Annotated in this window: 159 protein-coding genes, 3 tRNA genes and 5 pseudogenes; 104 read left to right on the top strand and 63 right to left on the bottom strand. The window is 64.4% G+C overall.

Translation table 11 applies throughout. From position 1 onward, the window contains the following. Window positions 1–134 precede the first annotated feature (134 nt). Window positions 135–623: an MmcB family DNA repair protein gene (locus ABIB06_RS18135; protein WP_354049090.1), complete on the bottom strand. Its 489-nt coding sequence runs from the start codon at window positions 621–623 to the stop codon at window positions 135–137. 119 nt (window positions 624–742) lie between these two features. Between ABIB06_RS18135 and ABIB06_RS18130 the strand changes: the two genes are divergently transcribed. Next, the gene (locus ABIB06_RS18130; protein WP_354069172.1) at window positions 743–2,440 is read left to right on the top strand and encodes an alpha-amylase family protein; all 1,698 of its coding nucleotides are present in this window, start codon (window positions 743–745) and stop codon (window positions 2,438–2,440) included. 14 nt (window positions 2,441–2,454) lie between these two features. Here ABIB06_RS18130 and ABIB06_RS18125 read toward each other — a convergent pair whose 3' ends face one another. Beyond that, window positions 2,455–4,053 carry an alpha-amylase family glycosyl hydrolase gene (locus ABIB06_RS18125; RefSeq protein ID WP_354049078.1) on the bottom strand — a complete coding sequence of 533 codons (1,599 nt, stop codon included), beginning with the start codon at window positions 4,051–4,053 and terminating at the stop codon, window positions 2,455–2,457. A 172-nt stretch (window positions 4,054–4,225) separates the two neighbouring features. Here ABIB06_RS18125 and ABIB06_RS18120 point away from each other — a divergent pair, with 172 nt between their 5' ends. Beyond that, window positions 4,226–4,894: an MBL fold metallo-hydrolase gene (locus ABIB06_RS18120; protein ID WP_354049076.1), complete on the top strand. Its 669-nt coding sequence runs from the start codon at window positions 4,226–4,228 to the stop codon at window positions 4,892–4,894. Window positions 4,895–4,898: 4 nt separating this feature from the next. On the opposite strand, the gene ABIB06_RS18115 is transcribed toward ABIB06_RS18120, so the two are convergent. Then, a complete protein-coding gene (locus ABIB06_RS18115; protein WP_354049074.1) occupies window positions 4,899–5,279 on the bottom strand; it encodes a winged helix-turn-helix transcriptional regulator in 381 nt (126 codons plus the stop codon). 131 nt (window positions 5,280–5,410) lie between these two features. Between ABIB06_RS18115 and ABIB06_RS18110 the strand changes: the two genes are divergently transcribed. Then, window positions 5,411–5,713, top strand: coding sequence for a hypothetical protein (locus ABIB06_RS18110; RefSeq protein ID WP_354069170.1), 303 nt, complete (start codon window positions 5,411–5,413; stop codon window positions 5,711–5,713). A gap of 1 nt (window position 5,714) precedes the next feature. Here the strand turns inward: ABIB06_RS18110 and ABIB06_RS18105 are convergent, their stop codons facing one another. The 3 genes from ABIB06_RS18105 to ABIB06_RS18095 all read right to left on the bottom strand — a co-directional run bounded on the left by ABIB06_RS18105 (window position 5,715) and on the right by ABIB06_RS18095 (window position 8,741). Beyond that, window positions 5,715–6,893 carry an extracellular catalytic domain type 1 short-chain-length polyhydroxyalkanoate depolymerase gene (locus ABIB06_RS18105; RefSeq protein WP_354049071.1) on the bottom strand — a complete coding sequence of 393 codons (1,179 nt, stop codon included), beginning with the start codon at window positions 6,891–6,893 and terminating at the stop codon, window positions 5,715–5,717. A 141-nt stretch (window positions 6,894–7,034) separates the two neighbouring features. After that, window positions 7,035–8,447, bottom strand: a complete 1,413-nt coding sequence (locus ABIB06_RS18100; RefSeq protein WP_354049069.1) for an MFS transporter — start codon at window positions 8,445–8,447, stop codon at window positions 7,035–7,037. A 90-nt stretch (window positions 8,448–8,537) separates the two neighbouring features. Next, window positions 8,538–8,741 (bottom strand): hypothetical protein, encoded by a 204-nt coding sequence (locus ABIB06_RS18095; protein ID WP_354049091.1) that lies wholly within the window; start codon window positions 8,739–8,741, stop codon window positions 8,538–8,540. Between ABIB06_RS18095 and ABIB06_RS18090 the strand changes: the two genes are divergently transcribed. Both ABIB06_RS18090 and ABIB06_RS18085 read left to right on the top strand, forming a co-directional pair. Continuing rightward, complete coding sequence (locus ABIB06_RS18090) at window positions 8,685–9,920, top strand: LLM class flavin-dependent oxidoreductase (RefSeq protein ID WP_247351623.1); 1,236 nt, start codon at window positions 8,685–8,687, stop codon at window positions 9,918–9,920. The genes ABIB06_RS18095 and ABIB06_RS18090 overlap by 57 nt on opposite strands. A gap of 64 nt (window positions 9,921–9,984) precedes the next feature. Continuing rightward, complete coding sequence (locus ABIB06_RS18085; RefSeq protein WP_354049067.1) at window positions 9,985–11,361, top strand: cytochrome P450; 1,377 nt, start codon at window positions 9,985–9,987, stop codon at window positions 11,359–11,361. Window positions 11,362–11,498: 137 nt separating this feature from the next. Here the strand turns inward: ABIB06_RS18085 and ABIB06_RS18080 are convergent, their stop codons facing one another. After that, complete coding sequence (locus ABIB06_RS18080; protein ID WP_354049066.1) at window positions 11,499–12,338, bottom strand: SDR family NAD(P)-dependent oxidoreductase; 840 nt, start codon at window positions 12,336–12,338, stop codon at window positions 11,499–11,501. Window positions 12,339–12,532: 194 nt separating this feature from the next. On the opposite strand from ABIB06_RS18080, the gene ABIB06_RS18075 reads away from it, so the two are divergent. The 12 genes from ABIB06_RS18075 to ABIB06_RS18015 all read left to right on the top strand — a co-directional run bounded on the left by ABIB06_RS18075 (window position 12,533) and on the right by ABIB06_RS18015 (window position 29,434). Then, a complete protein-coding gene (locus tag ABIB06_RS18075; RefSeq protein WP_354049064.1) occupies window positions 12,533–13,498 on the top strand; it encodes a sensor histidine kinase in 966 nt (321 codons plus the stop codon). 198 nt (window positions 13,499–13,696) lie between these two features. Then, window positions 13,697–15,433, top strand: a complete 1,737-nt coding sequence (locus tag ABIB06_RS18070) for a putative bifunctional diguanylate cyclase/phosphodiesterase (RefSeq protein ID WP_354049062.1) — start codon at window positions 13,697–13,699, stop codon at window positions 15,431–15,433. A gap of 236 nt (window positions 15,434–15,669) precedes the next feature. Then, on the top strand, window positions 15,670–16,854 hold the full coding sequence (locus ABIB06_RS18065; RefSeq protein WP_354049061.1) for a substrate-binding domain-containing protein: 1,185 nt from the start codon (window positions 15,670–15,672) through the stop codon (window positions 16,852–16,854). A gap of 168 nt (window positions 16,855–17,022) precedes the next feature. Then, window positions 17,023–17,814: an ABC transporter ATP-binding protein gene (locus ABIB06_RS18060; protein ID WP_354049060.1), complete on the top strand. Its 792-nt coding sequence runs from the start codon at window positions 17,023–17,025 to the stop codon at window positions 17,812–17,814. Next, complete coding sequence (locus tag ABIB06_RS18055; RefSeq protein WP_354049058.1) at window positions 17,811–18,533, top strand: ABC transporter ATP-binding protein; 723 nt, start codon at window positions 17,811–17,813, stop codon at window positions 18,531–18,533. Before ABIB06_RS18060 ends, ABIB06_RS18055 begins: the two co-directional genes overlap by 4 nt. Further along, window positions 18,530–19,540 (top strand): branched-chain amino acid ABC transporter permease, encoded by a 1,011-nt coding sequence (locus tag ABIB06_RS18050; RefSeq protein WP_354049056.1) that lies wholly within the window; start codon window positions 18,530–18,532, stop codon window positions 19,538–19,540. Before ABIB06_RS18055 ends, ABIB06_RS18050 begins: the two co-directional genes overlap by 4 nt. Beyond that, window positions 19,537–20,622 (top strand): branched-chain amino acid ABC transporter permease, encoded by a 1,086-nt coding sequence (locus ABIB06_RS18045; RefSeq protein ID WP_354049054.1) that lies wholly within the window; start codon window positions 19,537–19,539, stop codon window positions 20,620–20,622. The genes ABIB06_RS18050 and ABIB06_RS18045 overlap by 4 nt, the downstream gene beginning before the upstream one ends. 136 nt (window positions 20,623–20,758) lie before the next feature. Next, window positions 20,759–23,926 (top strand): bifunctional diguanylate cyclase/phosphodiesterase, encoded by a 3,168-nt coding sequence (locus tag ABIB06_RS18040; protein ID WP_354049052.1) that lies wholly within the window; start codon window positions 20,759–20,761, stop codon window positions 23,924–23,926. Further along, on the top strand, window positions 23,926–24,981 hold the full coding sequence (locus tag ABIB06_RS18035; protein WP_354049051.1) for a sensor domain-containing diguanylate cyclase: 1,056 nt from the start codon (window positions 23,926–23,928) through the stop codon (window positions 24,979–24,981). The genes ABIB06_RS18040 and ABIB06_RS18035 overlap by 1 nt, the downstream gene beginning before the upstream one ends. 57 nt (window positions 24,982–25,038) lie before the next feature. Further along, window positions 25,039–25,115, top strand: a tRNA-Arg gene (locus ABIB06_RS18030). 318 nt (window positions 25,116–25,433) lie between these two features. Then, window positions 25,434–26,828 carry an MFS transporter gene (locus ABIB06_RS18025; protein WP_354049030.1) on the top strand — a complete coding sequence of 465 codons (1,395 nt, stop codon included), beginning with the start codon at window positions 25,434–25,436 and terminating at the stop codon, window positions 26,826–26,828. 758 nt (window positions 26,829–27,586) lie between these two features. Continuing rightward, window positions 27,587–29,434, top strand: a complete 1,848-nt coding sequence (locus tag ABIB06_RS18015) for an acyltransferase family protein (RefSeq protein ID WP_354049028.1) — start codon at window positions 27,587–27,589, stop codon at window positions 29,432–29,434. Window positions 29,435–29,554: 120 nt separating this feature from the next. Here ABIB06_RS18015 and ABIB06_RS18010 read toward each other — a convergent pair whose 3' ends face one another. Next, window positions 29,555–29,764 carry a hypothetical protein gene (locus ABIB06_RS18010; RefSeq protein ID WP_354049026.1) on the bottom strand — a complete coding sequence of 70 codons (210 nt, stop codon included), beginning with the start codon at window positions 29,762–29,764 and terminating at the stop codon, window positions 29,555–29,557. Between the two features lie 123 nt (window positions 29,765–29,887). On the opposite strand from ABIB06_RS18010, the gene dinB reads away from it, so the two are divergent. Next, window positions 29,888–30,985, top strand: a complete 1,098-nt coding sequence (gene dinB / locus ABIB06_RS18005; protein WP_354049025.1) for a DNA polymerase IV — start codon at window positions 29,888–29,890, stop codon at window positions 30,983–30,985. Between the two features lie 78 nt (window positions 30,986–31,063). Here the strand turns inward: dinB and ABIB06_RS18000 are convergent, their stop codons facing one another. The 6 genes and pseudogenes from ABIB06_RS18000 to ABIB06_RS17975 form a co-directional block, all read right to left on the bottom strand. Beyond that, entirely contained in the window at window positions 31,064–31,357 is a 294-nt protein-coding gene (locus ABIB06_RS18000; RefSeq protein WP_247351582.1) for a hypothetical protein, read from the bottom strand. A gap of 267 nt (window positions 31,358–31,624) precedes the next feature. After that, window positions 31,625–31,800, bottom strand: a pseudogene (locus tag ABIB06_RS17995) (DNA-3-methyladenine glycosylase I); the annotation flags it as partial. Between the two features lie 34 nt (window positions 31,801–31,834). Then, window positions 31,835–31,999 (bottom strand): annotated as a pseudogene (locus tag ABIB06_RS17990) (cyclic nucleotide-binding domain-containing protein); the annotation flags it as partial. A gap of 277 nt (window positions 32,000–32,276) precedes the next feature. Then, window positions 32,277–33,017, bottom strand: coding sequence for a di-trans,poly-cis-decaprenylcistransferase (locus tag ABIB06_RS17985; RefSeq protein WP_354049022.1), 741 nt, complete (start codon window positions 33,015–33,017; stop codon window positions 32,277–32,279). A 29-nt stretch (window positions 33,018–33,046) separates the two neighbouring features. Continuing rightward, window positions 33,047–33,421 (bottom strand): transcriptional regulator, encoded by a 375-nt coding sequence (locus ABIB06_RS17980; protein ID WP_247351578.1) that lies wholly within the window; start codon window positions 33,419–33,421, stop codon window positions 33,047–33,049. Further along, entirely contained in the window at window positions 33,408–34,025 is a 618-nt protein-coding gene (locus ABIB06_RS17975; RefSeq protein ID WP_247351576.1) for a hypothetical protein, read from the bottom strand. The genes ABIB06_RS17980 and ABIB06_RS17975 overlap by 14 nt, the downstream gene beginning before the upstream one ends. A 201-nt stretch (window positions 34,026–34,226) precedes the next feature. Between ABIB06_RS17975 and ABIB06_RS17970 the strand changes: the two genes are divergently transcribed. Beyond that, window positions 34,227–35,483 carry a S1C family serine protease gene (locus tag ABIB06_RS17970; RefSeq protein WP_354049019.1) on the top strand — a complete coding sequence of 419 codons (1,257 nt, stop codon included), beginning with the start codon at window positions 34,227–34,229 and terminating at the stop codon, window positions 35,481–35,483. A 78-nt stretch (window positions 35,484–35,561) separates the two neighbouring features. Here the strand turns inward: ABIB06_RS17970 and ABIB06_RS17965 are convergent, their stop codons facing one another. Beyond that, a complete protein-coding gene (locus tag ABIB06_RS17965; RefSeq protein ID WP_354049017.1) occupies window positions 35,562–35,840 on the bottom strand; it encodes a DUF3551 domain-containing protein in 279 nt (92 codons plus the stop codon). Between the two features lie 149 nt (window positions 35,841–35,989). After that, a complete protein-coding gene (locus ABIB06_RS17960) occupies window positions 35,990–36,955 on the bottom strand; it encodes a Bug family tripartite tricarboxylate transporter substrate binding protein (RefSeq protein ID WP_354125604.1) in 966 nt (321 codons plus the stop codon). A gap of 125 nt (window positions 36,956–37,080) precedes the next feature. Between ABIB06_RS17960 and ABIB06_RS17955 the strand changes: the two genes are divergently transcribed. Continuing rightward, entirely contained in the window at window positions 37,081–37,491 is a 411-nt protein-coding gene (locus tag ABIB06_RS17955; RefSeq protein WP_354049013.1) for a VOC family protein, read from the top strand. 98 nt (window positions 37,492–37,589) lie between these two features. Beyond that, window positions 37,590–39,167: an ATP-dependent acyl-CoA ligase gene (locus ABIB06_RS17950; RefSeq protein WP_354069167.1), complete on the top strand. Its 1,578-nt coding sequence runs from the start codon at window positions 37,590–37,592 to the stop codon at window positions 39,165–39,167. 16 nt (window positions 39,168–39,183) lie between these two features. On the opposite strand, the gene ABIB06_RS17945 is transcribed toward ABIB06_RS17950, so the two are convergent. From ABIB06_RS17945 to ABIB06_RS17935, 3 genes are all read right to left on the bottom strand, one after another. Next, complete coding sequence (locus ABIB06_RS17945; protein WP_354049009.1) at window positions 39,184–40,278, bottom strand: HD-GYP domain-containing protein; 1,095 nt, start codon at window positions 40,276–40,278, stop codon at window positions 39,184–39,186. 262 nt (window positions 40,279–40,540) lie between these two features. Next, the gene (locus ABIB06_RS17940) at window positions 40,541–42,823 is read right to left on the bottom strand and encodes a xanthine dehydrogenase family protein molybdopterin-binding subunit (RefSeq protein WP_354049007.1); all 2,283 of its coding nucleotides are present in this window, start codon (window positions 42,821–42,823) and stop codon (window positions 40,541–40,543) included. Then, complete coding sequence (locus ABIB06_RS17935) at window positions 42,820–43,311, bottom strand: (2Fe-2S)-binding protein (RefSeq protein ID WP_027514647.1); 492 nt, start codon at window positions 43,309–43,311, stop codon at window positions 42,820–42,822. Before ABIB06_RS17935 ends, ABIB06_RS17940 begins: the two co-directional genes overlap by 4 nt. Window positions 43,312–43,618: 307 nt before the next feature. Here ABIB06_RS17935 and ABIB06_RS17930 point away from each other — a divergent pair, with 307 nt between their 5' ends. From ABIB06_RS17930 to ABIB06_RS17915, 4 genes are all read left to right on the top strand, one after another. Next, the gene (locus ABIB06_RS17930; protein ID WP_354049005.1) at window positions 43,619–44,383 is read left to right on the top strand and encodes an alpha/beta fold hydrolase; all 765 of its coding nucleotides are present in this window, start codon (window positions 43,619–43,621) and stop codon (window positions 44,381–44,383) included. A gap of 24 nt (window positions 44,384–44,407) precedes the next feature. Beyond that, window positions 44,408–44,743: a hypothetical protein gene (locus ABIB06_RS17925; RefSeq protein ID WP_247351555.1), complete on the top strand. Its 336-nt coding sequence runs from the start codon at window positions 44,408–44,410 to the stop codon at window positions 44,741–44,743. Between the two features lie 249 nt (window positions 44,744–44,992). After that, window positions 44,993–45,664: a dienelactone hydrolase family protein gene (locus ABIB06_RS17920; RefSeq protein WP_247351553.1), complete on the top strand. Its 672-nt coding sequence runs from the start codon at window positions 44,993–44,995 to the stop codon at window positions 45,662–45,664. Between the two features lie 138 nt (window positions 45,665–45,802). After that, window positions 45,803–46,285, top strand: coding sequence for a hypothetical protein (locus tag ABIB06_RS17915; RefSeq protein WP_247351551.1), 483 nt, complete (start codon window positions 45,803–45,805; stop codon window positions 46,283–46,285). 1 nt (window position 46,286) lies between these two features. On the opposite strand, the gene ABIB06_RS17910 is transcribed toward ABIB06_RS17915, so the two are convergent. From ABIB06_RS17910 to ABIB06_RS17900, 3 genes are all read right to left on the bottom strand, one after another. After that, window positions 46,287–47,033 (bottom strand): polysaccharide biosynthesis/export family protein, encoded by a 747-nt coding sequence (locus tag ABIB06_RS17910; RefSeq protein ID WP_247351549.1) that lies wholly within the window; start codon window positions 47,031–47,033, stop codon window positions 46,287–46,289. A gap of 356 nt (window positions 47,034–47,389) precedes the next feature. Beyond that, the gene (msrA, locus tag ABIB06_RS17905; protein WP_354049002.1) at window positions 47,390–48,046 is read right to left on the bottom strand and encodes a peptide-methionine (S)-S-oxide reductase MsrA; all 657 of its coding nucleotides are present in this window, start codon (window positions 48,044–48,046) and stop codon (window positions 47,390–47,392) included. Window positions 48,047–48,194: 148 nt separating this feature from the next. After that, a complete protein-coding gene (locus ABIB06_RS17900; RefSeq protein ID WP_247351545.1) occupies window positions 48,195–48,512 on the bottom strand; it encodes a hypothetical protein in 318 nt (105 codons plus the stop codon). A 401-nt stretch (window positions 48,513–48,913) separates the two neighbouring features. On the opposite strand from ABIB06_RS17900, the gene rpsT reads away from it, so the two are divergent. The 11 genes and pseudogenes from rpsT to ABIB06_RS17845 form a co-directional block, all read left to right on the top strand. Continuing rightward, window positions 48,914–49,180 carry a 30S ribosomal protein S20 gene (gene rpsT, locus ABIB06_RS17895; protein ID WP_007598259.1) on the top strand — a complete coding sequence of 89 codons (267 nt, stop codon included), beginning with the start codon at window positions 48,914–48,916 and terminating at the stop codon, window positions 49,178–49,180. A gap of 1,252 nt (window positions 49,181–50,432) precedes the next feature. Beyond that, entirely contained in the window at window positions 50,433–51,845 is a 1,413-nt protein-coding gene (gene dnaA, locus ABIB06_RS17890; RefSeq protein ID WP_247442002.1) for a chromosomal replication initiator protein DnaA, read from the top strand. Window positions 51,846–52,100: 255 nt separating this feature from the next. Next, on the top strand, window positions 52,101–53,219 hold the full coding sequence (gene dnaN, locus ABIB06_RS17885; protein WP_354048998.1) for a DNA polymerase III subunit beta: 1,119 nt from the start codon (window positions 52,101–52,103) through the stop codon (window positions 53,217–53,219). Between the two features lie 257 nt (window positions 53,220–53,476). Beyond that, on the top strand, window positions 53,477–53,842 hold the full coding sequence (locus ABIB06_RS17880; RefSeq protein ID WP_247351540.1) for an endonuclease domain-containing protein: 366 nt from the start codon (window positions 53,477–53,479) through the stop codon (window positions 53,840–53,842). 86 nt (window positions 53,843–53,928) lie between these two features. Beyond that, window positions 53,929–55,065 (top strand): DNA replication/repair protein RecF, encoded by a 1,137-nt coding sequence (gene recF / locus ABIB06_RS17875; protein WP_354048996.1) that lies wholly within the window; start codon window positions 53,929–53,931, stop codon window positions 55,063–55,065. A gap of 359 nt (window positions 55,066–55,424) precedes the next feature. Continuing rightward, complete coding sequence (locus ABIB06_RS17870) at window positions 55,425–57,593, top strand: hypothetical protein (RefSeq protein WP_354048995.1); 2,169 nt, start codon at window positions 55,425–55,427, stop codon at window positions 57,591–57,593. A 280-nt stretch (window positions 57,594–57,873) separates the two neighbouring features. After that, window positions 57,874–60,309, top strand: coding sequence for a DNA topoisomerase (ATP-hydrolyzing) subunit B (gene gyrB, locus ABIB06_RS17865; RefSeq protein ID WP_354048994.1), 2,436 nt, complete (start codon window positions 57,874–57,876; stop codon window positions 60,307–60,309). A 291-nt stretch (window positions 60,310–60,600) separates the two neighbouring features. Next, the gene (murA, locus tag ABIB06_RS17860) at window positions 60,601–61,896 is read left to right on the top strand and encodes a UDP-N-acetylglucosamine 1-carboxyvinyltransferase (RefSeq protein ID WP_354048992.1); all 1,296 of its coding nucleotides are present in this window, start codon (window positions 60,601–60,603) and stop codon (window positions 61,894–61,896) included. Window positions 61,897–62,089: 193 nt separating this feature from the next. Continuing rightward, window positions 62,090–63,484, top strand: coding sequence for an MATE family efflux transporter (locus ABIB06_RS17855; RefSeq protein ID WP_354048990.1), 1,395 nt, complete (start codon window positions 62,090–62,092; stop codon window positions 63,482–63,484). Then, window positions 63,481–63,969 (top strand): DUF2867 domain-containing protein, encoded by a 489-nt coding sequence (locus tag ABIB06_RS17850; protein WP_354048988.1) that lies wholly within the window; start codon window positions 63,481–63,483, stop codon window positions 63,967–63,969. Before ABIB06_RS17855 ends, ABIB06_RS17850 begins: the two co-directional genes overlap by 4 nt. After that, a pseudogene (locus ABIB06_RS17845) lies at window positions 63,966–64,073 on the top strand (2-hydroxychromene-2-carboxylate isomerase); the annotation flags it as partial. The gene ABIB06_RS17850 and the pseudogene ABIB06_RS17845, both read left to right, overlap by 4 nt. Before the next feature lie 52 nt (window positions 64,074–64,125). Here the strand turns inward: ABIB06_RS17845 and ABIB06_RS17840 are convergent. After that, window positions 64,126–65,241 (bottom strand): FUSC family protein, encoded by a 1,116-nt coding sequence (locus ABIB06_RS17840; protein WP_354048986.1) that lies wholly within the window; start codon window positions 65,239–65,241, stop codon window positions 64,126–64,128. A gap of 123 nt (window positions 65,242–65,364) precedes the next feature. On the opposite strand from ABIB06_RS17840, the gene ABIB06_RS17835 reads away from it, so the two are divergent. Beyond that, on the top strand, window positions 65,365–66,732 hold the full coding sequence (locus ABIB06_RS17835; protein WP_354048984.1) for an MmgE/PrpD family protein: 1,368 nt from the start codon (window positions 65,365–65,367) through the stop codon (window positions 66,730–66,732). A gap of 52 nt (window positions 66,733–66,784) precedes the next feature. Here ABIB06_RS17835 and ABIB06_RS17830 read toward each other — a convergent pair whose 3' ends face one another. Then, entirely contained in the window at window positions 66,785–68,212 is a 1,428-nt protein-coding gene (locus tag ABIB06_RS17830; RefSeq protein ID WP_354048982.1) for a serine hydrolase domain-containing protein, read from the bottom strand. Between the two features lie 147 nt (window positions 68,213–68,359). Then, window positions 68,360–69,421, bottom strand: coding sequence for an AraC family transcriptional regulator (locus tag ABIB06_RS17825; RefSeq protein ID WP_354048980.1), 1,062 nt, complete (start codon window positions 69,419–69,421; stop codon window positions 68,360–68,362). A gap of 286 nt (window positions 69,422–69,707) precedes the next feature. Here ABIB06_RS17825 and ABIB06_RS17820 point away from each other — a divergent pair, with 286 nt between their 5' ends. The 3 genes and pseudogenes from ABIB06_RS17820 to ABIB06_RS17810 all read left to right on the top strand — a co-directional run bounded on the left by ABIB06_RS17820 (window position 69,708) and on the right by ABIB06_RS17810 (window position 74,137). Continuing rightward, a complete protein-coding gene (locus ABIB06_RS17820) occupies window positions 69,708–70,625 on the top strand; it encodes a pirin family protein (RefSeq protein ID WP_354048978.1) in 918 nt (305 codons plus the stop codon). Window positions 70,626–70,702: 77 nt separating this feature from the next. Continuing rightward, window positions 70,703–71,617, top strand: coding sequence for a phosphoribosylaminoimidazolesuccinocarboxamide synthase (locus ABIB06_RS17815; protein ID WP_354048976.1), 915 nt, complete (start codon window positions 70,703–70,705; stop codon window positions 71,615–71,617). Between the two features lie 302 nt (window positions 71,618–71,919). Next, window positions 71,920–74,137: pseudogene (locus tag ABIB06_RS17810) on the top strand (SLC26A/SulP transporter family protein). An 80-nt stretch (window positions 74,138–74,217) separates the two neighbouring features. Here the strand turns inward: ABIB06_RS17810 and ABIB06_RS17805 are convergent. Both ABIB06_RS17805 and ABIB06_RS17800 read right to left on the bottom strand, forming a co-directional pair. After that, on the bottom strand, window positions 74,218–75,711 hold the full coding sequence (locus ABIB06_RS17805) for an NAD-dependent succinate-semialdehyde dehydrogenase (protein WP_354048974.1): 1,494 nt from the start codon (window positions 75,709–75,711) through the stop codon (window positions 74,218–74,220). A gap of 114 nt (window positions 75,712–75,825) precedes the next feature. Further along, window positions 75,826–76,146: a hypothetical protein gene (locus ABIB06_RS17800; protein WP_354048972.1), complete on the bottom strand. Its 321-nt coding sequence runs from the start codon at window positions 76,144–76,146 to the stop codon at window positions 75,826–75,828. A gap of 366 nt (window positions 76,147–76,512) precedes the next feature. Here ABIB06_RS17800 and ABIB06_RS17795 point away from each other — a divergent pair, with 366 nt between their 5' ends. Together ABIB06_RS17795 and ABIB06_RS17790 are read left to right on the top strand one after the other, a co-directional pair. Next, the gene (locus ABIB06_RS17795; protein WP_354048970.1) at window positions 76,513–77,706 is read left to right on the top strand and encodes a serine hydrolase domain-containing protein; all 1,194 of its coding nucleotides are present in this window, start codon (window positions 76,513–76,515) and stop codon (window positions 77,704–77,706) included. A gap of 85 nt (window positions 77,707–77,791) precedes the next feature. Next, window positions 77,792–79,486: an AMP-binding protein gene (locus ABIB06_RS17790; protein ID WP_354049083.1), complete on the top strand. Its 1,695-nt coding sequence runs from the start codon at window positions 77,792–77,794 to the stop codon at window positions 79,484–79,486. A 99-nt stretch (window positions 79,487–79,585) separates the two neighbouring features. On the opposite strand, the gene ABIB06_RS17785 is transcribed toward ABIB06_RS17790, so the two are convergent. Continuing rightward, the gene (locus ABIB06_RS17785; RefSeq protein WP_354069164.1) at window positions 79,586–80,587 is read right to left on the bottom strand and encodes an adenosine kinase; all 1,002 of its coding nucleotides are present in this window, start codon (window positions 80,585–80,587) and stop codon (window positions 79,586–79,588) included. 126 nt (window positions 80,588–80,713) lie between these two features. Here ABIB06_RS17785 and murJ point away from each other — a divergent pair, with 126 nt between their 5' ends. The 16 genes from murJ to ABIB06_RS17705 all read left to right on the top strand — a co-directional run bounded on the left by murJ (window position 80,714) and on the right by ABIB06_RS17705 (window position 95,841). Beyond that, complete coding sequence (gene murJ, locus ABIB06_RS17780; RefSeq protein ID WP_354048968.1) at window positions 80,714–82,273, top strand: murein biosynthesis integral membrane protein MurJ; 1,560 nt, start codon at window positions 80,714–80,716, stop codon at window positions 82,271–82,273. 122 nt (window positions 82,274–82,395) lie between these two features. Then, complete coding sequence (trpS, locus tag ABIB06_RS17775) at window positions 82,396–83,448, top strand: tryptophan--tRNA ligase (protein WP_354048966.1); 1,053 nt, start codon at window positions 82,396–82,398, stop codon at window positions 83,446–83,448. 107 nt (window positions 83,449–83,555) lie between these two features. Next, window positions 83,556–84,050, top strand: coding sequence for a universal stress protein (locus tag ABIB06_RS17770; RefSeq protein WP_247352877.1), 495 nt, complete (start codon window positions 83,556–83,558; stop codon window positions 84,048–84,050). 172 nt (window positions 84,051–84,222) lie between these two features. After that, window positions 84,223–84,792 carry a NifU family protein gene (locus ABIB06_RS17765; protein WP_247352874.1) on the top strand — a complete coding sequence of 190 codons (570 nt, stop codon included), beginning with the start codon at window positions 84,223–84,225 and terminating at the stop codon, window positions 84,790–84,792. Between the two features lie 168 nt (window positions 84,793–84,960). After that, window positions 84,961–85,656, top strand: a complete 696-nt coding sequence (tsaB, locus tag ABIB06_RS17760; RefSeq protein WP_354048964.1) for a tRNA (adenosine(37)-N6)-threonylcarbamoyltransferase complex dimerization subunit type 1 TsaB — start codon at window positions 84,961–84,963, stop codon at window positions 85,654–85,656. Then, window positions 85,653–86,138 carry a ribosomal protein S18-alanine N-acetyltransferase gene (gene rimI, locus ABIB06_RS17755; RefSeq protein WP_354048962.1) on the top strand — a complete coding sequence of 162 codons (486 nt, stop codon included), beginning with the start codon at window positions 85,653–85,655 and terminating at the stop codon, window positions 86,136–86,138. Before tsaB ends, rimI begins: the two co-directional genes overlap by 4 nt. A 39-nt stretch (window positions 86,139–86,177) precedes the next feature. Further along, a complete protein-coding gene (locus ABIB06_RS17750; protein WP_247352869.1) occupies window positions 86,178–86,633 on the top strand; it encodes a Fur family transcriptional regulator in 456 nt (151 codons plus the stop codon). Next, window positions 86,634–87,314 carry an HAD family hydrolase gene (locus ABIB06_RS17745; protein WP_354048960.1) on the top strand — a complete coding sequence of 227 codons (681 nt, stop codon included), beginning with the start codon at window positions 86,634–86,636 and terminating at the stop codon, window positions 87,312–87,314. It abuts the gene before it with no gap. A gap of 190 nt (window positions 87,315–87,504) precedes the next feature. Continuing rightward, window positions 87,505–88,899 carry a tRNA (N6-isopentenyl adenosine(37)-C2)-methylthiotransferase MiaB gene (miaB, locus tag ABIB06_RS17740; protein ID WP_354048958.1) on the top strand — a complete coding sequence of 465 codons (1,395 nt, stop codon included), beginning with the start codon at window positions 87,505–87,507 and terminating at the stop codon, window positions 88,897–88,899. A gap of 4 nt (window positions 88,900–88,903) precedes the next feature. Next, window positions 88,904–89,965, top strand: a complete 1,062-nt coding sequence (locus tag ABIB06_RS17735) for a PhoH family protein (protein ID WP_247352864.1) — start codon at window positions 88,904–88,906, stop codon at window positions 89,963–89,965. 62 nt (window positions 89,966–90,027) lie between these two features. After that, entirely contained in the window at window positions 90,028–90,537 is a 510-nt protein-coding gene (gene ybeY, locus ABIB06_RS17730; protein WP_354048956.1) for an rRNA maturation RNase YbeY, read from the top strand. Window position 90,538: 1 nt separating this feature from the next. Next, entirely contained in the window at window positions 90,539–91,657 is a 1,119-nt protein-coding gene (locus tag ABIB06_RS17725) for a hemolysin family protein (RefSeq protein WP_247352860.1), read from the top strand. Beyond that, on the top strand, window positions 91,654–93,267 hold the full coding sequence (gene lnt, locus ABIB06_RS17720) for an apolipoprotein N-acyltransferase (RefSeq protein ID WP_354048954.1): 1,614 nt from the start codon (window positions 91,654–91,656) through the stop codon (window positions 93,265–93,267). Before ABIB06_RS17725 ends, lnt begins: the two co-directional genes overlap by 4 nt. Window positions 93,268–93,477: 210 nt before the next feature. Further along, window positions 93,478–93,891, top strand: coding sequence for a helix-turn-helix domain-containing protein (locus tag ABIB06_RS17715; RefSeq protein WP_007603895.1), 414 nt, complete (start codon window positions 93,478–93,480; stop codon window positions 93,889–93,891). 85 nt (window positions 93,892–93,976) lie between these two features. Next, entirely contained in the window at window positions 93,977–95,134 is a 1,158-nt protein-coding gene (locus tag ABIB06_RS17710; RefSeq protein ID WP_354048951.1) for a M20 family metallopeptidase, read from the top strand. After that, window positions 95,131–95,841, top strand: a complete 711-nt coding sequence (locus tag ABIB06_RS17705; RefSeq protein WP_354048949.1) for a tRNA (guanine(46)-N(7))-methyltransferase TrmB — start codon at window positions 95,131–95,133, stop codon at window positions 95,839–95,841. Before ABIB06_RS17710 ends, ABIB06_RS17705 begins: the two co-directional genes overlap by 4 nt. Here ABIB06_RS17705 and ABIB06_RS17700 read toward each other — a convergent pair. Beyond that, complete coding sequence (locus tag ABIB06_RS17700; protein ID WP_354048947.1) at window positions 95,838–96,920, bottom strand: DUF2336 domain-containing protein; 1,083 nt, start codon at window positions 96,918–96,920, stop codon at window positions 95,838–95,840. The genes ABIB06_RS17705 and ABIB06_RS17700 overlap by 4 nt on opposite strands. 378 nt (window positions 96,921–97,298) lie before the next feature. Between ABIB06_RS17700 and rimP the strand changes: the two genes are divergently transcribed. The 8 genes from rimP to pnp all read left to right on the top strand — a co-directional run bounded on the left by rimP (window position 97,299) and on the right by pnp (window position 107,671). Further along, window positions 97,299–98,078: a ribosome maturation factor RimP gene (rimP, locus tag ABIB06_RS17695; RefSeq protein WP_354049081.1), complete on the top strand. Its 780-nt coding sequence runs from the start codon at window positions 97,299–97,301 to the stop codon at window positions 98,076–98,078. A gap of 2 nt (window positions 98,079–98,080) precedes the next feature. Then, window positions 98,081–99,691, top strand: coding sequence for a transcription termination factor NusA (gene nusA / locus ABIB06_RS17690; protein WP_247444563.1), 1,611 nt, complete (start codon window positions 98,081–98,083; stop codon window positions 99,689–99,691). Window positions 99,692–99,713: 22 nt separating this feature from the next. Continuing rightward, window positions 99,714–100,397, top strand: a complete 684-nt coding sequence (locus tag ABIB06_RS17685) for an RNA-binding protein (protein ID WP_354048945.1) — start codon at window positions 99,714–99,716, stop codon at window positions 100,395–100,397. 71 nt (window positions 100,398–100,468) lie between these two features. Beyond that, a complete protein-coding gene (gene infB / locus ABIB06_RS17680) occupies window positions 100,469–103,165 on the top strand; it encodes a translation initiation factor IF-2 (RefSeq protein WP_354048943.1) in 2,697 nt (898 codons plus the stop codon). 155 nt (window positions 103,166–103,320) lie between these two features. Continuing rightward, window positions 103,321–103,752 carry a 30S ribosome-binding factor RbfA gene (gene rbfA, locus ABIB06_RS17675; RefSeq protein WP_247352848.1) on the top strand — a complete coding sequence of 144 codons (432 nt, stop codon included), beginning with the start codon at window positions 103,321–103,323 and terminating at the stop codon, window positions 103,750–103,752. Then, the gene (truB, locus tag ABIB06_RS17670) at window positions 103,749–104,867 is read left to right on the top strand and encodes a tRNA pseudouridine(55) synthase TruB (protein WP_354048941.1); all 1,119 of its coding nucleotides are present in this window, start codon (window positions 103,749–103,751) and stop codon (window positions 104,865–104,867) included. The genes rbfA and truB overlap by 4 nt, the downstream gene beginning before the upstream one ends. 2 nt (window positions 104,868–104,869) lie before the next feature. After that, window positions 104,870–105,139, top strand: a complete 270-nt coding sequence (rpsO, locus tag ABIB06_RS17665; protein WP_092027405.1) for a 30S ribosomal protein S15 — start codon at window positions 104,870–104,872, stop codon at window positions 105,137–105,139. Window positions 105,140–105,517: 378 nt separating this feature from the next. Next, the gene (gene pnp, locus ABIB06_RS17660; RefSeq protein ID WP_247352845.1) at window positions 105,518–107,671 is read left to right on the top strand and encodes a polyribonucleotide nucleotidyltransferase; all 2,154 of its coding nucleotides are present in this window, start codon (window positions 105,518–105,520) and stop codon (window positions 107,669–107,671) included. A 119-nt stretch (window positions 107,672–107,790) separates the two neighbouring features. Here the strand turns inward: pnp and katG are convergent, their stop codons facing one another. Continuing rightward, window positions 107,791–109,959, bottom strand: coding sequence for a catalase/peroxidase HPI (gene katG / locus ABIB06_RS17655; RefSeq protein ID WP_354048938.1), 2,169 nt, complete (start codon window positions 109,957–109,959; stop codon window positions 107,791–107,793). Window positions 109,960–110,073: 114 nt separating this feature from the next. Between katG and ABIB06_RS17650 the strand changes: the two genes are divergently transcribed. From ABIB06_RS17650 to ABIB06_RS17640, 3 genes and pseudogenes are all read left to right on the top strand, one after another. Next, window positions 110,074–111,000: a hydrogen peroxide-inducible genes activator gene (locus ABIB06_RS17650; RefSeq protein ID WP_354069162.1), complete on the top strand. Its 927-nt coding sequence runs from the start codon at window positions 110,074–110,076 to the stop codon at window positions 110,998–111,000. A 7-nt stretch (window positions 111,001–111,007) separates the two neighbouring features. After that, the gene (locus ABIB06_RS17645; RefSeq protein ID WP_247352840.1) at window positions 111,008–111,472 is read left to right on the top strand and encodes a GNAT family N-acetyltransferase; all 465 of its coding nucleotides are present in this window, start codon (window positions 111,008–111,010) and stop codon (window positions 111,470–111,472) included. A gap of 26 nt (window positions 111,473–111,498) precedes the next feature. After that, window positions 111,499–111,719 (top strand): annotated as a pseudogene (locus ABIB06_RS17640) (glutathione S-transferase family protein); the annotation flags it as partial. Here the strand turns inward: ABIB06_RS17640 and fabI are convergent. The 3 genes from fabI to fabA form a co-directional block, all read right to left on the bottom strand. After that, entirely contained in the window at window positions 111,716–112,516 is an 801-nt protein-coding gene (fabI, locus tag ABIB06_RS17635; RefSeq protein ID WP_247352838.1) for an enoyl-ACP reductase FabI, read from the bottom strand. The pseudogene ABIB06_RS17640 and the gene fabI sit on opposite strands and share 4 nt — an antisense overlap. Before the next feature lie 138 nt (window positions 112,517–112,654). Beyond that, complete coding sequence (gene fabB / locus ABIB06_RS17630; RefSeq protein WP_247352836.1) at window positions 112,655–113,878, bottom strand: beta-ketoacyl-ACP synthase I; 1,224 nt, start codon at window positions 113,876–113,878, stop codon at window positions 112,655–112,657. A 39-nt stretch (window positions 113,879–113,917) separates the two neighbouring features. Continuing rightward, window positions 113,918–114,439, bottom strand: coding sequence for a bifunctional 3-hydroxydecanoyl-ACP dehydratase/trans-2-decenoyl-ACP isomerase (gene fabA, locus ABIB06_RS17625; RefSeq protein ID WP_247352835.1), 522 nt, complete (start codon window positions 114,437–114,439; stop codon window positions 113,918–113,920). A gap of 351 nt (window positions 114,440–114,790) precedes the next feature. Here fabA and irrA point away from each other — a divergent pair, with 351 nt between their 5' ends. Next, window positions 114,791–115,282, top strand: coding sequence for an iron response transcriptional regulator IrrA (gene irrA, locus ABIB06_RS17620; protein WP_276001300.1), 492 nt, complete (start codon window positions 114,791–114,793; stop codon window positions 115,280–115,282). A gap of 131 nt (window positions 115,283–115,413) precedes the next feature. Here irrA and ABIB06_RS17615 read toward each other — a convergent pair whose 3' ends face one another. Continuing rightward, a complete protein-coding gene (locus ABIB06_RS17615; RefSeq protein WP_247352834.1) occupies window positions 115,414–115,944 on the bottom strand; it encodes an SH3 domain-containing protein in 531 nt (176 codons plus the stop codon). Between the two features lie 324 nt (window positions 115,945–116,268). Here ABIB06_RS17615 and ABIB06_RS17610 point away from each other — a divergent pair, with 324 nt between their 5' ends. After that, on the top strand, window positions 116,269–117,270 hold the full coding sequence (locus tag ABIB06_RS17610) for a 2-hydroxyacid dehydrogenase (RefSeq protein WP_354048934.1): 1,002 nt from the start codon (window positions 116,269–116,271) through the stop codon (window positions 117,268–117,270). A gap of 12 nt (window positions 117,271–117,282) precedes the next feature. Here ABIB06_RS17610 and ABIB06_RS17605 read toward each other — a convergent pair whose 3' ends face one another. Then, a complete protein-coding gene (locus tag ABIB06_RS17605; protein ID WP_354048932.1) occupies window positions 117,283–118,188 on the bottom strand; it encodes a LysR family transcriptional regulator in 906 nt (301 codons plus the stop codon). A 115-nt stretch (window positions 118,189–118,303) separates the two neighbouring features. Between ABIB06_RS17605 and ABIB06_RS17600 the strand changes: the two genes are divergently transcribed. After that, complete coding sequence (locus tag ABIB06_RS17600) at window positions 118,304–119,311, top strand: aldo/keto reductase (protein ID WP_354048930.1); 1,008 nt, start codon at window positions 118,304–118,306, stop codon at window positions 119,309–119,311. Window positions 119,312–119,320: 9 nt separating this feature from the next. Here ABIB06_RS17600 and ABIB06_RS17595 read toward each other — a convergent pair whose 3' ends face one another. After that, window positions 119,321–120,124, bottom strand: coding sequence for a HesA/MoeB/ThiF family protein (locus tag ABIB06_RS17595; RefSeq protein ID WP_354048928.1), 804 nt, complete (start codon window positions 120,122–120,124; stop codon window positions 119,321–119,323). 230 nt (window positions 120,125–120,354) lie between these two features. Here ABIB06_RS17595 and ABIB06_RS17590 point away from each other — a divergent pair, with 230 nt between their 5' ends. Then, on the top strand, window positions 120,355–121,713 hold the full coding sequence (locus tag ABIB06_RS17590) for a peptidoglycan-binding protein (RefSeq protein ID WP_354048927.1): 1,359 nt from the start codon (window positions 120,355–120,357) through the stop codon (window positions 121,711–121,713). Between the two features lie 68 nt (window positions 121,714–121,781). On the opposite strand, the gene ggt is transcribed toward ABIB06_RS17590, so the two are convergent. After that, window positions 121,782–123,461 (bottom strand): gamma-glutamyltransferase, encoded by a 1,680-nt coding sequence (gene ggt, locus ABIB06_RS17585; protein ID WP_354069160.1) that lies wholly within the window; start codon window positions 123,459–123,461, stop codon window positions 121,782–121,784. A gap of 237 nt (window positions 123,462–123,698) precedes the next feature. Between ggt and ABIB06_RS17580 the strand changes: the two genes are divergently transcribed. Further along, window positions 123,699–124,442 carry a nucleotide-binding protein gene (locus tag ABIB06_RS17580; protein ID WP_354048925.1) on the top strand — a complete coding sequence of 248 codons (744 nt, stop codon included), beginning with the start codon at window positions 123,699–123,701 and terminating at the stop codon, window positions 124,440–124,442. Window positions 124,443–124,705: 263 nt separating this feature from the next. Here the strand turns inward: ABIB06_RS17580 and mutM are convergent, their stop codons facing one another. Further along, a complete protein-coding gene (mutM, locus tag ABIB06_RS17575) occupies window positions 124,706–125,587 on the bottom strand; it encodes a bifunctional DNA-formamidopyrimidine glycosylase/DNA-(apurinic or apyrimidinic site) lyase (RefSeq protein ID WP_354048923.1) in 882 nt (293 codons plus the stop codon). Between the two features lie 81 nt (window positions 125,588–125,668). On the opposite strand from mutM, the gene ubiE reads away from it, so the two are divergent. The 12 genes from ubiE to ABIB06_RS17515 all read left to right on the top strand — a co-directional run bounded on the left by ubiE (window position 125,669) and on the right by ABIB06_RS17515 (window position 143,850). Further along, window positions 125,669–126,430 (top strand): bifunctional demethylmenaquinone methyltransferase/2-methoxy-6-polyprenyl-1,4-benzoquinol methylase UbiE, encoded by a 762-nt coding sequence (gene ubiE, locus ABIB06_RS17570; RefSeq protein ID WP_354048921.1) that lies wholly within the window; start codon window positions 125,669–125,671, stop codon window positions 126,428–126,430. Next, window positions 126,427–128,001: a 2-polyprenylphenol 6-hydroxylase gene (gene ubiB, locus ABIB06_RS17565; protein WP_354048919.1), complete on the top strand. Its 1,575-nt coding sequence runs from the start codon at window positions 126,427–126,429 to the stop codon at window positions 127,999–128,001. The genes ubiE and ubiB overlap by 4 nt, the downstream gene beginning before the upstream one ends. Before the next feature lie 56 nt (window positions 128,002–128,057). Then, entirely contained in the window at window positions 128,058–129,509 is a 1,452-nt protein-coding gene (gene coaBC, locus ABIB06_RS17560; protein ID WP_354048917.1) for a bifunctional phosphopantothenoylcysteine decarboxylase/phosphopantothenate--cysteine ligase CoaBC, read from the top strand. Further along, the gene (dut, locus tag ABIB06_RS17555) at window positions 129,506–129,964 is read left to right on the top strand and encodes a dUTP diphosphatase (RefSeq protein ID WP_354048915.1); all 459 of its coding nucleotides are present in this window, start codon (window positions 129,506–129,508) and stop codon (window positions 129,962–129,964) included. The genes coaBC and dut overlap by 4 nt, the downstream gene beginning before the upstream one ends. Before the next feature lie 191 nt (window positions 129,965–130,155). Next, on the top strand, window positions 130,156–132,660 hold the full coding sequence (locus ABIB06_RS17550) for a sensor histidine kinase (RefSeq protein WP_354048913.1): 2,505 nt from the start codon (window positions 130,156–130,158) through the stop codon (window positions 132,658–132,660). Next, entirely contained in the window at window positions 132,657–134,189 is a 1,533-nt protein-coding gene (gene tsaE, locus ABIB06_RS17545; protein ID WP_354048911.1) for a tRNA (adenosine(37)-N6)-threonylcarbamoyltransferase complex ATPase subunit type 1 TsaE, read from the top strand. Before ABIB06_RS17550 ends, tsaE begins: the two co-directional genes overlap by 4 nt. A gap of 106 nt (window positions 134,190–134,295) precedes the next feature. Further along, on the top strand, window positions 134,296–134,613 hold the full coding sequence (locus ABIB06_RS17540) for a PilZ domain-containing protein (protein WP_247352808.1): 318 nt from the start codon (window positions 134,296–134,298) through the stop codon (window positions 134,611–134,613). Window positions 134,614–134,737: 124 nt separating this feature from the next. Next, complete coding sequence (locus ABIB06_RS17535) at window positions 134,738–135,460, top strand: nucleotidyltransferase family protein (RefSeq protein WP_354048909.1); 723 nt, start codon at window positions 134,738–134,740, stop codon at window positions 135,458–135,460. 201 nt (window positions 135,461–135,661) lie between these two features. Then, entirely contained in the window at window positions 135,662–138,808 is a 3,147-nt protein-coding gene (gene addB / locus ABIB06_RS17530; protein ID WP_354069158.1) for a double-strand break repair protein AddB, read from the top strand. Beyond that, complete coding sequence (gene addA, locus ABIB06_RS17525) at window positions 138,802–142,311, top strand: double-strand break repair helicase AddA (protein WP_354048905.1); 3,510 nt, start codon at window positions 138,802–138,804, stop codon at window positions 142,309–142,311. Before addB ends, addA begins: the two co-directional genes overlap by 7 nt. A gap of 63 nt (window positions 142,312–142,374) precedes the next feature. Beyond that, window positions 142,375–142,695: a thioredoxin gene (trxA, locus tag ABIB06_RS17520; protein WP_247352799.1), complete on the top strand. Its 321-nt coding sequence runs from the start codon at window positions 142,375–142,377 to the stop codon at window positions 142,693–142,695. A gap of 147 nt (window positions 142,696–142,842) precedes the next feature. Continuing rightward, window positions 142,843–143,850 carry an ATP-dependent DNA ligase gene (locus ABIB06_RS17515; RefSeq protein WP_247444679.1) on the top strand — a complete coding sequence of 336 codons (1,008 nt, stop codon included), beginning with the start codon at window positions 142,843–142,845 and terminating at the stop codon, window positions 143,848–143,850. A gap of 135 nt (window positions 143,851–143,985) precedes the next feature. Here the strand turns inward: ABIB06_RS17515 and ABIB06_RS17510 are convergent, their stop codons facing one another. The 12 genes from ABIB06_RS17510 to aroA all read right to left on the bottom strand — a co-directional run bounded on the left by ABIB06_RS17510 (window position 143,986) and on the right by aroA (window position 156,042). Then, complete coding sequence (locus ABIB06_RS17510; RefSeq protein WP_354069156.1) at window positions 143,986–144,726, bottom strand: metallophosphoesterase family protein; 741 nt, start codon at window positions 144,724–144,726, stop codon at window positions 143,986–143,988. 17 nt (window positions 144,727–144,743) lie between these two features. Continuing rightward, window positions 144,744–146,087 carry a bifunctional folylpolyglutamate synthase/dihydrofolate synthase gene (locus ABIB06_RS17505; protein WP_354048902.1) on the bottom strand — a complete coding sequence of 448 codons (1,344 nt, stop codon included), beginning with the start codon at window positions 146,085–146,087 and terminating at the stop codon, window positions 144,744–144,746. Further along, window positions 146,084–147,025, bottom strand: coding sequence for an acetyl-CoA carboxylase, carboxyltransferase subunit beta (accD, locus tag ABIB06_RS17500; protein ID WP_247331492.1), 942 nt, complete (start codon window positions 147,023–147,025; stop codon window positions 146,084–146,086). Before accD ends, ABIB06_RS17505 begins: the two co-directional genes overlap by 4 nt. Window positions 147,026–147,136: 111 nt before the next feature. Continuing rightward, window positions 147,137–147,973, bottom strand: a complete 837-nt coding sequence (gene trpA / locus ABIB06_RS17495; protein ID WP_247444538.1) for a tryptophan synthase subunit alpha — start codon at window positions 147,971–147,973, stop codon at window positions 147,137–147,139. Then, window positions 147,970–149,187: a tryptophan synthase subunit beta gene (gene trpB / locus ABIB06_RS17490; protein ID WP_247444537.1), complete on the bottom strand. Its 1,218-nt coding sequence runs from the start codon at window positions 149,185–149,187 to the stop codon at window positions 147,970–147,972. Before trpB ends, trpA begins: the two co-directional genes overlap by 4 nt. Next, entirely contained in the window at window positions 149,184–149,855 is a 672-nt protein-coding gene (locus ABIB06_RS17485; protein ID WP_247352787.1) for a phosphoribosylanthranilate isomerase, read from the bottom strand. Before ABIB06_RS17485 ends, trpB begins: the two co-directional genes overlap by 4 nt. A gap of 81 nt (window positions 149,856–149,936) precedes the next feature. Beyond that, on the bottom strand, window positions 149,937–150,329 hold the full coding sequence (locus tag ABIB06_RS17480; protein ID WP_247352785.1) for a lipopolysaccharide assembly protein LapA domain-containing protein: 393 nt from the start codon (window positions 150,327–150,329) through the stop codon (window positions 149,937–149,939). Between the two features lie 71 nt (window positions 150,330–150,400). After that, window positions 150,401–150,706, bottom strand: coding sequence for an integration host factor subunit beta (locus ABIB06_RS17475; protein WP_007598410.1), 306 nt, complete (start codon window positions 150,704–150,706; stop codon window positions 150,401–150,403). A 172-nt stretch (window positions 150,707–150,878) separates the two neighbouring features. After that, window positions 150,879–151,859 carry a signal peptide peptidase SppA gene (gene sppA, locus ABIB06_RS17470; RefSeq protein WP_354048900.1) on the bottom strand — a complete coding sequence of 327 codons (981 nt, stop codon included), beginning with the start codon at window positions 151,857–151,859 and terminating at the stop codon, window positions 150,879–150,881. A 192-nt stretch (window positions 151,860–152,051) separates the two neighbouring features. Beyond that, window positions 152,052–153,758, bottom strand: coding sequence for a 30S ribosomal protein S1 (gene rpsA, locus ABIB06_RS17465; protein WP_247352781.1), 1,707 nt, complete (start codon window positions 153,756–153,758; stop codon window positions 152,052–152,054). A gap of 263 nt (window positions 153,759–154,021) precedes the next feature. Next, on the bottom strand, window positions 154,022–154,660 hold the full coding sequence (gene cmk, locus ABIB06_RS17460) for a (d)CMP kinase (protein WP_354048897.1): 639 nt from the start codon (window positions 154,658–154,660) through the stop codon (window positions 154,022–154,024). Continuing rightward, window positions 154,657–156,042 carry a 3-phosphoshikimate 1-carboxyvinyltransferase gene (gene aroA, locus ABIB06_RS17455; RefSeq protein WP_502916554.1) on the bottom strand — a complete coding sequence of 462 codons (1,386 nt, stop codon included), beginning with the start codon at window positions 156,040–156,042 and terminating at the stop codon, window positions 154,657–154,659. Before aroA ends, cmk begins: the two co-directional genes overlap by 4 nt. Window positions 156,043–156,154: 112 nt before the next feature. Here aroA and ABIB06_RS17450 point away from each other — a divergent pair, with 112 nt between their 5' ends. From ABIB06_RS17450 to ABIB06_RS17440, 3 genes are all read left to right on the top strand, one after another. Continuing rightward, window positions 156,155–156,565, top strand: a complete 411-nt coding sequence (locus tag ABIB06_RS17450) for a TIGR02300 family protein (protein ID WP_247352776.1) — start codon at window positions 156,155–156,157, stop codon at window positions 156,563–156,565. Between the two features lie 66 nt (window positions 156,566–156,631). Continuing rightward, a tRNA-Ala gene (locus tag ABIB06_RS17445) sits at window positions 156,632–156,707 on the top strand. 101 nt (window positions 156,708–156,808) lie between these two features. Then, complete coding sequence (locus tag ABIB06_RS17440; RefSeq protein WP_247443153.1) at window positions 156,809–157,051, top strand: GIY-YIG nuclease family protein; 243 nt, start codon at window positions 156,809–156,811, stop codon at window positions 157,049–157,051. 16 nt (window positions 157,052–157,067) lie between these two features. Here ABIB06_RS17440 and ABIB06_RS17435 read toward each other — a convergent pair whose 3' ends face one another. Continuing rightward, window positions 157,068–157,529: a MarR family winged helix-turn-helix transcriptional regulator gene (locus ABIB06_RS17435; protein WP_247352774.1), complete on the bottom strand. Its 462-nt coding sequence runs from the start codon at window positions 157,527–157,529 to the stop codon at window positions 157,068–157,070. A gap of 151 nt (window positions 157,530–157,680) precedes the next feature. Here ABIB06_RS17435 and ABIB06_RS17430 point away from each other — a divergent pair, with 151 nt between their 5' ends. From ABIB06_RS17430 to ABIB06_RS17385, 10 genes are all read left to right on the top strand, one after another. Continuing rightward, window positions 157,681–158,106: an organic hydroperoxide resistance protein gene (locus tag ABIB06_RS17430; RefSeq protein ID WP_247331467.1), complete on the top strand. Its 426-nt coding sequence runs from the start codon at window positions 157,681–157,683 to the stop codon at window positions 158,104–158,106. Window positions 158,107–158,281: 175 nt separating this feature from the next. Beyond that, window positions 158,282–159,499 (top strand): CaiB/BaiF CoA transferase family protein, encoded by a 1,218-nt coding sequence (locus tag ABIB06_RS17425; RefSeq protein ID WP_354048892.1) that lies wholly within the window; start codon window positions 158,282–158,284, stop codon window positions 159,497–159,499. 406 nt (window positions 159,500–159,905) lie between these two features. Then, window positions 159,906–161,222: a sn-glycerol-3-phosphate ABC transporter substrate-binding protein UgpB gene (gene ugpB, locus ABIB06_RS17420; protein WP_354048890.1), complete on the top strand. Its 1,317-nt coding sequence runs from the start codon at window positions 159,906–159,908 to the stop codon at window positions 161,220–161,222. A 47-nt stretch (window positions 161,223–161,269) separates the two neighbouring features. Next, a complete protein-coding gene (ugpA, locus tag ABIB06_RS17415) occupies window positions 161,270–162,151 on the top strand; it encodes a sn-glycerol-3-phosphate ABC transporter permease UgpA (protein ID WP_354048888.1) in 882 nt (293 codons plus the stop codon). After that, window positions 162,151–162,999, top strand: coding sequence for a sn-glycerol-3-phosphate ABC transporter permease UgpE (ugpE, locus tag ABIB06_RS17410; protein WP_354048887.1), 849 nt, complete (start codon window positions 162,151–162,153; stop codon window positions 162,997–162,999). Before ugpA ends, ugpE begins: the two co-directional genes overlap by 1 nt. A gap of 5 nt (window positions 163,000–163,004) precedes the next feature. After that, a complete protein-coding gene (locus ABIB06_RS17405; protein WP_354048885.1) occupies window positions 163,005–164,084 on the top strand; it encodes a sn-glycerol-3-phosphate import ATP-binding protein UgpC in 1,080 nt (359 codons plus the stop codon). Between the two features lie 305 nt (window positions 164,085–164,389). Continuing rightward, window positions 164,390–164,815 (top strand): Hsp20 family protein, encoded by a 426-nt coding sequence (locus tag ABIB06_RS17400; RefSeq protein WP_018645065.1) that lies wholly within the window; start codon window positions 164,390–164,392, stop codon window positions 164,813–164,815. A gap of 51 nt (window positions 164,816–164,866) precedes the next feature. Then, entirely contained in the window at window positions 164,867–165,139 is a 273-nt protein-coding gene (locus ABIB06_RS17395; RefSeq protein ID WP_007598581.1) for a BQ00720 family protein, read from the top strand. 126 nt (window positions 165,140–165,265) lie between these two features. After that, complete coding sequence (locus ABIB06_RS17390; protein WP_354048882.1) at window positions 165,266–165,562, top strand: type II toxin-antitoxin system Phd/YefM family antitoxin; 297 nt, start codon at window positions 165,266–165,268, stop codon at window positions 165,560–165,562. Further along, window positions 165,559–166,053, top strand: a complete 495-nt coding sequence (locus tag ABIB06_RS17385) for a type II toxin-antitoxin system VapC family toxin (RefSeq protein WP_354048880.1) — start codon at window positions 165,559–165,561, stop codon at window positions 166,051–166,053. The genes ABIB06_RS17390 and ABIB06_RS17385 overlap by 4 nt, the downstream gene beginning before the upstream one ends. A gap of 577 nt (window positions 166,054–166,630) precedes the next feature. Here ABIB06_RS17385 and ptsN read toward each other — a convergent pair. The 9 genes from ptsN to ABIB06_RS17340 form a co-directional block, all read right to left on the bottom strand. Beyond that, entirely contained in the window at window positions 166,631–167,092 is a 462-nt protein-coding gene (gene ptsN / locus ABIB06_RS17380; RefSeq protein WP_007598573.1) for a PTS IIA-like nitrogen regulatory protein PtsN, read from the bottom strand. 219 nt (window positions 167,093–167,311) lie between these two features. Further along, window positions 167,312–167,911, bottom strand: a complete 600-nt coding sequence (gene hpf / locus ABIB06_RS17375) for a ribosome hibernation-promoting factor, HPF/YfiA family (protein WP_247443132.1) — start codon at window positions 167,909–167,911, stop codon at window positions 167,312–167,314. Between the two features lie 83 nt (window positions 167,912–167,994). Further along, window positions 167,995–169,608: an RNA polymerase factor sigma-54 gene (gene rpoN / locus ABIB06_RS17370; protein WP_354069153.1), complete on the bottom strand. Its 1,614-nt coding sequence runs from the start codon at window positions 169,606–169,608 to the stop codon at window positions 167,995–167,997. Between the two features lie 91 nt (window positions 169,609–169,699). Beyond that, entirely contained in the window at window positions 169,700–170,707 is a 1,008-nt protein-coding gene (gene lptB, locus ABIB06_RS17365) for an LPS export ABC transporter ATP-binding protein (protein WP_354048875.1), read from the bottom strand. 237 nt (window positions 170,708–170,944) lie between these two features. Then, complete coding sequence (locus ABIB06_RS17360; protein ID WP_354048873.1) at window positions 170,945–171,655, bottom strand: LptA/OstA family protein; 711 nt, start codon at window positions 171,653–171,655, stop codon at window positions 170,945–170,947. A gap of 5 nt (window positions 171,656–171,660) precedes the next feature. Beyond that, window positions 171,661–172,389, bottom strand: coding sequence for an LPS export ABC transporter periplasmic protein LptC (gene lptC / locus ABIB06_RS17355; protein WP_354048871.1), 729 nt, complete (start codon window positions 172,387–172,389; stop codon window positions 171,661–171,663). 144 nt (window positions 172,390–172,533) lie between these two features. Further along, window positions 172,534–173,148, bottom strand: a complete 615-nt coding sequence (locus ABIB06_RS17350) for a ribonuclease D (RefSeq protein ID WP_247352748.1) — start codon at window positions 173,146–173,148, stop codon at window positions 172,534–172,536. A 194-nt stretch (window positions 173,149–173,342) separates the two neighbouring features. Continuing rightward, window positions 173,343–174,833 (bottom strand): hypothetical protein, encoded by a 1,491-nt coding sequence (locus tag ABIB06_RS17345; protein ID WP_354048869.1) that lies wholly within the window; start codon window positions 174,831–174,833, stop codon window positions 173,343–173,345. 301 nt (window positions 174,834–175,134) lie between these two features. Further along, window positions 175,135–175,221, bottom strand: a tRNA-Leu gene (locus ABIB06_RS17340). A 151-nt stretch (window positions 175,222–175,372) separates the two neighbouring features. Between ABIB06_RS17340 and ABIB06_RS17335 the strand changes: the two genes are divergently transcribed. Then, the gene (locus tag ABIB06_RS17335; protein ID WP_354048867.1) at window positions 175,373–176,338 is read left to right on the top strand and encodes a complex I NDUFA9 subunit family protein; all 966 of its coding nucleotides are present in this window, start codon (window positions 175,373–175,375) and stop codon (window positions 176,336–176,338) included. A gap of 135 nt (window positions 176,339–176,473) precedes the next feature. Here ABIB06_RS17335 and ABIB06_RS17330 read toward each other — a convergent pair whose 3' ends face one another. Then, on the bottom strand, window positions 176,474–177,280 hold the full coding sequence (locus ABIB06_RS17330) for an undecaprenyl-diphosphate phosphatase (protein ID WP_247352703.1): 807 nt from the start codon (window positions 177,278–177,280) through the stop codon (window positions 176,474–176,476). A gap of 169 nt (window positions 177,281–177,449) precedes the next feature. On the opposite strand from ABIB06_RS17330, the gene ABIB06_RS17325 reads away from it, so the two are divergent. The 3 genes from ABIB06_RS17325 (at window position 177,450) to ABIB06_RS17315 (ending at window position 180,220) form a co-directional block, all read left to right on the top strand. Then, on the top strand, window positions 177,450–178,142 hold the full coding sequence (locus tag ABIB06_RS17325; RefSeq protein WP_354048866.1) for a glutathione S-transferase family protein: 693 nt from the start codon (window positions 177,450–177,452) through the stop codon (window positions 178,140–178,142). Next, window positions 178,091–179,266, top strand: coding sequence for a tRNA epoxyqueuosine(34) reductase QueG (gene queG, locus ABIB06_RS17320; protein ID WP_354048864.1), 1,176 nt, complete (start codon window positions 178,091–178,093; stop codon window positions 179,264–179,266). Before ABIB06_RS17325 ends, queG begins: the two co-directional genes overlap by 52 nt. 156 nt (window positions 179,267–179,422) lie before the next feature. Continuing rightward, window positions 179,423–180,220, top strand: coding sequence for an acyl-CoA thioesterase domain-containing protein (locus ABIB06_RS17315; protein ID WP_354048862.1), 798 nt, complete (start codon window positions 179,423–179,425; stop codon window positions 180,218–180,220). A gap of 3 nt (window positions 180,221–180,223) precedes the next feature. Here the strand turns inward: ABIB06_RS17315 and ABIB06_RS17310 are convergent, their stop codons facing one another. Then, window positions 180,224–180,691 (bottom strand): nuclear transport factor 2 family protein, encoded by a 468-nt coding sequence (locus ABIB06_RS17310; protein WP_354048861.1) that lies wholly within the window; start codon window positions 180,689–180,691, stop codon window positions 180,224–180,226. A gap of 149 nt (window positions 180,692–180,840) precedes the next feature. Next, complete coding sequence (locus ABIB06_RS17305) at window positions 180,841–181,665, bottom strand: alpha/beta hydrolase (protein ID WP_354048860.1); 825 nt, start codon at window positions 181,663–181,665, stop codon at window positions 180,841–180,843. 250 nt (window positions 181,666–181,915) lie between these two features. Between ABIB06_RS17305 and infC the strand changes: the two genes are divergently transcribed. Then, window positions 181,916–182,455: a translation initiation factor IF-3 gene (infC, locus tag ABIB06_RS17300; protein ID WP_085349942.1), complete on the top strand. Its 540-nt coding sequence runs from the start codon at window positions 181,916–181,918 to the stop codon at window positions 182,453–182,455. Window positions 182,456–182,698 lie beyond the last annotated feature (243 nt).

Raw genomic sequence — 182,698 nt, 5'->3', positions numbered from 1 at the left:
TCTCTCTTTTGTTTGGTGTGTTGGGGGGGGGCCTTTTTTTTTTTTCCCGGTCTCCCCCCCGGGCGGGTGTGGGGGGGCCGGGGGCGGCCCCCCCCCCCCCCCGCGGCCCCCCGCGTCCGGGACACGAGAGCCCGCTACTCCCAAAAATCCGCATGCTCCTGCGGATCGACCAGCCGGTTGATCCGCAAGGCCGCCGTCATGCCAAATCGCACCGTCATCTGCTTGCGCGTGGCCGCAGCGAGCTTGTGCTCGGGCGCCTCGCACTGCATGTGCGCGCCATAGGCATCCGCGACGATCAGGCCGGTGTCTTGCGGAAATATCCCGCAAGGCAAATCCTGCGTGAAGGCGAAGAACAGCCGGTCGCAATGGGCGCGGTATTCGTGCCATTTCTGATCGGCGCGCAGATCCTCCACTGACGATTTGATCTCGACGATCCAGATCTCGCCGCGCTCGTTCAGCGCGACGAGATCGGCGCGCCGCCCCGACGGTAGCGGCAATTCGCTGATGCAGGTGAAGCCGAGCGAGCGCAGCAACCGCGCCGTACCGCGCGCAATCGCCAACGCCGTCTCGGACTGACGGCGGTCCGGCGGCGGCACGAGGGCAATGCGGGCGGTGTGGTCCATGGAGGAAGGATAGCCGATTCCACCTCCCATGTCGTTCCCGGCGAAAGGCGGAACCTGACCTCGTCTTAACACTTATCACGCAGCCGCCGCACCTCGGCGGAACATCGAGGCTGCGGCGCATGATCGACGATCTCTGGTACAAGAACGGCGTGTTCTATTGCTTGTCCGTCGGCACCTATATGGATGCCAACGGCGACGGCATCGGCGATTTCAAGGGACTGCTGCGTCGGCTCGATTATCTGCACGGGCTCGGCATTACCACGATCTGGCTGATGCCGTTCCAGACCTCGCCTGGCCGCGACGACGGCTACGACATCGCCGACTATTACAGCGTCGATTCCCGTTACGGCACGCTGGGCGATTTCGTCGAATTCGCCCATGGCTGCAAGCAGCGCGGCATCCGCATCATCATCGACCTCGTGGTCAACCACACCTCGGACCAGCATCACTGGTTCAAGGAAGCCCAGCGCGACAAGAATTCGCCCTATCGCGACTGGTACGTGTGGTCCGACAAGAAGCCCGCAAATGCCAACACGGGCATGGTGTTTCCCGGCGTGCAGAAATCGACATGGACGCGCGACAAGGAAGCCGGCGCGTATTACTTTCATCGCTTCTACGATTTCCAGCCCGATCTCAACACGTCGAACCCGCACGTGCAGGCCGAGATCCTCAAGATCATGGGCTTCTGGATCCAGCTCGGCGTCTCAGGCTTCCGCATGGATGCGGTGCCCTTCGTGATCGCGACCAAGGGCGCAAAGGTGAGGAAGCCGATCGAGCAATACGACATGCTGCGCGCATTCCGCGAATTCCTGCAATGGCGCCAGGGCGACGCCATCATCCTCGCCGAAGCCAATGTGCTGCCGAAAACCGACATGGAATATTTCGGCCGCGATGGCGACCGTATGCACATGATGTTCAACTTCCACGTCAACCAGCATCTGTTCTATGCGCTGGCGTCCGGTGACTCCCGTTCGCTGGCGAAGGCGCTGAAGGCAACCAAGTCGCGGCCGGCCTCGGCGCAATGGGGCCTGTTCCTGCGCAATCACGACGAGCTCGATTTGGGGCGGCTGACCAAGGCGCAGCGCGACATCGTGTTCAAGAAATTTGGCCCCGACAAGGACATGCAGCTCTACGACCGCGGCATCCGCCGTCGCATGGCGCCGATGCTGGGCGGCGACCGCAGGCGGCTCGAGCTCGCCTACAGCCTGATGTGCACGCTGCCGGGGACGCCCGTGATCCGTTATGGCGACGAGATTGCGATGGGCGACGATCTTTCATTGCCGGAGCGCAATTGCGCGCGCACGCCGATGCAATGGTCGACCGAGCCCCAGGGTGGCTTCACCGAGAGCGAGAAGCCGGCATGCCCCGTCATCGACAAGGGCCCCTACGGCTACCCGCATGTCAACGTCGCGAAACAGCGACGAGATCCCAACTCGATGCTGAACTGGACCGAGCGCATCGTCCGCATGCGCAAGGAGGTGCCGGAGATCGGCTGGGGCGATTTCGCGATCATTGCGACGCGCGATCCCGCCGTGTTCATCATGCGCTATGACTGGCGCAACAATTCCGTGCTGTTCGTGCACAATCTCGACGAGAAGCCGCGAGAGATCGCATTTTCCGTGGCGCTTCCTGATGATGCCGGCGAGCACCTGATCAATCTGCTTGCGGAAGACCACAGCCACGCCGACAAACGCGGCCAGCACCGCATCGTGCTGGAGCCGTATGGATATCGCTGGTACCGCGTCGGCGGGTTGGATTATCTGTTGAAGCGGAGCGATATCGACGAAACGGCGCGGGGGATTAAACATCCGGGATAGATGGCGCCGCACAGTTAGGACGGTGCGATGATCACACCCTCATTGCCCCGCAGATCCAGCACGCCCTCCAGCTTCTCCCCCTCGCGATCCAGAAACGTCGACAGCAGAATCTCACTGTCAAACTTTAGCGCGCTGGTAGTCACGGCAATCGGCTCAGGGCCGAGATTGAGCACGACTATGACCGCCCTGCCCTCGGCTTCGCGGCGATAGACCAGCAGATCGCCTTGCGCCGCGATCGGATGATAGTCGCCCGCGATCAGCGGCGGAGATGCCTTCCGTAACGCGATCAGGCGCTTGTAGAGCGCGAGGATCGAACGCGAATCGGCTTCGAGATTGACGACGTTTTCGTGGATGTGATCCTCCGGCAACGGCAGCCACGGCCTGACGTCGGAGAAGCCAGCGAAGCCGGATGAATCCCATTGCATCGGTGTGCGGCAGCCGTCGCGGCCGACACCGATGCCGGGCACGTTCTTCTCGAAGGGGTCGCGCACATCCTCGGGGGCGATCGCGAGCTGATGCATGCCGATCTCGTCGCCGTAATAGAGCGTCGGTGTGCCGCGCAGCGTCAGCAGCAGCATGGCGGCGACGCGGGCCTGCACCTCGCCGATGCGGCTTGCGACGCGCGGGCGATCGTGATTGCCGAGCACCCAGTTCGGCCAAGCGCCCTTCGGCAGCGCCTTCTCGTAATCCCCGACGATCTTCTCGATCGAGCGCGCGCTCCAGAACGTCGAGAGCAGCGCGAAATTGAACGGCATCTGCGCGCCGGTGAGGTCGTTGCCGTAATAGGCCATCAGCCGGTGCAGCGGCAGATAGATCTCACCGATCAGCACGCGCGCATCATACGCATCGGTGACACGCCGCATCTCTGCGATGACGTCGTGCACCTCCGGCTGGTCGGTGGAATATTGCGTGAGGATCCTTTCGTTCGGCGGCCGGCCCTCGACATAATGCGGGTTCTGCGGATTGTCGCGGAAATCGGCGTCCTTGATCAGGTGCCAGATCACGTCGAGCCGAAAGCCGTCGACGCCCTTCTCGAGCCAGAACCGCATCACGTCGTAGATCGCCGCGCGGACGTCAGGATTGCGCCAGTTGAGGTCGGGCTGCTGGGCGAGGAAGGCGTGGTAATAGTATTGTCCCGTCGTCCCGTCGAACTGCCACGCACTGCCGCCGAACTCGGACAGCCAATTGTTCGGCATCCCGCCATCGCCTGCCGGATCACGCCAGATGTACCAGTCGCGTTTGGGATTATCGCGCGAGGACCGGCTCTCGACGAACCAGGGATGCTGGTCCGAGGTGTGGTTCGGCACGAGGTCGAGGATCAGCTTGAGACCGTTGTCATGCGCGGCCGCGAGCACCGCATCAAAGTCCTCCATCGTGCCGAACAGCGGCTCGATGCCGGTATAGTCGCAGATATCGTAGCCGAAATCGGCCATCGGCGAGGGGAAGATCGGCGACAGCCAGATCGCGTCGACGCCGAGCGATTTCACATAAGGCAGCCGCCGGAGGATTCCGGCGAGATCGCCGACACCGTCGCCGTCGGAGTCCTGAAACGAGCGCGGGTAGATCTGATAGAAGATGCCGTCGCGCCACCAATTGCTGCCACCCTGAGCCATGCGGGAAACCACCTGAAATCTTGAGTCTCGCGCAGGAGAACGCGAGAGCAGCGCCCCGGTTCAAAACAGCAGGCGAATTGGGACCGCCGTGTGACGGCAGCTGCCCCTGTTCCCCGGCAAGGGCACGAATCTTTTGCTTGGCGGCATGGCAAAAATCGGCATTGTGAGCCCCATGAGCGAGCAACATGAGACACAAGCCAAGGCCGGCGCGATCATCGTTCCCGTGACGCTGTTCGAGCAGAATTGCACCATCATCTGGGACGAGCCTTCCAAGAAGGCCGTGGTGATCGATCCCGGCGGCGACGTGCCAAAGATCCTGGACGCCATCAAGCAGACCGGCGTCACCGTGGAGAAGATCTGGCTGACCCACGGCCATATCGACCATGTCGGCGGCGCGGCCGAATTGCGCGATGCGCTGAAGATACCGATCGAGGGCCCGCATGTCGCGGACAAATTCCTGCTCGACAACGTCGTCGAAAGCGGCGCCCGCTTCGGCATGACAGGGGGACGCAATTTCGAGCCGGATCGCTGGCTCGACGAGGGCGACATCGTCGCGATCGGCGGTCTCACGTTCGAGATCTATCATTGCCCCGGTCACTCGCCCGGCAGCGTGGTGTTCTTCAACAAGGACATGCGTTTCGCCCACGTCGGCGACGTCCTGTTCGCGGGGTCGGTCGGACGCACCGATTTACCCGGCGGCAGTCACGCGACGTTGATCGACTCGATCAAGACCAAGCTGCTGCCGCTGGGCGACGATGTCGGCTTCATCTGCGGCCACGGCGCCGGCTCGAGCATCGGCCAGGAGCGGATGACCAATCCGTTCATCACCGGCGAGATGTAAGGGCCTATTCTGCGGCGTCTGCCAGCGTTGCGAGCTCACTGAGGTTACGATCGCCCCAATCGCGGATCGCGGCGACCACCGGCACAAAACTCTTGCCCTTGCGTGTCAGGCGATACTCGACCTTCGGCGGCACCTCGCCAAAATCCTTGCGATCGATCAGGCCGCTTTCGGTCAGCGCCTTCAACTCGCGGCTGAGCACGCGCGGCGTGATCTCGGCGCTGCCTTGCGTGCCGCGCAGCAATCCGCTCCTGATCTCGCCATAGCGGCGCGGGCCGTCCTTGAGGTCCCAGACGATGCGCAGCTTGTACTTGCCGCTGATCATTTTCTGAAAGGCCGCGACCGGACAGGCCCGCGCCGGGTTCGGCTTTGTACTTTCCTTGGCCATGTCGTCTCCTCCATCTTCGGGAAGACGATAGGAGCAGCGCCGAAAAAGTCCATACTATCAATTTTGTCCATACTTGCAGGATCGCTACCAGCGCGCAGATGATGACGCACAAGACGAACAGGGAGCGTCACATGAAGCACTTCATGATCCGGTACGAATTCAAGAACGGCACGACGGAGGCCTGGCACCAGGAGGTCGGCCGCTTCATCAAGGCGATCGACGGCGATCCGGAGTTGAAAGGACGGATCGGCTATCGTGTCCTCATAAATCGCGACGACGGCAGCTATTTTCATCTCGCCAGCGTCACGGATGATGCCGCGCAAAAAGCGCTGCAATCGCGCGACTTCTTCAAGGCCTATCAGGAGATGACGCGCAAGGTCGCCGGCGGCGAGGTGACGGTGACGCCGATCGAATGGATCGGCGCGACCGCCTGAGCTATTTCATCAATCCCGCAGCCGTGAGCGCACGCGTGATGATCTGGCCGAGATCCAAGCCGCGGACCTCCTCGCGCTTCGGCTCGGCCAGCTCTTCGGCGACCGCAGCGCGGATCGAGCGGGCCAGATGCGGCGCGGATGTCAGCGGCGGCTTCGACGGGGCGGCGGGCTTCGCCTCCGCCTTCTTCGCGGCATCCGCAATCCAGCCGGTCAGGCCGAAGAATTTTGCGATGTGGTAGGATGAGGAGATGCCGGCCTCGATCAGGAACGCGCCTTCCACACCGTAGCGGTGATCGTTGTCGGCGATGCCGAGCGGCGTGCCGTGCGCCATCTCGGTGATAGCGTAGGACTCGACGAGGGTCTCGCCGTCCTTGTTCCACCAGGCCTGGCGCGGATAACCGTCGACATTGGTCTCCGCCATCGGCAATTCAGGCAGATCGTGCAGGTCGAGCCATTGCTTGACGATCTCGTTGGCATTGCCGGGATTAACGGTGCGGTCGGCGCTGCCGTGCCAAACCGACATCTTCGGCCACGGACCGCGATGATTGGAGGCCCGCCGGACCAGATCGCCGAGCTCGCGCGCGGGCCGCGCCGGGGAATGAAACATGCCGTCCAGCGCCTCGCGCAGGTTGGTCGCGATGCCGTAGGGAAGTCCCGCGATGACCGCACCGGCCGCGAAAACTTCCGGATAGGTCGCGAGCATCACCGACGTCATGCCGCCGCCGGCGGACAGGCCCGTGATGAAGATGCGCCGGGGATCGACGCGATGCGTTTCGGTCATGTGCGCGATCATCTCGCGAACCGAACGCGGCTCGCCGCTATCGCGCGCGGTATCCTCCGGACTGAACCAGTTGAAGCAGGTGTTGCCGTTGTTGGCGCGCTGCTGCTCGGGCATCAGCAGTGCAAAGCCGTAGTGCTCGGCAAGCGTCGACCAGCCGGCACCGAGGTCGTAGCTTGCCGCCGTCTGGCCGCAGCCGTGCAGCACGACGACGAGCGCGCGCGGCTTCTGCAACTGCGCCGGCACGAACGAGAACATGCGCAGATTGCCGGGATTGTCGCCGAAGCTCGTCACCTCTTGCAACGGACTGGACGTATCGGCGCTCCGGCCGAACTCGGCGAAGCGCAATCCGTCCAGCTTTGGCAGACGTCTCAAGAGATCGATATTTCTGGTTAACGACACGGCAGCTCCTGACAGGCGACGTTCAACGTCCACCCAAACCAAATAGTTGCTGCAGTGCAAAATAAAAAGACCGTGTGCTGTCGATGACCTCCTAAATCGCGGGAGAACCTGCGGAAATCCGCTCGTATTAACCGCAATGCCTCAACTTCGTGCAGAGACGCGGCGCATCCACGCCAGGAATGCGGCACAGATCATGATTAACGTCACAAACAGCGCGAGCGAGACGAGAAGTCCTGCGCGCGCTGATTGCAGCGCTTCGACGGCGAAGAACACCGCGCCGATTGCGGCCACTCCGGCCGCATTTCCGATCTGCGCCGTCGTGCCGTACACGCCGGACGCCGAGCCTGCCGCGGCCGGTTTGACTGTCGAAAGCACCGCGCCCGAGAGCGGCGCCATCACCAATCCCTGGCCGTAGCCGAAGATGATCATGGTGAGCGCGAGCAGGAGCGCCGACGGCGTGTCGTCATAAAGCACGACAAGCGCAAGCGCGACGAGGCCCGCGATCTGAAGCGCGCATCCCTCGATCAAGGCTTTGGTGTAGCGATGCCGCGCGCGTGCGCTGCTGTGGCGCGAGGCCACGACGAAAGCGAGGGCGAGCGGAATGAAGGCCGTGCCGGCCGCGAGTGGGGGGATTTTGAGTCCCCGCTGCATGAACAGCGTCATGACCAGGTAGAACGAGAGATTTGCAAAGAAGAAAAAGAACGCCGCGCCGAGGCCGCGCAGGAAGGCAGCGTCCGCCAGCAAGGTCAGATCAATCAGCGGCATGCCACCGGCGCGTGCCACGGCATGCTCCAGTTTCGGGAAGGCGAGGAGAATCACGGCGCCGATCGCCATCACCGCCCACAACCACGACGCCCAGCCGATATCGTGGCCGAACAGCAGCGGTCCGATCAGGCACAGCAATCCAGCGAACAGAACGATACTGCCCATGATATCGAGCCGCGTGCCGGCGCGACGCGGCACCGAGGGCATGATGCGCCAGGCCGCAGCCGCGATGACGAGACCGCAAGGCACATTGACGAAGAACACCGAGCGCCAGCCGGTGCCGGCGAGATCGATCGTGACCAGGAGCCCGCCGAGCAGGAAGCCGGCGGCGCCCGCGAGCCCGAGCACGATGCCGTAGATGGCGAAGGCGCGGTTGCGCTGTTCATCCGCGAACAGGAGATGCAGCGTCGCCAGCACCTGCGGCACCATCAGCGCGGCGGTCGCACCCTGCGCCAGCCGGGCGATGATCAGCTCAGCGCCTGACAGCGCGAGGCCGCACCACAGCGACGTCAGGGTGAAGCCGAGCAGGCCGGCCAGAAAGACGTTCTTGGTGTCGTGGATGTCGCCGAGCCGGCCGCCGGTGACGACCAGCGTGGCATAAGCGATCAAGTAGATCGCGACGACGGATTCGATCTGCGCCGGCGTTGCGTGCAGATCGACAGCTATCGTGGGGATGGCAACGTTCACGATGAAGGCATCGACGCCGAACATGAACTGAGCGGCCACGACGGTCGCCAGCACCCACCAGCGGCGTGACGAATCGATCTGCTTTGTGACGGTTTGATGCATCGACGCGCGAACCCTTCGGATTTCACCGCGTCGATGCTCCCAGATCGGCGTCATCCGCGCGATTACCTCCGAGGTAGGAATCGCGAGGTCTCACTTCTTCCCCGCAGAGAGGAGAAGGGGCAGCTCCATCGCATGCCTGCATTCCGTCGCACGGGACATCGCACGATTGCCTTCGCTGTCTCCAGCACGTAGCTTCGCGCCATAAACAAACAAAAAATCAAAGCCGGAGAGAACGCCATGGCGCGCCTGAAGTTCGGAGCCTTCCTTGCCCCGCATCACCCGATCGGTGAGCATCCGATGCTCCAGTTCCGGCGCGATCTCGACCTGGTCGAGCAGTTGGACAGCCTCGGCTACGACGAGTTCTGGTGCGGCGAGCATCATTCTTCCGGCTGGGAGATGATCGCCTCGCCCGAGATGTTTTTGGCCGCGGCCGGCGAGCGCACCAAGCGGATCAAGCTCGGCACCGGCGTGGTGTCGCTGCCCTATCACCATCCCTACAACGTCGCGCAGCGCATGGTGCAGCTCGACCACATGACCGGCGGCCGTGCCATCTTCGGCTCCGGGCCCGGCGCGCTCGCCTCCGACGCACATACGCTCGGCATCGATCCGATGACGCAGCGCGACCGTCAGGACGAGGCGATAGGGGTGATCCGCCGCCTCTTCAACGGCGAGCGTGTCACCGCCAAGAGCGACTGGTTCACCATGAACGACGCCGCGCTCCAACTCCTGCCGCTGCAGGAGGAGATGCCGTTCGTGGTGGCCTCGCAGATCTCGCCTTCCGGCATGACGCTCGCCGGCAAATACGGCATCGGCATCATCTCGCTGGGTTCGATGACGACGCAGGGTTTGATGTCGCTGCAGCAGCAATGGCAGTTCGCCGAGGATGCCGCCCAGAAGCACGGCACCACAGTCGATCGCGCGAACTGGCGCGTGCTGCTGACCTGGCACGTCGCCGAGACGCGCGAGCAGGCTCGCCGCGAGGCCGGCCCCGGCCTGATGCGCTGGCACAATGAATATAACGTCGGCACGCTGCAGCGGCCGGGCCTGACCGCGTTCGCCTCACCCGACGAGGCCGTGGACAAGACCGCCTTCGTCGAGGGCGCTGCCTCCGTCATCGGCACGCCCGACGATCTCGTCAAGATGATCAAGAATGTGATGCAGGTGTCCGGCGGTGTCGGCGCTGTCATCGGCTTCGTGCACGACTGGGCCAATCCGGAGAACACGCGCCGGAGCTGGGACCTTGTCGCGCGCTACGTGGTGCCGGAGATCAACGGCTATATCGACGGCTTGCGCAAGTCGCAAAAATTTGTGATCGAGAACCGCGCGATCTTCGAACGAGCGGGACAGGCCGTGATGGCCAAGATCATGCAGAACGAGAAGGCCGCCGAAGCGTTGAAGGTGACCGGCGCCGGCCGCGTTGCGATTCCGGCCGTCAACGCGCCGGATTTGCAGAAGGAAGCGGCAAAGCGGTAAGCGCAGAGTCATCGTAGCCGGATTGTGCTATGCTGGCCGGGTCTAGCCAACCGGAGCAGTCGTCATGTCGATGCAGAATGTGGCCGCCCCTGCGCTCGGCTTCACTCCGCCCAAGCGCAACGAGCTGACACACATCCCCGGCGACGAAGGCTGGCCGATCATCGGCAAGACCTTTCAGGTGCTCGCCGACCCCAAGGGGCATATCGAGGCGAACGGCGCCAAATACGGCCCGGTCTATCGCACGCATTTTTTCGGCGAGACCAATGTCGTGCTGCTTGGCCCCGAGGCCAACGAACTCGTGCTGTTCGACCAGCAAAAGCTGTTCTCGTCCACCCACGGCTGGAACAAGGTGCTTGGCCTGCTATTTCCGCGCGGCCTGATGCTGCTGGATTTCGACGAGCACCGGCTGCACCGCAAGGCGCTGTCGGTCGCGTTCAAGTCCGGGCCGATGAAGTCGTATTTGGGCGATCTCGACCGCGGCATCGCCGCGCGCGTCGCGCAGTGGAAGGCGAAGCCCGGCGAGATGCAGCTTTATCCGGCGATGAAGCAGCTCACGCTCGATCTCGCCGCGGCGTCCTTTCTCGGCGCCGATATCGGGCCGGAGGTCGACGAGGTCAACCGCGCCTTCGTCGACATGGTCGCCGCCGCCGTCGCCCCGATCCGCCGGCCGCTGCCCGGCACGCAGATGGCGGCCGGCGTCAGGGGCCGCAAGCGCATCGTCGGCTATTTCCGGGAGCAGATTCCGCTGCGACGCGGCAACCACGGCGGCGATGATCTGTTCTCGCAGCTCTGCCGCGCAACCCACGAGGACGGCGCGCTGCTCTCGGAACAGGACATCATCGACCACATGAGCTTCCTGATGATGGCGGCGCACGACACGCTGACATCGTCACTGACGTCGTTCGTCGGCGAGCTCGCGGCAAACCCCGACTGGCAGGACAAACTGCGCGCGGAAATTATGGCGCTGGGGCTCGCCCCCGATGCGCCAAGCAGCTTCGACGATCTCGAAAAGATGCCTCTGTCGGAGATGGCGTTCAAGGAAGCGCTGCGGATCAAGCCGCCGGTGCCCTCGATGCCGCGCCGCGCGATGCGCGATTTCACCTTCAAGGGCTTTACGATTCCGGCCGGCACCGCGATCGGCGTCAATCCGCTTTACACCCACCACATGAACGACATCTGGCCGGAGCCGGATCGCTTCGATCCTTCTCGCTTCACCGAGGAGGCGCAACGCAACCGTCACCGCTTCGCCTGGGTGCCGTTCGGGGGCGGCGCGCATATGTGTCTCGGCCTGCACTTCGCCTACATGCAGGCGAAATGCTTCGCGCGGCACTTCTTGCAGAACATCGAGGTGTCGCTGGAGCCCGGCTACAAGCCGGACTGGCAGATGTGGCCGATCCCGAAGCCGCGGGATGGGTTGCGGGTAAGGGTGAAGGCGGTTTAGTGCTCGCCTCTCGTGTCCCGGACGCGCGAAGCGCGAGCCGGGACCCAGAATCTTGAGTCACATTCAGCTCTGAGAGATGGGCCCCGGCTCTGCGGTGCGGCACTTCGCGCCGCACCGCGTCCGGGGCACGAGAGCGCCTACGCCCCCTGATCGAACGCCTTGCGCAGGGCCACGTAGCCCTGCTGCTGCTGAGTCCAGTTGCGGCCGCCGGTCATCGCGCCGTCAATGACGAGGTCATGTCCGTTGATGAAGCTGGACTCGTCGCTGGCCAGGAACACCGCGGCGTGGGCGATGTCGTCAGGAAGGCCGGCGCGCGGGATCGGCTGCGCGGTCTTGTAGACCTCGCGCATCACCGCCGGCGTCTTCTCCGCCGCATCGGTCGAAAGCCCAAGCGCCTTGCCGAAAATGCCGGTCGCGATGGCGCCGGGCGAGATTGAGTTGACGCGCACGTTGGACTCGCCGAGTTCCATCGCCACGCATTTGGTGAGATGGATCACCGCCGCCTTGGCCGCACCATAGACCATCGAGGACGAGAAACCGGCGAGACGGCCAGCGATGCTGCCGTTGTTGATGATGCTGCCAAAACCCTGCTTCTTCATGTGGGGCGCGGCGTGCTTCATGCCGAGCATGACGCTGCGCACCAAGGTCGCCATCGCCGCGTCGAAGCGCTCGACCTCGAGGGCTTCGACGCCACCGGTCTGCGCCGGGCCGCCGGCATTGTTGAACAGGCAGTCGATGCGGCCGAATTTGTCCACCGCGAGCCCGATCAGCGCCTGCATCTGCGCTTCGACCGTCACATCCGTCTGGCGGAAGACGCAAGCCGCCCCGAGCTGCTTCGCCAGCGCCTCGCCTTCCGGTATACGCCGGCCCGCGATCACAATTTTGGCACCTTCGGCAACGAAGACTTCCGCAGTCCGCAACCCGATCCCGCTCGTCGCGCCCGTGATCACCGCGACCTTGCCATCCAGCCTGCCCATGGAATGTCCCTGTTTTCGAACCTCTTGAACCCAAATGGCGGACACCGATCGATCCCGGCGCCGCGACACTCGGCGCCACAGCAGGCACTATTCCTGCCGGCTTCCGACAAGGCAAGCTTTGCTTGCGCCGGCGGCATGCGTAACATTCCCGGCGACCGCTCGATTGTCGCACGCATATCGCAACCGGACTGCGCATGGGGAAGCTGATCGACGAATTCCGCAAGGGCTGGCGGGGCGCGGCACCGCCATCGCTCGGCTTGAGCCTTGCGTTTGCGGTCACCTGCCTGCTGGTTGCGACGCTGGCGCGCTGGGCTCTCGCCCATATGCGGCCCGACGTCTATTTCACGCCGTATTTCCCGGCCGTGTTCTTTGCGGCCGCGTTCGGCGGCTTCCGCATCGGCGTCATCACGGCGCTGGTCGGCGGCGTGCTCGGCGTGGTCGTGAATTTCGGCGATGCCTTGGCCGATCCCTCGCGATTTGCCCTGCTGGCGCTCTATTGGGCGGTCTGCGCGCTGACCATCTGGGGCGTCGAGCACTATCGCTCGCTCCTCGTCGAGCAGCGCCGGATTTCCAGACGCCTGATCGAGGAAGAAGACTACCGCAAGCTGCTGGTCGACGAGCTCCAGCACCGGCTGAAGAACAAGCTGTCGACGGTGCATGCCGTGCTGCATCAGGTGCTGCACGATCAGCCGCAAATCTGGGCCCGGATTGATCCGCGGCTGCGGTCGCTTGCCGCGACCGATGATTTGATCTCGCGGATCGACAAGGCCGGCTGCGACATTCGCGACCTCCTGATCTCCGAGCTCGGCCCTTACGGCCATGTCCGCTTCTCCCTCAACGGCGACCGGCTGTTCCTGCCGCCGAAGCTCGCGGTCACCCTGTCATTGATGTTTCACGAGCTCGCCACCAACGCAGGCAAATATGGCGCGTTCTCCGCGCCGCGCGGATTGCTGCAGGTGTCATGGACCGTCAGCGACGACCGTCTGACCGTCACCTGGGATGAAACCGAGGGCCCGAGCGTGGACAAGGTCTCCGAGCCCGGTTTCGGCACCAAGCTGTTGAAGTCGGCACTGTCGGCCTTCGACGGCAAGTCCGAGGTCTTCTATCTCAGGACCGGACTTCATTGCACCATGCAATGCCGCATCCCCAAAGGCGGTTAGACACAGCGCAAACGAAAGCCGATCGCGCGCGGTTTCGCTCGGCGCGTTGACCCGCTGTTAATGACGATGGGCTGCGCGCGTCGCATCGCCGCAAAACACCCCCGTATTTCTCCGGACCCCTTAACCAAACTTAAGAGGGAACTGCGCAAGATCGCGCCATTGCAAATGCGCGCTGAAACAACAAGATTCATGACTTCTATGAACGACAACAAATATTCCGGCGCGAGTGAAGCCGAACTCGGATTCCTCAAGGAAATCGTTAGAATGCTGCCTGCCGGCCTGACCGTGCAGGACGCGCAAGGCGAATTTCTCCTGGTCAACGATGTCGCAGCCGCCCAGCTCGGCATGGACGGCAGCCGTCCCTCACCCAATCTCACGCCGCGCCGGGAAGCTTGCCAGCGGGCCCTGAGCTCCGGCCAGCCGGTCGTCGCCGAGGAAGCGCTCCACGACGGAGCCGCACGCCAGGTGCTGCTCACCACCCATCGTCCGATCCGCCTCGACGGACGCGAACTGCTGATCTCGGCCTCCTCCGACATCACCGAGCAGAAGAATTTCGAGGACCAGCTGTTCCGCTCGGCGTATTTCGACGAGCTGACCGGGCTGCCTTCGCGGCGCGTGATCGAACATCGCGCCACCAGCCTGCTCGCGCAGGGTCGCGCCGGCGAGCGCTTTGCGCTCGCCTTTCTCGACGTCGACAATTTCAAGCACATCAACGATTATTACGGCCACGCCGTCGGCGATGCCCTGCTAGCCGAGCTGTCGAAGCGGCTCGGGCGCGACTTGCGCGATTCGGACATGCTGTCGCGCATCTCCGGCGACGAATTCCTGCTGCTGCTGTCGCCGATCCAGAGCCAGGAGGAAGTCGCCGAATTCATGCAGTCGACGCTGGAGCGGCTGACGGCGCCGTTCTTCATCGACAATTCGGAAGTCTTCGCCTCCACCTCCGTCGGCATCAGCCTCTATCCCGATCACGGAAGCAGCTTCGAGACGCTGCGTCAGAACGCCGACATCGCGATGTACCGCATCAAGAATGACGGCAAGGGATCGGCGGCCTTCTTCGACTCCAGCATGGAGCGCGAGGCGCTGGCGCGGATGAAGATCGAGCAGTCGCTGCGGCAGGCCATCCTGGAGAAGCGCTTCTGCTGCGCCTTCCAGTCCAAGGTCGACATCCGCACGCAGGACGTGAAGGGCATCGAGGCCCTGGTGCGGCTGCGCGACGACGAAGGTGTGATCCAGGCACCCGGCTCGTTCATCAATCTTGCCGGCGAACTCGGGCTGATCGACGAGCTGACCCATCTCGTGCTCGCCGAAATCGTCAAATCGATCGACCTGATCAACGAGACGTTTGGCGCGGAAGCGACCATCAGCATCAACGTCGCGGCCAAGCAGGCCGGCAACCCCGAATTCATGCGCAGCTTTGCGCAGGCGCTCGACGACACCGGCTTTCCGCAGCGTTTCATGATCGAGGTGACGGAAGACGCCTTCGTCGCCAAGAATCATTTCCAGGCCGAAATCCTGCCGATGTTCCGCAAGCTCGGTGTCGGCATCTCGATCGACGATTTCGGCACCGGCTATTCCTCGCTCTCTGCGCTCGCCGACATCACCGCCGACGAGATCAAGATCGACCGTTCTTTCATCACCGACATTCACAAGCGCCCGCGCAACCAGGGCATCCTGCGTGCGATCGAATCCTTGAGCGAAGCGCTCGGGATGACCGTGATCGCCGAAGGCATCGAATCCTACGAGGAGCTCGCCTATCTCCAGGCTGCAACCAAGATCCGCTACGCGCAGGGCTATTATTTCGCCCGGCCGATCTTCCTGGAGGAGCTGAAGCTCGCAACGCCCGTCTCCAGCGAGGCCCGGGCGAACGTCGCAAGCCGGCCGACGCAGCAGAACCGCCAAGGCTATTCGCGCGCGAGCGGCTATCGGCGGTAACCGCTCCGCCTTCCACACCCTTGCTTTGCAAAGCATGCTCAGCCCGATCCGAGGATGACATCGGCGCACCGGCAGGTCCGGCGCTGCCGATTTCTTCGGCAGGGGCAAGCCGCCACGCACGCGTCAACACAGTGCACACGCGCTCCCGCGCAAGGCGGCCGTAAGGTGTAATTGCAATGTTCGCACCGTTGTGCAAATCGCTATGGCCGAGAAACGTTAAATCAGGAGGGACCATCGTGCGTCGTTCACTCATCATAACAACAGCCATTCTCGCCTTCGCCGCGAGCACCTCCGCACGGGCCGACGATCTCAAGATCGCGCTGATCTACGGCAAGACCGGCCCGCTCGAAGCCTACGCCAAGCAGACCGAGACCGGCCTGCAGATGGGCTTTGAATACGCCACCAAGGGCACCATGACGCTCGACGGCCGCAAGATCGTCGTCATCACCAAGGACGACCAGGGCAAGCCCGATCTCTCCAAGGCCGCGCTCGCGGAAGCCTATCAGGACGACAAGGTGGACATCGCGATCGGCACGACCTCGTCGGCCGCGGCACTCGCGATCCTGCCTGTCGCCGAGGAGAACAAGAAGATCCTGATCGTCGAGCCCGCGGTCGCGGATCAGATTACCGGCGAGAAGTGGAATCGCTACATCTTCCGCACCGCGCGTAACTCGTCGCAGGACGCGATCTCCAACGCGGTCGCGATCGGCAAGCAGGGCGTCACCGTGGCAACGCTGGCGCAGGACTACGCGTTCGGCCGCGACGGCGTCGCCGCGTTCAAGGAGGCGCTCGCCAAGACCGGCGCGACGCTGGCCGCCGAAGAATATGCCCCGACCTCGACCACCGACTTCACCGCGGTTGGCCAGCGCCTGTTCGACGCGCTGAAGGACAAGCCGGGCCGCAAGGTGATCTGGGTGATCTGGGCCGGCGCCGGCAATCCTCTGGCAAAGCTCCAGGACATGGACCCGAAGCGCTACGGCATCGAACTGTCCACCGGCGGCAACATCCTGCCGGCGCTCGCGGCCTACAAGGGCCTGCCCGGCATGGAAGGCGCCACGTATTATTTCTATGAGATTCCGAAGAACCCGGTGAACGACTGGTTCGTCGCCGAGCACCAGAAGCGTTTCAAGTCGCCGCCGGACTTCTTCACCGCGGGTGGCTTCGCCGCCGCGATGTCCGTCGTCGCCGCCGTGACCAAGGCGAAGTCGACCGACACCGAGAAGCTGATCACGGCCATGGAAGGGCTGGAGTTCGACACGCCGAAGGGCAAGATGATGTTCCGCAAGGAAGACCATCAGGCGCTCCAGAGCATGTATCACTTCAAGGTCAAGGTCGATCCGAACGTCGCCTGGGCCGTGCTCGAGCCGGTGCGCGAGCTGAAGATCGAGGACATGGACGTTCCGGTCCGCAACAAGCGCTGAGCTGTCTTGCTTCACCTCTCCCGCTTGCGGGAGAGGCCGGGAGAGGGCTCTGTCCTCTTGTGGGTTCTCGCCTGCGGAGGCACCCTCTCCCCAGCCCTCCCCCGCAAGCGGGGGAGGGAGCGCACCGCGACCGCGGATCGTTTCCTCCTCTCATCATTTGCCAGACCAATGACGCTAACCCTCGAAACCCGCGACCTGACCATCCGCTTCGGCGGTCATGTCGCAGTCAACAGCGTCACCTGCAGCTTCCGCCCCGGCGAACTCACCGCGATCGTCGGCCCGAATGGCGCCGGCAAGACCACCTATTTCAACCTGATCTCCGGACAGCTTCGCGCATCAAGTGGCAGCATCCTGTTCGACGGTACCGACATCACCCAGCACTCGGCGCCGATGCGGACGCGCGCAGGCCTGGGGCGCGCCTTCCAGCTCACCAATCTGTTTCCGAACCTCTCGGTGGAGGAAAACGTCCGCCTCGCCGTGCAGGCCGCCGACGGCACGCATTACGACATGCTGCGGCCCTGGACGGTCCGCCGTGAGCTGATCGCCCGTGCTGATGCGATTCTGGATCAGGTCGCGCTCGGCGGCCGTCGCGGCGTGGCAGCGACCGCACTGTCGCATGGCGATCAGCGCAAGCTCGAGGTCGCGCTGATGATTGCGCTGGAGCCGAAGGTGTTCATGTTCGACGAGCCAACCGCAGGCATGAGCATCGACGAGGTGCCGGTGGTGTTGAACCTGATCGCGCAGCTCAAGCAGGATAAAAGCAAGATCATTCTCCTCGTCGAGCACAAGATGGACGTCGTCCGCTCGCTCGCCGACCGCATCATCGTGCTGCATAACGGGCAACTTGTTGCCGACGGGCCACCGGCCGAGGTGATCGCGTCACCGATCGTGCAGGAAGCTTATCTGGGCGTCGCACCCAGGAAAGCTGCAGGGGAGAAAGCTGCGGGGAGCGCGGCATGACCGACCTGCTCCAGCTCTCCGGCGTGCACACCCATATCGGCCGCTATCATATTCTCCAGGGCATCGATCTCGCCGTCGCGCAGGGGCAGACCACGATGCTGCTCGGCCGCAACGGCGCCGGCAAGACCACGACGCTGCGCACCATCATGGGCCTCTGGCAGGCCTCCTCCGGCGAGATCAGCCTCGCCGGCGAGCGCATCGAGAGCCGTGCGACGCCCGACATCGCGCGGCTCGGCGTCGGCTACGTGCCGGAGAGTATGGCGGTGTTTTCCGACCTCACGGTGAAGGAAAATCTGGTGCTGGCGGCGCGCGACGGACCGCTCGACGACGCCCAGCTCGACTGGATTTTTGGTTTCTTCCCGGCGCTGCGCCGGTTCTGGCTGTCGCGCGCGGGAAGTCTGTCGGGCGGACAGAAGCAGATGTTGTCCATCGCCCGCGCCATCATCGAACCGCGCAAGCTCTTGCTGATCGACGAGCCGACCAAGGGGCTGGCACCCGCGATCGTGATGGCGCTGATCGAGTGCCTGAAGGAGATCAAGCGCAAGGGCGCCACCATCCTGATGGTCGAGCAGAATTTCTTTGCCGCCCGCGAGCTCGGCGACAACGTGCTGGTGATGGACAACGGCACCATCGTTCATCGCGGCGAGATGGCGGCCTTGGCCTCCGACGTACCGCTGCAGGAGCGGCTGCTCGGCCTGAGCCTGGAGGCGCATCAGTGACTGAACTCGCCGCAACCGATCCGCTGCCGAAGCCGAAGCGCGACATCGCGCCGATCCTGCTGCCGATCGCGGTCGCCCTCGTGATGATCCCGCTGATCGGCTCCCCCAGCACCTGGCTGACGCTGACGGCCGCCAGCCTGGCGATGGGCATGATGATCTTCATCATGGCCTCCGGCCTCACACTCGTGTTCGGCCTGATGGACGTGCTCAATTTCGGCCATGGCGCCTTCATCGCGGTCGGCGCCTATGTCGCGACCCTAGTGCTGGCGCCGTTCGCGGCCTCCCTTCAGGCGGATTCGCTGTGGATGAACCTCGCGGTGCTGGCGCCGGCGGCATTGCTGTCGATGGCGGTCTCCGGCGCGCTCGGCCTGATCGTCGAGCGGGTGCTGATCTTGCCCGTCTACGGCCAGCATCTAAAGCAGATCCTGATGACGACGGGCGGCCTGATCGTCGCCGAGCAGACGCTCTATGCGGTGTGGGGGCCGCAGATCATCCCGACGCCGCTGCCGACCTCGCTGCGCGGCTCCTTCATTTTCGGCGACGTCGCGATCGCCAAATACCGCGTGCTGGCGATGCTGATCGGCCTCGCCGTCTTCATCGCGATCCAGCTCGTGCTCAACCGGACCAAGCTCGGACTTCTGATCCGCGCCGGCGTCGAGAACCGCGAGATGGTCGAGGCGCTCGGCTATCGCATCCGCCGCCTGTTCCTCGGCGTGTTCATGACGGGATCGGCGCTGGCCGGCCTCGGCGGCGTGATGTGGGCGCTGTATCGCGAGCAGGTGCACGCTTCCATGAGCGACGACCTCACCGTCTTGATCTTCATCGTCGTCATCATCGGCGGCCTCGGCTCGATCGGCGGCTGCTTTATCGGCGCGATCCTGGTGGCGATGGTCGCCAATTACGGCGGCTTCCTGGTGCCAAAACTCGCTCTCGTCTCCAACATCCTGCTGATGGTCGCCATTCTGATGTGGCGGCCGCGCGGCCTCTATGCGGTGACCAGCCGATGATGATCCTCTCGGGCGATCCGCCGCGCAGCCGCGTGCTCACACTCGTTCTCCTCCTCATCATCCTGGCGTTGGTGGCGACGCCGTTCCTGTTCCCCGGGGCGAAGGCGTTGAACGTTGCGGCCAAGATCTGCGTCTTCGCCGCGCTGGTCGCCTCCTATGATTTGCTGCTCGGCTATACCGGCTCGGTGTCGTTCGCACACACCATGTTCTACGGGATCGGCAGCTACGCGATCGCGATCGCACTGTATGGGATGGGCCCGAATTGGGCCGCGGTTGCAACCGGCATCGTCGTCGGCCTGCCGCTCGCCGCGCTGCTTGCGCTTGCGATCGGACTGTTCTCGCTGCGGGTCGCCGCGATCTTCTTTGCCATGATCACGCTCGCGGTCGCGTCCGCCTTCCAGGTGCTGGCCTCGCAGCTGTCCTGGCTGACCGGCGGCGAGGACGGCCGCAGCTTTCAGCTGCCGGAGCTGCTGCGCCCCGGCACGGTGCTGATCTCCAGGAACGTGCTCGGCTTCGAGGTCAACGGCCGCATCCTGACCTATTATCTGCTGTTCGCCGTCTCGGCGGTGATGATCCTCGCCTTGCTGCGGGTGGTGAACTCGCCGTTCGGGCGCGTGTTGCAGGCGATCCGCGAAAACCGTTTCCGCGCCGAGGCGCTCGGCTTCCGCACCGTCTTCCACCTGACCTACGCCAACTGCCTCGCCGCACTGGTGGCCGCCGGCGCCGGCATCCTCAATGCACTGTGGCTGCGCTATGCCGGCCCCGATACCTCGCTCAGCCTCTCGATCATGCTGGACATCCTCCTGATGGTCGTGATCGGCGGCATGGGCACGATCTACGGCGCGATCATCGGCGCCACCATTTTCATCCTTGCCCAGAACTATCTGCAGTCGCTGATGGGCGTCGCCTCCAAGGCGGCGTCGGAAGCCGGCCTGCCGCTGCTGCCGGGGCTGTTGCATCCCGACCGCTGGCTGCTGTGGCTCGGGCTGCTCTTCATCGCCAGCGTCTACTTTTTTCCGACCGGCGTGGTCGGGCGGCTGCGCAATGGCGGTGGCGACAAGAGCGCTGATACCTCGCATTAACGCGCGGTTAGTGATGCAGCGCAGCGGCTTGCTGAACACGACTGGGATCGCGCAACGAGATTAATGCTTAGGTAACTGGCTTTCCTAAGCTTTGCGCCATTTGTGCGGCGTATTCCTGTCCCTCCAGGGAGGGGGAATGCGCCAGGTCTTGTCAGGGGTCGCAGCAGGAATGTCCCTAGCCGTGAAGAACGGCTGGGAGGCAGCGATTCGCCGCGGACCCGTGCTGTGGCTGACCCTGTGCGGCGTGTTGCTGGTCGCTGGGATCTTCGCCGTGACCGCCATGGCGGTCGGCGAATTTCGCGAACGAACCCTGGCCAATCGCGAGCGCGAGCTGGAAAACACGGTGCAGCTGATCGCGCGGCACTTTGATCAGCAATTCGAAGATTCCGACGTCGTCGCCGCCGATGTGATCGGGCAGATGAACCTGCCGGAGATCACCTCACCCGCGATGTTCCGCGAGCGGATGTCGGGGCCTGCCGCCAACCAGATGCTGCGCAGCAAGATCAGCGCGGTGTCCTACCTCGGCGACATCGTCATCTACGATGCGGAGGGTGAGATCGTCAATTGGTCGCGCGCCCAGCCGCTGCCCACGATCAACATCGCTGCCCGCGCCTATTTCCAGACTTTCAAGTCGGACCCGCGATCCGAGCCGGTGCTGCTGGAATCCGTGCGCAGCTACGTCATCGGCAAATGGACCACGGTCGTCGCGCGACGTCTGAACATGCCGGACGGCACTTTCCTCGGCGTCCTGGTGCGCCGGATCGATCCCGACAATTATCATCGCTATTTTGCTTCCGTGGCGCTCGGCGAAGGCGCGGCCATTTCGCTGTTCGACCGCGAAGGCAAGATGCTGGCGCGCTACCCGCATGTCGAAGACCTGATCGGCAAGAACTTCAAGGATGCGCCGTTGATGCGCAAAATGCTGACCGAAGGCGGCCGGCACACCCTGCGCGTCAAAGGTCCGATCAACGGCGAGGACCGCCTCGGCTCGGGGGCGTCGCTGTCGCATTTCCCGCTGGTGATCGTCGCGACCAATACCACGAGCGCCGCGTTGGCCGATTGGCGGCAGCAGACCGGCTTCATGGTCACCACGGCCGGGCTTTCGGCCACGGTGATCGCGCTGATCCTGTTCCTGATCGTTCGACAGATCAACCAACAAAACCGCGAGGCGCAGCAACGGCTGGAAGCGGAGCGCGGGCGGCTCGACACGGCTCTGAACAACATGTCGCAAGGGCTGATCCTGTACGACGCTGCCGGATACATCGTCACCTGCAACCGCCGCTACGCCGACATGTTCGGCCTGTCTTCGGACGTCATCAAACCCGGCTGCCACATCCATCAGGCGATGCACCATCGCAAGGAGCGCGGTGCATTCGACGGCGACGTCGAGGCGTTTTGCGCCGACGTCATGAGGGTCGTCGCTGAAGGCACGGTTTCCACCAGGATCCACGAGCTGCCCAACGCCCGCGCTTTCCAGGTCATCAATACGCCGCTCGCGCAGGGCGGATGGGTGGCCACGATCGAGGAGATCACCGAGCGGCGCAACCTGGAGCAGGAACGCGACCGCAACTACATGTTCCTGCGCGAGATCATCGACCATATCCCCTCGCAGATCACGGTGAAGGATGCCCACACTCGGCAATATCTGCTGATCAACCGGACCGCCGAGGAGCAATTCAACCAATCGGGTGAAGAGATCGTCGGCAAAACTCCCTTCGACTTGTATCCGGACGCCACCGCCATGGTCGTTACCGACGACGACAGCAAGGCGTTGCGGGAGACCAAGGGATTGCTCAAGGGCGAGCACCCCTGGCAAAGCCAGACCAAGGGACTCCGCTACATCACCTCAACCCGGATCGGCATTCGCGATAAATCCGGCGAGCCGCGCTATCTCATCAATGTCGTCGAGGATGTCACCGAACGGCGTCGCGCCGACGAGAAGATCGCGCATATGGCGCATTACGACGCGCTTACCGACCTGCCGAACCGGGTGCTGTTCCGCGACCAGATCGAACACGAGCTGGAGAAGGTCGCCGGCGGCGGTCAGTTCGCGTTGCTCTATATCGACATCGACGAATTCAAGGGCATCAACGATTCGCTCGGCCATCACGTCGGCGACGAGTTGTTGAAGGCGATCGCGGGCCGGATCCGCGGCTGCCTCGGACAAGGCGACCTAATCGCGCGGCTTGGCGGTGACGAATTCGCGGTGATCCAGACCGGGATCGAGTCGTCTGCCGACGTGGTGTCATTCGTGACGCGGATCTTCGAGGCGATCCGACGGCCCTATCATTGCTTCGGTCATCAGCTCTCCACCGACGCCAGCATCGGCATCGCGCTGGCGCCGCAGGACGGCACCGATCTCGACCAGCTCATCAAGAATGCCGATCTCGCGATGTACGGCGCCAAGGGCGAAGGACGCCGCACCCACCGCTTTTTCGAGCCGGAGATGGATGCGAGCGCCAAGGCGCGCCTGAGCCTGGAGCAGGATCTGCGCCAGGCCCTGGTGACCGGCGGTTTCGATATTCACTATCAGCCGCTGGTTGATCTGCGCAGCAACGAGGTCGCCGGCTGCGAGGCGCTGCTGCGCTGGCGGCATCCCGAGCGCGGCATGGTGTCGCCGGCGGAGTTCATTCCGATCGCCGAAGACACCGGCCTGATCAACGAGCTCGGCGACTGGGTGCTGCGCATGGCCTGCAACGAGGCCGCGACCTGGCCGTCGCATGTGCGTGTCGCGGTCAACGTCTCGCCGGTGCAGCTCAAATGCGACACGCTGGCGCTGCGGATCGCCGGCGCGCTCGCCGCTTCCGGGCTCGCCCCATCCCGGCTCGAGCTCGAAATCACCGAGGCCGTGCTGATCCGCGACGACGAGGCGGCGCTCTCGATCCTGCATCAGCTCCGCGCGATCGGCGTGCGCATCGCGCTCGACGATTTCGGCACCGGCTACTCATCGCTCAGCTATCTCAAGCGCTTCCCGTTCGACAAGATCAAGATCGACCGCTGCTTCGTAGCTGATATCGCGGAGACGAGCGGCGCGCCCGTGATCGTGCAGGCGGTGGTGAACATCGCCGCCGCCAGCAACATGACCACGGTCGCGGAGGGCGTCGAGACCGAGGCGCAGCGCGAGATGCTGCGCGCGCTCGGCTGCACGCAGATGCAGGGCTATCTTTTCAGCAAACCGAAGCCCGCCGGCGAGGTGCGAAAGCTGTTCGGCCAGGGCGATGGCTTGCCCCAAGCCTTAACGGTCCAAGCCTTGCCGGTCCAAGCCTTGCCGGTCCAAGCCTTGCCGGTGGCGGCGGTGGCCTGATGGCGAAGCCAGCCAAAATTCCACCCAAGACCGTCGACGTTGCGGATTCCTATGCCGTGCGGCTGATGCAGCATCTGGTGGTGCCGACTTTCGTGATCGACCCGAAGCGCCGCGTCGTGATCTGGAATCGTGCCTGCGAGCGACTGACCGGAGTGGCCGCCTCGGAGGTGATCGGCACCAATAAGCACTGGCAAGCGTTCTACGAGACCAAGCGCCCTTGCCTCGCAGACCTCGTCGCGCTCGACCGCCCGGAACAGCTGCCGGAGTTCTATTCGGAATATGCCGCACGCGGCCATAACGGGCTCGGCTTCAGCGCCGAGAACTGGTGCGTGATGCCGAAGCTCGGCAGCCAGCTCTATCTCGCCATCGATGCCGGCCCGATTCACGACGAGGCCGGCCATCTGATCGCGGTGGTGGAGACGCTGCGCGATCTCACCGACCAGAAGCGCGCCGAGATGGCGCTGAAGGAGCTTGCCACCAAGGACGGGCTGACCGGCCTGTCGAACCGCCGCTCGTTCGATCAGATGCTGTTGAGCGAATGGGCCCGCGCCCAGCGGACGCAGAAGCCGATGGCGCTGCTGTTCGTCGACGTCGATCATTTCAAGCTGTTCAACGACCGCCACGGCCACCAGAGCGGCGACGAATGCCTGCGCGCGGTCGCTGCCGTCGTCAGCCGCCATGCCGTGCGCCCGCTCGATCTTGCCAGCCGCTATGGCGGCGAGGAATTCGCGCTGATCCTGCCGGACCTGGATTGCGACGCCGCCCGCGTCATCGCCGACGAGATCCGCCGCGCCGTCATGGCCTTGCGGATCACCCATGGCGCCGACGGGGCCGGCGACCACGTCACCCTCAGCGTCGGCGTCGCCAGCCACATTCCGGGCGAAATCGACGGCAGCCCCGACCGGCTGCTGGGCGCGGCCGACGAGGCGCTCTATGCGGCCAAACGGCTCGGCCGCAACCGCGTCATCTGCGCCGAACGGCTGCTCGCCGAATTCGCCGGGCTCGGCCGGGACATCCTGCCGGTTCCCGGCCGCATCGCCCGCAAATCAGCCTAGCTGGAGACGGCGGAAGCGGTTGCCCGCTCCCGGCCAATCGGCTAAATGAACCCCACTGCACCCGTAGCTCAGCTGGATAGAGCGTTGCCCTCCGAAGGCAAAGGTCACACGTTCGAATCGTGTCGGGTGCGCCATTTCGGTATGGAATCGCGAACATCGGCAGCCGCCGATTCAACGCCTGCGGCGTGATAGGCCTCCGCCGCAGTTCGGTTTTGCGACGCCAAAGGCGCTGTTCGACCAGAGCGCGCGAGCGACAATGTGGTTGTCACTTTGGGGCGCCATCCAACCTTCTGAAAATTCGTCCATTCCTTTCGGAACATGCGCCGAATCTTCCCGCGAACCTGCCCGACTTTCGTGCGTTGTCGACTCGGAACTCGGACCGGTCGGTTCTCCGACTTTCGGATCGCCCGTCACGAGGTGGCTGTCTGCTCGGTCGGCAAAGGATACGACCAATGTTCCGGACATTTCCGACCGCCGGTCGACGTGCTGCAGAAGAGCGCCAGCCGCTGGTTGTCGACGAGCAGGAGGTCAAGCGCGCTGTTGCTGCCACCGCGATGGGCAACGCGATGGAGTGGTTCGACTTCGGCGTCTACAGCTACCTTGCAGTCGTTCTTGGCAAGGTCTTTTTCCCCGGCAGCGGCGACGGATTGATCTACAGTCTGGCCGCGTTCGCGGTCGCCTTTCTGGTTCGCCCGATCGGTGGGTTCTTCTTCGGAATGCTCGGTGACCGGATAGGTCGCCGGAGCATACTTGCCATCACGATCATCTCGATGGCGGTGGCCACCTTCACGATTGGCCTGATCCCGAGCGCCGCGTCGATCGGCATCTGGTCGCCTGTTCTGCTCTACGTCGCCCGTCTGGTGCAGGGCTTCTCCACCGGCGGCGAGTACAGCGGTGCCTGCACGTTCGTCACCGAGTTCGCGCCCGATCGGCGCCGCGGTTTCCTCGCATCGTTTCTGGAGGTCGGCACCATCTCTGGATTTGTGGCGGGAGCGGCGCTCGTCACCGGCCTGACGGCGACGCTCGGCGACGCGGCGATGGAGTCATGGGGCTGGAGGGTACCGTTCCTGCTTGCCGGTCCACTCGGGCTCATTGGGCTCTATCTGCGGCTCAGGCTCTCGGAGACGCCAGCCTTCGCTACAATGGACGAACGGGCGCATGCGCGGTCTGGCGGGAGCCGATTGCACGACATCGTCATCGAGCACAGCCGGGTCTTTCTGCTCTGCATGGCCGTGGTGGCGGCGCTCAACGTCACCAATTACCTGGTGCTGACCTACATGCCGAACTACCTGTCGGGGACGCTCGGCTACGACACCAAGCACAGCCTCTTGCTCAGCCTGCTGACTATGCTGGTGATGCTAGTGGCGATCCCGTTCGTGGGGCGGCTTGGCGACCGGATCGGGCGACGTCCAGTGCTGCTGGCAGCCTGCGTCGGCTATTTGGTGTTGTCGTTACCATCACTGTGGCTGCTACAACAGGGCTACATCGCAGCGACCCTGCCAGGGCTCCTGATCCTCGGCCTGTGCCAGACGCTCTTCATCGGTACGACACCGTCGACGCTACCGGCCATGTTCCCAACGGCAATCCGCTACGGCGGGCTGTCGATCGCGTACAACTTGTCCGCCTCACTGTTCGGCGGAACGGCGCCGCTGGTGGCGGAGTGGTTGGTGCGCACCACAGGCGACGATTACATGCCGGCCTACTACGCGATGCTGGCTGCGCTGGTTGGACTGCTTGCCGTGCTGCTCATGCGTGAGACGTCTGGGCAGCCGCTGGAGGGATCGGCGCCGACCATCAGCGCCGACGAGGCGCACGGCCTGCAACCCGCGGCCGCCGTCGCGGAATGAGCGCAGCCCGCCCCCTCATGCCGGCGCGCGAAAGCGAAGCCAGGGGCGTGACCAGAGACATCTTCAAAGAGACATCTTCAGAAAGGACAGCGAGCCAGAGAGCTAATGTTGTTGGCGCCCGATCGTAGGTCTGGAAACCTCTTCGTGCTTGGGAGTATCGCCTCATAGCGCCACGGCGAATACGTAGTGCCCACCTTCATCGGCCGTGGTGCGCCAGTAAACTCAGTCAGTTAGGCAGCTGGCCTCCCGCCCCTTTGTGGTGGATAAGCGCCCGCCAGTTCTTCTTCCGCTGCGGCAGCAAAGGTTGCCATTCCACACCATCAAGCCTGCCCTTAGCCCAGATCGCCGCGAGCGATTTAGCGGGCACGTTGACCGGCGAAGCAAGAAGCATGGATCGATTGCCGGGGACCAAGTCGAAGCCCATCCCGGGACCGCACCATGTCTACGGCTTCCTTACGACGCCGCCGAACACACCCGTCGAGCCGATCCGTCCTCAAGGGCATGCCGGTCATCCGCACCACAGATGAGGAGCGCGAGGTCTGGATGTGCGCGCTTGGGACGAAGACGGCGCTGCACCGGCCGCTGCCCGATGCCTACCCTGCGCATTGTCGCCTTCAACGCGATTGAAGGTTGGCCCAAGGACGCAACCTCCGAAGTTGGCACGGCACCGCCTGGAACTTGCCGATCACGATCATGTCCATGAGTTGCCACTTCATGTCGGATTGTGTCTCGATAAGAATTTCGCTATTGCGAAGTCGATGAAGCCGTCGGAAAACTATCGGCCAGACATTGACGGGCTGCGTGCCGTCTCAATCCTGCTGGTCGTCGGCTATCACGCGCACCCTTGGATGCTGCCCGGCGGCTTCGTCGGCGTTGACGTCTTCTTCGTCATCTCTGGCTTTCTGATCACGCGGATACTGCTGACGCCTGGTGGCATCTCGCTCGCGGCATTCTACGGCCGCCGGATCAAGCGCATCTTTCCGGCCCTGATCGCCGTGCTGCTGGCCACCTATGCGCTCGGATACGCCATCCTGCTGCCTCCACAGTTCCGGCTGCTCGGAGAGAACATCGTCGCCAGCGTTCTCTTCGCCTCAAACCTGTTCCAGCTCGGGCAGGCCAGCTACTTTGCGCCACTCGCCGGAGAGAACGCGCTTCTCCACCTTTGGTCGCTCGGTGTCGAGGAACAGTTCTACATCTTTTGGCCGCTGGCGCTCGGCCTGCTGGCGCGCTCGCCGCACCGGCGTCAATACATCCTCGGCGCCATCGCGCTGTCGCTGGTGGCGGGCGTGGCTCTGGCCAGGACGAACTTGGAGTGGGACTTCTACGCCCCCTTGCCGCGGGCATGGGAACTGCTGATCGGCGGGCTCGTGGCCGAGGCCAACCTCGTCCGAAAAAGCAGGAGCAACCTTCTCGGCGCGATTGGCCTTGGTGCCATCGCATCTTCCGCTCTGCTGTTCGATCGCGCGATGGCCTTTCCGGGGGCGCTGGCATTGCTCCCCGTTATCGGCGCTGCACTGGTGATCGCGTCGCCAAATGCCGCGGTCAACCGCGTGCTATTGTCGAGCCGGCCCGCCGTGCTGCTCGGTCTCATCAGCTACCCACTCTATCTCTGGCACTGGCCGCTGCTGGCCTATCTCGGAATTGTACGGCACGGGGTTCCGAATTTCATCGAGATATGGGCCGCAGTTCTCGCCGCGACCGTGTTGTCAATCCTGACCTATCGCTACATCGAATCGCCGGTCCGTCATCGGCGCAATACCGCGCCGGCTTTGTCGATCGCGCTGGCCTCGGTCGGCGTGATCGGAATCGTCACGATCCTCTCCGCCGGCTTTGTCTCGCGATTTCCGCTGGCGCTACAGGCAATCGCGACCGTCAGCACCGATGACAATCCCGCATTCAGGGACCACTGTTTCCTGGAGGCACCGGGGAGCAGCTTTGATGCGAACTGCATCGAGCAGGGCGACAAGCCGCTGCTCCTGCTGTGGGGCGATTCATCCGCCGCGGCCCTCTATCCGGCCGCGGCGGATGCGGCAAGGGAAGCCTCGTTCCGCGTGGGGCGTTTGAATGCGCCGGGCTGTGCGCCGATCCTCGATGCGGGACCGAATGCATCCTGCGTCGAGAGCAACGGCAGGGCCATTGCCGTCATCAAGGAATCTCACCCCGATATCGTCGTGCTGCATGCGATGTGGGGTTTCGATACCGACCTGAACAAGCTCGGCAGCACCATCGCCGCGCTTCGGAGCACCGGGGTAGCGCGCGTGGTCATCGTCGGGCCGCCGCCGGTGTGGAAGCGCACACTGCCGCACGCGATCATCAACCACTATCGCTTCGCGCACGAGATTCCTGACCGGCTCGGCGCCGGGGTATCCGGGCCTGCAGAGGATGATCTGATGGGCGCTTTCAGCAAATCCGCCGGCGTCGATTATGTGTCGTTGCGGAAGGTGCTGTGCGATGAGCGGCAACAATGCCTCGTGCGCACGCCGGCCGGCGAGGTGATCGTGACCGATACGATACATCTGTCACCGGGCGGGGCTAGGCTGGTACTCGATGCCGTGGGGCGGGATCTGTTTCGGCAGGCTGCCTCTCCTAGCGCCGTCTTGCACTGATCCAATGGCTGGAAATTTCAATGACTTACGGATCAAGGCCACACTCGCCTGCTCCGCGACTGCCAATGGTCGATACTTTACACGCTCGAACGCACGGCACATGCCCAACCGGGCCCGCGCTCACGTCAGCATCGAGATGATCGCCTGGATCTGGTCGGAAGCCGACGTCACCAGTCCGTCGTACGACGTCTGACCGTGTGCGGCCGCCTTCAGGATGCATTCGGCTACGGCCGCTTTCAGGCCGAACACCGACTGGTCGGCCGGCACGCTCGCCATCACGGCCTCCAGCGCCTGGCGCATCGTCTGAATGAGCTCGGAACTGTATTGCATTGGCTGTCCCTCCGCGAACTCATATTAGATCGCGTGGTCATGCTTGCCACTCACAAGCCTGAGATTGCTCTGTGAATCACACGTCACCTCGCGCTTCTCGTCGCGCAATTGTATCATCTGTCCATGAGCGAATCCGACACCGTGACCGGCGATGCCTCGCCCGTCCGCAAGATCATCCATATCGATATGGATGCTTTCTATGCGTCCGTGGAACAACGCGATAATCCGGACCTGCGCGGAAAGCCGGTTGCAGTGGGAGGCTCCGCGGAACGCGGCGTCGTCGCGGCCGCCAGCTATGAGGCCCGCACGTTCGGCGTTCGCTCTGCCATGCCGTCCGTGACTGCGAAGCGACAATGTCCCGATCTGATCTTCGTCAAGCCGCGCTTCGAGGTCTACAAGGCAATCAGCAGGCAGATCCGCGACATCTTCGCCGAGCACACTCCCATCATCGAGCCGTTGTCGCTCGACGAGGCCTATCTCGACGTGACGGAAAACCTGCAAGACATTCCGCTGGCGCGGGACATCGCACTGCGGATCCGCGAGAGGATCAAGGCCGAGACGGGCCTCAACGCATCGGCGGGCATCTCCTACAACAAATTTCTGGCCAAGCTCGCCTCCGATCATCGCAAGCCCAACGGTCAGTTCGTGATCTCGCCGGAGATGGGACCCGCCTTCGTCGAGGCGTTGCCCGTCGGAAAATTCCATGGCATAGGCCCGGCGACCGGCGCGAAGATGAACGCGCTCGGCATGTTCACCGGCCTCGATATTCGCAATCAGACGCTGGAGTTCATGAATGCGAATTTCGGCAAGTCGGGCGCCTATTACTATTGGATTTCGCGCGGTGTCGACGAACGGCCGGTCCGGGCCGACCGGGTCCGCAAGTCAATCGGCGCGGAGACCACGTTCTCGATCGACCTCAACGCATTCGACGCGCTGGTCGCCGAGCTCAAGCCGCTCGTCGACAAAGTGTGGCGCCATTGCGAAGCGACCGGCAACCGGGGCCGCACCGTCACCTTGAAGATCAAATTTGCCGACTTCGAGATCATCACGCGCAGCAAGTCCGCACCTTCGCCGGTTGCGGGCCGGGACGATCTGGAGCGGTTGGCTTGCGGCCTGCTCGAATTCGAAATGCCGCTACCCAAGCGCGTCAGGCTGCTGGGGGTATCGCTGTCTGCCCTCCAGATGGGGGACGCAGAGCCGCAGCTGACTTTCGGCATTTGATCCTGGCGGTTCTAAACCCGTCCTGATCGGTGGCGGGATTCAGAACCGCCACCGTCGAGATCGATAGGCCCAGACCTGTCAATGCCTCACGTGCTCGAACACCACGATCACGCCGGTCGGCTCGGGCTCATGCGCCATCAGGCGGGTCAGTTCGGGATCGCCCCAGTTGGCGAGGCTGACGACTTCGCCGCTCTGGCGCTCGGTGCCGGGCGGCGCCGTGGGCTCGACGACCTTCAGCCCCATATCGTCGACAAAGAAAGTGTGCTCGCCGAACATGCTGTTGAGCTGCGGCATGGCGGGATGCTCGTCGGGCAGCACCTGAGCGCCGAGCTGGTTGACGGTCTGCTTCACCTGTTCGGATGTGAGCTTCATGAGCTGCTCCGTTTCTGTCACGTCGGTTTCATTGAGCTGAGCCAGAGCAGGTTCCCTGCGTCGATGTTCGCCTGGCTCAATCTCCCGAACGGGTGCTGCGCACAAATGTTCCGACAGAATTCATTTCGTGATCGCGAGTTTCATTCGCCGCGCTCGCGGCACGAGATCGCCACAGGATGTCCACGATCCGGCGATCGAACAATGCTACTCGGCGGCTTCGACGATCCGGATGTCCCGGTCCGCGCCGTCGCCGAGCAAATCGTGAGCCGCCCATGCGTTGAACGGCGCCTGCACTTTTGCGAGATCACCCTTGGACTTGATCTCGTCGGCGATGTCGAGGCCGGCATCGCGCAGGCAAGCCACGACGTCTTTGAGGTGACAAAGCCGTCCCAGCCGACGAAGCGCTCCTGAAGCGGCCCGCAGCTTCCATCGAGGCGGCGCCCGACTGGCTCACATCCTTGGATCGGATTGCCGATCCTAGCCTGGCGAGACCTTGAGTGGCGGCAGGTTGATCATGCTCTGGAGCACTTCGCCGACCATGATCAGATGGGTGCCATGGCCGGCATATTGCTGCTTGAGGTCGGCGAGATAGGTGTTGGCGACGTTGAGCCACTGCGCCAGCGTGCGCGCGAGCAGCAGCGCTCAAGTTCACGGCAAGCCCGGCTATCGCGACAGGCGCTTGGCGAGGTGGATCGACTACCAGTCTCCCAGGCCGTACGTCACACACGACCGCGTTCAAGTGGTCTCGCGCTGTCCGACGCGCCGTTCAGGCCGCGCCGCCGTCATCGACTGTTCCTCGCTGTCCTGCGGTTGGTTGGCGTGATCGTCCGTCCCACTCCCTGAAAGAAGCCCAATCCCCCGACTGAACCCGAAGACATCGCACATGACAGCCGCAGGGACCGTTGCCCCGCCTTCTGCGTCACACGCGAGAGAGTGAAGGCACCTCCTCCGGCACGATCGCCTGGAGGCCGCCGAAGCGACGCTCGCGACCGTGGAAGGAGACCAGGGCCGCGGCGAGATCGCCCGCGTCGAATTCAGGCCACATCCGCTCGGTGAAGTGCAACTCGGCGTAGGCGCCTTCCCAGAGCAGGAAGTCCGACAGCCGCTTCTCACCCGAGGTGCGGATGATGAGATCGACGTCGCGCAAACCGGCCTCGCCGGTGACGAGCTGCGAGAACGCCTCGCGGGTGAGACTGGTCAGCGCCGCCGCCTTCCCCGCTGCGTTGAGGATGGCATCGCGGGCGGAATAGTCGACGGCGATGCGCAGATGAAGCGTGCTGCCATGCGCGGTGGCCGCCTCGGCGCGCGCAATCGCGTTGGCGATGCCGTCGGGCAGGCGGTCGCGGCGGCCGATCACGGTGAGGCGGACGCCGTTTTTCACCAGGCTCTGCACCTCGTTGGCGAGATAGAAGCGCAAGAGCGTCATCAGCGCGGCGACTTCGGCCTTCGGCCTTCGCCAATTGTCGGTGGAGAATGCGTAGAGCGTCAGCGTGCCGATGCCCTGCTTGGGTGCGACCTCGACGATGCGGCGGATCGCCTCGACGCCGGCCTCGTGGCCGCGCATGCGCGACAGGCCGCGCCGCGTCGCCCATCTGCCGTTGCCGTCCATGATGACGCCGACGTGAAGCTTCTCGTTGCGGGATATAAGGTCGCTTTGCATTGCAAAGTCTCCGGTCAAAAAAGGGAAGATCAAGTCGAGACGATACCGAGACGGCCGAGCGGCGTCGCCTCCCGGCCGGCGGCCTTGGCCGCGTCGCGCACCAGGCGTTCGAGCACGGTGAGATAGTCGAGGAAGCGGCGGCGGCCGGCCTTGGTCAGGCGGCAGGTCGTGTGCGGGCGATTGCCCTCATAGCCCTTGGTCACCTCGACGAGGCCGGCTTCCTGGAGCACGGCGAGATGCCGGCTGAGATTGCCGTCGGTGAGGCCGCAGAGTTGCTTGAGATCGGCGAACGCCAGACCCTTCGGATGCGCCATCAGCGAGGTCAGAAGCCCGAGCCTCGCCTTCTCGTGGATCACGCGGTCCAGTCCTTCATAAGAGAAGGGCGCGCTGTCAGTCTTCGACATCATGGTCTCCGGACGCGAAATACAGAATGCCCGCCATCACCGACTGCCCGATCACGAAGGGCAGGCCCATGGTCCATGGCGACAGCGTGTGGGTTTGGCTCGCCAGCACCACCACCGCAAAGCCGGACATGAAATACCAGGCGCCGGCGAGTGCGACGGTGCGCGGCAGCGAGCGGACGGAGGCGAAAATGCCGAGCGACACCAGGATCTGCCACAGGCCCGGCAGCAACCACAGCGTTTCGCCCGCGAACTTCCACATCACCACCGCAAGCAGAACACCGGCCACACCTGCGGGCAGGAACTGCTCGACTGCCTGGTGAATCATGGCGTCGGCGAGACCCGAGTGATGGCGGCGCGAACGTGCGCGCATCTCGACGCCGATGATCAGGCCGGAGAGCGCGGCGGCAATGAACCAGCCGAAGAAGAAGCCGAGCGGCTCGCTGGTGGGATCCCCGAGCAGCCAGAATTGCAGGATTGCGGTGAGAAGCGCGACCGCGCCGGTCGCGGCCATCGTCGCCGAGCCGTAACCGCGGAATGCCGTGCCGGCCGCGATCTGGCTGCGGATCGCCACGATGTCGGCCAGTGCCTTGTCGAGATCGCGCATTGGCAACGCCAAAACCTCGTTCCGCCCACGCTTGCCGGGAATGCTGGTCCCGTTACTTTGTATTGCAAAGTATATAGGATTGCAAAGTAAAGGCAAGCCGGAAGGTCGCTCCGAGACCGCCTGCACGGCCCGACAACTGCCGGTTGCGCAGCACCTCCTCTCGCAGCTAAGATGCGCGCAAAAGCGTTCCCGGGGGAAGGTATGTGGCTTAAGTCATTAATCGTTGCGTGTTTATTGCAGGTGAGCATCTTCAGCGCAGCGCATGCGGCCGGGCCGTTCGGCAGCGTCAAGGTCGGTAACTGGATCGGCGGCGCGTTCAGCAATGATGAAACGGGAGCTTTCTCGCATTGCGCCGCGACGACACCTTACGCGAACGGCGTCATCCTTGTCGTGGGTTACAATGCTGCCGGCATATGGTCGCTGGCCTTTGCGAGTCCCAGCTACCGCTTCAACAAGGGCGAGAACGCCGCGATTGACGTCATCTTCGATGGACAGGAGCAGGCCAGACTGTTCGCCACGGCCAACCAGACGAACATGCTCACGGCCGTCATGCCTGCCAACGTCGTGCGAACGTTCCAGAAAGCGAGCCTGATGGTCGCGACGGCCGGCCGCGCGGTCCTGAATTTCGACCTGACCTCGACCGGGCCCGTGATCGCGGCCCTGGCCAACTGCGCGACCAAGGTGAAGGCCGATGGGCTCAGCAAGGCCGGCGATTTCACCAAGATCGCCGCCAAGCCGCAGCCCGCGCCGGACAAGCAGGCGCCACCGGTCGGCAGCAAAGCTACCAGGGCCAGGAGCGGCACCGGCTTTGTGGTCAGCGCGAACGGCCACGTCGTCACCAACAACCATGTGATCGACGGCTGTGTCGGCGACATCAAAGGCAATCTCACCGGTGAGGCCTCGATGGCGCTGCGCATGGTGTCGAGCGACGCGAACAACGATCTCGCCCTCTTGCAGGCGCCATCGACCATGACCTTCAAGGACTTTGCGCGGATTCGCGACCGCTCGATCCGCTCCGGCGATTCCGTCATCGTAATCGGCTTTCCCTTCCATGGCCTGCTCACGTCGGACTTCACCGTGACGACCGGTATCGTGAGCTCGCTCAGCGGCATGCGCAACGACACGCGTTTCCTGCAAATCAGCGCGCCGGTGCAGCCCGGCAACAGCGGCGGCCCGCTGTTCGACACCACCGGTCAGATCGTGGGCGTTGTCACCGCAAAGATCCCCGTATTGCGCATCGCCGCCGCGACCGGCAACATTCCCGAGAACATCAACTTCGCCATCAAGACCGGCGCGCTGCGCGACTTCCTCGACAACAGCGTGGTGCCCTACCAGACCTCCGAGCCCAAGGGAGAGCTCAAGGGAGAGCTCAAGACCACCGACATCGCCGGCAACGCGCGGCCCTACACGATGCTGATCTCGTGCAACGGGACCGAGCAGGCCGACGCCAAGCGGTAGCGACAACGCGGGCTACGTCTGCGTAGCCCGGATTCCGCTTCCGCGCCATCCGGGCGCCCAGGTCAAACCGCGAGCTCCTCAATACGGCGCGACGGGCCGCACGCGCCGGGACGACCGCGATTGCGGCAGAGGCGCCTGACCGTAGGCGACACGCGGATTGGGCCCGCAATACAGCAGCCGTCCAGACACGCTGGCCTGGCACTGCTCATAGGTGCTGTAAGCACACTCACCGGGATAATCATATTCCCCGCCCTGGGCGCACCATGGGTAGTCGCGTGCCGCCGCGGGCGTGACAGTGGCGAAGCCGGCAAGGACTGTCGCGCCTAGGCCCACAAGCGCCAATTGTGTCTTGCGCATGATCCCAACTCCTCTCCTCACAGCGCGAGATACGCGCCATATTGCATCAGGTTTCGCCACGCCGTTTTATTCCAGATCGACGGGTCTTGGCACCCAAGAAAAAAGCCCTGCCGAACGGCAGGGCTCCAATCACGGACATCACAAGATCGCTACTCGATCTTCAGGCCGGCGAACTCGACGACCTTCTTCCACTTCTCGGTCTCGGCCTTGATCTCTTCGCCGAACGCCTCGGGCCGCGGCTCGCCGCCGAGCTCGACCAGGCGCTTGGTCATGTCCGGCTCCTTCATCAGCGTGTTGATCTCGCCGTTGAGCTTGGCGATGATCTCCTTGGGCGTGTTCTTCGGCGCACCCATGCCGAACAGCGCGCTCGCCTCGTAGCCCTTCACGGTCTCACCGATCGCCGGCACGTCGGGCAATTGCGGCGAGCGCTCCGCCGTGGTGACGCCGATAGCGCGGAGCGAACCGGAACGGATGTGCTGGATGATCGAGGGCATGTTGTCGAAGATCACCTGCACCTGGCCGCCGAGCATGTCGGTGATCGCGGGCGCGGCGCCGCGATAGGGCACGTGCTGCATCTTGCAGCCCGTCAGCGCCATGAACATCTCGCCGGACAGATGCACCGAGGTGCCGTTGCCCGAGGAGGCCATGTTGACCTTGCCGGGATTGGCCTTCACGTATTCGATGAACTCGGCGACGGTCTTGGCCGGCACGTCCTTGTTGACGGTCATCACGTTCGGCACGCGCTGGAACGAGGCGATCGGCGCTATGTCCCGCACGAAGTTGAACTTCAGATTGGTGTAGAGCGAGGCGTTGATGAAGTTGGCCGGATTGATCAGTTGCAGCGTGTAGCCGTCGGGCTCGGCGTTGACGACCGATTCGGTGGCGATGTTGTTGCCGGCACCCGGCTTGTTCTCGATCACGAACTGCTGGCCGATCTTCTCCGACAGCCGCTGGCCGATCAGCCGCGCCAGGATGTCGGTGGCCCCGCCCGGCGGATAGCCGACCACCCATTTCACCGGGTGGGCCGGATAATCGGCGGCAAGTGCCTTCGACAGCGGGCTGACTGCAAGCGGACTGGCGGCGAGCAGGCTCAGCGCGGTACGGCGAGTGATCATCTCAAGGGTTCTCCCAACGTGTTGTTCTTGAAGCCAGACAGCTTGAAAGTGGCGTCGATGCGGTTGTAACAAAGCTTGCCGCAGGCGGAAAGTCCACGGGGCGCATCACGACGAAAGGATAACGCATGCCGGTCAAGGTCGAAGCCCTCGATCATCTCGTGATCAACGTCGCGGACGTCGCAGTGACCGCCGATTGGTACGGCAGGATTCTCGGCATGGAAGTCAAGGTGTCCGACCCCGGCGGCGGCAAAGCGCCGCGGACTTCGCTACAATTCGGTAACCAGAAGATCAACGTCCGGCCGCGCGATGCCGACAAGGTGGAGTGGTTCACCGCGGACCACCAGACCGCCGGCGGCGAGGATCTGTGCTTTCTCACTTCCGCCGCCCCCGACGAGGTGGTGGCGCATTTGAAGGCATATGGCGTCGCGATCGAGCAAGGCCCGGTTCCCAAGCAGGGTGCCCGCGGCACGCTGCGCTCGGTCTATTGCCGGGATCCGGATGGGAGTTTGATCGAGATTTCGTCGTACGCGGATTGACCAGCGCATTTGCTCCCTGCGCCATCCAATGGCAAAAGAGCTCCCGACAATAATCTGAAGACAGCCGCCAACCAGAAGCAGGCTGCACGGGAGCAAACATGCCGAACGACACGGCCGCCGGAATCGTGAGCCCATTCGACGGGCTCGACGTGCCCTCGCTGCTGAAGATGCGCGCCGAAATGCGCAGCTCACATCCGTTCCTGATCTGGGCGCCGTTCGACGCGCCCGTACGGCACTGGAGCTATCGCGAGTTTCACGAGCGGGTCGGCGCGCTCGCGGCGGGACTGGCGAAGCGCGGCGTGAAGCCAGGCGAATATGTGCTCATTCATCTCGACAATTGCATCGAGGCGCTGCTGGCCTGGTTTGCTTGCGTCGAACTCGGCGCCATCGCGGTGACCACCAACACGCGCTCGGCACCGGCCGAGCTCGACTATTTCGCCGATCATTGCGGCGCGGTCGCCGCGATCACACAGCCGGCCTATGCCGAGATCGTTGCGCAGAACTGCCGCAACATCCGCTGGATGGCAGTGACCTCGCATGATTCGGGCGCGGCGCCTGCGCAAGCGGTCTCACGCGGCGACAGTTTCGAAGCGCTGTTCGCCGACAGCGCCGATCGTCCCAGGCGTGCGACAGATCCGCTCGCGCCGTGCAGCGTGCAATATACCTCAGGCACGACATCGCGTCCGAAGGCGGTGCTGTGGACCCACGCCAATGCGCTGTGGGGCGCCAAGATCAACGCCGCGCACGAGGACCTGCACGCAAGCGACGTGCATCAGACCTATCTGCCGCTGTTCCACACCAATGCGCTGGCCTATTCGATGCTGGCGGCGCTATGGGTCGGCGCCACCTGCGTGATCCAGCCGCGCTTTTCCGCCAGCCGGTTCTGGGGCGTCGCGCGCGAGCACGGCTCGACCTGGACCTCGACGATACCGTTCTGCATGAAGGCGCTGCTCGAGCAGGAGGTCCCGCGCGATCACAAATTTCGCTTATGGGGCACCGCGATCAACGAGCCGCCGGCCTTCGCCGCTTTCGGCGTCAAGATCATCGGCTGGTGGGGCATGACCGAGACCATCAGCCACGGCATCGTCGGCGAGGTCGACCAGCCCAACGTCCCGATGTCGATCGGCCGCGCCGCGAGCGAATACCAGATCCGCATCACCGACGATGACGGAAGGCCGACGCAGGTCGGCGACACCGGCAATCTCTCGATCAAGGGCATCGTCGGCCTGTCGCTGTTCGCCGAATATCTGCACAACGAGAAGGCGACACGCGAGAGCTTCGACGAGCACGGCTTCTTTCTCACCGGTGATCGCGTGGTGCGGCTGGAGAACGGCACTATCCGCTTCGGGGACCGCAGCAAGGACATGCTCAAGGTCGGCGGCGAGAACGTCGCCGCGTCCGAGATCGAGCAGGTGGTCGCACTCGTCCCCGGCGTGCGCGAGGCCGCCGTGGTGGCGAAGACGCATCCGATGCTCGACGAGGTGCCGGTCGTCTTCATCATCCCGCAGGGTGGCGTCGCCGGCGCGCGGCCCGATCTGCACGAAGCCGTCATGACCGCCTGCCGCACCGGCCTCGCCGACTTCAAGGTGCCGCGCGAAATTCGTTTCGTCGACGACATGCCCCGCTCCACGCTGGAGAAGGTGGCGAAGGCGGAGCTGAGGAAGATGGTGGGGTAGCTCGTAGGATGATGCTTCAGAACGATCCCAGCGCCACCGGGCGGAACGCCTGCAACAGCTGCTGGTCCAGCTTGCCGCCCATGCCTTCCATCATCGCAAACGCGCGCGAATGGGTGAACGGCATGCGGTAGGCGCGCTTCTCCACGAGTGCGGCGTAGATGTCGACGATCGTCGTGACCCGCACGATGTCGCTGATCTGGTTGCTCGAAAGCCCGTTGGGATAGCCAGAGCCGTCGAGAAATTCGTGGTGGTGCAGCACGACGTCGAGCATCTCCGGCGGGAAGCCGCCCTGGGCTGCGAGCGCGTCATAGCCGCGGCGCGGGTGCTGGCGGACTTCGGCCATCTCCTCATCGGTGAGCTTGCCGGGCTTGTCGAGCAGCGCGGAGGGAACGAAGGCCTTGCCGACGTCGTGCAGCAGCGCGGCGCGGGTCAGCCGGCGCTGATCGTCCTCGCGCATGCCGAGGTGCTGAGCGAAGGAGACCGCAAATCCGGTGACGAACAGGCAGTGGCGGTAGCTGCCGACATGGTGGCAGCCCACCGTGGTGAGCCATTCGCGCAGCGAGGAGTGCTTGATCGCCTTCAGGATCTTGCTCTCGGCGGCGATGACGTCGTCGAAGGTCAGCGGCACGCCGAGCGGCAGCTTCTCGAACATCTTCTTCAGAATCGCATGCGCCGCCTCGACGCCGCGATTGAGCGTCTTGCCGCGATCGGTCGCGTCGTAGACGGCGGTGTCAGGGAATGCCGCACGGATGCGCTGCAGGATAGCCTCGGGCTGAAGCGGCCGCGAAATGGTGTCGGTGGCGCCCAGCGCCCAAGCCTGCATGGTGCCGTGATGCAGGGCGTCCGCAAGCACGAACAGCCGCGGCATCGCGCGATAGGCGTCGCCGCGCAGCTTGTTGCGCACCCGCTGCACGCTCTCGGGCGAGCGCAAATTGATGTCGACCACGAGGCCGGAGAGCTCGCGCGAAGGCTGCTCGGGGAGCTCCTGGGTCGTCACCGTCGCGACGTCGCCGACCGCCTTGAGGATGCTGGCGAGCTCGGTGCTCTCGTCGCTCCGGTCGGAGGCGAGCAGAAGCCGGCGTTTGGCGGCGGTTTTGGCTGAGGCGTTCATGGCTTCCCCAAGAGCACACGGGACTGGATTTGGCGTCAGCCTAAGCCGGATCAGGTTCTCCGGCCCTTAAGAGGCGTGCTCAATGGACCCCTGCGGAATCAGGGACAATCTTATGGATTTCGCTCCCCGAGCGGTTCCACTCAAAAGAGCGAAAACAACCCCATGCACAGTAGGGATGTGCTTGTAAGTAAAAGGGTTTTCCAACGACAAATCCGCCGGAGACTGGCCCCCGGCGGATCATGTCAGGTCAATCGCGGCCGGCTTACGCCTTCATCGCGCCCTTCACGGCTTCGGCCGTGATCGGCAGGGCTCGGACGCGGGCGCCCGAGGCGTTGAAGATGGCGTTGCCGATCGCGGGTGCAATCACCGTCACGGCAGGCTCGCCGACGCCGGTGGCCTTTTCGCCATTGGCGATCACGGCGATCGCGACCTCCGGCATCTGGCTCATGCGCAAGGGCGTGTAGCTATCGAAATTGGTCTGTTCGATGCCACCATCCTTCAGCGTCGCCTTCTCGTACATCGCCAGCGACAGGCCCCACAGCGCCGCGCCCTCGACCTGGGCGCGGATGTTGTCGGGATGCACTTGCGTGCCGACGTCGGTTGCGACCGTGAGCTTCTTCACGGTTACCTCGCCCGACGGCGCGACGGCGACATGGGCAACGCAGGCCGTCCAGCTTGCAGTCGCACGTTCCTGCGACGACACGCAGGCGACGCCCATGCCCTCACCCTTCGGCAGCTTCCTGCTGCCGTAACCGGCGAGACCCATCGCGGCGAGCAGCGTGTTGCGGAGCCGCTGTGCGCCGCCGTCGTTCTTGCCGGCGCCGTCGAGCAGCGAGATGCGGAACTGCGCCGGGTCCTTGCCGGTCGCGGCCGCGATCTCGTCGATCATGCTTTCGACCGCCCAGAACGTCCAGCCGGGCGCCACCGATCGGAGCTGACCGGACGGGGTGGCGTTGTGCGCCATCTCGTTCTTGATCGCGCGCACATAATGGTTGGGCACGGTGTAGAAGAAGTCGGCCCCGTTCACCGTAAAGGAGTCGAGTGGACCCTTCTTGTCGACCGACGGCGTCAGGAAATCTGGGATTCCCCAGCGCTGGGTCGGCCAGGCCGAGACCACGTCGTGGCTGAGCGCGATGAGCTTGCCGTCGCCGTCCACGCCGGCCTTCACTTTCTGCAAGGTGAGCGGACGCGAGAAGTCCATCGTCATGTCGTTTTCGCGTGTGTAGATCACCTTCACCGGCTTGCCGATGGCCTTCGCCGCCTGCACCGCCGGAATCATCATGTCGGCATCGAGCCTGCGGCCAAAGCCGCCGCCGAGCCACATCTGGTGCATGACCACGAACTTCGGATCGATCCCGGCTGCACCCGCGGCGATCCCACCGGAGCGCGTCGCGAACTGGTTGCCGGAATAGATGTGCAGGATGTCGCCCTTGAACTCCGCGGTGGCGTTCATCGGCTCCATCGGCGCGTGGATGTTGATGCTGGTGGTGTACTCCGCCTCAAGCACCTTGGCCGCCGTGCCGAACGCCGCCACGGGATCGCCGTCCTTGACAAAGAACTGTCCGGAATCGTCGAGAGCCTGCAGCCGCTTGGCCTCGGCATACAGCGACTCGCTCGACACCTTCGCGTTGGGACCGCCGTCATAGCTGATCTTCAGCGCGGCAGCGGCCTTCTTGGCGTTGGCGTAGGTGCTGGCCACCGCCACCACCCAGCCCGACGTCGTCTGCGTCTTGTCGTCGAGGGTGACGGCCTTGATGAAGCCCGGCACCTTCTTGGCGGCGCTGTCGTCGACCGATTTCACCGTGGCGCCGAAGCGCACCGGCGGCGTGACCACCGCGCCATAAGCCATGCCCGGAATCATCACGTCGATGCCGTATTTGGCCGTGCCGTTGGTCTTGGAGGGGATGTCGAGCTGCGGCACCGACACGCCGATCATGGTGTACTGATCCGGAGTCTTCAGCTTGATCGCCTTCAGCTCGTCCGGCGTGAAGGTCTTGGTCGCCTTACCGCTCTTGACGACATCTGCGAACGACATCTGCTTCTTCGACTTCGGATGCGCGATCATGGAATCGCGCACCACGAGATCGGACGCCGGCACGCCCATCGCGGCGGCTGCGCCTTCCGTCAAGGCCATGCGGCCCGCGGCACCCGCGCGGCTCATGGCGTCGAAGTTCATCATGGTCGACCAGCTGCCGCCGGTGATCTGCGCACCGAGCACGGGGTCGTTGAACTTCGGATCGTTGGAGGCAAGCTGAACGCGCATGTCGCTCCATTTGGCCCCTAACTCTTCGGCCACGATCTGCGCCATGGTGGAGGCGATGTGCTGGCCCATGTCGGCCTTGCCGCAGGTGACGGTGACAAGACCATCGGGCGCGATCGCGTACCAGACGCTGGGCTCGAAGTTGGAGGGCGCCGCAAGCGCCTCACCGATGCCGGGTACACCGGCATAACCGAGCACGAGGCCGGTTGCGGCGGTGCCGACCAGGAAGGAGCGGCGGCTAAGATCTGATGTCTCTGATGTGACGTTCTTCACGTGCCGGTTCATGTGGGCCTCCGTTCGTTGCCGGAGGCGGATGCGGTGCGCATCTCGGTTGCGGCGCGCATGATTGCCTTCTGGATCCGCGAATAGGTCATGCAACGGCAGAGATTGCCGTCCATATGCGCCACGACCTCTTCCTTGGTCGGATTGGGATTCTTCGCGAGCAGCGAAGCCGCCTGCATGATCTGCCCGGACTGGCAGTAGCCGCATTGCGGCACCTGCTCGGCGATCCACGCCTTCTGCAAGGGATGATCGCCCTTGGCGGCGAGGCCTTCGATGGTGGTGATCTTCTTGCCGGCGACATCGCCGACCATGGTCTGGCACGAACGCACGGCTTCGCCGTTGACGTGCACGGTGCAGGCACCGCACAGGCCGGCACCGCAGCCGAACTTGGTGCCGGTCATCTGCAATTGCTCGCGGATCGCCCAGAGGAGCGGCGTGTCGTTCGCCGCATCCACGGACATACTCCGCCCGTTGATGGTGAGAGTTGGCATAGGCGTCTTCCCCTGCCGGTGCATGAAGCCGCTTACGGCGGCAACTTGTGTCGCGGACGCCCACCGGGCCGGCGCCAGCCTTGCCCGCAAGAATGATCGGGTTCAGCGGCGGAGGCAAATGCAATTTGGAATCGATCGAAACAAACGCGCCGCCTGCTCGTTGTGCGTCGCGACAAGGGCGATGTTGCAGCCACTGAACGCAACCGAGTGCGGCGCCAGGCATGCGAGCCATCGCAATCAGGCGGTTTCCTCCGAGTAACCCGGCGCGTTAGGATGGGCCAAGAAACAAGATAACAAGGTGGAAGCAATGCCAAGGATCGATCGGGACGGCGTCGGAATCTATTACGAGGTTCATGGCGAGGGGCCGCCGCTGCTGCTGACCCATGGCTACTCCTCGACCTCGGCAATGTGGCATGGGCAGGTCGATGCGCTTGGCAGGGATCACAAGCTGATCTTGTGGGACATGCGCGGTCACGGCCAGTCCGACTACCCCGACGATCCCGCCGCCTACAGCGAGGCGCTGACCGTCGGCGACATGGCCGCGATCCTCGATGCAGCCGGCGCTGAGCGCGCCATCATCGGCGGGCTGTCGCTCGGCGGCTACATGACACTCGCTTTCACTCGCGCGCATCCGATGCGCGCCCGCGCGCTGCTGATCATCGACACCGGCCCGGGCTTCAAGAAGGACGACGCGCGCGAGGCCTGGAACGCGCGAGCGCTCGCCACTGCCGACAGGCTCGATCGCGAAGGCCTCGACATGCTGAAGGCAGCGACGCGCGAGCGCGCCACGGCCAGCCATCGCAATGCCAGGGGATTGGCGCTTGCCGCACGCGGCATGCTGACCCAGCGCGATGCGAAGGTGATCGAGCTGCTCCCGGAGATCCAGGTGCCGTCGCTGATCGTGGTCGGTGCCGACGACACGCCGTTCCTCGCAGCGTCGGACTACATGGCCGCAAAAATTCCCGGCGCGCAAAAGGTCGTGATCCCCGCCGCCGGGCATGCCGTCAACATCGATCAGCCGCAGGCTTTTGTTGACGCGGTGGTGCCTTTCCTGAAGAACTTGCCGGGATAGGACGGTCGGACAGGAACACTGGCAATGAAGCGAGCGATGTTGGCGGCGGGCGCGGTGTTGCTATCGGTATCTGCGCAGGCCGAGCCGTTCGGCACCATGCCGCCGCGCCTCCCTTTTGTTGCGACCTTGTCGAACAATACGCCGCTCGCTTTCGGCATGGATGCCGAGCAGACCGCGCGCGCCCTGGGGCAGCCGCTGCGATACGTTCGCGGACGTCCCGGCAGCGAGATCTACCTCGCTTTGCGCAACATCGGTGGCAGCGGATTGATACCCTCTCGCCATCGCCTGTTCCTGCAATTCCGTCACGGACGATTGGCAGGATGGAAGGAAGACTACGGCGAAAACTGGATGTGGGAGTAGGTGGTTCCCCTCATGGTGAGGAGCGCGCCCCTTGCGCGCGTCTGGCGGACGATATTGCGCATCACCGCGAGAACCATGCAGGCACGGCCTGCCTCCCCTCATCCTGAGGAGCTTGCAAAGCAAGCGTCTCGAAGGATGGAGGCCCGGCTGAAGCGTCACGGGCCTCTATCCTTCGAGACGCGCGCAAGGGGCGCGCTCCTCAGGATGAGAGGAGAGATTAGAATTCGTGTCAACCAAAGGACAACCCGCGTGGGACAAGACATCAAACTGACGGCTTCCGACAATTTCCAGTTCGGTGCCTATCGCGCTGAGCCCTCGGGCAGGGCGAAGGGCGCGGTGGTGGTGATCCAGGAGATCTTTGGGGTCAATCATCACATCCGCTCGGTCTGCGATCGCCTCGCCGGGGAAGGCTATGTCGCGATCGCGCCGTCGATCTTCGACCGGACGTCGCCGGGCTTCCAGTCGGGCTACACGCCTCACGAGATCGCGGAAGCGCGCAAGTTCGTCGCCAGCCCGGATTGGGAGGCGATGCTGCGCGACACGCAGGCGGCGATCGATGCGGTGAAGAGCGTCGGCCCGGTCGGCATTATCGGTTTCTGTCTCGGCGGCAGCATCGCCTTCGTCGCGGCGACGCGGCTGTCGGGCCTGAAGGCCGCGATCGGTTATTACGGCGGCGCGGTCGTGCGCTTTGCCGACGAGACACCGAAAGTGCCGACGCAGCTGCATTTCGGCGAGAAGGATACCGGCATCCCCCTGACCGACGTCGAGACCGTCAAGACCAAGCGGCCGGATGTCGAGGTCTTCGTCTATCCGGGCGCCCAGCACGGCTTTCATTGCGACGAGCGGCCGAGCTACGACAAAGCCAGCGCTGACATCGCCTGGCCGCGCAGCATGGATTTTTTTGCGAAGCATTTGAAATAGGGCCGCACTTGCTGCCGTCATTCCGGGGTACGTCGAGCGGCGCAGGCCCGGAATGAGGAGAGCAGGAATCGGGTGGCCGCCTCACGGCGCGTGGCGATAGAGCAGGCGGATCAAGCCAGCTCACGCCAGGAGACCGCCATGCAGCAGGACATCACGCACCTCGTCATCCGCAATCCATTCGGAACCATGGACGTCTCCTCGCCCGATGATTCCGAAGTGACAGACTATGCCGCGACCGCCACGCTGGCCGGCGATGCAACCGACGGCAACGCGGCGGCATGGGCCTCCATCGCGACAATGTCCGATCCGATCGAGGGCCGCTGGGCAAGCCGCTGGAATGGCGGCGCCGATCCGACCATCGCCGGCGATACGGCGGAGAAATGGAAGCAGGGACGCGCCGAGGTTCAGGTCAAAGGCGAGCGGATCTATCTGCGCTTCGACTGGGACGACGGTCGTCGGCACGGGCTGATCGATGCCGCGCGCGACGGCGCGGGTCGCCTGGTCGGAAAATACATCAACCTGACCACGCCGGCGATCACGCGGCCATGGATCGGGCTAGTGGTCGACGCCAACAGGATCGACGGATGTTTTCCGAGCGGACGGCTGGATTTCAGGCGGTGAGCTAGAACCAGCGCTCGCCGATGAACACGGTGTCCCCGGGGGCGAGGGGCGTGCCGAGCGGGACGATAGCGCGCATGGAGCCGCCGGCTTCGGTGTGCGTGACGGTGACCACGTCGCGCTTGGCGCGCGGCGAGAAGCCGCCCGCGATCGCGACGGCGCTTTCGACCGTCATGTTCGGTACGTAAGGATATTGTCCGGGCGCGGAGACTTCGCCGAGGATGAAGAACGGGCGATAGGCCTCGATCTCCACGGCCACCGAAGGCTCGCGGATGTAGCCGTTGCGCAAGCGTGCGGCGATCTCGCCGGCGAGGCCGGCCGGGGTACGACCGCGCGCCGGCACGCCGCCGATCAGCGGCATGGTGATGGAGCCGCCAGCATCGATGGCGTAGCTGTTGGTGAGACCTTCCTGGCCATAGACCACGACGCGCAGCCTGTCGCCTGCATCGAGATGGTAGGATGAATCGTAGCGGACCGGCGCCGCCATCGGTGCGGCATAACCGACCGGCATTGGCGCAGGCGAAGAGGCAAAGGAATTGCGCAGAGCCCCGATGGCGCCGCCCCCGTCGCCGACGACGACCGGCTGTGGCGCGTAATAGGGCTGGCCATAGGCCATGGAGTCGAGATCGGCGCGCGGCTGCATCACCGCGACAGGGCCGGCGGTCTGCATGCAGCCGCCAAGCGCAAGCGCGGCGGACGCTGCCAAGGACGTTGCCAAGATCGACCATCGAAACGCGCGTGCAACCGGCACCGGACCTATCCCTCGAAACGAGACAGATCCAGTGTTGCACCAGTTATGGTTAATAAAGCGTTGAGGGGCGCGACGATGCTCGCTGCGCTCCCTCTCCCGCTTGCGGGCACTGCTATCGCATATGGCCTTTTGGGCCAGCCTGAACGCGCGCCTCGTCCTTCGAGACGACCGCTCTGCGGTCTCCTCAGGATGAGGCTAATCGGCATCGGGGCCTGTTGAAACTGTTGCCGTACACTCCATCCTCATCCTGAGGAGCCCGCCTAAAGCGGGCGTCTCGAAGGATGGGCCGCCGGAAACTGCTCTCAAATGCCGCTGCCCTGCTCTTGCAGGAGAGGTACAGCGAGTTCGTCGCCAGCTTACGCGCTCACACCGACGCCGATCGGGCAGGACACGCCGGTGCCGCCCAGACCGCAATAGCCGGCGGGATTCTTCGCCAGATATTGCTGGTGATAGTCCTCGGCAAAATAGAATTCGCCGGCGGGTGCGATCTCGGTGGTGATGGCGCCGAGACCTTTTGCGGCAAGCGCCTTCTGATAGAGCGCCTTCGATTGATCGGCCGCTTTCTTCTGCGCGTCCGAATAAGTGTAGATCGCGCTTCGGTACTGCGTGCCGACATCATTGCCCTGGCGCATGCCCTGGGTCGGGTTGTGGCTCTCCCAAAAAATCGTCAGCAACTTCTCGTAGGAGATCTTTTTCGGATCGAACACGACCAGCACCACTTCGGTGTGGCCGGTGCGGCCTGAGCAGGTCTCTTCATAGGTCGGATTCGGCGTGTGGCCGCCGGCATAGCCGACGGCGGTGGCGTAAACGCCGTCGCCGAGCTCCCAGAACTTGCGCTCCGCGCCCCAGAAGCAGCCGAGCCCGAACACCGCCTGCTCGGGGCCTGCGGGATAAGGCGGCTGCAACTTCGCGCCGTTGACGAAATGGCTGGTCGCGGTCGGAATAGCTTGCGCACGGCCGGGCAGCGCTTCCGTGGCGCTCGGCAATGCGGTGGTCTTGCGCATGAAAAGCATGATTGAATCTCCGCAACGAGCTGTCGGTCGCTTGAGACAGGTGCTCAGGCGGCGTGCTCGCGATCAGGTGGGAATATAGGGATCTACGCCGCAAGGGGCAGCCCTGTTACGCCGCGCGCGCCCCGGCTCAGTCGCGGGAATTGAAAGCTCAATCCCGGGAATAACCGATCAGCGGCTTGCGCGGGCGAAACAGGATCATCAGGAGGATGCCTAGAATGCCGAGGACGGCGAAAACCGGTTGATCCAGCACCAGGCGGATCACTGAGGTCCAGAGCCATGGCGCCTTGGCCTCGACCCAGGTCCGGAACGCCGTCTGGCTGCCCTGATTGATGTCGTTCCAGAACTGGCCGAAGCGGGTGAACCGCAGGGTCTGGTCAGCCACCCAGCGGGCGCCGTCATAGACCATGAAGATGAATCCGCCGGCGAGCAGCAACAGCCCAATCAGTCGGAAAAAGCCGCGGATCATGCTTCACCTTATATGGTCGTCCGATCGGACGATCCTCGTAACGCTGCCAGCCAATACAAGGGAGACGGCAGAAATTCAACCTCTTCAGGGCGTTACGGCACTCATCCAGGCCCTAGGGGCTGGTTTTCCAGCCCGGGAAAGCGTTGACGGTGCCAAAGACCCTCTCTATAAGGGCGCCAACTGGCGGCGGGCGCAATCCTGCCGCCGCTGTTCTTTGAGCAGTTGCAGGCTCTTTGGGCTTAGAGGCTCTTTGGGCCTCAGAGACAGCCGCAAGGCTGTCGCTCATGTTCCGGGAACAGCCTAGCAACCGAACACCCTGATTCCGAGCGTCGATTACGCGGTCAAGCAAGCCGGCGCTACCGACCAAGACGCGACCGGTACCCGCAAAGGACATTGAGACCATGGCCAATACCACTTCCGCCAAGAAAGCGACGCGCAAGATCGCCCGCCGCACCGCCGTCAACAAGTCGCGCCGCACCCAGATGCGCGGTGCCGTGCGTAACGTCGAAGAAGCCATCAAGACCGGCGACCGCGCCGCCGCTGTGACGGCGCTGGCGAATGCCGAGCCCGCTTTGATGCGCGCAGCCCAGCGCAACATCATTCACAAGAACAACGCCAGCCGCAAAGTCTCGCGGCTCACCGCGCAGATCGCCAAGCTCGCCAAGTAAGCCCGCGAGTAATCTGGCGAGTGACCTAGCAAGCCTTCGTTCGATCGGACGATCCGGTCGCACATCGCACGCGTCAAACAGCCCGGCATCACGCCGGGCTTTTTTGTTGCCAGCCATAGTCACGCAAGCAGTCAGGCGCGACCGACCTTCGATCGAAGGATCGCGGCGTCCACGCCATTAGTTCTACCTGCGGGTGATTTTGCAACAGGGGAAACTTTTCACCGCGGTGCAAAAAGCCCTTGCGAGGCGGGCTCAAGTTGAATTCCTGCGCCTGCGCGTTCTTCACACCGTAGTTTCACCGGATCGCGCCAGGCGATGGAGTTACCCTGTGAAACGAGACTCAAAAAACGGTGTCTCGCTAATCACTTATCGACATAGTGACGCCAAGCATTTGGAAAAATCGCCCGCGCGTCTCGCCGCGTGACGCTTTTGTAAAGAATTTTTGGCAGTGGCGGAGAATTGTCACACAAGGCGCGGCTCTTTCGATTCTGTGTACGAATCCAAAACCTTGGTCTGAAGCCTGTGCACAAGTCGCGCGCGGCGTTAACGCAGATCAAGTTTTTTGGCGCCTCAAGTGTGAATCAATTTCGTTGCGAGTCCTTCGGCATAGTGTATTCCTTAAGGCGTCAGCGGCGCCCACGATCTTGAGACCAGCGCGGTATCGGAAACGGGGCGAGCGTGCAAATCGGCGGCGATGTGCACGTAAGCGACGCTTAACCCAGCGATTGTCGGTTCGAAACCCATAGCAATATGGGAACGGTAGTTCTTTGTCTGAATGTCTCCAAGCGGGATCTTCCCGCTCGCGCCCAGCGCAAAATGAGAGACATCTCGAGGCTACTCCGACACGCAGGATGGCGAAGCCGAGCGGACGACGAGTACAGACGGGCGCATCCGCGGCTGGAGCAATTCAGATGCGGTTGTTTTTTCAGGCAGGACCTTGCCGTGAGCGATCACGGCAGGACGGGGAGGTATCATGTCCTACGGATTCAACGCGGTGTTGACACAGATTCCATCGTTCGACGATGCCGTCTCCGATCCGTCCTGCGTTCAGCCCCCCTCGTGTGAGGGCGCGCCGAGTACGCGCTGACCTCGCGAACTCTCCATCTCCGACATCGCTGATCTGACCTCGCGGCGTTCGCGCCGAACGGTCGAGCTGTGCCCGACGATGGAATCGCTTGAGGTCGCGCCATGACGGGGAACCCCGCTTGGCGTTCACAACGCAACCTTATCTCTCAAGAGAAGTTTTTTAACGATGAATCCATCGGAACAGGATCGCTGGTCACGCGTGAAGAGCCGGCTGCGCACGAACGTAGGCGAAGACGTCTATACGAGCTGGTTTGCTCGCATGGATCTGGAAGGTGTGCAGGAGGAGAGCGTGCGGCTCTCGGTCCCCACGCGCTTCCTGAAGAGCTGGATTCAGGCGCATTACGCCGAGCGCGTGCTGTCGTGCTGGCAGGCCGAGATGCCCGAAGTGCATCGTATCGATCTCACCGTGCGTTCGGCCGTGCGTCCGGTCGTTCAGCAGAAGGAAGTGCCCGCGCCCGTCGAAGCGCGCCGCTCGCCTGCGCCGGAGCTGCGCTCGACCGCGACCGCGCCGGTCTCGGCCAATCACGATGCGCTCGGCGGCTCGCCGCTCGATCCGCGCCTGACCTTCGCAAGCTTCGTCGTCGGCCGCTCCAACACGCTGGCGCATGCCGCTGCGCGTCAGGTCGCGGAGGGTCGCCGTGGCGATCCCGTCATGTTCAATCCGCTCTACATCCATGCGGGTGTTGGACTCGGCAAGACGCATCTCTTGCAGGCGGTGACCTGGGCCGGAAATTCCGGCAACGAGCGCAAGGTGCTTTACCTGACCGCGGAAAAATTCATGTACGGCTTCGTCGCCGCGCTGAAGACGCAGACGGCACTCGCCTTCAAGGAAGCGCTGCGCGGCATCGACGTGCTCGTGATCGACGATCTCCAGTTCCTGCAGGGCAAGTCGACCCAGGCCGAGTTCTGTCACACGCTGAACGCGCTGATCGATGCCGGCCGCCAGGTCGTGATCGCGGCCGACCGTCCGCCGTCCGATCTCGAAAGCCTCGACGATCGCGTGCGCTCGCGGCTGGCCGGCGGCCTCGTGGTCGAGATGGCCTCGCTCGGCGAGGAGCTACGGCATGGCATTCTCAAGTCGCGCGTCGCGGCGGCCCGCGCCCATCACGCGACGTTCGAGGTGCCGGAGGAGGTTCTGACCTATCTGGCCCGCGCCATCACCCATAACGGCAGGGATCTCGAAGGCGCGATCAACCGCCTGCTCGCGCACTCGAAGCTCAACAACCGGCCGGTGACGCTGGAAATGGCCGAGCACGAGGTGCGCGACCTGATCCGACCGCAGGAGCCGAAGCGCATCAAGATCGAGGACATCCAGCGTGTGGTGGCGCGGCAGTATAATGTCAGCCGCTCCGACCTGCTGTCCTCGCGCCGGACCGCCAACGTGGTCCGTCCGCGCCAGGTGGCGATGTATCTCGCCAAGACGCTGACCCTGCGCTCGCTGCCGGAAATCGGCCGCCGCTTCGGTGGGCGCGACCACACCACGGTGCTGCACGCCGTTCGCAAGATCGAAGCCCTGGTTTCCAAGGACACGGCGCTGTCGGACGAGGTCGAATCGCTGAAGCGTCAGCTTCAGGAATAAACGCCCAGGTCTTTCCCCTTCCCCCGCCGCCCCGGCCATGCCTGGGCGGCGGGCGTGTTTTTGCCTGTAAATCGTGGGGAACCATCCCGCGATCCCTTGAAACGGATGACTTTACGCGCCACCTTGCGCGACCCTGAAGGCTTTGGTCATATCGGCTGGATGATCCGGCTTTGGGGGTCTTCGGTACCGTGGCGCGCGTCCCGCCGCCCGGCTTTTCCAAATTTGTGTTTCCTTGGGGATCGGGCGAGTAGTGCAATGAAGGTTACGGTCGAACGCGCGCAACTCCTGAAGTCGCTGGGCCATGTCCACCGCGTGGTCGAGCGCCGCAACACGATTCCAATCCTCGGCAACGTGCTGGTCCGGGCCGAGAACGCGAAATTGTCGCTGAAGGCGACCGACCTCGACCTCGAGGTGACGGAAACGCTCGCGGCGGAAACCACGACCGCCGGGTCCACCACCGTGCCGGCGCACATGTTCTACGACATCGTGCGCAAGCTGCCGGATGGTTCGCAGATCGTGCTCGAAGCCGACGGCGACCGCGCCGTGCTGGCGATCCGCGCCGGCCGCTCCCGTTTCACGCTGCAGACGCTGCCGGAGAATGATTTTCCGGATCTGGCCGCCGGCGACATGTCGCATTCGTTCTCGCTCGCCGCCAAGGACGTCAAGCGGCTGATCGACCGCACCCAGTTCGCGATCTCCACCGAGGAGACGCGCTACTACCTCAACGGCATCTATCTGCATGCCGCAGGCTCCGCCAATGCCGCGACCCTGCGCGGCGTCGCCACCGACGGCCACCGCCTCGCCCAGCTTGACCTGGTCCAGCCCAAGGGCGCCGACGGCATGCCCGGCGTGATCGTTCCGCGCAAGACGGTCAGCGAGGTGCAGCGCCTGATCGAGGACAACGAGGCCGAGGTCACGATCGAGCTGTCGCAGGCAAAGATCCGCTTTACCATCGGCAATGTGGTCCTGACCTCGAAGCTGATCGACGGCACCTTTCCCGATTACAGCCGTGTCATCCCGCAAGGTAACGACAAGGAGCTCGTCGTCGACAAGAAGGATTTTGAGAACGCGGTCGACCGCGTTTCCACCATCTCCAGCGAGCGCGGGCGGGCCGTGAAACTGTCGCTGTCGCCGGGCAAGCTGGTGCTGTCGGTGACCAACCCGGATTCCGGCAGCGCGACCGAAGAGCTCGAAGTCGAATACGCCTCCGACGCTCTCGATATCGGCTTCAATTCCCGCTATCTGCTCGACATCGCAGCCCAGATCGAAGGCGACGTCGCAACGCTCCGGCTCGCCGACCCCGGCTCGCCGACGCTGGTGCAGGACCGCGACGACAAGAGCGCGCTGTACGTGCTGATGCCGATGCGGGTGTGAGGGACGTGCTCCCGCGCGGACACCAGGTATTCGTATTCCGTCATGAACCAGGCGCGATGCGCCTTACCGCGCCCTCTCCCCTTGCGGGAGAGGGCAGCTCCGCTATTAGCCAAGATCTTACTCGGGTGAGGGGTCCTCTCGCGACACTTCCTGTGCGGAGACAACCCCTCACCCGCCGTCGCTGCGCGACGGCACCCTCTCCCGCAAGGGGAGAGGGGAAGAGCACCGCGTCCCAACAACATTCAGAATGAGCGCCGATGCCGCGCGGCTCGCATCATCGGCCGACTGCCAGGCATCTTCGCCAGTTCGCGAAGAGCATGCGGCACGAACCAACGGATGCTGAAGCAGCTATGTGGCGCTTACTGAGGGATCGCCGGCTATCGGCCTACAAATTTCGCCGACAGGCTCCGATCGAGAACTACATTCTCGACTTCGTCTGCTTCGAGAAGCGCCTTGTGATCGAGATCGACGGCAGTCAGCACGCAGAATCAGGAAGCGATGCAGCGCGTGATGCGGCTCTCTCCGCTGAAGGCTTTGTCATCGCGCGTTACTGGAACAATGACGTATTACAGCAGCCCGCTTCGGTATTGGAGGATATCCTTGCAAAGCTTGCTGCGCGGTAACATACCCCTCACCCGTCGCCTCACTTCGTGAGGCGCCACCCTCTCCCACAAGGGGAGAGGGGATCAGAGCGCGCCGCAGTTTCAACATGACCCCCTCCCGCATTCATCGCCTGACGCTGACGCATTTTCGCAATTACCGGGCGGCGGGGCTCGAGGCGACGGCTGACATGGTGGCGCTGGTCGGGCCGAACGGGGCGGGCAAGACCAATTGCATCGAGGCGATCTCGTTCCTGTCGCCGGGACGCGGCTTGCGGCGTGCGACGCTGGACGACGTTGCCGACAACCAGGGCGACGGCTCCTGGGCGGTATCTGCACAGGTCGAGGGCGCGCTGGGCCTCGCCACGCTCGGCACCGGCATCGATCCGCCGCGCGCCGATGCCGCGGTCAGCCGGCGCTGCCGCATCGACCGCGAACCGGTCAATTCGGCGGCCTCCTTCGGCGACCATATCCGCATGGTGTGGCTGACGCCGGCGATGGACGGGCTGTTCATGGGTGCGGCGTCCGAGCGCCGGCGCTTCTTCGACCGCCTCGTGCTTGCCATCGACAGCGACCATTCCAGCCGCATCTCGGCGCTGGACCGCTCGCTGCGCTCGCGCAACCGCCTGCTCGAGACGCGCAATTACGACGACCATTGGTGTGACGCGATCGAGCGCGAGACCGCGGAGCTTGCGGTCGCCGTCGCCGCAACCCGCGGCCAGACCGCGGCACATCTCACCGGCATGTTGAATGCACGCGCGCAGACCTCCGCCTTCCCCTCGGCGCAAATCGGGCTCGACGGCTGGATGGAGAACGCGCTGCTGAACGAGACCGCGACGTCGGTCGAGGACCGCTACCGCCAAATCCTGCGCGACAACCGTCCGCGCGACGCCATCGCCGGCCGCACCACGGACGGTCCGCATCTCACCGATCTCCAGGTGATCTACGCGCCGAAAAGCATGCCGGCGCGCGATGCCTCGACCGGCGAGCAGAAGGCGTTGCTGATCGGATTGGTGCTGGCGCATGCGAGCCTGGTCGCCGAGATGACCGGCATCGTGCCGCTGCTGCTGCTCGACGAGGTCGTCGCGCATCTCGATCCCAGCAGGCGCGCGGCGCTGTTCGACGAGCTGCGCAAGCTCGGCGCGCAGGTGTGGCTGACCGGCGCAGATCCCGCCGCCTTCGCCGAGATCGGCACCGGGGGCGAGATCTTTGACGTCGAGAGCGGACAAGTCAGCGCGCGTCGGTGAGCCGCCGCATTGAACCCGCGGGGTCCCGTCAACGACTAGCTGCCTGAGGCCGCGCCGATAGTGTCGCAGCCGTTGCCATCGCGCGATGACACTGACGCGCGCGACATTCCTACGAACTGGGCGTGCCCGGCCGTCCGGCCCACACCAACATCCTCACCGTCGCGGCCGGCGACGCCTGGGAGCTCACCGTCGGGCGCGACGGCGAGGCATGGTCGCCGCTCCAGCTCTATTGAGACCTCCGAGATCTTTGAACCTGCCCGCTTCCCGACGCGACTTCTGGTCTGAGACCGCGCCGACGGTGGCGCAGCCGTTGCAATCGCACGCGCCAAAGCGCCGCGCGGCATCCTGGAGACGTAACCATGTCGATGATCCCGCGCGGGACGCAAGTCCCGGCACGATGGCAGCTGCTTGCATGCGGTCTCTTCCTGATGGCGAGTTGCTCGATCGCGGCCGGCGCCGACGAGGGCATCGTCGACGTTCACGCGCTGCCGCAGCTCGAGGGCGCGGTGGAAGACACCTGGCGCCCCGATCCCTATCGCGCCGAGTATCGCATGCCGACGCCGCAGGCGGTGACGCTGCCCGCGGTCCAAAAGCTCCTGAGCGCCAACGGCTGGGTGCCCTATGTGATGCCGCTGGAGGAGAAAAGCAGCCTGCTGAAGTTCAAGAAGGGTCGGCAGGGCCTTTTCGTTCATTTCACGCAGGCGCTCGGCCGGCCCGACCAGTCCGTGGTTTACTACACGACCGACCGGGTCTACGGGAACGTGCCATTTCCGGAAGGCGCAAGCGACATCGTGTTTGACGGGACGCGGCCCTATCTCGACTGCATCGCGCCGACGCCGCTGGATGCAACGTCGGACTTCTACAGCAGCCAGATGGCTGCGATCGGCTGGCAGAAGCTCACGCCGGAAACCGCTGCGCGCTGGACGACCAGCCTGGATGAAACCGTTCCCAACGGCCTGCGCGCGTTCTACGCGCACGCCGATAGCAAGGAGACCGGCTTTTATCAACAGAAGCCCGTGATGCTGACGCTGACGCGCCGCGACGATGGCCGCACCAATGTCGATATCCGGGTCGCGCCCTTTGCGCTACCCAGCGAGCTCAAAGCGGATAGCGATCTGGCCGGCCTGCCGCGACCGAGCCCGACCAAGACGGCCAAGGGCCTCGGCAGCGCAAGCTCCGACAAGCGCGAAATGTCAGCCGCCGCGATGCCCGAGCTGCCCGCCGTGCTCGCTTTCTATCATCGCGAGCTCGCCGCGCGCGGCTGGCAGGAGGACGGCAGCGCGCCGCGCGCGCCCGGCGACGAGGTCGCGATCAGGATCTCTTCGGCTGAGGAAACCGGCCTGCTGCGGCTTGGCCGCAAATACGATTTCACCATGGTCAGCCTGACCGCGCAGGTGAAGGAATCCGCACTTGCCGCCCGTGCCAAGGCGAAGAAGGAGGCCGACGAGAAGTTCCTTGGGGATGCGTTAGGTGCGGCCAAGCAGCTCATCACCGCCGACGAGGCAAGACGCAAGGTGCAGGCGGCCGCGCTGTCAGATGCGCCGCTGAATGCACTGGCCGACAGCAAGACGCCGGTGCCGCTGCCTGAAACCGCCGAGGGCGTGACGTTCGAGGGCGACGACGGCCGGCTCGAATTCTCCTCCACGTCGAGCGTGAAGGCGCTCGCCACGTTTTACCGGGCGCTGCTGAAATCAGCAGGCTGGAAGGAGCAGCCGTCCGTCATCAACCAGCCGAGCATGGCGGTATTGGAGTTCGCAAAGGGTGGCAAATCGATCTCGATGACCGTGATGCAGATGGGGCCGAAGGTGAATGTCAGCGCCAACGGATCGGGCCTGGTGATGGCTGCAGCGAAGCCCGCCCAGGCCAAGCCGGGACAGGTCGCGTCGGTGCAGGCCAAGTCGGCCGAGCCGCTCACGCTCGATCCCGATTCCGCCCTGCCGGTGCCCACGCAGCACAGCTCCACCGGCGTTAGCTCCACGAAATTCCCCGGCAGCGACCAGTCGTTCCGGACCGAGCTCGAAGCCAGCATCCCCGCCGCGCTTGGCGACGTCCTCGCGTTCTATCGCACGGAGCTGGCCAAGCGCGGCTGGCAGGAGAAGGCCGACGGTGCGACCGTGACCGCCAAGCGGGCGGAGCTCGCGTTCACCTCGCCGGAGGGGCCGGCCGTGCTGAAGCTTGGCCGCGCCAGGGACGAGACAATTGTCCGCCTGGTGCAGCGGAATCCGCAGGCCGCGGCCAAGGCCGACATCATGCCGAAGGCCGGACAGGCCAGGCTGATGCTCGGCAATATGGGGCCCAAGGAAGCATCGCTGACGATCAACAATCAAACGGTGAAGATCGCGGCCGGCGCCGGCGGCCCGCAGTCGCCGAAAGGCCCGATGCTCGATCTGCCGCCCGGCAAGTACCAGTACGCGCTGCGTCTGGCGGGACGCCCTGCCCGGACCGAGACCCTCACCGTGGCCGCCGGCGATGCCTGGGGCCTCCTGGTGGGGCCAAACGGAGACGTGCTGCCGCTTCAGATGTATTGAGCCTGCAAGGCCGTTCCGGGCGTTCCAAGCGCCTCGGAACGCCCCTCGCCCCCGCAAAATCCACGCCTTCCACGGCCCGAAACGGCTTCTCCAATCGCGCTTTTTCCAGCGCCTGGAATCGGCCTTCGAAAGCCTTGAAAACCGGCCAAAAACACCTATCTGATCAAGGACTTGTCGGGAGATACTTTGCGCTAGGCGCAATCCGTCTTTCGTGGCACAAATAGCCCGCATATCAGCGCCTTTTGCGCCGCTGATTCGGGCGACATCTCGAAGGCCTCTCATGACAGAACCTGCTCGGCAGACGCCTGCCGAAAACGAACCCTCAAATCCGAGCGATTACGGGGCGGAATCGATCCGCGTGCTCAAGGGTCTCGATGCCGTCCGCAAGCGTCCGGGCATGTATATCGGCGATACCGATGACGGCTCGGGCCTACATCACATGGTCTACGAGGTCGTCGACAACGCGATCGACGAGGCACTCGCGGGCCACGCCACGCGCGTCGATGTCGTGCTCAACGCCGACAATTCCGTCACCGTGCGCGACGACGGCCGCGGCATTCCCGTCGACATCCACAAGGGCGAAGGCATCTCGGCGGCCGAGGTCATCATGACCCAGCTGCATGCCGGCGGAAAGTTCGACCAGAACTCCTACAAGGTTTCCGGCGGCCTGCACGGCGTCGGCGTCTCCGTCGTCAACGCGCTGTCGAGCAAGCTCGGCTTGCGCATCTGGCGCGACAACAAGGAGCACTACATCGAGTTCGCCCATGGCGACGCAGTTGCACCGCTCAAGGTCGTCGGCGACGCGCCCGGCAGGCGCGGCACCGAGGTGACGTTCCAGGCCTCGACCGAAACCTTCAAGAACATCGAATATGATTTCGCGACGCTGGAGCACCGGCTGCGCGAGCTCGCCTTCCTCAATTCCGGCGTCAACATCGCACTCTCCGACATGCGTCACGCGGTCGAGAAGCGCGAGGAGATGCACTATTCCGGCGGCGTCGAGGAATTCGTCAAGTATCTCGACCGCAACAAGAAGGCGATCGTGCCGGCGCCGATCATGGTGCGCGCGGAAGCCAACGGCATCGGCGTCGAGGCCGCGTTGTGGTGGAACGACAGCTACCACGAGAACGTGCTGTGCTTCACCAACAACATCCCGCAGCGCGACGGCGGCACCCATCTCGCCGGCTTCCGCGGCGCGCTGACGCGCCAGGTCAACGGCTATGCCGATGCCAACGCGAAAAAGGAAAAGATTGCGCTCACCGGCGACGACTGCCGCGAAGGCCTCACCGCCGTTCTCTCCGTGAAGGTGCCGGACCCGAAGTTTTCGTCGCAGACCAAGGACAAGCTGGTGTCCTCGGAAGTGCGCCCCGTGGTCGAGAACGTGCTCAACGAGGCGCTCCAGGCCTGGTTCGAGGAGCACCCCTCCGAAGCCAAGATGATCGTCGGCAAGGTGATCCAGGCGGCCGCGGCCCGCGAAGCCGCGCGAAAGGCGCGCGAGCTGACGCGCAAGAGCCCGCTATCGGTCTCTTCGCTGCCCGGCAAGCTCGCCGACTGCCAGGAGAAGGACCCGGCGAAGTCCGAGCTCTTCATCGTCGAGGGTGACTCGGCAGGCGGCAGCGCCAAGCAGGGCCGCAACCGCGAGTTCCAGGCCGTGCTGCCGCTGCGCGGCAAGATCCTCAACGTCGAACGCGTGCGTCCCGACAAGATGCTGGGAAGCGAGCAGATCGGCACGCTCATCACCGCGCTCGGCACCGGCATCAGCGACGAGTTCTCGATCGAGAAGCTGCGCTATCACAAGATCATCGTGATGACGGACGCCGACGTCGACGGCGCTCACATCCGCACGCTGCTGCTCACTTTCTTCTACCGGCAGATGCGGGACATCATCGACGGCGGCTATCTCTATATCGCCCAGCCGCCGCTCTATAAGGTCAACCGCGGCAAGTCCGAGCAATACCTGAAGGACGAGCGGGCGCTGGAAGATTATCTGATCGATACCGGGCTGGACGATTGCGTCTATATTCCGGGTACCGGCGGCGATCGTACCGGCCGCGACCTGCGTTCGCTGGTCGACGACGCCCGCGCCGTCCGCGGCATCCTGCGCAGCCTGCACACCCGCTACAATCGCAAGGTGATCGAGCAGGCCGCCATCACCGGCGTGCTCAACAAGGCGATCTACGGCGATCCGGAGAAAGCCGCTGCGGCCGCGCAATACATCGCCGCCCGCCTCGACACTCTCGCCGACGAGGTCGAACGCGGCTGGGTCGGTCAATACGTGGAAGGCCATGGCTTCCAGTTCGAGCGCACGGTGCGCGGCGTCAAGGAAGCCGCCATCATCGACGACGCCTTCCTCGGCTCGGTCGAAGCGCGAAAGCTGGACGAGTACACGGTGAAGCTCCAGGACGTTTATGTCCGCCCCGGCAAGCTGCGGCGCAAGGACGTGGAGCATATGGTCTACGGCCCGGTCGATCTGTTCGAAGCCGTCACCGACGCCGGCCGCAAGGGCGTCACGCTGCAGCGCTACAAAGGTCTGGGCGAGATGAACCCGGAGCAGCTCTGGGAGACGACGCTCAACATCGACGCACGCTCGCTGCTCCAGGTGAAGGTCAAGGAGGTCGACGAGGCCGACGACATCTTCACCAAGCTGATGGGCGACGTGGTCGAGCCGCGCCGCGACTTCATCCAGGAACATTCACTGAGCGCGACGATCGATATCTAGCCCCGACCTCGCTGCACCTCTCCCGCTTGCGGGAAAGGTCGGCGCGCGACGGGCGATGCGAAGCATCGTCCCGAGCGCGGCGGGTGAGGGCTTTCTCCTCGCGGGGATATTCTCCGTAGATTCGACAATCCCACCGCGGAGGCACCCCCTCCCCAGCCCTCCCCCGCAAGCGGGAGAGGGAGCGCACCTCGTTCGTGATAGCCATCGAGCCCGAATTGCCCCCCCGCTCAATTCTCTGTAGTTTCCGCCTCGAAAACCACTCGCCCCACCCAACAGAACAGTGAGACCTCCGTGGCGCCCATCCAGTACATCGTCGAGGGCGGTCAGCGGCTCTCGGGCTCGATCGAGCCGTCCGGCAACAAGAATGCGGCCCTGCCGATCATCGCGGCAGCCCTGCTCACCGAGCATCCGGTGACGCTGGAAAACGTGCCGCGGATTCGCGACACCGAGACGTTGGTCGAGCTGATCCGCTCGGTCGGCGCTGCCGCGGAATGGACGGCCCGCAATACGCTTCATATTCACGCCAAGAGCATCCGCGCCGCCGATCTCGATCCCGAATTGTGCGTCCGCATCCGCGCCTCGATCCTGCTCGCGGGCCCGCTGCTCGCTCGCTGCGGCGAAGTCATGCTGCCGCCGCCCGGCGGCGACGTCATCGGCCGCCGCCGGCTCGACACACATGTGCTGGCGCTGGAGCAGTTGGGGGCCAAAGTCACCGCAACCGACCGGCTCGAATTCCGTGCGGCAAGGCTGGCCGGCGCGGACGTGTTTTTGGACGAGCCCAGTGTCACCGCGACCGAGAATGCGCTGGTCGCGGCGGTCGCCGCCGACGGCGTCACCTATTTGCGCAACGCCGCGTCCGAGCCGCATGTGCAGGACCTCGCCAACTTCCTGGTCGCGCTCGGCGCGAAAATCGAAGGCATCGGCACCAACACCATGATCGTGCACGGTCCAGCGACGCTGGGCGGTGCGGCCTACCGGATCCAGCCGGACCATATCGAGGTCGGCTCGCTGATCGGGCTTGCCGCCGTGACGCGCTCACCGCTTCGCATCGTGCGCGCCGGCGTCGAGCATCTGCGCTCGATCCGCATGGGCTTCGAACGGCTCGGCATCGTCTGCCGCATTGAAGGCGACGATCTCATCGTACCCTCGAACCAGACGCTGAAGATCCAGGACGATTTTGGCGGCCACGTGCCGAAGCTGGAGGACCAGCCCTGGCCGGCTTTCCCGGCCGATCTGATGTCGATCGCGATCGTCACCGCCACGCAATGCGAGGGCGTGATCCTGATGTTCGAGAAGATGTTCGAATCGCGGATGTTCTTCGTCGACAAGCTGATCGCGATGGGCGCGCGCATCGTATTGTGCGACCCGCACCGCGCCATCATCGCAGGACCCAGCCGGCTGCACGGCGCGACGATGACCTCACCCGACATCCGCGCCGGCATGGCCATGCTGCTGGCGGCGGTCTGCGCCGAGGGCACCTCCACGATCGACAACGCCGACCAGATCGAGCGCGGCTACGAGCGCATCGACGAACGGCTGAATGCGCTCGGCGCGAAGATCAAGCGCGTGCCCGAGCGGAGGGGCTGAGGCGGCTTCCACTTCTGGATTGAGATGGTCTCGTGCCCCGGACGCAGCGCAGCACGCGAGTGATGCGCTGCTGAGCCGGGGCCCATACCGCAAAGACAGCGCTCGTGATTCTGGGTCTCGGCTCGCGCTCCGCGCGTCCGGGACACGAGAGTGAGGCCATGTTTTCGTCGCCCTGCGATGCTATTGGATAGCCATGCTCGACACCGTCCAGCCTCGTTCGCAGCCGCAAGCCGGCGTGCCGCCAGATCCTCTCGCCGACGAGTTCGTCGAGACGCTGCGGCTGGCCGTGCCGATGATGCTGACGCAGCTCGGGCAGATCGCGATGATCACGACCGATCTCGCGCTGATCGGGCGGCTCGGCGAAGCCGCGGTCGCCGCGGCGGCGCTGGCTCATACGGTCTATTTCGTCAGCTTCACCTTCGGGCTCGGATTGATGGCAGCGGTTTCGCCGCTGGTCGCGCAGGCCTTCGGCGCCGGCGATGTCAGGCGCATCCGCCGCTCCCTGCGCGTCGGCCTGTGGGTCGCGCTCCTGATCTCGCTGCCGATGATGGCCTCGCCGCTCTATGGCGAGCACATCCTGATCGCGCTCGGACAGGCGCCGCACTCGGCCGCGCTCGCGCAGCGCTATCTGAACGGGCTGGCCTGGGGCATCGCGCCGGCGCTGGGCTTCATCGCGCTGCGCAGCATGATGAGCGCGGTGAACCGGCCGCAGGCGCCGCTATGGATCACGCTCGCGGCCATCCCCATCAATGCCGGGCTGGTCTATTGCCTGATCCATGGCCTGTTCGGCCTGCCGGAGCTCGGCCTGTTCGGCGCGGGGCTTGCGACCACCCTGGTCAATCTCGGCACTTTCGTCGCTACGCTCGCCATTGCGGGGCTGCGCAAGCCGTTCGCGGACTATCGTCTGCTCGCTCATCTCTGGCGGATCGACTGGCCCGTGATGCGCCGGCTCATCGCGATCGGCGCCCCGATCTCGTTCTCCCTGCTGCTGGAATATGGCCTGTTCTCGTCGGCGGCCCTGCTGATGGGGTTGATCTCGACGACCGCGCTCGCGGCGCATCAGATCGCGCTCCAGGTCACCGCCGTGCTGTTCATGGTCCCGCTCGGCATCGGCATGGCGGCCACGGTGAGGGTCGGCCACGCCTTCGGCCGCGGTGAGCCGCTCGCGGTGAAGCGCGCAGGTGTCGTCGCAGCGGTGATCGGGATCGCGTTCGTCTCGGCCCTGACCGTCGCGATCATCCTCGGCCGCTATCAGCTCGCACGGCTGTTCTTCGGGAGCGGCGAGGCGAGCATGGCGACCGTCGAGCTGACCGCGACGCTGCTCCTGGTCGGCGCGACCTTCTTCATCGCCGATGCAATCCAGACCATCATGGGCGGCGCGCTGCGCGGCATCAATGACACCAGGATGACGCTGGTATTCGCCGCGATCGGATATTGGTGCGTCGGCTTTCCGATCGCCTGGTGGCTCGCCTTCCACGCCGATTTCGGCGCCGTCGGTGTCTGGATCGGACTGTCGATCGGATCGTTCGTCTATGCCGGGCTTCTGATCTTGCGCTTTCGGATGTTGACGCGCAAATTGGCGGAATGATCGGGACTGTCCGCGAAGTCACCCCCAATGTCGATGCCGGCCGGCTGCTGGTCGGCGCGCAGTTCATCGACGCCTTTCGCGTCGCGACCGGCAAACAACAGCTCGACGCCCGCGAGGCCTGCACCAGGATGGTGCTGCACGGACCGCGCTGGATCGATGCCCTCGTGCGCCTGCGCAACGTCCTGGTGGCTCCGTTCGGACTCAAGACATCAGGCGAAGGCGCGCCGGCGCCAGGCGGCCTGATCGGCCTGTTTCCGGTCCTCAGCGAAACCCCGGATCGGCTCGTCGCGGGTTTTGACGACTCTCATCTCGACTTCCGCATCGTCGTCGACGTGGCCGGCGATGCCGCGGGTCAGGGGGTGACATTGACCACGCTGGTGCGGACCAACAATCTGCTCGGCCGTGCCTATCTCACCCTGATCACGCCGTTCCACAAGCTTGTGGCCCGCAGCATGATGGGACGCATCGCGGAGCCGGCGCGATGACCCTGTCCGTCGACCTCTTCTACTCCTTCCGCAGTCCGTTCAGCTATCTGGCGCTGCCGAAGACGCTGAAGCTCGTCGCGGAATTTGATCTCGCGGTCAAACTCGCATCGACCTGCCGCTCTGGCGTATGGGGCAAGGGCCTGACGCGGCGGTAGCTCACTCCGCCGCGCGCGCGGGCTTGTCGGCCGCCGCCTCCGACCATTCGCCGACGACGCGGTCGAGATCGCAGAGATTCTGGTGCATCTGCTCGAGCGAAAAGCCCAGCGCGAAGAAGCGCTCCGCGGTGTCGCTCGGCTGGCCCCGGATCAGGCCGTCCTGGCGCACAGCGGCGACCGCTTCGGCATAATGCTGAAGCGCGACGTGCACGGGATGGATCGGCGGGGCGCCGCCGCCTTCGCGCAAGGCCGCAGCGGCCGAACGCAGGAAGCGTGCGATCACGGTCGAGACTTCCGTCAGCGGCACGGCAAGCCGTGTCTGCACCTCGACCGGCAACGGCACCACGGTCGAGCGGCCGATCATCACGACGTCATGGCGCAGCCGCAAGATCGTGCGCAACAACGGGCCGGTGTCCGGCCCGCTCGACAATCGCGCAGAGCGCTCGCGCTCAGCTTCGGTGCCAATGGTATTCATGCCGACCATTGCGGCGCCGATACCGTCTTGAATCCGATGCAGCGCGTCATTGTCCCGGCCGCGCGTCAGGCCCGCGAGCAATTCGCTGAAGGCTTCTGCGATCAATTCGAGCAGCTTCGCCGCGCTGGCGCGAATTTGCCGCACCGCGCGCGATGGCAGCACCAGGAACGAGACGAGCAGCCCCGTCACCGCGCCGACCGAAACTTCGCTGACGCGATCAATCGCCGAGGCCATGGGATCGGCATGATGCATCGACGGAAGCACGAGCACGATCACGGCGGTCACCGTTGCAGAGCTTAGATTCGGATAGATCGATGCGACAAAGGCAAGCGGCGCCACGGCCAGCACCAGAAGACCCAGCAGGCCCAGTTCGCCGGAATAGGGGATCAGGATCGCGATAGCGCCGCCATAAATCGCGCCGCCGATGGTGCCGAGCATGTAGTCGCGTGTCGCCTTCAGCGAGCGCCCGACGCTCATCTGGGTCACGATGATGGAAGTGAGGACGGCCCAGAGCGGCAACAAGAGATGCAGCGCGGTGGCGAGCGCGTAGGCGCCGGTGGCCGCCACCGTGACCCGGACCGCCAGCCCCAATTGCGTCTTGCGCGACCAGACCCGGTCGAACAGCTCTCCTGCGAATGCCATCGTCGAGTATCCCGGTCCAACCCTCGTAAAGCCGCCAAAAGCATAGCTGATGCCCGCGGTCCCGAGGCCGCTTGAAAGGCCAAATCAGCCCGCTTAACTTGCGCGCCAAAACGAGGAAACACGATGGCCCACGAAACCGCAACGCTCGCCGCCTATGTCGCCAGCCTGAAATACGGGGATATTCCGGCGAAAGTGCTGGATCGGGCAAAAGTGCTGACGCTGGACTTCCTCGGCAGCGCCATCCGGGCCCGCAGCGAAGCGGAATCGACCCCTTCGATCCTGAAGATGCTGGAGGCGCTCGCGCTCGACGCCAAGGGCGACTCCACCGTGTTCGGCGACAGCAAGACCTGGACGCCGGCGGTCGCGGCGCTGCTCAACGGCGCACTCGGCCATTCCCTCGACTTCGACGACACCCACGCCGATTCCTCGCTGCATCCGAGCGCGCCGGTGGTTCCGGCCGCCTTCGCCATCGGCGAGATGGTCGGCGCCTCCGGGCGCGACGTGCTGACCGCGATCGTTGCTGGCTATGAAGTCTGCTGCCGGCTCGGCAATGCGCTCGACCCGTCCTCGCATTATGCGCGCGGCTTTCACCCGACCGCCACCGCAGGCACTTATGGCGCAGCGGCGGCCGCCGGCAAGCTGTTCGGCCTCTCCGAGCAACAGCTCATCGCCGCCTTCGGCGTCGCCGGCAGCCAGGCCGCGGGCTCGCTGCAATTTCTGGTCAATGGCGCCTGGAACAAGCGCTATCAGGTCGGCGCCGCCGCGATGAACGGCGTGATCGCAGCAACGCTGGCGCGCAACGATTTCGTCGGCGCGACGGAATCGGTCGAGGGCAAGCATGGCCTGCTCGCCGGCTACACCGATGATGCGCATCCCGACAAGGCGGTCGCCGAGCTCGGCAAGACCTATGAGACGATGAAGATCGGCGTAAAACCTTATCCGAGCTGCCGCTACACCCATGCTGCGATCGACGCGCTGATCGCGATGCGGCGCGAGCACAATCTGACGCCCGATCAGGTCAAGCGCGTGGAGATCGGCCTGCACCGCAACGGCATCACGCTGACCGGCGACGCCGCGACCAAGCGCCATCCCACCTCGATCGTCGGCGGCCAGTTCTCGATGTTCTTCACCGGCGCGCTCGCGCTCGACCAGGGCTCGTTTGGCTGGGACGACTACACCCGCCTTGGCGACGCCGCCATCGACGCGCTCGCCGACAAGTTCGACGTGGTGCAGGACGACCGGCTCGAAATCGGCCGCACTCACCCCTTTGGCGCGCGCGCGAGTATCACGACGGACGACGGCGTGCATGAGCGGCTCTACGCCGATCCCTCGGGAGAGCCGACCTCCTTCCCCGACGCGCAGGCGATGCAGCAGAAGTTTTTGACCCTGGCACGCCCGGTGCTGAACGCGCGCGCGGAGACATTCGCGGACGCGATCATGACGCTGGAGCGGTTCGATCGAGTGGCAAAGGCGACCGAGCTGGGGAGGTAGTAGGCCCTCTTCTCTCCTCCAAGGAAGGATAAGAGGCGCGCAAGAGGGCACCTCAATTCGTCCCCGCCGCCTTTCCCTTCTCGCGCATCGTTGCCACTACGTCGCGTACCAGATCGAACACACCGTCCGCTTCCGGCGGTGCGTTCAGCGAGCGGCCGAGCCGGACGATCACGAGTCGTTCCGAGGGAATAATGATCGTGTACTGCCCGATCGTGCCCTTGGCGAAGAAGGCATCGCGCGGCCAGCCATGTGTGACGCGAAACTTTGCGCCAAAGCTGTCGCCCTGGTTGGTCCAGAAGCCGGCGCCGATACCGACCCAGGCGTTGGGCGTCGCCGACGCCGAATAATTCACCCAGCCCTCGGGCAGGATGCGCTTGCCGCCGGCGACGCCGTCGTTGAGATAGAGCTGGCCGAAGCGCGCCCAGTCGCGCGCGGATGCCAGCATCTCGCCGGAGCCCTCGATCGTGCCGGCTCCGTCGAGCTGGAGCGTGACGTTGTTCATGCCGAGCGGCGCAAACAATTCGCGGCGCGCGAAGGCAAGCGCATCGGCGGGCTTGCCGCCGGCGGCGTTACGGATCAGATGCGCGAGAATGAGGAAGTTGCCGTCATGGTAATTCCACGCCGTGCCCGGTGCAGTCGCAAGCGGCGCGTGCTCGGCAAAGCTGGCCATATCGTCCTCTGCATATTTCATGGCATTGACCGGCTCGAGCGCGGAGCCGAGCGAGGCCTGCAACGAACTACCGAGCGCAATGCCGGCGGTGTGACGCAGCAACTGATCGACGGTGATGACATGGCGCGGATCATCCGGATTTTGCCAGGCGGTGATTGGCGCGGGCCCGTCGAGCTTCAACTTGCCCTGGCGCACGAGGATGCCCGTCAGCGCTGACATCACCGACTTCGTCATGGAGAAGCCGAGCAGCTGCGTCTCCGGCCCGACACCATCAGCATAGCGCTCGGCAACGATGCGCCCGGCCTTCATGACGACGATCGCGCGGGTGCGGCGATAAGGCGGTTGCGCGGGTTCGGCGAAAGCGCGGTCGAGCGCGGCTGACAGCCCCTCGCTTTGCGGCGGCACGAGTCCCGGACCTGCGATTTCGGGCAGCAAGGCGGGCTGCTTGTCATTCGACGGCAGCGCGACGTCGGCGATCCCCTGGCCGTGCTCGAGCGTGCAGCCGAGCCCCTCGCGATAGACGGCATGGCTGCGGCCGATGCCGAACAGGCTCACGGTGACATCCCTACGCGCGCGATCGACCTGAACATCCATCGCCCAGGCCAACAGACCCGCGCCTGGCATCGCGTCGGTGGTCTCGGCGAGGTCGCGCATGGGATCGAGGCCGGAGACGAACGTCTCCGAGCAGAGCGTGTCGGCGATGAAGCCGGTGGCAACCTTCGGCACGTCGCGGGCCCGCGCCGCGCCGAGGGCGAGGCCGGCAAGGGCGATGGCGGTGGTAGCGAGGATGATCTTGCGGCGGCGGGTCACGGGGCTTTCTCCAGCTTCGGGGGCGAGTGGCGGAGAAGGAGCCGGATGCGGGCGAAGGTGCTCGCCGGATTTGAAATACGGCCTCGTCGAAACTGGCCGGGGCTAGCCGAATTTGAAATTCTGATGTGATTTCAGTGAGCTAATAGTCTAGACGGCTTCCGCCTTGAGCCGCCGATACTCCGTCGGGGTCACGCCTGTGACCGCCTTGAAGGCGCGGTTGAACGGGCCGAGCGACTGGAAGCCGGCGTCCATCGCGATGGTGATGACGGGAACCTCGGCCTGGGTGCGATCGGCGAGCGCGGCCTTGGCCTCCTCGATCCGGTGATTGTTCAGAAACACATTGAAATTGCGATAGCCGAGCCGCTGATTGATCAGCCGGCGCAGCCGGTATTCCGGAATTTTCAGCCGGCCCGCCAGCACCCCGATGGTGATGTTTTCCTGACGATAGATTCGCTCGTCCGCCATCAGCCGCATCAAGGCGTCGATGAGCTTTTGATCGGCGGCGTCATCGGCCGCAGGCTGAATGAAAACGACTGCCGGTGCGGGCTCCGCAACGGCCGGAAACAGATCCGCCCCGTCAACGCGCATCATGGCATAGACGATCGCCGCGACGGTGCAGGTGAGCCCGCCGGCATTGATGGTTTCGGCGACATCGCCGACGTGGTGCCCGGCGACGGCGATCTGGAGCACCGCATTCAACCCGCCATAGAGCGCGGTTGCGCAGACGATGAAGACGCGAACGCTGCGGCGGCGCTCGACCAGGTCAGCCGGCCAGGAGGCGATCGTCTGCCCGATCGCAAGCGCAATGAAGCCGAGCACGATCAGATTGACCACCGTCACGGAGAACCGCAAATGGCCGCTGGGTGCAATCCAGACGCAGCCCGCGAAGCTGAAGGCCGCCACCAGCGCCCAGACCGATCCGTGCCACCAGCGGAGGTGAAACTCGTCGTCGAACAGGGAACGTGTGAACAGCCAGAACACCACCATGGTGCCGGTCGACAATGCGATCTGCGGTGCATGCCAGAGCGGGATCCGCGACGTGACATCCAACGAATAGCTCACGGCATGCGCGGCCGCGCCCAATGCGAAGGCCGCGCCGAGACGGGCAGCCAACACATTGCGGAAGTCCTGCAGCAGTGACGCCGCCAGCACCAGCAGCAGCGCGACGCTGGAGGCGCGAAAGGCGAGCTCGGTTGCGGCAAGTGTCATCGGGCGATGCGATCAGTCGCGATTGAAATCAGCCGAACATCGTTCGTTGGGCTCCTTTTTTCAAGGACCATCCTCAGGCCAGGGCTAGCGCGCCCACCGCTGTCATCGCCGGCTTGACCCGGGCGTCCAGTAATCCGAGACAGTTTTGATTGAATCGATAGGCCTCGGCGTACTGGATCGTCCGTCTTCGCGGACGACGACGGCGGAGTATGTGGCCGGGCTTTGGGGCGACGGCCGAACGAAATCCTGCTACGATTTAGCTCGAAAAAGCCAAAAGGAGTCCACCATGAGCTGGCAACCCTCGAACGATCCCGTGCTTGGCGATCCCATGTCCTGCGACGCGCTCGATCTCGTTATCGTGCCGCGTACCCGCGATCTCGGCGACGGGTTCGCGGTGCGGCGCGCGTTGCCGCATGGCAAGCGGCAGATGGTCGGGCCCTTCATCTTCTTCGATCATTTCGGGCCGGTGCAATTTGTCTCGGGCAAGGGCATGGACGTGCGGCCACATCCGCATATCGGGCTCGCCACCGTCACCTATCTGTTCGACGGCGCCATCATGCATCGCGACAGCGAGGGCAACATCCAGGAAATCCAGCCCGGCGCGATGAATTTGATGACGGCCGGGCGCGGCATCGCGCATTCCGAACGCACGCCGGATGTGCAGCGCGCGTCGGGCCAGAAGATGCTGGGCCTGCAAAGCTGGATCGCGCTGCCGGCGGGCTCTGAAGAGATCGCGCCGTCGTTCCAGCATTATGGGGCCGGCGATCTGCCGATGATTTCCGAGCGCGACTTCACCGCGAAGGTGATCGCGGGCTCAGCCTTCGGCACCACCTCGCCTGTTACGATGGTATCGCCCTGGTTCTACACCGAGGTCACGGCGGTCGCGGGCGCGATCGTACCGCTCGACCCCGATCACGAAGAGCGCGCGATCTACGTGGTCGACGGCGAGATCGAGATCGCGAACGAGCGCTATGAGGGGCCGCGACTGCTGATCTTCCGGCCCGGCGACCGCATTACGGTGAAGGCGCTCAAGGCCACGCGGATGATGTTTCTCGGCGGAGATGCGCTGGAGGGACCGCGCCACATCTGGTGGAATTTCGTCTCCTCCAGCAAGGAGCGGATCGAGCAGGCCAAGCAGGACTGGAAAACGGGCCGCTTCGCGGGGGTTCCTCAGGAACATGAGTTCATTCCGCTGCCGGAATAGGCTAATCCGGTTTCCGGTCGCGCTCTCAGGCGCGGCCGGATTTCCTGTCGCAAGGCCTTGCTCCGAAAGTTCTGCCGATGACCCTCATGCTCTCCAGCGACTTGCCCCTCCCCAAGATCGGACGCGGCAAGGTGCGCGATATCTACGCCATCGACGACGATCGCCTGCTGCTCGTCACCACCGACCGCATCAGCGCCTTCGACGTCGTGATGGGTGAGACCATCCCGATGAAGGGCGCGGTGCTGACGCAAGTGAGCGCGTTCTGGTTCAACGAGCTCGACGGCGTGGTGCCGCATCACATGATCAGCGCCGACACCGACGAGATCATTGCAGCCATTCCGGCGTTGAAGCCGCATCGCGCCGAGATTCTCGGCCGCGCGATGCTCTGCCGCCGCACCACCGTGTTTCCGATCGAATGCGTGATCCGCGGCTATCTCTCGGGATCGGCCTGGAAGGAATATGCCGGCTCCGGCACGCTGGCCGGCGAGAAGCTGAAAGCGGGCCTGGTCGAGAGCGAAAAGCTGGAGCCAGCGATCTTCAGCCCCGCGACCAAGGCCGAGACCGGCCACGACGAGAATATCACCATCGCGAAGATGCGTGAGGTCGTGGGCGACGAGACGGCCTACACGCTCGAGAGCATGACGCGCGCGATCTACACGCTCGGCGAGGAGCTCGCCCGCGAGCAGGGCATCATCATTGCCGACACCAAGTTCGAGTTCGGCCGCGACAAGGACGGCCGCATCATCCTGATCGACGAAGTCATGACGCCGGACTCCTCGCGCTTTTGGGCGGTCGACGCCTACAAGCCCGGCCGGCCGCAGGCGAGCTTCGACAAGCAGCCGCTGCGCGACTATCTCGACATCGAACGCCGCGCCGGCCGCTGGAACGGCGACGCCCCGCCGCCGCCACTGCCGGCGAGCGTGGTGGAGGCGACCAGCAAGCGGTATCTGGAAGCGTATCGGCGGGTGACGGGGGCGGAGCTGAAGATTTAGCGCAGGCGTTATCGTCGTCCTGGACCAGCGAACGAAGTGAGCGCCGATCCAGGACCCATTACCACAGGGAGCGGTTTGGCGAAGGCTCGTGGTCGTCAGCTCGCGTCACGACTCCTCCCTGGGGTAATGGGTCCTGGCTTTCGCCAGGAAGACACCGAATTTGCGGAGATAATTTACGGGGATTGAGCAAACAACCTCGCCGCGAAACTGTCTGGTACTTTATACTTTCAAGAATCCTGTTGCGCTAAGCCTGTAGTCGTCTACGTCTCAGATGAGATTTTTTCAGGGGCGAGCGCCACGGCGTGACCGATCCAGCAATTACCCTCCGTCCGGCTCCGCGATTAGAACCGGCCCTCAAGCGCGCGCTGAATGATGTATTGGGCGGGAGCGCCGCCAGCGTTCTGACCGTCACGTTCGGCCTGTCCTACGCGCTGCTGATCTTCGCGGGGCCGTTGTCGCCCTATCTGTCCTATGGGATCACGGCGACTTTCGTCAGCTCCGCGGTGCTTGCGGCCGTCATCGGGCTCGGCAGCTCCCTGCCCTTCGCGATTGCAGCTCCTGACAGCTCGACCGCCGCGGTGACGGGTATCCTGGCCGCCTCGGTGGTCGAGCGCATCGAGACGGCGAACCTGTCGGAGCCGCTGCTCTCGGCGGTCCTGATCACCCTCGGCCTGTCGACGATGCTGACAGGATTGGTGCTGTGTGGACTGGGCCTGACCCGGCTTGGCCGCGCCATCCGCTACGTGCCTTATCCGGTGGTCGGCGGCTTTCTCGGCGCTACCGGCCTTCTCATCGTCATGGGTGCGGTCCGGGTGATCACCGACCATCCGCTGCAATTCGCGACACTGTCGCACTTCGCCGACCGCACCATCTTGCTGGAACTCGGTGCCGCCTGCGCGATGGCGCTGGTGCTGTATCTCACCTGGCACCGCTCGCGCAGCCCGTTCGGGTTGCCGATCATACTGGTCGGCGGCGTGCTCACCGCGCATCTGGCGTTCTGGATCACCGGCGTTTCCGTCGATGACGCCCGCACGTTGGGCTGGACCTTTCAGCCCCCGCCGCAAGCGGTCTTCATGCTGCCCTGGCATACCGACGATCTCGCCCGCTATCCCTAGTTTGCCATACCGGACCTGCTTGGCAATGTCGTCGCCGTCATCTTCGTCACGGCCTCGAGCACGCTGTTCAACACCACCGGCATCGAGGTGGCCACGCATCGCGAAGCCAATCTGGAGTGTGAGCTGAACGTCACGGGCGCCGCCAATATCCTGACCGGCATGCTGGGCGGCTATCCCGGCTGCAGCTCGACCAGCCGCTCAATGCTTAATTTCAGCAGCGGCGGCCGCGGGCGCCTGTCAGGCCTCACCGTCGCGGCGCTGTCGCTGCTGATGCTCGCCGTCGCGCCCGAGCTGCTCGGCTTCATCCCCAAATTCGTGCTCGGCGGCCTGTTGCTCTATCTCGGCGCCGACCAGCTGCACAAATGGATCATCGAATCGCGCAAGCGGCTTTCAAAGCGCGAATATCTGTCGCTGATCGCCATCATCGCGATCATCGTGGCCTGGGGTTTCGTGCCGGGCATCCTGATCGGTGTGATCATCGGCTGCGCGACGTTTGCGTTCAGCGCCGCGCGGGTCGAGTCGATCAAATACAGTTTCGACGGCTCGGAGTATCGCTCCTCGCTCGACCGCTCGCGCGACGACCAGGAGGTGCTGCTGACCCATGGCGGCAAGATCCGGGGCCTCAATCTCCAGAGCTATCTGTTCTTCGGCTCCGCCAACCGGCTCTACCAGCACGTCAAGCAGCTGCTTCAGGAACGCCCCGAATGCCGCTATCTGCTGTTCGACTTCAAGCTCGTCACCGGCGTCGATTCATCGGCCGCCTATAGCTTTGCCCAGATCAAGCGCAGCGCTGGCGAACTCGGCGTCGAGCTGATCCTGGTGCATCTGTCGGCTGCGGCCGAGAAGGTGCTGCGCTCCCAGCGACTTCGTCGGCGAGGGCGTCACCATCATCCTCGAGCTCGATCACGCGCTGGAATGGTGCGAGAACGAGCTCATCTCGCAGCATCAGGAGCTGGCGCAGGAAGAAGCCAGCCTGCGCGACTGGTTCACGCGAATGCTCGGCAGCGAGGACAGCGCCGACGAGCTGATCCGCCGTTGCCAGCGCATTGAGGTCGAAGCCGGCGAGGTCATCGTGCAGGCTGGCGCCCCCGCCGATTCCATGCATTTCATCCTCGAGGGCCGCGTCGGCATCATGATTCCGGCCAACGACGATCGCACCACGCGCGTGCGCAGCCTCGGCCGCTACACCACGATCGGGGAGATGGGGCTGGTGTCACAGACACCGCGCAGCGCCACCATCCAGGCCGAGGTCGACAGCGTGCTCTACGTGCTCAACACGCACCAGTTCGACGCGATCAAAGTCGAGGACCCCGCGCTCAGCCACAAGCTGCTGACCTATTTCGTGTCGGTCATGGCCGAGCGGCTGACCTTCGCGAACCGGACGATCGCGGTGCTGAGGCGGTAGGAGCTGCCATCACGGCACTAGCCTGCCACATACTCCGATGTCGTCCTGGCGAAAGCCAGGACGACCAGGAAATGGCGAGCCTACACCCCCGCCATCATCACGTATTTGATCTCGACATATTCTTCCATGCCGTGATGCGAGCCTTCGCGCCCCAAGCCGCTTTCCTTGACGCCGCCGAAGGGTGCGACTTCGGTGGTGATCAGACCGGTGTTGACGCCAACCATGCCCGACTCCAGCGCTTCGGCGACGCGCCAGACGCGGCCGAGATCGCGGGAGTAGAAGTACGAAGCCAAGCCAAACGGCGAGGCGTTGCACATCGCAATCACATCGGCCTCTTCCTTGAAGCGGATCACCGGCGCGAGCGGGCCGAAAGTTTCCTCCTGTGCCACCAGCGAGTCCGGCTTGACGTCGGAGAGCACCGTCGGCTCGAAGAACGAGCGTCCGAGCTCGCTGCGCTTCCCGCCCGTGACGATTTTGGCGCCGCGCTTCACGGCGTCGGCGATGTGGCGCTCGACCTTGTCCACCGCTTTCAAATTGATCAGCGGGCCCTGCGTGATGCCGGTTTCCGTCCCATCGCCGATCTTCATCGCAGAAACTTTTTTCGACAGCTTCTGCACGAACTCGTCGTAGATCTTGTCCTGGGCATAAAGCCGGTTGGCGCAGACGCAGGTCTGGCCCATGTTGCGGTATTTCGAGACGATCGCGCCTTCGACCGCCGCATCGATATCGGCGTCGTCGAACACCACGAACGGCGCGTTGCCGCCGAGCTCGAGGCCCAGCCGCTTCACGCCAACGGAGGCCTGCTGGTACAGAATCTTGCCGACCGCGGTCGACCCGGTGAAGCCGACGAAACGCACAGCCGGATGCTCGCACAGCACCTTGCCGATCGGCGCTGCATCGCCGGTGACGATGTTGAACACGCCCTTGGGCACGCCGGCTTTCTCCGCGAGCACGGCAAGCGCCAACGCCGACAGCGGCGTTTCATTGGCGGGCTTCAGCACCACGGTGCAGCCGGCCGCAAGCGCCGGCGAAACCTTGCGCGTGATCATCGAGTTCGGGAAATTCCACGGCGTGATCGCGCCGCAGACGCCGATCGGCTGCTTGATCGCGAGCAACCGCGCATCCGGCCGCTGTGTCGGAATGGTCTCGCCGTAGACGCGGCGGGCTTCCTCGGCGAAGAACTCGACATAAGCGCCACCGATGTCGACCTCGCCGAGAGCTTCGCTGAGCGGCTTGCCCTGCTCGGAGGTGAGGATCAGTGCGAGGTCCTCGCGATTGGCGATAATCAGCTCGAACCATTTGCGCAAGATATTGGAGCGTTGCTTGGCGGTGTGCTTGGCCCAGGCCGGAAACGCGCGCTCCGCGGCTTCTACCGCCTTGGTGGCATCATCCGCCGAAAGCTGCGGAACCTTTGCGAGCTCGACGCCGGTCGCGGGGTTGTTGACGGCGAAGACCGGCGAGCCGACCCAGGCGCCTTCGATGTAGCAGGCCTCCTTCAGCAGCGACGGGTCCTTCAACCGGTCGCGCAGATTGGACGTGGCGTGCTGAGCGCGTGCGGCGGCGGTCGGGGTCATGGCGTTACTCCCAGGGGGCTTTTCAGGTTCGCCCGGAATATAGGGACAAGCGGCGCGCAATGCACCGTCCCGCAACGCACATCTGCTGGGAGCTAGGCTCGGAGCAGGGGGGATTTACGCCGCGCCGCTCATATACGTCTCGCGCCGTCCGATCATGCGTTCGGCGGCGGCCCTGGCGTCGGCCTTCGAGGAAGTCGCGCACGTCCGGTATTCGAGAGCGGGGGCGTCGGAGGCATCGCGGCGGCCGAACCAGGATTTCGAGCCGACCGGCAGCAGCGCAAGCGCCTGCGCCAGATTGTCGACCGCGCCGAACGAATAGAGCGCACCGGTGCCCGCGGTGCGGACTTCGTAGATGCCGGGTGCGATCGGCGCTTCGAGATTGTCGCCCCGTCCGGGACGGGGATAGCGCTTCCATTCGCTCCAGGTCGAAATCATCTGAGGTCCCCTCGCGGCCGGTGGACGGCCGCCAAATTTGCATCAAATCTTAACGTCGGCCGCAGATCGGGCCGAGAGTTGAACGCCGCAACGCACAAAATGTTTCAAGTGCTTCAAACACTCAAAACATTTTGCCCGTGCGTATCCACGGTCACGGCTGGTTGCGGCGATCCACCGCAGATTGTGACGGAGTGTTGCAGTTCAGCAGCCTTGTCGTCCTGCGTGGCCCTTGTCGTCCTGCGCGGGGCGTGGACCGTCAAGTCACGACATCGCGACCGGCGCAAATCCATGGATGTGCTTGCCGCGCGGAGCACGCGGGAGGACAATCGATCGCTTCCAACAATAATCAAACCGGAGGAAACGCGGATGCAAAGCAAAGACCAGATCGACGAGATTCTGCGCCAGAAGAGCGAGGCCGAGGAGATTCCCGGCGTCGTCGCCATCGCCGCCAGCGGTACCGACGTGCTTTATCAGGGCGCGTTCGGCAAACGCGATCTGTCCAAGCCGGATGCGATGACCGCCGACAGCGTGTTCTGGATCGCATCGATGACGAAGGCGGTGACATCAGCGGGCGCGATGCAACTGGTCGAGCAAGGCAAGCTGTCGCTGGACGCGCCGATCGGCGAGGTGCTGCCCGATCTCGCCAAGCCGGAGGTGCTCGAAGGTTTCGATGCCAAGGGCGAAGCCAAGCTGCGGCCGGCCAAGGGGCCGATCACGCTGCGCCAGCTCATGACCCACACCGCCGGCTTCTGCTACAACATGTGGAACGGCGATCTCGCGGTCTATCTGGACAAGACCGGCATCCCAGCCATCACCAGCTGCCAGAACGCTGCGTTGAAGACGCCGATCATGACCGATCCCGGCACGCGCTGGGAATACGGCACCAACATCGATTTCGTCGGCAAGGCGGTGGAAGCCGTCAGCGGCAAGCGGCTCGATGCTTATCTGCGCGACAATCTGTTCGCACCGCTCGGCATGAGCGATACCGCCTTCAAGATCACCGACGACATGCGCAAGCGCCTGGTCGGGATGCATGCGCGCGGCGAGGACGGCCAACTCGCCGCGATCCCGTTCGAGCTCGAGCAGGAGCCGGAATTCCACATGGGTGGCGGCGGCCTCTATTCGACCGCGGCCGACTACATCAAGTTCACCCAGATGATCTTGAACAAGGGCCGCGGCAACGGCAATCAGGTGCTGAAAGCCGAGACTATCGCGACGATGGGGCAGAACCACATCGGCGATCTCGCCATGGGCAAGATGACCACGGCGGCGCCGATGTACACCAACGACGTCGATCTCTATCCGGAGCAGGTGAAGAAGTGGGGCCTCAGCTTCATGATCAACACCGACAAGACCGCTGAGGGGCGCAGCGCGGGCAGCCTCGCCTGGGCGGGCCTCGCCAACACCTATTACTGGATCGACCCGGCGCGCGACGTCACCGGCGTGATCCTGATGCAGTTGCTGCCATTTGCCGATGGAAAATGCCTGGAGGCTTTTGCTGGCTTCGAGCGCGGCGTCTATGCCGGGCTCGGTGCCGGCAGTGGGCAGAAGGCGGCGTAAGACCCGCCTTAGCTCTCGCGACGCGTCATGGCCGGGCTTGTTGTCCCGGCCATCCACGCACCTGGCTGGAGGACATTTTTTGATTTTGGCAGACAAGGCCGACAGTTACGTTTGCGGCATCTCCGACACGCCGCTGCTCGGCGACACCATCGGGCGCAGCCTCGATCAGGCCGCGCAGCGCTGGAGCGATCGCGAGGCGCTGGTCTCGCCCAGTCACGGCGTGAGATGGACATGGAAGGAGTTTGCCGCGCGGGTCGACGCGCTCGCCGCCGGTTTTCTCGCGCTTGGCCTCGAGCGCGGCGCACGGATCGGAATCTGGTCGCTGAACCGGCCGGAATGGACGCTGACCCAGTTCGCCGCCGCCAAGGCTGGCCTCATCCTGGTGACGATCAATCCGGCCTACCGGCTGAGCGAGCTGGAATTCGCGCTTCACAAGGTCGGATGTAGCGCCATCGTCACCGCGACGGCGTTCAAGACCAGCAACTACATGGACCTGCTCAACACACTGTTGCCAGAGCTTGCGAGCGCCAAGCCCGGGCAGTTGCAGGCGGCGCGGCTGCCGGCCCTGCGCATCGTGATCCAGATCGGCGGCCCCGCCTGCCCGGGCGCGATCCCGTTCGACGAGGTCGCCGGCATGGGCGGGACCGTGCATCGGGAGCAGCTCGCCGCGCTTGGTGTCTCCCTGCAGTTCGACGATCCCGTCAACATCCAGTTCACCAGCGGCACCACGGGATCGCCCAAGGGGGTGACGCTGACCCACCACAACATTCTCAACAACGGCTATTTCGTCGGCCGCGCCATGCGCCTGACCGAAACGGACCGCATCTGCATTCCGGTGCCGCTCTATCATTGCTTCGGCATGGTGATGGGCAACCTCGCCTCCGTCACGCTCGGCGCAACGATGGTCTACCCTGGCGAAGGGTTTGATCCGCTCGCGACGCTGCGGACGATCGAGCAGGAAAAATGTACCGCGCTATACGGTGTGCCGACGATGTTCATCGCCGAACTCGACCACGGCGAATTCTCAAATTTCAATCTGACATCGCTGCGCACCGGCATCATGGCTGGTGCACCCTGCCCGATCGAGGTGATGAAGCGCGTCAATAGCGAGATGAACATGGGCGAGGTCACGATCGCCTATGGCATGACCGAGACAAGCCCGGTCAGCTTCCAGAGTGCCGTCGACGATCCGCTCGAGCGCCGCGTCTCGACGGTCGGACGAATCCATCCGCATGTCGAAGTTAAGGTCATCGATCTCGACGGCAAGATCGTCAAGCGCGGCGAACGGGGCGAGCTCTGCACCCGCGGCTACAGCGTGATGCTGGGCTACTGGGAGGAGACGGAGAAGACCGCGGATGTGCTCGACGCCAACGGCTGGATGCACACCGGCGACATCGCCGTCATCGATGACGCCGGCTATTGCAACATCGTGGGCCGTATCAAGGACCTGGTGATCCGCGGCGGCGAGAATCTCTATCCACGCGAGATCGAGGAGTTTCTCTATCGTCATCCCAAGATTCAGGACGTGCAGATCTTTGGCGTTGCGGATGCCCGCTACGGCGAGGAGCTCTGCGCCTGGATCCGCGTCAGGCCCGGCGAGAATTTGACGATGGAAGAGGTGCGCGCTTTCTGCGACGGGCAGATCGCCCACAACAAGATTCCGCGATACGTGGAATTCGTCGACGAGTTTCCGATGACGGTGACCGGAAAGATCCAGAAATTCCTGATGCGCGACGACGTGGAAAAGCGGCTGGGATTGAAGGCTGCGAGGACTGCGTGATTTCCCTGTCGTCATTGCAAGCGTAGCGAAGCAATCCAGAATCTTTCTTCGGGGACAATCTGGATTGCTTCACTCGCAATGACGGGCAAAGCGTCCGCGCTACGCCGTCAGCCCGCGCTGCCCGGCGAGCTCCTTCAGCGACACCTGCGGCCGCGCGCCGATGTGCTGGATCACTTCGGCGGCCGCGAGCGCGCCGAGCGCGCCGCACTGCTTGTGCGAGAGATCGCGCGAGAGGCCATACAGGAAGCCGGCGGCGAACAGGTCGCCGGCGCCGGTGGTGTCCACGAGTTGCGCGATCGGAGACGCCGGCGCTGCGACGGCCTCGGTTGGCGTCACCACCACGCAGCCTTTGTCGCTGCGCGTGACCACGCCAAGCTTGACGTCGTTGCGCAATTGCTTGAGCGCGGTGTCGAAGTCGGACGTTTCGTAGAGCGAGTGCAGCTCAGACTCGTTGGCAAAGACGATGTCGGCGGTGCCGTTGCGCATCAGGCCCAGAAATTCGTCGCGATAGCGACTGACGCAGAAGGAGTCCGACAGCGTGAGCGCGACCTTGCGGCCGGCCTCGTGCGCAATCTTGGCCGCCTTGACGAAGGCCTCCTTGGCCCCCGGCGGATCCCAGAGATAGCCCTCGAGATAGACGATGCCGGCGCTGGCGATCTCGGCCGGGTCGATGTCGGCCGGCGACAAATCCTGCGCCGCGCCGAGATAGGTGTTCATGGTGCGCTCGCCGTCGCCCGTGACCAGGATGTAGGAGCAGCCGGTGGCGGGGCCGTCCTTCGCGGCGGGCGTGTTGAAGGCGACCCCGGCAGCGCGGATGTCGTGGACGTAGAGCTTGCCGATCTGGTCGTCCTTGACCTTGCCGACATAGGCCGCGCGCGCGCCCAGGCTGCCGATGCCGACGATGGTGTTGGCGGCCGAGCCGCCCGAAACTTCCGTCGCCGGGCCCATGTCGTTGTAGATGGCGGCGGCCCGCGCCTCGTCGATCAGGGACATGCTGCCCTTGGTCATGCTGTGCTTGCCTAAAAAGGCTTCATCGGTCTTGACCAGCACGTCGAACAGCGCGTTGCCGATGCCGAGAACGTCATATTTCACGTCAGCCATTCACCTTGATCCTGTTTGGCGGATTGCGATACCTGCGGAAATCCGCTTCCTGTCGGTCTGAAATCTGGCTCGCGGCCTATCACGACCGGGCCCGCGCGAGCAAGCAACGGTATTATAACAGCTCCGATGATCCGCTCCTTCCTGACTGTCTCGACGGGAACGCTGGCCTCGCGACTGCTCGGCTTCGCCCGGGATTCCCTGATCGCGGCGCTGCTCGGCACCGGCGCGGTGGCGGACGCGTTTCTGGCGGCGTTCCAGCTCGTCAACGTGGTGCGGCGCCTGCTCAGCGAGGGGGCCCTGAATGCGGCGCTGATCCCGGCATGGCTGCGCGTTCGTGACCGCGATGGCGAGGCCGCTGCGGCGGCGTTTGCGGGACGCGTACTCGGAACGGTCAGCGCGGGCCTGATCGCGATATCGATCGCGATCGCGGTTCTCATGCCGCTGATCATCATGATCATCGCGCCGGGCTTCGTCGGCAGCGCGACGCTCGATCTCGCCGTCCAGAACGCGCGGCTGATGCTGCCTTATCTCGCCTTCGCGGGACCCGTCACGGTGCTGATGGGTCTGCTCAACGCGCAGGGGCGGTTTGCCCTCACCGCGTTCTCGCCGCTGCTGTTCAACATTGCCCTGATCGCCGCGATCGCAGCACTCCTGCTGTGGCACACCGACGCGACCTTCGCCGCGCGGATGCTGGCGGCCATCGTCGGCATCGCCGGCCTGCTACAACTCCTGATGCTGCTGTCGCAGCGAAGTGCACGCCTGGCGACACCGCTGCGTGCAAGCTTCGGCAAGGAAATGCGTGGCTTCTTCGCTAAGGCCATTCCCGGCATGATCGCAGGCTCGGGGCCGCAATGGCTGATGGTTGCCGGCGCGGTCATCGCTTCGGCCACGCCCGCCGCGGTCTCCTGGCTCTATTTCGCCAACCGCCTGATCGAGCTGCCGCTCGGTATTGTCGGCGTCGCCGTGGGCACGGTGCTGGTGCCCGAGCTGACGCGCGCAGTGAGCAGCGGCGACCGTGATGCGGTCGCGCACGCGGAATCGCGCGCGCTCGAACTCGCGACCGGGCTGGCGCTGCCGGCCACGCTGGGCCTGATCGTGCTGGCCGAGCCGATCGTGCGGATGCTGTTCGAACATGGCGCCTTCGGTGCGGAGGACAGCGCGGCCACGGCGCGCGCACTGATGTGGCTGGCGCTGGGCCTGCCGGCGCACGTGCTGATCAAGGCGCTGTCGCCGGCGTTCTATGCCCGCAGCGACACGACGACGCCGCTGCTTGCAACGGCCAAAGGCTTTGTGGTCGCGATCGCGCTTGCCGTCGTGCTCGGGCACTTCTGCGGTGCGACGGGAATCGCCGCGAGCATTGCGGCCGGCGCCTGGAGCAGCGCGATCTCCCTGCTCCGGAAAGGCACGGGCGAATTCGGCTTCTCGGTCGATGCCGCCGCTCGCAAGCGGCTGCCCCGGATCGTGCTCGCCGCAGCCGCCATGGGCGCCCTGCTCTGGCTGACTGTGTATCTTGTGCCTGCCGAGGCCCATGGCCTGATCCGCTTCATTGTGCTGGGCCTGCAGATCGCGGCGGGGATCGCCGTCTATGGCATGCTCCTGCAAGTCCTCGGCGTCGCTTCCTGGCGCGAGGCGGTTAACGCCCTGAGGAAGCCTGCCCCCAAGGCTCCTGACGCGCCATGCTCCTGACGCGCAGGCTCCTGGCGCGTAGGCTCTCGAATTACACTTGACGACGCTCCGCCGCTGTTGGAAACGACGGCCAATGACCTTCAGGAAAGGCTTGCCAGGAAGGCTTGCCAGGAAGACTAACCATGCCATTCGTTGAACGGGTTTTTTCGGGCGTCCAGCCGACGGGCAATCTGCACCTCGGCAATTATCTCGGCGCGATCGTCAACTTCGTGAAGATGCAGGAAACCCACAACTGCATCTATTGCGTCGTCGACATGCACGCGATCACGCAGGGCGTGGACGTGTGGGGTGGACCGGTCGAGCTCGCGCGCAACACCCGCGAGGTGACCGCGGCGTTCATCGCCAGCGGTATCGATCCGAGCAAGCACATCGTGTTCAACCAGAGCCAGGTCTCGGGCCATGCCGAGCTCGCCTGGATCTTCAACTGCGTCGCGCGCATGGGCTGGCTGGGCCGCATGACCCAGTTCAAGGAAAAAGCCGGCAAGGATCGCGAGAATGCGTCCGTCGGGCTGTTCGACTATCCCGTGCTGATGGCGGCCGACATTCTGCTCTACCGCGCCACCCATGTTCCGGTCGGCGAGGACCAGAAGCAGCATCTCGAACTGTCGCGCGACATCGCTCAAAAATTCAACAACGACTTCGCCGACTCGATCCGCAGCCAGGGCGCCAATGACGGCCTGTTCTTCCCGCTGCCGGAACCCTTGATCACGGGCCCGGCGACGCGCGTGATGAGCTTGCGTGACGGCACCAAGAAGATGTCGAAGTCGGACGCGTCCGATAATTCGCGCATCAATTTGACCGACGACGCCGACACCATCGCGCAGAAGGTGCGCAAGGCCAAGACCGACCCGGAGCCGCTGCCGACCGAGGAGAAGGGACTGGAAGCGCGCCCCGAGGCCGACAATCTCGTCGGTATCTTCGCTGCCCTCTCCGGCCGTTCCAAGGCCGAAGTGCTCAGGGATTTCGGCGGCGGCCAGTTCTCCAGCTTCAAGAACGCGCTGGTGGATTTGTGCGTCACGAAACTCGCGCCGATCGCCGGCGAGATGAAGCGCCTCGTCGCCGACCCCGGCCATATCGAGGCGATCCTGAACGACGGCGCCGACCGGGCGCGCGCGATCGCCGATGAGACCATGAAGCTCTCGAAGGACATCGTCGGCTTCATCCGCCGGCGTTGATTCCCGCATTCAGGAAAAGCAGCCGACGCCACGGCGCCGGCGGCTTCTCCTCTCCCCAAGCGGGACGGAGTGTGGCAGCATGTCGTTGTGCACATTCCGGGACATGCATGACCAGCAAGCGACTTTGCTTCCAGCCGGGTCACAAGCCCAAATGCCTCGTCATCGTCGACGACACCGCCGAGTGGGATCGTGCGGTTTATTATGCCAGCCGCTGGGCGATCCGCGCCGGCGGCGGCGTGGTGATGCTCCGCATCATCGAGCCCGACCAGCAGAGCCAGGAATGGCTGGGGGTCGCCGACATCATGCGCGCCGAAGCGCATGAGGCAGCGGAAGCCGCGCTCGACCGTGCCGCCGGCCGTGCCAACGGCATCGCCGCGATCACGCCGGAGCGGGTCATCCGCGAAGGCGGCGCGATGGAACAGCTGCTGGCGGTGATCGACGAGGACCCCGACATCGCCATGCTGGTGCTCGCCGCGAACCCGGGCGCGGAGGGACCGGGGCCGCTGGTCGCGCTGCTCGCGCACGCGCTGGGCACGTTCCCGGTGCCGGTGACGGTCATTTCGGGCGCGCTGAGCGACCAAAGCGTGGATTCGCTGTCGTAGGCTGCCGCTCTTCACCTCGCATCGCTTGCCTTGGGAGGGAGAAGCGGGCGCCCTAACCCGCTGATATAACAGGCAAACGGCCAGCTCACCCCTTGACCGTGCGTTCGCCGTCGCCATCTGCTAGTGGATAGAGCACGCGCCGGCCTTGAACCGGCGACGTCTGGAGAAAACCATGTTCATTCAAACCGAAGCCACCCCCAATCCCGCCACGCTGAAGTTCATTCCCGGCCGCGTCGTGGTCGACGGCGGTCCGATGGAATTTGCGAACCGCGAATCGGCCGCACGCTCGCCGCTCGCCGAAAAGCTGTTCGACGTCCCCGGCGTCATCGGTGTGTTCTATGGATCGGACTTCATCACCGTGACCAAGGCGAACGGTGAATGGCAACAGCTCAAGCCCGCGATCCTCGGCGCCATCATGGAGCACTACATGTCCGGCGCGCCGCTGCTCGCCGACGGTGCAGCCGCGAGCAATGTCGATATCGATGGCGAGGACGAATTCTTCGACGAGGCCGATGCCGAGACGGTCGACGTGATCAAGGATCTGATCGAGACCCGCGTGCGGCCGGCGGTCGCCAATGACGGCGGCGACATCACTTTCCGCGGCTTCAAGGACGGTATCGTCTATCTCAACATGAAGGGCTCCTGCGCCGGCTGCCCGTCATCGACCGCGACGCTCCAGCACGGCATCCAGAACCTGCTCAAGCATTTCGTGCCCGACGTGGTCGAAGTCCGGCCGATGTAGGCGCGATGGTGGGCACGGCGCAAGTGCGCCTTTGCCCACCCTGCGAGGTCTGACCGGGCACGCGGCATTCACGTTCTTGGAGCGCAAAGGCGTGGATGGCCGGGACAAGCCCGGCCATGACGGCAAGAACATCGGGCATCATGCGATTGCCAATGCTATGATCGCCTTATGCTGATCCTTGCCATCGATACCGCGCTGGAAGCGTGCGCGGCCGCCGTGCTCGACACCGACGCCGGCCAGCTCCTTGCGCAGGAGCAGCTTCTGATGAAGCGCGGCCACGCCGAAGCGCTGATGCCGATGATCGCGCGCGTGATGCTATCAGCCAATCTCGCCTTCACCTCGCTCGATCGCATCGCGGTCACCATGGGCCCTGGAAGTTTCACCGGGCTGCGCGTCGGCATCTCGGCGGCCCGCGGCCTGGCGCTTGCGGCGAAGCGTCCCGCCGTAGGCCTGACTACCTTGTCGGCCTATGCCGCCACCGTGGTCGGCCAGAGCGGAACGGCGCCGGTGATCTCCGCGATCGATGCCCGGCACGATCACGTCTACTTCCAGATCGTGGCCGGCGACGGCAGCCAGCTGGTACGGCCGGGCGTCGCGTCCATCGACGAGGTGATCGCGGCCTCGCAATTCGGCGCGCCGCATCTGGTCGGCAATGCCGCAAAGATCCTCGCGGATCGCTGGCCGAAAGATATCCCGCAGCCGGTCGCGGTCGACGCGCAGCCCGCGCCTGACATCGGCTGGGTCGCGTGGCTTGGCGCCGCGGCCGATCCCGAGACAAATCCGGCGCGGCCATTCTATCTGCGCGCGCCCGATGCAAAGCCGGCCGCACACCTGCCGCTTGCAGCACAAGCTGCAAGCTCATGATGAGATGGTTGTCGGAATGGTGGCGCGGCGGCACGGCCGTTGTCGAGCCGGCTGTCGCGCGCGACGTCGCACGGCTCGCGCAGCTTCACGGCGCCTCCTTCGCGCGCGGCTGGGGCGAAGGCGAGTTCGAGAGCATGCTTAGTGAGCGCAACACGCTGGTGCACCGGTTGCGCCTCGGCCGCAGCACGATCGGCTTTGCGGTGTCGCGGATCGGCGCGGACGAAGCGGAAATCCTCTCGATCGCGGTCGACCAGGCCCATCGCGGCCGCGGCCTCTCCCGCACGCTGCTGATGACCCATCTCGGCCACCTGGCCGGACGTGGCGTGCGCACGATATTTCTCGAGGTCGAGGAAAATAACCAGCCGGCGCGGCGGCTCTATGACCGAACCGGATTCATGGTGGTCGGACGCCGCGAACGCTACTATAAGCAGCCGAACGGGGAACAATTGAACGCACTTCTGATGCGACGTGACTTGCCGTAACATTGGTGGCAGAAAGCGCCCCGCTAGGCAGACAAATCTATGACCGCACTGAAACCTTCTTCCGAATCAAAGGCGTCCGGCATCGAGGCGCGCTGTGCCGCAACGGGCATGCGCATGACCGAGCAGCGCCGTGTCATCGCCCGCGTGCTCGCGGAGGCGGTCGATCATCCCGACGTCGAGGAATTATACCGTCGCTGTGTTGCGGTCGACGACAAGATCTCGATCTCGACCGTGTATCGCACCGTCAAATTGTTCGAGGATGCGGGCATCATCGAGCGCCATGATTTCCGCGAAGGCCGCGCGCGTTACGAGCAGATGCGCGACAGCCATCACGACCACCTCATCAACCTGCGCGACGGCAAGGTGATCGAGTTCACCTCCGAGGAAATCGAGAAGCTCCAGGCGGAGATCGCCCGCAAGCTCGGTTACAAGCTGGTCGATCATCGGCTCGAACTCTATTGCGTCCCGCTCGACGACGACAAACCCACAAGTTAAGTGCCGATCGATCTCGTCATCTTCGATTGCGACGGCGTGCTCGTGGACAGCGAGGTGATCTCCTGTCGCGCGCATGCGGATGTGCTGTCCAGGCACGGTTATCCAATTACCTCGGATCAGGTATTCGAGCGCTTTCTCGGCCGCTCGACGCGGCAAGCCAATCTCGAGATCGAGACCGAGCTCGGCCGCAAGCTGCCCGAAGCCTATCACGGCGACCTGCAGGACGAGCTGTTCCGCGCGTTCGAAGCCGACCTTGAGGCGATCCGCGGCATTCGCGACGTGCTTGACGTCATCAACCAGCGCGTCTGCGTCGCCTCGAGCGGCTCGCATCAGCGCATGCGCGTGAGCCTGGGAAGCACGGGCCTCCACGAGCGCCTCGCGCCAAATATCTTCTCGGCTTCCCAGGTGAAGAACGGCAAGCCGGCACCGGACCTGTTCCTGTTCGCAGCGAACGAGATGGGCGTGCCGCCCGAGCGCTGCGTCGTGATCGAGGACAGCCTGGCCGGAATTGCCGGCGCGCGGGCGGCCGGGATGACGGTGTTCGGCTTTCACGGCGGGAGCCATTGCCGCGAGGGCCATGCCGAAACATTGCATCGGGCCGGCGCCGACCTGCTCTTTGCCGACATGCATCAGCTGCCGGAGCTGATCCGGCGGGTCGCGGCGGACGCCTTGACGGGTTGATTTCGGCCATCTGGCGTCAGTCCCGAAGGACGCGTCCAGCGCGTGAACCGGGAATCCGGAGGTTTTAGGTGGAGATTCGGGGCTTGCTTGGCTTGCGGCGCCCCGAAATGCCTTTGATGGACCCATTCGCTGGATTTTCGCCGCTCCAGCCTATATTTGAGGGCTGTCCTCCACCTCAACTCCGGGTTCCATGACGCCGCCGCGCAAGCTGCACATCAAATCATATGGCTGCCAGATGAACGTCTACGATGCCCAGCGCATGGTGGACACGCTGGCCCCGGAAGGATTCGTGGAGACGGCCAGCGCTGATGACGCCGACCTCGTCATCCTCAACACCTGCCATATCCGCGAGAAGGCCTCGGAGAAGGTCTATTCGGAGCTCGGCCGGCTGCGCATCGCCAAGGACGAGGCTGCGCGCGCAGGCCGCACCATGCAGATCGCGGTCGCGGGCTGCGTGGCGCAGGCCGAGGGCGAGGAGATCGTGCGCCGTGCACCCGCGGTCGACGTCGTGGTCGGCCCGCAGAGCTATCATCATTTGCCGCAGCTGTTGAAGCGCGCCGGCAATGAAGGCCGTGCGATCGAGACCGAATTTCCGGCCGCGAACAAGTTCGGCTTCCTTGCCCAGCCCAAGCCCGACGCGATCCGCGCCCGCGGCATTTCCGCCTTCGTCACGGTCCAGGAAGGCTGCGACAAGTTCTGCACCTTCTGCGTCGTGCCGTACACGCGAGGTTCGGAAGTCTCGCGGCCGGTGGCAAAGATCGTCGACGACGTGAAGCGGCTCGCCGACAACGGCGTGCGCGAGCTCACGCTGATCGGCCAGAACGTCAACGCCTATCATGGCGAGGGGCCGGACGGAAAAAGCTGGCCGCTCGGCAGACTGCTGGAGCACCTCGCGGCGCTGCCGGGCGTCGCGCGGCTGCGCTATTCGACCAGCCATCCGCGCGATGTCGATGACAGTTTGATTGCAGCCCATCGCGATCTCGGCGAGCTGATGCCGTTCGTGCACCTGCCGGTCCAGTCGGGCTCGGACCGGATTTTGGCGGCCATGAACCGGAAACATACCGCCGATGATTATCGGCGTGTTGTCGACCGTTTCCGGTCCGCGCGCCAAGACATTGCTTTTTCATCGGATTTTATCGTCGGCTTCCCCGGCGAGAGCGAGCAAGATTTTCTCGCGACACTCGCGCTTGTCGCGCAAATCGGCTACGCTGCGGCGTATTCGTTCAAATACTCCGCCCGGCCGGGAACGCCGGCCGCGGACATGCAGGAGACGGTGTCCCCAGCCGAGATGGACCAGCGATTGGAGCGGCTCCAGGAACTGATCGACAGCCAGCAATCGGCCTTCAACAAGGCTGCGATTGGCTCAACGGTCGACGTGCTGTTCGAACGCCCGGCCCGCAAGGACGGCCAGATCGTCGGCCGCACCGCGTTCCTCCAGCCCGCGCACGTGATGGCCTCGCCCGACATCATCGGACAAATCCTGCCGGTCCGGATCGACAGTCTCGAACGCTACAGCTTTCTCGGCGAGCTCGTGACGCCGCGCAACGCGCGCGAGCCCGCTTTATCGCAAGCCAGTGGAGCCTGAACCCTTGCCCAAAAGTGCATCGGATTCGTCTTCTTCTATCGCTCCCAGCCGCAAATTTGACCGCGACATGCAGGTTCCACCCGAGACCCAGGTCGTCATCGATTTCGACGATAATCGCGCCGCATCCGCGCTGGTCGGCCCCTACGGCCAGCATCTGGCGCAGATCGAGCGGCGGCTCGGCGTCGTCGTCGATTCCAAGGGTAACCACATCACCATCGGCGGCTCACGCGACGGCTGCGATGCCGCGCGCCGCGTGCTGGAGACGCTCTACGCACAGGCCGTGAAGGGACAGGATCTCGACCAGGGCGAGGTCGAGGGCGCGATCCGCGCCGTGATCGCACAGGGTTCGCTGTTCGAGTTCGACGCCAAGTCGGCCAAATCCACCTTCGACAGCATCAATTTGCGCAAGCGCCCGGTGCGCGCGCGCACGGCGGCACAGGATTCCTACATCCGCGCGCTGAAGCGCCACGAGCTGGTGTTCGGCATCGGCCCCGCCGGCACCGGCAAGACCTGGCTCGCGGTCGCGCATGCCGCGCAACTGTTCGAGCGCAAGGAGGTCGACAAGATCATCCTGTCACGCCCGGCGGTGGAAGCCGGCGAGCGGCTCGGCTTCTTGCCCGGCGATCTCCGCGAGAAGGTCGATCCTTATCTGCGCCCGATCTACGATGCGCTCTACGACCTCATGGATGCGCGCATCGTCGAGCGCGCGCTGCAGACCGGCGAAATCGAGATCGCGCCGCTCGCCTTCATGCGCGGCCGCACGCTGACCAACGCGGCCATCATCCTGGACGAGGCGCAGAACACCACGTCGATGCAGATGAAGATGTTTTTGACGCGTCTCGGCGAGAACAGCCGCATGATCGTGACGGGCGATCCCTCGCAGATCGATCTGCCGAACGGCCAGACCTCGGGCCTCGCCGAGGCGACGCGCTTGCTGAGCGGCGTCGAAGGCATTGCGCAAGTTCATTTCAAGGCCGAGGACGTGATCCGCCACGAGCTCGTGGCGCGGATCGTTTCTGCCTACGAAGGCTTGCCGCAGCGGCCGGCCGCCGGCAACAAATCCTGACGGGACAACAGCCGGACCATAGCGGGCACAGATACGGCGCCCCTTCGTTCCGAACAAAGACAATGTCACACCCCAACCTTCCCAATACCGAGGTCCTCGTCGTCGCCGATTGCTGGCAGAGCGAGCCCGACTCCGAAGCCGTGATCCAGCGCGCCGTGGCGGCCGCCGCCGAGAATGTCGACGAAGACGTTGCGGAGGCGGAAGTGGCGGTGATGCTGACCGATGATGTCGGCATCCGCACGCTGAACAGCAACTGGCGCGGCATCGACAAGCCGACCAACGTGCTGTCGTTTCCCGCGCTTCAGCCGGAAGGCGAATGGAAACCGGGCGATGCGCCGCGCATGCTCGGCGACATCGCAATCGCCTACGAGACTATGCGGCGTGAGGCGGACGAGGAACAGAAACCGTTCGATCATCATTTAAGCCATCTCGCCGTGCATGGTTTCCTGCACCTGGTCGGCTACGACCACGAAAACGAAGACGACGCGGAAGAAATGGAAGCGCTGGAGCGGGAGATCCTGGCTCATCTCGGCATTCCCGACCCCTACGCAGACCGCCCGGGGACGCATTGAGATGCCGGATTCCGACCCAATTCACGACAATCCGCGCAACACGGCCAATTTGCCGGCCGTGGTGACCTCAGGCGAGGTGATGCGCCCGAGCGCAGACGGCTGGCTGCTGCGCGCCATCCGGACCTTGTTCGGGTGGAAGGCGGGCTCGGTGCGCGACGACCTTCAGGTCGTGCTCGACGCCACGACGCCCGACGACACCGGCTTCTCGACCGTCGAGCGCACCATGCTGCGCAACATCCTCGGCCTGCACGAGCGCCGCATCGCCGACGTCATGGTGCATCGCGCCGACATCATCGCGGTGAAGCGCGACATCCCGCTCGGCGAGTTGATGGACCGCTTCGAGAGCGCCGGCCATTCGCGCCTCGTGGTCTACAACGAGACGCTCGACGATCCTGTCGGCATCGTCCACATCCGCGATTTACTCGCCTTCATGACCGCGCGCGCGCGGGTGTCGGGGGTCACCAAAACCAAGCGCAAGAAACCGCTGCCGGCCGGGCTCGATCTGCGTACGGTCGATCTCGCGCTGCCGCTCGAAGAAGCGCGCATCATCCGCAAGCTGCTCTACGTCCCGCCGTCGATGCGGGCGATCGATCTGCTCGCGCAGATGCAGGCCACCCGCATCCATCTGGCGCTGGTGGTCGACGAATATGGCGGTAGCGACGGGCTGGTCTCGCTCGAGGACATCGTCGAGCAGATCGTCGGCGAGATCGACGACGAGCACGACAGCGACGAACCGCCCTCGATCGTGCGGCTGCCCGACAACGCCTTCATCGCCGATGCCCGCGCCAGCCTCGACGACGTCCGCACCGTGATCGGCCAGGACTTCGTCACCGGGGAGGCCGGCGAGGAAGTGGAGACGCTGGGCGGCTATCTCGTCAGCTTCGTCGGGCGCCTGCCGGTGCGCGGCGAGGTGATCTCGGGCCCCGGCCATTACGAGATCGAGGTGCTCGATGCCGACCCGCGCCGCGTCAAGCGATTGCGGATTTCGACGCGGAAGGAGCGTCCCGCGCCGCGGACCCAGCGCGAGAGCCGGCGCCGCGAGACTGCGCCGGATGGCAGCCAGCCGACGGCCAGCGACACCCCCACCCCGCCGCCAAGCGACGGGACCGGTCCGCAGTGAGCCCGTTCCAGCGACTTCGCCAGATCGCGCTTGCCATTATCCTCACCTGGGGATGGAAGCGCGCGCTCGTCGCGATGGCGGCCGGGGCGCTCTCGGTGCTGGCGCTGGCGCCGTTCAACGCCTTCCCGGTGCTGTTCATCACGTTCCCGGTGCTGGTCTGGCTGATCGACGGCGCCGGCGCCGGGCGATATGGCGGCGTCCCCGCCGCGGCGCTGACCGGCTACTGGTTCGGGCTCGGCTATTTCGTCCCCGGCCTTTATTGGATCGGCTACGCCTTCTTCGTCGACGCCGATGTGTTCGCCTGGCTGACGCCGTTCGCCGTGCTGGGCCTGCCGGCCTATCTTTCCATCTTCACGGCGATGGGCTTTGCGCTCGCCCGCCTGCTCTGGACCAAGAACGCCACGCGCGTGCTTGCGCTCGCGGCAAGCCTCACCATCACCGAATGGCTACGCGGTCACGCGCTGACCGGCTTTCCCTGGAACGCGTTCGGCTACGCGCTGTCCGAGCCGCTGCCGCTGGCACAAACGGCCTCGCTGATCGGGCTGTGGGGCATGACGTTCCTGGCGGTTGCGATCTTCGCGAGCCCTGCAACGCTGATCGACCGCACGCCCGATCGCCGCCTGGCGTGGCGCGTGCCGGCCGCGGCCGTGGTGCTCCTGCTTGTCATGAGCATCTTCGGCGCGATTCGCCTGTCGGTGTATCCGACCACGATGGTCGCGGGCATCAAGCTGCGCCTGATGCAGCCGGATCTCCAGCAAGACGCGAAATTCAACTACGCCGCCAAGGCGGAGGTGATGAAGAAATATCTGGCCTTGTCCGATCGCGCCTCCGGACCGCAATCGACCGGTGTACGCGATGCCACCATCCTGATCTGGCCGGAATCCGCGTTTCCGTTCTTCCTGACCCGCGAAGCCGATGCGATGGCGCAAATCGCCGAGCTTCTGCCCAGGGGCACGGTACTGATCACGGGCTCGGTCCGCGCGCCCGACCTGCCGCGCGGCACGCCGATCACCCGCGCCTATAATTCGATCTACGTGATCGACCACGACGCCAGCGTGCTCGCGGTGTACGACAAGCTGCATTTGGTGCCGTTCGGCGAATTTCTTCCGTACCAAGGTCTGATGGAGAAGCTCGGTTTTGAGCAACTCACGCGTGTGCGCGGCGGCTTCATTCCAGGCACCGTGCGCCATGCCCTGCCGGTCCCCGGCGCGCCGCCTGCGCTGCCGCTGATCTGCTACGAAGCAATCTTTCCCGGCGAGGTGGCTGGACGCAATGAGCGTCCGGGCTGGATCGTGAATCTCACCAATGACGGCTGGTTCGGCATCTCGACCGGCCCCTATCAACACCTGGAGCAGGCGCGGATGCGTGCGATCGAGCTCGGATTGCCGCTGGTCCGCTCCGCGAATACCGGCGTCTCCGCGGTAGTCGATCCGGTGGGACGCACCGTCGCCAGTCTCGGTCTCGGAATCGAAGGCATATTGGACGCAAACCTGCCCGCCGCGATCCCGCCGACGGTCTATGCGCGGGTGGGCGATGTGCCCGCGGCCATGCTCGTCGCGCTGGCCATATTTCTGGCGGTCCGCCGACGTGTTGCCAAACGGCACCCTTGATCACGCCGTCGCGGCCGGAAACTTTTGACAACCGTAGTCCCACGGTTGACAGACTGCACGCGGCCTCCTCATTCTGCACCATCTGCAAAAGACAGTGGGCATTGCTAAATTTCTCCGCAATGTTTCTCAATAACAGGGTTTGATTTTGACGGTGCTGACACCTGAGGCATTCCTGATTGCGCCGAAGGTGATGTTTGGAGGGCTGAGGAAATGTCGAAAGCGCCCAACCCTGTTGACAAATATGTCGGCAGTCGCGTGCGGATGCGCCGCATCATGTTGGGCATGAGCCAGGAAAAGCTCGGTGAAGCTTTGGGGCTGACTTTCCAGCAGGTCCAGAAATACGAGAAGGGCACCAACCGGGTCGGCGCGAGCCGCATCCAGCAAATTGCCGAGATTCTCCAGGTGCCGGTGTCGTTCCTGTTCGAGGGCGGTCCGAGCGGCGTGCCGGGTCCGGATGGCTTCAGCGAAGGCGCATCGCCGTCTTACGTCTCGGACTTCCTCGCGACTTCCGAAGGACTCGCTTTGACCAAGGCGTTCACCCGAATCACCGATTCGAAGATGCGCCGCTCGATCGTCGATCTCGTCGAGCAGATCGCGGCTCGCGAAGGCCCTGACAAGCGCTGACGCGCCGTCTCAATCGGATTTGAGACTGCGTCAAATCTGGCCTATGTCGTCATTTGCGGCCGCGCTTTGATGCGCGCCCTTCCCGATGATGCGATTCAAAGGCACAGATGCGCCCATGACCAGCTCCAATTGGTTCGATTCCCAAACTATTCTCGATGGCATCCGCCGCTGGGTGGAGGTCGAGACGCCAACGGAAGCGCCTGAACAGGTCAACAAGCTGATCTCCATGGTCGCGGAGCAATACCGCGATCTCCCTGTTACGCTCGAGCGCGTCGCCGGCGTCGATGGTTGCGGTGATCATCTCGTGGCGCGCTCGACCTGGGGCCAGGACCGGCCGGGCATCCTGGTGCTGAGCCACCTCGATACCGTTCATCCCATGGGGTTCGTCGAGCGCCTGCCGTTCAAGGTCGAAGGCGACAGCGCGTTCGGTCCCGGCATCTACGACATGAAGGGCGGCGCCTACATTGCCCATCAGGCCTTTCGCGCGCTTTGCGCCACGGCCGATCGCTCGCCGCTCGGCATCACCCACATGTTCACTTCCGACGAGGAGATCGGCAGCCCCACCTCTCGTGCACTGATCGAGACGGAAGGGCGCAAGGCCAAATACGTGCTGGTGACGGAGCCGGCGCGCGACGGCGGCAAGATTGTCACCGGCCGCAAGGGCGTCGGGCGATTCGAAGTCTTTATCAAGGGTGTGCCCGCACATGCCGGCACGCGGCCCCAGGACGGCCGCAGCGCGATCCGCGAGCTTGCCAACGTCATCCTGGCGCTGGAAGCGATGAACGATCTGGCGCGCGGCGTCACCGTCAATGTTGGCGTGGTGCGCGGCGGCACGCGGCCCAACGTGACGCCGGAAGAAGCCCATGCCGAAATCGATCTGCGCGTGCGGAGCTTCAAGGACGCGGACGAATTCGTCGGCAAGATCCTCGCCCTGACATCAAAGACGGATGGCGTCACCGTCAAGGTCACGGGCGGGCTCAATCGTCCGCCTTACGAGAAGAGCAATGCAGGCGCATCGCTGTACGAACATGCGAAGACTGTCGCCATGGAGATCGGCTTCGAGCTGGTCGACGCTCACACCGGCGGCGGCTCGGACGGCAATTTCACCGCCGCCCACACCGCGACGCTCGACGGGCTCGGCGTCGACGGCAAGGGCGCGCACACCCATTATGAGCAGCTCTATGTCTCATCGCTCGAACCGCGCGCGCGGCTGCTCCATCGCCTGTACCAGACGCTGCGATGAGCGAACGCAAATCAGATCCCGGTCGCGATGACAGCGAGCGTGCGTTCTTCGGACGCCGCAAGGGCCACAAGCTCAGGCAGCACCAGGCCGAGCTGATCGGTCATCTGCTGCCGCGTCTTGCGCTCGCCATCGACAGTGAAGCACCGGCGGATGCCCGCGAGATATTCACCCCCGCGGCCGACGACGTGCGGCTCGAGATCGGCTTCGGCGGCGGCGAGCATCTTGCGGCGGAAGCGCAAAACTTCGTCACAACCGGCTTCATCGGCTGCGAGCCCTATGTCAACGGCATGGCGAAGATCCTCGCGCAGATCGAGGCAGCCAGCATCGGCAACATCCGTCTGTTCGCAGGCGATGCCGCCGAGCTCCTGGCCTGGCTGCCGAAGGCTTCGCTGTCGCGGATCGACCTGATCCATCCCGATCCCTGGCCGAAACGGCGGCACTGGAAGCGGCGCTTCGTCCAGGACCGGACCATCGCGGCGATGGCGCGCGTGCTGAAAGCCGGCGGCGAATTCCGTTTTGTCTGCGACATCGACGATTACTGCGCCTGGACGCTGTCGCATCTGGCGCGCTCGCAGGACTTTGTCTGGCTCGCGGAGCGTGCCGATGATTTTCGCCTGCCGTGGGACGGCTACACGATGACGCGCTATGGCCGAAAGGCGACGCGCGAAGGCCGCAAGGCGGCGTATCTGCGATTCAGGCGGGTTTAGATCGTCTGCCGATTGCGCCAGAAATTGACGACGCGCTCGGCGGTCGTCGGCATCAAGCGCGTGAAATTCGCGCGCGCCGCCTCGAGGTCGGCATCCGCCGGCGTGCGGTGCGGTCCGTACCACAGCAGGATGAGCGCGCGCACAGTCGGCCAGCCGAGATTCAGCACGCGTCCCAGCACCAGAATTGGATCGTACCGATCACCCGCGACCAGGCGATCGAGGATCGAGAGGCGAACGCCGGACAGCGCCGAAAGCGAGGCGATCGACTCCTCATATTTGTGAGCCTTGGCGAAGCCAAGCAGCGCGCTCTCGCCAAGATGGCCCTCGCGATGCAAGGCCAGCACCGTGCGCTGTGCCCCCGAGAAATCGCGACGCGGGCCCGGCGGCAGCGTGGCCTCCTCGATCGCCGCCATGGCGCGCTTGATCTCGACCTGACGCACGGGATTGACCACGCTCGAGAGGCGGCGGCGGATGACGTCGAGCGTGCCGTCGAGAAGCTGTTTCAGGTTCTCGCCTGAAAGATCGCTGCGCTGGCCGATCTTGAGCGTCAGCACGCCGTCCTGCGCGGCACGCTTGATCAGCTCGGAATAGCTGCCGGGCGAGAACACCGCGCCGGCATTGCCCGCGGCGCGGCGCACCACATCGCGATCGCCGCGCTCGACCAGCACGTCGGTGACGACAGCCGACAGTGTGGGGCGCTCGGTCATCGCCAGCAGATGGCCCTGGCCCTTCAGCCGCGCGATCTCGACGAGGACGGCATCGTCGAGCACGGGCGAACGGCGCAACACCGGGCCCGCCACCGTGATCTCGTTTTCGCGCGCGAGCTGGCTCACCAGATGCCGTGGCGCATTGGTCAGCAGCGAGAAGCGTTCGGCGAGATCGACGCGCGAGGCGAGCTCTGCGTGCGGGACGAGATCGATCAGCAGATTGTCGAAGAGATCGACGACATCGGGACGGAGCTTCTCAGCATCCTGAAAGAACAATTGGGAGATGGCGCGCGCGATCTCGCCGCGACGCCGCGGGTCGCCGCGTTTGACGATATCGTCCAGTCCGGGAATAAGAGACGTGGCAACGGTCATGAAAACGCAACTCGTATAGGGCACCCCGCTAGGGCACGCCGCGGGCGCGCCCTTGGCCCAAGCCGCCCCACAATCAGGGAATTTAGGCCTCCTAGATGAAGGAAGCGTTGCGCGGGGGGGCCGCAGCCCGGTCGCAAAAAGCCTCGCCTGCCCTGCGATGGGCCTTGTCCGGGAAGACGGAAAGGGCTATATCATCGCCAATTCATCTTCTCATACGATCCGCGTAATGAGAGTGGGCCCGAAAGGACCCGCTCTTTTTTATTACCTGAACGCGGCTTGGCGGAAGATGTGCGGCCCGGCGATCTGTCGGGAGAGTTCCGAACGGGCTTTGAAATCTTAAACCAAGCCTTAACCATATCGAGCGCCTTGACCCCTGACATGACCGAGCCGAACTCTGGTTCCACGGATGCCGAACTGCTGGCCGAGCCGAGGCTCGTGGTCGAGCCGGGCGTGGCGGCACGGGTGTCCGCGGTCACGGGGCCGGTGCTCGAAGGCATGGGCTACCGCCTGGTGCGGATCCGCATTTCCGGGGAATCCGGCTGCACCGTGCAGGTCATGGCCGAGCGGCCTGACGGCTCGATGCAGATCGAGGATTGCGAGGCGATCTCGCGGGCGCTGTCGCCGGTGCTCGACGTCGCCGACCTCGTCGATCGCGCCTATCGGCTGGAAATCTCTTCCCCGGGGATCGACCGCCCGCTGGTTCGCCGCTCCGACTTCGAGCGTTATGCGGGGCATCTGGTGAAGATCGAGATGGCGGTCGCCCATGAGGGGCGGAAGCGGTTCCGCGGCACGATCGGTCCCGTCGAAGGCGATCGCGTGCATCTGCATCGCGACGACGTCAAGGCGAATGAGGCTGCCGACGTTCTCCTGACGATGGAGGATATCGCCGAGGCACGGCTGGTGCTGACCGACGAGCTGATCGCGGAATCCATGCGCCGCGGCAAGGCCCAGGCACGCGAGATGCGCCGCAATCTGGGCTTGGAGCCGCCGGCTGCACCGCACGCCGGCATCAGCGAAAAAACGACCAAGAACACGAAGCCGACAAAGAAGCCGGCGCCGACCACTACAAAGAAGCCGGCCCCGACCAATACCAAGAAACATCGCCTGGCCGCCGAACGCGCGCGACGGGGCGAGATCGATCCTGACGAAGGAGACTAGCCATGGCAGTCAGCGCCAATCGACTTGAATTGCTCCAGATCGCCGACGCCGTTGCACGCGAGAAATCGATCGACCGCGGCATCGTGATCGCGGCGATGGAGGACGCCATCGCCAAGGCGGCACGGGCACGTTACGGCAGCGAGACTGATGTTCACGCCGAGATCGACCCGAAGAAGGGCGAGCTGCGGCTGTCGCGCCATATGCTGGTGGTCGAGACGGTCGAAAACCATTCCAACCAGATCTCGCTGGTGGATGCGCAACGCGCCAATCCCGGTGCCCAGGTCGGCGACACCATCGCCGACACCCTGCCGCCGCTGGAATATGGCCGCATCGCCGCGCAGTCGGCCAAGCAGGTGATCGTGCAGAAGGTGCGCGAAGCCGAGCGCGACCGGCAATATCAGGAATTCAAGGACCGCATCGGCGACATCGTCAACGGCGTCGTCAAGCGCGTCGAATATGGCAGCGTGATCGTCGATCTCGGCCGCGGCGAGGCCATCATCCGGCGCGACGAGATGCTGCCGCGCGAAGTGTTCCGCAACGGTGACCGCGTCCGCGCCTACATCTTCGACGTCCGCCGCGAGACCCGCGGCCCGCAGATTTTCCTCTCCCGCACCCATCCGCAGTTCATGGCAAAACTGTTCGCGCAGGAAGTACCCGAGATCTATGACGGCATCGTCGAGATCAAGGCGGTTGCCCGAGATCCCGGCTCGCGCGCGAAAATCGGCGTGATTTCCCGCGATTCCTCGGTCGATCCGGTCGGCGCCTGCGTCGGTATGCGCGGTTCGCGCGTGCAGGCGGTGGTGAACGAATTGCAGGGCGAGAAGATCGACATCATCCCCTGGTCGCCCGACATCGCGACCTTCGTGGTCAACGCGCTGGCGCCGGCCGAAGTCTCCAAGGTCGTCATCGACGAAGACCGCGAGCGCATCGAGGTCGTCGTGCCCGACACCAACAACCAGCTCTCGCTGGCGATCGGTCGCCGCGGCCAGAACGTGCGTCTGGCCTCGCAGCTCACCGGCTGGGACATCGACATCCTGACCGAGCAGGAGGAATCGGAGCGCCGCCAGGCCGACTTCGAGAACTCCACCCGCGTCTTCATGGAATCGCTCAATGTCGACGAAGTGGTCGGTCAATTGCTGGCGTCCGAAGGCTTCACCTCGGTCGAGGAACTCGCGATGGTGGACCTTAAGGAGCTCGCCGGCATCGAGGGCTTCGACGAGGAGACTGCACAGGAACTCCAGAACCGCGCTCGTGAATATCTCGAACAGCTGGAAGCCGAGATCGAGGCCAGGCGCAAGGAGCTCGGCGTCGAGGACGCCGTCAAGGACGTGCCCGGCGTCACCTCGAAGATGCTGGTGAAATTCGGCGAGAACGACATCAAGACGGTCGACGACCTCGCCGGTTGCGCCACTGACGATCTGGTCGGCTGGACCGAGCGCAAGGAAGGCGGCGAGCAGACCAAATATCCGGGCGCGCTCGACGGCCTGGAGATCTCCCGTGACGATGCCGAAGCGATGATCATGCAGGCCCGCGTCAAGGCCGGCTGGATCACTGAGGCCGATCTCGCCAAGCCGGCTGAGGAGGCCGAGGCGGCCGAAGATCAGCCAGCTTAGGGCGAAGGAGGATGTCACCCGGATGCTCGCCGATACTGACCCCGAACTCGACCATGGACCGCGAACTGAGAAGTCCGCGACCATGCGGATGTGCGCGGTCAGCCGCGAGGTCCGGCCGATCGACGAGCTGATCCGCTTCGTCGTCTCGCCCCAAGGGGACATAGTTCCCGATCTCAAGCGCAAGCTGCCCGGACGCGGCATGTGGGTCACCGCCTCGCGCGAGGTGGTTGCGGAAGCCGTGCGGCGTCACCACTTTACCAAAGCCTTCAAGCGCCAGCTGCGCGTCCGTCAGACGCTTCCCGCAGACATCGAGGCGCTTCTGGTTCGGGGCGTGACCGAAGCCCTCGGGATTGCCGCCAAGGCGGGCCAGATTGTGGCCGGCTTCGGCAAGGTCGAAAGCGCGCTTCGGGGAGGTACGGCCGAGGTCCTGATCCATGCCAGCGACGGGGCCGCGGACGGAATCCGCAAATTGGACATGCTGGCGCGTCAAAATGACGGAAATCGCGGCTCCAAGCCGCAGATTCCCGTCGTCACCGCGCTGAAATCAATAGAATTGGATTTGGCACTTACCCGGTCAAATGTGATACATGCTGCCCTGCTCGCGGGCCCGGCGAGCAAGTCATTCCTGTCACGTAGCCAGATGCTGGTCCGATACCGGATGGCGCACGTTGACAAGACTGCCGAAATGCCCGGCCAGGATTTCTGAGAGACAACGACCACCCGATAGCACGGTGCGGCAACGCACAACGACAACAAGATCAGGATTAGGACTGCTTAATGGTTGATACCAAGACCCCTGGCGACAAGAAGCTGAGCGTTCCGAGCAAGACGCTATCGCTCAAGCCGCGCGTCGAAACGGGCACCGTGCGCCAGAGCTTCAGCCATGGCCGTAGCAAGCAGGTCGTGGTCGAGAAGCGCGGCAAGCGCCGTGTCGACGGCACCCCCGAGCCGCAGGTGGCCGAAGTGGCGAAGCCCGCGCCGGCCGCGCCGGCGCCTGCTCCCGCACGCCCGGCTCCGCCGCGCAACGCCGGCTCCGGCGTGGTGCTGCGCACGCTGACCGAGGACGAGCGTTCCGCCCGCGCCAGCGCGCTGGCCGATGCCAAGGTGCGCGAAGTCGAAGAGCGTCGTAGTGCCGAGGAAGAGGCTCAGCGCCGCGCTGTCCGCGAAACCGCCGAACGCGCCGACCGCGAGGCCGCCGAAGCCCGCCGCAAGGCCGAGGACGAGCGTCACCGCCACGAAGAGGAAGCCAAGCGGAAGGCCGAAACCGAGGCCAAGAAGCGTTTTGGCGAAGGCGAGCAGCCGCAATCTGCGGCGCGCCCTGCAACCGCGACCTCTGCCGCTACTGCACCGCGGTCCGGAGCGCCCACGGCGCGCCCGGGAACGAGCACCACGGCACGCCCGGGAACAACGACCGCGCGGCCCGGAACGACCACGCGGCCGGGAGGCCCGGTGGGTCGCGCCCCCGCTGTCGCAGCCGGACCGGACGAGGACGAGGGTCCGCGCCAGATCCGTCGCGGTCCCGGCGGCGCTGCGCGGCCTGTGGTAGCCCCCAAGCCCACCCAGAAGCCCGGCCCGCAGAAGGAGCGCGGCCGCCTGACGGTCGTCACCGCCTTCAATGCCGACGATGTGCGCGAGCGCTCGATCGCCTCGTTCCGCCGCCGCACCCAGCGCCTGAAGGGCCATGCCGCGAACGAGCCGAAGGAAAAGCTCATCCGCGAGGTGATCATTCCGGAAGCGATCACGATCCAGGAACTCGCCAACCGCATGGCCGAGCGCGCGGTCGACGTCATCCGCATGCTGATGAAGCAGGGCGCGATGCACAAGATCACCGACGTGATCGACGCCGACACCGCGCAGCTGATCGCCGAAGAGCTCGGTCACACCGTCAAGCGCGTTGCCGCGTCCGATGTTGAAGAAGGCCTGTTCGACGCCATCGACGATCCCACCGATACCGAGCCGCGCTCGCCGGTGGTGACCGTGATGGGCCACGTCGACCACGGCAAGACCTCGCTGCTCGATGCGCTCCGTCATGCCAACGTTGTCTCCGGCGAAGCCGGCGGCATCACCCAGCATATCGGCGCCTATCAGGTGGTGTCGCCCGAGAGCGGCAAGAAGATCACCTTCATCGACACGCCCGGCCACGCCGCGTTCACCGCGATGCGCGCCCGCGGCGCCAAGGTCACCGACATCGTCGTGCTGGTGGTTGCGGCCGATGACGGCGTGATGCCGCAGACGATCGAAGCCATCAACCACGCCAAGGCGGCGCGGGTGCCGATCATCGTTGCCATCAACAAGATCGACAAGCCCGACGCCAAGCCCGAGCGCGTGCGCACCGAGCTGCTGCAGCACGAGGTGCAGGTGGAATCTTTCGGCGGCGAAGTCGTCGACGTCGAAGTGTCCGCGAAGAACAAGACCAATCTCGACAAGCTGCTCGAGATGATTGCGCTCCAGGCCGACATCCTCGACCTGAAGACCAATCCGGAGCGCCCGGCCGAAGGCACCGTGATCGAAGCCAAGCTCGATCGCGGCCGTGGTCCGGTCGCGACCGTGCTGGTCCAGCGCGGCACGCTCCGTGTCGGTGACATCATCGTCGCCGGCGCCGAGATGGGCCGCGTCCGTGCGCTGATCTCCGATCAGGGTGAGACGGTTCAGGAAGCCGGTCCCTCGGTACCGGTCGAAGTGCTCGGCTTCAACGGTCCGCCGGAAGCCGGCGATCGTCTCGCCGTGGTCGAGAACGAAGCCCGCGCCCGTCAGGTCACGAGCTACCGCGCGCACCAGAAGCGCGAGAACGCGGCTGCCTCGATCTCCGGCATGCGCGGCTCGCTCGAGCAGATGATGTCGCAGTTGAAGACGGCGGGCCGCAAGGAATTCCCGCTGATCATCAAGGCCGACGTGCAGGGCTCGCTGGAAGCGATCCTCGGCTCGCTGGAGAAGCTCGGCACCGACGAAGTCGCCGCGCGTATCCTGCATGCCGGTGTCGGCGGCATCTCGGAATCGGACGTGACGCTCGCGGAAGGTTTTAACGCCGCGATCATCGGCTTCTCGGTTCGAGCGAACAAGGAGGCCGCTGCGGCCGCCAAGCGCAACGGCATCGAGATCCGCTACTACAACATCATCTACGACCTCGTGGACGACGTGAAGAAGGCCATGAGCGGCCTGCTCGCGCCGACCTTGCGCGAAACCATGCTCGGCAATGCCGCGATCCTGGAGATCTTCAACATCTCCAAGATCGGCAAGGTCGCCGGCTGCCGCGTTACCGACGGCACCGTGGAACGCGGCGCCAACGTGCGCCTGATCCGCGACAACGTCGTCGTGCACGAAGGCAAGCTATCGACGCTGAAGCGCTTCAAGGACGAAGTGAAGGAAGTCCAGTCCGGTCAGGAATGCGGCATGGCCTTCGAGAACTATCACGACATGCGCGCCGGTGACGTGATCGAGTGTTACCGCGTGGAGACGATCCAGCGCTCCCTGTAAGTCCAAATCTTACCGAAGCGCCTGGATCTTTCTGAGCTGAAATTGCGGGAGTGAGATGGCCGGATTTATTCCGGCCATCTCACCGCATTCGTTTCAACAGAACAAATGACAATGCTCGTGTCCCATACACGCGCATGACGAGGTAATTTTCGACCATGCCCAGCCATCATCAGAAAAAAAGTTCCGCACCCGGCGGCTCGCAGCGCCAGTTGCGTGTCGGGGAGCAGGTTCGCCACGCGGTGGCCGAGATTTTGGCGCAAGGCAATGTGCATGATGAGGACCTCGAAGGTCACATCATCACCGTGCCGGAGGTACGGATGTCGCCCGACCTGAAGCTTGCAACAGTTTATGTGATGCCGCTCGGTGGCCGCGACACCGAGGTCATTATCGCTGCGCTCGAGCGCAACAAGAAGTTCCTGCGCGGCGAAGTCGCGCGGCGCGTTAACCTGAAATTTGCACCTGACCTTCGCTTCCGCGTCGATGAACGATTCGACGAAGCGGAACGGATCGAGAAACTTTTGCGAACACCTGCGGTGCAGAAGGACCTGGAACAGGATCCGAAATCGGATCGGGAAGAAGAGCAATGACGATGGACCCGGCTCACGGCACGATCGGCGGCGAAGAGCCCGATCAGCGCGACATGCAGAAAAATAATTTTGCGGAGATGGACGGCAATTCCCAGCCGCATCAGGAGCCGCGCCGCGTCAACAACGATCCGCGCGCCAACAAGCAGAAGGGCAACCAGCCGCGCCGTGACCGCCGCGACGTCCACGGCTGGGTCGTGCTCGACAAGCCGATCGGCATGACCTCGACGCAGGCCGTTGCCGTGCTCAAGCGCCTGTTCAACGCCAAACGCGCCGGTCATGCCGGCACGCTGGATCCGCTCGCCTCCGGCGGCCTGCCGATCGCGCTCGGCGAGGCCACCAAGACCGTCCCCTTCGTCATGGACGGCCGCAAGCGCTACCAGTTCACCGTGTGCTGGGGCGAGGAGCGCGATACCGACGATATAGAGGGCCGGGCTACCGCAACCTCCGACCAGCGCCCGACCCGGGAGGCCATCGAGGCCCTGCTGCCCCGTTTCACAGGGGTGATCGAGCAGATCCCGCCGCGCTATTCCGCGATCAAGATCAAGGGCGAGCGTGCCTACGACCTCGCCCGCGACGGCGAGATCGTGGAACTGGCCCCGCGTCCGGTCGAGATTCACCGTTTAAGCCTTGTAAATCAACCAGGTAGTGACCACGCCGTGTTCGAGGCCGAGTGCGGCAAGGGCACCTATGTCCGCGCGCTGGCCCGCGATATGGGCCGGATTCTCGGCACTTACGGCCATATCTGCGCGCTGCGGCGGACCCTGGTCGGCCCATTTGGCGAGAACGACATGATTCCGCTGGATCAGTTGGAGGCTTTGTGCGATAGAGCCGCGTCCGGCGAGGGGAGCCTCGCCGACGCGCTTATGCCCGTTGAGACCGCGCTGGACGACATCCCGGCACTGGCCGTCACTCGGGCTGATGCGGCAAGGCTCCATCGGGGCCAGGCCGTTTTGTTGCGCGGACGGGATGCGCCCACTTCGAGCGGCACAGTCTATGTCACGGTGGCAGGCCGGCTTCTCGCGCTTGCCGAAGTTGGCAATGGCGAAATCATCCCCAAGCGTGTGTTCAACCTGACCGGCCTGACTGCCAGCGCCGTTCGCAACGAGAGAAATTGACGATGTCGATTGCCGCAGAACGCAAAGCGGAAGTCATCAAGACGAATGCCAACAAAGCCGGCGATACCGGCTCGCCAGAGGTTCAGGTCGCGATCCTTTCGGAACGCATCGCCAACCTCACGAGCCATTTCAAGACCCACGTGAAGGACAACCATTCGCGTCGCGGCCTCTTGAAGCTGGTGTCGACCCGCCGCTCGCTCCTCGACTATGTGAAGAAGAAGGACGAGGCCCGCTACAAGGCGCTGCTCGAGAAGCACAACATTCGTCGTTAAGAGTTCTTGCGCGCGCCCAACGGCGCGCGTTTTCGCGCGTGGTTTCGAACGAAAGCGCTTGTTTAAAGGTTTTTGATCGAGGCTGCGTGCGCGTCGGGTACGGGCCGTTGACGGTTCGCATCCGGGGCATGATGGGCGAAGACCCAAGGTTTGGTGTTCGCGTTCGTGCCGACTGACAGTCCAGCAGCAATCCGGCGGCTGGGCACAACGGGCAAGGCGCCCGTATGACCCGAAAGGATGGACGCCATCCGAAATCCAAAAACCATGGCAGGATCGCAGGACGCTGATCGCCCGCTTCGATCAACGTCCCGCAATCTTGCGCATGGTTTTTGTTTTTCGAGCCGTCCTTCTTTCGAGAACCCATGAAAGAAGACATCTATGTTCAATAAGCATTCGGTCGAGATCGACTGGGGCGGACGCCCTCTCAAGCTTGAAACCGGCAAGATCGCCCGCCAGGCCGACGGCGCCGTCGTCGCGACCTACGGCGAGACCGTGGTGCTCGCCACCGTCGTCGCGGCAAAGACCCCGCGCGAAGGTGTCGACTTCCTGCCGCTGACCGTCGACTACCAGGAGAAGACCTACGCAGCCGGCCGCATTCCCGGCGGCTATTTCAAGCGCGAGGGCCGTCCGACCGAGAAGGAGACGCTGGTCTCCCGCCTGATCGACCGTCCGATCCGTCCGCTGTTCGTCGACGGCTGGCGCAACGAGACCCAGGTGATCGTCACCGTGCTCTCGCACGACATGGAGAACGATCCCGACATCGTGGCGCTGGTGGCATCGTCGGCCGCGCTGACCCTGTCGGGCGCTCCGTTCAAGGGCCCGATCGGCGCCGCGCGCGTCGGTTTCGCCAATGACGAGTTCATCCTCAACCCGACCCTCGACGAGATGGTCGACACCCAGCTCGACCTTGTCGTCGCCGGCACTGCCGACGCCGTGCTGATGGTGGAATCGGAAGCCAAGGAACTGAACGAAGACATCATGCTCGGCGCCGTGATGTTCGGTCACCGCCACATCCAGCCGGTGATCAACGCGATCATCGAGCTCGCCGAGAAGGCCGCGAAGGAGCCGCGCGAGGTCACCGCGATCGACAATTCGGCGCTCGAAAAGGAAATGCTCGGCATGGTCGAGCAGGAATTGCGCACCGCCTACGCCATTCCGATCAAGCAGGATCGCTACGCCGCGGTCGGCAAGGTCAAGGAAAAGGTGATCGCCCACTACTTCCCCGAAGGGCAGGAGCCGAAATACGACAAGCTGCGCATCGGCGGCGTGTTCAAGAAGCTCGAAGCCAAGATCGTTCGCTGGAACATCCTCGACACCGGCAAGCGCATCGACGGCCGGGACTCCAAGACCGTGCGCAACATCATCGCCGAAGTCGGCGTGCTGCCCCGCGCCCACGGCTCGGCGCTGTTCACCCGCGGCGAGACCCAGGCGCTGGTCGTGACCACGCTCGGCACCGGCGAGGACGAGCAGTACATCGACGCACTGTCGGGAACGTACAAAGAGACGTTCCTGCTGCACTACAACTTCCCTCCCTACTCGGTCGGTGAAACCGGTCGCCTCGGCGGCACCAAGCGCCGCGAGATCGGCCACGGCAAGCTTGCCTGGCGCGCGATCCACCCCGTGCTGCCGCCGCACCACGAGTTCCCCTACACCACGCGCGTGGTGTCGGAGATCACCGAATCCAACGGCTCGTCGTCGATGGCTTCGGTCTGCGGCGCCTCGCTCGCGCTGATGGACGCAGGCGTGCCGCTGAAGCGGCCGACCGCGGGCATCGCGATGGGCCTGATCCTCGAAGACAAGCGCTACGCGGTTCTCTCCGACATCCTCGGTGACGAGGACCATCTCGGCGACATGGACTTCAAGGTCGCCGGCACCGAGCAGGGCATCACCTCGCTCCAGATGGACATCAAGATCGAAGGCATCACCGAAGAGATCATGAAGGTCGCGCTCGGTCAGGCCAAGGATGGTCGTATCCACATCCTCGGCGAGATGTCCAAGGCGCTTACCAACGCCCGTGCCGAGCTCGGCGAATATGCGCCGCGCATCGAGACCTTCAAGATTGCCACCGACAAGATCCGTGAAGTGATCGGTACCGGCGGCAAGGTGATCCGCGAGATCGTCGAGAAGACCGGCGCCAAGGTCAACATCGAGGACGACGGCACCGTGAAGGTCGCCTCCAGCGACGGCGAGGCGATGAAGGCCGCGATCAAGTGGATCAAGTCGATCGCGTCCGATCCGGAAGTCGGCCAGATCTACGACGGCACCGTCGTCAAGGTGATGGAGTTCGGCGCCTTCGTGAACTTCTTTGGTTCCAAGGACGGTCTCGTCCACATCAGCCAGCTCGCTTCGGCGCGCGTGCAGAAGACCTCCGACGTCGTCAAGGAAGGCGATAAGGTCAAGGTCAAGCTGCTCGGCTTCGACGACCGCGGCAAGACCCGCCTGTCGATGAAGGTGGTCGACCAGGAGACCGGCGAAGACCTCGAAGGCAAGGGCGAGGGCGAAAAGGCTCCGCGCGAAGCGGCCGGCGAGTAATCGCTCCGCTGCATCAGAAACATGAAGGGCGGCCTTTCGGCCGCCCTTTTTGTTTGTGCTGTTGTGCCTGCTCCGGTCGAAATGCGCCCCTCTCCCGCTTGCGGGAGAGGTCAAACACCTCAAGCCGCGAGGTCGAACCGGTCGAGGTTCATCACCTTGGTCCAGGCCTTGGCGAAGTCCTTGACGAACTGTTCCTTGGAGTCCGACGTGGCATAGACCTCGGCGTAGGCGCGGAGCTGCGAGTGTGCGCCGAAGATCAGATCGACGCGCGTGCCTGTCCACTTCACCGCGTTGGTCTTGCGATCGCGGGCCTCATAGCTGCCGTCAGTGCCGGTCGGCGTCCACTGCGTGCTCATGTCGAGCAGGTTGACGAAGAAGTCGTTACTCAGCGTTCCCACCTTCGAGGTGAGGACGCCGTTCTTCGAACCGTTCGCATTGGCACCGAGCACGCGCAGACCGCCGACGAGCGCCGTCATCTCCGGGCCGGTAAGCCGGAGCAGCTGCGCACGATCGACCAGAGCCTCCTCGGGCATCATGAACTGCTGCCGCTTGCCGGTGTAGTTGCGGAAGCCATCGGCCCGCGGCTCCAGCGGAGCGAAGGAGGCAGCGTCGGTCTGCTCCTGCGAGGCATCCATGCGGCCCGGCGTGAAGCCGACCTTGATGCCGACGCCGGCATCCTTCGCGGCCTTCTCGACCGCGGCGGTGCCGCCGAGCACGATGAGGTCCGCCAGCGAGACCTTCTTCGCACCGGATGACGCATTGAAGTCCTTCTGGATCGCTTCGAGCTTGCCCAGGACCTTCGAGAGCTGAGCCGGCTCGTTCACCTCCCAGTCCTTCTGCGGGGCGAGGCGGATGCGTGCGCCGTTGGCGCCGCCGCGTTTGTCCGAGCCGCGGAACGTCGAGGCCGACGCCCAGGCCGTCGACACCAGCTCCGGCACCGACAGACCCGAGGCCAGGATCTTCGTCTTCAGCGAGGCGATATCCTGCTCGCCGGCCAGCTCGTGATTCACGGCCGGGATCGGATCCTGCCAGATCAGCGTCTCCTTCGGCACCAGCGGGCCGAGATAGCGCACGACCGGACCCATGTCGCGATGGGTGAGCTTGAACCAGGCGCGGGCGAAGGCGTCGGCGAACTGATCGGGATTCTCCAGGAAGCGCCGCGAGATTTTCTCATAGGCGGGATCGAGACGCAGCGAGAGATCGGTGGTCAGCATGGTCGGCCGATGCTTCTTGGACTTGTCGAAAGCGTCCGGAATGATCGCCTCCGCGCCCTTGGCCGTCCACTGCTGCGCACCCGCCGGGCTCTTCGTCAGCTCCCATTCGTACTTGAACAGGTTCTCGAAGAAGTTGTTGCTCCACTTCGTCGGCGTCGTCGTCCATGTCACCTCGAGACCGCTGGTGATGGAATCACCGCCGATGCCCGAAGCGTGCTTGCTCTTCCAGCCGAGGCCCTGATCCTCGAGCGCGCCCGCTTCCGGCTCCGGTCCCACCAGAGACGGATCGCCAGCACCATGGGTCTTGCCGAAGGTATGGCCGCCGGCGATCAGCGCGACGGTTTCCTCGTCGTTCATCGCCATGCGGAAGAAGGTCTCGCGGATGTCCTTGGCCGCGGCGATCGGATCCGGCTTGCCGTTCGGGCCTTCCGGATTGACGTAGATGAGGCCCATCTGCACCGCGCCGAGCGGCTCGGCGAGCTGGCGTTCGCCGCTGTAGCGCTCATCGCCCAGCCAGGTGCCTTCGGGACCCCAATAGAGCTCCTCCGGCTCCCACACGTCGGCGCGGCCACCGGCGAAGCCGAAGGTCTTGAAGCCCATCGATTCCAGCGCGACGTTGCCGGCCAGCACCATCAAATCGGCCCAGGAAATCTTGCGGCCGTACTTCTGCTTGATCGGCCAGAGCAGACGGCGCGCCTTGTCGAGGTTGGCGTTGTCGGGCCAGCTGTTGAGCGGCGCGAAACGCTGCTGACCGGCGCCGGCGCCACCGCGGCCGTCCGTGGTGCGGTAGGTGCCCGCGCTGTGCCAGGCCATGCGGATCATGAGACCGCCATAGTGACCGAAGTCGGCGGGCCACCATTCCTGCGATTCCGTCATCAAAGCGGTCAGATCCTTGATGACCGCGTTCAGGTCGAGCGTCTTGAATTCCTTGGCGTAGTCGAATTCCTTGCCCATCGGATCGGACAGGCCGGAATTCTTGTGCAGCATCTCGATGCTGAGCTGAGTTGGCCACCAATCGCGGTTCGTTGGCACGCGTTTTCCACCCGAAAACGGGCACTTCGAAGTGTCGTCCATGAATACCTCCTCTGGTGGCGTCGAACTCGCGCCCTTGACCAGGTAGAAGCACTCTAAGCTTCGCGTTCGATCAGGGGAAGTTGACTTTAATGATCACTGCGATAAGATTTTCTGATGATCAACTTGACGATGCGGCAGCTCCGATATTTCGATGCGCTGGCGCGCCACGGCCATTTCGGCCGCGCGGCTGAATCCTGTTCCATCTCGCAACCGGCCTTGTCGATGCAGATCAAGGAGATGGAGGAGGCGCTCGGCGGCCCGCTGCTGGAGCGCAGCGCGCGACAGGTGGCGCTGACCCGGTTTGGCGAGGAACTCGCGCAGCGCGTCCGCGACATTTTGCGCTCAGTCGACGAACTCGGCGATTTCGCCCGCGCCTCGCAGGACCGGTTCTCGGGACGGCTGCGCATCGGCATGATCCCGACGATCGCGCCTTATCTACTGCCCACGATCACCAAGAATCTCACGCGCATGCATCCGGAGCTCGACATCCGCGTGCGCGAGACGATGACGCCACGGCTGATCCAGGAACTGGTGGAAGGCCGGCTCGACACCGCCATCGTCGCGCTGCCGGTGTCCGAGCCCTCGCTCACCGAGGTCGCCCTGTTCGCGGAGAAATTCCTGCTGGTGCGACCGGGCGCGGACGAGGGGACGCCGGCACCATCGCGGGAGATGATGCGCGAGATGCGGCTGTTGCTGCTCGAAGAGGGGCACTGCTTCCGCGATCAGGCGCTGTCGTTCTGCAACATGCAATCGGCGCCGCCGCGCGAGATGCTGGATGCCAATTCGCTGTCGACGCTGGTCCAGATGGTCAGCGCCGGCATCGGCGTCACCTTGATCCCGGAGATGGCGGTGTCGGTGGAGACGCGATCGGCGTCGGTCTCGCTCACGCGCTTCCGCGACCCGCAGCCGTCGCGCACCATCGGCATGGTCTGGCGCAAGACCAGCCCGCTCGCGCGCCAACTGCTTCAGATCTCCGAGGTGGTGTGCCTGTCGGCCGGCAAGGTGCGCGCGCGGCCATCCGCGCGCAGCCAGCCGGCCTGAGTTCCCGATGTCCCACCCCATCATCCGCCCGGCCCGCGCGGACGAATACGACGAGATCGGCCGCGTCTGGATGGAGAGCTGGGTCTCGACCGGACTCGGCGAGACGAGCAACTTCCTGCTCGCGAACCTGCGTGCACGCATCCGGCGCGAGATCGAGGGTGGCTGGAGCCTGTTCGTCGCCGACGACAACGGCACGATCGCCGCGATGCTGGCGCTGCATCTGCCAAAGCTCTATCTCGACATGCTGTTCGTCGCGCCCGCCTATCAGGGCCAATCGCTCGGCCGCCAATTGCTCGCCTTCACGCGCACGCAAATGCCGGACGAGATGTATCTGCGCTGCGTCCGCGAAAACGAAAAAGCCTGGCGCTGGTACGAACGCGAAGGCTTTGTGTTCGAGAAGCAAGAGATCGAGCCGTCGAACGGGTTCATGATGAAGTATTATCGGTGGCGGCGGCAGCGGCCCGCTGGATAGACAGCGAGCTCTGGGTGCAGCTTGCGGGCAGCGCGACGCAGGTCTTCGACGTGCGGGAGCCGCGCTCGCCAACGGGCCGTGGATTCTCGAGGAATTTTCGGCCGCCGACATCACGATCGGATCGGGCCTGAACCTTGCGGTGCGCCTGTTCAAGACGGTGCCGTCGCGCCCGGCCTTCGTCGCCTGTCTCGCGCGCTGCATGGCACGGCCGGCGTTCCAGCGGGCGGAGAAAATCGCGGCGGGTTAATCAGGCATTGCAAGGTCGTCCGGCTTCGGCATCAGGACGATGTTGTAACCGGAATCGACATAGTGGATCTCGCCGGTCACGCCGCCGGAGAGATCCGACAACAGATACAGCGCCGAGCCGCCGAGCTCGTCGAGCGTCACGCCGCGGCGAAGCGGCGAATGTTTTTGCATGAAGGCGAACATCGCGCGCGCCTCGCCGATGCCCGAGCCGGCCAGCGTGCGGATGGGGCCTGCGGAAATCGCGTTGACGCGGATGCCGCGCGGCCCGAAGTCGGAGGCGAGATAGCGCACCGAGGCTTCCAGCGCCGCCTTGGCCACGCCCATCACGTTGTAGTTCGGCATCGCGCGCATCGAGGCACCGAAGGTCAGCGTGATCATGCTGCCGCCCTCAGTCATCAGCTCGGCGGCGCGTTTTGCAATCTCCGTAAACGAGAAGCAGGAGATCACCATGGTGCGCGAAAAATTCTCGCGGCTGGTGTCGGCGTAGCGGCCCTTGAGCTCGTTCTTGTCGGCGAATCCGATCGCGTGGATCACGAAATCCAGCCGGCCCCACTTTTCGCGCAAGGCCGTGAATGTGGCGTCGACGCTGGCAATGTCCTCGACGTCGCAGGGCAGCACCATGTCGACGCCAAGCTGCTCCGCCAGCGGCTTGACACGCTTGCCCAGGGCCTCGCCCTGGAAGGTGAAGGCAAGCTCGGCGCCGTGAGCATGCAGCGTCTTCGCCATGCCCCAGGCGATCGAATGATCATTGGCAATGCCCATGATCAGGCCGCGCTTGCCTTTCATCAATTCCTGCATCGTTTCGATCGCTTTCCACTTTCGTCATGCCCGGGCTCGTCCCCGGCATCCACGCCCTTCGAAGCCGGCGGCCAAGACGTGGATGGCCGGGACAAGCCCGGCCATGACGAGAAAATTACCAGGGCGTCCGCAAGGACCTCACGCATCCAGCCGGCTGAACACCAGCGTGGCGTTGGTGCCGCCGAAGCCGAAGGAGTTCGACAGCACGGTGCCGATCTTGACGTTGTCGATACGCTTGCGCACGATCGGCATGTCGGCGAATGCGGGATCGAGCTCCACAATGTGCGCGCTCTCGCAAATGAAGCCGTTGTTCATCATCAGCAGCGAATAGATCGCCTCCTGCACGCCGGTTGCGCCCAGGGAGTGGCCGGTCAGTGCCTTGGTCGCCGAGATCGGCGGACACTTCTCGCCACTTCCGAACACCCTGCGGAGCGCGTCGATCTCCGGCGGATCGCCGGCCGGCGTCGAGGTCGCGTGCGGATTGATGTAGTCGACCTTGGTCTTCACGGTCGACATCGCCATGCGCATGCAGCGCTCGGCGCCTTCACCTGACGGTGCGACCATGTCGTAGCCGTCGGACGTCGCGCCGTAGCCGACGATCTCGCCGTAGATGCGCGCGCCGCGCGCCTTGGCATGCTCGAGCTCTTCCAGCACCAGCACGCCTGCGCCGCCGGCAATCACGAAGCCGTCGCGGTTGACGTCGTAGGGACGCGAGGCCGTGGCGGGCGTGTCGTTGTACTTCGAGGACATCGCGCCCATGGCGTCGAACAGCACCGACAGCGACCAGTCCAGCTCCTCGCAGCCGCCGGCGAAGACGACGTCCTGCTTGCCGATCTGGATCGTCTCATAGGCATTGCCGACACAATGATTCGACGTGGCGCAGGCCGACGAAATCGAATAGTTCACGCCCTTGATCTTGAACCAGGTCGCAAGCGTCGCGGAGGCGGTGGAGGACATCGCCTTCGGCACTGCAAACGGTCCGACGCGCTTCGGCCCCTTGGTGCGGGTGGTGTCGGCGGCCTCGACGATGGTGCGAGCGGACGGACCGCCGGAGCCCATGATGATGCCGGTGCGGATGTTGGACACTTCGTCAGGCGACAGGCCGGAATCCTGGATCGCCTGCTCCATCGCGACGTGATTCCACGCCGCGCCCTGACCGAGGAAACGCATGGCGCGGCGGTCGACCACCGTCGAAGGATCGAGCGTCGGCGCACCTTGCACCTGCGAACGGAAGCCGAGCTCCGCATATTTCTCAGCCCGCGAAATGCCCGACTTCGCCTCGTGAAGGCTTGCAAGCACTTCCTGGGTGTTGTTTCCGATGGAGGAGACAATGCCCATCCCGGTGACCACAACCCGCCTCATGACAGCCTCGCTTCAATCGTTGTCTTCGTGGTGATGCGCTCAGCCCAGGCTCGTGCCCTGCTTGAACAGGCCGACCTTCAGATCCTTCGCGCGATAGATAATCTGGTCATCGACCGAAAGCCATCCGTCGGCGATACCCAGCACCAGCTTTGAACGCATCACGCGCTTGATATCGATGTTGTACACAACCTTGCGGGCCTCCGGCAGCACCTGGCCGCTGAACTTCAGCTCGTTCAGGCCGAGCGCGCGGCCGCGACCTTCACCACCACTCCACCCCAGATAAAAGCCGACCAGTTGCCACAGCGCGTCGAGGCCGAGGCAGCCGGGCATCACCGGATCGTTCTTGAAGTGGCACCCGAAAAACCAGAGATCGGGCTTCACGTCGAGCTCGGCACGCACCACGCCCTTGCCGAATTCGCCGCCGGTCTCGCTGATGTCCGTAATACGGTCGAACATGAGCATCGGCGGCAGCGGCAGTTGGGCATTGCCCGGGCCGAACATCTCGCCGCGGGCACAAGCCAGCAGATCTTCATATTCGTAGCCGTTGCGCCTGTTCAGCATGCGGAAGCCTCTGTGTTCTAACCCGATTGAGCGGCGTTTCCGGCAAAAATGGGCCCAGTCCTGCTCGAAAAGCAACGTCCGTTGCCATCGTCAGACGAGAATACGAAGGACCGGATGGATTGCGAGCGGCCCTCAATGCCTGGGCTGCGCCAAAATCGGTTAAGCGGAACCGCGGGCTCTCTAACACAGGCCATTTCGGGTGGCAAAGCGCTCTCATGAAGGTAAAATGACGCGGGCTCGGCCCGGTTCCTTGCCCGATTAGAACCACTCTAGTTGCGAGAAACTTGCATCTGCATCCATCTCTCCATATATGTTGGGGAAGATAGTGTTCACGCGTGCCCGAAGCTGGAAATGAGCGAAAATAACGCGCCCCATCACGACGAAGAGGCCCATGCGGCGGCTCTTATGTCCGGCCGCCAGCCGGCTTTGACCGGCTGCCCGTGGCACGACGTCAACGAAATGCTCCAATCCGCCGGGCTTCGTCCGACGCGCCAGCGCATGGCGCTGGGCTGGCTCCTGTTCGGCAAGGGTGCACGCCACCTCACGGCTGAAATGCTTTACGAGGAAGCGACGCTGGCCAAGGTGCCGGTCTCGCTGGCGACCGTCTACAACACGCTGAACCAGCTCACCGATGCCGGTCTGCTCCGTCAGGTCAGCGTCGACGGCACCAAGACCTATTTCGACACCAACGTCACGACCCACCATCACTACTACCTCGAGAACAGCCATGAGCTGGTCGACATCGAGGATCCGCATCTGGCGCTGTCCAAGATGCCGGAGGTGCCTGCGGGTTACGAGATCGCCCGCATCGACATGGTCGTGCGGCTGCGCAAGAAGCGCTGAGATCAATCCTAAACTGCTGATTTAGTCGTCGTGGCCGGGCCTGCCCCGGCCATCCACGTTTTTGGGCCAGATGCAAGGTCCGTTGATGCCCACGAGGCAAGGGATTGGAGGCAAGGGATTGCCCCTAAGCCTCAGTTCACCTGCTCGTCCGAGTAGACGCCCCAGAGGCGCTCCTGCTGGATCCAGCCGTCAAAACCGTTGCCGAGGACGTGGCACCAGTTTGCGCTGCACCTCTTGACCTGTGTGACGACACCAACCTGAAGCTTGGCTGCAACCGCACTGTCGGGATCGGCGCGATCGTAGATCGGCGCGAGGTCGTCCTTGTGCTTCATGGTGACGACAGCGGTGCGGCGGCCCGACAGCAGCGAGTGATAGACCCAGCCCTCGGCACCCTCGGAATCGCGCACCCGGCGCCAGTTCTCGAACTCCGCGGTGATTTCGACCGGCAGGCCGGAGCGGGTATAGACCCAGGCGACGTCATTGTCCTTGGTGGGACCGGCGCGGACGTTGACGTGATCCGATTTGAGGCTGACGTAGCGCGGCACCGGGAGGCCCGAGGCTGTCTGGGGTGTGTTGTCCTTCGCCGAATGCCCGGGGCTGACCGAAGCGCTCAACCAGGTGCAAACGAGCGCCATCACCGAACAAAAACGCCCCAACGCCATCAACCCGTCTCCTGTCGAAGGTCCGGCCGAGCCGGGCCCTCACCCACAATTCCAATACCGTGCCGCACCAGCCCCGACCCGCCCCACGCGGGTGTTCCCGAGCCCTTTGCCCGTGGTTCTTGTCTTGGCCCGGTCTTCTGCTAGAGAGGACGGACGTCTGAACAACCAGTTTGCCCCGATTTTCCGGCCGGAAATGTCGGGAGAGCTTGAAGGAAACGCCGGGGACGACACGGCAAAGGCAGTGTCGAACAACCGGGTTAATGAGGCCTCAACGGCCGGCCTTTGGTGACAGAGGTGGCCCGCGACTCCTCATGAGGGCAGAACATGTCTGTGAAGAAAAAGCCCCTCGTCGTGGTGACGCGCAAGCTTCCGGACTCGATCGAGACCCGGATGCGCGAACTGTTCGACGCGCGGATCAATCTCGACGATGCGCCGATGTCGGCCGACCAGATCGCGGAAGCCGCGCGCACCGCCGACGTGCTGGTTCCGACCGTTACCGATCACATCTCTGCCGGCATCGTCAATCAGCCCGACTGCAAGCTGAAACTGATCGCGAATTTCGGCAACGGCGTCGACAACATCGACGTCGAGGCCGCGCACGCCCGCGGCATCACCGTCACCAACACACCAAAAGTCCTGACCGAAGACACCGCCGACATGACCATGGCGCTGATCCTCGCCGTGCCGCGGCGGATGATCGAAGGCGCCTCGATCCTGACGGAAGGAAAACCCTGGCCCGGCTGGTCGCCGACCTGGATGCTCGGTCATCGCATCGGGGGAAAGCGCCTCGGCATCATCGGCATGGGCCGCATCGGCCAGGCGGTCGCGCGCCGCGCCCGCGCCTTCGGCTTGCAGATCCACTATCACAACCGCCGGCCCGTGGCGCCGAAGATCGCCGAAGAGCTGGGCGCGACCTATTGGGAAAGCCTCGACCAGATGCTGGCGCGGATGGACATCATCTCGGTGAACTGTCCGCACACGCCGGCGACCTACCATCTGCTCTCGGCGCGGCGGCTGAAGCTGATCCGCAAGGACGCCTACATCGTCAACACCGCGCGCGGCGGGGTCACCGATGAGGACACGCTGATCAAGCTGATCGAAGGCGGCGAGATCGGCGGCGCGGGCCTCGACGTCTACGAGCACGAGCCCGCGGTCAACCCGAAGCTGGTGCGGCTCGCCAAGGCCGGCAAGGTGACGCTGCTGCCGCATATGGGTTCGGCCACCATCGAAGGCCGCGTCGAGATGGGCGAGAAGGTGATCATCAACATCCGCACCTTCCTCGACGCCCACAAGCCGCCGGATCGCGTGCTGCCGAGCATGCTCTGAGGGTTCAGTGTCTCAGCGCGTTTCGCGCTTGCGCCAGTCTGCTGTGAAATCGATGAAGGCGCGCAGCGCCGGCGGCGTTTGGCGCCGGCTTGGATAATAGAGAAACGGTCCGGGAAACGGTTCGCACCAATCCTGGAGCAGGCTGACCAGCGCGCCGGATTTCACGGCATCATGGACGTAGCCATCGAGCGTCGCCCACACACCTACGCCGTCGAGCGTAGCGCGCATCGCGAGGCCCATATTGGTCGAGATCAGCTTGGCCGGCGGATCTACCTTCACCAACTGACCGGCCTTCTCGAACTCCAGATCATGCATGACGCCGCTCGAGTAGCGGGCGCGGATGCAATCATGGTCGAGCAGGTCCTTCGGATGCCTGGGCATGCCGCGGCGCGCGACGTAATCGGGCGATGCGACGACGACATAGCTCTGCGGGCCGCTCAGCGGGATCGCCACCATGTCCTGCGCGAGATGCTCGCCGTAGCGCACGCCGGCATCGAAGCCGGCGCTGACGATGTCGACGAACCCGCTTTCGGAAACGACGTCGAGATCGACCTGCGGATACGCCCCCAGGAACGGCCCGACCATCGGCGCCAGCACGAGGTCGACCGCCGGGGGCGGTGCGTTGATGCGCAGGCGGCCCGAGGCCCTCTCGCGCAGGCCCCGCACCTGATCCAGGGCGTCGCCGACATCGCGCAAGGCGGGCGCCACGCGCGATAGCAGCAGCTCGCCCGCCTCGGTCAGGGCGACGCTGCGGGTGGTGCGGTTCATCAGGCGCACGCCGAGGCGCTCCTCCAGGTCCCGAAGCCGCTGGCTAAGGCTCGACACCGACACGCGAATTTCGACCGCCGCGCGCCGGAAATTGCGGGTGCGGGCGACCGCCACGAAGACGTCGAGATCACGCAGGTCGGGCTCGGCCATTGTTCGCCAGAATGAACAAGCCATTCTCGATTGTCCAGCTTATCGGCGCAATCGATCAGGCGCATATCAGGCCTCGTCACCCGGCGCGGTCAGCGCCTTTTCGAGGAGAGCCATCATGGAACAGCGCAAACTCGGTTCAACCGGCCCCACCGTCTCCGCCCTCGGTCTCGGCTGCATGGGCATGTCCGAGGTCTACGGCCCGGCCGATCGTGGAGAGAGCATCGCCACGATCCACGCGGCGCTCGATGCCGGCATCACGCTGTTGGATACCGGCGACTTCTACGCCATGGGCCACAATGAAATGCTGGTCCGCGAGGCGCTGAAAGACGTTCCGCGCGAGAAAGTGCAGATCAGCGTCAAGTTCGGCGCGTTGCGCGGCCCCGCGGGCGAATTCGCCGGGATCGACTCGCGGCCGGCCGCAACGAAGAACTTCCTTGCCTATTCGCTGCAGCGGCTCGGCACCGACTACATCGACGTCTACCGTCCGGCGCGGCTCGATCCCAACATCCCGATCGAGGAGACCATCGGCGGCATCGCTGGTCTCGTGAAGGCCGGCTACATCAAACATATCGGCCTGTCCGAGGTTGGCTCCGACACCATCCGCCGCGCGCACGCCGTGCATCCGATCGCCGATCTCCAGATCGAATATTCGCTGATCGAACGCGGCATCGAGCGCGACATCCTGACGACCTGCCGCGAGCTCGGCATCGGAATCACCGCCTACGGCGTGCTGGCGCGCGGCCTGATCAGCGGCCATTGGTCGAAGGATTCCGGCAAGACCGGCAAGGACTACCGGCTGATGAGCCCGCGCTTCCAGGGCGCGAACCTCGATGCCAATCTCGCGCTGGCCGAGCAGCTGCGCGCCATCGCCGCCGAGATCGGTGCGACGCCGGCGCAGGTCGCGATCGCCTGGGTGGCAGCGCAAGGCAAGCAGATCGTGCCGCTGGTCGGCGCCCGCACCCGCAACCGTCTCAGCGAAGCACTCGGCGCGGCCAAGGTCACGCTGACGCCGGCTCATCTCGCGGTGCTGGCAAAGGCCTTTCCGCCCGATGTCGCCGCCGGTACGCGTTACGCGGCCGAGCAGATGGCGCACCTCGACAGCGAGAAGCCGGCCACGATTTAACGGCTGCGATCAGGTGCGATGGGTGCTGAGGTCAGTGATCACAGGCCCATCGCCATTGAGCGGATTGGCCGGATCGCGCGCATAGCGCAACGTCTCGAAGCGCATCGCGCGCGCGTCGATCATCAGAAGGCGGCCGACCAGGCCGTCGCCAAAGCCGACGATCTCGCGGATCGCCTCCAGCGCCATCATCGAGCCCATCACGCCCGCAAGCGCGCCCATGACGCCGGCTTCCGCGCACGCCGGCACGGTCCCGGGCGGCGGCGCCTCCGGGAACAGGCAGCGATAGGTCGGATTGAACTCGCCGTCGTCGTTTTTCTCATGCGCGCGGATGGTGGTGAGCGAGCCGTCGAAGGTCCCGAGCGCGGCGGTGATCAGCGGCCTCTTCGCGAAGAAGCAGGCGTCCGAGGCCAGATAGCGCGTCGAGAAATTATCGGAGCCGTCGAGCACGAGGTCGTAGTCGCCGATCAGGCCGAGCGCGTTGTCGGCGTTGAGCCAAGTGGCGTGGCCGACGAAGCGGACGTGCGGATTGAGCGCGGTGATTCGCTCGGCCGCGCTCTCGACCTTGTGCCGGCCGATATCGGGCGTGGTGTGAATGACCTGGCGCTGGAGGTTGGAGAGCGACACCACATCGTCGTCGACCACGCCGAGCGTGCCGATCCCTGCCGCAGCCAGATACATCAGGGCCGGTGCACCGAGCCCGCCGGCGCCGATCACCAGCACGGAGGCCCGCTTCAGCGCAGCCTGGCCGGGACCGCCGACATCGCGCAGCACGATATGGCGGGCATAACGTTCGAGTTCGTCCGGGCTCAGCATCGTCGTCCTTCGTTCTCTCAACCCTCATGGTGAGGAGCGCGGAACGCGCGTCTCGAACCATGAAGGCCCCGCTGCGGCTGCACGGCCTTCATCCTTCGAGACGCCGCATACGCGGCTCCTCAGGATGAGGAGCTAGACCTCTCCTGCGGGCCTGAACCACCCCGAGATTGTTCGCGACCAACGAGATGTGCTTCAATGGCATTGCGTTCAATGGGCTGGCTGGATTTGTCATGAGATCGATGCTTGCGGCAACACTGATGTTTGCGGCTGCGACAGGCGCGAACGCCCAGATGACGACGCCGCAGATCCCCGGCACCAGGCCGAAGCCGGTCCAGACCATTCCGATCCGCCCGCCCGCACTGCAGACGCCATCGGAGACGGCGGATGCCATGGCGCAGGCGGAGCGGCTGTCGCTGCAGTCCGACCTCGCCTGGGTCGGCCAGTACAACGGCGCCATCACCGGCGACGTCAGCGCGCGCATGGTCGATGCCATCAAGGAATACCAGAAGCTCAAGGGCAGCAAGCCGACCGGCGCGCTCAATCCGCAGGAGCGCGCGGCGCTCGCCGAAGCCGCGCGCCGGAAGCAGGACAACGTCGGCTGGAAGATCGTAACCGAGATGACCAGCGGCGCGCGGCTCGGCATTCCCTCGAAACTGGTGCCGCAGCAGGCGACCGACGCCAACGGCTCGAAATGGACCTCGCCGACCGGCACGGTGCAGGTGCTGCTCGGCCGCCGCAAGGAGGCGAACCCGACCACAGCCAAGCTTGCCGAAGCGGAGAAGAAGGAGCCGGGTCGCAAGGTCGACTACACCGTGGTGAAGCCTGACTTCTTCGTGCTGTCTGGTTTGCAGGGCCCGAAGAAATTCTATTTGCGCGGCACCTCCAGGGGCGACGAGGTCCGCATCATGACGATCCTCTACGATCAGGCGACCGAGAACACGGTCGAGCCGGTCGTGATCGCGATGTCGAGCGCGTTCAATGCATTCCCGTCAGGACCACAGGCCGGGCCGCCGCCGCGCAAGACCGTCGAATATGGCACCGGCATCGTCGTCAGCACCGATGGCGCGATCATTACCGACCGCCTCGTCACTGATAGCTGCCTCGCGATCACGATCGCGGGCCATGGCAGTGCCGACCGTCTCGCTGAGGACAAGGAACACGATCTCGCGCTGCTGCACATCTATGGCGCGCGCGGCCTGAAGCCGTTCAGCCTCTCCGCCGGCGCGGCGAAGACGAGTGTCGATATCATCGGTATCGCTGATCCACAGAGCCAGGGCGGAGCGGCCGGTGCGTCGAGCCTCAACGCCGCGTTGGCATCTGTCGGTGGCGGCGATTCCGCGCTCTCACCGCCGCCGGCGGTTGGATTTTCCGGCAGCGTCGCCATCGACGGCGACGGCAAGTTCGCCGGCATCGCGCTGTTGAAATCTGCGATGGTTGCGGGCCTCGCGACATCGGTGCCGGCGTCGCAGGCGGTGATGGTCTCCGCGGAAACGGTGCGCGATTTTCTGAAGGCGAACAGCATTGCGGCGAATGGCACGTCGACGGATGCGAGGGCCGCGGTCGTGCGCGTGATATGCGTGCGGAAGTAAGCGAGCGCTGCGCTCCCTCTCCCGCAAGCGGGAGAGGTGACCGAGCCCTCGGCCAGCGCGCCATCAAATCAGCTCAGCCTGAATCTGATCCCGCTCTTCGCGAGACCACCCGAGATCCCCACCGGCGTGCCGTCCGCGCGCCAGCAGGCGGCGCCGGTCATGGTGCCGTCGTCGTGGAAGGCGATGCCGTTCATGCCGCCGGCGACCGTCGCAACCGGCTGGATCTTGTGGCCGAGGCTTTCAAGCTTCGCGCGCACGGCTTCCGGCACCTTCTGCTCGACCTCGAGCGCATTGCCCTCGGTCCAGACGCGGGGCGCCTCGACCGCCTCCTGCAGGCTCATGCCGTGGTCGATCAGATTGACCAGCGCCTGCATCGCGCTCGGAAAGATGCGTTTTCCCCCGGGCAGACCCAACGCGTAACGCAACTTGCCCTCGCGCAGCGCCATCATCGGCGACATCGAGGTCGTCACCCGCTTACCCGGCGCCAGCGACAGGGCGTGGCCTGGGCGCGGATCGAACAGGTTCATGTAGTTGTTGGCGATGCCGCCGAGGCCCGGGATCATGATCTTGGCACCGAACAGATTGTTGATGGTCTGCGTGGTTGCGACCACATTGCCGAAGGCATCCGCCGCGGTCATGTGCGTGGTGTGAGCGCCTTCAAGCTGCGACACGCCGGCGCCCCAGGTCTGCGCCCGCGCCGGATCGATCGCACGGCGGCGCTCCTCGGCGTACGCCTTCGAGGTCAACTTCTCCACGGGCACCCCGACATAATCAGGATCGCCGCTGGCCGCGGCGCGATCGGCGAAGGCGATCTTCAGGACTTCCGCGAGATAGTGGATCGTCTCCGGCGTGCCGAAGCCAAGGCTGCCGATGTCGTAACCTTCCAGAATGTTCAGCATCTGCGCGATATGCACGCCGGAGGCCGCGGGCGGCGGCGGGCCAAAGATGGTCCAGCCGCGATAATCGGCGCGGATCGGCTGCCGCTCGACGGTCTTGTAGCTGGTGAGATCGTTGCGCCGGATGAAGCCGCCGGCCTTTTCCATGTAGTCGATCAGGATGTCGCCGAGCGGCCCCTCGTAGAGCGCGGTCTCGCCGTGATCGGCGATGTAGCGGAGCGTCTCGGCATATTCTGATTGCACCACGCGCTCACCGACCTTCAACGGCTCTCCACCAGGCAGGTAAATCGCCGCGATCGGCTTGTCCTTGCGCATTTCGACGGCGCTCTCGCTGACGCATTCATGCAGATAGGGCGTCGCCGCATAGCCGCGCGCGGCGTGCTTGATCGCGGGCTGCATGACGTCGGCAAGACTCATCGTGCCGAACCGGCGCAGCGTCTCGCACCAGGCTTTCAGCGAGCCCGGTGTAGCGACCGCCTTTGGGCCGTTGAGGTTTTCATTACCGACGGTGTCGAACACGTCATGCGCCGAGCCCGGCATGGAGGTGTAGCTGGTGTCGCGCATTGCCGCCGGCACGGTGCTCTGGCCGTCGATGAAGCGGTGGCTGCCGTCGGCCAGCCGGATGTGCGCCATGCCACCGCCGATGATGCCGACCATCATCGGCTCGACCACGGTCAGCGTGAACAGGGTCGCGATTGCGGCGTCGATGGCGTTGCCGCCCGCGGCCAGCATCTCCGCGCCGGCGCTGGAGGCCAGTGGATGGTTGCTGACCACCATGCCGCGGCTCGATAGCGCAGGCATCTTCTCGCACTCAAAATTCGTCGCCGTCCGGTCGCGCCAGTTTCCGCTCATGCCGCTTGTCCTTTTATTCATGGCGGCAAGCACAGCACACGTACCACTACTGGTCCAGTAATCGTACGGATTCGCTGGCATTCCCGATTCCGCCATCATCGTTACTGCTGATTCGGACCTCCGCGATCCCCTTTGGATCGGGCCGGCACGTCCTGAGCGAGAAGAGCTCAGCATCGAGGTCGATGCACGTTCGCGTGGCGTTTCCCTGACCCAAGCACTCCAAAGGATTGATCTTCAATGCACACGATCGTACTGGCCACCCAAAAGGGTGGCAGCGGCAAGAGCACGCTCGCCATTGGCCTCGCGCTCGCAGCCAAGCAGGCCGGCTTCACCGTCCGCCTGATCGAGACCGACCCGCAGGGCACTTTGTCCAACTGGCAGCGCCGCCGCACTGCCGATGATCTCGTCGTCGAGCCGATCTATCACGCCGCCGACATCGAGCCGCGTCTGAAGATGCTGGCCGACAGCGGCCTCCAGCTCGCAATCGTCGACACCGCGGCCGGCCTCAGCGCCGCGACCACCGCCGCGATCCGCCATTCCGACCTCTGCCTGATCCCGGCCCGCCCGAGCGTCGCCGATATCGAGGCGACCGCCTCGACGCTGAGCGTCGCGCGCGCCTGGAAACGGCCTTACAGCTTCGTGCTGAACCAGACCCCGATCCGCGGCCAGCGCATCGACAACGCGGCCAACACGCTCGCCGAGGAAGCCGCCCTCGATCTCACCGAGGTGCTCGCACGCCCGCTGATCGTGATGCGCAATGATCATCAGGACTCGCTCGCGAGCGGCCTTGCCGTCAGCGAATTCGCGCCGAACGGCAAATCATCAGACGAGATCCGCGGCCTCTGGGATTGGATCGAGACCCGGCTCGAGCTCGCCGCCACGACCAATGTTCTGATCGACCAGTTCATCTCGACCGCGGACGGCATGCTGCACCCGGCTTCAGAGCTTGCGTCAGATGAATCCACGACACTGACGTCCTGAGCGGGGCGATTGCTCAGACGCCAGCAGGCCCTTCGCCATCCGGAAGGTCCCAGCGACGAAGCAATCCGGCCACCAGCCCGGCCGGATTGCTTCGCTTCGCGCTTTTGAAAGGACTCCATCCACCGTCATTGCGAGCGCAGCGAAGCAATCCAGAGTCCCTCCGCGGAAAGATTCTGGATTGCTTCGCTGCGCTCGCAATGACGCTCGTGGTGAATTTGTCACCCTCGCAGAAACTCACGGTCTCGCGGCCGCGGGCTTGATCGTTACTTCTGACATTTCGAGCACCAGAACGTCGACCGGCCGTTCTGCGTAAAACGCTTCACCGTGCCGCCGCAGCGCGGCGTCGTGCATTTCTCGTCTTCGCGATCGTAGACCTTGAACGAATGCTGGAAATAGCCGAGCTCGCCCGAGGTCTGGCGATGGTCGCGCAGTGACGATCCGCCGGCCTTGATGGCGTCGTTCAGCACGGTGTGGATCGCGCCTACCAATCTCTTTGCATGGTCGGTCGGCTCGTCCTTTTTCGTGGCGAGCGTCGCAGCAATCCGGCGCGGCGACAGATGCGAGCGATGCAGGGCTTCGCAGACATAAATGTTGCCGAGCCCCGCGACTACGCGCTGGTCGAGCAGCGCCACCTTCAAGTTGGTCTTTTTCCCCGCGCAGGACTGCGCCAGCATCGCTGCGTCGAATTCGTTGCCGAGCGGCTCAGGACCGAGCCCACGGAGCAGCGGCTCCTCGTCCAGCGCGCTGCGCGCGATCACTTTCATGTAACCGAAGCGGCGCGGGTCGTTGAAGATGATGTCGGCGCCCGAGGACATCCGAAACAGCACGTGGTCGTGCGTGGAGTCCTTGGCCCGCGGATAGTGAAACTCGCCGGGCGCAGCCTCGTTGTCCCGCTTGATGACGCGAAACGAGCCCGACATGCCCAGATGCATCAGCAGCACGTCGCCGGAGGCGAGATCGGCCAAGAGATATTTTGCACGGCGCCCGAGCCCGGTGACGACCTGCCCCTTCAGCCGGGCCACGAAATCCGGCTGGAACGGAAAGCGCAGATCGGGCCTGCGGGCCTCCGCAACGAGGATTTTTGCACCTTCCATGACGGGCTGAAGGCCGCGGCGGACGGTCTCGACTTCGGGCAATTCAGGCATGGTCAGGCATTCACCTTATCAGGGCGCTGTGATAGCGCCATTGCGGCGGGCGCGCTATGGTCCGCCTCGTGGAGTAGAGTAATGGATCGGCCGGGCGAAACCACGCATTTTGGCTTCAGGGACGTTCCCCTGGGGGACAAGCAGACGCTGGTGAACGATGTGTTTCACAGCGTGGCGTCGCGCTATGATTTGATGAACGATTTGATGTCCGGCGGCCTGCACCGGGTCTGGAAGGACATCATGATCAACGCGCTCAACCCGCCCAAGGGCGATCGGCCGTTCGCGCTGCTCGACGTTGCCGGCGGCACCGGCGACATCTCGTTCCGCGCCGCCAAGGCCGCAGGCCCCGGCTTCCATGCCACCGTCTGCGACATCAATTCCGGGATGCTGGAGGTGGGCCGCGAGCGCGCCGCGAAGCGGCATCTCGAGACCCAGGTCGATTTCGTCGAAGGCAATGCCGAGGCGCTCGCCTTCGCCGACCGCAGCTTCGACGCATATACGATCGCTTTCGGCATTCGCAACGTGCCGCAGATCGATCTCGCACTGGCCGAGGCCTATCGCGTGCTCAAGCCAGGCAGCCGCTTCCTCTGCCTGGAATTCTCCACCGTCGAGATGCCCGGGCTCGATCGCCTTTACGACCTGTTCTCGTTCAAGGTGATCCCGCCGCTCGGCCGCATGATCACGGGTGACGCCGAGTCCTACCAATATCTGGTCGAGTCGATCCGCAAGTTTCCAAGACCCAACGCCTTCGCCGACATGATCCGCGACGCCGGCTTCGCCCGCGTGAATTGGCAGACATTGTCCGGCGGCATCGTCGCGCTGCATTCGGGCTGGCGTTTGTGATTTCTGCCGTCACCCACATTGCGCGCCTGATCCGCGCCGCGTTCGTCTTTGCGCGCGAGGGCGTGTTCGGCTCAGTCGATCCGAGCCTGGTGCCACCGCCCGGGCAGCTCGCGCTGAAAGTTGCACGCCTCATCGAGCGGCGCGGCCCGAAGCACGGCCCGCGGCTGACCCGCGCGCTAACCCGGATGGGCCCGGCCTATCTCAAGCTCGGACAATTTTTGGCAACACGCCCCGACGTCGTCGGCGTCGTCATGGCGCTCGACCTCGAAAGCCTGCAGGATCGCCTGCCGCCGTTCTCGCAAGCCGAAGCGGAAGCTGCGATCGCAACCTCGCTGGAACGGCCGCTGACGGATGTGTTCGCGAGCCTCAGTCCGCCGGTCGCGGCCGCCTCGATCGCGCAGGTTCATCGCGGCGAAGTTTTGCGCGACGGCGTCCGCAAGGCCGTCGCAGTGAAGGTGCTGCGACCCAACGTGGCCGCCCGCTTCCGCCGCGATCTCTCCGACTTCTTCTTCGTCGCGCACAAGGCCGAAGCCTATTCGTCCGAGGCGCGGCGCCTGCGCCTGATTGAGGTCATCAACACCATGTCGCGCTCGGTCGCGATGGAGATGGATCTGCGGCTCGAGGCTGCCGCGCTGTCGGAAATGGCGGAGAACACGCGCGACGATCCTGATTTCCGTGTGCCGACCGTTGACTGGGACCGCACCACGCACAACGTGCTGACGATGGAGTGGATCGACGGCATTGCGTTGAACGACCACAAACGCCTCAAAGAAGCGCAGGTCGACCTGCCCGATCTCGGCCGCAAGGTGATCCAGAGTTTCCTGCGCCACGCGTTGCGCGACGGCTTCTTCCACGCCGACATGCATCCGGGCAATCTGTTCCTGGATGACGCCGGCCGTCTCGTCGCGGTCGATTTCGGCATCATGGGCCGGCTCGGCATGAAGGAGCGGCGCTTCCTCGCCGAAATCCTGCTCGGCTTCATCACCCGCGACTATCGCCGCGTCGCCGAAGTGCATTTCGAAGCGGGCTACGTGCCCGCGCATCACTCGGTCGAGAATTTTGCGCAAGCGATCCGCGCCATTGGCGAGCCGATTCACAATCGCACCGCCGAAGAGATCTCGATGGCGCGGCTGCTGACGCTGCTGCTCGAAGTCACCGGCATGTTCGACATGAAGACGCGGCCCGAGCTGATCTTGCTTCAGAAGACCATGGTGGTGGTCGAGGGTGTGGCGCGCGGCTTCAATCCCAAGCTCGACATCTGGAAAGTCGCCGACCCCGTGGTGCGCGAATGGATCGAGCGCAATCTCGGGCCGATCGGCCGGGTCCAGGGCGCACTTTCCGGCACCGGCGATCTCGCCCGCATCCTGATGCGTCTGCCTGACATCGCCGCGCGCTCGGTCGCGGTGCTCGAACAGTTGGAGACCATGACGCGGGAAGGCATCCGGCTGTCGCCGGAGAGCATCGCGGCGATGGGCCGCAGCGAGGGCCGCAAGAACCGCTGGCGCACCGTGGCGCTCTGGATCATCGCGGCGACCTTCATCGGCATCCTGATCGCCGTTCGGAATCTATGATTGCAGTGCAATCATACGACTGATAGCATCGCTATCATTTTCCGCCGGAGAGTGCCATGGCAAGCCTGACCATCCGCAAGCTCGACGAGAACGTCAAAACCTTCCTTCGCCTGCGTTCGGCCAGGAACCGCAGGTCGGTCGAGGAAGAGGTCCGGGTCATTCTCGGGGAGCTGATCGAGGGCCGCGAGGAGCCGCTGACGCCATTCACGGCGCCGCCCGCGGCCTCCGCTACCCCCATCCCGCAGCGCACCGGTGCCCTTGCCGAGGCCGGCGTCACCCTGATCATCGGCGGCGGGATCGCGGCCTACAAATCGCTCGACCTGATCCGAAGGCTCAAGGAGCGACGGATCGAGGTGCGCTGCGTGCTGACCAAGGCGGCGCAGCAATTCGTCACGCCGCTGGCCGTGAGTGCGCTCTCGCATGAGCGCGTCTACACCGACCTGTTCGATCCCCAGAGCGAGTTCGACGCCGGCCATATCCGCCTCGCGCGCGAGTGCGACCTGATCGTGGTGGCGCCCGCCACCGCCGATTTGATGGCCAAGATGGCAAACGGCCACGCCGACGACCTCGCCAGCGCCATCCTGCTCGCGACCAACCGCAAGGTGCTGCTGGCGCCGGCGATGAATCCGCTGATGTGGAATAACGCGGCGACGCGGCGCAATGTGGCGCAGCTCCAGCGCGACGGCGTGGTGCTGATCGGACCGAATTCCGGCGAGATGGCCGAAGCCGGCGAGGCCGGGATCGGCCGCATGTCCGAGGCGATCGAAATCGCGACCGCCGCCGAGCGCCTGCTGCGGCCGCCGGTGCCGCGCCCCCTCGCCGGCAAGCGCGTGCTGATCACGGCAGGTCCGACTCACGAGCCGATCGACCCGGTGCGCTACATCGCCAACCGCTCCTCCGGCAAGCAGGGCTTTGCCATCGCCGCCGCCGCACAGGCCGCAGGCGCCGAGGTGATTTTAGTGAGCGGGCCGGTCGATCTCGGCGATCCCCGGGGCGTGACGGTCAAGCACGTGGAATCGGCGCGGCAGATGCTGGAGCAGGTGCAGGCCGCGCTTCCCGCCGACATTGCGATCTTCGCCGCGGCAGTCGCCGACTGGCGGGTCGCCAATGAAGGCGAGCAGAAGCTGAAGAAGAGTTCGGCCGGCATGCCGCCGCTCCAGCTGGTCGAGAACCCCGACATCCTCGCGACAATCTCCAAGCTGACCGACAAGCGTCCACCACTGGTGATCGGCTTTGCGGCCGAGACCGAGCACCTCATCGACAACGCCAAGTCGAAGCTTGCCCGTAAGGGCTGCGACTGGATCGTCGCCAACGACGTCTCCCCCGCCACCGGGGTGATGGGCGGAGACCGCAACACCGTTCACCTCATCAGCCGCAAGAACGATGAGAAGGATGGCGAGATTGCAGTTGATTCCTGGCCGGCGATGACCAAGGAACAGGTCGCCATCGAACTGGTCGCGCATGTCGCAAAGAGCGTGACCGGCAAATCCCGGGAGCCGGCATCTTGAGCACGAAAGTCACGGTCGAACTGCAACGCCTGCCCCATGCGGAGAGCCTGCCGCTGCCGGCCTATCAGACCAACGATGCCGCCGGTCTCGACCTGATGGCAGCGCTGTCGGACAGCGAGCCGATGACGCTCGCGGCCGGCCAATACGCGCTGGTGCCGACGGGCCTCGCGATCGCACTGCCGCCCGGGTACGAGGCGCAGGTGCGGCCGCGCTCGGGGCTTGCAGTCAAGCACGGCGTCACCGTGCTGAACTCGCCGGGCACGATCGACGCGGACTATCGCGGCGAGATCAAGGTGATCCTGGTCAATCACGGCCAGGCCGCCTTCGTGATCAAGCGCGGCGAGCGCATCGCGCAGATGGTGATCGCGCCCGTGGTGCAGGCCGCGCTGGTTCCCGTGGCCGAATTGTCGTCGACCGACCGCGGTGCCGGCGGCTTCGGCTCGACCGGCCGCTGACGCGCAGCACATCCAGCCGAATTACCCCGAAGATTTACGTGGCTGGAACAGCGCGGCCGGCATTTTTGTGGGGCCGGCTTTGCGTTCACGATCTGGACTCTTACCGGTGGAGTCACGGTGAGGGTATTGTCGTTTGATTCGCGCGCGACGGGGGTCGCCGCGTGCAAATTCGTGCGGTTCTTGGGGCAACTATGTCAGGCGTGATCGTGTCGATGCGTCGGACGCTGCTGTCGTGCACATCGCTGGTGCGCAACGGCGTGTTGGGAAGCGCTCTCGCGGCGCTGCTGCCGGCTGCGCCGGCTGAGGCCGCCGATCTCGTCGACACACTCTCAACATTGCTGGATTTCAACCGGCAGGAGCTCGCGGTGCTGGCCACTGCGCTGGCTTTGCTAGGCTTCTCGGTGGTCGCCGCGATTCTCCTGATGCGCACGCGTGTGCGCACGGCGAGGAACGAGGCGCGGCTCCGTGCCCGAATCGGGGAACTCCAGCTCCAGGCCGACCGCTTCGGCGCGCTGCTGTTCGCCGAGCCGCAAATCCTGATCTCCTGGCCGGCCGGCGACAATCGCGCCCAGATTTCCGGCGACATCTCCATGGTGTTGCCGCGCGACTCCTCCCCGCAGCGCCTGCTCGCATCTGGAACCTGGTTGCCGCCGGAGCCGGCGCTCCAGATGGATCACGCGGTCGACGCGCTGCGGGACCGTGGCGACGGGTTCCAGCTGACGCTGACCACCGCGCATGGCCACACGCTCGAGGCCATCGGCCGCGCCATCGGCGGCCAGGCCATCGTCAGGATTCGCGAACTCTCAGGGCTGCGGCGCGATCTGGCCGAGACCAATTTGCGCTACAAGGCGCTGTCGGACGAAACCGAGATGCTGCGCGGCTTCGCCGCCGCCGCACCCTGGCCGATCTGGGCCAAGAGTGAGAACGGCGCGCTGACCTACGCCAACCCCGCCTATGTCCGTGCGACCGAAGCGGCCACCATCGCCGACGCCCAGGAGCGCAAGCTCGAGCTGCTCGACAGCGCCGACCGCACGGCGATGGAGCGGGGACTGAAGGAGGCGGCCAATTTCACCTCGCGGCTGCCGATCGTGATCAGCGGCGAGCGGCGCATCTATGACGTCCGCGCCGTCAATGTCGGCCGCGGCAATGTCGGCGTTGCCATCGATGCCAGCGAGGCGGATGCGCTGAGCTCGGCGCTGGTGCGGATGGCGGAGGCGCATCGCCGCACGCTCGACCAACTTTCCTCCGGCGTTGCCGTGTTCGACGGCCAGCGCCGGCTCGCTTTCTACAACGATTCCTACCGTCGGCTGTGGGACCTCGATCGCACCTTCCTCGACGCCAACCCCGATGATTCCAGCGTGCTCGATCAACTCCGCGCCGGGCGCAAGCTGCCGGAGCAGCCGGACTTCCGCGCCTGGAAGGTCAAGCTGCACGAAGCCTACCGCGCGGTCGAGACCGCCAAGGACACCTGGTACCTGCCCGACGGCCGCGCACTCTCCGTCGTCACCACGCCGAATCCGGAAGGCGGCGTCACCTATCTGTTCGACGACGTCACCGAGAGCCTCGAGCTCGCCCGCCGCTTCGACGGCATGATCCGCGTTCAGCGCGAGACGCTGGACAGCCTCGCCGAGGGCGTCGCGGTGTTCGGCAGCAACGGCAGGGCGCAGCTGTTCAACCCGGCCTTCGTCCGGATGTGGAAGCTATCAAGCGACGCCATGCGCGACGAGCCGCACATCCAGACCGTCGAAGGCTGGTGCCATCAGCTGTTCGACGACGCCATCGTCTGGCGGCAGATCCGCGAGGCCGTCACCTCGATCGAGAGCCGCGCCGACGTTCCGCTGAAGCTGGAGCGCAAGGACGGCAGCGTGCTCGACGGCATGATCCGGCCGCTGCACGACGGCGCGACCATGCTGACGTTCCAGGACATCACCGACACCGAGAATGTCGAGCGCGCGCTGCGCGAGCGCAACGAGGCGCTGGAGGCCGCCGACCAGATGAAGGTGGATTTCGTCCACCACGTCTCCTACGAGCTCCGCTCGCCGCTCACCACCATCATCGGCTTCGCGCATTTCCTCAGCGATCCCTCGACCGGGCCGCTGACGCCGAAGCAGGCCGAATACCTCGACTACGTCACCAAATCGACCAATGCCCTGCTGGCGCTGACCAACAACATCCTGGATCTCGCCACCATCGACGCCGGCGCCATGAAGCTGGAACTCGGCCCGGTCGACGTCAGCAAGACCATCGAGCTCGCCGCCGAGGGTATTCAGGACCGGCTCGCCACCGACCGCATCCGTCTCAAGGTCGAGATCGCGCCCGACGTCGGCAGCTTCACCGGCGACGAGAAGCGCGTGGTGCAGGTGCTCTATAACCTCCTCGCCAACGCCGTCGGGTTTTCTCCACAGGATTCCGCCGTCGGCATCAGCGCCCGCCGCACCGAACGCAGCGTGGTCTTCACTGTGACAGATTCCGGGCCTGGAATACCTGCCGACATGAAGGACAAGGTGTTCAACTGGTTTGAAAGCCGATCGCAGGGCTCGCGTCACCGCGGCGCCGGGCTTGGCCTGTCGCTGGTGCGCTCCTTCGTCGAGCTGCACGGCGGCAAGATCCGGGTAGATTCGATCGTGGGCAGGGGCACGGTCGTAATCTGCGACTTCCCGACCGAGCAGGCGGCGCATCGCGACGCCGCCGAATGACTGAACCAACCACATTCTCCGTCGCGCTTCACAACGAGACGGCGACTGCGCACCTGATGGCCGACCTCGCGCTGCTGGTCGGCTCCGGCGACGTCATCACGCTCACCGGCGATCTCGGTGCCGGCAAGACCGCGGCGGCGCGGGCCATGATCCGCTATCTCGCCGGCGACGAGGCGCTGGAAGTGCCGAGCCCGACCTTCACGCTGGTGCAGGGCTACGAGCTGCCGCCATTCCCGGTGATGCATGCCGACCTCTACCGCGTCGAGGACGAGAGCGAGCTCGAAGAGATCGGGCTGTCGCCGCTGCCGGAAGCGACCCTCGTCCTGATCGAATGGCCGGAGCGCGCGCCGTCGGCGATGCCTCAAGACCGCATCGATATCGCGCTGACGCACCGGCCAGCGCTGGGCTCGAGCGCACGCGCCGCCGACATTACCGGCTATGGCAAGGCTGCCGCCACCGTCGCGCGACTGAAGGCGCTACGCGAATTCCTCGATGCATCCGGCTACATGGATGCGACGCGCAAGCGCATGCCGGGCGACGCCTCGACGCGCTCGTATGCACGGCTGCTGCGCGACGACGCGATCGTCATCCTCATGAACTCTCCGCAGCGCCCGGATGGCGCTGCGGTCTACAACGGAAAATCCTACAGCGCCGCGGTGCACCTCGCCGAAAATATAAAACCCTTCGTTGCCATCGGCGAAGGTCTGCGCGCACATGGCATCTCGGCACCTGCGATCCATCATTCGGACCTCGACCAGGGGTTCCTGATCAGCGAAGACTTTGGCAGCGAAGGCGTGATCGAGGGCGATCCGCCGCGCCCGATCGCCGAGCGCTACGAAGCCGCGACCGATTTGCTGGCCGTGCTGCACGGCGAGACGCTGCCGGAAAAATTGCCGCTCGATGGGCAGACCTACGCCATTCCTGTCTTCGATACCGAGGCGCTGCTGATTGAAATCGGGTTGATGCCGGAATGGTACCTGCCCGATCGCAACGCACCGCTGGACGACGCGAAGCGCACCGAATTTTTCGCGATCTGGCGCGAGCTGCTGAAGAGGCCGCTGGCGGCGCCGAAGACGTGGATCATCCGCGACTATCACTCGCCGAACCTGATCTGGCTCGGGAATCGCACCGGCATCGAACGCGTCGGCGTGATCGATTTCCAGGACACCGTGCTGGGGCCGCAATCCTACGACGTGGTGTCGCTGCTCCAGGACGCCCGCATCGACGTGCCCGAGACGATCGAGCTGACGCTGCTGTCGCGCTACATCAAGGCGCGCCGCGCGAACGACGCAAGCTTCGACGCGGCCGGCTTCGCTGAGCTCTACGCCATCATGTCCGCGCAGCGGAACACGCGTCTGCTCGGCACCTTCGCCCGCCTCAACCGCCGCGACGGCAAGCCGCATTATCTGCGTCACCAACCGCGGATCTGGACCTATCTCCAGCGCTCCCTGGCGCATCCCGCGCTCGCCCATCTGCGCGACTGGTATCTCGCCAACGTCCCACCGCCCCAACGGCCGGTCCAAGGCTGACAAGGCCGACAAGGCCGATTAGGGGCCCGATTTACCGGCTGTTAGCCAAGATACCGGTAATCTGGCGGTGGGGCAGCCGGATAGTTGCGGGGCCGGAGCAGGGCAGATGGCGGTGAAGACGGACCAGCGCGGCAACAGCCGGGTTGTTTTCGAGCGCGGGATCGCGGCCCAGATGATGGGTATCGACGGCACCTGGCGGCGCGACTGCAGCATGGAGGACGTCTCCGAGAGCGGCGCCAAGCTGACCATCGACGGCTCGGTCGAAGGCCTGCATCTGAAGGAGTTTTTTCTGCTGCTGTCGTCTACCGGACTTGCGTACCGGCGCTGTGAGCTCGCCTGGGTCAATGGCGACCAGATCGGCGTCAATTTTCTCAAGCTTGGCGACAAGAAGAAAAAGGCGCGTTCCACATCCGTCCGGGCGTAACGGCAACACTCGTCGTACAAGCGTCACGGCAGGTGGTTAAGGCGATTAAGACGCGGTGCGGTCGGTCAAGCCTCGTGTTAGGATTGCTGCGAACGCGAAATCAATAGGTCTGAGAAAGCGAAGGATGTCCGTCAAGCCGACCAAAGCCATGGTGCTCGCCGCAGGGTTCGGCCTGCGCATGCGTCCGTTGACGGATAAGATGCCGAAGCCGCTGGTGCCGGTGGCCGGCCAGCCGCTGCTCGACCACGTGCTCGACAAGCTCGGCCAGGCCGGCGTGAGCGAGGCGGTGGTCAACGTGCACTATCTGCCGGACCAGATCATCAATCACACCGCATCCCGCCAGCATCCGCGCGTGACCATCTCGGACGAGCGCGACCAGGTGCTCGGCACCGGCGGCGGCGTGGTCAGGGCGTTGCCGTTGCTCGGCGATGCGCCGTTCTTCCATGTCAATTCCGATACGCTGTGGATCGACGGCGTGCGCTCCAATCTGGCGCGGCTTGCCGAAACCTTCGATCCCGCGCGGATGGACATCCTGCTGCTGATGGCGCCGACGGCGACCAGCATCGGCTATAGCGGCCGCGGCGATTACGGCATGCTGGCCGACGGCGCCCTGCGCAAGCGCAAGGAAAAGGAGGTCGTTCCGTTCGTCTATGCCGGCGCGGCGATCTTGTCGCCCTCGATCTTCGCCGATGCTCCGACGGGCGAGTTCTCGCTGACCAAAATGTTTGACCGCGCCAACGAGCAGGAGCGGCTGTTCGGCCTCCGCCTCGACGGCGTCTGGATGCATGTCGGCACGCCCGACGCCGTGCACGCCGCGGAAGAGGCGTTTCTGGAGAGCGTGGCGTAGGGTCTCTCTTGTCCCGGACGCGGTGCGGCGCGAAGTGCCGCTCCGCAGAGCCGGGACCCACAGCCACAGCCGTGATGACGTAGCCTGCGCCCCGGACGCGAGCGGCGAAGCCGTCAAACAGCGGGGACTATCTCCCTTCCACCCATGACCATTTGAGTCCACCTCCCTATATTGGCGCCTGATTCCCGAATCAGGCAGCTCATGCGCGTTTTCAGCGTTCCAGTCTCAGTTCCCTTCCTGCGCACCGTCGTCTCAAGCCTGCTCGACGGCCGGCTGGTCGACGGCTTTGAGGCGCGCAAGGAACCTGCACGGCTGGCGGACGCCACGTTGTACCTGCCGACAAGGCGCGCCATGCGAATCGTCCGCGAGATCTTCCTCGACGAGTTGAAGGCGGATGCCGTCGTGCTGCCGCGCATCGTCGCGCTCGGCGACATCGACGAGGATGAACTCGCTTTCGCCGATGAGGGCGAACAGTTTTCCGGCGCAACGCCGCTCGACATTCCGCCGCGCCTCGGCGAACTCGAACGGCGGCTGACACTGGCGCAGCTGGTCGCGGCCTGGTCCAAGGGCCCAGTGCTGTCTCCGCTGGTCGTCGGCGGCCCCGCTTCGACTCTGGCGCTGGCCTCCGATCTCGCGCGGTTGATCGACGATATGGTCACGCGCGGCGTCGACTGGAGCGCACTCGATGGCCTCGTGCCTGATATGCTCGACCGGTACTGGCAGCACTCGCTTGAATTTTTGCGCATCGCGCGCATCGCCTGGCCCGGTCATCTCGCCGAAATCAAACGCATCGAGCCCGCTGCCCGCCGCGACCTCCTGATCGATGCCGAAGCCAAGCGGCTGACCGCGCATCACCATGGCCCCGTGATCGCGGCCGGTTCGACCGGCTCGATGCCGGCCACGGCAAGATTTCTCCACGCAGTCGCCTTGCTGCCGCGTGGCGCCGTGGTGCTGCCCGGCCTGGACACCGATCTCGACGACGATGCCTGGCGCAGCATCGGCGGCGTACGCGACTCGCTCGGCAAATTCGCGGAGCATCCGGTCTCGAACCATCCGCAATATGCCATGCACGCGCTGCTCGATCGCTTTGGCATCAAGCGCAGCGACGTCGATATCCTCCAGCCTCCGGCGGAAGGCGGCCGCGATCTGCTCGCCTCCGAATCGATGCGGCCATCGGCCAAGACCGAGATTTGGCACGACCGCCTGAAGCAGCCGGATGTGGCCGCGAAGATCACCGGCGGCATGAACAATCTCGCAGTGGTCGAAGCCCCCAATCCCGAGATGGAAGCCCTCGCCATCGCGATTGCGATGCGTGAGGCGCGGCATCTCGACAAATCCGCCGCGCTTGTCACGCCCGACCGCGCACTGGCGCGGCGGGTGATGGCCGCGCTGACCCGGTGGGACCTCGCGTTCGACGATTCCGGCGGCGACGTCTTGATGGAGACGTCCGCCGGCGTCTTTGCGCGGCTCACAGCGGAGGCTGCGACCAAGGGATTGGAGCCGCCGACGCTGTTGGCGATGCTGAAGCATCCGCTGTGCCGGCTGGGCCGCGCACCTGGCGCGTGGAGGGCGGCGATCGAAGGCCTGGAGCTTGCGGTCTTGCGCGGCACGCGACCGCCTGCAGGCACTGCCGGCCTGCTGCGTGAATTCAATCGCTTCCGCGAGGAGCTGGCAAAGCTGTGGCGCAGCGAGGTCTCCGCGCTGCATAAGGCCGAGCCGCGCGCGCGCCTCAAAGCGGAAGACCTCGATCGCATCCAGGCGCTGATCGATGCTCTGCGGATAGCATTGGCGCCGATCGAGAGCCTGGCGTCAGCGAAGGCGTTCGACTTCGCCGAGCTCGCACATCGCCACCGCGAGATCATGATCGAGCTGTCGCGCGACGAGCAGGGCATTTCCCTGGCCTTCGAGGACCGCGAGGGCCTCGCACTCGCGAGCGCCTTCGACGATCTCCTGCGCGGCGGCACGACCAGCGGACTGATGGTGACGCTGCCCGACTACGCAGACGTCTTCCAGACCGCATTTGGCGATCGCGCGGTGCGGCGGCGAGATAAGCCCGGCGCGCGGCTCCAGATCTACGGCCCGCTGGAATCGCGCCTGATGCAGGCCGACCGAATCATCGTCGGCGGACTGATCGAGGGCGTCTGGCCGCCGGCGCCGCGCATCGATCCCTGGCTCAGCCGACCGATGCGGCACCAGCTCGGCCTCGATCTGCCTGAGCGCCGTATCGGCCTCTCCGCCCATGATTTTGCGCAGCTGCTCGGCGGCGACGAGGTCATCCTCACCCACTCCGCAAAGGCCGGCGGCGCGCCCGCGGTGGCTTCGCGCTTCCTGCACCGGTTGGAGGCGGTCGCGGGCGACGCGCACTGGAAGGCAGCAATTCGCGCGGGCGAGAAATACGTGCAGTTTGCAGCCACGCTGGACCAGCCTGACGAAGTCAAGCCGATCAAGCAGCCCGAGCCGCGACCGCCGCGTGCGACCCGGCCGCTCAGGATGTCTGTGACTGCGATCGAGGACTGGCTGCGCGATCCCTATACGATCTACGCAAAACACATTTTGCGGCTGGACGCACTCGATCCCGTCGACATGCCGCTGTCGGCCGCCGACCGCGGCTCGGCGATCCACGATGCACTCGGCGAGTTCACGGAACGCTACGCCACGAATCTGCCCGACGATCCCGCGCGCGTGCTGCGCGTGATCGGTGAAAAGTACTTTGCACCGCTGATGGAACGTCCCGAGGCGCGCGCGCTATGGTGGCCACGTTTCCAGCGCATCGCCCGCTGGTTCGGCGAATGGGAGACGGCGCGTCGCGACGTGATCGAGGCCATCACCGCGGAGACCCGTGGCGAGATTTCGATCGCGCTCGACAGTACGCGCAGCTTCAAGCTGTCCGCGCGCGCCGACCGCATCGAGCGGCGCCAGGGCGGCGGCTATGCCATCCTCGACTACAAGACCGGCCAGCCGCCGACCGGCAAGCAGGTCCGGATGGGCCTGTCGCCGCAGCTCACGCTGGAAGCCGCGATCCTGCGCGAGGGCGGTTTTCCCGATATCGATGCCGGCGCGTCCGTGAGCCAGCTCGTCTATGTGCGCCTGAGCGGCAACAATCCGCCGGGCGAGGAGCGCATCCTCGAGCTCAAATATAGGCAAGGCGACGAGCCGCAGCCGCCTGATACGGCTGCTGCCGAAGCACGGGCCAAGCTGGAGGCGCTGATCCGCGCCTTCGATGACGAGAGCCAGCCCTACACCTCGCTGAACCTGCCGATGTGGACGAACCGCTACGGCACTTATGACGACTTAGCCCGGATCAAGGAATGGTCCGCGGCCGGCGGATTGGGAATCGAGGAATGGTGAAGTTGCCGCGTCCCATTCCTGATGAGGTGCGCGCGCGGCAGGCACGCGCGTCCGATCCGACTGCGTCGGCGTTCGTGTCGGCCAATGCCGGCTCGGGCAAGACGCATGTGCTGGTGCAGCGGGTGATCCGCCTGCTCCTCTCTGGCGTGCCGCCGGAAAAGATCCTCTGCATCACCTTCACCAAGGCGGCTGCCGCCAACATGGCCGAGCGCGTGTTCACTACGCTCGGGCATTGGGTGACGCTCGACGACCCGGCACTCGACGCGGCGATCAAGGCGGTCGGCATCCCGCATCCCAATTCAAAGTTGCGCCGCGAAGCGCGAAAACTGTTCGCCTGCGCGCTGGAGACGCCCGGCGGACTGAAGGTGCAGACCATCCACGCGCTGTGCACCCGCCTGCTCCAGCAGTTTCCGTTCGAGGCCAACGTGCCCGCGCGCTTCGCGGTGATCGACGATCGCGACCAGACCGACATGATGGAGCGCGCCAATCTGAAGGTACTGCTGGAGGCCGCGCGCGATCCTGACAGCGTCACCGGCCGCGCGCTGCTGACTGCGATGGCGAGCGCCGCCGATGTCACCTTCAAGGAGGTCGTGCGCGAGGCTTGTCTGAGCCGCGACCATTTCATGGCCTGGACCGACGAGGCCGGCAACGCTGAGCTGGCAGCCGAGCAGATGGCGGCGGCGCTGGGCGTGGACGCCAGCGATCGCATCGAGGATGTCGAAACGGAGATACTCGACGGTCCGTTTCTGCCGCGATCGCGCTGGGATGACATCGCTTTTGCACTGAAGGACGGCAGCAAATCCGACAACGACCAGTCCGGTCGGCTCCGCGAAGCAAAAGTCTTTTCCGGCGGCGCGCAGGTCGATGCCTATCTCGGCGTCTTCCTCACCGACGACAAATTGCCGCGCAAGGCGGTGCTGACCAAGAAGTTTTGCGATCACAACCCGTCCGTCGCCCGCCTGTTCGAGAGCGAGGCGCAGCGCCTCAGCGGATTGGTCGAGAAGCGCCGCGCGGTGACCATGCGCGACCGCACCGCGGCCCTGTTGCATATCGCGACCGCCGCCGCCGCGAACTACCGCCGCGAGAAGCAGGAGCGCGGGCTGCTCGACTACGACGATTTGATCGACAAGACGCTGGCGATGCTGGACCGCGTCTCCTCGGGCTGGGTGCATTACAAGCTCGACCGCGGCGTCGATCACGTGCTGATCGACGAAGCCCAGGACACCAGCCCGCGGCAATGGGACATCGTCGCGCACATCATCTCCGAGTTCACCGCAGGTGAAGGTGCCCGCGAGGGACTGAACCGCACCGTCTTTGCGGTCGGCGACGAGAAGCAGTCGATCTTCTCGTTCCAGGGAGCTGACCCGCATGAATTCGACGCGCGCCGGCGCGAGCTGGACCGCAAGTTCACCGCCGCCGGATTGAAGTTCGATCCGGTCGCCTTCACCTATTCGTTCCGCTCGGGTGCTGCGATCCTGCATTCGGTCGACCACGTCTTCCGCGAGCCTGCGATCTACAAGAGCATCCATTCGCTCGAGACCGGTCATCCCCTGCACAATGCCCTCGGCGATGCAGGCCCGAGCGTGATCGAGTTGTGGGACCTCGCGGAAGCCGATGACAGGCAGGAGATCGAGGGCTGGCGCGCGCCGTTCGACGGCGTCGCCGCCACCAGCCCCGAGGTCAAGCTTGCGCGCCGGATCCAGACCGAGATCAAGCGGCTGGTCGAGAGCGGCACGCTGACGGGCCACGAGGGCGAGCGGCGGCCCCTGCGCTTTGGCGACATGCTGATCCTGGTGCGCCGGCGCGGCAATGCGTTCGACGCCGTGATCCAGGCGCTGAAGCACGCCAACGTTCCGGTTGCCGGCGCTGACCGGCTGAAGCTCACCGAGCACATCGGCATCATCGATTTGATGAACCTCGCCGATGCGCTGCTGCTGCCGCAGGACGATCTCGCGCTCGCGGTCGCGCTGAAGAGCCCGCTGTTCGGGCTCGATGACGACGAACTGTTCCAGCTTGCCTGGGATCGCAAGGGATCCTTGCGCCGCGCGCTCGCCGAGCATGCAGGCACAAGCGAGAAATTCGCTGCGGTGTTGCGACGCCTCGAAGCCTGCGAAATGCGTGCGCGCGAGGAAACGCCGTTCGCCTTTTACGCCTGGCTGCTCGGGGGCGACGGCGGCCGGGCGCGCATGCTGCGCCGGCTCGGCCACGAGGCCAACGACGCCCTCGACGAATTTCTGGAGCTGGCGCTGAACTACGAGCGCAAAGCGCCGGCCTCGCTGCAGGGTTTCATGGCCTGGCTGCGCTCGGCCGACACTGAGGTGAAGCGCGACATGGAGATCTCGCGCGACGAGGTACGGGTGATGACCGTGCACGGCGCCAAGGGCCTGGAAGCCTCCGTCGTGTTCATGGTCGACACCACATCGTCGCCCGCGGACTCGCAGCGGGTCCGGTTGATTCACATGCCGCGCGGCAATGGCGGCGAGGTCGTGGTGTGGGCCGGCCGCAAGGCGGACGATCCCAAGCCCGTCGCCGACGCACGCAAGGCGATGATCGAGGAGACCGAGGACGAATACCGCCGCCTGCTCTACGTCGCGATGACGCGCGCCGCCGACCGGCTGATCGTCGGCGGCTGCTTGCCCGGCAACATGAAGACGGTTCGCAAGCTGAGCTGGTACGACCTGGTCGACACCGGGCTCGCCGGCTCGGGCCTGGACAAGCAGACAATCGAGACGCCGCTCGGCAAGGTGACGCGGTTCGCGCGGCCCGGGGATGCCGAGGCACTGGGCACGCCGGCGACGTCCGTGGACCAGAGGACCGCGCTCCCGGACTGGCTGCAGACGCCGGCGCCGCGCGAGACCATCGATGACGATCCGGTCCGTCCCTCCGGCCAGTCCGCCGAGGAAGGCCGCGCGGTGCGGTCAAGTGAATCGGTGCAGTCCCGCGCGCTCGCGCTGCAACGCGGCACGCTGGTGCACCGGCTGCTGCAATCACTCCCCGACATCGCCAGCGATCGCCGGCGCGAGGCCGCGCTCGGCTTCATGGCGCGCAATGCCTCGGACTGGGCGGAGGCTGACCGCGCCGCTCTGGCCGACAAGGTGCTCGCCCTCATCACTGAGCCGCGCTTCGCGCCGGTCTTTGCCGCGGGCAGCCGGGCGGAGGTCGCCATCGTCGGCAGACTGGAGCGGCCGGGCCGCACCCCGGCGCTGGTGTCGGGGCAGATCGACCGGCTGGTCGTTCGTCCGGATGAGGTTTTGATCGTCGATTTCAAGACCAACCAGGCGGCGCCCATCAGCGCCGCTGAGGTGCCCGCGACCTATGTCCGGCAGCTTGCGCTGTATCGGGCGGTGCTATCGCGGCTTTATCCCCAAAAGCCTGTTCGAGCCGTCCTGCTCTGGACCGAGGCCCTTGAATATATGGAGATTTCAGCCCCCGCGCTGGACGCGGCGCTGGCATCCCTTCATCTCCGTGTGAGCGTCCTTGACCCGGCAAGGAGCCGTTCATAGGTTGACGGCATGATCTCGGGTGCGATTCCCGTCGCGTCCTTCTCTCAGGTACGAGGTATTCCCATGGCCGTTGGCAAAGTTTCTGACACCGATTTCGAAGCCGAAGTGCTCAAGGCGGACGGTCCGGTGGTTGTCGATTTCTGGGCTGAATGGTGCGGTCCCTGCCGCATGATCGCACCCGCGCTCGACGAGATCTCCGGCGCGATGGGCGACAAGGTCAAGATCGTGAAGCTCAACGTCGATGAGAGCCCGAAGACCGCGTCGAAGTATGGCGTGATGTCGATCCCTACCCTGATGATCTTCAAGGGCGGCGAGATGGCTTCCCGCCAGGTCGGCGCAGCGCCGAAGGCAAAGCTGCAGCAGTGGATCACCTCCGCGGTCTGATCCGCCTCGCACAAGATTATTTTTTGGAAACGGCCGGCGAAAGTCGGCCGTTTTGCGTTGATGGGACATGTCCAGCGTATGACGAGTCCCAGCCCCTTGCCTGCGGCCCCTGCAAAGCGCGCACGAAAATCGACATCTCTCGTTGCGATGGAGGCGAAGTCCGTCGATGCGATCCCGCGCGGCAAGGAGTGGCAATACGAGCCGAAATGGGATGGCTTCCGTTGCCTGCTATCGCGCAATGGCGGCAGCATTGATTTGCGCTCGAAATCCGGCGAGGACCTCGCGCGCTACTTCCCCGAGATCGTCGCCGCGGCACTGAAGCTGAAGGCGGATTGCTTCACGCTCGACGGCGAGATTGTCGTGCCGCACGGCAAAAGCTTTTCTTTCGACGCGCTGCTGCAGCGCATTCACCCCGCTTCAAGCCGCGTGAACAAGCTCTCTCAGGACACGCCGGCACTTTATCTCGTCTTCGATCTGCTTGCGACGGCTGGCGAGAAGCAGCTTGCCAAAGAGCCGCTCGGCGAGCGGCGGCCGGCGCTGGAAGCGTTTGCGAAAGCCAACCTGAAAGCCAGCATCTTCCGCCTCTCACCGGCGGCGACAAGCTACGCCACCGCGCAAAAATGGCTGGCGCAATCCGGCGGCGGCTCGGACGGCGTCATCGCCAAGCGCATCGACCTGCCTTACCAGGCGGGAAATCGCGACGGCATGCAGAAGATCAAGAAATTCCGGAGCGCCGATTGTGTCGTCGGCGGCTTCCGCTATGCCACCAACAAGCTCGCCGGCCGGAGCGTGGTCGGCTCGCTGCTGCTCGGACTCTACGATGACGAAGGTCTGCTTCACCATGTCGGCTTCACCTCGGCGATCAAGGCGACAGAAAGGCCTGCTCTGACCGATCGGCTGGAAGCGCTGATCGGCGAGCCGGGCTTCACCGGTAACGCGCCGGGCGGGCCGAGCCGCTGGTCCACGGAGCGCTCGGCAAAATGGTGTCCGCTCAAGCCGAAGCTCGTGATCGAGGTCTGCTACGACCATTTCAGCGGCGAGCGCTTTCGCCACGGCACCTCGATCCTGCGCTGGCGCCCCGACAAGGCACCGCGGCAATGCAGCTTCGAGCAGCTGAAGCAGAAGGTGGCGGATCCGATGAAGTTGCTTGGATGACGATCGCTCTCGTGCCCCGGACGCAGCCCAGCGCTTCTTCAGCGGTGCGCTGCAGAGCCGGGGCCCACCGCCTGCTGGGTCCCGGCTCTGCGTCGCGTCATTTCATGCCGCGCCGCGTCCGGGACACGAGCGGGGCTATCTAATCCATCCCGTCGCCAGCGCGTTCGCCAACTCCGGCTGGCCGTTGCGACGCGCCAGCGCGGCCATCGTGTCGTGATCGTACGCGACGTGACGAAACGTCATCTGCCAGGCGCCATCGATGCGCTCGGCGATCGCATAGCGCGCATGCGGTGTGCCGGCTTCGACGACATGCGGGAACGGATGCTTGTCGCGATAACCGGGACTGCCGACGCTGCCGGGATTGACGATCAGCCTTCCGTCGCGAAGCCGTACGGCGCGGGCAAGATGGGTGTGGGCGCAAAGGATCAATGATTGCGCGATGCCTTGCGCAAACTGCTCGATGCGATCGAGCGGCGACAGCGCCACCGCGCCGTCGGGATGCACGGTATCGAGCCAGTAGACCTCGTCATTGCCGGGCGTCGCGTGGCAGAGGAAAACCTGATCGCGGAACACCCGCGTCATCGGCTGGGCGCGCAGCCAGTCGAGCTGCGTGCCATCCAGCTGCGCATGGGCGGGGCGATCCCATGAACCCATCTTCTCCGGGGGACGGTCGAGCAGATAGCGGTCGTGATTGCCGAGCACGTGTACGGCATCGAGCTTCATCAGGATCTCGATCGTGCGGCGCGCGTCGAGCGGCCCGCTCAGCATGTCGCCGAGATTGACGATCTCGGCGATGCCCTGCGCGCGAATGTCGGCGAGCACTGCCTCCAGCGCGAGATAGTTTCCGTGGACGTCGGCAATCGCGGCAAAACGCATGTTGGTCACCGCAACCCTTATGCAGGAGGCGTGCCGTTGAGCCCCAGCACGTGGCCGGCGAGATAGAGCGAGCCGGTGATCAGGATGCGCGGCGGCACTTCGTAGGCGAGCTTCGCCAATGCGCGCAGTGCGGCCTCGATACCCGGCGCGGGCTCGACACGCATGCCGAGGCTGCGCGCGGCATCCGCGAGGATGTCGACCGGCATCGCGTTATCGGTGTCGGGAATCGGCACCGCGATGATATGACGGGTCAGACCGGCGAAATTGGCCAGAAACGCTCGCGCGTCCTTGTTGGCCATCATGCCGGCGATGACGACCAGCGGTCGCGACACCCGCTCCTCGAGATCGCCGAGCGCTGCCGCCGCGACGCGGCCGCCCTCGGCATTGTGCCCACCATCGAGCCAGATCTCCGATCCTTGCGGCCCCCAGGAGAGCAACTCGCCGGACGTAATGCGCTGCATCCGCGCCGGCCATTCGGCGCCGACGATGCCCGCTTCGAAGGCCGCCTGGTTGATCTTGAAGGCGTTGGTGGCCCGCAGCGTCGCAATCGCGAGGCCGGCATTGTCGAACTGGTGGCGGCCGAACAGGCGCGGCGCCGTCAGATCCATCAAACCGCGATCGTCGGAATAGACCAGCCGCCCGTGCTCGACATTGACGTGCCAGCTCTCGCCCGCGGCAAACAACGGCGCGCACATGCGCTTGGCCTGCGCCTCGATCACCGCCATCGCCTCGCCCGACTGCTCGGCGCAGATGACGGGCACGCCCCGCTTGATGATCGCGGCCTTCTCGCCGGCGATCGAGGTCAAGGTGTCACCGAGGAAATCCATGTGGTCCATGCTGACAGGCGTGATCACGCAGGCCGCTGGTGTATCGATAACGTTGGTCGAATCGAGCCGGCCGCCGAGGCCGACTTCGAGCAGCACGACATCGGCCGGCTTCTGCGCGAACAGAAGAAACGCAGCCGCAGTCTTGAGCTCGAACACGGTGGCGGCTTCGCCGGCATTGACCCGCTCGACCTCTTCCAGCGCCGCGCGCAATTCGTCGTCACCGACCAGCACGCCGCCGCCAACGCGGCCGAGCCGGAAGCATTCGTTGATGCGAACGAGATAGGGCGAGGTGTAGGCGTGGACGCGGAGGCCCGCGGCCTCCAGCGTCGCGCGCAGATAAGCGAGCGTCGAGCCCTTGCCGTTGGTGCCGGCGATATGGATCACCGGCGGCAGCTTGCTTTCAGGATGACCGAGCCGCTCGAGCAGGCGGTGCATCCGCTCCAGCCCGAGATCGATGCGCTTCTGATGCAGGACCGACAGCCGCGCGATCAAGTCGCCGAGCGACGGCTTTGCGCTGTCGGAGGAAGTGTTCACGCGTGCGGCGCGGCCGGCGCCGTCTCGGGAGCCGATACGATCTGCGCCGGGCTGACGACCGGCTGCACCGGTTTCGAGGCGCTCTCCAGCGCCGGCGCCCTGGTCAACAGCCGGCAGAGCCGCGCCAGGGTCGGGCGCAATTCGTGGCGGTGCACGACCATGTCGACCATGCCGTGCTCCTTGAGGTATTCGGCGCGCTGAAAACCCTCGGGGAGCTTTTCGCGAATGGTCTGCTCGATCACGCGCGCGCCGGCAAAACCGATCAGCGCACCGGGCTCGGCGATCTGCACGTCGCCGAGCATTGCATAGGACGCAGTGACGCCGCCGGTGGTCGGGTTGGTCAGCACGACGATGTAAGGCTGTTTTGCCTCACGCAGCATCTGCACCGCGACGGTGGTACGCGGCATCTGCATCAGCGACAGGATGCCTTCCTGCATGCGCGCGCCGCCTGACGCTGCGAACACGATGAACGGCGACTTCTTCTCGACCGCAAGCTCGAGCCCGCGCACGATGGCTTCGCCCGCGGCCATGCCGAGCGAGCCGCCCATGAAATCGAAATCCTGCACGGCGACGACGACGGCGGCGCCTTCGAGCTTGCCGTACCCGACCTTGATCGCGTCGTTCAGATTGGTCCGCGCGCGTGCATCCTTGATGCGATCGACGTATTTCTTCTCGTCGCGGAATTTGAGCGGATCGGGCGTGACGTCAGGCAGCGCGACGTCGTACCAGGTCTCGTTGTCGAAAATCGACTTCAGACGCGCCACCGAGTTCATGCGCATGTGGTAGTTCGAGCCGGGGATGACGAACTGGTTGGCCTCGACGTCCTTGTAGAACACGAGCTGTCCGGAATCCGGGCACTTGATCCACAAATTCTCCGGCGTCTCCCGCCGCAGCATGTTGCGGATCTTCGGCCGGACCACATTGGTAAGCCAGTTCATGGTTTGCTCCGATGTGCGACCCGCCTTGCGGATCGCCTGAAGGGATATATGGCGGCCGGGCCCCGGCCCGGCAAGCCGCCGTGTCGCCCGCCCGAAAAGCGGAATTGTGGCCTATTCCGCCGCCTGTTGCGCGCCCTTGACGCCCTGGGCCAGGGCCGCCGTCAACTCGGCGACGGCGTTAACGGTTTTGCCGGTGGCGCGCCCGTCCGCATCGAGGCTGTTCTTGAGGGCGTCGATCAGCGCGGTGCCGACCACGGCGCCATTGGCATGGGACGCAATGGCGCGGGCGTTCTCCGGCGTGCGAATGCCGAAGCCGACGCAGACCGGCAGCTTGGTGTGCCGCTTGATACGGGTAACCGCCTCGCTCACGGAGGAGGCGTCAGCCGCCGCCGCGCCTGTGATGCCGGTGATCGCGACGTAATAGACAAAGCCCGAGGTGTTGGCGAGCACCGCCGGCAGGCGCTTGTCGTCCGTGGTCGGCGTCGCCAGGCGGATGAAGTTGAGGCCGGCCTTCATCGCGGGCAGGCAGAGCTCATCGTCCTCTTCCGGCGGCAAGTCGACGATGATGAGGCCGTCGATGCCGGCGGCTTTCGCATCACCTAAGAATTTGTCGACGCCATAGATGTAGATCGGGTTGTAATAGCCCATCAGCACGATCGGCGTGGCGTTGTCGTCCTTGCGGAAGCCGCGCACGAGATCGAGCGTCTTCTTCAGCGTCATGCCGACCTTGAGCGCGCGAAGGCCGGCGGCCTGGATCGACGGGCCGTCGGCCATCGGATCGGTAAAGGGCATGCCGAGTTCGATCACATCGGCGCCCGCCTTCGGCAGCGCCTTGATGATCTCGAGCGAGGTCGCCGGATCGGGATCGCCGGCCATCACGAAGGTGACGAAGGCCGCGCGGCCGGCTTTTTTCAACTCGGCGAAACGGGTGTCGATACGCGTGGTCACTTGCTCTTGCCCCTCAGGATGTCGCCGACCTGCGGGACGTCCTTGTCGCCGCGGCCGGAGAGGTTGACGACCATCAGGTGATCTTTTGCCCGCTTCGGCGCGAGCTCCATCACCTTGGCGATGGCATGTGCCGGCTCGAGCGCGGGGATGATGCCTTCCAGTTTTGACAACAACTGGAACGCTGCGAGCGCCTCGTCGTCGGTCGCGGAGAGATAGTTCACGCGGCCGATCTCGTGCAGCCAGGAATGCTCGGGGCCGATGCCGGGATAGTCGAGGCCGGCCGAGATCGAATGCGCGTCCTGGATCTGGCCGTCGGCATCCATCAGGAGATAGGTGCGGTTGCCGTGCAGCACGCCGGGACGGCCGCCCGCGATCGAGGCGGCATGCAGTTGCGTCAGCCCGTGGCCGGCGGCTTCGACGCCGAAGATTTGGACGGTGGAATCGTCGAGGAACGGATGAAACAGGCCCATCGCGTTGGAGCCGCCGCCGATGCAGGCGACCAGCGAATCCGGTAGGCGGCCTTCGATCTCCTGCATCTGCGCCTTGGTCTCGTTGCCGATGATCGACTGGAAGTCGCGCACCAGCGTCGGATAGGGATGCGGACCGGCGACAGTGCCGATGCAGTAGAAGGTATCGTGCACGTTGGTGACCCAGTCGCGCAGCGCCTCGTTCATGGCGTCCTTCAGCGTGCGCGTGCCCGACTGCACCGGGATCACCTTGGCGCCCAGCATTTCCATGCGGATGACATTGGGTTGCTGCCGCTCGACGTCGACGGCGCCCATATAGACGACGCAGTCGAGACCGAAGCGCGCGCACAGCGTCGCAGTGGCGACACCGTGCTGGCCGGCGCCGGTCTCGGCGATGATGCGCTTCTTGCCCATGCGCCGCGCCAGCATGATCTGGCCGAGCACGTTGTTCACCTTGTGGGAGCCGGTGTGGTTGAGCTCTTCACGCTTGAGGTAGATTTTTGCGCCGCCGAGATGTTCGGTCAGACGCTCGGCGAAATAAAGCGGCGAGGGCCGGCCGACATAATTCTTGAGATAGCCGTTCATCTCGGACTGGAAGGCCGGATCGGCCTTGGCCTCGGTGTAGGCCTTCTCCAGATCGAGGATCAGCGGCATCAGGGTTTCGGCGACGAAGCGTCCGCCGAAAATGCCGAAATGGCCGCGCTCGTCGGGCCCGCTACGATAGGAATTGGGTTTTACGCTATTCATCGGACGCTCAACTTTTGACTTGCATCTTGGCTTGCGCGCGCAGCGCGAATGAAGGCTTTGATCATCTCGGGGTCCTTCACGCCCGGTGCGCTCTCGACACCGGAGGAGACGTCGACACCGCCGGCGCGGGTGACGCGAAGGGCTTCGGCGACGTTCCCTGGATGTAGCCCGCCCGAAACCATATACGGCAGCGCGAGCTCAAGGTTTTCGAGCAGGCGCCAATCGAACGGCGCACCCAGGCCACCGGGCCGGGTCGCGTCTTTCGGCGCGCGTGCGTCGAATAGGATGCGATCGGCGACCGCGAGGTAGCCAGGCAGCACGGCGAGATCGGCTGATGTTGCGACCGGCACGACCTTCATCACCGGGCGACCGAACCGCTGCTTGATGTCGCGCAGCCGCGCCACGCTCTCCTTGCCGTGAAGCTGGAAAATGTCCGGCGACAGCGCGTCCATGATGTTGTCGAGCGTCGCGTCGTCGGCGTCGACGGTGAGCGCGAGCTTGAGCGCGCGCCGTTTCACCTGCCGGCCGAGGTCCCGCCCCGCCTCCAGCGACAAATGCCGCGGCGACGGCGGGAAGAACACGAACCCCACCATGTCGGCACCCGCGTCGAGCGCCGTTTCGAGCGTCTCGGGCGTGGACAGGCCGCAGATTTTGACGAGCAGGGACATGTTTTCCAAGGATATGGGCTCAAAGCAAATGGAGGCCGCGGGCCGGCGGCCGGAAAACAGGGTTGTCGGTTGCGGCCGCTTCTACAACCTCGCGCGCTGCTTGTCTCGCCCGACCGGCCCGTAAAGGCCCACCCCGAAGGGAACGGGGAGGCGCTGGGACTCGGGCCTTGCTGCGGCCGCCTGGGCCCGCAGATCGGCCAGTTCGCCCCGTGCGGCCCGGGCCTCCGCCTCATTCCGGCGCGCCGCACGCCGCCAGTGCCGCTGGCCGAACCAGACGGCACAGCCGCCTGCGAAGACCCCGAGCGCAGCCACCACGATCAGAAGCAGGAACAGCGGCAGCGTGACCGAGAATGACGGATCGTTGGAAACGAAGGGATCGAACGAGACCGTGACGAATTGCCGGTTGGCGACGGCAAAGACCATCAGGATCAGGCCCAGCGGAATCACGATCAGCGCGGTCAGGAACTTTCGCATCTCGCTTCGCTCGCCTTGAATCAAGCTTGCGGCCCCATCGCTCGCGACCGCGGGAAACCCTGACGTCGGCCTCAGTCTGGCGCGCCTGGATCCGGATGGTCGCGATTCAACCGTTCGCGCATTTCCTTGCCGGTCTTGAAGAACGGAACGCTCTTCTGGTCGACGGGCACATGGGCGCCGGTGCGCGGATTGCGCCCTGCGCGTGCAGGGCGATGCTTGACCGAGAAGGCACCGAAGCCGCGCAACTCGACGCGGTCACCGCGCGCGAGAGCCGCTACGATCTCTTCGAGAATCGCATTCACAATGTTCTCGACATCCCGCTGGTACAGATGCGGGTTGTGCTCGGCGATACGCTGAACAAGTTCGGATTTGATCATTGAGAGATAGGACCCGGGAGCGTGCGGATGACCATTTCCGTGAAAATACCGTGATCTGTCAAGACGCTAAATGAAGATTGAGCGTCGTGAAAATGCGTGACAAATGCCGAAAAAGCGGGCTGGCCCGGCACGCGTCGAACGGGAAAAGCTTCTGGGGCTCGCCCGGCGCCGGTCAGTTCGACGCCGCCGGCTGCCACAAGGCCAGCATTCCATCCATTCCGATCCGATCGACCGCCTGAGCGACGCCGGTTTGTCCGATTTGATGCGCAATCGAGCCTAAACCCAGCGCTTCCAGCGTCACTGCGGCCGCAGTCTTGAGGAACGGCAGATCGCCGAAGCGCGGCTGCAACTTGTAATCGCGCACGGAGAGCCCCTTCTTGACGCCCTTCTGCTCGACCAGCCAGGTCACGGCGGTCTTCTCGTCGCCGATCTGGTCGATCAGCTTGAGATCGATCGCCTGGCGTCCGGTGAAGACACGGCCATCAACCACTTTCTCGAGCTGCGTGTCATCCATGCCACGCCGTTCCTTCACCAGGCCCTTGAACCAGGCATAGGAGTCCTTCACCAGCGCATCGAGCGCAGCCCGCGCCTCGGGGCTGGTCGGCTCAAAACCGTTGGGCGCGGCCTTCAACGGCGTGGATTTCACCTCCTCGACCTTGACGCCGACGGTTTTCAGCAGCTCCGAGAAGTTTGGAAACTGGAACAGCACGCCGATCGAGCCGACCAGCGAGCTCTGCTGGGCGATGATGTGGTCGCTGGCGATTGCGGTGATGTAGCCGCCGGACGCCGCAAGCCCTTCGACCACGACGACGAGAGGCTTCTTTGCCTTCAGACTCACAAGCGAATCATAGAGCTGCTCGGAGCCGGCGGTGGTGCCGCCCGGCGAGTTGATGTGGATGATGACGGCGGCAGCCTGCGAATTCTCCAGCCGCTCCAGCGCCTGCGTGCGATCGGAATCGCTGCGGATCAGGCCCTCGATCTGGACCCGCGCGATCGAGCCGGCGGACGCGAACGTGCCGCGCGCACCTGGTGTCGCCACCAGCGCGAAGCCTGCAATCGCCGCGATCGCGATCAGCGCGGCCATCACGCGCCAGAACGTCAGCTTGCGGCGGATCCTGCGGCGATCGACGATGATGTCCGAATCGAGCGACATCGGAATATCTCCAAAATGAAGGGCCAAGCGCGTTGTGCCGTCACAGCATGACCATTGGCTTATCTGGATACATCAATTGCGGCGCAATTTGAAGTAAACAAGGCCTGGCTCGGCGGAGGCCGCGTAGCCGGGCGCACACAAAAAAGCCCCGGCTTGCGCCGGGGCTTTGATGCAGCGAAACGTACGTTTCGCTTATTTGGTGTCGCGGTTCTTGAGCGCGGTGCCGAGGATGTCGCCGAGCGTCGCTCCCGAATCGGAGGAGCCGTATTGCGCGATGGCTTCCTTCTCTTCGGCGACTTCGAGCGCCTTGATCGACACCTGGACCTTGCGGGCCTTCTTGTCGAACTGGATCACGCGGGCATCGACCTTCTCGCCGACGGCGAAACGTTCGGTGCGCTGATCGTTGCGGTCACGGGCGAGCTCCGAGCGCTTCACGAAAGTGGCGAAGTCGGTACCGATGATCTTCACCTCGATGCCGCCCTCCTTCACTTCGAGCACTTCGCAGGTCACGACCGCGCCCTTCTTGACATCGCCCGGCTCGGCGAAGGGGTCGCCTTCGAGCTGCTTGATGCCGAGCGAGATACGTTCCTTCTCGACGTCCACATCGAGCACCACGGCCTTCACCATGTCGCCCTTCTTGTAGTTGTCGATCACCTGCTCGCCCGGAACCTTCCAGTCGAGGTCGGAGAGATGGACCATGCCGTCGACGTCGCCCTCGAGGCCCAGGAACAGACCGAACTCGGTCTTGTTCTTGACCTCGCCCTCGACCGTCGAACCGGTCGGGTGACCTTCGACGAAGACCTCCCACGGGTTGCGCATGGTCTGCTTGAGGCCGAGCGAGATGCGGCGCTTGACGGAATCGACTTCCAGCACCTGCACTTCGACTTCCTGCGAGGTCGAAACGATCTTGCCGGGGTGCATGTTCTTCTTGGTCCACGACATCTCGGAGACGTGGATCAGGCCTTCGATGCCCGGCTCGAGCTCGACGAACGCACCGTAGTCGGTGATGTTGGTGACGCGGCCGGTGAAGCGAGACCCCAGCGGGTACTTGGCTTCGATGCCCTGCCACGGATCGTCCAGCAGCTGCTTCATGCCCAGCGAGATGCGGTGCGTCTCGTGGTTGATCTTGATGATCTTGACCTTCACGGTCTGGCCGATCGAGAGCACCTCGGTCGGATGATTGACGCGGCGCCACGCGATATCGGTGACGTGCAGCAGGCCGTCGATGCCGCCGAGATCAACGAACGCACCGTAATCGGTGATGTTCTTGACCACGCCGTCGATGACCTGACCCTCTTCGAGGTTCTGCACCAGCTCCTGGCGCTGCTCGGCGCGGGTCTCTTCGAGAACCGTGCGGCGGGACACGACGATGTTGCCGCGGCGGCGGTCCATCTTGAGGATCTGGAACGGCTGCGAGTTGTTCATCAGCGGCGCAACGTCGCGGATCGGACGGATATCGACCTGCGAACGCGGCAGGAAGGCCACGGCACCGTCGAGGTCGACGGTGAAGCCGCCCTTAACCTGGTTGAAGATGACGCCGTTGACCTTCTCGTTGTTCTGGAAAGCCTTCTCGAGCTTGCCCCAGCTCTCTTCGCGGCGCGCTTTGTCGCGCGACAGCACGGCTTCGCCGAGGGCGTTCTCGATGCGATCGAGGAACACTTCCACCTCGTCGCCGACCTTGAGTTCGCTCTCACGGCCGGGGCCGGAAAATTCGCGCAGGGCGACGCGGCCCTCGGTCTTCAGGCCGACGTCGATGACGGCCATGTCCTTTTCGATTGCAACAACCTTGCCCTTGATGACGGAGCTTTCCTGCAGGTTGCCACCTGCGAAGGACTCGTCGAGCATCGCGGCGAAATCGTCGCGCGACGGGCTATAGGTATCAGCAGAAGTCGAAGCCATTTGTTCTCCAGTTGCGGGTGTCGTGCCGGCCGTTGGGTTCATGGGCGCATCGTACGCGCAGTGTCGGAAGGTCCGCAGAACCTTCGAGCGACCGCTCGTTGCCCCGGCCTGGCACCGGAACAGCGGAAGCGGGCCGGCTGAGGCCCGCGCATTCGATACGTGGAAATCGTTGTCCGGAGCCTGATCGCGTCGGTCCCGAACAGGGACCGAAGTATCGACCTCAAAGAGCGGGAGCGGGCGCTTCCTCCAATGACGGCAGCGGCTTAACCCCGCGACCGGCCCGCTCGGACGGCCTCGATAATGTCGATGGCGGCCCGGACGCCGCCTTCTATATCCAGTTGGGAGTTATCTAGCAAGTAAGCATCCGCGGCCGGCTTTAACGGCGCAATCGGCCGGTTCTTGTCGCGCTCGTCGCGCTGGATGATGTCGGCGAGCACGGCCGCCTCGTCGGCCTCCTCGCCCCGCGCCTTGGCCTCCATGGTCCGGCGGCGGGCGCGCACCATGGGGTCGGCGACGACGAAGATCTTCACGTCGGCATGGGGGCAGATCACGGTTCCAATATCCCGCCCATCGAGCACGGCGCCGGGCGGATCGGCAGCGAATTGCCGCTGAAAACCGACCAGGGCCTCGCGGACTTTGGGGATCGCCGAGACGATGGAAGCGCCCTCGCCGGCCTTCTGGGTCTTCAGGGCGGGATTGCCGAACTTTTCGGGATCGAGTTCCAACGCTGCCGCGACCGCCGCCGCCTCGTCCCTGAGATCATGCCCGGACTGAATCAGCGAATAGGCCACCGCGCGATAGATCACGCCGGTATCGAGGTGACGGTAGCCGTAATGGTGGGCAAGACGCTTGCCGAGCGTGCCCTTGCCCGACGCCGCGGGCCCGTCGATGGCGATGATCATGAAAATTCGGCCCCAAGCGAACGCATCATCGGAATGAAATCCGGGAAACTGGTGGCGATGAAGGCGGTGTCGTCGATGGTCACGGGCTGGTCGGACGCGCAGCCCATCACCAGCGCGGACATGGCGATGCGATGATCCATGTGGGTGGCGACGAGGCCGCCGCCGGGGACGTGGCCGCGGCCTTCGACGATCAGGTCGTCGCCGGAGACCTCGACCTTCACGCCGTTGACGCGGAGCATGGCGGCGGTGGCTTCGAGACGATCGGATTCCTTGACGCGCAGCTCCTGGAGGCCGCGCATGATGGTCGTGCCCTCGGCGAAGGCGGCCGCCACCGCCAGCACCAGATATTCGTCGATCATCGCGGGCGCGCGCTCCGGCGGCACCACAACACCACGCAGTTTCGAAGCGCGCACGCGCAGCTTCGCCATCGGCTCGCCGGCGTCGCCACGCACCCCGCTCTCCTCGATCGAGGCACCCATCTCGCGCAGCGTCGTGAACAGGCCCGTCCGCAGCGGATTGGTCATGACGTCGGACAGGACGACATCGGAGCCTTCGACGATCAGCGCAGCAACAATGGGAAACGCCGCCGATGAGGGATCGGCGGGCACGACGACATTGGCGCCATGCAGCTCAGGTTGACCGACGAGCGTGATACGGCGGCCGTGCTGGCCCTCCTGCGCGGAGGTGATGTCGGCGCCAAAGTGCTTCAGCATCAGCTCGGTATGGTCGCGGCTGGCCTCGGTCTCGATGACCGTGGTGGTGCCCGGCGCGGCCAGGCCCGCGAGCAGCACGGCGGATTTGATCTGGGCCGAGGCGACCGGGGTCTTGTAGGTGATCGGCAGCGGATCGCGCGCGCCCTGGACGGTCAGCGGCAGACGGCCGCCCTCGCCACCGGAGACGACCTTCGCGCCCATCTTTTCCAATGGGTCCAGGATCCGGCGCATGGGCCGGCTGCGCAGCGAGGCATCGCCGTCGAACACCGCCGAGATCGGGCAGCCGGCGACGGCGCCCATGACCAGCCGGCAGCCGGTGCCGGAGTTGCCGAAATCCAGCGGCGCCTTGGGCTCGGCGAAGCCGGCAACACCCACGCCGTTCACCGTCCAGGTGAAATCACCTATGCGCTCGACCCGGGCGCCGAGCGCTTCCATGGCTTTTGCGGTGTTGAGGACGTCCTCGCCCTCAAGGAGGCCCGAGATCCTGGTCTCTCCAACCGCGAGCGCGCCCAGGATGAGGGCGCGGTGGGAGATCGACTTGTCCCCAGGCACCCGTACTTTTCCGGTCAGGGGGCCGCTGGCGCGCGACTGAAGCGGCGTCGGCTTGTCGGAATGGGTCAAGATTGTGTCCTTGGATGTGCCCTCTGGGCTCGCGGGCAGGTACCACATGGTCTCTCCGCCGTCACGGGCATGTCGTTCTCCCGTAATGCGCTATTGACAGCGGGCCGCCAACTAGCCAAGTGAAACACCGCTTTTCAGACATTTCCAGGATTCCTCTGCCGTGGCCAAGTCCGAACTCGGAACCAAACGTATTTGCCCAACCACGGGCAAGAAGTTCTATGACCTCAACAAGAGTCCGGTGATCTCGCCGTACACCGGTGAGGTCGTGCCGATCGCGCCCGTGGCGCCGGCTCGCGCGCCTCGCGGCGCCGAAGCCCGCCACGCGGCAGCAGCCGCCGACACCAAGCCGGAGCCGGCGGAAGTCGAGGAAGTCTCGCTCGAGGAGGCCGATGCCGAGGAGAACACCGGCAAGGTCAAGGCCGTCGTGCCCGAATCCGAGGACGACATCGAGGCCGACGAGACCATCGACGACGACGATGACGATGATTCGACCTTTATCGCCGACGACGAAGAGGGCGATGAGGACGTCACCGACATCATTGGTGATGTCACCGGTGATGAAGAGACTTGAGATAATCCCAGAACTGTGGTTCTGGGTCTTTCCCGACGCGTCACCCGCGGCGCGTCGGACGGTTAAGGGGCCATAGCTCAGCTGGGAGAGCGCTTGCATGGCATGCAAGAGGTCGGCGGTTCGATCCCGCCTGGCTCCACCACGCTTCGCCCTTCGGGCTACGCGTGGTGTCCGGCGAAGCCCGAAGGGCGAAGACGGACTGGTGACATTCCCACGCAGCGGCTGCCCAGGCGATAATCGTCAATGTGGTACGTCTACATCCTCCGCAGCATCGAATTTCCCGAGCAGGAATACGTTGGGGCCACGGAAAATCTGAAGCGGCGGATTCCAGAGCACAATGCTGGCAAATCCACCCACACCGCCAAGTTTAAGCCTTGGAAGCTGATCTGGTACTGCGCCTTCCCTGACAAGTACAAAGCGCTCGCTTTTGAAGCGTACCTGAAGTCTCACTCCGGCCGAGCATTCACGAAGAAGCGGCTGTCCTAAGCACGTAAACCTAACCCTACTCCCCGATCACCGCATTGAGCCGGTCGCGCAGCGCGACGATCTCGTCCTTCATCGTGACCAGTTCCGAGACCGAGCAGTCCGACGCTGCCAGGATCGATTGCGGCACGGCGCGCGCCTTGTCCTTCAAGGCGTGGCCCTGCGCCGTTAGCGCGATCAGGACCTGACGTTCGTCCTCGCGCGAGCGCGTGCGCTTGACGAGGTGGGCGGCTTCGAGTCGCTTGAGCAGCGGCGTCAGCGTGCCCGAATCCAGGAACAGCTTTTCGCCGATGTCCTTCACCGGCACGTCGTCGCGCTCCCACAGCACCAGCATGACCAGATATTGCGGATAGGTCAGGCCGAGCCGGTCCAGCAGCGGCTTGTAGACGCGGTTGAAGGCATGCGCGGCCGAATAGACCGCGAAGCAGATCTGATTGTCGAGGCGCAGCGGCTGATCCGCTGCCGATGATTTCCGGGGCATAGAGAATCTCACGAGACTTGCTCCATTCTGGGGCCGGCCGGCGGCACATTCAATTGCGAACAATTAAATGTGAGGCACCATAATTTCAATTGCGCGCAATCTAATTGCCTGCGATAAAGATTGCACCAGCGAAAACCCAGGGAGACCAAAAATGTCCGTGAATGTGCTCTACAAGACCAGCGCAAAAGCCACCGGCGGCCGCGACGGCCATGCTGCGACCCTCGACGGCGCGCTCGACGTCAAGCTCACCACGCCGAAGGAGCTCGGCGGCGGCGGCGGCGAAGGCAACAATCCCGAGCAGCTGTTTGCGGCCGGCTATGCCGCCTGCTTCATCGGCGCGATGAAATTCGTGGCCTCGCAGGGCGGACCGAAGGTTCCGGCCGACGCCTCGGTGACCTCGACCGTCGGTATCGGCCCGCGCGCCGCTGGCGGCTTCGGTCTCGACATCGACCTTGCCGTATCGCTGCCGGGCCTTGCCCGTGCCGAAGCTGAGGCACTGGTCGAGAAGGCTCATCAGGTGTGCCCCTATTCCAACGCAACGCGCGGCAATGTCGACGTCCGCCTGACGGTCGTCTGATCGTAGATTGGATTGGCTGGCCCGGGATTCTCCTCGGGCCGGCCGCTTCCGTTTGATTTGCCATTCGGCGGGATGGCGCAGCCGCGGCGCATGCGGCCCCCCGCAACAAGCCATTGCTGGCTCAGACGAACCTCGCTAGGCCTGTGATCAATATCGACACAGGGGAAGCAAAGGCATGACTGAAGCCGCCAGTTCCGGAGCTGCCACGGGCGCAATGAGCGGCCTGCGCGTCATCGATCTCACGCGCGTGCTCGGCGGTCCCTATTGCACCCAGATCCTCGCCGACCACGGCGCCGACGTGATCAAGGTCGAGCCGCCCGCAGGCGACGAGGTGCGCGACTGGGGCCCTCCCTTCCACGAGGAAGACGCGGCCTATTTCATCGGCATCAACCGCAACAAGCGCTCGATCGGCCTCGACCTCGCCTCCGAGGGCGGCCGTCTCGTGCTGCTCAAGATGCTGGAGACCGCCGACGTCCTGATCGAGAACTTCAAGCCGGGCACGCTGGAGAAATGGGGCATCGGCAGCGAGGTGCTGCGCGAGAAATTCCCGCGCCTGGTGCACTGCCGGATCTGCGGCTTCGGCGCCGACGGCCCGCGCGGCGGCAATCCCGGCTATGACGCCATCATCCAGGCCATGACCGGCATGATCGCGGCGACCGGCTCGCCCGAAAGCGGACCGATGCGGATCGGCGTGCCGCTGGTCGACATCGGCACCGGCCTCTATGCGGCGATCGGCATCCTGATGGCGCTGTCGGAGCGGCAGCGCTCGGGCCAGGGCCAGTTCCTGGAGACGACGCTGTACGAGACCGGTCTCGCCATCATGCACCCGCACACCGCGAATTATTTCATGCATGGCAAGCCGCCGTCGCTGACCGGCAACGAGCATCCCAACCTCGTGCCTTACGCGATCTTCCCGACCAAGACCGACGACATCTTCATCGGCGTCGGCAATGACGGCACCTTCCGCAAGCTCGCCAAGGAGATCGGCAAGCCCGAGCTCGGCACCGATCCGCGCTTTGCCCGCAACAAGGACCGCATCGCCAATCGCGAAGCGCTGCGCGCCGAGCTTGCCGCCGTGTTCAGCCAGCACGAGGCCGAGCCGCTGTGCAATCGCCTGCTCGCCGCGGGCCTGCCCGCAGGCCCCGTGCAGAAGATCGACCAGGCGCTGACCAACCCGCACACCATCGCCCGCGGCGATATCATCGAGAAGGACTGGTACAAGGGCGTGGCGTCGCCGATCCGGCTTGATCGCAGCAAACCGAGCCTGCGCCGCCTGCCGCCGAAATTCAGCCAGCACTCGGCCGAGGTGCTGGGCGAGTTCGGCTACTCCAAATCCGAGATCGACGCGATGGTCGAGCAGGGCACGGTCTGCGGCCCCGAGCGCAAGCGCTGAGGCGTGACGCTATTGAACTGACAACGCGCCGCAAGGAAGGTGCGCTCCCTCGCTCGCTTGCGGGAGAGGGTTGGGGAGAGGGTGCCTCCGCAGTGAGACTCCCCAAGAGGAGAGAGCCCTCACCCGGCGCGTTGCGCCGACCTCTCCCGCAAGCGGGAGAGGTTGGAGCCCGCGGGCCGAGCGTCTGCCTCGCGCTATTCTGCTGACGACGCAGCGACCCAACCCATCACTCCCGAATGCTGCACCGCGAACGAAGAAACCTGCCCGCTGCGCATTCGCCTATTTGACAGCTTCCCTTTTCCAGCGCTTGCCGCTTTCGTTTCGGCCGCTTACACAGTCATGTGAACGTCATATGGCGCTGCTAGCGCAAGCGATCAATTTTTGACGGCCAAGGGAGGTTTACTTGATGGCTCTTCGACACTTTGGGGCGGCTGCCGCTGTTGCACTTACGGTTGGAATGTCGGCCTCGCCGGCCTTGGCCGCGACCGAAATCCAGTGGTGGCACGCGATGACCGGCGCCAACAACGACGTCATCGTCAAGCTCGCCACCGACTTCAACGCGGCGCAGAGCGACTACAAGGTGATCCCGACCTACAAGGGCAACTACGCCGACACGATGAACGCCGGCATCGCGGCCTTCCGCGCCGGCAACGCGCCCCACATCATGCAGGTCTTCGAAGTCGGCACCGCGACCATGATGGCGGCGACCGGCGCCGTGAAGCCCGTCTACAAGCTGATGGCCGAGGCCGGCGAGAAATTCGATCCCAAGGCCTATCTGCCCGCGATCAGCGGCTATTACTCGACCTCCAAGGGCGAGATGCTGTCGTTCCCCTTCAACTCGTCGTCGACCGTCATGTGGGTGAACCTCGACGAGCTCAAGAAGGTCGGCGTCGAGATCCCGAAGACCTGGCCCGAGACGTTCGCAGCCGCCAAGAAGCTCCACGACAACGGCCATCCGACCTGCGGCTTCTCCAACTCCTGGGTCACTTGGGTCAATCTCGAACAGCTCTCGGCCTGGCACAACGTGCCGCTCTCCAGCAAAGCCAACGGCCTCGACGGCTTCGACACCAAGCTCGAGTTCAACGGTCCGCTCCAGGTCAAGCATCTCGAGAAGCTGGTCGAGCTGCAAAAAGACAAGACTTACGACTACGCCGGTCGCACCAACACAGGCGAAGGCCGCTTCACTTCGGGTGAGTGCGCGATCTACCTGACCTCGTCGGCCTTCTTCGGCAACGTCAAGGCGCAGGCCAAGTTCAACTTCACGGCGGCGCCGATGCCGTATTATCCGGACGTCAAGGGCGCGCCGCAGAACTCGATCATCGGCGGCGCCTCGCTCTGGGTCATGGGCGGCAAGTCGGCCGACGAGTACAAGGGCATTGCGAAGTTCATGACATTCCTCTCTGACACCGACCGCCAGATCTACATCCACAAGGCCTCGGGCTATCTGCCGATCACCAAGGCGGCCTACGCCAAGGCGAAGGAAGAAGGTTTCTACAAGGACCAGCCCTACCTCGAGACCCCGCTGCTCGAGCTGACCAACAAGGAGCCGACCGAGAATTCGCGCGGTCTGCGCCTCGGCAACATGGTTCAGCTGCGTGACGTCTGGTCGGAAGAGATCGAGCAGGCGCTGGCTGGCAAGAAGACCGCCAAGCAGGCGCTCGATGCCGCCGTCGAGCGCGGCAACACGATGCTGCGTCAGTTCGAAAAGACCGCCGTCAAGTGAGGCGATGAGCGGCAGGTCGCGACCCGGCCTGCCGCTCAGCTGACACCATGCAGAAGCAAGCCATTTTCCAATCAAGGCTATTGCCCTACGCGCTGGTTGCGCCGCAGCTTGCGATCGTCCTGATCTTTTTCTACTGGCCGGCTGCGCAGGCTGTCATTCAGTCCTTCCTGCTCCAGGACGCCTTCGGTCTCTCGACCAGCTTCGTCTGGTTCGACAATTATCTCGATCTCTTCAGTGACGCCGCCTATTTCGAGGCGATCGTCCGGACCTTCTTCTTCTCGTTCGCGATCGCGGTCTCTTCGCTCTCCGTGGCCCTGCTGCTGGCGGTCATGGCGGACAAGCCGATGCGCGGCGGCTCGCTGTATCGCACGCTGCTGATCTGGCCCTACGCCGTCGCGCCGCCCGTCGTCGGCGTGCTCTGGATCTTCATGCTGCATCCCTCGCTCGGCGTGCTCTCGCGCTATCTGCGCGAAGCCGGCATCGACTGGAATCCGCTGCTCGACGGCAACCAGGCCGCGGCGCTGATCATCCTTGCCGCCGCGTGGAAGCAGATCTCCTATAATTTCCTGTTCTTTCTCGCCGGCCTGCAAGCGATTCCGAAGAGCGTGTTCGAGGCAGCCGCGATCGACGGCGCGCGTCCGATGCGGCGCTTCTGGACCGTGACTTTCCCGCTGTTGTCGCCCACGATCTTCTTCCTGCTGGTCGTCAACATCGTCTACGCCTTCTTCGACACGTTCGGCATCATCGACACCATGACCCGCGGCGGTCCGGGAACGTCGACGGTGACGCTGGTCTACAAGGTCTATTCCGACGGCCTGCTCGGCGGCAATCTCGGCAGCTCCGCGGCGCAATCGGTGATCCTGATGGTCATGGTGATCGTGCTGACCGGAATCCAGTTTCGCTTCGTCGAACGCAAGGTGACCTACTGATGGTCGAGGAAGAGGGCTTTCGGCGCTACGTCGCTCACGCCATTTTGTGGATCGGGATCGCGATCGTCGCCTTCCCGGTCTACATCGCGTTCGTCGCCTCGACCCAGGACAACGCGCTGATCGCGAACGGGCAGATGTCGCTGCTGCCGGGCGGTCATTTCTTCGAGGTCTACTATCAGACCATCTTCGTCGGCACGAGCGGCTCGACCCGCGAGCCCGTCGGCAACATGATGCTGAACTCGCTGGTGATGGCGCTGCTGATCGCGGTGGGCAAGATCGCGATCTCGATCATCTCGGCCTATGCGATCGTGTATTTCCGCTTTCCGTTCCGGATGCCGATCTTCTGGATCATCTTCATCACCCTGATGCTGCCGGTCGAGGTGCGAATCTATCCGACTTACAAGATCGTCGCCGACCTCCACATGCTCGACAGCTATGCGGGCCTGGCGCTGCCGCTGATCGCCTCAGCCACCGCGACGCTGCTGTTTCGCCAGTTCTTCATGACGGTGCCGGACGAGCTGCTGGAGGCGTCGCGCATCGACGGTGCCGGTCCCCTGCGCTTCTTCTGGGATACGCTGCTGCCGCTGTCGCGCACCAACATGGCGGCGCTGTTCGTGATCCTCTTCATCCTCGGCTGGAATCAGTATCTCTGGCCGCTGCTGATCACCACGCGCGACGACATGCAGACCATCCAGGTCGGCATCCGCAAGATGATCACCACCACCGACGCGCTGACCGAATGGCCGATCGTGATGGCCACCGCCGTGCTGGCGATGCTGCCGCCGGTGTTCGTCGTGGTCGCCATGCAGAAATTGTTCGTGCGCGGACTCGTGGAGACGGAAAAGTAAATCCCATGGCTAACGTTACCCTGCGCAACGTCCGCAAGACCTATCCTGGTGGCTTCGAGGCCATCAAGGGCGTCAACGTCGATGTCGGCGACGGACAGTTCTGCGTGCTGGTCGGTCCCTCCGGCTGCGGCAAGTCGACCCTGCTGCGCATGGTCGCAGGCCTCGAAACCGTCACCGGCGGCGAGATCGACATCGGCGGCCGAATCGTCAACCAGGTCGAGCCCGCCGATCGCGACATCGCAATGGTGTTCCAGAACTACGCGCTCTATCCGCATATGAGCGTCTTCAACAACATGGCTTACGGCCTGCGCAACCGCGGCATGAAGGAGGCCGAGGTCAAGACCCGCGTCGAGGAAGCCGCGCGCGTGCTCGAGCTGTCGCCGATGCTGGAGCGCAAGCCGCGCCAGCTCTCCGGCGGTCAGCGCCAGCGCGTCGCCATGGGCCGCGCCATCGTGCGCCAGCCGAAGGTATTTCTGTTTGACGAGCCGCTGTCGAACCTTGATGCAAAGCTGCGCATCGCCATGCGCGTCGAGATCCGCAAATTGCAGCGCCGGCTCAGCACGACGTCGATCTACGTCACCCACGATCAGCTGGAGGCGATGACGCTCGCCGACGTCCTCGTGGTGATGAACGGCGGCCAGGTCGAGCAGGTCGGCAATCCCCTGGCGATCTACGAGAAGCCGGCGACGACCTTCGTCGCCTCCTTCATCGGGGCACCGCCGATGAATCTGATGTCGATTCGCGCCGAGGAGATCAAGTCGCAGCTCGGCAGCACCGAGGCCGGCATCCTCGGCATCCGTCCGGAAGATTTTGTCATCACCGACCAGACCCCGGCCGGCGGCGTCGCGCTGCCGCTCACCGTGGAAGCGATCGAGCGCGTCGGCGCGGAAACCTTTGTCTACGGCACGCGGCAGCAGGACGAGCAGCGCGTCGCAGCCACCCCCGGCGAGCTGCCGCCCGGCGAGGTCATCGTCCGCATTCCCGGCTCCGAGGCACCGCCGATCGGTGAGAGGATCCGCGTCGCAGCAATGCGGGCGAAGCTGCATCTTTTCAGCGGCGACGGGCGGACGCGGATCGAGGCCTGACCGGTTCCAGGGGTCCGCCGATAAAAAAACGCGAAAACAACCCCATGCACAGTAGAAGGGGGTTTGTTTTCGTTGAGATAAATCGGCCCGCAAATTCGCCGTGCCGGGCTTGTCGCAGGCATCCACGGGCTCAGCGCCGCGGGCAAGATCGTGGATGGCCGGGACGCAGGCGAGCGGAAGCTAATGGCCTCCGGCATTCCAGCTACGTCCTTGAACCGACACGGGGATATGACCATATTGTTGACCAAGGGGTGCCTCTACGGGCCCTGATGCACCAAAGTCGCTTCGAGAGGACTTTGTAAACTATGTCTCGTGTTCCAACGCTTTCCAGTCCGTTCCTTTTGGGCTTCGACGAGATCGAGCGCGTGCTTGATCGCGTCGTCAAAGGCGCCGACGGCTATCCTCCCTACAATATCGAGAGGTGTGACCGGTCGGACGGCCAGCCCGAGCGTTTGCGCATCACGCTGGCGGTCGCCGGATTCACCCGCGACCAACTCGATGTAACCATTGAGGAAAACCAGCTCGTCATTCGCGGGCGGCAGCAGGACGACAAGTCCCGGCAATACATCCATCGCGGCATCGCCGCGCGCCACTTCCAGCGCACCTTCGTGCTGGCGGAGGGGATGCTGGTGCTGGGTGCGGATCTGAAAAACGGGCTGTTGTCGGTCGATCTTGCCCGGCCTGAACCGGAGAGGATCGTTAAGACAATCGCTATCAATGAGCACGAATAATGGAACGAGTAGCGGACTCGACCGCTTAGTTTCGAGAGAGGAGTCGAGACCATGAGTGAAGGTCATGTTGCGTTCGAATACGAAGCCAAGAATGTCTCTCCCGAGACGCTGGCAACCCTCGGCGAAGGCCATATCGCCTATGTGAAGCAGATCCGCTCGGAGGATGTGCCGGGCCTGTTTCCCGAAGCGCCGAAGATCGCGCCGGGCCTCAAGCTCTTCGCGCTCCACGCCGCCGACGGCACGCCGATCATGCTGACCGACAGCCGCGAAGCCGCGATCGCGAACGCCTGGAGCAACGAACTGCAAGCGGTGAGCGTGCACTGAGCACGCGCGCGTCGCACGAATAGAGTTTCAAGCGGGCATGCCTTCAAGCGAAGGCATGCCCGTTTTGCTTTGGCGGTCAAATTCGGATATGCTAAATTCTGGTTGTTTAGACTAGAGGCGATGAGCATGACCACCGCAAAGCGTCCCTCTTCCAAGAATGGCTCCAGATCGCGCCGATGGAGCCTTCAAGATGCAAAAACTCACCTGAGTCAGATTGTCAGGGAGGCGCAGCGCACAGGACCACAACGGGTTACACTGCACGGCAAAGATGCGGCGGTTATCGTTGCCGCAGAGGAATTCGATCGCCTTCAGCGACCCGTGAGCGGCCGCGATATTGTGACGGCCTTTGCGAAGTCCCCGCTAGCCGACGTGGAATTCGAGCGCCTGACGGTCAAGTCCAGCGTTCGGGATGTCGAGCTTTGAGGGGCTGGCTGCTCGATACCAACGTCGTGTCGGAACTACGTAGGCCCCAGCCCAATCCTGACGTCATGGATTTCGTCGCGAGCCAAAGTGGAGAGGAACTCTACGTTAGCGACGTAACGATCGCGGAGATTGTCTACGGCATCGAACAATTGTCCGATGCTACCAGGCGCGCCGATCTTCGATCGTGGTTGGAAAACACAGTGCGACCATTGTTTGCGAGACGGATCCTTGCCATCACCGAAGACGCGATCGTGCGGTGGAAGGCGATGATCGTTGAGGGTCGCAAGCGCGGCCACACATTCGGCCAACCGGATCTGTTCATTGCAGCCATCGCAGCCCTGCAAGATCTCGCCGTAGTCACACGGGACATCGACGAATTCATCGAAGCACGCGTGCCGGTGTTTAACCCCTGGACGCAGAAGTTCTATCGCCACGGCAACGAGACGCTGATGCGGCCGCCAGTGACGCTCGAAGCAATCTCTACCCTATAGCGGAAGGAAGTTGACTTACGCCGCAGTCGCCAACGCTTGGAGCAAGGAGCTGCAAGTGGTGAGCGTGCACTGAGCGCACGCACGTCGCACGATTAGGATCTCAAGCGGGGCATGCCTTCGCACGAAAGCGTGCCCGCTTTGCTTCCGCATACTGCGTGCTATCAGCCGGAAGGCGACGCCGGGATGCTCAAATCCGGGTCATGCTCAGTTCTAGATTTGCCTGATAATCGATATCACCATGCAAAATAGCATCACGGCTCCCCACCCAAGTGCGACCCAGTAGAAACACACGCAGGCGCCGAAAACTGTCTCGTTACTTGTACGGGTTACATAGCCGTTACGGCTCCAAACTTTTCCCTTGGTACTCGCAAGCCGCAATTGCCAAACTACGCTGGCCAACCATCCAAACATGCCGGCGAGTACGAGAAATGTAATCAAGGGCCAGCCCCCTCGCGAAGTTTACGGAGGCACGCCCCCGTCGCAGTACCTGAAAGCTCTCCCTTAGAAAGCGTCGGCAAATCTGGTCGAGCAAAGGAGCGAGCGAAGTCTCGATATATGAACGATTGGCTCTAACCTGTTAAGCCGCAGTCGCGGGCGGTAGCGCCAGCACTGAATAGATCGCCTGGGCGTCGCGCGAGGCGCGGAGCTTTTTGGCGATGTCCTGGTCGCGGAGGAGACGGGCGATGCGGGCGAGCGCCTTCAGATGGTCGGCGCCGGCGCCTTCGGGGGCGAGCAGCAGGAAGACGAGATCGACCGGCTGGCCGTCCATCGATTCGAAATCGATCGGACGATCGAGACGGGCGAACAGGCCGAAGATCTTTTCCAGCTTGGGCAGCTTGCCGTGGGGAATGGCGACGCCGTAGCCGACCGCGGTGGTGCCGAGCTTCTCACGCTGCAGCAGCACCTCGAACACGGAGCGCTCGTTCTGCCCGGTCAGCTCGGCCGCCCTGGCGGCGAGTTCCTGGAGCGCCTGCTTCTTGCTGTTGACCTTCAATGCCGGGAGAATCGCCTCGGGCGCGACCAGATCGGTAATCGGCATGGAAGGTTTCCGAGGTGAATTAAACCGTCAGGTTCCGAATTGGCCAGCTTGGTGAGAACCACGCCGGGCCGGCGTCAAGAAGGTGAAGCAGGAGGGGAACTTAGCCCGGTCCTGATGTGGGGCGCTTCTACTCCAACGCAATCCCGGTGCCAACTGCTGCGTGCGGCTTTGCCCCCGTCATTGTTAAGGCTGCGGATGGTACGGGCCCCGGTTCCGGCCCTAACCACCTGATTTGGCCCCCGGCGGGTCGATCCAGCCCACATTGCCGTCGGCCCGGCGGTAAATGATGTTCACCCGGCCGCTGGAGCCGTGCTGGAAAACCAGGCAGGGCGCACCGCTGAGGTCGAGCTCCATGACGGCCTCGCTCACCGAAAGCTGCTTCAGGGAGGTGGTGGCCTCGGCGATGATCACGGGGCTGTAGCCGGTGACCTCGTCGTCGTCCTCACCCTCGCCCGGCGCTTCCAGCACATAGCTCGTGGCATCCATGGCGGCGAGAGCGGCGGAGGCGACATGGGCCTTGCGGGCCGAGCGGTCCTTGAGCCGGCTCTTGTAGCGCTTGAGGCGCTTCTCGATCATCAGGAGCGCCAGGTCGGCGCTTGCATAGGCATCGGGCGCGTTCGAATCGGCCTCAAGCGTAATTCCCGAATCAAGATGCAGCGCGCAGTCGGTGCGGAAGCCGAAGCCGTCCTTGCTGAGCGTGATGTGCCCGGAATAGTTGCCGTCGAAATATTTACGCAGGACCTCTTCGGTCCGGTCGGAAACGCGGCCGCGCAGGGCCTCGCCAACGCTGACGCTCTTTCCCGAGATTCTGAGAGTCATGTGATACCTCGCTTGGTTTGAGTGCCTAGCTTGGATCGGCCGCGAAGGGGGGATGAGAGTAGCGCGATTTCGCGCCAGCGCAATCAGGCCGGCACGGTGCTGCGGGAGCGATCGGACATTGCGGTGGAGAGGACGTTACCAAGAGCGCTCTGCTTGTCGCGGCGGCGTTGCACCGAGGAAGGAATGCGCATGGCTTCGCGGTACTTCGCGACCGTGCGGCGGGCAATATCAATGCCCGAGCCGCGCAAGCGTTCCACGATGGTATCGTCGGACAGGATCGCGGACGGCGCCTCCGAATCGATCAGCTGCTTGATGTGGTGACGCACGGCTTCGGCCGAATGCGCCTCGCCGCCGTCAGCCGAAGCGATCGAGGCTGTGAAGAAATATTTCAGCTCGAACGTGCCGCGATTGGTCGCCATGTATTTGTTGGCGGTGACGCGCGACACCGTCGATTCATGCATCTGGATGGCGTCGGCGACGGCCTTCAGATTCAGCGGCCGCAGGTGCGCCACGCCATGGGTGAAGAAGCCGTCCTGCTGGCGCACGATCTCGGTCGCGACCTTCAGGATGGTGCGGGCGCGCTGGTCGAGCGCACGCACCAGCCAGGTCGCATTCTGGAGCGCGTCGGTGAAATAGGACTTGTCGCCGTCCTTGCCGACCTTCTTCGACAGTTGCGAATAGTAGGTCTGGTTGACCAGCACGCGCGGCAAGGTGTCGCTGTTGAGCTCAACATGCCAGCCGCCGTCGGGACCGGGGCGGACATAGACGTCAGGCACCATGGTCTGGAGCCGGGCCGAGCCGAACTTCATGCCGGGCTTGGGATTGAGCCGGCGAATCTCGCCGATCATGTCGGCGATGTCCTCATCGTCGACGCCGCAGAGCTTGCGCAAGGCTCCGACGTCGCGCTTGGCGAGGAGATCGAGATGCTCGACCAGGGCCTGCATCGCGGGATCGTAGCGGTCGAGCTCGCGGAGCTGGATCGCCAGGCATTCGCTCAAATTGCGCGCGCAGACGCCGGGCGGATCGAATTTTTGCAGCACGGCAAGAACGTTCTCGACGTCCTGCTGCGATGCGCCAAGCCGCTCGGCAGCCTGGCCGAGATCCGGCGGCAGATAGCCCGCCTCGTCGACGAGGTCGATCAGGTACTGGCCGATCATGCGCTGCGCGGCCCCGGTGAAGGCAACCGACAGCTGCTCGGCGAGGTGGTCGCGGAGCGTGGTCTCCGCGGCGACGAAGGCTTCGAGATTGTAGGCCTCGTCACCGGAGGCACCGCCGCCCCATTCGGTATAGGTGGTCGGCGCCGCATCCTGGGCGTTGCGTGCGGCAGCCTCGGCCGGCTCCTCGGAGAAGACGTTGTCGAGGCCGGTGTCCATGGTCTGCTCGATCTCGGCGCGGGTGCCGAGATCCTTGCTCATCCATTCTTCCTGGCCGGGCTCGAACGCCTCGCCCGGACCGCCGCCGGGCTCGTCATTGTGGCCGCCGTCGCTATCGTTGAACTGGCCGGTCTCGGCCGGGGCTTCGCCGGCCGGGGGCTCGTCATTGGCCCGCTCCAGCAGCGGATTGCGCTCGAGTTCCTCTTCCACGAACGTCGTGAGATCGAGATTGGACAATTGCAGCAGCTTGATCGCCTGCATCAACTGCGGCGTCATGACCAGCGACTGCGATTGCCGGAACTCTAATCTCTGCGTAAGCGCCATGAAGCAAGAACCGATCCCAAAAAGTTGGTCCGATTTTTGCTTATCCTAGTCCGAGCCCGATGTACACGTCTTGACGAAATGGAAAAACGGGCTAGAGGCGGAACTCCTCGCCAAGGTAAAGACGGCGTACGTCCGGATCGGCGACGATCTCATCCGGGCTCCCCTCGGTCAGGATTTCACCGGCATAGACGATGTAGGCGCGATCGGTGAGGCCGAGCGTCTCGCGAACATTGTGATCGGTGATCAGCACGCCGATGCCGCGGTTGGTGAGATGGCGGACGAGGTCCTGAATGTCGCCGACCGCGATCGGATCGATGCCGGCAAAAGGCTCGTCGAGCAGCATGTAGTTCGGACGCGTCGCCAGCGCACGCGCGATCTCGACGCGGCGCCGCTCACCGCCGGACAGCGCGATCGACGGCGATTTACGCAGGCGCGTGATGTTGAATTCGTCGAGCAGCGAGTCGAGCTGCTGCTCGCGCTTCTTGCGCGAGGGCTCGACCACTTCAAGCACGGCACGGATGTTCTGCTCGACGGTGAGGCCGCGGAAGATCGAGGCTTCCTGCGGCAGATAGCCGATGCCCAGTCGCGCACGCTGATACATCGGCAGCTTGGTGACGTCGTGGCCGTCGAGCTCGATCGCGCCGCGGTCGGCCTTGATCAGGCCGGTGATCATGTAGAACACGGTGGTCTTGCCGGCGCCGTTCGGACCGAGCAGGCCGACCGCTTCGCCGCGGCGCACATAGATGCTGACGCCGCGCACGACCTGACGGCTGCCAAAACTCTTTTCCACGCTATGCACAGCCAGGAAGCCCGGCCGCTTCAACAGCTGAGGCCCGCCGGAACCGTTGGGCCTGGCGGCGGCCCTGACGGGATGAACCGCCTGCGCGCGCGGCTCGGCTTGATAGGTGGCCTGGAAATCAGCCTGGAACTGGTCGGGCGCATGCATCGGCTGGTCACGCGCAATCGGCGGCGCATCCCGTACCGGGCTGGCCACGAAACCGCCGACGCTGTCACCGAGCGCGGTGATGTCCTGGCGCGCAAATCCTGGCCGGCCGCGCTTGGCGGGGCGCCGACGGAACATGCTGAAGAGATCGACCATCCCCGCCTTCTAGCCTTTCGCGACGATCCTGCGCGGAACTCGCGCGATCTGCCGCGCCGGCTTTGCGATTCGCCGACACAGCATGAGTTAAGGGATGTCCCGTGCCCAGTGAAACACCCCCGATAAGCGGCGAACCCCGCTTCGAAAGCCCTTCGCACCAGATACAGTCTCGCCGGGCAAGCTTCAACCTCGGATCAGCAGCGCTCGGCCCAAGCGATTGAAATCATTCTTCAAATTTTACTTCGGTTTACTGGCGCCCGGCAGTTGCAAAGGCCCCGCGCCGGGCTTGCCCGATCCTCCGGATCCGCAATCATTGCCGCCGCCTTGTGGCAGCAGCGCCTGCACCCGGCCGGTGTCGGATTCCACACGCGACACGCCGGTGGTCATGTCGACCGCCAGCCGGTCGCCGCGCAGCACGTTCTTGCACTGCGTCAAGACGACGCCGCCGAGCATGGTGATCTGATTGGTCCTGGTGTCGAACACGGCGGTCTCGCCTGTCACCACCTGGTCCTTCTGGGTGACGACGACATTGCCGCGCGCCTCCAGCCGCTTGATCGAGGAGCTGCCGCCCGGTCCCGGCGTCGCCGACTGCATCGGAGCGCCCTTTGTCGCCTTCGCCGCAGGCTGCGGTGTGGCCGGCTTGTCGCCGCCCGAATCGTAAAACACCACCAGCGTCTTCGAGGTCATAGTGGTGTCGCCTTGGATGACCTTCACATTGCCGGAGAAGGTCGCCTCCTTCTTCTTGTCGCGCATCTCGAGCGAGGCAGCTTCGATCTGGATCGGTTGATCGCGATTCTGCGAGAAGCCCTGCATTGCGTTGGGCACGCCTTGCATCGTGCTCTGCGCGATTGCCGCACCCGTTGCGAGCAGTGCGATGCCGAGGGCGAGCGCGGCCGCACCAGGGATGACGCGCCGCTTGTCTTTGTTGCGCGGAAAAAACCTGATCATGAAAATCACTTTGAATTGGCAGACTTGTTCTGCGGCGTGCGTGTCTTCACCGGCGGCGCAGGCTCGGGGGGCACAGGCTGAGCGGCGGCAGGATCGTCCAGCTTGTCGAGATGCATCACCACATTGCCCTCGAAGCGGATGACATCGCCGCCTTCCGTGATCCGCAGCCGATCGGCGGTCAGCGTGCCGTTGGTCAGCTTGACGTCGACATGCTCATCCGACGAGACCGTGCCCTTGCCCATATCGACAAAGGCCGAGTTCAGCCGCGCCTCGTAGCCGGTCGAGGTGCGCAGGAAGATGTCCTTGTGCAGGTCGAGCTGCTGCTGCTTGTTGTCGAACCGTCCGGTGCGGGCATCGAGGAAAAGGGTCGATTGGTCTTCCATCAGCACTTTCGCGCGCAAATCATGGAGATCGACATGGTCGGGATCGGTGATGTCCTGTGTCGCGGTCTTGGCCCAGAGCTCGTAGGGCCGCTGGTCCGGGGTGAAGCCGGACATATGCGGCGATTCCATCGTGATCTTGGTGCCTGTCACCACGAGGTTTCCGGAGTCGAGCTTCACCGGGATCTTGAAAGGATTGAGGAAGGTTGAGACGGCCACGATCACAGCCATAGCCACGGCCACCGTCGCCGGCACCGCGATGCGCAGAATCCGCACCAGGCGGCTGTGGCGAGCCGCGCCGGCGAACTTCGCCGCAAGCGCGGCGTCATAGGTGGGATTATGGGCCGAATTCACCTGGGCTCCTGAGGTGTCGCTCGCCTGGTCCGGTTGACGGGCGCCCTATTGTAGCCGGCAACGCCAAAATATGCAGCCGGCGACAGGCCATCAGGAAAGTGACCGAAACGGGGCGACCGCCCAAGCGAGCCGCCACGCGAAGCTCTAGGAATGCGCAAAGATGTCCTCTTCGGCCCAGCCCTGGAGGTCGAGCAGGGCGCGGGTCGGCAGGAAGTCGAAACAGGCTTTTGCCAGCGCGGTGCGGCCTTCCCGCGCCAGCATGGCATCGAGCCGCTCGCGCAAGCCGTGCAGATGCAGCACGTCGGAGGCGGCGTAGGCGAGCTGCGGCTCGGTCAGGCTATCGGAACCCCAATCGCTCGATTGCTGCTGCTTGGAGAGATCGACATTGAGCACCTCGCGCACGAGGTCTTTGAGGCCATGGCGGTCGGTATAGGTGCGGATCAGGCGGGAGGCGATCTTGGTGCAGTAGATCGGCCCGGTCATGACGCCAAACGTCTGGTAGAGCACCGCGACGTCGAACCGCGCAAAGTGGAAGATCTTCGTGATCGCGGGATTGGCCAGCAGGGCCTTCAAATTCGGCGCGTCGGTATGCCCCTTGGGGATCTGCACCACGTCTGCGCTGCCGTCGCCGGGCGAGAGCTGCACCACGCAGAGCCGGTCGCGGTGCGGGTTCAAGCCCATGGTCTCGGTGTCGATCGCCACCGCTCCGGTGTAGCGGGACAGATCGGGCAGGTCGCCGCGGTGCAGGCGTACGGTCATGGCGTTTCAAACCTCAATCGAATCGGTGCGCTTTGGCAGGCTAATGCCCGGGACAGACGCTGGCGAGGGCCGGCCGCGATGTATCCGCTGGCAGCCGTCGGCGCAAGCATCAGGCGCGGCTGGACATACAAAGCTGCGGCGCTGCTCGTCATTGTCGTTTGTCATTGTCTTTTGGCAGCGCCGGCAAAACCGGATCAAGGCCGGACGTAAACGGTCTCGTAGGCGCCGGTGTATTGCTCGCGCCAGCCTTGGCGCTCCACGAGAAAGTGCCGCAGCTGGTCGTGCGCCTTGACCCACAGCACGGCGTCGATCCGGTATTTGTCGAGCACCATGTCCCACGCGGCTTCGTCGACCTCCCAGCTCACCAGCTTGAAATAGTCGCGCAGCAGATCGTCCGGATAGGCCGTTGCGGCGCGGCCATCGACGAACAGGGGGACAGTTCCGTGCGTCGCGAAAATCAGGTAACCGCCGACGTTCCAATTGTTCAGCACCCGCTGACCTGCGAGATGCTTTTGCAGATAGCCGGCATCTTCGGTCGACAGCATCTGCGGAAGTGCGAGCGCCGGCGCAACGCGCAAGTAGGCCATCGGCAGGGTGCACAGACCGACGATGCCGGCAGCCAGCAACGGTCCACGCGCATCGAGACCCGTGAGACGTTCCGGCAGCAAGCGGCTGAGGTGAAGCGCCATCGGCGCGGTCGAGACGATGAAGAAGAAGGCGATGTACCTGAACTGATACAGCCCCAGAATCAGGAACAGCCAGGCCATCAATCTCGGTTCGAGCGGGATCGGCCTGGAGTTTCTGTAGCGCAGTTCGAGCGCGACGAAGGCCAGCATGTACAGGATGCCGGGAATGCTGCCGGGCATTTCCATGTTGTGATAGTAGGATAGCCATTCGCCGATATTGCCCTGGACGAAGTGCCCCATCGTCGCGGCGGCACCGGCGTAGATATTCCAGCCGAGCGGGTTGACGAATGTCGCGGCAAGACACCCGATTCCGGTGAGCGCAAGGATCCTGAGGTCGGCCCAGGCCGCTCTGAGCAAGGCGGCGCCGAAGAAAACGCCGATCACGAAGAAGCCGAGCAGAAAGCCGCCGTGCAGATTGGCCCAGAGCGCCATCAACACGGGAAGCACGAACCATCGCGTTCGTCTCAGGCACTCGCGGTAGAAGACGACGCAGAACAACATCGTGCATGTATTCGGCGAGACCGCGAGATACATGTTCGGCGAAGCTTCGTAGGCGGGATAGAGCAGGCAGGCAAAGAAGACCGAGACGCAAACCGCGATCGCCGATGCGCCGTAGCCAAGAGAGATCGCAGTCAGGGTGCCGACGATCGCCGCGCCACAGGCCACCGTCAGCACGACGAGGCCGCCAAAGCCCGCGTATTGAAACGTCGCACTGGCAAGCGCGTCCCAGAGCCAGGACAGATTGAACCATGGCTTGTCGCCGTGGGTGAACGACCAGGGGTCCTGGGGCGGGATAGCGTTGCTGTCCCGGATGAGATCTCCGGCCGCCAGATGCCAGCCCAGATCGTAGTGACCGAGCAGAAGCGGCGCGTTCAAGAGGTAGAACAGGCAAATGAACGAGATCAGGAACAGATAAATTCCCGATCTCAGGAAAAACGGGCTGATCGCGTTCGCAACCTTGTCGAATGCCGACGCGCGCCAGACCTGGTGCTGATCCACCGCTTCCCTCACGACAAAGCGAGCCCGATGGCTCTGCGTGCTCGCCGACCGCCGGTTGCGAGCCTGACCGCTGACTTAGGCCAAGTTGTCTAAAGTGGAGTAAATTCGGATGGCGCAATCGACGGGGTTTGACCGGATGAAACCGGGCGGCTCCAGACCGTCAAAACCGAATTTTCTACCGCGCGCGGGGGTTTGGTCCGCTCGGAGACGGCGGGGCGCAGAGCGCGCCAGCAGCGGGGCGGCGAAGAGACGCCGGTCCGGCGCCGATTCTGCCGTCACGTCAAAGAGCTGCTGAGAAAGATGGTGCCCAGGAAAGGACTCGAACCTTCACGGCCGTTAAGCCACTGGCACCTGAAGCCAGCGCGTCTACCAATTCCACCACCTGGGCATGCCGTTTGGGGCACGGAGGCGGTTACTACGGTTCGGTGACGCGGTTGTCAATTCATGCTTGAACCCCGCTTCCGGATGCGGATTGCGCATCGCAAACCGGCCCGATACAAGCCTGATAACACGCACTCTTCCTGCAGGAATGGACCTCCATGGCATCGAATCTGGAAACTCTCGTCACGGTTTTCGGCGGATCGGGGTTTTTGGGCCGGAATGTCATCCGCGCGCTGTGCCGGCGGGACTACCGGATCCGGGTCGCGGTGCGGCGGCCGGAGCTGGCCGGCTACCTCCAGCCCTCCGGTAAAGTCGGGCAGGTTCACACCGTGCAGGCCAACTTGCGCTATCCGGCCTCGGTCGAGGCAGCGCTGCGTGATTCGCATGTCGTGATCAATCTGGTCGGCATCCTCGCCGAAGGCGGCGCGCAGAGTTTTGACGCCGTCCAGGCCAAGGGCGCCGAGACCGTCGCCAAGGCGGCCGCGGCCGCGGGGGCACGCCTGATCCATGTCTCGGCGATCGGCGCCGACGCTGAATCGCCCTCGCGCTACGCCCAGGCCAAGGCGGCCGGCGAAGCCGCGGTCTTGGCCGCGGTGCCGTCGGCGACGATCTTCCGTCCGTCCGTGATGTTCGGCCCCGAGGACCAGTTCACCAACCGCTTCGCGGCGCTGGCCCGGATGTCGCCGGTGCTGCCGCTGATCGGCGGGAGTACCCGGATGCAGCCGGTCTATGTCGGCGACGTCGCCACCGGGATCGCGGATGCCGTCGACGGCAAGGCCAAGGCGGGCGCCACCTACGAGCTCGGCGGACCGGAAGTGCTGACCATGCGCGAGATCATCGAGGCCATTCTCGAGATCACCGATCGCAAGCGGATGCTGGTGCCGCTGCCGTTCGGGCTGGCCCGCTTCCAGGCCAATTTCCTGCAATTCGCGCCCGGCGCGATGAAGCTGACCCCGGACCAGGTCACGCTGCTCGCGCGCGACAATGTCGTGTCGGATGCGGCGAAGGCCGCCGGCCTGACGCTGGAAGGCCTTGGTATCACCGCCGACTCGCTCGAAGCGATCGCCCCGCAATATCTCTGGCGTTTCCGCGCCGCCGGGCAATTCCAGCGCAAGAGCGCGTAACCATCCGCCGTCATGGCCGCGCTTGTCCCGGCCATCCACGTCTTTCCTTGATGGTCGCCAAGAACGTGGATGCCCGGCACAAGGCCGGGCACGACGAGATTCAACGTCCAGGCTGCAGTTGTTTGAAGTTCGGGCTTACCGCCCCATGGCCAGCGCGATCAGGCCGAGCGTGCCGACGATCACGCGCCACCAGGCGAACACCACGAAACCGTGGCGGGTGACGTATTCCAGGAACGTCTTCACCACGATGATCGCGGTGACGAACGACACCACGAAGCCGATCGCGACGATGCCCATGTGGTCCATCGTCATCTCGGAGCGGTTCTTATAGAAATCATAGGCGAACGCGCCGATCATGGTGGGGATGGCGAGGAAGAACGAAAACTCCGCCGCGGCACGCTTGTCGGCCCCCAAAAACATTGCGGCGACGATGCTGGCGCCGGAGCGCGACACGCCCGGGATCATCGCGATGCACTGCGCGATGCCGATATAGAGATACATCAGCAGCGGAAACCGGGTGGCGTCATGCTCGCGCGCCTTGAGATCGAGCTTGTCGACCCAGAGCAGGATGGCGCCGCCGACGATCAGCGAGAAGCACACCACCCACGGATTGAACAGCATGCTCTTGATGTATTTGCCGGCGACGAGACCGACGACGACAGCGGGCAGGAACGCCACCAGCACGCCGATCACGAAGCGGCGCGCATAGGCGTCGCCCGTGAACATGCCGATCGCGACGTCCCACAATTTCTTGAAGTACAGCACGACGATCGCGAGGATCGCGCCGAGCTGGATCAGAACCGTAAACGAATCCCAGAACGCGCCCTCGCCGAGATGGAAGAAGCGCTCCGCAAGCAGCAGGTGACCGGTCGAGGACACGGGAAGGAACTCGGTCACACCCTCGATGATGCCGAGGATCACTGCCCGTATTGCGTCTGACATATTTACGGTCCATTTCCGCAGGAAAAGCGGGGCTCTTCTCGCCCATCCGCCCCATTGCTGCAATCGCAAAATGCGGCGTCACGCCCTTGCTTCGCGGTTTTGAATGACTAGTGTGGCGCTGCACAAACATTGATGGATTCTTAAGCACCATCAAATAGTCAAAGGCTTCATGTTCACGCTGTTTCATCATCCGTTCTGTCCGCATTCGCGGTTCATCCGCCTGATCGCGGGGGAATACGGGCTTGAGCTGAAGCTGGTTGAAGAGCGCAGCTGGGAGCGGCGCGAGGCATTTCTGCTGCTCAATGCGGCGGGCACGACGCCCGTCCTGGTGGACGACGAGCAGCCGCCCATCCCGGGCGCGGCGATCGTCGCAGAATATGTCGACGAGGCCTATGGCGCCGAGATGGGACCCAAGCGCCTGATGCCGGACACGATCGGCGAGCGCGTCGAGGTGCGCCGGCTGATGGCCTGGTTCAACGAAAAATTCTTCGAGGAGGTCTCCCACCCGCTCGTCACCGAGCGGATCTACAAGCGCTTCATGAGCGAGGACAATGGCGGCGGCCCGCCTTCGGCCGACGTGATGCGCGCCGCGAAGGCAAATGTGCGCTATCATCTGGCCTATATCGGCTGGCTGGCGCAGACGCGTAATTTCCTCGCCGGCGACCGGCTCAGTTACGCGGATCTCGCCGCCGCGGCGCACCTCTCGGCGATCGACTATCTGGGCGACGTGCCATGGAGCGAGGACGACGCAGCAAAGGCGTGGTACGCGCGGGTGAAATCCCGCCCGTCGTTCCGTCCGCTGCTGAGCGAATGGCTGGCGGGCGTGCCGGCGTCGCGGACCTACGTGGACCTCGACTTCTGAACTCCGATCCGACCGAACTGAAGACGGCGCTTGCAAACGAGGCACGCGCGCTCGGCTTCGACTGCATCGGCATCACAGAGCCCGGCACGATCGACAGCGCCGGAAAACATTTCCTCGAATTCATCGCATCGGGCGGTCATGGCGACATGGACTGGCTCGCCGCACAGCCGGAGCGCCGGGTCGATCCGCGCGGGCTGTGGCAGGACGTGCGCAGCGTCATCATGCTCGGCGTCAATTACGGCCCTGACCAGAATCCGCTCGCGATCCTCGAACAACGCACGCGCGCGGCGATCTCGGTCTATGCGCAGGGCGACGACTATCACGACCTCATCAAGAAACGCCTGAAGGCGCTGGCGCGATGGCTGGTTGCGACCGCACCGTCCAACGTGAAAGTGTTCGTCGACACTGCCGCGGTGATGGAGAAGCCGCTGGCGCAAGCCGCGCATCTCGGCTGGCAGGGCAAGCACACCAATCTGGTCTCGCGCGAATTCGGCTCGTGGCTGTTTCTCGGCGCGATCTACACCACGCTGGAGCTGCCGCGCGACGACGCCGAGATCGATCATTGCGGCTCGTGCCAGGCGTGTCTCGACATCTGCCCGACCGCGGCCTTCCCCGCGCCCTACAAGCTCGATGCGCGGCGCTGCATCTCGTACCTCACCATCGAGAACAAGGGGCCGATCCCGCGCGAATTTCGCAAGGCGATCGGCAACCGCATCTATGGCTGCGACGATTGCCTCGCGGCGTGCCCCTGGAACAAGTTCGCGCAGGAGGGTCGCGAGGCCAAGCTCGCGGCGCGTGACGAATTGCGCGCGCCAGGTCTCGCCGAACTCGCCCGGCTCGACGACGCTTCGTTTCGCGCGCTGTTCACGAAGTCGCCGGTCAAGCGCATCGGCCGCGATCGTTTTTTGCGGAACGTGCTGATCGCGATCGGCAACTCCGGCGATGCGGCACTGGCGGACGAGGCGCGGCGATTGCTGGATGATGCGAGCCCGCTGGTGCGGGGGGCTGCGGTGTGGGCGCTGAGGCAGTTGTTGTCAGATGCAGGGTTCGCTGCAATGAGAGCAGCTGCAATCGCGAGCGAGCGTGATGACAGCGTGCGCGAGGAGTGGCGGGCCGCTTCCTGATCCTCATCCTGATGAGCGCGCTCTTCGCGCGTCTCGAAGGATAGAGGCCGAGCTGAAAGAGCCGGGCCTTCATGGTTCGAGACGGCGCTTCGCGCCTCCTCACCATGAGGATTGGGGACCTTGATTTCCCCACGCGTTCCTTCACTCTCGCGCGCCATGACAAACATGCCTTTCTTCACTTGCGACGGCGACACATTCCATCCGACGGAAGTCGCCAACGGTCCGTGGGATCCGAAATCGCTGCACGGACGCGTCATCATCGGCCTGCTCGGCTTCGCCATCGAGGAGCGGCATTCCGGCCCTGAATTCGTGCCGGCGCGGCTGACCGTCGACATGTTTCGGCTGCCGACCATCGACAAGCCGATCGAGGTGACGACGCGTCTCGTGCGCGACGGAATGCGCATCCGCGTCGTGGAAGCGGAATTCTTGTCCGGCGGTGTCGGCATGGCGCGCGCTTCGTGTCAGCTGTTGCGGCGAACGCAGAATCCGGAAGGCAATGTCTGGTCGCCGCCGAACTGGGACGTGCCGAAGCCCGCTGACATTCCCAAGCCCACCGATCCCAGGCTCGGCATGAACGGCAAATGGGCGACGCGGCCGATCGTCGGCCATATGGGCTCGCTCGGGCCACGAAAACTCTGGATGAGCGAGGTGCGCGAACTGGTGGCGGGCGTGCCGATGACGCCGTTCGTCCACGTCGCCACCGGCGCCGATTTCGCCAGCCCGTTCGCGAACGCCGGCGACAAGGGGCTCCGCTACATCAACAGCGACGTCACGATCTATCTGCACCGCTTGCCGGTGACGAACTGGGTCGGCTTCGACGTGGTCAACCACCAGGCCACCGACGGCGTGGCAATCGGTGAATGCTGGCTCTACGATGAAGCGGGCCCGATCGGCACCGCCACGGTCGCAGCGCTGGCGCAGCGCAAGCCGATTGCGAAGCCACCGCCGCCGTAACCGTCAGGACAAATGCCGCTTCATCTCCGGCCGCGCCTTGAGCTCAGCGCCCTGCCTGGCGACGATCTTGGCGATGCGCTCGGGCGCAAACTTCAGATCGACAAACGCCGGCGCGGTGTTGGCGACCTCGTGATAGCTGACGATCTTGCCGTCGCGTAGCGTCATGATCGCGACGCCTTCGAACATCGCCCGCGCGCCATTCGCCTCGGGCAGGGTCGAGGGGTAGCTGAATGTGTAGCGCGCATAGAGCGTGGTGCCGTCGGACACGGGATCGTGCATGTCCCAGCGAAAATCGGTGGCCGCGCGATAAAACCAGTCGTCGATCATCGCGGCGATGTTCTCGCGGCCGTCGAAGGCGCCGTAGAACACGTCGTGATAGACGCCGTCCTTGGTGAAGAGATCCGCGAGCGCTTTTCCGTTGCGTTGTTCGACGGCGTCGCAGAACGCGCGCAGCATGGCGGTGGTGGTCATCGGCGATTCTCCCCTCCCATTCTCAGTCATGCCCCGGCTTGACCGGGGCATCCAGTACGCCGCGGCTTCTCGGCTTGAGCACGAGCGCCTCTGGAATACTGGATCGCCCGATCAAGTCGGGCGATGACACCGAGTGCTAGGTGGCGATTTCACCCGATCTCGGCCACGGCGGCAAGAATGCGGGCGATGTCCTGCGGGCGCGAGAGGCGGTGATCGCCGTCCTGGATCATGGTCAGCACGACGTCGTCGGCCGGCAGGCGATGTGTCAGCGCGAACGCGTGCTGCCAGGGTACATCAGGATCCTGCGCGCCTTGCAGGATGCGGACGGGACAGCCGAGATCGATGGCGCTGCCGAGCACGAGGTGGTTGCGCCCCTCCTCGATCAGATTCCGCGTGATCGGATAGGGCGAGCCGTCGCCATAGTCCGACGGCCGCAGCCAGACACCCTTGGTCTCGATTTCTTTCTTCACCGCGGCCGGAAAGTTCTTCCACATCAGCTCCTCGGTGAAGTCGGGCGCCGGCGCGATCAGCACCAGGCCCGCCAGCGACGCCTTGGCTTGCTGTTTCTCTTGACGCTTCTTGATTTCGCGCGCGAGCAGCAGCGCCATCCAGCCGCCCATGGACGAGCCGATCAGGACTTGCGGGCCGTCGCAGAACCGTTCGAACACCGCCACGCTATCCTCGAGCCAGCTCCCGATGGTTCCATCGGCGAAGTCGCCGCCGGATTCGCCGTGGCCGGAATAGTCGAACCGGACCACGGCACGGCCGCGATCCCTGGCCCATCCGTCCAGCGCCACGGCCTTGCTGCCCTGCATGTCCGACTTGAACCCGCCGAGCCAAACCAGTCCCGGTCCTTGTTCAGGTCCTTGCTCAGGTCCTTGCCCGCGCCGGCTGCGCACCGCGATCCGGCGTGCGGACGGGCCCTCGCCCACATCGATGAAGTCGAGCATGGCATCGGGAATTGAGTGATTCATGGAACGTTTACTCTGACTGCGCGGTTTGAGTTGTCCGGACCTGTTCCGCAGCGCAGCCGGACATCGGCATTGGCCCTTTGGGACGCTTGCGGAACAGAAGCAAGGTGTCTATGTCGGTCTTCGTGCCCCGGCGTGGCCAAAATGCCTCGCAGTTGAGGCTTTTTCGACCGCCGCACGAGCGAATTGCTTGCCGGCAACCGTATCTTCCTGCAAAATAGCCGCCTCTTTTCATAACTTTGGAGAACCACCCATTCGCCGTCCCAATAAAGCCCCACCCACTGCCGCCAAAGACGGGCCGCGCATCAATGACGATATTCGCAATGCGCAGATCCAGCTGATCGATCAGACCGGTGACAACAAGGGCACCATCGAGACCGTCGCGGCTATCCGCCTGGCCCAGGAGGCCGGCATGGATCTGGTCGAGATCTCGCCGAACGTCAGCCCTCCCGTCTGCAAGATCATGGACTACGGGAAGTATAAGTATTCCGCGCAGAAAAAAGCTGCCGAAGCCCGCAAGCGGCAGAAGATCGTCGAGATCAAGGAGATCAAGCTCCGCCCGATGATCGACGACCACGATTACGAAGTTAAGATGCGCGCGATGCAGCGGTTCTTCGAAGAGGGCGATAAGGTCAAGATCACTCTGCGCTATCGCGGCCGCGAAATGGCGCACCAGGAGATCGGCACCAAGCTGCTCGACAAGATCAAGACCGACGTCGCCGAGCTCGCCAAGGTGGAGCAGGACGCGCGGTTCGAGGGCCGTCAGGTCGTCATGGTGCTGGCGCCGCGCTGACGCTGACACCGATACTTTGAATTAGCGAATTCAACGGCCCGTCCGGATTTCCGGCGGGCCGTTTTGTTTTCTTGCCTCTCCCACTTGCGGGCTATCCGATTCACACATCGGCCATTCGCAGTGAGGCGCCAAATTTGATGCGCTGGAGGGCTTCGAGCCCCAAGCGCATGGTTTTTGGTCCCGGCTTGCCATAGTAGCCGTCCCATCCGCCTAAGCGGGCAATGACCCAGGCAGCGAAGGCGA

This window comes from Bradyrhizobium sp. LB8.2, from assembly GCF_040548035.1.
Classification (GTDB): domain Bacteria; phylum Pseudomonadota; class Alphaproteobacteria; order Rhizobiales; family Xanthobacteraceae; genus Bradyrhizobium.
The sequence above is the reverse complement of the archived record's forward strand: the minus strand, read 5'-3'. Positions and strand labels throughout refer to the sequence as shown.

Bases quoted from the DNA above. Each gene is read 5' to 3' on its own strand.
- ABIB06_RS18135 (WP_354049090.1), bottom strand. From the start codon at position 623: ATGGACCACACCGCCCGCATTGCCCTCGTGCCGCCGCCGGACCGCCGT.
- ABIB06_RS18130 (WP_354069172.1), top strand. From the start codon at position 743: ATGATCGACGATCTCTGGTACAAGAACGGCGTGTTCTATTGCTTGTCC.
- ABIB06_RS18125 (WP_354049078.1), bottom strand. From the start codon at position 4,053: ATGGCTCAGGGTGGCAGCAATTGGTGGCGCGACGGCATCTTCTATCAG.
- ABIB06_RS18120 (WP_354049076.1), top strand. From the start codon at position 4,226: ATGAGCGAGCAACATGAGACACAAGCCAAGGCCGGCGCGATCATCGTT.
- ABIB06_RS18115 (WP_354049074.1), bottom strand. From the start codon at position 5,279: ATGGCCAAGGAAAGTACAAAGCCGAACCCGGCGCGGGCCTGTCCGGTC.
- ABIB06_RS18110 (WP_354069170.1), top strand. From the start codon at position 5,411: ATGAAGCACTTCATGATCCGGTACGAATTCAAGAACGGCACGACGGAG.
- ABIB06_RS18100 (WP_354049069.1), bottom strand. From the start codon at position 8,447: ATGCATCAAACCGTCACAAAGCAGATCGATTCGTCACGCCGCTGGTGG.
- ABIB06_RS18090 (WP_247351623.1), top strand. From the start codon at position 8,685: ATGGCGCGCCTGAAGTTCGGAGCCTTCCTTGCCCCGCATCACCCGATC.
- ABIB06_RS18095 (WP_354049091.1), bottom strand. From the start codon at position 8,741: ATGCTCACCGATCGGGTGATGCGGGGCAAGGAAGGCTCCGAACTTCAG.
- ABIB06_RS18085 (WP_354049067.1), top strand. From the start codon at position 9,985: ATGTCGATGCAGAATGTGGCCGCCCCTGCGCTCGGCTTCACTCCGCCC.
- ABIB06_RS18080 (WP_354049066.1), bottom strand. From the start codon at position 12,338: ATGGGCAGGCTGGATGGCAAGGTCGCGGTGATCACGGGCGCGACGAGC.
- ABIB06_RS18075 (WP_354049064.1), top strand. From the start codon at position 12,533: ATGGGGAAGCTGATCGACGAATTCCGCAAGGGCTGGCGGGGCGCGGCA.
- ABIB06_RS18070 (WP_354049062.1), top strand. From the start codon at position 13,697: ATGAACGACAACAAATATTCCGGCGCGAGTGAAGCCGAACTCGGATTC.
- ABIB06_RS18060 (WP_354049060.1), top strand. From the start codon at position 17,023: ATGACGCTAACCCTCGAAACCCGCGACCTGACCATCCGCTTCGGCGGT.
- ABIB06_RS18055 (WP_354049058.1), top strand. From the start codon at position 17,811: ATGACCGACCTGCTCCAGCTCTCCGGCGTGCACACCCATATCGGCCGC.
- ABIB06_RS18045 (WP_354049054.1), top strand. From the start codon at position 19,537: ATGATGATCCTCTCGGGCGATCCGCCGCGCAGCCGCGTGCTCACACTC.
- ABIB06_RS18040 (WP_354049052.1), top strand. From the start codon at position 20,759: ATGCGCCAGGTCTTGTCAGGGGTCGCAGCAGGAATGTCCCTAGCCGTG.
- ABIB06_RS18035 (WP_354049051.1), top strand. From the start codon at position 23,926: ATGGCGAAGCCAGCCAAAATTCCACCCAAGACCGTCGACGTTGCGGAT.
- ABIB06_RS18025 (WP_354049030.1), top strand. From the start codon at position 25,434: ATGTTCCGGACATTTCCGACCGCCGGTCGACGTGCTGCAGAAGAGCGC.
- ABIB06_RS18015 (WP_354049028.1), top strand. From the start codon at position 27,587: ATGAAGCCGTCGGAAAACTATCGGCCAGACATTGACGGGCTGCGTGCC.
- ABIB06_RS18010 (WP_354049026.1), bottom strand. From the start codon at position 29,764: ATGCAATACAGTTCCGAGCTCATTCAGACGATGCGCCAGGCGCTGGAG.
- dinB (WP_354049025.1), top strand. From the start codon at position 29,888: ATGAGCGAATCCGACACCGTGACCGGCGATGCCTCGCCCGTCCGCAAG.
- ABIB06_RS18000 (WP_247351582.1), bottom strand. From the start codon at position 31,357: ATGAAGCTCACATCCGAACAGGTGAAGCAGACCGTCAACCAGCTCGGC.
- ABIB06_RS17985 (WP_354049022.1), bottom strand. From the start codon at position 33,017: ATGCAAAGCGACCTTATATCCCGCAACGAGAAGCTTCACGTCGGCGTC.
- ABIB06_RS17980 (WP_247351578.1), bottom strand. From the start codon at position 33,421: ATGTCGAAGACTGACAGCGCGCCCTTCTCTTATGAAGGACTGGACCGC.
- ABIB06_RS17975 (WP_247351576.1), bottom strand. From the start codon at position 34,025: ATGCGCGATCTCGACAAGGCACTGGCCGACATCGTGGCGATCCGCAGC.
- ABIB06_RS17970 (WP_354049019.1), top strand. From the start codon at position 34,227: ATGTGGCTTAAGTCATTAATCGTTGCGTGTTTATTGCAGGTGAGCATC.
- ABIB06_RS17965 (WP_354049017.1), bottom strand. From the start codon at position 35,840: ATGCGCAAGACACAATTGGCGCTTGTGGGCCTAGGCGCGACAGTCCTT.
- ABIB06_RS17960 (WP_354125604.1), bottom strand. From the start codon at position 36,955: ATGATCACTCGCCGTACCGCGCTGAGCCTGCTCGCCGCCAGTCCGCTT.
- ABIB06_RS17955 (WP_354049013.1), top strand. From the start codon at position 37,081: ATGCCGGTCAAGGTCGAAGCCCTCGATCATCTCGTGATCAACGTCGCG.
- ABIB06_RS17950 (WP_354069167.1), top strand. From the start codon at position 37,590: ATGCCGAACGACACGGCCGCCGGAATCGTGAGCCCATTCGACGGGCTC.
- ABIB06_RS17945 (WP_354049009.1), bottom strand. From the start codon at position 40,278: ATGAACGCCTCAGCCAAAACCGCCGCCAAACGCCGGCTTCTGCTCGCC.
- ABIB06_RS17940 (WP_354049007.1), bottom strand. From the start codon at position 42,823: ATGAACCGGCACGTGAAGAACGTCACATCAGAGACATCAGATCTTAGC.
- ABIB06_RS17935 (WP_027514647.1), bottom strand. From the start codon at position 43,311: ATGCCAACTCTCACCATCAACGGGCGGAGTATGTCCGTGGATGCGGCG.
- ABIB06_RS17930 (WP_354049005.1), top strand. From the start codon at position 43,619: ATGCCAAGGATCGATCGGGACGGCGTCGGAATCTATTACGAGGTTCAT.
- ABIB06_RS17925 (WP_247351555.1), top strand. From the start codon at position 44,408: ATGAAGCGAGCGATGTTGGCGGCGGGCGCGGTGTTGCTATCGGTATCT.
- ABIB06_RS17915 (WP_247351551.1), top strand. From the start codon at position 45,803: ATGCAGCAGGACATCACGCACCTCGTCATCCGCAATCCATTCGGAACC.
- msrA (WP_354049002.1), bottom strand. From the start codon at position 48,046: ATGCTTTTCATGCGCAAGACCACCGCATTGCCGAGCGCCACGGAAGCG.
- ABIB06_RS17900 (WP_247351545.1), bottom strand. From the start codon at position 48,512: ATGATCCGCGGCTTTTTCCGACTGATTGGGCTGTTGCTGCTCGCCGGC.
- rpsT (WP_007598259.1), top strand. From the start codon at position 48,914: ATGGCCAATACCACTTCCGCCAAGAAAGCGACGCGCAAGATCGCCCGC.
- dnaA (WP_247442002.1), top strand. From the start codon at position 50,433: ATGAATCCATCGGAACAGGATCGCTGGTCACGCGTGAAGAGCCGGCTG.
- dnaN (WP_354048998.1), top strand. From the start codon at position 52,101: ATGAAGGTTACGGTCGAACGCGCGCAACTCCTGAAGTCGCTGGGCCAT.
- ABIB06_RS17880 (WP_247351540.1), top strand. From the start codon at position 53,477: ATGCCGCGCGGCTCGCATCATCGGCCGACTGCCAGGCATCTTCGCCAG.
- recF (WP_354048996.1), top strand. From the start codon at position 53,929: ATGACCCCCTCCCGCATTCATCGCCTGACGCTGACGCATTTTCGCAAT.
- ABIB06_RS17870 (WP_354048995.1), top strand. From the start codon at position 55,425: ATGTCGATGATCCCGCGCGGGACGCAAGTCCCGGCACGATGGCAGCTG.
- gyrB (WP_354048994.1), top strand. From the start codon at position 57,874: ATGACAGAACCTGCTCGGCAGACGCCTGCCGAAAACGAACCCTCAAAT.
- ABIB06_RS17855 (WP_354048990.1), top strand. From the start codon at position 62,090: ATGCTCGACACCGTCCAGCCTCGTTCGCAGCCGCAAGCCGGCGTGCCG.
- ABIB06_RS17850 (WP_354048988.1), top strand. From the start codon at position 63,481: ATGATCGGGACTGTCCGCGAAGTCACCCCCAATGTCGATGCCGGCCGG.
- ABIB06_RS17840 (WP_354048986.1), bottom strand. From the start codon at position 65,241: ATGGCATTCGCAGGAGAGCTGTTCGACCGGGTCTGGTCGCGCAAGACG.
- ABIB06_RS17835 (WP_354048984.1), top strand. From the start codon at position 65,365: ATGGCCCACGAAACCGCAACGCTCGCCGCCTATGTCGCCAGCCTGAAA.
- ABIB06_RS17825 (WP_354048980.1), bottom strand. From the start codon at position 69,421: ATGACACTTGCCGCAACCGAGCTCGCCTTTCGCGCCTCCAGCGTCGCG.
- ABIB06_RS17820 (WP_354048978.1), top strand. From the start codon at position 69,708: ATGAGCTGGCAACCCTCGAACGATCCCGTGCTTGGCGATCCCATGTCC.
- ABIB06_RS17815 (WP_354048976.1), top strand. From the start codon at position 70,703: ATGACCCTCATGCTCTCCAGCGACTTGCCCCTCCCCAAGATCGGACGC.
- ABIB06_RS17805 (WP_354048974.1), bottom strand. From the start codon at position 75,711: ATGACCCCGACCGCCGCCGCACGCGCTCAGCACGCCACGTCCAATCTG.
- ABIB06_RS17800 (WP_354048972.1), bottom strand. From the start codon at position 76,146: ATGATTTCGACCTGGAGCGAATGGAAGCGCTATCCCCGTCCCGGACGG.
- ABIB06_RS17795 (WP_354048970.1), top strand. From the start codon at position 76,513: ATGCAAAGCAAAGACCAGATCGACGAGATTCTGCGCCAGAAGAGCGAG.
- ABIB06_RS17785 (WP_354069164.1), bottom strand. From the start codon at position 80,587: ATGGCTGACGTGAAATATGACGTTCTCGGCATCGGCAACGCGCTGTTC.
- murJ (WP_354048968.1), top strand. From the start codon at position 80,714: ATGATCCGCTCCTTCCTGACTGTCTCGACGGGAACGCTGGCCTCGCGA.
- trpS (WP_354048966.1), top strand. From the start codon at position 82,396: ATGCCATTCGTTGAACGGGTTTTTTCGGGCGTCCAGCCGACGGGCAAT.
- ABIB06_RS17770 (WP_247352877.1), top strand. From the start codon at position 83,556: ATGACCAGCAAGCGACTTTGCTTCCAGCCGGGTCACAAGCCCAAATGC.
- ABIB06_RS17765 (WP_247352874.1), top strand. From the start codon at position 84,223: ATGTTCATTCAAACCGAAGCCACCCCCAATCCCGCCACGCTGAAGTTC.
- tsaB (WP_354048964.1), top strand. From the start codon at position 84,961: ATGCTGATCCTTGCCATCGATACCGCGCTGGAAGCGTGCGCGGCCGCC.
- rimI (WP_354048962.1), top strand. From the start codon at position 85,653: ATGATGAGATGGTTGTCGGAATGGTGGCGCGGCGGCACGGCCGTTGTC.
- ABIB06_RS17750 (WP_247352869.1), top strand. From the start codon at position 86,178: ATGACCGCACTGAAACCTTCTTCCGAATCAAAGGCGTCCGGCATCGAG.
- miaB (WP_354048958.1), top strand. From the start codon at position 87,505: ATGACGCCGCCGCGCAAGCTGCACATCAAATCATATGGCTGCCAGATG.
- ybeY (WP_354048956.1), top strand. From the start codon at position 90,028: ATGTCACACCCCAACCTTCCCAATACCGAGGTCCTCGTCGTCGCCGAT.
- ABIB06_RS17725 (WP_247352860.1), top strand. From the start codon at position 90,539: ATGCCGGATTCCGACCCAATTCACGACAATCCGCGCAACACGGCCAAT.
- ABIB06_RS17715 (WP_007603895.1), top strand. From the start codon at position 93,478: ATGTCGAAAGCGCCCAACCCTGTTGACAAATATGTCGGCAGTCGCGTG.
- ABIB06_RS17710 (WP_354048951.1), top strand. From the start codon at position 93,977: ATGATGCGATTCAAAGGCACAGATGCGCCCATGACCAGCTCCAATTGG.
- ABIB06_RS17705 (WP_354048949.1), top strand. From the start codon at position 95,131: ATGAGCGAACGCAAATCAGATCCCGGTCGCGATGACAGCGAGCGTGCG.
- ABIB06_RS17700 (WP_354048947.1), bottom strand. From the start codon at position 96,920: ATGACCGTTGCCACGTCTCTTATTCCCGGACTGGACGATATCGTCAAA.
- rimP (WP_354049081.1), top strand. From the start codon at position 97,299: ATGACCGAGCCGAACTCTGGTTCCACGGATGCCGAACTGCTGGCCGAG.
- nusA (WP_247444563.1), top strand. From the start codon at position 98,081: ATGGCAGTCAGCGCCAATCGACTTGAATTGCTCCAGATCGCCGACGCC.
- ABIB06_RS17685 (WP_354048945.1), top strand. From the start codon at position 99,714: ATGCTCGCCGATACTGACCCCGAACTCGACCATGGACCGCGAACTGAG.
- infB (WP_354048943.1), top strand. From the start codon at position 100,469: ATGGTTGATACCAAGACCCCTGGCGACAAGAAGCTGAGCGTTCCGAGC.
- rbfA (WP_247352848.1), top strand. From the start codon at position 103,321: ATGCCCAGCCATCATCAGAAAAAAAGTTCCGCACCCGGCGGCTCGCAG.
- truB (WP_354048941.1), top strand. From the start codon at position 103,749: ATGACGATGGACCCGGCTCACGGCACGATCGGCGGCGAAGAGCCCGAT.
- rpsO (WP_092027405.1), top strand. From the start codon at position 104,870: ATGTCGATTGCCGCAGAACGCAAAGCGGAAGTCATCAAGACGAATGCC.
- pnp (WP_247352845.1), top strand. From the start codon at position 105,518: ATGTTCAATAAGCATTCGGTCGAGATCGACTGGGGCGGACGCCCTCTC.
- katG (WP_354048938.1), bottom strand. From the start codon at position 109,959: ATGGACGACACTTCGAAGTGCCCGTTTTCGGGTGGAAAACGCGTGCCA.
- ABIB06_RS17650 (WP_354069162.1), top strand. From the start codon at position 110,074: ATGATCAACTTGACGATGCGGCAGCTCCGATATTTCGATGCGCTGGCG.
- ABIB06_RS17645 (WP_247352840.1), top strand. From the start codon at position 111,008: ATGTCCCACCCCATCATCCGCCCGGCCCGCGCGGACGAATACGACGAG.
- fabI (WP_247352838.1), bottom strand. From the start codon at position 112,516: ATGCAGGAATTGATGAAAGGCAAGCGCGGCCTGATCATGGGCATTGCC.
- fabB (WP_247352836.1), bottom strand. From the start codon at position 113,878: ATGAGGCGGGTTGTGGTCACCGGGATGGGCATTGTCTCCTCCATCGGA.
- fabA (WP_247352835.1), bottom strand. From the start codon at position 114,439: ATGCTGAACAGGCGCAACGGCTACGAATATGAAGATCTGCTGGCTTGT.
- irrA (WP_276001300.1), top strand. From the start codon at position 114,791: ATGAGCGAAAATAACGCGCCCCATCACGACGAAGAGGCCCATGCGGCG.
- ABIB06_RS17615 (WP_247352834.1), bottom strand. From the start codon at position 115,944: ATGGCGTTGGGGCGTTTTTGTTCGGTGATGGCGCTCGTTTGCACCTGG.
- ABIB06_RS17610 (WP_354048934.1), top strand. From the start codon at position 116,269: ATGTCTGTGAAGAAAAAGCCCCTCGTCGTGGTGACGCGCAAGCTTCCG.
- ABIB06_RS17605 (WP_354048932.1), bottom strand. From the start codon at position 118,188: ATGGCCGAGCCCGACCTGCGTGATCTCGACGTCTTCGTGGCGGTCGCC.
- ABIB06_RS17600 (WP_354048930.1), top strand. From the start codon at position 118,304: ATGGAACAGCGCAAACTCGGTTCAACCGGCCCCACCGTCTCCGCCCTC.
- ABIB06_RS17595 (WP_354048928.1), bottom strand. From the start codon at position 120,124: ATGCTGAGCCCGGACGAACTCGAACGTTATGCCCGCCATATCGTGCTG.
- ABIB06_RS17590 (WP_354048927.1), top strand. From the start codon at position 120,355: ATGAGATCGATGCTTGCGGCAACACTGATGTTTGCGGCTGCGACAGGC.
- ggt (WP_354069160.1), bottom strand. From the start codon at position 123,461: ATGAGCGGAAACTGGCGCGACCGGACGGCGACGAATTTTGAGTGCGAG.
- ABIB06_RS17580 (WP_354048925.1), top strand. From the start codon at position 123,699: ATGCACACGATCGTACTGGCCACCCAAAAGGGTGGCAGCGGCAAGAGC.
- mutM (WP_354048923.1), bottom strand. From the start codon at position 125,587: ATGCCTGAATTGCCCGAAGTCGAGACCGTCCGCCGCGGCCTTCAGCCC.
- ubiE (WP_354048921.1), top strand. From the start codon at position 125,669: ATGGATCGGCCGGGCGAAACCACGCATTTTGGCTTCAGGGACGTTCCC.
- coaBC (WP_354048917.1), top strand. From the start codon at position 128,058: ATGGCAAGCCTGACCATCCGCAAGCTCGACGAGAACGTCAAAACCTTC.
- ABIB06_RS17550 (WP_354048913.1), top strand. From the start codon at position 130,156: ATGTCAGGCGTGATCGTGTCGATGCGTCGGACGCTGCTGTCGTGCACA.
- tsaE (WP_354048911.1), top strand. From the start codon at position 132,657: ATGACTGAACCAACCACATTCTCCGTCGCGCTTCACAACGAGACGGCG.
- ABIB06_RS17540 (WP_247352808.1), top strand. From the start codon at position 134,296: ATGGCGGTGAAGACGGACCAGCGCGGCAACAGCCGGGTTGTTTTCGAG.
- ABIB06_RS17535 (WP_354048909.1), top strand. From the start codon at position 134,738: ATGTCCGTCAAGCCGACCAAAGCCATGGTGCTCGCCGCAGGGTTCGGC.
- addB (WP_354069158.1), top strand. From the start codon at position 135,662: ATGCGCGTTTTCAGCGTTCCAGTCTCAGTTCCCTTCCTGCGCACCGTC.
- addA (WP_354048905.1), top strand. From the start codon at position 138,802: ATGGTGAAGTTGCCGCGTCCCATTCCTGATGAGGTGCGCGCGCGGCAG.
- trxA (WP_247352799.1), top strand. From the start codon at position 142,375: ATGGCCGTTGGCAAAGTTTCTGACACCGATTTCGAAGCCGAAGTGCTC.
- ABIB06_RS17515 (WP_247444679.1), top strand. From the start codon at position 142,843: ATGGAGGCGAAGTCCGTCGATGCGATCCCGCGCGGCAAGGAGTGGCAA.
- ABIB06_RS17510 (WP_354069156.1), bottom strand. From the start codon at position 144,726: ATGCGTTTTGCCGCGATTGCCGACGTCCACGGAAACTATCTCGCGCTG.
- accD (WP_247331492.1), bottom strand. From the start codon at position 147,025: ATGAACTGGCTTACCAATGTGGTCCGGCCGAAGATCCGCAACATGCTG.
- trpB (WP_247444537.1), bottom strand. From the start codon at position 149,187: ATGAATAGCGTAAAACCCAATTCCTATCGTAGCGGGCCCGACGAGCGC.
- ABIB06_RS17485 (WP_247352787.1), bottom strand. From the start codon at position 149,855: ATGTCCCTGCTCGTCAAAATCTGCGGCCTGTCCACGCCCGAGACGCTC.
- ABIB06_RS17480 (WP_247352785.1), bottom strand. From the start codon at position 150,329: ATGCGAAAGTTCCTGACCGCGCTGATCGTGATTCCGCTGGGCCTGATC.
- ABIB06_RS17475 (WP_007598410.1), bottom strand. From the start codon at position 150,706: ATGATCAAATCCGAACTTGTTCAGCGTATCGCCGAGCACAACCCGCAT.
- sppA (WP_354048900.1), bottom strand. From the start codon at position 151,859: ATGTCGCTCGATTCGGACATCATCGTCGATCGCCGCAGGATCCGCCGC.
- rpsA (WP_247352781.1), bottom strand. From the start codon at position 153,758: ATGGCTTCGACTTCTGCTGATACCTATAGCCCGTCGCGCGACGATTTC.
- cmk (WP_354048897.1), bottom strand. From the start codon at position 154,660: ATGATCATCGCCATCGACGGGCCCGCGGCGTCGGGCAAGGGCACGCTC.
- aroA (WP_502916554.1), bottom strand. From the start codon at position 156,042: ATGTGGTACCTGCCCGCGAGCCCAGAGGGCACATCCAAGGACACAATC.
- ABIB06_RS17440 (WP_247443153.1), top strand. From the start codon at position 156,809: ATGTGGTACGTCTACATCCTCCGCAGCATCGAATTTCCCGAGCAGGAA.
- ABIB06_RS17435 (WP_247352774.1), bottom strand. From the start codon at position 157,529: ATGCCCCGGAAATCATCGGCAGCGGATCAGCCGCTGCGCCTCGACAAT.
- ABIB06_RS17430 (WP_247331467.1), top strand. From the start codon at position 157,681: ATGTCCGTGAATGTGCTCTACAAGACCAGCGCAAAAGCCACCGGCGGC.
- ABIB06_RS17425 (WP_354048892.1), top strand. From the start codon at position 158,282: ATGACTGAAGCCGCCAGTTCCGGAGCTGCCACGGGCGCAATGAGCGGC.
- ugpB (WP_354048890.1), top strand. From the start codon at position 159,906: ATGGCTCTTCGACACTTTGGGGCGGCTGCCGCTGTTGCACTTACGGTT.
- ugpA (WP_354048888.1), top strand. From the start codon at position 161,270: ATGCAGAAGCAAGCCATTTTCCAATCAAGGCTATTGCCCTACGCGCTG.
- ugpE (WP_354048887.1), top strand. From the start codon at position 162,151: ATGGTCGAGGAAGAGGGCTTTCGGCGCTACGTCGCTCACGCCATTTTG.
- ABIB06_RS17405 (WP_354048885.1), top strand. From the start codon at position 163,005: ATGGCTAACGTTACCCTGCGCAACGTCCGCAAGACCTATCCTGGTGGC.
- ABIB06_RS17400 (WP_018645065.1), top strand. From the start codon at position 164,390: ATGTCTCGTGTTCCAACGCTTTCCAGTCCGTTCCTTTTGGGCTTCGAC.
- ABIB06_RS17395 (WP_007598581.1), top strand. From the start codon at position 164,867: ATGAGTGAAGGTCATGTTGCGTTCGAATACGAAGCCAAGAATGTCTCT.
- ABIB06_RS17390 (WP_354048882.1), top strand. From the start codon at position 165,266: ATGACCACCGCAAAGCGTCCCTCTTCCAAGAATGGCTCCAGATCGCGC.
- ptsN (WP_007598573.1), bottom strand. From the start codon at position 167,092: ATGCCGATTACCGATCTGGTCGCGCCCGAGGCGATTCTCCCGGCATTG.
- hpf (WP_247443132.1), bottom strand. From the start codon at position 167,911: ATGACTCTCAGAATCTCGGGAAAGAGCGTCAGCGTTGGCGAGGCCCTG.
- rpoN (WP_354069153.1), bottom strand. From the start codon at position 169,608: ATGGCGCTTACGCAGAGATTAGAGTTCCGGCAATCGCAGTCGCTGGTC.
- lptB (WP_354048875.1), bottom strand. From the start codon at position 170,707: ATGGTCGATCTCTTCAGCATGTTCCGTCGGCGCCCCGCCAAGCGCGGC.
- ABIB06_RS17360 (WP_354048873.1), bottom strand. From the start codon at position 171,655: ATGATCAGGTTTTTTCCGCGCAACAAAGACAAGCGGCGCGTCATCCCT.
- ABIB06_RS17350 (WP_247352748.1), bottom strand. From the start codon at position 173,148: ATGACCGTACGCCTGCACCGCGGCGACCTGCCCGATCTGTCCCGCTAC.
- ABIB06_RS17335 (WP_354048867.1), top strand. From the start codon at position 175,373: ATGGCATCGAATCTGGAAACTCTCGTCACGGTTTTCGGCGGATCGGGG.
- ABIB06_RS17330 (WP_247352703.1), bottom strand. From the start codon at position 177,280: ATGTCAGACGCAATACGGGCAGTGATCCTCGGCATCATCGAGGGTGTG.
- ABIB06_RS17325 (WP_354048866.1), top strand. From the start codon at position 177,450: ATGTTCACGCTGTTTCATCATCCGTTCTGTCCGCATTCGCGGTTCATC.
- queG (WP_354048864.1), top strand. From the start codon at position 178,091: ATGGCTGGCGGGCGTGCCGGCGTCGCGGACCTACGTGGACCTCGACTT.
- ABIB06_RS17315 (WP_354048862.1), top strand. From the start codon at position 179,423: ATGACAAACATGCCTTTCTTCACTTGCGACGGCGACACATTCCATCCG.
- ABIB06_RS17310 (WP_354048861.1), bottom strand. From the start codon at position 180,691: ATGACCACCACCGCCATGCTGCGCGCGTTCTGCGACGCCGTCGAACAA.
- ABIB06_RS17305 (WP_354048860.1), bottom strand. From the start codon at position 181,665: ATGAATCACTCAATTCCCGATGCCATGCTCGACTTCATCGATGTGGGC.